The organism is Gammaproteobacteria bacterium, assembly GCA_009838035.1.
GTDB lineage: Bacteria > Pseudomonadota > Gammaproteobacteria > Steroidobacterales > Foliamicaceae > Foliamicus.
This window is the reverse complement of record VXSK01000003.1, coordinates 21,661-249,128: the sequence shown is the minus strand read 5'-3', so window position 1 is coordinate 249,128 and position 227,468 is coordinate 21,661. Positions and strand designations below refer to the sequence as shown.

Sequence of the window (227,468 nt, the reverse complement as noted above, 5' to 3'; positions counted from 1 at the left end):
GCGGCCGCCGGGGGCGTGGGGCAGATCGCCGCCCAGTGGGCGGCGCTGTTGGGAGCGCGCGTCATCGGCATCGTGGGCAGCAGCGGCAAGGTGGATGAAGCGCGCCGGGCAGGTTGCGCCGACGTCGTGCTGGCCGACGATCCGGACCTCGTTGCCAAGGTGCGGGAACTGAGCGGCGGCGGCGTGGCGGCGGTGTACGACTCCCTGGGGAAGGACACGTTCATGCAGTCGCTGGACTGCCTGCGTCCGCTCGGCACGATGGTGACCTTCGGCAATGCGACCGGCCTGGTGGAGCCGATCGCGCCCATCGACCTGGCGCGGCGCGGCTCATTGAAGCTAACCCGGCCGATCCTGTTCGATTTCGTGTCGACCGAGGAGCAACTGCACGGCGCGGCCGCAACCTTGTTCGAGCAGGTCGGATCGGGCGCACTCTCGATAAAGATCGGTCAGCGCTATCCCCTGCAGGACGTGGCCCAGGCGCACCGCGACGCCGAGAGCCGGCGCACCACCGGCTCGACGATTCTGCTGCCCTGAATCAGGCGTTGGGCAGGACGATGATCTTGCCGTCGCGGGCCGAGCCGGTGCGCGCGGCGTGGGCGAAGGCTTCGCGCCATTCATCCAGCGTGTAGCGGGCGGCAATCTTTGCGCTAAGGCGCCCGTCGGAGGCCATCAGCGCGATCTCGTTCTGTAACTCGTCGATTTCCTCTTCGGTGCGGGTCGCGAAACAGCGCGTCGTCGACATGCCGCACAGGCGGATGTCGTGCAGGAACATCTGCCAGAAATCGATCCGGCAGGGCTCGTCGGTCAGCGTGCCGTAATTCACGATCAGCCCACCGTCGGCCAACCAATCGGCCATGCGCATCACGCCGTCGCCGGCGATGGCGTCGATTCCGAGGCGAATATCGGCCCCGCCGGTCGCTTCGCGTATGCGCCTCGCCAGGTCCGGTCCGTCCAGAACCACGGCGTCGGCGCCCAGGTCCTTCAGTTCCTGAACGACTTCTTTCCGCCGCACGAGATTGACCGTTCGATAGCCCCACCTGGCCGCCAGGACGATCAGATACCGCCCGACGTTGGAATTGGCCGCGTCCTGCAGCACCCATTCGCCCTGCTCGAGGTCCACGAAGTCCTGCAGCAGGGTCCAGGCGGTTGCGCCGTTGATGTTCGAAAGCACGAGCTGTTCCGCATCGCCGGCCGGCGCGCGCCGCATGCCCATGTCGTTCCGGTGGACCCGCACGTACTCGGAAAACGTGCCGCAGCCCAGCGGAAGAAACACGCGGTCGCCGACCTCGTAGCCCGAATCGGCGCCGGTCTCGACAACTTCTCCCACGCCCTCGAAGCCCGGCGTGACGGGCAGCGGACGGCGAAGCGCGTCGATGCCCTGCACCAGCTTGATGTCGGCGATGTGCATCGCGCTGGCTTCCAGTCTGGCGACGACCTCGCCCGGTCCCGGATCGCCGAGTTCAACCTCCTCCAGCCGCACCACGTCGGCCGGTTCGCCGTTTTCGTCGAACCTAAGCCGTCGTGTCCGCATCGGTGCGATATCTGTCCAGCAGTTCCTCGCTGAGGCCGAATTCGCGGGCCAGTCCCTTGAACAGCGCGCCGGTCACGGCTTTCTCGCCCCGGTCGAGCAGGGCGCCTTCGACCTGGCCCCTGACCATCTTCTGCAGGGCCTTGGGTACCCCGTCGAGCATTTCCAGCGCCTGGGCGTCCCACTCCATCGCGTCCGCTTCCGCGGTTTCCTCCGCTTCTTCCGTCTCCACGGGCGGCACGTACACGTCCGGCGGATCGCCCAGTACGTGCATGACCACGTCGCGCGTGGAGGTATGGAAGTAGTCCTTGCGTTTCTCGTCGCCCAGCCCCACCGGCAGGTTCATGGCCGGCAGGCGTTCGGCGCGGGGCAGGGCGGCCAGGCCCTTGTCCATCACGATGGCTTCGATATTGCCGATCACGTGGGCCTGGGTTCGGTCGAGTTCGTAGAACTTGTCGACCGTGCATTCCATGATCTGCGGGCACTCGGCGATGCTCGGCGGTTTCACCTTGCGCGACGGGATCATCGTGTAGCCGGTGTAATCCAGTTCGTTGGCGCCATCGGGATAGAAACGGCCGGTCTCCATCATGTCTTCCAGCGTGTCGTACTTCGGGCAGTTGATGACGAACTCGCCGGTGTCCCTCATGTTGATGAAGGTGTGGGCGGTGTTGCGGCCGCCCAGCAGTATGCGCGGTTTCTTGTGCATCACGTCGTACTGCATGATGTGCGAAAAGGCGCCGGCGTTCACGCGGCCATGCTTGTCCAGCGTGGTGACGATGGTGATGAGCTTGGGGAAGATCCAGTAATCCGAATACCAGAACGGCCGGATCCGCACTTCCTCCTTCTCGGGCAGTGTCTTTGCTTGTGCGTCCATGTCGCGGAAGTATAGCCGCCATCCCTGATCCGGCGGGTAATTTTTCGATCTGCTAGACTCGCGCCGCGTCGCATCGGCCGGCCGGCCGACCGGCGCGACATCGAATCCGACAGGCGGGCATATTCCATGGGTTTGCTGGACCGCGTATTCGGCCCGAAGACGATCGACGAGAAGTTCGTCGATAGCCCCATGCGCGACAACTGGTACCAGGCCAGTTCGTACTGGCCTTCGTCCTTCTCGTTGATCACGACCGTCAGCGAAGATGGTTCGACCAATATCGGCCCGTATCAACTCACTCTTCCGTTCGAGGTCATCAGGGAGCGGTCCTTCCTGGTCTGCAGCCGCAAGGGATCGAACACCGAGACGAACCTGCATCGCAATCCCAGGTGCGCGGTGCACTTCATCGAGTTCAACCGCAAGCAGTTGAAGAAGATCGTCGGTTTGGGCTATCCGGGACAGACCACCGGGGAAAAGATGGCGGACAGCCCGTTTACGCTGATCGAAAGCCCCACGCCCGGACGCGGAACGGCGGACGGCTGCCCGCTGATCATCAAGGAAGCGTTCCAGGTGTACGAAGCGCACTGGGACGAGTCGTTCCGGATCAAGGACGACGGCAGGACGCCCGAATACCTGGTGCTGAAGCTTGAGAACATCCTGCTGAAGGAAACCTGGGCGAAGAACATCGAGGACGGCACCCGGCGCATGCCGAACATGCCGATCACGTTCGGGTTCCGCGACGGCGAGAAGTTCTGGTTCGCCGAAAGAAAGAAGGCCTTTTGGTTTCCGACGCCAACCGACAAGGGCGCCAAGGAGGAATCGGTGCTCTACGAAGCCAACCGCATTGACCCGGAAGTGAGGTTCACGCGCGAAGCCTGCAAGCAACTGACCGGCATACCCAAGCCCTTCATCAAGACGGCGCTGAAGGGAATCATCAAGCAGGCGAAGGAGCGCGGCGTCGCCGAGGTCGACCGCGAATTCGTCGAGATGCTGAACAAGGAGCGCGGCTGAGCGCCCTAACTGCCGGCCAGGGCAGCCCTCACGCGCATAGCGCCCGCCGTTAAACTGCCCGCTGGGATGGACGACATCAAGAAGAAAGGACTCCTTGGGTCCTGGTCGCTGGTGGCGGGGCTGACGACGGTGTCCCGCGTGCTGGGCCTGGCGCGCGAGATCGCGTTTGCGTGGTTTATCGGCGCCGGCGTGGTCATGGACGCGTTCATCGTCGCCTTCCGGATTCCGAGCCTGTTCCGGCATTTCTTCGCCGAGGGGGCGCTGTCGCAGAGCTTCGTGCCGGTGTACTCGGAGCGCATGGAGGCGGGAGACAACAGGGAAGAACTAGCGGACCTGCTGGGCCGGGTCATGGGCACCCTGGGCGCGGTCGTGGCCGTGGTGTCGCCCCTCGGGGTGATATTCGCGCCGCTCTTCGTTTGGTTGTGCGCCCCCGGGTTCGCACTGGAAGGCGGCGAGTCCTACGAACTGGCGGTCACGATGCTGCGCCGCACGTTTGCGTACCTGTTCTTCATCTCGATCACGGCCATGCTGGCCGCGGTACTGAACGCCCACCGCAAGTTTGCCGCGGCGGCCTTCACCCCCGTCCTGATGAACATCTGCCTGATTGCGGCGGCCGCCCTTTACGCAATGCAATCGGAGCCGCAGGGCGCGGTACTCGGCTGGGGCGTGTTCGTCGCGGGACTGGCGCAAATGGTGTTCCTGCTGTTTTTCGCCCGCTCCACCTGCGGCCCGTTCTGGCCGCAATGGGGCTGGCGCGACTCGAAAGTGCGGCGGATCCTTGTCTTGATGGTGCCGGTCATCGTCGGTTCGTCGGCGGCCCAGGTGGGTGTGGTTCTGGACACGATCCTGGCCAGCTTTCTCGTATCCGGGAGCATCAGCTGGCTCAACTTCTCCCAGCGACTGATGGAGTTTCCGCTGGGCGTGTTCGGCGTGGCCCTGGCCACGGTGGCGCTGCCCAGGCTGTCGCGCCTGCACGCCGCCGGAGAGCGGGACGAGTACCTGGCGTCCACGGGCTGGGCGATCCGTTCGGGCCTGGCCATTTCGCTGCCCTGCGCCGCGGGGCTGTTCATCATCGCGGAGCCGATCATGGCGACCCTGTTCCTCGGCGGAAAGTTCAGTCTCCAGGATGTCGAAATGGCGGCCGTGAGCCTCCAGGCCTACGCCCTGGGACTGCCCGGACTGATCGGGATCAAGACGCTGGTGCCTTCGTTCTTCGCCCGCCAGGACATGAAGACGCCGGTCAAAGTGGCGGTGGCGGCGCTGGCCTGCAAGTTCGCGGTGACGCTGCCGTTGCTCTGGTACTGGGTGGCGCAGGATCTGCACGCGCCCCACGCGGTGCTGGCGGGCGGCACGGCGCTTGGCGCGACGATCAATGCGGCGGTCCTGTGGCTGCTGTTCAGGCGCCAGGATCCCGAGGGCAAGCGGGGCGCGATGTTCAAGCCGCTGCTCAGGATCGCGGTCGCGGTGGGCCTGCTGTCGATGCTGCTGATCGAATTCGCGCCGGCGCCGGCGCTCTGGCCGGAGGTTTCGCGAATCGTCCGGGTGCTGTGGATACTGGCATGCGTGGGCGGCGCGGCGGCGGCCTATTTCCTCTGCCTGTTCCTGACCGGCCACCGCTGGCGCGACACCGGATAGACTCGCAAGCGATGCTTCTCCTACGCCGAATTTCCCGCTTGCCGGCCTCCATCGACCGCGGATGCGCCGTTACCATCGGCGGTTTCGACGGCATGCACGTCGGTCACCAGGAGGTCCTGAACCGGGTCCTCACGGCTGCCCGCGAACGCAATCTGGCGTCGGTCGTGTTCAGTTTCGAGCCGTCTCCGAAGGAATTCATGGCCCGGGGAGCGCCGCCGCCCCGACTGATGACGCTGCGCGAAAAATGCGCCGCGCTCAACGCCGCCGGTGTCGACGCCTTCTATTGCCCGCCGTTCAACGACGCGATCCGCACGCTTTCGCCCGAGGATTTCATGCGCAAGCTGCTGGCCGGACTGCTCAAGGCGCGGCACGTGATCCAGGGCCCGGACTTCCGTTTCGGCTACAGGCGCAGCGGCGGCATGGACGAACTCGCGGCGGGGGGAAGGAGTCTCGGCTTCAGCGTGGAGCAGGCCCCGCGCGTGAGCGTCGACGGCGAGCGCGTTTCCAGCACCGGCGTGCGGCGGGCGCTGGCGGCCTCGGACCTGGAGCTGGCCGCGAGGCTCCTGGGCCGCCGCTACGGCATGGGCGGGCGCGTCATTCACGGCTTGAAGATCGGCGCCGCAAAGCTGGGCTATCCTACGGCCAACATTGCCCTGAAAGGCCGCGTCAGTCCCATTGACGGGATCTTCGCCGTGCGCGTCCACGGGGTGGAGGCCGAGCCGCTGGCGGGCGTGGCCAGCATCGGTTACCGGCCCACGGTGGGCGGCACGGAGAAGATCCTGGAGGCGCATATCTTCGATTTCAACGGCGATCTGTACGGGCGATTCCTGGACATCGAGCCGGTTGCGAAGCTGCGCGACGAAGTGCACTTCAGTAACCTCGAGGAACTACGCGTGCAGATGGATCGCGACGCCGTCCAGGCCCGCGAACTCTTGCGCGCGGCTTAGTCCTTGGTCACACTTCCGTCCCAAGCACACTTCGCACCGACATGCCCGATTACCGCGACACCCTGAACCTGCCGCGTACGGCTTTTCCGATGCGCGCCAACCTGGCGCGCCGCGAGCCGGAAATGCTGCGCGAGTGGGAGAGCAGCGGGCGCTACGGGCGCATCCGCGAGCACATGGCCGGGCGCGAGAAGTTCACGCTGCTCGACGGACCGCCCTACGCCAACGGGTCGATCCACATCGGCCACGCCTACAACAAGGTGCTCAAGGACCTCATCGTGAAGTCGAAGATTCTCGACGGCTACGACGCGCCCTACGTTCCGGGGTGGGATTGCCACGGCCTGCCGATCGAAGTGCGCGTCGAGCGCGAGCTGGGGCACGAGGCCGCCGCGCTGGACGGCGCGGCCTTCCGCGAAGCCTGCCGGCGCTATGCGGCCAGCCAGGTCGAAGGCCAGCGCGAGGACTTCCGGCGGCTCGGCGTGCTGGGCGAGTGGGAGCGGCCGTACCTGACCATGGCGGCCCGCTACGAGGCAAACCAGATCCGGGCGTTCGCGGAGATCTTCGCCCGCGGGCACGTCTATCGCGGCCAGAAGCCGGTCCACTGGTGCCTGGACTGCGGGTCGGCCCTGGCGGAAGCGGAAGTCGAATACGAAGACAAGACCTCGATCGCCGTCGACGTGCGCTTCCCGGCCGACGATCCAGCCGATTTCCTGTCCCGCGTCCCGGGCGTGGAAGCAGACGATGCGCCGCTGGGCATCCCGATCTGGACCACCACGCCATGGACCCTGCCGGCCAACCGCGCTGTGGTGCTGAGCGACACGTTCGACTACGTGCTCATGGAAGCCGAGATCGACGGGCGCACCGAGCGCCTGGTGCTGGCGCGCGGTCTCGCCGACGATGCGCTGCAGCGTTACGGCGCGACGGGCGCGCGCGAACTGGCGTCGCTGAAAGGCGCGCAACTCGCCGGCGTAAACCTGCGTCATCCCTTTTACGATCGCCTGGCGCCCGTGCTGATCGCCGATTACGTCACGCTGGAGGCCGGCACCGGCGCCGTGCACACCGCGCCTGCGCACGGGCTGGACGACTTTGCGACCGGCCGCAAGGCGGGATTGCCGGCAGACAATCCGCTGGGTATCGACGGCCACTTCCGGAAGGACACCGGCCTGGTGGGCGGGCTGCACGTCGAGGAGGCCGACAAGCGGATTCCCGACCTGCTGGCGGAGCGCGGCATGCTGCTTTGCCGGGAGAGCTACCGGCACAGCTATCCGCACTGCTGGCGGCACCACCGGCCGCTCCTGTTTACGTCCACGCCGCAGTGGTTCGTGGGGCTGGACCGCGAGGGTCTGCGCGAGCAGGCCGCCGGCGCCATCGGCGCGGTGGACTGGTATCCCGGCTGGGCCGAACAGCGCATCGCGAGAATGGTCGAGACGCGCCCGGACTGGTGCATTTCGCGCAGCCGCGCCTGGGGCGTGCCGCTGCCGCTTTTGGTGGATCGGGAAAGCGGCGAGCCGCACCCGGAGTCGGCGCGGCTGATGGCACAGATCGCCGAACGCATGGACGAGAAGGGCATCGAGGCGTGGTTTGCGCTGGACCCGGCCGAACTGCTTGGAGACGAGGCGCAGCGCTACCGCAAGGTGACGGACGTGATGGACGTGTGGATGGACTCCGGCCTCGTGCATCGCTGCGTGGGCGCCGAGCACCCGGAGATCGACAACCCCGCCGACCTTTACGTGGAAGGCTCGGACCAGCACCGCGGCTGGTTCCAGTCGTCCCTGCTGACCTCGGTGGCCATCGACGGCCGCGCGCCGTACCGCGCGGTGTTGACGCACGGCTTCGCGGTGGACGAGCAGGGGCGCAAGCAGTCGAAGTCGCTCGGCAACGTCGTGGACCCTCGCGACGTGGTCGACAAGCTGGGCGCGGACGTGCTCAGGCTGTGGGTCATGACCACCGACTACCGGCGCGAAATGAGCATTTCTCCGGACATCCTCACGCGCGTATCCGACGCTTATCGCCGTCTGCGAAACACGGCCCGGTTCCTGCTCGGCAACCTCAGCGATTTCGACCCCGAACGGCATGCGGTGGCGCCCGAAGACGCCGTGGACCTGGATCTCTGGGCATTGCGGCGGACCCACGAACTCAACGATGCGGTCTGGAAGCACTACCGCAACTACGAGTTCCACCCGATATTCCAGCAGGTGCACAATTTCTGTGTCGTGGACATGGGCAATTTCTACCTGGACGTGATCAAGGACCGCCTCTACACGATGCCGGCGGACAGCCACGGCAGGCGCTCAGCGCAGACCACGCTGTGGCATGTCGGCGAATGCCTGGCGCGCTGGCTGGCCCCGGTGCTGAGCTTCACGATCGAGGAGTTCTGGAAGGAATTTCCCGGCGACCGTCCGGAATCGGTATTCATGTGCGCGCCGCACGAACTGCCGGACCTGCCCGAATGCCGGGCCGACTGGGACACGCTGCGCGAAGCGCGCACGCAGGTGCTGGGCGTGATGGAGGAATCGCGCAAGGCCGGAGAAGTGGGCTCGTCGCTGGAGGCTGAGCTTGTCGTGCCCGCCGATGAGGCCACGCTGAACGCGTTGAAGCAGCTGGGCGACGAGTTGCGCTTCGTGTTTATTTCCGCGGCGGTTGATCTGGAGCCTGGCGAGACGGGCCAAGCGCCCGTTTGCCGGGCGAGCGCGCACCCGAAATGCGAACGCTGCTGGCACCGTTTGCCGGTGCGCCCGGACGGCGATGAACATGCGGGTTTGTGCGACCGTTGCGTTTTGAACGTCGAAGGCGATGGCGAGGCGCGGGTCTGGGCATGAAGGCGCCGCGTTTCAGTGTGTTGCTTTCGGTGTCCGCCGGCGTGGCGGTCTTGGACCAGATCGTGAAGTGGATTGTCGCCGCGCGCCTGGACGAGTTGCAGCGCATCGTGGTGATGCCGTTCTTCGACCTCGTGCGCTGGCACAACACCGGCGCCGCCTTCGGCCTGTTGTCCGGCGCGTCGGGTTGGCAGAACTGGCTGTTCCTGGTGCTTGGACTGGTGCTGGTGGCGTTCCTGGGATCGATGATGCGCGGCGCCTCAAAGGACGGAGACGCGCTCTGGGGACTGGGGCTGGCGCTGATGACCGGCGGAGCGGTGGGCAATCTGATCGACCGCGTTGCGCGCGGCTACGTCCTGGACTTCATCTCGTTGCACTACGGCGGCTGGCGCTTCCCGGCCTTCAACGTCGCCGACTCGGCGATCACCGTGGGCGTATCCCTGGTGCTCCTATACCTCATCCGACAAACTCGCACCACCTCCAATTAGGGCCAGCAGGCGTCCGTGCTGTCTTCGCCATCGGCGCTTTGGGATGCGCGCCGGCCGGTGGAATCGACGGACATTACGCGACACTGCGTGTCCCCGGCTTGCGGGCCCTCCGGATCAGCGACTGCCTCTACGGCGAAGCCGTCGGACAAATCGCCCTCAGGCGCCCGCAAGCGAAGTTCATAGTAGCCGCGCTCGGTGCCGGCGACGCCCAGTCCCGCGGGCGGAGGCGCCGCCAGTTCGCCCGCGCGTGCATAGCGTCCGTTTTCGAAATAGAAGCGCTCCTGCAGGACCGCCACTCGCACCAGGGCATCGGTGGCGTCCAGCCGCCGCGCGCGCTCAAGCTGTTTGATCCACAGGGGCGTGGCTGCCGCCGCCAGCAAGGCGAGGATGGCCAGCGTCACCAGCAGTTCCGTCAAACTGAACCCCCGGGCGTGTCTCATTTCACGCCCTCGCGCCAATAGCGGCGGACCGGCGGTTCCGCGGCATCCTCCGGGCAGTCTTCTTCGGCACGGCAAACTTCGACATCATCTGGCAGTTCCGCGTCCGGCTCCCCGCGCGCCAGCAGCATGAAGCCCACCACGACCGGCGCCCGCGCCCGCGGCCCGGCAGTCCCCAACGCGCCGATCTCGAAGTGCAGCGCACGTTTCGGCGTCTCCGCTTCTTCAAATCCGGCCGGAGGAGCGGTCGTTTCCACATGGCGCACGGTCCACTCCACGCAGCGGGAAGCGATTCGGCAGTAACGGCCGCTCTGCGGCGCATCCAGCCGGAAACGCTCGGCGGACAGCGCCATTCCGACGCCGGTTTCCGCCAGCCGGACCGCCTCGGCGTATTCCCGTGCATTGCGGACCTGCAGCCACTGCAGCGCAACGTCGCCCTTGCCGGCCACGGCCAGCAGCGACAGCGCCGCAAGCACCATGAGCACGACGGCCAGCACGACCCCGCTCTCGGCCCCTTCAATCTCGACGCGCATTCGCCACCACTTCGCTCGCGCTTACCAGCAGGCGGCGCCTTGCATCGTCGAAACTGCGCGCCGCGCGATCCGCGTAGGTGTAGGTCCTGCCGTCCACATGCCCGGTCTCGGGGCTGTCGTGGCGCAGCAGCAGCCAGAACCGGACTGCCACGACGCGCGCACCGGACGGCGCGGACGCCGAAGGATCGACCACCCGGTCCGCCACCCCGTCGCGGTTGCTATCGAGCGCCAGGCGAACCTGAAAGTCCTCCACGCCCGCCAGGATCTCCTCGTCGCGGAGCAGCCCGCCCCTGACCTGCGTCTTGCGCCGCAGCGACGGCTCCCCCGAGTCGTGACTCGACCGGGCGGAAACATACCAGGCGTGCACGACGAGATCGCGGATCTCGGTTTCGCCCTCCAGGGAAGGCGGCGAACCGGCGGAGAACACGATTCCTTCGCCGCGCGACGAATGAACCTGCAGCCTCCTCGAATCCACGCCGGCAGTGGTCTGGCCCGCCCGGCGAATTTCCAGCACGTCGGTTTCCGGCTGGCGGCGGTTCCGGTACGGGGAGCAGGGCAGGCGCCATGCATCGGGGGCGGCCACGTATTCCTTAAACCGGAAGGCCCAGTCGCTTGCGTCCGTCCCTCCGCAGCGCACCGACGCGCCTGCCGACAGGCGCAGCGCCGCGGCGTCCGAATTGAGTCCCCAGAATCCGGCCGAACGGATGTCGGCGCGCAGCAGATCCAGCGCGAAACGCGCTTTCTCCTCAAGACTGTGCAGATTGTCCGCCGCCCGGGCGGATTGGCGCATGGACTGCGCTGAGCCGAAGACCCCCAGCAGCAACAGGCTTGAGACGGCGAGCGACACGAGCAGTTCGGCCAGGCTGCCACCCCGCTGGCCTTGCCGGCCGGGGTCTAACGGCCGACCCAAAGCACCAGCCGGCCGGCGTCGTCGGCGCCCGCGGGCCAGCGCATTTCGACCCGATATGCCGGCGGCGCGCCGCCCAGCGCCGTCACCTCGCATTGCAGGCCCGGCAGGGCGGACGCCGCCTGCCGTTGCCACGCTCCCAATTCTTCCCCGCCTGCTGCCGACGGGTTGGCGCCGATCCGGGCAACGAGGTCCTGCGCCAGCATTTCGGCGAGAAAGTAACTGTGCGCGGCGCGGCTTTCCTTCAACCGCTCGGTAATCAGCGCACCGGCCCCGAGCAGGCCCAGGCTGAAGATGGCGACCGCGATCAGGCACTCGACCAGACTGAAGCCGCTTGCCGGCTCAGCCGGGCGGGCAGGCAAGAGGGTCGCCATCGCTGGCGGTATCGGCAAGCCGCGGCCTGCCGATATTGTTGATGACGATCGCGCGCGCCGCGCTGCTTCCGCGCCGGTCGCAAACGATCAGCGTGCCGTTGGTGGAGCGCCCGCGGAACGGCCGGAACACGAACCGGGTGCGATTCGAGCGAATGGACAATCCGGCCTGGCCTCGCGATCGGTAGAGGATCGAACCCGGCGGCGGCGCGGGCGCCGTCGAACCCGTTGGGCCGTCGTGGACAATCCAGCCGGCGTCCCAATCCTCCGCGGCCCCGCATCGCCGTCCGTCCGGACTGGGACACACAGTCGTGTCCCGGCCGTTCTCGGCGGCCGTGCGGCGCGCGAAGTGCAGGCTGCGGATCAATCCGTTGATCGTTGTGCTCCGCTGCAGATTGAGCATTCCGGTAGCGATAACGGGCTGGGCCAGGAGGACAGCAATGGAGCTGACAGTCAGAGCGATCAGAAGTTCCAAAAGCGAAAAGCCACGCATCATGCGATCCCTTGCAAGCGCCGATCCCGCGGGCGCAAAAGGGAAAATACGCGCCTCACGCAGGCCGCTGAAGACGCCAATTGCGCGCGTTCGCCGACAAATCCCCAAAACGGGGTTTGCGATACAATCCGGCCTTTCTGGAGCGGCGAAAGGCGCTCGCGCACGGGGAAATGCGCGAAAGCGGCTGGCGCTGGACCACCCGGCCGGAATAGCTCAGCTGGTAGAGCAACGCATTCGTAATGCGTAGGTCGTCAGTTCGAATCTGACTTCCGGCACCACACAAGAATCGCATGCGACTCATTATTGGAATTTCGGGCGCCAGCGGCGTGATCTACGGCATCCGGCTGCTGGAAGCGCTGCGCGAAGCCCCGGAGGTGGAGACTCACCTCATTGTCAGCAATGGGGGCAAGGTCAATATTGCGCTGGAGACCGACTGGAAGGTCCGCGACGTGGAGGCGCTGGCGGACGTCGTGTATTCCGACAGCGACGTGGCGGCCACGATCGCCAGCGGTTCGTTCCGGACCGGCGGGATGATCGTGGCCCCCTGCTCGATGAAGACGCTGGGCGCCATCGTGAATTCCTACGCGGCCAACCTCCTGGTGCGCGCGGCCGACGTCACGCTGAAGGAGGGCCGGAAGCTGGTGCTGGCGCCCCGCGAGACGCCGCTTCACGCCGGCCACCTGCGGCTGATGCATGAAGCGGCGCTGATGGGCGCGGTGGTGGCGCCGCCGGTCCCGGGTTTCTACGCCAAGCCCGCCAGCGTGGAAGACATCGTCAACCACACCGTCGGCAGGCTGATGGACCTGTTCGGCCTGGAAACGGACCTCGTGCGCCGCTGGCCGGGCGGGAAGGAAGCCGCGAAGAACTAGGTGGTAGGCGGGCGCCTCGCGCAGGTGGTCCAGTGACGGATGCGCCAGTCGCCGTCCATTTTCTCGGCCACCAGCGTGCCCATGCCTTGCTTGGTGCGCCGCTGCCCGTCCCGTTCGGCGGATGCCGTGAATACGAACACGCCGTAGGAAAGGTCGCCGTTGCCGAACGCGTGCACCAGTTCCGCCTTGTATTCCATGTCCTTCAGCACTCCCAGTTCAAGGCTCAAGTGGTTCTTGTCATAGTCCGCCCAGCCGTAGTTGGGATAGCTGGATTCGACGCTCAGAAACGCCTCGTCCGTGCGCATGCAGGCCTCGACTTCGGAAAGCTCCGCGGCCTCGACGCCCTTCGCGTAACGGTCCAGCAATTCCTGCAGTTCGCGTTCCACTCCGCTCAGGGATTCCGCGGGGCCGAGCACGGGCATGTCGGACAAGGGGCGCGTCACCCATGCCGGCATTTGTCTTCCACCTGGTGCGGCCATGACGATGTCTCCTGTTGTTCGTGAACCGGTATCAACTTTACCGCAGACTCGGCGTACCGGCTAGAATTGCGCGCCATGAACGAGCGGAAGACGGCCATCGTAACGGGATCGGCCACGGGTGTCGGCGCGGCCGCGGCGGAGTTGCTGTCGGAACGCGGCTGCAACGTCGTCGTGAACTACACGCGCAGCGAGAAAGAGGCGCACGAGACCGCCGCGCGCTGCGAGGCTGCAGGCGCCGAAACGCGGGTCGTGCAGGCCGACGTTTCCGAGGACGACGACTGCCTGAAGCTGGCGGCGGCGGCCATGGATGCCTGGGGGCGGATCGACTACCTGGTCAACAACGCCGGGCGGACCAAGTTCAACCCGTTCGCCAATCTTCACGGCATCGACAAGCAGGACTTCCTCGACATCTACGCGGTCAACGTCGTGGGCACCTACCAGATGATCCGCGCCGTGGAGCCGCACATGCGGGCGCTGGGCAGCGGCGCCGTGGTCAACAACTCTTCGATCGGAGGCGTGACGGGCATTGCGTCCTCGATCCCCTACGCCGCGTCCAAGGCCGCCCTTAACCTGATGACCAAGTCGCTGGCGCACGTGCTGGGGCCCGAAATCCGCATCAACAGCGTCGCGCCCGGCATGATCCAGACGCGTTGGCTGCAGGGCGGCATGGGCGACGAGGCCTACCAGGCGATGCTCGACATGGCCAGTCAGGCGCTTCCGCTGAAGCAGGTCGCCGAGCCGCGCCACGTCGCCGAGGTCCTTGTCTGGTTCCTGGAAGGCGCCCCGCTGGTTACCGGCGAGACACTGATTGCCGACAGCGGCGTGCATATAGGCCAGTTGCCGCCCCTGGCCAGCGGCGACTCCGACTAGCAGGCAAGACAACCTCAACGCGGTGGCTGAAGGCGCGGATTCAAGCGCAAGTCTGGCGCAACTCAAGGCGCGGCTGAAGCTGCCGGCGTTCGCCGCGCCCATGTTCCTCGTGTCGGGGCCCGATCTCGTGATCGAGGCCTGCCGGGGCGGCCTGATCGGCGCATTCCCCTCGCTCAACGCCCGTCCTCTCGAGACGCTGGAGGACTGGCTGAAGCGGATTTCGACGACGCTGGATGAAGAAGAGCGGGCCAGTCCCGGCACGACCGCTCCCTGGGCCGTGAACCTGATCGTTCATCGCACCAACAAGCGGCTGGCCGCCGACCTCGACCTCACGGTCAAATACCAGGCCCCGATGGTCATCAGCTCGCTGGGCAGCCCCAGGCTGGTGCGCGAGGAAGTGCATTCTTACGGCGGCTTGCTCTACTGCGACGTCAACAGCCTGTTCTACGCGCACAAGGCGGCCGACGCGGGCGTCGACGGCCTGATCCTGGTGGCCGCCGGCGCCGGCGGACATACGGGCATGATCACGCCGTTCGCGTTCGTGGCCGAGGTGCGCAAGTTCTTCGACGGCGCCATCGTGCTGGCCGGAGGAATCTCCTCGGGCGCCGACATTGCCGCGGCAATCGCGATGGGCGCGGATTTCGCCTACGTCGGAACCCGGTTCATCGCCGCGCGCGAAAGCCTGGCTTCGGACGGCTACAAGCAGATGCTCGTGGACAGCGGCGCCGACGACCTGGTGCTGACTCCCTACTTCACCGGCGTGCCGGCCAATTTCCTCAAGGCGAGCGTCGAGAAGGCCGGAATCGACCCGGAAGATCTGGGCAAGGCCAATCCGGAAATCCAGTTCAATAACGAGGAGAAGCGCGCAAATGCCTGGCGCGACATCTGGTCGGCGGGGCAGGGCGTGGGCTCGGTCGAGAGCGTTCTCACCACCGCCGAACTCGTCGCCGAACTCGAAGACGGCTACCGCGAGGCGGTGGACAGGTTACGGGCCACTGCCGCCGGGGCTTGTTCCGCGATGTAGTGGGTACGCCTTACGCGCCGAGAATTGCGAGGATTTCGTCGCTCCTGGCAATCCGTTCCCGGTAATAGGGGCGTGCCGCCTCGTCCAACTCTCGCCCGTACGAATCCACGCCGGCTTCCAGCGCCTTCGCCGTGCGGTCGCGCCGTTCGCGCACCATGTCCGCTGCCGTTTCGCCCTTGTGGTTGGTGGCGTCCAGGTCCAGATCGCGATCGACAAACAGGGACACGACATCGGCGTATCCGTAATTCGCCGCCCAATGCAGCATGTTCCAGCCGTTTTCGTCCGATTGCCGGGGATCCAGGCCGCGATCGAGAAATTCAGCGATCAAGGCGGGATCGTCAAGCAGCACAACGCTGCGGCCCAGAGCGTAGCGTTGGCTTGTGTTCGCTCCCGGGTCCGCGCCCGCTTCAAGTACGGCGCGAACGCAGCCGCCGTTCTCAAGCCGGTACGATCGGGCGATCGCCACGTACAGCGGTGATGCGCCGTCCGGGTCCGGCCGGTCCAGCGCCTCCGGATCGCCGGCCAATGCGGCAAGGAATTCGTCGCATCTGCCCAGGCCCACCAGGTCCCGCGTCGTTGGCTGCGCGCCATTGGCCAGGGCAAATTCGATCTGCTCGTCTTGCCGGTAATTCGGGCTGTTGAGGATCATCGACAGGGGTGTCTGGCCGTTCTCGAGCGGATCGGACATCAGGCCCGGAAAGGCTTCCATCGCCGACTCGAGGTCCTCGGTGCTCCGGGTCATGACGAAATGACGGCGAAACGAGTCTTCCTCCAGGAGTTGCAGCGAAACCTCCAGCGTGGATCGCCCTTCGATCAGGGCCTCGAGATATTGCACGTAGATTTCTCTCGGCTGCGGACTGACGATCCGGTCCTGCTCCTCGCCCTTGTTGAAGAACAGGATGTGCGGCACGCCGTTTACGCCGAGCCGCTGATAGATTTCCGGATCCTCGTCGATGTCCAGCTTGAAGACTTTCGCGCGCCCCGCCATTTCCGGGTACAGGCTCATTATGATCGGGTCCACGACCTTGCAGGGCACACACCAGGTCGCGGTGAAATCGACCAGCACCGGAATGTCCGACCGAAGGACCTCCTCATCGAAGGTTTCCGTGGTGACGTAGGTAACCACGGGACCCGGATCGGCGGATTGCGGATCGGCGGATTGCGGATCGACCGCAGTATCCATTTCCCCGCCCCCGCAGGCAGCCATGAAAAGCGGCAGGGCAAAGATCAGACTGTAGATTCGGTTCATTTCCTTATTCCTGGACCGTGTCTCGGGACTCGATACTACCCCGTGGGCCAGCGGGTGTGATGCAGGTCGATCACGTAGTCGTGCGTGTGGCGCAGCGGCTCGTGGCGGTGCGGATGACTGTGCGGCTCCTCGCCTTCGCCTCCCTCGTGAGCATGCTGGTGATGACGATCGTGGAAGTGCTTGTGGGTGTGCTCCACCGCCTCATGCTCGTGCAGGATTTCCTCGTGGTCCTGGCGCGGCCACAGCCGCGCGCCCGCCAGCGCCAGCGCGATGCAGATCAGTCCCAGGATAAGGCCGGCTGTCGATAGCCCCAGCGTGGTACCCAGCCAACCCGCCAGGGGATAGCCGACCAGCCACGCGCTATGGGAAAGAGAGAAGTGCGCGGAGAAATACGCCGGCAGGTCGGCCGGGCTGGAAGACCGGTTGATGACCCTTCCCGAAGGCGTATAGACCCAGGAACCGCCGGCGCCCATGATCGTCCACATCACCAGCACCGGGACCAGGCCGGGCGAAAGAATCATGAACAGCGCCGCGAATCCGGCCAGCAGCGCGCCGCGCGACATCAGCTGGCGGCTCTTGATGCGGCGCAGGATCAGCGGGGTGGTGAGGGCCGCGGCCATCGATCCGGCGCCGTAGGCCAGCATGGTCACGGCCACCAGGTAGTCGGCGCCGCCGAGTTCGGTGCGCACGTAATCGACGTTGTTCACCAGCACCGCGCCGCTGACCATGGCGGCGCCGAAGTAGAGCACCAGCAGCGCGCGCAGCCGCGGCGTGGCCATGTACGAACGCACGCCGAAGGTCACGTCGTCCAGCACTTTACCCGTGCGCTCGACTGGGGCGATCTTCGGCAGGCGGGTCACGACGATCAGCAGCGCCGAAATCAGGAAAGCGGCTGAATTCAGTTCGAACAGCAGCTCGAACCCGCTGCCGGCGGCCATGAGCACAATGGCGAGCATCATGCTGCCGACCGTTTCCAGATCGTAGGCCAGGCGGGTCCAGGAAAGCGCCCGCGTGTAGGTGGCCTGGTCCGGCAGCACGGTCGGAATGATCGCCTGGAACACCGGCTTGAACGCCGCCGACAGCGCCTGCACCGCGAAGATCAGCACGTAGATCTGCCATTCAGTGGTCACGAACGGCAGCAGCAGCACCAGCCCCGCCCGCAGCACGTCGCTGGTTACGAGGATGCCCTTGCGCGAGGTCCGATGCGCCAGCCCGCCGCAGATCGGCGCCAGGAACACGTAGGCGACCATCTTGATCGAAAGGGCCGTGGCCAGCACCGGCGCCGCCTGGCCGCCGGTCAGCCGGTAGGCCAGCAGTTGCAGGCCCACGGTACTCAGGCCCGTTCCGACCAGCGCGATGACCTGGGCCGCGAACAGCCGCCGGAAACCCGCGTAGCGGAACGGGTTGTCCCGCATCGGGAGGGATTCCTTACTCATCCCGCCCTCCGTAGAGGCGGCGCAGTTCCGTCTTCAGAAGCTTGCCCTGCGGACTGATCGGCAGCTCGTTCACGATCTTCACCTGCCTGGGAATCTTATAGCGGGCCAGGTGGTTCCGGCATTGCTCCAGCACCTCCTCTTCGGTCACCCGCATGCCCTTGCGCGGCAGCACCAGCGCCATGCCCACTTCGCCCCATTTCGGATCGGGCACGCCGATCACGCCCACCATGCTGACCGCCGGCATCCGTACGACCACGTTCTCGATCTCCACCGGGTAGATGTTCTCGCCGCCGGATATGAACATGTCCTTGAGCCGGTCCACGATCGTGAGAATGCCTTCTTCGTCCATGCGGGCCGCGTCGCCGGTGCGGAACCAGCCGTTCACCCGCGACGCGGCCGTGAGTTCCGGGTCGCGCCAGTATCCGGGCGTAACGCCCGGGCCCCGCAATTGGATCTCGCCCACCTCGCCGCGCGGCAGCTCACGGCCTTCGCCGTCCCCGACCTGCACCTGCACGTGCATCATCGCGTGGCCCGCCGAGCCCAGCATTTCGCGGGCGCGGTGCGGCGGGGTCATCGTTACGCTGAAACACTCCGTCAGCCCGTAGGATTGCGCCAGGGCCACGCCCTTGGCTTCCCAGGTGCGCAGCAGTTGCATGGACGCGGGGGCGCTGCCAACGCCCAGGCAAGCCAGCGCCGGGAATTCCGCGCTTTCGAATTCCGGCAGCTCGCTCATCATCAGGTAATGCGTGGGCACGCCGATGCAGTGGGTAATGCCCATTTCGGCGTCCGTCAGGTAGCCGAGGCACTTGCGTGCGTCCCAGCGTGGCATGACGTTCACACAGCCGCCGTAGTGGAACAGCGACGTGCCCGCCGCGTTCAATCCGGCCGTATGGAACATCGGGGCGTACGTGAGGCTTACCGAATCCCGCGACAGGCCCGCGTGCAGTGCGCCGCACAGCACGGTGTTGCGGACCATGCGGTAGTTGTACATGACCCCCTTGGGCCTTCCGGTGGTGCCGGAGGTGTACAGCAGGCAGTTCAGGTCGTCGCCGCTGAGCTGCGGCATGACCGCTTCCGGCTCGTGACCGGCAATCAGCCGCTCGTGGTCCGAGCCGCGGCCCTCGCGGCGGATAAGCAGCGCCCCCTCATTCCAGCCCTCGGCCAGCGGCGCGTATTCCTCGTCGCAGAACACGGCCTTCGGCTCGCCGTGCGAAAGAAGCTCCGCGATCTCCACCGGGTGCAGCCGCCAGTTCAGCGGCATGAACAGCGCGCCCAGTTTCCAGCAGGCGAACATGAGTTCGTAGAAGTCGGTGCTGTTGGCGGCGATGATGGCCACCCGGTCGCCCTTTCCGACGCCGTGCCCGGCAGCCAGCCCCGTGGCCAGGCGCGTGCTTCGTTCGTTGAACTCGTCGTAGGTGAATCGACGGCCCGTGCCGAGATCCACGCAGGCGAGGGAGTCGGCGTTGTAGCGGGCGTGGTAGGCCAGCCAGTCGTAGACCCTGTCGCTGCTCAATTGGCGCTCCGCATGCGCTGGCCGGTCCCTGCCCGTGGAAAGAAACCGTAAATTGCATTAGGCTGCGCGTTTACGCAAGTGCCGGCGGGAGGTTTGTTCATGGCATACGAGGATTTTCGGGCATTTCTTGATCTGCTGGAGGAGCGCGACGACCTGCGCCGCATCAAGGAACCGCTTTCGGTGGGGCTGAACGAGTCCGATCTGCAGCCGCTTATGGCGCTTCTGCACAGCGGCCCCAATCGTGCCCTGATCCTGGAGAACCTGACCGGCTACAACACGCCGGACGTGCCCGTCGCGTTCAATCCGTACGGCTCGCGCGAGCGCACCGCGCTGTGCATCGACGAGGAGGACGTGCTCGAAGCCAAGCGCAAGCTGGCGCGCGTGCTAGCCGACCCAGCAAGCTGGCACAAGCCGGTGATGGTCGATCGGGATGACGCTCCGTGCAAGGAGGTCGTGATTCCCGAAAACGAGGTGTCCCTGGGCAAGCAGATTCCGCACGTCTGGTTCGGAAAGGAGGGGCCTGGCTACATCACCAACGGCATCGCGATCACCAAGGACCCCGAAACCGGCGCCCGCAACGTGGGCTGGTACCGCCATACCCAGCTCTGGAACGCCCAGCATCCGGCCGGCGGCGAGTATTCGCAGCACAACCAGGACCGCTGCCTGGCGGTGTTCGTCTATTGGAACCCGCCGATGAATCACGGCGGCCTACACCTGGCCAAGGCCATTGCCGCGGGCAAGACCCTGGAAATCGCGATTGCCTGCAACTGCGACCCGGCGCTGCACCTCGCGTCCGCCACCGGCCTGCCGTTCGGCCAGGACGAGTACGACTTCGCCGGCGGCCTGCGCGGCGCGCCGCTCGATCTCGTGAAATGCGACACGGTGGACATCGAAGTTCCCGCCACCGCCGAATACGTGCTGGAGGGCGAGTTCCTGCCCGGCCAGCAGGAGCAGATCGGCTGGCACTCCAACCCGCTGGGCTACTACGACGCGGTGCAGGTGTTTCCGCTGATGCAGGTCAACCACATCACCCACCGCAAGAACCCGATCTGGCACTCGACGATGGAGATGGTGCCTCCGTTCGATCACAACTACCTGGCGCTGCTGCCGGTGGAGGGCGAAGTCCTGAGCGACCTGGGGCGCAAGATTCCCGAGGTCAAGGACGTGGTCGTCACGCCCAACATGACCTATATCGTGCAGCTCGCCGTGGACGGCGCCACCAAGCCGCATCCGGAGTTCGGCAAGTACGTGCTGCACGCCGTCTGGGGCGCGGCCGGCCGCTGGGGACGCACGGCCAAGCTGGTGATTGTGGTGGGACCGGACGTCAATCCCTACGACCTGGCTTCGGTGGAGTGGGCGATCATGACGCGGGTGCAGCCCGTATCGGACATCATCATGAATCCGTCCGGCCAGGCTTTCGTGCTGGACCCCTCGGCGCCTAAGTCGGCCCAGGGCGTGCCGGTGCAGTCCGAGCAGATGGGCATCGACGCCACGGTGAAGATTCCCGAGCGCTTTACCGAGTACCCGGAAGTCAGCCAGGCCGATCCCGCGGACGTGGCGGCGCTGGCCAAGCGCCTGGGCGACGCGCTGGATTAGGGCCAGCGGGTTCCAGCATGGCGGAGCCGGTCGACCTCTCGAAACTTCCGCGGCTGACCAGCCGCGACGCAGTCGGCGGCGAACTGGTCTCGGTGGACGCCGAGGCGGGCGTCGTAACCGCGTGCTACCGGCCACCGCGGGAGTTTGCCAACCCGATCGGTTCGCTGCAGGGCGGCTATGCGCTCGCGATGCTCGACGACGTGAGCGGCTCAACGACCTGGTTCGGTGGCGGCGGGCGCCCGTTCACGACGGCGCAGATTTCCGCCAACTTCCTCAAGGCCGTGCCGATGGGTGAACCGCTGCTGGGGGAGGGCCGGGTCGTGCACAACGGTCGCCGCCAGTCCGTGGTCGAGGCGGAGCTCAGGCGCGAGAAGGATGGCGCCGTGCTGGTCCGGGCCACGGTGACGAACGTATTCCTGGAATAGGGTGAGGCTAGCGCCCTTGAGTTGATGGGGAAGCCGGAAAAACCCGCCGCGCCCGCGGAAACGGTGCGCGAGGACGTGCGCCGGGCGCTGCGCGAGGACGTGGGCGCCGGCGACGTGTCGGCCGGGTTGCTGCCCGCGGATGCTCATGCCGCGGCGGTGGTCGTCGCGCGCGAGGAGTGCGTGCTGTGCGGTCGGGGCTGGTTCGACGAGGTGTTCCGCGCCTGCGACGAGCGGATCTCGATCCGCTGGCGGGTTGCCGAGGGCGGCACGACCACGGCGGACGAGCCCGTCTGCGAGCTGGAGGGACCGGTGCGAGGACTGCTGAGCGGCGAACGCTCGGCCCTGAACTTCCTGCAACTGCTGTCGGCCGTGGCGACCCAGGCGCGCGCCATGGTGGAGGCGCTGGAGGGCTTCCGCACGGTCCTGCTGGACACCCGCAAGACGCTGCCCGGCCTGCGCCAGGCGCAGAAATACGCGGTGCGCGTGGGCGGCGCAAGCAATCACCGCATGGGCCTGTACGACGCGGTCCTGCTCAAGGAGAACCACATTGCCGCCGCGGGAGGCGTGCGCCAGGCGCTCGAGGCGGCTCACGAGCGCGGCGGCGATCTGCCGGTCACTGTAGAAGTGCAGGACCTGGATGAGTTGGGCGAGGCGCTGGACGCCGGTGCGAGTTGGATAATGCTGGACAACTTCTCCGTGGATCAAATGGCCGAGGCCGTCGGGGAACGCGATCGCCGTGGATTGGAAGTGATACTGGAAGCTTCGGGCGGAATCGGGCCGGACAACGTCGCCGAAGTCGCCGCCTCCGGCGTTGACCGTATCTCCTGCGGCGCGTTGACCAAGAACGTCCGGGCCTGCGATTTCTCCATGCGGATCACGGCCTGACCCGGGACACACTGTATCGCCCGGCTACGGACGCCGGATTCCTATAAAATCGATCGCCAGTCCTGCGTCTTCAAGGTTTCCTGTATGTCCTGGTGGTTGTGGATCGTTTTCGGAGTGGTGCTGCTGGTGGCCGAGGTCACCGTGGACGCGGCGTTCTGGCTGCTTTTCATCGGATTGAGCGCCGTCCTGGTGGGCCTCCTTGGCTTGTTCGGCCTGACCGGCGACCTCGTGACGCAATGGCTGCTGTTCGGCGGTCTCTCGCTTGTGCTGCTTTATTTCTTCCGTGGCCGTTTGCGGGCCGCCGCGATGCGCCGCAAGGGCGCGTCCGTCGACGCGGTGGTCGGGGAAGACGCCATTGCCGTATCGTCCATTGCCGCGGGCGCCCACGGCAAGGCAATGCTGCGCGGCGCCGAGTGGGATGCCCGCAACGTCGGTTCCGCGGAAATACCCCAGGGCGCGCGAGTGCGCGTGGCGCGCGTTAACCAACTGGTTCTTGAACTGACGCAGGACTAGCTTCGGTTTACTGATTTTTCGAGCACGGATTTATGGAAACAACAACGATTTTCGGCCTGATCGTGGCCGGCGCCCTGGCCATTCTGATCATCGTGGTCATCGCCAAGACCGCTGTGGTGGTGCCGCAGCAGTCCGCCTATGTGGTGGAGACGCTCGGGCGCTACAGCAACACCATGCGGGCCGGATTCCACATTCTCGTGCCGTTCATTCAACGAGTGGCCTACAAGCACACGCTAAAGGAGCAGGCGGCCGATATTCCCGAGCAGATCTGCATTACCCGCGACAATGTGCAGGTGGGCGTGGACGGCGTTCTGTACCTTCAGGTTCTTGATGCCAAGGACGCCTCCTACGGCATTACCGACTACCTGTTCGCCATTTCGCAACTGGCCCAGACCACCCTGCGAAGCGAGGTCGGAAAACTCGATCTGGACCGCACGTTCGAGGAACGGGCCTCCATCAATTCATCGGTCGTTTCGGAACTGGACAAGGCCACCAGCGCCTGGGGCATCAAGGTTCTCCGATACGAGATCAAGAACATCAATCCGCCCAGGGACGTGCTCGCCGCAATGGAGAAGCAGATGCGCGCCGAGCGTGAGAAGCGCGCCGTGGTGCTGACGTCCGAGGGCGAGCGCGATGCGCAGATCAATAACGCCGAGGGCGACAAGCAGCGCGTCATCAAGGAGTCGGAGGCGGCCAAGCAGAAGCAGATCAACGAGGCCGAGGGAGAGGCGGAAGCGATCCTGGCGGTCGCCACCGCCACCGCTGAGGGTTTGCGGCGAGTGGCTGAGGCGGTCAATGCGGAGGGCGGCGAGAGCGCCATGCGCCTGCGCGTGGCCGAGCAGTACGTGGAGCAGTTCGGACGGCTGGGTCAGGAGGGCAATACGTTCATCGTGCCCGCCGACATGGGCAACATGGCCTCGATGTTCACGCTCGCAACCGCCATCCTCAAGGGCAGCGGCAAACAGCCCGAAAATTAGCCGTTTTTTAGAACATCATTCCGTGGCCGGCGCCTACCATGCTGGCCAGCATCGGAATCGAAAGAAGCGTGTTGGTGCGCGAGAACACGAAAGCCGTCCTGCGCGCCTTGTTGATTTCCTCGGCGCTGGCTTCCACCATGCCGAGCACCTTCTTCTGGTTGGGCCAGATGACCATCCAGACGTTGAACAGCATGATCGAGCCCAGCCAGGCGCCGACGCCGAGTGTCAGCCCGTACATGGCGTCCCCTCCGCCCGGCACCAGGCCGAGAGTAAACACGTTGATCGTGTTTTGCGTGTGCAGCAGGAAGGTAAACCCGGCCAGCCAGGTGACCAGCGCGGCCCAGCGGAACCACCACAGCGCGCGGGGCGCGACATAGCGGGTAATGGCTGCGCCACTCGGACCCTCGTCGTCCGAAGCCGCGTCCGAAAGTGCCTGGACCTGTACGAAATTGAAGTAGTAGAGCAGGCCGATCCAGGTAATGCCGGCAAACACGTGCAGCCAGATCAGGAAAGCATTGACTGCGTCGACCCCGCCCATCGAACTGCCGGTGCCGGCCGCGATGGCCATGATGATGAGCGAGAGTACGAGGCCGCCTACGAGCGTGCCTGTAAGGGTATTCAATGGGTTCATAACGTCCCCTCTACGTTAAATTCCGGAGCGCCGATTGTGCCACAAACGGTTTACCGGTAAATTTCCTCGACTCGGATTCTTGTCGAAAAGGGGCAGCGCATCGTGAGCAACATTCAACGCATTCTCGGGGCGTATTCCGTGGCCATGGCCGCCGTCGTCGGCGTGTTGTTCTTCATGACTCCCGTCTATGACGACGGCAGCACCGGCTATCCCACCTGGGTGGTCGTCAACTGGTTCATGGCCCCGGCCGTGCTGATCGCCCTGGCCGCGAGTTTCTCGTGGAAGCTGGGGCTCGGCAAGGGCGGAACAGGCGAAGGCGATCTCAGGCGTTCCATCGAAGTGAACGCGCTCTTCTACAGCGCGCTGGTGCTGGCCCTGTGGTATCTCTCGAACTGGTTCGGCGACATGGTCGGCCGGGAAGTGCCGCTGCTCTGGTCCTTCATCGATCCCCTTTACGTGGCCGTGACCGGCGCCTGCGGCGTGCGCCTCTGGCGCTCCGGTGGTTTCGGGTAACAACAAGAGCCTCGTAATCTGTCATAATGCGCCCGCGAACGCGCAGATTAGCCGCGCCATGTTTTCTCGCAGCAGGTGACTGAATCGGTCCTCCCCTGCATTTCCCCGCGCTGAACACCTGTCTCATCTCATTCCTGGACCGAGGAGTCCTACCCTCATGCCTTTTCAACCCCGCTCGACCCGCAGGTCTTCCGGCCGCGGGTCGAAACGCCGGCCGTCCGGCCGCAAGCAGCGCTTCGATGTCGTGTGCACCAACTGCGATACCGCAACCGTCGTCCCGTTTCGGCCCAAGCCAGGCCGGCCGGTGTACTGCCGTCCCTGCTTTGATGACATTCGTGCCGGCAAGTCCGCGGGCAATGACTCGCCTGCTGACGACTTGCCTGCCTCGATCCATCCATCCGCCGGCCAGGCCGCCGACGTCGCGACCGCATTTCCCGGCATCGAGCTGAAGCCCGCCAGCCGGGCGGCGATTGCCGCCATGGGTATCGTCGAGCCGACACCCATTCAGGAGCGGTGCATTCCCCAACTGCTGGCGGGCCGAGACGTGATCGGCCAGGCGCGCACCGGATCCGGCAAGACGCTGGCGTTTGCCGTGCCCATGGCGGAATGTTGCGATTCCTCCGTTCGCAAGGTGCAGGCACTGGTGCTCGCGCCCACCCGCGAATTGGCGATCCAGGTGGCTTCGGTTACCGAGGCGCTGGCTTCGGAGCAAGGGCTCAAGGTAACGCTGTTGTACGGCGGCCGGTCGGCGCGCGCGCAGCAGGCCCGGTTGCGCCGCGGCCCGCAGATCGTCATTGGAACGCCGGGCCGCACGCTGGACCATCTTCGGCAAGGTGTGCTGGATCTTCGATCGGTGCGATTCCTCGTGCTCGACGAAGCCGACGAGATGCTGGACAAGGGGTTCGCACCGGATGTCGAAGCCATCCTGCGCCGAACCTCTGCCGACCGGACCACCGCGCTGTTTTCCGCAACCGTTCCGGCATGGGTAGCGAAAACGGCCAAAAAACACCAGCGCGACCCGGTCATCGTGGCGGTGGACGCCGACGTCAAATCACTGCCCTCCGTGCAGCACCTGGTCTATACGATCAAGAAGGGCGACAAGCCCCAGGCGCTTCAAACGCTGCTGAACCAGCGCGACGGCGAGCCGGTAATCGTCTTCGGCAGGACCAAGCACGGCGTCAGGAAGCTGGCGCGCCAGCTCGATGCGCTGGGCTATCCCGTGGGAGCGCTGCAAGGCAATCTCAGTCAAAACGCGCGCGAGCGTGTGATGACGGCGTTCCGTTCCGGCGCCACGCCGATCCTGGTGGCAACCAATGTCGCTGCGCGCGGCCTGGATGTGAAAGGCGTTGATCAGGTCATCAACTACGACCTGCCGGAATCGCAGCAGTATTTCACCCACCGGGTCGGGCGCACGGGCCGCATGGGCCGCGCCGGGGAGGCGGTGACATTCATCACGCCGGATGAAGAATCGAAATGGCGGGAGATCGAACGCGGCCTCGGCCGCCGGTTCACGCGCAAGCCGTGGCGCAAGGCAGCGTAAATCGGGTCTTGAGTCGTCGGGCTGCAGAGCCTGACGGGATGCACACGGAAGTCTATCGGGACGGGTAGAGACGCTGCGCTAGCGTGGCGCTCAGCTCTCGCGCTTCCTCAAGCTGGCTGGAACTCATGACGTCAATCAAGTCGTTCACACATTGCACAGCGGGCCGAACGCCCTGCGCGGCGGCCAGGCTGCACCACGCGTAGGCCCGTACATAGTCCAGCGGCACACCCTCGCCGCTTGCGTAGCTGGCGCCTAGATTGAGTTGTCCGCCGCGATTGCCTTGTTCGGCGGCTTTGCGGTACCACTTCACGGCTTCGGATCTGTCCTGGGGCACGCCGTTGCCCATGCTGTACATGTAACCAAGATTGTTCTGGGCATCCGCATTACCCTGTTCAGCGGCCTTGCGATACCAGCCCGCTGCCTCTACCAGGTTTTTTGGCACACCGGAGCCGGTGGCGTACATGAAGCCCAGGCCGTTTTGGCCCCGGCTGTCCCCCTGCTCGGCGGCCTTGCGAAACCAATGGACTGCCTGGGCGTCGTCTTCCGGAATTCCCTCGCCTATGTCGTACTTCAGGCCAAGCCGGTATTGCGCAAAGGGATCGCCTTGTTCAGCCGCCTTGCGAAACCACTCAATTGCCTTTGCATCGTTTTTGGGCAAGCCGCTGCCGTTTGCGCATATGAGGGCGAGGTTGATCTGCGAATAGACAACCCCTTGCTCGGCAGCTTTGTTAAGCCAGTTGACCGCCTCGTCGATGTCTGCCGCCACGCCCTGGCCGTTGAAGTACATAACGCCCAATTTATTCTGGGCTTCGGCATGTCCCTGTTCGGCAGCCAGCCGATACCATTTCGCGGCTTCGGCGCCGTCGGCGGCTACCCCTTCGCCGTTGGCGTATTGGACTCCCAATTGAAACTGAGCCTCGGCGTCTCCCTGCTCGGCATCGCGCCGGACTTCCGTCAGTTCTGGTGATTCCTGTGCGACGAGCGCATCAGACACAAGCAGCCAGCCGAGCGCGAAAAATAGAATGTGCTTCCTCGATTCCATTTCGGCTATCCGATGAATGCTGGAAGTGTAACAAAGGACCGCATCTTTCCGTTTTCTGCGAGACGCTGCATGACGTTGCCTGCACTGAAGCCGGAACCGCGAGACCAAGCGCGGTGCGGCGGGTGGCCTATAATTGCCGGATCATTTTGATTACGATTCCAAGGCCATGCAGGACAAGCAGTTAGAGCAGCGAATCAGCAAGCAGATCGAGGAATTTCCGCTGTTGCTGTACATGAAGGGGTCGCCGGATTTTCCCCAGTGCGGGTTTTCGGCGCAGGTCGTGGCGGCGTTGCGCCAGTGCGGCAAGCGTTTCGCCTACGTGGACATTCTGCAGGATCAGGACCTGCGCCAGGGTCTGAAGGAATACTCGAACTGGCCCACATTTCCGCAGTTGTACGTGCAGGGCGAATTGGTGGGCGGCGCCGACATCGTCACGCAGATGGCTCGCACCGGCGAGCTGCGGGAACTGGTTCAGGACCTGGACTAGGCGCGTCGCCTAGCGTAGCGCCGGGTTGGACTGCTCGTTGATCCGGTTGACGGCCTTACAGAACAATTGCGCGCAGCACTGGGCATCGTAGAGAGCGGAATGGGCGCGTTCCTCGTTCCAGTCCAGGCCGGCGGCCCGGGCAGCCAGACTCATGACGGTCTGGCCGAACATCGCTCCGCCCAGCGTGCAGGTGTCGAACACGCTGAACCGGTGAAACGGGTTGCGCTTGATGCCGCTGCGCCTGATCGCCGCGTTTAGAACGGACAGGTCGAAATGCGCGTTATGACCCACGAGTATGGCGCGTGAACAGCCCGTGGCCTTCAGTTCCCGGCGCACGACGCGGAACACGCGCCGCAGGGCTTCGCGCTCCGGCACGGCGGGCCGCAAGGGGTGGTTCGGCTTGATGCGGTTGATACGCAGCGCCTCTTCGTCGATTTCGGCGCCCTCGAAGGGCAGCACGTGCAGCCAGACGTGTTCGGACGGCGCAAGCTGGCCGTCGTCGCCCACCGTGAACAGCACCGCGGAGATTTCCAGCAACGCGTGCGCTTCAGGGTCGATGCCGCTGGTCTCGACATCCACCGCGACCGGCATGAAGCCGCGAAAACGATCTTTCAGGTTCCAGGGAGCTTGCATGGGAAACGCCGTTAAAGGCCGAATCAACTACACGAAAACATTATTCTTGTCGGCCTGATTGTATGCCAGACGACCCCGTACAGCGCGCCAATCCCTTCCACGACAGCGACCCGCTGGAGACCCGCGAGTGGCTGGAATCGATCGATTCCGTCCTGCGCGAGCATGGTCCCGAGCGCGCGGCCTTTCTCCTCAGACGAATCACCGACCGCGCCCACCGTTCGGGTGCGCACATGGCCTATGCCGCCAACACCGCCTACCTCAACACGATCGACCAGGCCGACCAGCCCGAATACCCGGGCGACGTGGCGCTGGAGCGCCGGATAGAGAACTACATCCGCTGGAACGCCATGGCGATGGTCGTGCACGCCAACCGCAAGAGCTCCGAGTTCGGCGGGCACATCGCCACCTACGCGTCGGCGGCGACGCTATACGAAGTGGGCTTCAACCATTTCTGGCGCGCGCCGACGAAGGAGAATCGCGGCGACCTCGTGTATTTCCAGGGGCACTCCTCGCCCGGCATCTATGCGCGGGCCTTTCTGGAAGGCCGGTTGACCCACAAACAGCTCGCCCGCTTCCGCCAGGAGGTGGGCGGCGGCGGCCTTTCGTCGTACCCGCATCCCTGGCTGATGTCGGACTTCTGGCAGTTCCCGACCGTGTCCATGGGCCTGGGCGCGATGATGGCGATCTTCCAGGCGCGCTTCATGCGCTACCTGGAGCACCGCGGCCTGGCCGAGATGGGCGACCGCCGCGTGTGGTGCATGCTGGGCGACGGCGAAATGGACGAACCCGAGTCGCTGGGCGCGATCACGGTGCCTGTGCGCGAGGGCCTGGACAACCTGATCTTCGTCGTGAACTGCAACCTGCAGCGGCTCGACGGGCCGGTGCGCGGCAACGGCAAGATCATCCAGGAGCTGGAAGCGGCCTTCCTTGGCGCCGGCTGGAACGTGATCAAGTCGATCTGGGGGTCGCGCTGGGACCCGCTCCTGTCCCGCGACCACAACGGCCTGCTGCGCCGGCGCATGGAAGAGTGCGTGGACGGCGAGTACCAGAACTGCAAGGCCCTGGGGGGCGAATACACGCGCGAGAAATTCTTCGGCGCGATCGATGGCCTTAAGGACCTGGTGGGACACATGTCCACCGAGGACATCGAGCTCCTGAACCGCGGCGGCCACGACCGCCTGAAGATCTTCGCCGCCTACGAGCGCGCCATCCAGCAAAAGGGGCGGCCGACGGTGATCCTGGCCAAGACCGTGAAGGGTTTCGGCATGGGCGAGGGCGGCGAAAGCCGTATGACCGCTCACCAGGCCAAGAAGCTGGACCTTGACGCGCTGCGCGAGTTCCGCGACCGCTTCAATATCCCGGTCACCGACGAGCAGCTCAAGAGCACCAGGATTCCTTTCCGGATGCCGGAAGAGGACAGCGAGGAAATACGCTACCTGAAGGAGCGCCGCCGGCGGCTGGGCGGGTTCATGCCGCAGCGGGTGACCAAGGCGGCGCGCCTGAAGGCCCCGGCGCTGAGCAAGTTCAAGTCGATCACCGGCGGTTCCGGCACGCGCTCGATCTCCACCACGATGGCGCTGGTCCGGCTCCTGCAGATGCTCACGCGCGACAAGACCATCGGCAAGCACGTCGTACCCATCGTGCCCGACGAGGCCCGCACCTTCGGCATGGAGGGCATGTTCAAGCAGCTCGGTATCTATTCGTCGGTGGGCCAGCTCTATACGCCGCAGGATTCGGAGCAACTGATGGCCTACCGCGAGGACATCAAGGGTCAGATCCTGGAGGAGGGCATCAACGAGGCCGGTTCGTTCTGCTCCTGGCTGGCGGCCGGCACCTCGTATTCGACCCATGGCCTGCCGATGATCCCGTTCTACATCTTCTACTCGATGTTCGGCTTCCAGCGGATCGGCGACTTCATCTGGGCCGGCGGCGATTCGCAGGCGCGCGGCTTTTTGATCGGCGGCACGTCGGGGCGCACGACGCTGGCCGGCGAGGGCCTGCAGCACCAGGACGGCCACAGCCACCTGGCGGCCTCCACGGTGCCGAACTGCCTCAGTTACGACCCGGCCTATGCCTACGAATTGGCCGTGATCGTCCAGGACGGGCTGCGGCGCATGTTCGAGAAGCAGGAGAACGTCTTCTACTACATCACCACGATGAACGACAACTACCGCCAGCCGCCGATGCGCCGGGACATGCGCGAAGGCATTCTCAAGGGGATCTACCGGCTGCCGGGCGACGGGGAGGGCGCCGAAGACGCCGAGCGGGTGCAGTTGTTCGGATCGGGCGCGATTCTCAACGAGACGGTCGGCGCGGCGAACCTGCTGCGCACGGAATACGGCGTCGAGGCGGACGTCTGGTCGGTCACCAGCTACAACCAGTTGCGCCGCGACGGCATGGCCTGCGAGCGCTACAACCGCATGAATCCCGGCGAGGAGCCGCGCCGCGCGTACCTGGCCGAAGCGCTGGGCGACGCCACGGGGCCCTTCATCGCGGCCAGCGACTACATGGCGGCGCTGCCGGATTCGATACGGCAATGGGTGCCGGGCACGTTCATTACGCTGGGCACCGACGGCTTCGGGCGCAGCGACGGCCGCTCGGCGCTTCGGAATCACTTCGAGGTGGATGCGCGCTACATCGCGGCGGCGGCGCTCTCGGCGCTGGCCGCGGAAGAGCGGATCGATCCGGGCAAGGTGTCCGAAGCGATGCGGAAATGGGAAATCGATCCCGCCAAGGCCGATCCCGTCACGCTCTGATTTCCCCGGAATCATGCCCGAAGTTACCCAAGTTCGCGTGCCCGGCCTGGGCGAGTTCACCGATGTGGAAGTCGTGGAAATCACCGTGGCCGCCGGCGAGGAGGTCGCCGCCAACGACCCGCTGATCACGCTGGAAACGGAAAAGGCGGCCATGGACGTGCCCGCGCCGTTCGACGGGCGCGTGGTCAGCCTGAAGGTGGGGGTGGGCGACAAGGTCAACGAGGGCGACGTGATCGCCGAGCTGGAAGGCGAGGCCCCGGCGTCGGCGGGACCGGACGAATCCGCGCCGGCGGCAGCGGATGCGCCCTCCGCTCCCGCGCAGGGCGCCGCGCCTTCCGCGCCGCAGGCCACGGTTGCGCCGTCCGCGCCCGCGGCGGCCCAGCAGCTTCCTTCCACGCCCGGGACCCTGCCGCCCATCGACGAGGAAGGCTTCTCCCGGGCGCACGCCTCGCCGGCGGTGCGCAAATTCGCGCGCGAGCTGGGCGTGAACCTGGCCGCGGTCACGGGATCGGGCGTCAAGGGCCGAATCCGCAAGGCCGATGTCAAGGCCTGGGTCAAGCTGGCGCTGGAGCGCGGCGCGCCCGGCGCCGGATTGCCGGAGGTCCCGGAAGTCGATTTTTCCGCGCACGGAGAGATCGAAGTGGTCCCGCTGGGCCGGGTCCAGAAGATTTCGGGGCCGCGGCTCTGGGCGAGCTGGGTCAACGTCCCGCACGTGACCCAGCACGACGAGGCCGACATCACCGACGTCGAGGCGAGGCGCAAGGCTCTGAAGGCCGAACTGGCCGCCGACGGCGTGCGCCTGACGCTGCTGGCCTTCGTGGCGCGCGCCACCGTGCTGTGCCTGAAGGAGTTCCCCACGGTGAACGCTTCGCTCACCGATGCCGGCGCGGCGCTGGCGCTCAAGAAGTTCGTGCACCTGGGCTTCGCCGCCGACACCGAGCGCGGCCTGCTGGTTCCGGTCATCCGCGACGCCGACAGGCTCGATATCGCCGGTCTGGCGCGGGCCTTCCAGGAGCTGTCCGGCAAGGCCCGTGACGGCAAGCTGGCGCCGGACGAGATGCAGGGCGGCTCGTTCACGATCTCGAGCCTGGGCGGCATCGGCGGCACTGCGTTCACGCCGATCATCAATGCGCCGGAAGTGGCGATCCTGGGCGTATCGCGTGCCCGCATGATGCCCGTTTTCGGCGATGTCGGGTTCCGGCCGCGGCTGATGGCGCCGTTGTCGCTGTCCTACGACCACCGCGTGATCGACGGGGCCACGGCGGTGCGCTTCACGACCCGCCTGTGCGCCCTGCTGGCCGACGCGGACCGGCTGCTCGCGCCCGTTGACGACGAAGGCGAAGCGGAGAGCGGCGAGTGAAGACGCAACTGGCGGTGCTCGGCTCCGGCCCCGGAGGTTACACGGCGGCTTTTCGGGCCGCCGATCTGGGTATGGAAGTCACGCTCGTCGAGCGCTATCCCACGCTGGGCGGCGTGTGCCTGAACGTCGGCTGCATTCCGTCGAAGGCGCTGCTGCATTTGGCGCGGGTCATGGACGAGGCCGAGCATGTCGCGGAAGCGGGCATCCGCTATGCCGCGCCGACGCTGGAGCCGGCCGAGACGCGCGCCTGGGTCGAGGGCGTGGTGGGCCGTCTGACCGGCGGGCTGTCCGGCATGGCCAAGAAGCGCAAGGTGACCGTGCTCGAAGGCACGGGGCGGTTCGCGGGCCCCAATGAGTTGGCCGTGGAAACGGCTGCCGGCGTCGAAACGCTGGAATTCGAGCAATGCATCATCGCCGCCGGATCGCAAAGCCGCCCGCTGCCCAACCTGCCCGACGATCCGCGGATCATGGATTCGACCGACGCGCTGCTGCTGGACGACATTCCGAAACGCCTGCTGGTGATCGGCGGCGGCATCATCGGCCTGGAAATGGCCACCGTTTACGCGGCGCTGGGCAGCGAGATTACGGTGGTCGAGGCGCTGGACCGGCTGATGCCGGGACCGGACGCCGACCTGCTCAAGCCGCTGGAGCGGCGCATCCGCAAGCAGTACGCGGCCATCCATACGGGCGTAATGGTGGCGTCGGCCGAGGCCACGGCCAGGGGAATCGCTGTGACGTTCGAGGGTGAAAAGGCCCCCGAGCCGGACGTTTTCAACCGGGTGCTGGTGTCCGTGGGACGCGTTCCCAACGGCGCCAGGATCGATGCGGAGAAAGCCGGCGTGACCGTGAACGAGCACGGTTTCATCCCGGCGGACAAGCAGCTTCGCACCAACCAGCCGCACATCTTCGCGATCGGCGACATCATCGGGCACCCGATGCTCGCCCACAAGGCCACCCACGAAGGCAAGGTTGCGGCCGAAGCCGCGTCCGGAATGAAAGTCGCGTTCGATGCCCGCGTGGTGCCGTCCGTCGCCTACACCGACCCGGAAGTCGCCTGGGTGGGACTGACCGAAGCCGAGGCGAAAGAGCAGGGCGTGGACTACGGCAAGGGCGTGTTCCCCTGGGCCGCCAGCGGCCGCGCCATCTCCATGCAGCGCTCGGAAGGCATGACCAAGCTGCTGTTCGACGCTTCAGACGGCCGCATCATCGGAGGCGGCATTGTCGGCGTGAACGCCGGCGACCTGATATCGGAGGTGGCCCACGCGATCGAAATGGGCGCCGAAGCCGAAGACCTGGCGCTGACCATCCACCCGCACCCCACGCTGTCCGAATCCGTCGGCATGGCCGCCGAGGCCTACCTCGGCACCATCACCGACCTCTACCTCCCTCGCCGCGCACCGAAGAAGGCTTAGCCAAGCCCTGCGGTCGTGGGCGGTGTGTGGGCTAGTCGGCCAGCCAGCGAAGCAGTGGAAAAATGGCAACCGCAAGCGCGGCGCCCGTCAGGAAGGTGATCGAGCGAACGGCGGTGTTCAGAAAATCGCCGGTCAGGGTGACGGCCTGATCCATCCGGCCGCCCAGGCCGTCCAGCAGATTCGGGGCCACGCCGCTCCATGCGGTCAGCAGTTCCCACAATGCCGGCAGGGCGAACACACAGGCAATGAGCGCGGCGCTTCCCAGCACCCACCACCGCATCCGCTCGCGGCGGTGGATCTGCTTCATGACTCCAGCCACGAATTGTTCGTCCGATTCCGGCGGTGTTTCGGCTGTGGAGAACAGCGCCGCCATTTCGCGGTCAATCTCTCTGCCGGTGTCAGGCTCGTTCATCAAGTCTCTCCCTTACTTTCCGGTTGCCGCGCTGGATCAGTGACTTTACCGTGCCCAGCGCCAGGCCGGTCAACTCGCTCACCTCGCCGTGCGAGTAACCGTAAGCATAATTCAGGACAACGACCGCACGCTCGCGCTCCGAGAGTATCGAGAGCACGCGCTCCAGTTCGATGGCGTGTTCGGGCTGTGTTCCGGGCGCCATGTTCCCGTGCACGTCCTGCTCCGTCGCCAGCCGCTCCGCCAGCCGTTGCCGTTTCTGCGCCCGGCGCCGGCTTTGCAGGAACTCGTTGTAGGCGATTCTCATGAGCCAGGAGGAGAAGCGTGCCGTGTCCTTGAGATCGCCGAGTCGCGTCCAGGCGCGCACGAACGCTTCCTGCGCCAGATCGTCCGCCTCGGCATGATCGCCGCACAGATGGCCCAGCCAGCCCCGCACCTTGCCTTGATGCCGTGCGACCAGTTCGCCGTACGCCGCGTGGTCGCCGGCCCGCGCCCGCAGCACACACTGCCGGTCGCTTTCCTGCATGACACGCTCCGCGCAGGCTTACTGGTTGTGGCGCGTCCGCAATATCCACAAGAAAGTCAACGCCGATCCGATCAGAAACGGAATGGACCCGATACCTAACAGAGGCCTCGCGGCGTCTTCTTCTCCGACAAGGAAGCCAAAGGCCGCGATGCCCAAGCCCACCGCGATCAGGACGACGCCGCGGCGCAGGTCCTGGTCCTTCTTGGGCTTGGGCTCGTTTTTTGGGCTGCTGATCGTCTCAAGGAACTCCGTAGGCAGTTCCTGGCCCTTTTCGATCGCTATCCGGATCGTTTCCTGCACTTCGCGTCGCCTGCGATACCTGAAGTAGGTAACGAACCCAACGATCCCGCCGGCCAATAGAAAGGGCATTGTGACCGAAAAAATCGGAATCATCAGGGCTAGGGTTGCCTCATTCATAAGAATCTCCCGGGTTCTTGAGCGTTCATAGAGTAGAGATGCTATTACGGTCGCGTTTGGATGCGCGGAATTCGGACGGACCGCTTCCTGCGCAGGTAACGTGAGGGCGGGACACCGCGAGGAGCATGCCCTCGCTCCCAGGAGGTTATTGTCCGCGGCGGCGCCAGGCCTGGGCGATGTAGTGGTCGAGGCTGACGTGGCGGCCGCCGCCCAGGTAGAACAGGGCCAGCAGCATCACGAAGTAGGTCACGCCCAGCACGACGCCGTTGTTCAGGATGACGATGCTGCCGAATTCCGTAAACCAGCCTCTGTCGTCGTGCAGAACCTCACCCTGCTCGCGCAGGATGCGCCGCGCCTCGCTCAGCCGTTCGCGCGCGGCATCGATGTCCTCGCCGGGGAAGGGGCTGCGCGGGTCCGCCGTGATCTGCCAGCCGTTCTGCCAGTGCACGGTGGTCACGGCGATGGTCATCACGAACATCAGCGGGATGCACGCAAGGCGCGTGGCCAGCCCCAGCAGGAGCGCGACCGCGCCGACGACTTCAGTCGCACAGGCCAGAAACGCCATCAGTTCGGGCAGGGGATAACCCAGCCGGTCGAAATACCGCGCAGTAAATTCCAACCCCCGTTCCGGGTGCCACTTATTGGTTCCGGCCACCCAGAACACGGGCACCAGGTACAAACGGATCGCCAGCGGCGCCAGCCAGTCCACGGCGTGCAGGCGCTTCATCCCGCCGCATCCGAACCGGACAATCGAGTCAAGCCAATTATTCATGGCCCGGCAGAATATCACGCGCCCGGGGGTGCGTTGCACAGAGAGTGTCAAGGGGGTGTAATCCGCGCGTGGATTATGACGTGGTAGTTGTCGGCGCCGGGTTTGCGGGGCTGGCGTGTGCGAGGGAGCTGGCCGGGCAGGGTCTGGAGGTCCTCGTGCTGGAGAAGAAGCGGCAGGCGGGGCAGCACATTCACACGACCGGCATTCTGGTCAAGGAGGCGCAGGACGAATGGGCGGCGCCCGAGCGCCTGGTCCGGGAGATCAGGCGGGTGCGGGTGTATGGGCCGAGCCTGCGCTCGGCGGCGGTCGAGCGCGACGACTATTTCTTCCTGGCGACGGATACGGCGGGACTGCTGGGATGGCTGCAGGACGAAACGGCAGATTCCGGAGTCGAAATCCGCGTCGGCGAGGCCTTCAGCGGCGCCAGGCGGGAACGGGGGCATTGGGTTCTTGACGAGTCGGGGACGACATGCCGGTTCCTGGTGGGCGCCGACGGCGCTCGCTCGCCGGTCGCGAAGCTCATGGGGCTGGACCGAAACACGCGCTACCTGAAGGGGGTGGAATACGCGTACGAACCTCTGGAGGAGGCCGAGTTGAGCCTGCACTGCTTTGTCGATCCCGAGTTCGCTCCCGGCTACATCGGGTGGGTGCTGCCGGGCGTCGGCGTGACGCAGGTCGGGCTGGCGTGCCACTCCTCGCATACGGTCGATCTGCGCGGTTTCATCCGGCGCATCGATTCCCTGTTCGGCTTGTCGAAACGCAGGGTCCTGGAGAAGCGGGGCGGGATCATTCCGATCGGGGGCCTGCTGCGCAACTTCTACGCCGAGGGCGTCATGCTGCTCGGCGACGCGGCCGGCATGGTGTCGCCGCTGACTGCCGGCGGAATTCACCGCGCCTATCGCTACGGGCGGCTGGCGGGCGCTGCCATTGCTTGCCACCTGTCCGAAGACGGCCCTGATCCGGGGGAAGCAATCCAGAGGCTCTATCCGCGCCGCCGCTGGCAGCACGCGGCACGCTGGGCGTTCGATCATTTGTCTTCGGGTGCCGTAATCGAGGCGGTGTTGCGCACACCGCGGATATTCCGGCGGATCGCGGGCAAGATCTTTTTCGACCGCATGAACTGGCCCGAATGAATGACACAGGCCGATTTTCCGCCCGTACAGCTATCGATATATTAGCGAACGAAGATAATAATATTATGTATTGATATACTTATAGATCACTATAGGTAATGAATAAATATTCTCATGAACGTTAGACAGACTGTTTCCAGGCAGTATGCCCGGATCGTGGACGAGGCGATGGAGCGGGCCGGGGGACTCAACAAGCCTCCCGAAGGCTGGCTTGCGACGGTCCGCAAGGCGCTCGGCATGTCCGCGCGCCAGGTGGGAGAGCGCGCCGGTGTCACCAAGGCGGCAGTGTACCAGGCCGAGCGCAAGGAACTCGCCGGCGGAGTCACGTTGCGGCAACTCGAGAAACTGGCCGCGGCGCTGGATGCGCGGCTGGTCTACGCCCTCGTTCCGGCGGAGGGCAGCGTCGGCGCGCAACTCGAGCGGCGCGCGCGGGAGAAGGCGGAGCGCGTCATTCGGCGGGCCAGTTCCCACATGGCGCTGGAGCGGCAGGGCTTGCCTGAAAAGCGCGTCGGCGAGCAGGTCAAGGATCTCGCGCTGGAATTTGCACGCGAAGCGAAGCCGGAACTCTGGGATGATTGATAGGGTCGTTGACCCGTACGGAGCCACGCCGCTGACGCCCGACGACATGCGGGGACTCAAGTTGCGCCATGTAACCACTCGCGGGCAACTCGACGAGGTGGAACAGGCAAATGTCGCCCAGGGATTGCGATGGCTGGCGCGAACGCGCCGCGGGGACATCCTGGACGACGCGTTCGTGCGGAAGCTTCACATGCAACTGTTCGGGGATGTGTGGACATGGGCGGGCAGCTACCGCATGCGCGAAACGAACATCGGCATTGCCCCGCCGGAAATTGCGGTTCAGTTGCGCCTGCTGCTCGAGAACGCCCGGATCTGGTGTGAAGAAAACGTTTACCCGCCCATGGAAGCGGCGGCACGGTTTCATCATCGCATGGTGCAGATCCACCCCTTTCCGAACGGCAACGGGCGGCATGCGCGCATTGCCGCGGACGAGTTTCTGAAGCGGTACTTCGACCGTCCGCCTATCGAGTGGGCGAGCGGCCATGACCTTCAGCGCGACAACGAACGGCGCGATGCGTATCTTCAGGCGCTGAGGCGGGCCGATGCCGGGGACTTCGAGGCGCTGTTCAAGTTCGTTGGAGCAGTGCCGGCGGGTAAGATTCGATTCGATCGAATGAGTTGGCCGGGATGAACGAGGAAAGCGGCGGTCGGGCAATTCGCAAGCCGGCCGGCCTGAAGGCGCAGATCGACCTGCCGACGCCGGTGGCGGTGTGGGTGTTCGCGGCGCATGCGATTGCGCTGCTTTCGCCATTGGTGTTGCTTTGGGCGGTGTATGCCAACTGGGATTACGTGGCGTTCCGGGCCAACGCGCCCGGGTTCTTTTTCGTGGCCGTGGCGTTCATGATGGCGTCGGGCGCTTTTGAGTTCGCCCAGAATACGGCGGACCGCTGGTACCTGCTTCCGGGCATGGGCAGTACCACACACCCGGCGCTTGCGGATTTCCTCTTCTACATGTGCAACGCGCTCAGCATGCTGGCACTGATCACGGCCTTCGTGGGCGGCGTCTGGTGGCTCCTGGCGCTCTGTGTGCTGATGGCCGGCGTCTTCGCATTTCTTTACCTGACCGGGCGGCCGCCTTTCACCGCTTTCGGGGTGCTCGGCTTCCTCTCCACGCTTGCGCTCTACTTCACGTTCGACAATCCCATCGTGTTCCTGCAGTTGGTCACCGGGCAACTCACTCTGTACTTCTTCGCGCTGTTGCTCAAGACGCGCGCCCAGTCGCTGCACGGCTGCGTGGCGCTGGTCAGCACCTCGGGGCTATGGGTGATTGCCTGGGCGATATACAGCGGCGCGCGGGGCAGACCGCAGAGCTGGGTGCTGCTTGTCGTGCTTGCGGTGGCCGCAGTGGTCCTGGCGCTCGCGTTGAAGCCGCGCCTGGAGAAGCTGAAGGCGACGCCCCGGCGTTATTGACTCCCGTGAGCGACTTCGAGGGCGGGACGCCGTGGGCGCAATGCCCCTACTTCCAGGCGTTCAGCGGTACGTTCCCAGCAGCACGCCTATGCGGCGGAAGCGGCGGAGGTGTTCCTTTCCCTGCTTGATCAAGGGGGCGCGGGCGTCGGCCGGCGCCTGATGCATGATGTTTTCGAGCAATTCGGCGCCAGTCTGGGTGGCGCCGTCGAGGATCATGGCCAGGAGGCCCGCGGAGAGGACGCCCAGTTCCTCGGTTCGCATCCGTCCGGCGCTGTCGCGCCTCAGGAGCAGGAAGGACGGCACGTCGGGTGGCGAATCGTCTAGCCTTTCGGATTTGCCCTTGTGCACGGGGTAACGCAGCGTCAGCAACCGCAGCAGGGGGGAGGGCGCCGGAACGCCGGAAATGACGTCGCCGTCGGGATCGATCTCCGCGGCCGGCGCCGGGTCCGCGCAGTTCCTTAACCTGCGCTTTTCCGATTCGAACAGGATCAGCTCCCGCAGCCACGCGGGGTCGTGCTCGCGGCGGTGCTGGACCTTTTGGTACCAAGCCTGCAGTTCGCCGGCCAGCCGCGGAAAATACGGTGTTTCGGCGCGGTGTTCGCGCAGGAAGTTTCGGATCAGGGCGGAAAACGCATCTTTGCCGAGCTGCTTGCGCGCGATGGGAAAGTTCGCTGCCAGCAGGCGCGACACGTTGCCGAACACCAGCCGGCGGTAGATGCCGATGCGCCGGTCTTCGGGGCCTTCCGGCGCCGGGTTGGATTGCGGGTCGCGCAGGTGGGCGGTGAGTTGCCGCTGCAGGGCCTGGAAATCGTCGGTCATGCCCAGGTGCGTTGGACGTCGCGGATACGGGTGACTTCGGCGAGCAGCTCCGGCAGCGGCGGCTGGTTGAAGTCGCGCTCGAGGACCGTGGGTCGCGGGCCCAGGCGCTTGTACGCATGCGCCAGCAGGTCCCAGACTTCTTCCTTGACGGATGCGCCGTGGGTATCGATCAGCAGGTCCGGCGCCTCGTCGTAGTGTCCCGCCGTGTGCAAATAAAGCACGCGCTCGGCCGGAATCGCGTCCAGGAAGGCGCGCGGGTCGTAGCCGTGATTGACGCTGTTGACGTAAACGTTGTTCACGTCGAGCAGCAGACCGCAGTCCGCTTCCTCGAGGACCGCGGCCAGGAACTCGGCATCACTCATTTCCGCGCCCATGGATGCGTAGTAGGACACGTTTTCCACCGCGATCCGCCGGCCCAGGATGTCCTGCACCCGCCGTATGCGCCCGGCGACGTAACGCACGGCCTCCGCCGTGCACGGGACCGGCAGGAGGTCGTAGAGCTGCCCCTCGTCGCTCGTGTAGCTCAGGTGCTCGGAGTAAAGCCGCACGCCGTATTCGTCCATCCAGGCGCCGACGTCGCGCACCAGCGCCTCGTTGAGAGGGTGGGGGCCGCCGATCGACAGCGAAAGACCGTGGGCGATGACCGGCCAGCGTTCGGTGAAGAATTCGAGCCGGCTGCCGAGCGCGCCGCCCACGCCGATCCAGTTTTCGGGCGCCAGCTCGAAGAAATCGACCTCTTCGGGCGGTTCCTCCGTGAACGGCTTGAGATACGGGCGGCGGAGGCCGAGGCCGGCGCCGGAGATACCTTTAATTTCGGGGGTCATTTCCCCCGGGATTCTACTCTTTGGGGCGCAGGCGCTTCGGGTATTCGCAGAGGTCGGCGATCACGCAATCGGGGCAGCGGGGCTTGCGCGCCTGGCACACGTAGCGGCCGTGCAGGATCAGCCAGTGATGGGCGTGCATCAGGTATTCCTTCGGCGTCAGGCGCATCAGACGATTCTCGACTTCGACCACGTTCTTGCCCGGCGCGATCCGGGTGCGGTTGGAAAGACGGAACACGTGGGTGTCCACAGCGATCACGGGCACGCCGAAGGCCGTGTTCAGGATCACGTTGGCGGTCTTGCGGCCCACTCCGGGCAGGGCTTCCAGCGCCTCGCGCTCGCGCGGCACCTCGCCCCCGTGCTCCTCCAGCAGGATCCGGCTCAAGGAAACGACGTTGGCCGCCTTGGCGTTGAACAGCCCGATCGTCCGGATGTGCCTGCGAATGCCCGCCTCGCCCAGCTTCAGCATCGAGTCCGGCGTATTGGCTTCGGCAAAGAGCGTCTTCGTGGCCTTGTTCACGCCGACGTCGGTGGCTTGGGCCGACAGCACCACGGCCACCAGCAACTCGAACGGCGAGCCGTAGGAAAGCTCCGTGGTGGGGCGCGGATTCGTCCGGCTCAGCCGCCGGAAGATCTCCGCTCGCTTTTCGGCGTTCAGCGCTCGGCCGTAACCAGGCCCGGCTGGCTCTCGTAGAACTCCGACAGCTCGTTCAACTGCTCTGCGGTGAGCATGTTCAGGAAGGCGTTCATCGAAATGTCGCTGCGTTCGCCTTCCAGGTACTGGCGGATGGTCTCGTTCAGATAGTCGGCATGCTGGCCGGCCAGGTGCGGAAACTCGGTCGTGATGCTGACACCGTTGACGCCGTGGCAGGACACGCAGAAGATCCCCGATTCCGGAGGCGTGACCTCGGTGTTCGCCTCAACGGCGGTCTCCCCCCCGAAGTACGCGCCGATGTCCCTGAGTTCCTGTTCGGTCAGGTCGGCGGCCTGCGCATGCATCCCGTCGTGTTCGCGGTCGTCGCCCGCATAGCCCTGCAGAGCCTTGACGATGTAGTTGGGGTTCTGACCTCCCAGCTTCGGCACGTGGTACGGCGGATAGGTGGTCATGTTGCCTTCGATGCCGTGACAGCCGAGGCAGGGCTCGGCGAGTATGCGCCCGCGCTCCGGGTCGCCCGCGGTCGGGTCGTCCTGGGCCGCCAGTTGCGAAGACAGGGCCGCCGTCACCAGGAAGGCCGCCAGTTGCAGTTTCTTACTCATTCGCACAAAGCCTCTGCTACAGCACGTAAACGAAGATGAACAGGCACACCCACACCACGTCAACGAAGTGCCAGTACCAGGACACGGCCTGGAAGCCGAAGTGTTCGTTGGGCGTGAAATGCCCTCGCAGGATGCGGATGTAGGTGACGATCAGCATGATCACGCCCAGCGTGACGTGCGCGCCGTGGAATCCGGTCAGCATGAAGAACGTGGAGCCGTAGATTCCGGTGCTGAGCCTGAGGCCGAGGTCCTGGTACGCGTGCACGTATTCATAGGCCTGGACGTACAGGAACACGGCGCCCAGAATGATCGTCAGCAGGGTGCCGATGTTCAGCAGCCTGCGGTTGTTGTTCTTCAGCGCGTGATGCGCGATCGTGATCGTGACGCTGGACGTGAGCAGCAGGGCCGTGTTCAGAAGCGGCAGGCCGCCCCAGCCGATGGTCTGGAAGTTGCCTTCGGCGTCGCCGCCGATTTCGCCCGGGCCGTTGGTGGGCCATTCCGACTCGAACCCGGACCACAGCAGGCTGTTGGTGGCCTCGCCGATGCCGTCGCCGCCCAGCCAGGGCACGGCCAGCACGCGGGCGTAGAACAGCGCGCCGAAGAAGCCGACGAAGAACATGACTTCGGAGAAGATGAACCACGCCATTCCCTGGCGGAACGAGCGGTCAACCCAGTCGCTGTAGAGACCGGCGATGTTCTCCCTGATCACTGTGCCGAACCAGCCGAACATCATGAACGTGAGTCCAGCCAGGCCGAGCAGCAGCACGGTCCTGCCGGCGTCCGAACCGTTCAGCCACAACGCTCCCCCGAGCGCCATGGCGAACATGGACACCGAGGCCACGATGGGCCAGGGACTGCCATGCGGTACGAAATAGTCCGATTTCGTGTCGGCCATCAACTTCCTCCTAAACCGGGTTCGGCGGTAAACAGGGTGTAGGCCAGCGTCACGGTCTCAACGTGCGCCGGCAGTTCGGAATCAATCGTGAAGCGCATCGGCAGCTCGCGCCGCTCGCCGGCCGCGAACGCCTGCTCCTCGAAACAGAAGCAGACCTGCTTGGAAACGTAACTCACCGCCTCCAGCGGCCGCACGCTGGGCCGCGTGACGGAAATGACGTCATGCGGAAGCAGGTTCTCGGCGTAAAACACGGTCTCGGCCGTGCGCCCGGGCGTGACCTCGATGCGAAGGTCGCCGGGCTGGAACTCCCAGGCCGCCGGGTTCATCGTGTTGGTCAGAAACTCGACGGTGACCGTTCGGTTTTCGTCGATTTCCGAGGCGACGGCGGCGCCGGAAGGCTGGGTCGCGCGCGTGAGCCGCTCCGAGTCCAGCCCGGTGAGTTCGCAGAAAACCTCGTACAGCGGCGTCAGCAGGAACGCGAAGGCGAACATGCCCGCCACCGCGCCGCCCAGCGTCAGCACCAGGCGCCGGTTGCCGGCCTTGCGCTTGTCCGGCTTCACGCGCCGCTCCTTATCCACTGCGCCAGGATGAAGCCGCCGTAAAACGCCATCGCCAGCAGCACCAGCAGGGCGGCATGGACGCGTCTTCGGGATTTCTGGAACATGGGCGTGCCGGGAATCGCCTGGACCTATACCTTGGGCGCCGTCTCAAACGTGTGGTACGGCGCCGGCGAAGGCACGGTCCATTCCAGGCCCTCCGGCTCGTCCCAGACCTTGGTGCTGGCCGTCTCCCCGCCCTTGACGCACTTGATCAGCATCCAGACGAACAGCAGTTGCGAGAGGCCGAAACCGAACGCGCCGACGGTCGAGATCATGTTGAACTCGGTGAACTGGATCGAGTAGTCCGGGATCCGCCGCGGCATGCTGGCCAGGCCCAGGAAGTGCTGCGGGAAGAACAGGATGTTGACGAAGATCGTCGACAGCCAGAAGTGCCACTTGCCCAGCGTTTCGTTGTACATGTGGCCGGTCCACTTGGGCAGCCAGTAATAGACGCCGGCGATCACGCCGAAGATGGCGCCCGGCACCAGCACGTAGTGGAAATGCGCCACGACGAAGTAGGTGTCGTGGTACTCGATGTCCGCGGGCACCAGCGCCAGCATCAGACCGGAGAATCCGCCGATCGTGAACAGGATCACGAACGCGATCGCGAACAGCATCGGCGTCTCGAAGCTGATCGAGCCGCGCCACATCGTCGCCAGCCAGTTGAAGATCTTCACCCCGGTAGGCACGGCAATGAACATGGTCGTGATCATGAAGAACAGCATTCCGGCTGCCGGCATTCCCACGGTGAACATGTGGTGCGCCCAGACGACGTACGACAGGAACGCGATGGCCGAAGTCGCGATCACCATCGACACGTAGCCGAACAGGGGCTTGCGCGAAAACGTCGGAATGACCTGCGAAATGATCCCGAAGGCGGGCAGGATGAGGATATAGACCTCGGGATGCCCGAAGAACCAGAAGATGTGCTGGAACATCACCGGGTCGCCGCCGCCGGCCGCCAGGAAGAAGCTGGTGTCGAAGTAGCGGTCGGTGAGCAGCATCGTGATGGCCCCGGCCAGCACAGGCATTGCGCCGATCAGCAGGTAGGCCGTGATCAGCCAGGTCCAGACGAACAGCGGCATCTTCATGAAGCCCATGCCCGGCGCGCGCATGTTGGTGATGGTCACGATGATGTTGATCGCGCCCAGGATCGAGGACGCGCCCAGCATGTGCAGCGAGAACACCACGAACGGGAAGGCGTCGCCGGTCTGCAGGATCAGCGGCGGATACAGCGTCCAGCCGCCCGCCGGGGCCCCGCCCGGCATGAACAGCGTGCCCAGCAGCAGCAGAAAGGCCGGCGGCAGGATCCAGAAACTCCAGTTATTCATGCGCGGCAGCGCCATGTCCGGCGCGCCCACCATCAGCGGGATCTGCCAGTTGGCCAGGCCCACGAAAGCCGGCATCAGCGCGCCGAAGATCATCACCAGCGCGTGCATGGTGGTCATCTGGTTGAAGAAGTGCGGGTCCACCAACTGCAGGCCCGGCTGGAACAGCTCGGTGCGGATGATCAGCGCCATGGTGCCGCCCACCAGGAACATGATCAGGCTGAACACCAGGTACAGCGTGCCGATGTCCTTGTGGTTGGTGGTGGTCAGCCACCGCCACATTCCCGAGGCGTGCGGGCCGTCGTGATGTTCTTCGTGTGTCGTGTCGCTCATATTCGATTACCCCGGATTATCGGGAGGCTGCGCCGCCGGCTGCGGCGGGCACTGTCTGGCTTACTACGGCTTCGGGCGCTTCGAGTTCTTCGGGCTCGGGCTCGGCCGGCGCCGTGAGCCCGGCCACCCATGCGTCGAACTCGTCCTGTTCCAGGACCTCGACCACGATCGGCATGAACCCGTGTCCGCGCCCGCACAGCTCGGCGCACTGGCCACGGTAGGTGCCCGTCTTCTCGGCCTTGAACCAGGTTTCGTTGATCGTGCCCGGCACCGCGTCGCGCTTGACGTAGAACTCCGGCACCCACCAGGCGTGGATGACGTCGTTGGAGGTGAGCTGCAGCTTCACCTTCTTGCCCACCGGCACGACCATCGGCTTGTCCACGTCGCGCAGGTAGTGTTCGTGCAGTTCATGGCCCGCGCCCACCATTGACGCGGCATTGCTGGCGTCGTCGATGTTGCTGAAGAAGCTGATGCCGTGGTCCAGGTACTCGTAGCGCCATTTCCACTGGTAGCCGGTGACCTTGATCCTGAGATCGGCCGCCTGCGTGTCCTCCATTTCGATCAGCACCCGGGCGGTGGGGATGGCCAGGCCGACCAGGATCAGGACCGGAACGATAGTCCAGATGATCTCGGCCTTGGTGCTGTGGCTGAACTTCGCCGCCTGCGCGCCCTGCGACTTGCGGAACTTGACCAGCGAGTAGCCGAGCACACCGAACACGACGATGCCGATGATGGTGCATATGATCAGGGCCAGGTGGTGCAGGTTACGCACCTTTTCTCCGAGTTCCGTCGCGCTGGCGGGGAAGTCCAGGGCCCAGTCCGCTGCCGCCGGCGTGGCGATGGCCAGCGCGGCCGCGGCGATTCCGATAAACAGCCAGCGGCCGTGTGCCTTGCTGCGATACATCAAACCGTTGCTCCTTACTGCTTTCTACTTGCTATTTCTGCGCGGTAACCGGCACGCGCGTCAATTCGCGTAAACGCCGGCACAACGACTGCCTTTCTTCCTCCGTGAGACAGGCGGCCAGTTCGCAAGACGCGCCGCCGGCCCCCAAAAAAAGGCGCCCAGGCAAGGCAGGACTCGCTCCCGGTTCTATCCAGGCCCGGGTCCAGGACCGGGGGAATTCTACCCGTTCCTGACGGCCCGCATAACCCCTGCGCACGCGCACGAAGCGTTGGCCGAAACGAATGGTTTCGCGATAGCGCCCGCGATGCACGGTAATGGCCAGCGCGATGCCCAGAACGGCCAGTTCCAGGCCGGCGAACGGCAGGATCAGCCAGTAGCCGCGAAGCGCCCAGGCCACCGCCACTCCAAGCACCGGAAGCGTCATCGCGACGAACAGCCAGAACGCGCCGCGGCCGGTGAAATTGCAGTTGGGGCGGATTACGATTCGGGGGGCAGGATCGCCAGTCTTCATCGAGCCCCGATTGTACCTGGGAGCGAGTATCCTTGCGGTCCCCAATCAGGATCATCCGAACATGAAACTACGTATTGCACTGCTCCTGCTGTTCATCGCCCCCGCGCTGCACGCCGGCAAGCCCAATTTCGCGCCCGAAGACGTGTTCTCGCTGGCCTACGCCAGCGATCCCCAGGTGAGTCCCGACGGCTCCTTCGTGGTCTATACCCGCAACTTCATGGACATCATGGAGGATCGGCGCCGCTCCAACCTGTGGCGCATCGACGTTGACGGGGACAACGCGCGGCCGCTCACCACCGGCGCGGTGAACGACAGGGGCGCGCGGATCGCGCCGGACAACGATCGCGTGGCCTATCTGTCCAGCGACGGCCGCGGCACGCAGATATTCGTTCGCTGGATGTCCAGCGGCGAGACGCTGCAGGTCACGCGGCTGGACCGGGCGCCACGCAATCTCGCCTGGTCGCCGGACGGCCGGTGGCTGGCGTTCGCGCTGCTGGTGCCTTCCAAGCCGCCCACCATGGGCTCGCTGCCCGCCAAGCCCCAGGGCGCGAACTGGGCCAAACCCCCGGAAGTGGTGCAGCGCGCCGTGTTCCGGGCCGACGGGGCAGGGCGCCTGCCGTACGGCTTCACGCACCTGTTCGTGGTTTCGGCCGACGGCGGCGCACCCAGGCAACTGACCTCGGGCGACTACAACCACGGCGGCTCGATCGCCTGGTCGCCCGACAGCTCAAGCCTCTATTTCAGCGGCAATCGCAACGAAGACGCCGAGCTCAATCCGTCCAACTCCGAGATCTACCGGGTGAGCCTGGACGGGGGCGATGTCGAGGCCGTGACCGACCGCGACGGCCCCGACAGGTCGGTCGCCGTTTCGCCCGACGGGAAGATGCTGGCCTGGACCGGCTACGACGACCGCGTGCGCAGCTACCAGATAACGCACCTGTACGTGATGAACAGCGACGGCAGCGAGCGCCGCCAATTGCTTACGGACCTCGACCGCGAAGTGTCGCGCCCGCGCTGGTCCGCCGACGGCAAGGGCCTGTACTTCGCCTATGAAGACCAGGGCCGGACCCGGCTGGCCTATGTCGATTTGCGGGGCAGGCTCACCGACGTGACCAGCGAGATGGGCGGCCTGGCGCTGACCCGTCCGTACACCGGCGCGCAATATTCGCTGGGCGGCAACGACACCTACGCGATCACCCGCGGGGACGTCCTCTCGCCCGCCGATATCGCGGTCGGCCGCGGCACGGACGAGCCCCGCCGACTGACCCGGCTGAACGCCAATCTGCTCGACTATCGCGAGTTGGGGCAGGTTGAGGAGTTCTGGTACCCGTCCAGCTACGATGGCCAGGACATCCACGCCTGGGTGGTCTGGCCGCCGGGCTTCGATCCTTCGAAGAAATACCCGCTGCTGCTTGAAATCCACGGCGGCCCCCATGCCGCCTACGGCCCGCATTTCTCGGTGGAAGTGCAGCTTTTCGCCGCCGCCGGCTACGTCGTGGTCTATGCCAACCCCCGGGGCAGTTCGAGTTACGGCGATGCCTTCGGCGGCTACATCCATCACAACTATCCCAGCGAGGACTACGACGACCTGATGTCGGCGGTGGACGCGATCATCGACCGCGGCGCCATCGACACCGACCGGCTCTACGTGACGGGCGGAAGCGGCGGCGGCGTGCTGACCGCCTGGATTGTCGGCAAGACCGACCGCTTTGCGGCCGCGGTGGTGGCCAAGCCCGTGATCAACTGGATCAGCTTCGCCTTGAGCGCCGACTACGCGCCGCTGTTCTCCAAGTATTGGTTCCCGGCCCTCCCGTGGGACGACCCGATGGGCTACTGGGAGCGCTCGCCGCTGTCGCTGGCCGGTGAGGTCTCGACGCCCACCATGCTCCTGACCGGCGAAGAGGACTGGCGCACGCCCATGTGGGAGTCGGAGCAGTACTACCAGGCGCTGAAGCTGCGCGGCGTGGAAACGGCGCTGGTGCGGGTTCCGGGCGCTTCGCACAGCATCGCCGCGCGGCCCAGCCAGCTATTGGCCAAGGTCAGCGCGATCCTGGAGTGGTTCAAGCGCCACAACGGCGAAAGCGAATCGGACGAGTAGGCTACCGGTCCTTCACCCATGGCAGTTTGTCCGGATCGACGTTGCCGCCCGACAGGATGATCCCGACGCGCCTGCCCTGAAATTTGCCGGGTTGCGCGAGCAGCGCGGCCACCGCGACGGCGGCCGACGGCTCGACGATCAGTTTCAGGCGCTCCCATGCCAGCCGCATCGCGTCCACGATCGACTCTTCGCTGACCGTGATGATCCCGGTCACATGGTCGCGCATGATCGGAAACGTGAGTTTCCCAAGCGTGGTCAGCAGTCCGTCCGCAATCGACTTTTTCCCGGTTGAAGGCATGATTCGGCCGGATTTCAGGGACTGCCATGCGTCGTTCACATTTCTCGGCTCCGCCCCGAACACGCGCGAGGCCGGGCGCAGGCTCCTTGCCGCCAGGGCCGTGCCGCTCAACAGTCCGCCGCCGCCCACCGGCGCGATCACCGTATCGATGTCGGCGACCTCCTCAAGCAGCTCCAGGACGGCGGTCCCCTGTCCGGCGATGACCCGGGGGTCGTCGAAAGGATGAATAATCTCCGCCTGCGTGCTTTCCGCGACCCGCGCCAGCGCGTCGTCGCGCGCCTGAGGCGTCGGCGCGCAATAGACGATCCTGGCGCCATGGCCGGCAACGGCCTTTTTCTTGATCGCAAGCGCGTTATTGGGCATGACGACCGTGACCGGGATGCCGCGCCAACCGGCGGCCATGGCCAGCGCGGCCCCATGGTTGCCCGACGACTGCGTGGCGACGCCGTGTCGTGCTTGTTTATCGGACAGTGAAAAAACCGCGTTGGTGGCGCCGCGCGCCTTGAACGCGCCGGCTTTCTGCAGGTTCTCGCACTTGAAGAAGACTTTGGCGCCCGAGACTTCGTTGACCGCGTTGCTGCTCAACACGGGCGTTCGGTGAACATACGGCCCGATGCGTTCGGCAGCGCGCCGAATATGCTCTATGGAAGGAACGCCATCACCGGATCTCATTTCGTCAAAATTGTATGTTCCGCCGGCCCAAACGCTTTGCATCGCGCGCGGCATTTGGTACAGTTCGCGCCTGTTGCCCGAAGTTCTCGAAAACTGCTGTCCGACGATGAAAAGAATCGCCCTGCTTAGCCTGTTGGTCTTCACCGTTCCGCTTGCCTCCTACGCTGCCGAGCCTGACCTGGAGCGCGGCAAAGAACTGTATTTCTTGTGCAGCACTTGTCATGGGCCTGCGGGCGAAGGCAATGCGCTACTGAATACGCCCGCTGCCGGCAAGCAGGACACCTGGTACGTGGAGCGGCAATTGATCAATTACCGCGCCAACCTGCGCGGCTACTGGGATCCACTGGAGGACATTTACGGCAATCAGATGAGAAACTTCGCGATTGCCCAGGTGCCGGACGAGCAGGCGATCATCGACATGGCGGCCTATATGCACTCCCTCGAGGCGCCGACGCTGCCCGTAACCGTGGAGGGCGACCCGGAGGAAGGCCGCAAGATTTACGAGGAGACCTGCATCGCCTGTCACGGGCCGAACGGAGAGGGCTCGACGTTGTTGGGCTCGCCGCGGATCTCCAACCAGTTCGACTGGTATCTGCTGCGGCAACTCGACGACTTTCTGAGCGGCGCGCGCGGCCAGCAGCGCGATGACATCTTCGGCACGCAGATGCGCTACATGGCGCAGGTGCTCGACACCGAGCAGAAGCGCAAGGACGTCATCTCCTACATCGCCTCGTTCAAGTACACCGAACAGCCCGACTGACCTGAGAATTCTCCGCGATGTAATGGGCGGCGGCCAGGTCCTGAGCGACGTTGCCGAGGCTCGTGTAGAGCGTTATCTCGTTTTCGCTTCGGCGCCCCTCGACGGAGCCGTCGATCACCGCACCGATTTCGCCGGCGAGGTCGCCTTCGCCGAGAAAGCCTTCTTCGATCGCCAGCAGGATGTCGCCGGCCTCCTTCATCGCGAAGTCCGTGATTTCCGTGAACACACGCGCGCGGCCCATCGTCTCGCCGTCGGCCTCCCGGGTCGTGGGCGAGTGCGATCCCACCAGGTTGACGTGACAGCCTTCCGCTAGCCGGCGGCCTTCGATAACGGGCTCCGTGGCCGCGCTCACCGCGCAGACGATGTCTGCGCCGCTTACCGCCTCGCGCGCCGTTTCGACGGGGGTCACGGCGACATCGTCGTCCGCATGGGCGGCGGCGAAGCGTTCGGCCTTCTCCAGGCTCGGCCCCCACACCCGAACTTCTCGAACCGGACGCACGCAGCGCATCGCTTCGAGGTGCGTTTCGGCCTGCACGCCGTAACCTAGAAGGGCCAGCACGGAAGCGTCCTCGCGGGCCAGCGCGCGGGTGGCGGCCCCGCTGGCTGCGGCGTTGCGGATACCGGTCACCGAGGCGCCTTCAACCAGCGCGGCGGGCGTCCCGGTTTCGAGGTCGAAAAGCAGGATGCAGCCCTGGATCATCGGCAGTCCGCGGGCGGGGTTCCCGGCATAGAGACTAATGAGCTTGGCGCCGAACGCGACGGGGGTGTCGCCGGGCATGATTCCCATACCGCCCTTGCCGCCGGCGACCGGGACGAAGGACCTGAGCGGGGGCGTGATTTCGCCCCGGTTGATCGCCGCCTGGGTGTCCGCCATCAGGTCGATGCACGCGTCCATCCGCAGGACGCGCCGCACCGTGTCGGCATCAAGGAAGGGAATGTCCGTCATTCCGCGTCTGCGTCGTGCGCCTTGCCGAGGTACAGCGAGGGTCCGTAGACCTGCCTGCCATCGACCTCCAGCCGGATCCGGTAGCGCCCCGGCTCGGGAAAGGTCACGTCTTCCAGCGGCAAGTTGAGCTGCGTCCTCGGCGGGGCGGCCGAACCGGGCGATTCCTCGACCTCGCTGAAGCCCTGGATCGTGAACACGGCCTTGTCGCCGGGGTCCAGCAGCTCGATCAGAAACGGCACGCGCCCACGCTCGCCGTCGTTCCAGCTCACCAGCCCGGCAAGCCGCATGCGCGGCTGGCGGGCGGGAAACGAAGGCGCCCGAAGCTCGTCGAATATGCCCCGGATCTCCAGTTGCCCGGAATCGTCGGAACCGGCCCGGTGGCAGAAGAAAAGTGCGCACTCCATGTGTGCAGTGTACCCACCATTCAGCGTAAAATATGCGGGTTGAAAGCGTGCGAGTCTTGTAACAGTTTACGGAATCGGATACCTTTCGCGCCGGTTTGCCAGAGAAGCAGAGGAACAGTATGAAGCGCTTTGCCTGTTTGATGATCAGCGCCGCCGCCATGGTCGCGGCGGGAACCGCCATGGCCGCCGGCGATGCCGCCCGCGGCGAGGCCGAATTCGCCGTTTGCGCCGTGTGCCACGGCGAGCAGGGCGAGGGCTTCGAGAAATACGGCGCTCCGAAGATCGGCGGCCAGGAAGACTGGTACATCATCCTCTCCCTGACGAACTTTCGCGCCGGCGCGCGGGCCAGGGACAACTGCGACGTAGCGGACGTGGCCGGAACGTTGGAACGCGCCAAGGCGGAGTCGCCCGAATACGCGGAGATCGAGGCCGAACTGGCGACCCACTTCGAGGGCGGGCTGCCCTCCGGCGGCGCCTGCAGCCAGCCGTCGGCGGACGTGCATGGCTCGTTGATGCGGGCGATCGCTCTGACATTGGAAGACGACCAGTTGGTTGAAGACCTGGCTGCCTATGCCACTTCCCTTACGCCGCCCTTGCCGCCGGTGACAGTCGAAGGCGACGTCACTGCCGGCACGACGGGCTACGCAACGTGCATTGCCTGCCACGGCGCGAACGGCGAGGGCATCCAGGCACTGAACGCTCCCGCGGTTGCCGGTCAGCATGACTGGTACACGCTAAGACAGCTGATGAATTACATGTCCGGCGTTCGGGGGACGAATCCGCAGAACATAACGGACATGCAGATGCGGCCCATGGCTCAAGTCCTGATTACGCCCGAAGCCATAAAGAACGTAACTGCCTACATCAACACGTTCACCGCGGACCAGTAGGATCACCTACGCAGGCGTGCAACTGCGAGGCCCGAACGGGCCGCTTCACGCATCCCGCTGCTGCGGATCGCATTCTTTACCTATAGTCTAGGAATAGATTCTATATACCTGTTAATAAACAGGTAATCATTCCTCATTTCCACGCGATCAGCCGTGCCGGGCACGCGGGCGTATGATCGGGAATACCTTTTTCCCTGGGAGGAAACAGTTGTGGAAATGTCTGGACCGTTCATTGATATCGTAATCGCCGTGGTCGTCGCACTCGTCATGTCGAAGGGGTTCAAGGTGGTGACCCGCGAAGGTGACATCTGGACGACGCTTGGCCGGATCGCGCTTTGCTACGTGGGGGCCGTGTGCGGCGGCGACATGGTGGCGGGTTCGTTCACCGGTATGGGCGTCGATGTCCTGGGTTCCCTGCTCGGCGCAGTGGGCCTCTACCTCATCGTGACCGAGATTCTGAGAAGCCTCAAGGAATAGTCGAACAAGCGCGTTCGCGGGATTCGTGCGCCGCGATCCCGCGAAACTTCGCTCCAGGCTACTGCCTATGGGAAGCTGTGGCCGGTTCGAGCGGCGGATTGGTTGTACGCGTTCATCCGGGGCACATCGAGTTGGTTCGATGCAGGCCCGGCTGCCTCACTGTCGTGTATGGAGCGCCTTAGTACCAGCTCGGTCGGCGCGGCATCGCCACGCTGGTAGCCCACGAACGCGCCGATCAATGCGCCGATGACTGCCCCGACCAGTACTTCGCCGGTATAGTCGACTGATTCTCCTCGGGTCGCGCGACCAAACGCTTCGTCAAAGCCTCCGTCCAGGTCGTTGGAACCCGCGACGGCGACTCCGACACCAGCGCCAGCCGCTGCGCCGACCATCGCGCTCTCCATCGTATTGCAGCCGCTTGCGACCACGGCCATGGCCACGGCCATCAGGGCGGTAATGATTCGCCTGTTCATGTAGTAAGAACCTCCCGATCTATGGCTTGTTTACTTTACCGCGAGCCCGGCTCCTTCCTTCTTGAACGGCGTGTGTTCGCCGGCGATTTCGACGTAGCGCGCCACTTGTTCGCGCTCGCTGGCGAGGTAGCCGGTCAGCGCGTCCGCGAACCCTTCGTGGCGTACCCAGTGCGTCGAGTATGACGTTACGGGCATGAACCCGCGGGCCAGCTTGTGTTCGCCCTGTACGCCCGGGTCGAAGAGTTCCAGGCCTTCGCGGATGCAGTAGTCGATGCCCTGGTAGTAGCAGGTCTCGAAGTGCAGGCTGTGGTAGTAGCCGCGGCTGCCCCAGTAGCGCCCGTACAGCGCGGTGTCGCTGCGGAAACAGATGGCCAGCGCAACCGCTTCGCCGTCGAGCCGCGCCAGGAACACGACCAGCGATTCGGGGATTTCGCGCGTGACCCGCTCGAAGAACCGGTGATTCAGGTACGGATACTGGCCGCGCTTCAGGTAGCTCGCGGCGTAGAGCGGATACAGCGTCTCCCAGAGTTCCGGCGTGAGCGCATCGCCGCTTAGCGTCTCGAAGCGGATTCCGGCTTCATTGACGCGCCGCCGCTCGCGGTTGACCTTCTTGCGCTTGGCGGAGCTGAAGGTCTTGAGATAGTCGGAGAAATTGGCGTAACCGTCGTCCTGCCAATGGAACTGGCAGTCGGTGCGCAGCATCATGCCTTTTTCCTTCATCCACCCGGCGTCCTCAGGAGTGGGAAACAGGCAGTGCAGCGAACTGGCTTCCAGGCGATGGGCCAGCTCCACCGCGCCGGCCAGCAGCAGGGCTGGGGCTTCGGCGCCGTCAGCCCCTGATTCCGTGCCCGCGCACAGGAAACGCGGCCCGGCCACCGGCGTGAACGGGACGGCGTTGAGCAGCTTCGGGTAGTAGTCGTAACCGGCGCGCTGGTAGGCCGCCGCCCAGGCCCAGTCGAACACGAACTCGCCGCGCGAGTGGCTCTTGAGGTACAGCGGCATGGCGCCGACCGTGGTGTTCTGGTCGTCTTGCAGCAGCAGATGGCAGGGCTGCCAGCCTGTTTCCGCGGAAACACACCCGGACACCTCCAGCGCGTTCAGGAATTCGTGACGCAGGAACGGATGGGAGCCCCCGGCCAGCGCGTTCCATTCGCCGGCCGCGACTTCGCTGATGTTGTCGAGCACCCGTATCCGCATGCGCTATAGGTTAACTGGAGGGAGGGCGTCTCACCCTCCACGAGGCCGGGACGGCCTCGTCCCCAGGTTAGAGGGCGGGACGCCGCGAGGGACATGCCCTCGCTCCCAGGCTACAAAGGATTGGCGTCGCAGAACTTCTCGGCGTCCAGCGCGGCCATGCAGCCGGTGCCCGCGGAAGTTATCGCCTGGCGATATACCGAATCGGCCACGTCGCCGGCCGCGAACACGCCCGGCACGCTGGTGGCCGTGAAGCCGCCCTCGTCGCCGCCGCGCGTGACCAGGTAGCCGCCCTTGTGTTGCAGCGAGTTCACGAACAACGATGTGTTCGGGTCGTGGCCGATTGCGATGAACACGCCGGCCACCTCGATCTCCTCGACCACTCCGTCTTCCTTCGTACTCTGGATCTTGACCCCCGACACCTGGTTGCCGTCGCCCAGCACGTCCACCAGGACCCGGTCCCAGCGAATATCGACCGGCCCGTCCGGCCCGGCGCGTTCGAAGAGTTGCTGCTGCATCATCTTCTCCGCACGCAGCGCGTCGCGGCGATGGATCAGCGTCACGCTCGAGCAGATGTTGGACAGGTACAGCGTTTCCTCGACGGCCGTGTTCCCGCCGCCCACCACCGCTACCGGCTGGTCGCGGAAAAAGAACCCGTCGCAGGTGGCGCAGGCCGACACGCCCTTGCCCAGGTATGTCTGCTCGCTCTCCAGGCCCAGGTAGCGGGCGGTGGCGCCGGTGGCGATGATCAGCGACTCGGTCCGGTATTCTTCCAGTGCGCCCTTCAGCGTGAACGGCCGGCGAGACAGGTCCGCCTCATCGATATGGTCGTAGACGATCTTCGTGCCCAGCCGCTTCGCGTGCAGTTCCAGTTCCTCCATCAGGTGCGGCCCCATCAGTCCCTCGCGGCCGCCCGGCCAGTTTTCCACGTCGGTCGTGGTCATCAACTGGCCGCCCGGTTCGTTGCCCGTGATCAGCACCGGCGACATGTTCGCGCGCGCCCCGTACACGGCCGCGGAATAGCCGGCGGGACCGGAACCCAGGATGAGCAGTCGGTGGATGGAATTCGGCACGGCGGAAAGTTTATCCGGGTTTCTATTGGGCGACCACCGGAATAAGATTAGCCGCCAAGTGAAGGCGAAGGAACGAACCTGGTTGGAGCGCGCGCTGCGCGAAGGCGGATTGTGGCTCTGCCTGGGGCTGGGGGTGCTGATGTTCGCGGCCCTGATCAGCCATGTTCCGGACGCCGCGGAAGCCGGCCTTGAGGGTTCCAACCTGGTCGGCATCGCCGGCGTGGCCTTCGCCGGCCTGGCATTCGCGCTGGCCGGCAGCGCTTCCTACCTGTTTCCCGCAGCCGTGATCGGTTTCAGCGCCTGGTACCTCGCGCCGTCGCGGGCCCGCGACGACTGGTCTTGGCCGGACGCGGGCGTGCGCGCCGCCGGCCTGGTGCTGGTGGTGGTCTGCGGATGCGGGTTGCTTGAGCTATCCGCGCGCGGAGGGCTCGGCGGGGGCGACATCGGCGTCTGGCTCGACGACATCCTGGCGCCGGTGCTGGGCGACATGGGCGCCTGGGTGGTCCTGCTGGCGCTGTGGATGACCGGCATCACGCTGGTGACCGGCCTTTCATGGGTGGGCCTGACGCAGGCCACCGGACACTTGACGCTGCGCGGTCTCGGTTGGCTGTGGGACGGCGTGTATTCCGGCCTCGTCGCCCTGTTCTCGCTGGTCGGCCGCCGCGAGCCGTCAAAGACCCGCGGACGGCGCAGGACGAAGATCGCCGGCCCGTCACGCAGGCGGCGCGCCGCTGCCGCTCCGAAGCGGCCGAGAAAGATCGAGCCCGACATGCCCGTCAAGCCCGCAACCGGCGGGGACCTGCCGTCGCTCAGCCTGCTGTCCGACCCGCCGCCGGAGACTTCGCTGCAGTCCGAAAGCGTGTTGCGCGACCAGGCCCGGCGCCTGGAAGAGAAGCTGCAGGAGTTCGGCGTGGGCGCAACCGTGGTCGCGGTGTCTCCCGGCCCGGTCGTGACGCTGTTCGAGGTGCAGCCGGCCGCCGGCATCCGTGCCAGCCGCATCACCAGCCTGGCCAGCGACCTGGCGCGCTCGCTGATGGCGCACAGCGTGCGCGTGGTCGAGTCCATGCCCGGCAAGTCCACCGTGGGCCTGGAGATCGCCAACAACGAACGGATGCTGGTCACGCTGGGCGAAATACTTCGCTCGCAAACCTACGCCAGGGCGAATTCGAACCTCACGCTGGGGCTGGGCAAGGACATCGCCGGCCACCCGGTCGTGGACGACCTGCAGAAGATGCCACACCTGCTGGTGGCCGGCGCCACCGGCTCGGGCAAGTCGGTGGCGATCAACGCCATGGTCCTGAGCCTGCTCTACAAGTCCTCGCCCGAAGCCGTGCGGATGATCATGATCGACCCCAAGATGCTGGAACTGTCGGTTTACGAGGGCATTCCGCACCTGCTGTGCCCAGTGGTCACCGATGTCAGCGAGGCGGCCAACGCGCTTCGATGGTGCGTGGCCGAGATGGACCGCCGCTACCGGCTGATGTCCTGGGTGAAGACGCGCAGCGTGGAGGGCTTCAACAATCGCCTGGAAGTCGCCCGGGAGTCGGGCGAGCCATTGCGCGGGCCGCCGGAGGGCGGCGAGGAAGACCCCGAGCCCGGCCCCGAACTGGAACCGCTGCCGCGCATCGTGGTCGTGATCGACGAGCTTGCCGACCTGATGATGGTGGTCGGCAAGAAACTGGAAACGCTGATCGCGCGCCTCACGCAGAAGGCCCGCGCCGCCGGATTGCACCTGATCGTCGCCACGCAGCGCCCGTCGGTGGACGTCATTACCGGCCTGATCAAGGCCAACATCCCGGCGCGCATCGGGTTCCGCGTGGCCTCCCAGGTCGATTCGCGCACCATCCTCGACCAGGTGGGCGCCGAGACGCTGCTCGGCAAGGGCGACATGCTCTACCTTCCCCCAGGCTCCGGCGACCTGCTGCGCGTGCACGGCGCGTTCGTGGAAGATGGCGAGGTGCTGAAGGTGGTCGCCGAACTCAAGCGCACCGGCGGCCCCAGCTACGACGAGCAGGTCACGCAGGGCCCGGTGGAGTCGGAAGAAGCCGACGCGGCCGGCGCCGACGGTGGCGAAGTGGACGAACTCTACCCACAGGCAAAGGAAATCGTCACCGAGACCGGCCGCGCCTCGATTTCCTACGTCCAGCGCCGGCTGCGCGTAGGCTACAACCGCGCAGCCCGCCTCGTCGAAGAACTCGAACGCGCCGGCGTAGTCTCCGCCCCCGACGGCCGCGGCGAACGCCGCGTGGTAGGCGGCCCCGAATAATGCGAATCAGGAGATGGATTGCGTTGGCAGTGGTATTGCCGGCGGTCCCCGCACTGGCGCAGGAAGCCGGCGACGACGGTGCTCTCAAACGCTTCTTCCAAACCACCCAACACCTCCAGGCCGACTTCACCCAACTCGAATACGACGGCGACGGCATCTTCCAGAAGGAGAGCACCGGCCGCCTCTACCTCTCCCGCCCCGGCCGCTTCCGCCTCGACTACCTGGAACCCGACGAACTGATGATCTGGGCCGACGGCGAGAACCTCTCGATGTTCGACAAGGAACTGGAGCAGGTCACCGTCTACAAGCAGACCGAACAGCTCCGCGAATCCGCTGCCGCGCTGCTGGCCGGCGACGCATCGGTCCTGGAAAGCTACGAAGTCAGAGAGGCCGAATTCGACGACGGCCTGCAATGGTTCGACTTGACCGGCGCGGACGCGGAAGAGGGCGACCTGCGCCTGGCTCTGCGGGGCAGCGTGCCCGCGGTGCTCGAGTTCGCCGACGACCTCGGCAGCCGCGTGCGCATGCTGCTGTTCCGCCTGGACCTCGACAGCGAACTTGACGACGACGTTTTTGCCCCGACAATTCCGCCCGGAGTGGACATCTTCGAGGCGGCCGAATCGTGATCGATCCCAAACTACTGCGCGAGCAGCCCGATACCGTGGCGCGCAACCTCGCGCGCCGCGACGCCGCCTTCGACACGGCCGCCTACGCGGAGCTGGAAGCGCGCCGCAAGAAGTGGCAGGTGCGCGTGGAGGAACTGCGCGCGCAACGCAACAAACTCTCGAAGAAGATCGGCGTGGCCGCCCGCGAAGGCGGCGACGTGGACGCACTCAAGCGCCAGGTCGAGAAAGCCACGTATGGCCTGAGCGACGCCGGCGGCGAACTCAAGTCCGTCCAGTCCAGCCTGCGCAAGATCGAACTCGACCTGCCCAACCTGCTCGACGAGGCCGTCCCTGACGGCACCGACGAAAGCGCCAACCGCGAACTCAAGCGCTGGGGCGAACCCCGCCCCGCCGGCGACGACGTGCAAGACCACGTGGCCCTCGGCGAAGCGCTGGGCCAGATGGACTTCGGCGCCGCCGCGCGCCTGGCCGGAGCGCGCTACACCGTCCTGACCGGCGAACTCGCGATCCTGCACCGCGCCCTGATCCAGTTCATGCTGGAACTGCACGTGCGCGAACACGGCTACACCGAAGCCTACGTCCCTTTCATCGTCAACCCCGAATCGCTGATCGGCACCGGCCAGCTGCCCAAGTTCGAGCAGGACCTCTTCGGCATCGAAAGCGAGCGCTCCGGCTACCTGGTCCCCACCGGCGAGGTACCGCTCACCAACCTGGTGGCCGGCCAGACAGTCAACGAAGCCGAACTGCCGCTCAGGTTCACCGCGCACACGCCCTGTTTCCGGTCCGAGGCCGGCGCCTACGGCAAGGACACCCGCGGCATGCTCCGCCAGCACCAGTTCGAGAAGGTCGAGCTGGTGCAGATCACGCACCCCGATCATTCCGACGACGCCCTGGAAGAACTGACCCACCACGCCGAAATCGTGCTCGAACGCCTGGAACTGCCCTACCGCAGGGTGGTCCTGTCGTCCGGCGACACCGGCTTCTCCTCGGCCATCACCTACGACCTCGAAGTCTGGCTCCCCGGCCAGGACCGCTACCGCGAAATCTCCTCCTGCAGCAACTGCAGGGACTTCCAGGCCCGCCGCATGAGCGCCCGCTGGAAGGGCAGGGACGCGCGCGGCTTCGTCCACACCCTAAACGGCTCCGGCGTCGCCGCCGGCCGCGCCCTCATCGCCGTGATCGAAAACTACCAGCAGCCCGACGGCGGCATCGTCATCCCCGACGCCCTGCGCCCCTGGATGGCCGGCGCGGATAGAATCTCAGCCTGATTCTCGATCATCGGAGAGGTGGCAGAGTGGTCGAATGCGGAGGTCTTGAAAACCTCTGACGGTTTACGCCGTCCGTGGGTTCGAATCCCACCCTCTCCGTTTTTGGTTCTTTTGAATATGCGTTAATGAACTTGGGGGAAAACCGCAAGGAATTCTCGTGGAAATTTCATAATCCCAAGATATTCTAGTGCTTTACGTCTGATCTCAGGAAATATCTTTCTGTCCCCAATCGCATTACATAGTGCCAACAACGTCTAGCAGTTCGCTACTTTGGCGTTAGTCCATCGTCCCTAGAATCAAGCGAGGGACCACAGTCGCATTTGAGAGTTGCAAATCTGGCAAACCCCGGAAAAGCCCGCGTTTATCCTGAAATAATCCTGTCAAGAATTTCATCTACTCCGTGCAACTTTTCCTGGACAACAGTCATAAGCTCTTCCATTGAACTCCTAGCCTCCGGTGTTCCGATTTCTTTTGAACTATATGCAACGAAACTGATTTTATTCCAGTCAGTAACGGTTGCCAGTTCTTGAGTTGATCCGCTATTCGGATAGTAGAAGAGAGCGTAATCAGAAGGGTCTTTGATTTTGGTTATGCCCCAAACATATTTGTCCATATAGCAAAAAATATATTCACTACCGTTCTTGATTACGCTGCTGATATTCTCTCGGTGCGAGATCATTGTATTTACAGCTTCTATTACTCGAGCACTCACTGCTCTTCTCCCGACGAACTATCAATACTCTCCATTTCTAATTGTCTCAGTTTTTCCCGGAGCTGTGCAACAATCGTGCGCTTCTCCGGTTCCGAGTGTGATTGCTTTTCTGATACAAAACGCTCTACGCTTTGCAGTTCCTCCTCGAACCAGGATCTTAGTCTCGGGTTGCCTCGTATCTGACCCAATACTTCGCTCATAATATTGATAATCTGCTCCTTTTGAGTTTCGTCGGCCACACGTAGATCTGCAATCCTGTCCAGCTTGCTCCTTAGTTCCGAGAGAGTAATCTGGTACCCATACTTGAGCAGTAGCCGAAAAACGGATGTAATCGCCCTGCGTTTTGTAAGGAAGATGTAAATGGCTATCCCGGAAGCCACGATTGTAAAGACGTCGGCCAAGCCGGATAAGCTGTCAAGTATTACTTCGAAAAAGTCCGCATTCTCCCCACTAAGGTCCCCGTTCTCACCATTCATGAGTCGCCGCTCCGCTTCAGAAGGCTCGAATGCGCTCTTAGGTGTTTTGGATAACACATTAGTGATGGCCTTTGGTCATTGCGAACACCATACGTAAGTCGAGTGTATGTAATCGATAGTAGACAAGAACACTGTTGGGACGCAGTTTCTGCGCTTTTGCGTTATTCAAACAAGTGAATTCTAACTTGACGCGGCGAGTGGAACTCCTCAATCCGCGCCCCGGAGAACGGATACTGGACCTGGGATGCGGTGATGGCGAGTTGACGCGGGTCCTGAGGGAGCGGGGCTGTGAGCCCGTCGGTATCGATTCCAGCCGCGAACTCATTGCCGCCGCACGGACGCTTGGTCTGGACGTGCGCGAGCAGGACGCCTGCGAAATGGAATTCGAGGATGAATTCGATGCGGTGTTCAGCAATGCCGCACTTCACTGGATAAGCGAGACCGACATCGTCATCGGGAACGTGTACCGCGCGCTGCGAGGCGGCGGGCGCTTCGTCGGGGAGTTCGGCGGTTACGGCAACTGCGCGGCGATCGTGTCGGCCCTCGTCGATGAACTGGAACTGCGCGGCCTTGACGGTTCGAACGCCAGCCCCTGGCATTTCTCGACGGCCGATGAGTTCAGCAACAGACTGGCCGCAGCGGGATTCAGCGTGCCGTATATCGAACTGATCCCGCGTCCGACGCCGCTGCCCGAAGGAATGCAGGGTTTTCTTGCGACGTTTGCAGACAGTTTTGCTGCGCATGTTGCGCGTGATCAGCGCAATGGATACCTGTCCGCTGTTTGCGACCGGCTCAAACCGCTGCTCCGGAGGAATGGCGAGTGGATCGCGGACTATGTGCGGTTGAGGTTTGAAGCGATTAAGGAGTGACCTGGGAAATCCCGAACTGGCGGCACGCGACCGCCATCTTCTCGCCTTCCAAAAGACGGGCTATGAATCGAAGTCGTTCAATCATTGGCTTACGCTCTCTTGGGGGCATCCGGGACTCCCAAATACACAATGTGTCAACCATGTCTCCAGAATAATCTGTAAGCTTTCTCTCGATAAGCACATGTCCCACTTAGACGACCTTCCCCAGCGCGACCAGAATCGGAATATCCAAGAGCAATCGGAAGCCGCGTTCCAGACGGCAGTTTCCGATTGCGGGGCCTTCGTCGTTCAACGCAGAGACAGGTTCGATTACGGCACAGATTTCCAGATCGAAGCCAGCGACGCCGGCTCAATGACGAATGTTCGGGTGCATGCCCAACTGAAAGGAACCGCGCGCGATCCCAATGCGGACGGATCCGTGTCCGTGTCCATTAGCAGAACGAACCTGAATTACCTGGCCATGACGCCGGGCGCAATCCTTGTTTGCTACCACGTCCCCTCAGGACGGCTGCTGGTAAAGCGTGTTGACGATGTATTCCGCGACTACGGGCACAGGGGCGAAGCTTTGGGGCAGCAATCAACCGTAACAATCAGGTTCGTGGACGACTTTGACGGGGATTTTCAGGTTGCGCTGAAGAATTATGTCGTTGCGTCTGCAAGGGCGGCACGAGACACTCGAATCGATTTTGCGACCCGCCCGCCCGAGAGCCTGTCGTCCCTCGGCACCGAAACAGCTCTCGACTTACCCGTTCCCGCTGATCCAGGTCACGCGGCAGTAATGCTTGGCGAACTCTATGAACGGGGCCATGACCGAACAATAAGCCGATCTTTCGACAGGTTCCTGGCCGTACTCGGTCCGTCGCACAGGTCACTCATGCATGCGTACATGGCCGAGATCAATTTGGGGATCAATGGTGAAACATGCAGTGAGTCCCGGATCGCTGACGGCATCGACGTCATAAGCAGTCGTCTGGATGACCGGCATTTTTCCAAGGGCTCCTTGCTGTACTGCATTGGCAATGGCTGGCTTGCCCTCGGTGAGCACGAAAGAGCCGTGGATGCCTATTCGTCGGCTCTCGAGCTGTTGGTAGAGCCCGAGGATTCGAAACCTGCTGCCCAGTGCTGCAAGAATCTTGGGGCAGCCCTTGAGAAACTTGACAGGGGTGACGAGGCTCACACCTACTACCTGCAAGCACTGGAATTGGATCCCAATCTTGCCGAGGCGCATTTGGCACTTGCCCGCTGGTACATGCGCCGAAATGTGGAACTCGATCGGGCTCTGCAGCACTTCGACGCAATCGTCTGGCCCGTCAGGGCTGACGAACGATCACGGATGGTTATGGGTTGGCGCGCTGACCTATTGTTCAGGCTGGGAAGACCCACGGAAGCCTTTCGAGATATACGTGCCCTGCTGGGCAATGCGGAAGAGAACGCCTGGATATGGCCCTGGTGCGCGCGACTGGTGGCAACTTACGGTAAAACGTCGGTGGACTCAGCGCGTGACTCGGCAGAATTTTGGGATCGATTCCTGGACAGGTTTGCCGATCAGCCGTTTGCTCTGAGCGAGAAACTGCTATGCATCTGGTTTATCCAGGCAAATGGCGGAAAGACCGCATGGGATTATGAAGAATTCCGAGACGCCATTCCGGAAGCTGAAGATCAAGGCGCACAGGACCCTGCGTACTTATGGGATCGAGCCGGGCATTGGGCGCAAGACGAGGAAAACTGGCCGGAGGCAGAGTATTGCTACCGTAAAGCCTACGAACTGTCTCCTGCCAAGTATGGCTATTGCCTCGGCACCGCATTGAACTTTCTGGACAGGCATGAGGAGGCCCTGCCGATACTGCTGGATCAGGCGACGACTCACCTACCGGATGCGATGAGTTGGTTTCAAGTTGCCTTGGCGTACGAGAAGACCGGCAAAACGAAAGAGTGCATCCGTGCCTACAAGCGCGCGCTGGAACTGGACGAGAACTACGACCTGGCGTGGTTCAATCTGGGAGGGGTCTACTGGAACTCACAACGCACGGCAGAGGCCCTCGCGACCTGGCGCGAAGCGATCCGCCGGTTTCCGGAGCATCCGCTAACGTGGAAACTCCTAGAGAGGTTGTCAGATCAATTAGGTTCTCGAAGCTGAATTGACCATTCGCGTCAATTCCTCAGAAGGAGTTGCGGTCGCCTCGTGAGAGTTCCTTGGCATCCTCCGCGATTTGCCGACAGAAATCCCTCTCCAAGTCGAACTGCCACAGTGCGCGGTCCAAGGTGCGCATATCCACTTTGAATCGTTTCCTGAGGCAACGGCATTCTTTGAGAAAAGCAGGCCAGTCTGAGTCTCCATAATTCCCTGTCTCTTTTCCCAGCGAACGTACCGCTCGAAAGTCGATGATTGGGTAGTGGTCACGGGGAAACGCGAAATGCAGGAAGGCGCTCGCTACCGCCAGCCCGACGCCTTCCAATTCTCGTATGTGCGCCATGCGTTCTTCGTCTGTATTCGCCGAAAAGGAAGATGCAGACCATCGCTCGACACGTCCGTTTCGATTGCTCTTGATCTTGTCCTTGTTCTGGTGGCTCATCTTCCAGCGCCCAAGGCATGCGAGATCGAATCGAGTCAAATGTCGTGGAGTTCTATTGCGCGCTTCGCTGATCACACTTTCGATCCATGAGTCTTTTTCGAGATCAAACGCCGAATAACGTTTCGCATACCGCTTAATCGCTTCTGGACTCTCCAAGTCCTCATGGAGCGATGGAACCCACCTACTTGTACTTGTCATGTGTACTCCTTCCGCTATGTTGAATTCAGCCTCTTCCTTACTCTCGTGAAATCATGCCGAAGTTCTGGGAGTGGGTCCTCCCTTGCCTCCTTTTGCCAGCGGCGTATGGCTTTGTGGTCATCAAATCCTCTCTTGCTCATTGCCAGCGCCAGTTGAGAGCAGAACCAGCGCAGACGCGGCACGTTGTAATCCTCATCTTGCTGTGAGTCATACTGGAGCTGTCCGGCTAACTTGCCTAGTCCCTCTGCGGTAAGGTCTCCGATGGCTTCTCGCTGTTCGTCACTACCTTCAGAAAATATCCACTCGGCAATTCTCAGCGCATGTCCGAGAGAAGCCTTCCTGCGAATCGCGATTATCACGCCTAGTTCACGCACTAACTCAGCGGGCGGGGGAACCAACCCGAAAGCCACATCTGAGGCTGATCGCAGCCAAGTGCCTAATCCGCGCACTGCGTCGGCGGCCACCTTTTCCGAGTCCGAGGCGAGCGCCAATCGAAGGTCGTCAACTATTTCGTCTGTTAATTCCGGCAACAACCGGATCAGGCCCGAGTACAAGGCGCGGGCCGGAACTTCGGAATCGTTAAGGCGCTTCACTTTTTCATATAAGGATTGGGCAACTTCGGCAGAAATACCGATTTCCAATAGAACGAATTCGAGACCGGCAATTGCATCTCGGGCCTTCGTGTCCTGATCTTCTGTAAATATTGGAGCCGATTCTCCTTGGGAGAGCGGCAGCGGCACCGGGATTGGCAATTCTGCCCATTGCTCGGTTGCTCGCGCGAGGATCAGCCGCTCATGATCGGAAAGCGCGAGCGGTTTACCCCGGGTACGCAGATTTCCAAGTGCACGTCCAACATGGTGGAGAATCTCTCCGGATTCGCGCTGCGAGTTTTCCTTCTGCTGACCCGAGCCAAACCATTTGGCCCGAAATCGTTCCGCGGCTAGGCCTCGCTTTGGTTCGGGCATCACGAGAAACGCCCAGTCGAACATGTCAGTACCGGAAGGAAGCCCCTCTTTGCTGTCAAAATCGTCGCCCCAAAGTGCGTAAGCAATCTGCGAGCGTTCCTCGGCAGTTGGATTTACGACCTCCATTAGCGCACTTATCCTGTTGGCGGCTCGACGGCGCGCCTCCGTACTGCCTCTCATGCCGCGAGTGAGCAATCTAAAGACATCTTTCAGTCGGGGGCGGTTAGGAGCCGTTCGCCGTATTCTCGGACGCCTGCCGCGCCGCAACGCGTCGCATGGGTCCGGATAGTCTTTTACGAACGACCTTGTGCCATCAGCATGTAGGAAACCCGCCTCAATTCCATCCAGACCGACAATTGGCCTCTCGAAGAGATCCAGAATGCGTCTTCTTCGGCGCGTCTTTGGCAAAGCCTCCCACGACCGCGCAAGTAGGTTGTACATTGGACCTGCGATCTGCATCGTCGCAGCAACGTCCTGGTTCGCATACCAATTCAGTGCTTTGGTGAGGACTGCATCGATCTTGTCTGCTTCCAGCCGCAGCACGAAGCGTGATAAAGCTTCCATGCACACCAGTAGCCGCTGCCGCCAATGATCTTGCCGAAGGCTCCTCTCGGCGGCGATGCGCGGCAGGATGAAATCGATTGCCTGCATGCAGTCCTCGGCCAGTCTCCCCACAGCATCGTCGGGGATCGTCGCCACGCGAGCGCGCGAAAGCAGATAATTCAGTGTTCCCCGGGTTTCATAGTTGGCTGCCCGCAAGACAAGTCTCGCCGCGAGTTCCTGTTCGTACTGCCACAGTTCCCGGGCAGCGAGTTCCAGGCCGTTCGCTGAAACCAACCGAATCCCCACACGGGGCGGCAAGGCGTGTATTTCGAAAAAACGAACTGCCCGGTGCGACGCCACCCAGCGATCGAAATCTGCTCGAGAAATCGACCAACCCTCCTTCCATTCCCTATCCAAGTCGAAGTGAGGGCCCTTTTGGAGCTTGCCCTCGCTCTTGATGGCTTGGGTTATATGCTGCAATTCGTACGGCGCATTGCAATGCACGCTCGTCAATTCAGCCCATCTCTTCTGCGCTTCCTTCTGCGCTGCCCAGTATTCTTCCCAATCCAAAGAATCCCCGGCGCATACGAGAGCCCAAGCTTCCCGAGATTTAGGGCCTACATCGGTATCACTATCGGGAACGCTCCTCGCTTCGTGCAGAGCCCGGGTATTCAATTCTTTCGCTTCGTTGTCGAGACTGATCTCGTATTGCAGGGCAGCCTTGCGCATCATCCACGCGGGGTCGCAATCTTCCGTTCGCCACTTCGCGAGCAATTTCTCCAATGACTCAAAGTCCAGCGCAAAGACCGACCATAGACATCTCTCATGCTGAATGTGGTGTTCAATGTCCGGATTGCCGTCCTTAAACCACGACGCAGCCGATAGGCGCTCGTTGAACTCGTCCTCGTCGAATCGAAATCGCGCTGCCGTAGCCAGCGTCATGTTCACGGCAATCCAGGATTCCGCAATTGCCGTCCAATCGGCTTCGGGTACCGCCATGCCGTCAATTTCTTGGCGATGGCAATCAAATTGCTCAAGAACTTCGCGAGCGGCCGACACAAGCTTCGAGGCTTTTTCTTCCAGCTCGGAGATGGGTGCAAGCACTATTTCCAAGCGCCAAATTAACTCGCGCAAGGCTCGTAAACGCCCTTCCGCATCCATTTGAGGCAAGACTCCAACGACGGAATCGATGTGATCTCGCGCGCCTTTCCCCGCACTTCTGATTGTTCCTCGGACACGCGACGGGGCGCTCAGCCATCCCGGGTATGTTTGCGTTCTGTTGTAGTTCCAAGCGTCAATCAGTGCTCGAACTGCATCAAGCTTGCCTTCGGGCGATTCTCTGTCGTCAGGATCCTGCGTGGGTTCCACTTTCGGAATACTGATGGCCTTTGTCGGCATCGGTTCGAGGTGCTCTGGAATCTCCTCGCCTGCCCACTTTGGTGTGGTGGGCCAGTTGTATATGTCATACGGTTGCCCGTACTTCAGCGAATGCAGAATCCATTCGGTAGCGTAAGCGTGCCGCAGGTGCCGCGGATGTTTGCGCCATTCGCCTGCCTGCGGATGTCCGGCGAGATCGATCGGCACGATGTTGCGGCTTTCGAGCATGCGGCGGCGGTGAGGCAGCAACTCCAGCCATCCGGCCAGATATATCTTGGGCGCCGAATCCCCGAGGTTGTCCCGAACCCACCCGGACCAATGCAGAAAATTAGGATCGTCGCCGGAGAACCCGATCAGCACTAACAGGTTCTCCATCATGGCCTGCTGCACGGTGTTAACAAAGGGCGCGAACAACGCCGGGTAAGTGCGGTAATCCTCTTCAGTGCAGATGAGTGGAAATCGTGCATCCACCGATCCGTGTAGCTTTACGATGCGTGGCCGGGTCGCGAGCGGAATCTCTTGTGTGCTCCGCACAGGGCTGAAATGGTGTTCAACAATGGAAGGAGCAGCCCGCTCCAAAAGAGTGTCCCAATTGGTTGTGAACACATCCCGCCATGGCAGCCTGAGAAGCTGCACGTGCGCATCTCCCGGCACGAAGTCCCCGTCGCGAATCTTCGCGCGCAAGTGCCTGTGCAGGGCGGGTCTGCCAAAGGCCGCCTCAAATTCCTGCGCCAGTCTGACAACGTCTCTTGTGGAAGCTTCATTGGCAGCTGGGCTGTCATTCCGCCCATTGCTTGGGGGATACAACTGCGGGAGCATGCCCGCAGCGAGTTCTTTCCATGTAGGCGGCGCTATTGCGGACGATCGAATGCTTACCGCGTTTGCACTGAACCCCGACCCGATCATTACGACAGCGCCTTGGGCGCGATCATGAAGCGCGTCGCGGACACGTTCAATGTGGCTTTGGTCAGAGAATTCCATCGTTCAGCGGGACAAATCGGGCTCGTATTGAAGGATTTCTATTTTGCCGCGCCGATCCGGCAAATGATGCTTTAGGTGGGTGAAGCCGTATAAATCGCAGCCAATCTGTCTAAGGGATGTTTTGATGACTAGTAGCTCTAGCGTTCGCTCGCGTCAATCAACCGCATTACCAAGTTGAAGGTCGAATTGAAATCGTCGATCGTATAAGAGGACGTATCGAACGACCTTGAAAACAAAGAAGAGAAAATGTCACTCCACACTGTGTAGTACTTAAGGCAGTGTTTTTCGGTTCCGAAAATCTGCCCATACTGCCCGCAAATGAGCGCATGAGTAATTCGCTTGCGCTTGCCATTGGCTTCTTTGGCCCTGGCAATCTGCTGCGGGTCCAACTTCACAAGAACGAGTGGCTGCCTCTTGTTCATGGTGATTCTCATTCCTTAGTTAGCAAAACGCGTTTGGACCTACGTTTGACAGATGGGTCAGCCGCAATCGAAATTGTAGGCACAAGATGAGGCGCGAATCAGAGACCAAGCATCGCGATTCAAACCAAACATCAGCTGGCAAAGGCGCAAGATTTACAGGGATTGTTTACCTTCTGCGGAATAGTGGTCAAGCACTGCCACGATCCGTTCCAGGAGCGGATCGAATCCGGAAAAATCGATTTTATGTGAGTTGGGCCTTACAACGTACTTTGCGAACATTTTTTTTCCGTACTCGGTCTGCGTGTCGATACTTCCACTGGGGTTGAATTTCTTTTCGTTAAGGCGCTTGTTTTTCCATTCGGCTGGGAACAAATCCTCAATGCAGCTTTGTTCTTTGGTCTCGGGCGTTTTGATGAGGTAGAGATTCTTGGTTATGTGATAAAAGTCATCCGTAGAATCCACTGTGATCGAAATGCCAAAATTCTTTCTCACCGTGCTGCCGATGGACTCAAGACCGTTATCGTTATCGAGAACAAGGATTACCGGATAGGCCATGGGCACGTGTTGGAATGGCTTTCTTTTTCTCGCATCGAAATTACGCAGATAGTCCAGCGGAATTGACTTCAAGTCCCCCGTGCCTCCCCCAAGGTCAATGATTTCGTGGGCCTGCCCGGTATAGTTGAAGAACCGTATCGCAAACTTAAATCCGCTCTCTCCCGGCTCTCCCAGTTGAGGATGAAAGATTTCGCGGAACCTTATCGCTTCACGAAGATAGATTGGATCGGTCTTCCCTTCGGTGATTATGAGTGGCGCATCCAGAGCTATGCAGTACTTGTAGAAAAGAAAGCGCCTGTACAGTGTCCGGATTGCTCTTGGCTTAAGACGCTGATCCTTAATCCCCCTGCGGTCCTCGCTCTGCGTGACTGCATAAATGTGGCTGAGAATGCCTTCGAGCGGATTCAGGTTTACCGTCAGGTCGGGCTGCGGATCCACTCCGGGGCTGACAGGTGGGGTAAAGGACCGAAAATAGGTTCCCGACTGAAAGAGGGAGTCGCACATGGCCCTCGCCTTGCGATAGTACTCGCTCCTTATGTTGACTTTCTCATTGACGACCAGGCCGGTGACCATCTGGCGGCTGCCCCTGCAATGCATACGGGTCTTGGATGGATTGATCTTGAAACCCGCACGCCTGATTTCGTGAACCAGTTCGGCACCCGGCGCCCAACCGAACAGACTCTCTGAATCTTGAACCGCTAAGGCCTCAGGGAAGTCTCTCTGACTTGTAGAAAACGTAATGTCGTCCGCATATCGCGAATACCGCACGCCATGCTTTTTTGCGATTCTTAGCAATCGCAGATCCAAAATCTGCCCAATCAACTCCGAAATGACTGGGGAGCAGGGGCTACCTTGAGGCAACGCCTCTCCGTCACATGCAATTTGCGCAATCGTGGTTGCAACCTGTTCCTTAAGCGCGAAAGCCTTGTCTTTTAGAAAGAACCCGCGCACACGGCCGAAATTAAATGACGGGAAGAAATCCTCGATATCGATATTCAGCACATAACGTCGGCGTTTGTGATTCTTGGCGTTGGAAGCTATCGTGCGTGTCTTCCTGAAACCGTAGGAGACGGGCCGAGCCTGGCGCTCTTCCTCAATTTCGGCGAGGCAACCATAGAGATAATGGGCAAGATGCGATTGAAGCTTCTTGAGTTGCGGGTTTGGAGCCTTGATAGTTCGGATACCACCGCTCTTCTTCGCAATTTCAAAAGTAGTGTATTTACGCTCGGGTGGCGTGACGTAAATGATGGATGTTAAGGCGCTCGGCTTGTATCCTAGTAGTCTTGCGAGGTCCTTCCTGTCCTTGGCGGCTTTTAGCTTGTCACGATAGTTCACACTTCCATTTGGCAAGGTGGACTTGCAGGCACTCCTACGCAATCACGCAGTTCGACAAAACTCTTGACGAGTAAAGTCGGAATAGGAATCAGGGCAGCAAAAGCGCTTTCCTGACATTGAATCATATGTCTCGAACCCGGACAACAAATCTACCTGCAAGTCCGCGCAAGAGGGTAGCATGTCTGTGGCTAACAGGATAGCCAAATGTCGTTATAGGAGAGGAAGCTACCTCTCTTGTTAATACAAAATACATTCCGTACCAATACAGAAAACTGGGGTTGTCGCCTGGGTTTCGGCGCAAACAAGAAGCGCGTCATGCACACGCTCAATATGGCTTTTGGTCAGAGAATTCCATGGTTCAGCGGGAAAAACCGGACTTGCATTGAGAGGCTACTAAGGTATCGCCAGAATGACGATTCTTGATGATCTTGCCAAAAAATGGTCCTATGAAGGTTTCTATCACTGCCGAAGTAATACTCCAATTTCAGGGGTTCACTCCCAAATCAGTGGTGACTTTCGCGTGAATTACGCATGATGAGACGCCCATGAACGGCAATACACCCGAACCCATCTACAACATCGCACTGGCGCACCTCTTACGTGCGGAGGGGCTGGCGGCGGAAGGCGAGCAGCGGCACCGTTTCGGATCACGCCGCGGCCAGGTCGATGTACTGCTTGATTTCGATGAATACGCTGTTGCTATAGAAGCCGAGTATGGCAACCCTGCAAAGAAAGATGCAAATAAGCGCTTGCCGAAAAGAGCACCGGCGATTGTCAATGGGCTGCCGTTGCGACTCGTGGTTGCGATCGGCTATCCGAATCGGCTCGCTCGCCTCGCCGAGAGCAGAGCGCAGGAGCATCTTGCCGCCTGCGACGACATTCGCATTGCCTACCGCTATTACGGCGAAGAATGGAGCGACGAAACTTCCGGCTCGGTGACGGACCTTGCAGAGACTTTGCGCGACTACTGGGTGCAAAGCGATGACGGCACAGGCATTGAGCGCATCGTGCAACAAGCTGCCCATGCCATTGAGGCGACGAGCAACATTCTCGCCCGCGGCAATCCCAATGACAGTGATGAGCACGACGAACCCGCGACGAAAGCGCTGATATGGCTCAACGCGCTGCTGTTCCAAGAGTTGCTTGCGCGACACCTTGACCCTGCACAGCTACCGGAACCCTTCAGGACGGCAGGAAGGATCCCGCGCCCAAGCCCCGATCACGGGCCGTCTGTCCTTGTGGAGCAATGGGACGAGATTCTCAACATCAACTGGTGGCCCATCTTCTTTATCGCCAGGGAAACCCTATCCCAGACGCCGGCGCCAACCAATAGAGAAGCCCTGCAGATACTGAAGGCCGCCGCTTCACAGATCGCCGAGAGTGGCGCGATACGCCGCCATGATGTGGCCGGCCGGATATTCCACCGGCTTCTCGATTCGCGTAAATTTCTGGCGACAAATTACACGACGATACCGGCCTCCATTCTGCTGGCGGGACTGGCATTTGACCTGCGCAATGAATGCTGGCGAGACGTGGACTTCTCCGATCCGGACAAAGTTACCGAACTCCGAGTTGTAGACCCTGCTTGCGGCAGCGGCACCTTGCTCATGGCGGCGGCACAGGAAATCCTGAAACGCGCGCGGCGCAGCGGGGCGCTCGACAGCAAAAGTCGAGAGGTCGTACGGGCCGTGCTCGAAGATGCGGTATATGGTTACGATGTGGTGCCCGCGGCTATCCATCTGGCGGCGTCCACTCTGTGCATGGCCGAAGCGAGCCAGGTCATCAAGGATATGAACCTGTGGAGGGTGCAACACGAAGTCGTCGATAAGACGGCGCGCCTCGGCAGTCTGGACTTCCTAGCCTCATCGCCCAGTGGCGGTAATGCCGGCAGGCTGGATCTGTTTGACGAGGAACATTTCACGCGCATGACCGGCCAAGGAGAAGTGGCCGAGAACGTGGCTATGCCGCCGAATTGCGATCTCATGATCGCCAATCCGCCATATACCCGTGCGGGAGGGCCTGGCAAAGAGGCGAACACCATCTGGAATCCGATGTTCGGGTCGTTGTTGGATCCTGATGATGCGCGAACCATGCAATACGCCCTAAAGGACACGCTGGCGAAAACGCCGGGAAGCCTATACGCCGGGCTGGGCTCAGGCTTCATGGTGCTTGCGGACGAAAATCTCAGGGAGAAGGGGCGGTTGGCGTTTGTCTTGCCGGCCACTCTGCTGACCGGCAGCCGCTGGGGCGGAATTCGGAAAATGCTCTTGGAAAAGTACTGCATTGACTGGATTGTCGTTAGCCACGATAAGAGAAATCGCAGTGCAAAAGCGGGATTACCGGGACGCCGGCTTGTTTCATTCTCAGAGTCAACGCGGATTGCCGAAGTCTTGATAGTGGCCACGAAAATGCAGCCGCACGGAAGACGTAATCATGTCCGGTTTGTCAATCTGTTGCACAACCCGGATGAGCCGGTGCAAGCGATGGCGTTAACCCGCAAGTTGTTGGCTATGGACGAGAACGGCCTGCCGCTCGAATCACGCGCCATCGACATTGGCGGCAAGCATTGGGGAAACTTGATTCATGTGCCCCAGCAGAGGCTCACGGGCGGCGCGTGGTTCTGGGCGGCTCTTGTGCAGCCCGATCTGGTTGTGCAAGCGGAGCGCCTGCGCCAAGGAGACTATGGTGCCTCCTGGCAAATTCCAGTTACGACAATCGGCCAGATTGCCGAATTGGGACCCTATCACATTCAAATAAAAAACCCGAAACAAGGGCTGTTCACAATTGCGGAAACCAATGATCCCCTTCGAGCTGGTGAGCCAGCTTTGTGGCATCACTCAGCAGAAAGAGAAACGCGCCTTGAAATGGCGGCAAATGCGCGACTTGAACGGCGGTCAGACAGGGACAAGGAGAAACAGGACGCCATGCTAACGAAGAAGGCACGCCTTCACTTGGCGAGCGATCTTGGAATGGCCCCGCAGCGGCTCGCGGCCGTGCTGACCGACAAACCCATGCTCGGAGTCCGGTCCTGGGTTACGTTGGCGCTTCAAAGCGAAGCACCGGGAAAAGAAGAGGCGCTATGCCTGTGGCTGAACTCGACGCCTGGCCTGCTATTGCGGATATTGCACGGCAACCGCCCCTATCTGGGGCGTTCCAGCGTCCCGCACGAACTTATCCGAACATTGCCGGCACTGGATGTCAATCAGCTATCGGACGAGCAGCTTGCAGCCGCCTTCCGTATTTTTGAGGACCTCAAATACAGGACACTACAAGGATTTTCCCAACTTCTAGATGACCCGGTCCGACGAGAATTGAACACCCGTCTGTGCGAAGAAGTCCTTGCTGTCGCTACAGACAGCATTGAAGCGCTGGACAAAGGAATACAAGAACGAGGAGTTCACCCCGAAAACTTGGGAGAACTTGTACAGGAACTTACTCAAAAGCTGGCGCTGGAACCCACCCTACATGCGCGACACTGAACAAGTGGTTGGACAGCGATAACGAGACTCGAGTATTAGATATACGGTTCGATATTTGTTCCATTCATGGACAATATGTGAACCGCGATGTGAACTCGTATTGAGAATTGAGTGCAATTCGCGCACCTACCGTACAGGACCCTATCCTTGAGCCAAGGACGTAGGGCACTCAAGTAGGAACCAAGAAGTCGCCCAGGCAACGTCAATTGGGCGGACGCATTTGTCAGGGTGCTTGCCCATTGAAGTAACCGACACACATGTTGCCATCGATTCTGCCCCCTAGGAAAATGGACAGGTAACGCATCAGTGCGGAGGGAATTCGTGAATACGAATTGGAGGTCAGATTTGGATCATAGGAAAAAGTGGAAGATTCGCTGGCACGGAAAGAAGGCGATGGCGCTGTACGCCGTTATCGGCCTTGTGATAGCCATGCTCAGCCTTGTGATGGTTTGGCAATGGCGGAATGGGAATGAGAAGCCGAACGAATCCATGCAGGGCTCGGCAGGTCAACTTGCGCCCGAAGTGTCAGATCCAGAATCCGCGCATATGACCTTTCCGTTCGGAGAGCCAGTGCTTGTCGCGGAGACTGTGACCGACTTGAGATCATTGAACAATGTTCGCGCGCTGAGGTATGAAGAGCAGACGATGGCAGTGACCAGACTCAGTGGAGTCTGGGGTGTGGGGCTGGCGCGCGTGTTAGAAGGCAACTCACGTAGCGGGGATTCACTAATGGACGGAGTTACGCTACAGAATGACCCGGAAGGTTGGCGTGGCGTCGTGGAAATACATAAGACAGTCGAAGGAATAGTGAGTATTGTGGGATTCGTAGAACAGGGAAGTGCCGCCAAGCTGCTAGACGAATCAAGACCGGTCGGCAACATTTACTTCTACCACGAAGCTGTGCGACAAGGATTGGTGCCTGTCGCAATTCCAGTTTCAAGGGTCGTGACTTGGGATTATCGTGAACCGCATGAGTTCTCAGAGATCGTAATAGACGGGGACGGCGGATGAGGACCTAAGGTGTTATTGGTAGTGGTGAATCTTGAGTGATCGGAAAGAGGTCGCACGGGAGGCGGCACTAAGCCTTTTTCCCGAATCAATTCGCTTGCCAAGTGGGGCCGGCGCGAAGCTGGTCTATTTGGATATGAAGGACTGGATCAACCTGAGCAAGGCCGCTGTCGGGCACGCAGACGGTAAGAGGCATCGAGATGTTCTGGATGCGTGTTTGGCGGCAGCGGACGCGGGGAGTGCCATTTTCCCGCTCTCGCAGCACATCTACAACGAAACACGGAAGATTCCACCTCGACGGCAGCGGCAGTCACGAGATTTAGCCAATATTATGAAAGGGCTTTCTTCCCATCGAATGATCATGGCCCGGAGCGAAGTGGCAAGGCATGAAATAGAAGCCCTGCTGGATAATATCCTCTGGCCTGGCGAGTCGCCCATCACTCCGACAGAGTATGCGAACGACCGTGGCCTTTTTGCTGCTGGGGGCTTCGTGAGTCGGGCGCTGGAACAAGTCAGGATTACTCTTAGGAAGGGAGAAAAGAAGAGCGAGATCACGGAACCATTCCGGGCGTGGTTGGCCAGAATGGATGAGGATCAACAGCAGACTCTTCACCACAAAATCCTTACCGACCCTACTTCAGCCGAAGTGCCGTCGCATCGCCGGTACGGTTGGAAGCCAGAGGCCTCACTCAAGCGGTATCAGCAGATTGCCGACGCCCACAAACGGTTGTCTGGTGGACTCGCCGATTACCCGGCGGCCAGGGAGCCGCAGGAACTTCGCACGATCATCTCTGCAATTGAGTTTGATAGGTTGAGTGACGTATTTTGCCCGTTGCTGGGTACCCGGCTCGATGCTCAGGGATTGAATACTTCTATACCGGACACCCGAACCAAGTTACACATTCAGCCGGTTATTGCTCAGCTTGATCGGATGCCGAGCTTCGACGTGGCGGTGAGCTTGCAGGCTTCACTACACCAAAATCCGAACCACAACTGGAGCAGCAATCATGTCTTTGACTATGAGACCCTTGCCATTACCGTGCCCTATTGCGATATTGTTGTGACGGACAAGGAAATGCGTTATCACATTCAGAAAAACAAACTCGATCAGCGTATGGAGACGTGTGTCATATCAAAATTGAGTGATTTGCCTGCCGCACTGAAGCAATGAAAAATGGCCTGCCCAACTCGTCTTCAGGCGCTTCTAGGAGCATTCATTCAGTGCAAAATGAACCCTGTATTTGAAGGTTAACGACCAGTCTGGCGGGTCATTTCTGACCGTCGTGACCGTTCCTCCTCAATCCGAGCCGTGTCGCATGGGGAGACTTTGAGAACTGAGAGGCGCCATTTCTTGGGCAGTCGCCGAGTTGTCCTGAGCTTATCGAGATACCGAGCTAGGCGAGCGCCGGAGATCAATGTGTCGACGATCTGACTGACTCACTGGCGGGAGAGGTAGTCGACTAGGTTGAGGTCACGCTCTTGAAAATGTGCGCCTAGTTTGCCTCTAAAGAACGCGCGACCCGCATCGCGAATAATCCGGCACGTATTCCCGCTGGCTAGGCTGGCGGGCGGGAATATTCTCTCAACCTAGGAATTCCCTTGAAAAGGTGCTCAGCCATGTTGTGCACAGACATCTGAACTTCGGTAGTGTAACTACAATTTGTAGGGCATAATAGAAGGTGAATATTGAGTGGGACGAGGCAGAAAATCAAACCAACATTTACAAGCATTGGGTGAGTTTCGAAACCGCCAGGCGGATATTCGAAGGCCCTGTTCTTAGTTGGCTTGATGTCCGTTATGACAATGGCGAGGACCACTACATCGGCGTGGGTTCCGTTGGGGCGGGAGCACTGCTGGTAGTCGCCTATACCGAACGAAACAGCAGCATCCGCTTGATCTCCGCGCGTCCCGCATCCCGCAAAGAAAGGCAGGCGTACCATGAAAAAACACGATAAACCCCTGACCACCAGGCAGATCGCGGCCGCCAAGGATCAGGATATCGACTTCAGCGACATTCCCGAGTTGGATGATGATTTTTGGCGGAATGCCGAACTGGTTGAGCCGGACCGGACGGAGCAGATTACTCTTCGTGTCAAGCGTTCCGTGCTGGCCTACTTCAGGGCATCCGGAAAAGGTTATCAATCCCGTATGAACCGCGTGCTTGAGAGCTACGTGCGCGCACAGGTCAAATAGCATGACCCGCCGCACGGTCTATGCAACCGCCTGTCTGGCAGACCTGTTCACAACCGCCGCCCCGGCCCAGGAACGCCCCAACGTCCTTCTCATCATGACCGACAACCAGAGCCCCAATCTGCTTGGGGCGTACGGCAATCGGGACATCAGGACCCCCAATATCGATCAACTGGCGCGCGATGGTTTGCTGTTCGCTCACGCCTACGCGACCTCCGGCGTGTGCTCGCCGTCGCGTGCCGTGCTGATGACCGGGCTGATTCCGTCGGCCAATGGCGTTCACAACGGACTTCCGGCCCGTTACGCCGTGGAGGACTACGCGGCGATTGAAGAATTCCGCAACCTGCCGCAGACGTTGGCCGACGCCGGCTATTACACCGGCCTGGTCGGGAAGTATCACCTGGGCCGGCATGAGAGGCCCCAGCTCGGGTTTCAGTGGTGGACCATGTTTCGCGGTGGCCATACGTCCAGTTTCGTCGATGCGCAGATCTTCGATAACGGCGAGACCTATAACGTGCTCGACCGGGACGAACATCTCACCGACTTCTGGTCCCGCCGGGCGGTGGACTTCCTTGCCCACCACAAGGATGAGGAATCGGCAGGGGGAACGCGGCGTCCGTTCTTCCTCTGGCTGTCCTACAACGGGCCGTACATCCTGCCGCCGACGGTGAATCAGCCGCCGGTCTCGCGCCACGCGGACTACTACGAGGACAACGTGCCCGCCATGCCGCAGAACCGGGTGCACCCGTACATGCGGGAATGGGCCAGGAACAATACGGCGCCTGCGCCCGAGCCGACCGAGGGCGGGTCCTATCCCTGGGCGGCCATCGATGCGCTCAACAACAGGACGGCCATGATCAACATCGCCGCGGAAATGACGCATGTGGACGAGGGCATCGGCACGGTATTGGCGGCTTTGGATGAACTTGGCCTGCGCGACGACACACTGGTGGTGTTTCTCGCCGACCAGGGATCAAGCTGGGGACAGCTTGGCCTGTGGGGCAATTCGTCCTGGGGCGAACCTGAGCCGGCATACAACGCCAACATGCAGGTGCCGCTGATCTTTCGCCATCCCGGCCGCATCGAAGCGGGTGCGACGGCCGCTGCGATGGTCAATCAGTTCGATCTATTGCCGACTTTGCTCGAATACGTGGGGCTTGGGCATCTGGAGGTCGCCAATTCTCCCGGAGAGAGCTTTGCGCCGATGCTGCGCGGCGGGGACATGGCCTGGGAAGACGAGGTTTTCTTCGAATACATCTCCACCCGGGTGATCCAGACCCGCCAGTGGAAATACACCAAGCGCTTCCTGGCGTCGCCGAACGAGCTCTACGACATGAGCGACGATCCGGGCGAGACGATTAACCTCGTCGACGATCCGGCTTACGCGGACGTTGTCGCGGACCTGGACGCACGCCTGACGGCGTTCTTTTCCGAGTATGCCGATACCGTTTTCGACCTGTGGAACGGCGGCACCGGCAAGGCGCTGGTTTACTACGGCGCGCGCAACCAGAAATTCCGCGACGCCTTCCCCGACTGGCGCGAGCCCTTTGTGGAAAAGCAGACCGCGTTCCGCGACCGCTAAACCGGGTGACGAACGCGATTCCAGCGACAATGACCGCCGTGCTGCTGACCCGGCACGGCGGCGTCGATGCGCTGGAATACCACGACGACGTTCCCACGCCGACGCCGGGAGCCGGCGAGGTGCTGATCCAGGTCGCCGCGGCCGGAATCAACAACACGGACATCAACACCCGCGTCGGCTGGTATTCCATGAACGCCGCCGCAGCCGGTGGGACGCGCGGCGCAACGGAGGTCGGCGAGGTCCGGGCCGAAGACGCTTCCTGGTCCGGTGCGCCGATGACGTTTCCGCGCATCCAGGGCGCCGACTGCTGCGGGCGGATCGTGGCCGTCGGCAGCGGGGTCGCGCGCTCCCGGATCGGCGAGCGCGTCATTGTTCGGCCACTGCTGCGATCGTACGTCGAGTACCGCCCCTTCGAATGCTGGACGTTGGGTTCGGAGTGCGACGGGGCGTTCGCGCAGTTCGTTAAGGCGCCTGCGCGCGAGAGCTACGCCGTGGACTGCGATTGGAGCGACGCAGAGCTGGCGAGCGTTCCCTGCGCTTATTCGACCGCCGAAAACATGCTGCACCGAGCCTCCGTGGGGGCCGAGCGCGTGCTGGTGACGGGCGCATCGGGCGGGGTGGGCTCGGCGGCCGTTCAACTCGCCAAGCGGCGCGGCGCGTTCGTCGTGGCGGTCGCCGGCCGTTCGAAGGCGGACGCGGTGCGGGCCCTCGGGGCCGACGAGGTCGTGCCCGCGGATGCCGACCTGGCCGACGCTGTGGGCGAGAAGACCCTCGACGTGGTGGTCGACGTTGTGGCGGGACCCTCGTGGCCGGCTCTGCTGAAAGGTCTCAAGGTCGGCGGGCGCTACGCGGCGGCCGGCGCGATCGGGGGACCCTCGGTACAACTGGATATTCGCTTGCTCTACCTCAAGGACCTCACCTTCTTCGGCTGCACCTTCCAGGAGGACGCCGTGTTCGAGAACCTGATCTCCTATGTCGAGCGCGGCGAGATCCGGGCGGTCGCGGCGAGGACCTTCCCTTTGCGTGAGATCGCGCGAGCCCAGGCGGAGTTCCTCGCCAAGGACTTCGTCGGCAAGCTGGTGCTGGTCCCGCCGACCTGAGCAAGGCATTCAGGCGTCAACGTGTGCGGGCGATTCAACATCATCACCGATCCCAGGGCGTGGATGGACGCGCTCGATGTCCTTTACTCGATCCTTGATGACAGCGATTTCGAACCGCGCTACAACATCAGCCCTTCCGAACCGCCGCTTCCGGCCGGGTCCCAGCGCGCCTCGCCCCGGCGCATTACTCGCGTTCCCATCGTCCTGCAGCGGGGCGACGAGCTCGTCGGCGAAGATGCCATCTGGCCGCTGATTCCGGTGTGGGCGCGAGGAGAAGTGCCGAAGTACAGCACCGCCAATGCGCGCTCCGAGGAGATGGCGGACAAGAACGCCTATCGCAACGCATGGAAGCGCGAACAGCGCTGCCTGATCTACGCCACCGGGTTCTACGAATGGCAGGCCCGCCCCGGTTTCAGGACCAAGCAACCCTGGCATATACGGCTGAAAGGGCAGGACGGGTTCGCGTTCGGCGGACTCTGGGAGAGTTCACGCGCGAATGACGGCACGGAGGTCCTGTCCTGCACGATCGTGACGCTGCCCGCCAACGAACTGATGCGCGGGATTCACAACGCCGGCCGCAACCGGCACCGCATGCCGTTGATACTTCCGTGGGACGCGCAGAAGGCCTGGCTCCAGGCGCCTGCAAAATCGGCCTTGGACAAGGTCGCCGCCGTACCCTCCGAAGCATTGGAGGCCTGGCCCGTCTCCACCGCCGTCAACAATCCCAACTTCAACGACGCCCGCATCCTGGAACCGATCCAAGCATGACGGTGCTGATAGTCGGTGGTGGAATCGGTGGTCTGGCGGCGGCCGTAGCGTTGCGCCGCGCAGGCATCAACGCCCGGGTTTTTGAACGTGCTGGTGAGATTCGCGAGGTGGGGGCCGGGGTAACGATATGGTCGAACGCCGTCACGGCACTCCAGAGCCTGGGGCTGGGCAAGCAGGTTCGATCACTGGGTTCGGAAATGCTCCGGATCAACGTCCTGTCCGCCAAAGGGATGCTGATCTCTTCAGTCGACGTGGGGGCGATTTCCCGTGAATGCGGCGCGCCGTCACTCGCATTGCATCGGGCCGATTTGCAGCGAATGCTGCTTGATGCGCTGGATACGGATCAGGTGCATACCGCGAAGGAGTGTGTTGGCGTCAAACAGGACCGGAATGGCGTAACGCTTCATTTTGCCGATGGCACGGAGGCTGCGGGAGAGATTGCGATCGGCGCGGATGGCGTCCGTTCGGCAGTCCGATCGTCATTGTTCGGAAGCCAAAAACTTCGGTCTGCGCGGTACTACTGCTATCGGGGCATGGCCGAAACGCCCAGGGTCACGAAGCACGAGGTTCTCTCGGTGCTGCTTCCCGGAATTCAGCTCGGTGTGTTTCCCGAGGTCAGGCCGGACGAGGCCTATTGGTTCCTGTGTCGGAACAAGCCGTTCGATGCCGCCTGGGCGGATGCCGAGTACGATCACATGGCGTTCCTTCGATCAGTCTCCAGGGAATTGCCCGCAGAACTCGGTGCAATGATCCTGGGAACCCACCCGGAGCGGATTCTCGTCGACGATGTTCTTGATCGTCCCCCGGACAAGCACTGGGGGCAGGGCCGGGTCAGCTTGGTCGGCGATGCTGCCCATCCGATGGCCCCGACCTTTGGCCAGGGCGCCTGCATGGCCATCGAGGACGCGGTCGTCCTCGCGGACAGCCTTCGGCGTGCGAATGACCCAGGATCCGGATTGAGGGAATACGAGAACAGACGTCACCCGCGAACGGCGACGACCACAAGGCTTTCATGGCACTACGGAAACATTTTCCAATGGGAGCAACGTGTACCGGTGATGTTCAGAACATTGTTTGCCGCGTCACCCTTCGGTCCCTGGAACCTGCGCAGAATTCTGCACAAAGCATTGCGTTTCCATCTACCCGACTTGGCCTGACAAGAAAAGAAGTAAAGAGAAACAAAATTGAAGGAATTCAGAGTTGATGCATTTACACGGCTGCGCGAATTGACTGGTGAGGATGCCGGCGCCCTTTATGCGCTGGTCGATGGCAATCGGAACTACCTGAGGCAGTGGCTGCCCTGGGTGGATAGGCAGCAAGGGTCACAGGATTCCGCGCAGTTCATCGAAGGCGCAAGAAGGGACAATCGGGCGGGAGTTGCCTTGACTCTGGGTATTGAGTACCAGGGAGAGATCGCAGGAGTAATCGCATTCCATGAATTCGACAGGGATAACTGTCAGACTTCAATGGGATTCTGGATTTCTTCCTCCCATCAGGGAAAAGGAATCGTCTCAAGCAGCTACAAGAGGTTGATCGAACACGCATTCACGGATCTCGGGCTAAACCGAGTGGTCATGAAAATCGCCGAAGGCAATCTTCGAAGCAGACGAGTGGCGGAACGCCTTGGTCTTGCTTGCGAGGAAACCAGCAGGCAGTCGGAATGGCTATACGACCACTATGTGAATCAAGTCATCTACGCAATCACGGCGGATCAATGGTCATCTGGCCGAACTGATTGAGCCGGACCAGATCATGTTCGGCAAGAGGGAATCGAGGAACGCGCACTCTTGATCTAACCTACATTGTAGTTACAATGCGGGTATGAGTGATCCGAGGTTCGAATGGGACAAGCGCAAGGCGTCGGAAAACAATCGGAAACACGGCATAACTTTCGAAGAGGCCATGTCTGCGTTTCTCGATGAAAATGCGCGAGTCATCCCCGACCCCGAACACTCAGACGACGAGGACCGGTTTGTGCTGCTCGGACTCAGCGTTCGGCTTAGATTGCTGGTGGTAGTACATTGCTATCGCGGGGGAGACGATCTGATCCGGATCATTTCTGCGCGCAAAGCGCATCCATCGGAAAGAAAACAATACTCGGACTTTTTGCAATGAAAAAATCATACGACTTTTCAAAATCGGTCAAGAACCCGTACCTTCGGAAACCGAAGAAACAACTGACGATTCGATTGGATGAAGACACGATCGATTACTTTCGCTCACTTGCCGGGCAAAGCGGCATTCCGTATCAGAGCCTGATCAACCTGTACCTGCGCGACTGTGTTGCGGAGAAGAAGACGCTGCGACTTGAATGGGCGAGTTAGAGAAATTGACTGCGGAGCGACGGTAACGTTGGCCCTGATCTCCTCCCCATAATTCGAGCCATGCTGAGATTTCCGTTGACACATTCGCTACGTGTTGCTGCGGCGCTGGTTGTGCTCACATCGACTGCGGCGACGGCGCAGCAGCGGGTGTTGATCATCGGCGGGGCGGGGCATGCGGGGTCGGCGGTTGCGAGGATGCTGATCGAGCGGGGTGATCATGTCACGGCGTTTGTGCGGGCCACCACCGACCGATCCAAGCTGGAAGGCTTGCCCGTCGATTACGTGGTCGGCGACGCCATGAAGGCGGATGAAGTGGCTGCCGCCCTCGAAGGCAAGCAGTTCGACGTGATGTTCGAGACCGTGCAGGTCTGGCCCGGTACCGAGGCTAGCTATACCCAGATGTACGAAAACTTCGTCCCCTGGGCCAAGCGCATGGGCATAAAACAATTCATCAGCATCGGCGGCGGTTGCGGCGAAAACCCAAGGGAGGACTGCCCGCTCAGCCCACCGCTGTATGAGCTTTCCCAGGATATGAACCAGTCCGAGCACATTCTTCGGGATTCCGGCGTGCCCTACACGATCATCCGCGTCGGCGTACTGATTCCATCCAACCCATTTCATCCCGACGCCGACAAGCGAAGCGGCACGTCGTACATGACGACGGACCTGACCCGGTTCGGCGGCGTGCTGCGCGTCGATCTGAACGAGCAGATCGTGGCCTGCATCGGCGCCGAGCGCTGCCTTAACAAGACCTTTATCATCGATGACCCCACGATAAAACCGCAGATCGACCACTGGATCTGCAAGCGGGCAAATGAAGGCCCCGTCGTGTCCGGAAACGTTCCGGCCTGCGGCCCGATGCCGCGCGTCACCGAAGCCCAGTTGAGAGGAAGCCCATGACCCTATTGACCCGCCGAACCGCGCTCGCAACCGCCGGCGCTGCCGCCACTTCGTTTTTCGTTCCCGACCGCGCAGGCGCTGCGTCACCGCCTCCGCAGCTGGAGTTTCCGACGACCGAGTCCCATGTCCGTGCGTTCATCAAGATCCTGGCCAGCCTTGAGGACGACACCATCTTCCACATATACAAAGGCACGCTGGAAGCGGTGGTTCCCGAGCGTGCTCCGGTTCGGCTTGTCGACAGCACCACCATCATTCGCCGTGAGGTCGAGGTTGTGCCGGAAGGGCGTCTCATCAGCATATGGGAAGCCACCGTCTATCACGGGCAGGGAGAAACCGAACCGCTCGAGTCGTTCGTCAATCCGCTCAACGGCCGCACGGTGCGTCCTTTTCATCAACGGGAAGGGCGCGGTCAGACGATCTGGACGGATCAGGGGCCGAGTTTCCTGCTCGACGACGGTTCCCTGCTTTCCCGATACGGCCCGGACAACCCGTTCGCAATGGAGTGGTCGCAGGCCGGCGAACGGGTCTGGACCTCGCGGTATTCCGCCGGCGTGTATCTCAAGCATCCGCTCGATCCGGAAAACTGGCCGCTCGAATACTCCGGTCCGGACCTCCTGTACTCGGAAAAGACGACCAGCAACGGACTGGTGCGCGAACTCGCCGATCCGTCCGTAGCCAACGCGTCGGCCACCTATTCGCTGAATATGTCCCTGATCTGGTGGCCCTGGCTGCTCATGGGGCAGCAACCCGGCTTTCTCATCTGGAACACCAACGGCATCAAGCTCCCGAACCGGGATGCGATTTCGATCTCGGACCGGAAACTGGTCGAGGCGGCTCATCCCACCATCTTCGGTTCCGGGGCGCCGTGGGAAGGGCGCTTGAACCTGTGGACGGAATATCCGCAGAAGCGAACGCCGGAGAAAGTCTAGGCGTCCCGCCTGGACTGGATTGCTCCAGATGTCCGAGGAATACGACGTTGTTATTGTCGGATTCGGCATCGCTGCCTGTTCCGCCGCGATCGAGGCGCTGGACGCCCGGCCTGACGCCAGGATTCTGATACTGGAGAAGGCGCCGGAGGAGCACGCCGGGGGAAACTCCCGGGCTTCAGGCCAGGGTCTGGTCATTCCGAAAGACAAGGAAGCCATGAAGCAGTATCAGCGCAATCTGAGCTATTCGAACCCGGTTCCGGAGGACTTGCTGGAGTTCTGGGCCAGCGAACTGATGGAGCTCCACCCCTGGATCGAAGAGCGCGCCAGGGAAGCCAATCAGAAATATCTTGTCTCCGAGCCCATCTATGAATTCGCCGATCTGGGCGCCAGGGAGGCGGTCAGGGACCAAGCGACCATCCTGCCCCGGCCGGGAGGGCTATGGGAGGCGTTCAGGAAGAATATCGACAGGCGCCCGGTCACGATCTGGTACGAGAGCCCCGCGGTGGACCTGGTGCAGGACCGGGCCGGCGTCGAGGTCTTCGGCGTGGTCGTCGAGCGCGGCGGCCGGCAACTCGCCGTAAAGGCCCGCGGCGGCGTCGTCATGGCCTGCGGAGGGTATGAACACGACGAGGACATGAAGCGGAATTACGCGGGGTGGACGGACGTTCCTACCTTCGGTAGCCCGTACAACACCGGCGACGGCATCCACATGCTGCAGCGCGCGGGCGCTGATCTCTGGCATTTGCGCAATCGCATGAATTCCGGCGGTTTTCATCTTGCTTTCAAGGTGCCCGAATACGAAACCGCGTTCATGCGCGCTTTCGACTACGTCAGCTACAGCTGGATCGAAGTGGCTGCCGACGACCGGCGCTTCGGCGACGAAACCTATCCGTTCAACCGCACGCACTACAAGTGGAAGCAGCACGGCCACTACGTCGACACCCTGCATGCCTGGGTCATGCCCGTGCACATGATCTTCGACGAGAGCGTCCGCAGGAACAATTGCCTGGGCATGAAGTGGATGACCTGGAACATGGCGGTAGAGAAGTACGACTGGAGCGAAGACAACAGCAGGGAAGTGGAGAAAGGCTGGATCACCCGGGCCGACTCGATCGCGGAACTTGCGGTCAAGCTGGATCGGGACCCTGATCGGCTGGTGAAGACGGTTGCCGAATACAACGCCACCTGCGCCGACAAGACCGATCCCCTCTTCAACAGGGACCCTTCAACGCTTGAGCCTCTCGTAGCGCCTCCGTATTACGCGATCGAACTCAAGCCGGGCCTTGTATGCACGTCCGCCGGGGCAAAGCGCACGCCCAGGGGCGAAGTGCTGAACCGCGCCGGCGAACCCATACCGGGACTGTATGAGGCCGGGCAGCTGGGCTCCATGATTTCCGACCTGTACCAGAACGGCACATATCTGACGGAAGCAATGATTTCCGGCCGTTCCGCGGGCCGTAACGCCGTGTCGAGATCCTGATCCGAGGCGTCCTGTTCCCAAGACGGAGGAAAACATGCAGATTGGAATCATCGGCACAGGAGCGATTGGCGGCTACGTGCGGGACGAGCTGCAACGCAGGGGATTCGCAATCCGTGCGCTTCTTGTTCTTCCGGAAAATGTAGAGGAGACCGCCGGCGAGTTCCCCGACTGTGTGTGCGTCTCGTCCGCAGCGGACCTGCCCGACGACATCGACCACATGATCGACTGCGGGGGCCACAATGCGCTGAAGATCCACGGCCCCGAAATACTGCGCCGCAGTTTCGACCTTACGACGGTATCGGTAGGTGCGCTGGCGGATGCAGGGCTCTACAGCGACCTGGACCGGGCCGCCGCGGAAGGCAATGCGAGGCTTTACCTCGTCAGCGGCGCGATCGCTGCGCTCGATTGCCTGCGGGCAGCGCGCGTCGGCAACCTGCGGTCCGTCACCTACACCGGCCGCAAGCCACCGAAGGCCTGGAAGGGCTCGCCCGCCGACGAGAAACTCGATCTGGACAGTCTCGCCGGCGACGCGCAGGTCCATTTCGAAGGCACTGCGCGTGCCGCGGCTACGCAATACCCTGAGAACGCCAACGTGGCTGCCGCCGTGGCGCTCGCCGGCGCCGGATTCGACAAGACGAAGGTAAAGCTGATCGCCGACCCGAACGTGGACCAGAACATCCACGAGATCGTGGCTGAAGGCGATTTCGGCCAATTCTCGTTCGAGATCCGGGGCAACGCACTGCCCGACAATCCGAAGAGTTCGGCAATTGCGGCAATGAGCGTCGTCAGCAGGCTCGAGCAGGAAACGCAACGCATCCGTTTCTAGGCAGAGCGTCGCCTTGACCGGGTAGGGGGCCTCAGGCGGTCAGGAAGGCGACGCCGGTCCAGCAGATGGCGGCGAGGCCGGCGGCGATGGATGCCTGCGGGATCTGCGTCTTCACGTGGTCCATCAGGTCGCATCCCGTACAGACGGAACTGAGCACCGTGGTGTCCGATATGGGCGAGCACTGGTCGCCGTACACGCTGCCGTCCATGACCGCGGCGAAACACAGCGTCATGAACAGTTCCGGGTGCGCGAGCCCCTGGCCGGTCGCCACCGCCCAGGCCAGCGGCATGGCCAGCGGAAACGCCACCGCATAGGTTCCCCAGCTCGTGCCGGTGGAGAACGCGATCACGATGGTCAGCAACTGCAGCAGCACGGGCAGCAGGAAATACGGAATGGCGGAACCGAGTTGCTCGACCAGAAAGTGGCCGCCGCCGGTTTCCCGGCTGATTCCGCCGATGGTGATCGCCAGCAGCAGGATAACCGACCCGATCAGCACGCCCTTGATTCCGTCCTGAAATCCGGTCATCAGGTCCTTGAGCGACATGCCCTTGGCCAGCGCCATCCCCGCCGCCAGCAGGAGCGCCGCGCCGAATGCCCAGTGCACGTTGGGCGATCCGAAAGCGATGAACGTCCCCACCGCCAGCGCGATCAGCGTCCCCAGCGGCAGGAAGAATTCCAGGATGTGCGGTTTGTAGCCTTCCGGCACGTTGCTGCCCTGCAACTCCTTTGCGGCCAGCGGCGCGGCATCCGGCGCATCAAGCGCGCCGGTCTCGCGAGACCGCACCATGGCTTCCTTGAGCTGCCGGCCCAGGAACAGCGGCTTTTCCACGCTGAGCAGGAAAGTGCCCAGGACCGCGAATATCGCGTAGAAACAGAAAGGCACGCTCTGGAAGAAGAAGGCGATGCGGTCCGACTCGGTGGCCAGGAAGCTCACGCCGGAAACGAAGATGAAGGCTTGCACGTAACCCGGCCAGGCGTTGAAGGCGAGTTGCGAGGCGATGGGCGAAGCCGTGGAATCGACGATATAGGCCAGCTCCTCGTGGCTGACGCGTTCCTGGTCCGCGATGGGCTTCACCGTCGTTCCCACCAGCACCGTGCTCACGGTGCCTCCCTGGAAGAAGACCACGCCCAGCAACCAGGCCACGAGCTTGGCGGAGCGCGGCCCGCGCACGAACCGCGCCGTGACGAATTCGGCGAAGGCCTGGGCCGCGCCGGTGCGAGACCATACGCCCATCAGCCCGCCGAGCAGCCACAGATAGAGCACCAGAATGCTGGCTGAATTGGTCGTGGCGAACGACGGGATCAGCACCTCGCCGGTCAGATCGTACCGGCCCAGGATCAGCGCACCGGAGACCACGCCGCCCAGCAGCGCGGTGATGGGCTCCCGGGTCACCCAGCACAGCAGGACCGCCACCAGCGCCGGGAGCAGCGATATCCAGCCGAAGTGGAAAACGGCGGAGAGCCGGTAATAGACGGTTCGGACCTCGCCGTCATCCGATTCCACCGCGGACACGTATTCCTCCCGTACCGGCGGCTCCACCCTGGAGCCCGTAACCCGCTCGGGATTGAGTTGCGCCTGCGCCATCGGAACGGGATTGAACGGAACGGAGTCGCCCTGCACCTGGTAGAAGAGCTGACCCGATTCGTCCGCCCGGGCATCGAGAGCGACCCGCTCCACCATCCAGGTCGGCGGCACGGTCAGGCCCGCAATCCACGACCCGATCAGGGCCAGTGCGAACAGCAGGAATTTACGGTATCCGACAGGCATGTTCTCCCCCTTGGCGCCGGCCGGCGCGCGGCAGATCGAATACTAGCCGGAATTACCCGTTAACAGGGGACACCAATAGGTGCAGAAAACCGTTTATCCCCAACATTGGGGATATTCCTGATCGCGGAGCCGAATTACTATCGCATATCGGGGTTGATACGGATTGCTCGCACTGTGCACTTCAGGTTTGGGCGTCGGCACGTGAAAGCGCGCCCATGAGCGAAAGGGACGCATTCGGGCGGATACTCGCCGCGTTGCACGAGGCGGCGCTCGAACCGGCGCAATGGTCCCGCGCTGCAGCGCTTATTGAAGCGTCCCTGGGCGTGCACGGCAGCACCCTGGCGTGCGGCGAGGGGGATTCGCAGGAGGACTTTCAGTTCTACTTCATGCGGACCTGCCTTCACGGAAAGCGGCGCCCGGACCTGGAGCGCCTGTGGCTGGAGACCGGTTTTCCCGCGGACCAATCGGTATCCCGCTATCGGCATCTCCCGTTCGACCGGGCGATTCACATCACCGAGATTTATTCCGAGGAGGAGATGAAATCCTCCCTGGGGTACCATTTGCTGCGGACCCGCGCCCATGCCGGGAACGCGATCAGCGTTCGCCTCAAGGGGCCGGGCGCTTCGCGCGTCCTTTGGCAAATCAATGACCCGATGGACCGGGAGGGTTGGTCGTCCGGGCGGCTCGAATGGGTCGGGTGGCTCCGTCCGCATATCCGCCAGACCGTGAACGTTGGGCAAACACTGGCCAGCGCCGGCGCCCTGGGCGCCAAATTGATCCAGCTCCTCGACGTTACCGGCGTGGGCGTCATCCAACTCGACGTGCGCGGGCGGATCGTCGCGGCCAACGACCGGGCTCGGACCCTGCTGAACGCGGCCGACCGCTTGTACGACACCAACGGGTTTTTGTTCGCGCGCGCCCAGGCGGAAGATGACGCGCTCCAGGCGGTGCTGGCGCGCGCCCTGCCGCCGTTCGGAGATGCGGGACAGGGCGGCTCGCTGACGATCAGGCGCTCGGTGCTGAAGCCTCCGCTTTTACTGCATGTGAATCCATTGCCTGAGCGGGAGGCGTGGTTTCGGGGATGGCCGGTGGCGGCGCTCGTGCTGCTCGCCGAACCGACGCGGGGAGTCGGGATCGACCCGGACCTGGCTGCGGCCGTTCTGGGACTTACCCCGACGGAGAGCCGCGTGGCGGTGATGCTGGCCGAGGGATTTCGAGTGAGCGAGATCGCTGCCGCGATGGATCGCAAGGAAAGCACGGTCCGCTACCACATCAAACACATCTACGCCAAGCACGGACTCGGGCGCCAGTCGGAGCTCGTGCGGCTGGTTCTCTCACTGGCCGGGGGCGTCCGTAAACCGAATCCGGGCAATTGAAGGAAAAAATGAGAATGGGAAATTGCATGACTCATGGTTGCCGGGTCATCGGCCTGATCGGGGCTGTCCTGATGGCCTCCCAGGCAGCAGCCCAGGAGAACAGCAGCCGGTGGTACGGTTCCATAGTTGGAATTCGCGATATGCCCGACGCGTCTTCGGCTAGTACTCCGACCGGAAACTTCGGCACGCTCGCGGGCGACATCGTGCTGTCGGATGAGGCGGGATTCGGTATTGCCGTTGGGCGCACCGTGGCCTGGGACTTGCAGGTTGAAGTAGAGGCAACCTGGCGCGATTTCGATATCACCGCGCTGCGTGGAGTACGAGTCAACGGCCAGTCCGTGCCGCCAGGATTCAGCGGAACGGGCAATTGGGATACGGAGACGCTGATGGTGAATCTCCGCAAGCCCTTTTCCTCAGGTCCGGTACGACCCTTTATCGGGGGCGGCGTCGGTCTCGTACGACATGAGGGCACGCTGATCCATCGCTTTGCTCCACTCGGTATTGAAGGCGACGATACCGGCGATGACTCGGTGCTGGCCTACCAGTTTCTGGTCGGTGCACAGATAAGAGCCGGCAGGAATATGCAGGCCTTCGTCGGCTACCGCTACCTGCGAAGCGACGACATTGAGATCAAGAATCTGACCGGGGGATTTCAGACGCATGGCATTGAGGCCGGCGTCCGGTTTCTCTTCAACTAGGTGACTGCAGGAGCAGATCGGCGCCTAGCGTAGCCGGGCCTTCAGCGTGAATCCGAACGCACGCGGCGCGTTCACCCAGGTGTGCCAGCTTCCGGGCTGGAATACGGAGTCGAACACCAGCGCGTTCGTGCGCTTGTCGGCAAGGTTTCTGCCCCAGAGGAGCAGCTCGTAGCGGCCATCCGCTGTCCCGATTCCTACGTTGGCGTTGTAAAGGTTGAATGCGCCGCGCACCTTCTCCGGATCGAGATCGGAGCCGGTATTGACTTGGCCGACGTGCGACCAGTTCAGATTGGACCACCAGCGCCAGTCGGTCCCGGGAATCTCCCGGTCAACGAAGATCGACGCGCTGCCCTGCCACAGCGGCGATTGCGTCAGCCGCTTGCCTTCAAGGTGGGCATTGGCGGGGACCAGGTCGTCACCGTAACGCGCGTCCGCATACGTGGCGCCCGCGGTAAGCAACAGCCCGCCGCCGAGCACGAGGGAGGACTCCAGTTCCACGCCTTTGGTGATGACGTCCTTCACGTTGCCGACGGTAAAGCCGAGTCCCGTGTAGGTGTTGAGCTGGAAGCCCTCGAAGGTGGTGTGGAACACGGCGCCGTTGACGGTCAGCCTGCCGTCGAGCAACCGTGCTTTCATGCCCAGTTCCCAGGAATCCGACGTTTCCGGCCCGAAACGGCTCTGGTCGACGAAGTTGCCGCTGGCATCGCGGAATCCCACGGCCTCCTGGTTGAGATTGAAGCCCCCGGCCTTGTAGCCCCGGCTGAAACCGGCATAGCTGTTGACGTCGTCGCCGAGCCGCCAGGACGCCTTCAGCGTGCCGGTGACCTTGCTCTCGTCCGCCCGGTTGTTGTAGCTCAGGTTGTCGCAAAGCGAAAAGAACGTCGGAACGCTCCCGAACGCCGCGCAGAAGGGGTCGTTGACGAACTCCCCGAAAGGGGCGCCGTTGATGATCGCGCCGGCGTCCTTTTCTTCCGTCGAGTAACGCAGGCCCAGGGTCAGGTCCAGCGCCGCGCTCGCGTGCCAGGTATTGTGCGTGAACAGGGACCACCCCTCCGCCTGGGAGAAATACAGCGCGTCGAAGCCCTGTCCGGGAACGCCCCGGCCCGCCGGATCGCCCATGAACAGCGGCGCGATGGCCGGGTTGCCGAACAGCGCGCCCACATAGGCGCCGCCGTGGTGTGACAGGACGATCTGCTCGGTGGACTCCATGTCCTCCGTGTAGATATAGGCGCCGGCCAGCCACGAAAAGGCGTCCGTTTCACCGTACAGCTGAAACTCCTGGGACCAGTTTTCGAACTCCTCTTCGGTATCCTGCGGGTGCAGGATGTCGGCGTTGGTGAAGTCGGTGTCCTGGCCGCGCGAGATCTCAAAATCCAGGTAGGCCGTGATCGACCGGAAGGTCATGCCGGCTGAGGGCTGCCAGGACACGTCCAGAGACAGCCCGCGGTTCGTTACATCTTCGAAGGGCGGGTAGTTCACGCCCACGCGGGCGTCCTGGTCGTGTGCGAATGGAGTGATATCGCCTCCGAGCCCGGCAATGATCGCGCTGGTGGGGCCCGCGATCCAGAACGACGCCGGACAGCAGGACTCGTCCTTGCGGGTGTAGTCGCCGATGACGCGTATCTCGAGGGCGTCGTTCGGGGTCCAGAGGAGCTGGCTTCTCACGTAGCGGCGGTTGCGGTGGTCGTAGGTATCGCCGGAATCGATGTCCTCATAGCCGCCGTCGCGCTTGCGATAGGCAATGCTCAGGCGTCCGGCCAGGACCTCGTCCGCCAGCACGGCGTTGCCGACGAAGGCTGCCTCGCGGGAATTCAGGTTCCCGAGCCCCAGCGTGACGTCGGCGCTGTCCTCGAATGCCGGTTTGCGCGTGATGATGTTCACCGCGCCGGCGATCGTGTTCTTCCCGAACAGCGTGCCCTGCGGCCCGCGCAGGACCTCCACCCGGTCGATATCCACAAGGTCGTCGAAGGCGAGCCCGGCGCGCGAGCGATAGATGCCGTCGATGAACGTGCCGACCGCCGCTTCCAGGCCCGGGTTGTTCCCCGTCGTGCCCACGCCGCGTATGCGCAGCGTGCCCCCGTTGGAGGTGCTGTTCGAGTTGTAGACCGCGACGGAAGGCGACACCTCCTGCAGCCCGTACAGGTCCGTAACGCCCCGGCCGGCGAGCTCTTCTCCGGAGTACGCCGATACGGCAATAGGAACGTCCTGAATCGACGCCTCGCGCTTGGTCGCCGTAACGAGAATCTCTTCGATGACGGGTTGATTCGCTCCCTGTCCCATCACAGCTTGCGGCAACGCCAGCACAATGAGACCGGCTGCGACGAAGAACCGGTTTGTCGTCAACTTACCCCCCACAGCCTGGTGTCGGGAGGCCCTCCCGGCACCGTTCAAGCACGATGCCGAGTATACGACGAGCGCTAGAAGAGCATGCGCAGTCCCGCTTCGACCGTGCGTCCCGGCTGGGGCGCAAGGTCCTTGACGACGGACGTGTGCAGTCGCTGTTCGTCGTCGGTGAGGTTGCGCCCGGCAAGGTACAGGTCCACCGTCGTGTCGGCAGGGCGGAAACGCCAGGACACGCGCGCGCGCAGGTCGTTGTAGCCGTCCGTCGGCAACTCGAACTCGGAGATATCGTCCTGATCCGACGCCCGCACGTAGTCCACGTTGGCCCGCAGGCGGTCGCTCGTGAACTCCAGGGATACGCCGACCCGGTCGGGCGGTATGAGCGGCAGGTTGTCGTTGCCGGAGATGTCGAGTTCCGGTGTGACCATGTCGTAGAAAACGCCCAGGTCGAGACGCCCGGCGCCCCAATCGGCCACGGTCAGCCGGCCTTCCACCTCGAAGCCGGCGAAGGTCGCGTCGGCCTGGGAGTACCTGCGCACGTCGAACCCTTCCCGCTCCTCATTCGTAGCGGCCTGGTAGATGAAGTCCACGAAGTCGGTGTAGTAGAAGGTCCCGCGCACGGACCAGCGGTCGCCACGGCCGGTTAGGGTGGCCGCCAGGTTGCGGGCCTGCTCATGGTCGAGCCCGGGATCCCCGATCTCGAAAACGCCCGTGCCCGGGTGCGGGCTGTCGGAAAATAATTCCTCGCCCACCGGAGCCCGGGAAGAGTAGTCGGCCAGCAACGTGCCCTCCCAACCGTTGCCGAGCGGCACGATGAGGCCCAGCGAAGCGCTGCCGCCGCTGAAATCGCGGCTGCTGCCGTGCGCGGGGTCGTGCTCGACCCGGTCGTAGCGCAGGCCGGCCTCGATTCCGAGTCTGCCGAGCGGGCGCTCGCCGACCCAGAACAGGCCGAGGGACGATGTGTCCACGGGGGGCGTGAAGGCTTCTTCGCCGACCACGGAGAACTCACGGTTGCCGAGCTGGACACCGAGTGCGCCGCGCCAGCCGCCGACCGGGTCGTGCGTCAGCTCCCCGCGCGCTTCCCAGGCCTGGTTCGAGAAGACCGTGCCCACCTCGCCGGCTTCGTTCTCCGCGTGTTCGTAGTCATTGATGCCGAGCCGGAAGTTGAGGCTCTCGAAGCCGCCGAACGGGTCGGCCAGGCCAGCCTTGAGGTCAATGCGCGTCTGCTTGAGGTCGACGATAGGAGTGGCCTCGCCCTCATCTTCATGGTGTTCCTCTTCCTCGTGGTGGTCTTCGTCCTCGTGGTGGCCCATCTCTTCGTGGTCGTGTTCGTCGTGCCCGTGGTCATGGTGGGCATGGCTATGGCCGGGGATGCCGTACTCGGAATCGAGATTGCTGACGGCAAGGCCGACGAAGCCGCGGTCGCCGACGAAGGACAAGCCGACGGAACCGCCCTGGACGTCAAGACCGCTGCCCGGCAGAAGCCCGTAGGCTTCTTCCTCTTCATGGTGCTCGTCTTCGTCGTGGTCTTCGTCCTCGTGTTCGTGTTCGTGTTCATGTTCCTCGTCGTGGTGCCCTTCCTCTTCGTGCTCGTGCTCCTCTTCCTCCTGTGCGCGCAGGGCCGCGGACTCGGCGAATCCGGGGATGTCGTAGTCGTCCGACTCACGGGCGAAGGCGTCGAGGTGCCAGGCGATGTTGCCGGCGCCGCCGTCAAGCCGGAAGGAACCGTTCCTGCCGCTGCCGTTGTCGGAGCCGCGCAGGTCGATGGCGCCGCTGATGCGCTCCGGCACCGCCTGCGGAATGCGGCCCGTCTGGACATCGACCACGCCGCCGATGGCGCCGGATCCGTAGAGCAGGGTGGACGAGCCCTTCAGGACTTCAACGCGCTCCGCGACGAAGGGGTCCACCGTGACCGCGTGGTCGCCGCTGCTCACGGAAACGTCGAGCGTGTCGATGCGATCCTCCATGACGCGCACGCGCGCGCCGCCCATGCCGTGGATGACGGGTCGCCCGGCGCCCACGCCGTAGGAACTGTTGTGGATGCCCGGCTCGTTGCCGACGGTCGCGCCGATGTTGTCCACCGCCTTGCGATCGAGCTCGTCGGCTTCCATTACGTCGGCTGCCTGCGCGAGTCCTTCGCGCGAGAGCGGGTGGGCCAGGACGACGATCTCCTCGATGGCCCCCGAATCATCCGTTGCGGGAGCTTCTTGCGCGAGCGCGGCTGTCGCCAGCAATGGTGCTGCCGCCAGCAAAGACAGTAGTTTCCGGTTCATTGTCCTTCTCCCAATAAACGAACAGGCAAGCGACATGCGAGGCTCGGCGCCAAGGTCCATCGCGATCAAAGAATGTTACAATATAACATATCTCTTTTTCGGAAGGAAAATGTTTCATGGCGGAAGAAATGAAACCCGTTGTGCAATCAGTCGTCGACGCAAAAGGGGTCCGGCGGGGTCAGTCAGCGCGCCTGGATCTCTGCGCGGTTGGGCTCTCCACGCTGTGCCTTCTCCACTGTGTCGCATTGCCCGTACTCGCGGCGCTGATGCCGGTGGCCGCCCAGGCTGCGGAGAACGAGCTTGTGCATCGGTTACTGGTTGTCGCCGCGATTCCCGTGAGCCTCCGGGTGATCTGGAAGACACCGCCGGTGGCCGGCAACAGGCTGTTCGTTGGTGCGGCGCTGACTGGCCTCGGGTTGTTGCTGCTGGCCGCGTTCATCGAGGCGCTGGAGCCGTACGAGCAACCGATCACCGTCACTGGCGCCGTGCTACTGGGTTTGGCGCATCTTTGGCACTATGTGCGACAATGGAGAAGTGGGTAAACAACCGGCGAGAGCGGCGCCGCTTGCGGCGAAATGGCGAAAGCTCGCCGAAGGGCGCTGCGCGGAGAAGGGCGAGCGGCTGACCCCGGCCCGATTGGCCGTCTATGCGGAAATGCTGGCCCGGCGACGGGCGGTTTCAGCCTACGAACTCATCGGGCTGCTGGAGAAGCGGCAGGAACGCAAGATCGCACCTCTGACCGTCTACCGGCACCTGGACTTCCTGATCCGGACCGGCCTGGTCCACCGGCTGCAATCCGCCCAGACCTACTTGCCGTGCGACCATCCCGACCATGCCCACGAGAGCCAGTTTCTGCTTTGCTCCTCCTGTGGCCACGTGGACGAGGTGGAGTCGAGTGGGCTGGAGGCGTTGCTGTCCCGGATCGCGGACGAGCACGGATTCCGGCCGGACAACGCGGTTGTTGAGGTCAAGGGCTTGTGCGGTACCTGCGCCGTCGGCGAGCAGGACTGAGCGGGCTTCTCAGAATCTGCTTTATGCGGTTTGTCTTTGCCAGCGGAACAGAAGCCAGATAGCGACCACCACCAGCGCATTTACGGCGCTCATCAGGACAAAGGGGCTGCCGGCCCCGTAGGCATCGAACAACAGGCCGCCGACAAAGGTGAGGGTTACGATGCCGGCGGAACCGGCAACGCCATAGGTGCCGAAAACCGTGCCCTTGTTGCCCTCGGGCGCTACCTGACCGATCAGAACCCCGGCGCTTACGATGGCGCTGGCCTGGCCAATCCCAACCAGGAAAGCCGCGGCCCACATCATCGGTCCCAGCGGATCGTCGACCAGCGCCACACTGACGTAGCCCACGCTTGCGATTGCAAACGAGATTCCGATCCCGACCAGGCGCGGAACCCGATCGAGCATCGTTCCCACGATGACCGGCCAGAACAGGCCGCAGCCTGCAACGAAAGCAAAAATCATGCCCGCCCGCGCGACGGCTTCGGCCGGCGACATGCCGGCGGCGATGCCTGCCTGCGTAACCCAGAGGGACAAGAACGTCGTGACAATCACCAGGTCGCCCTTCGAAGCGAAGGCTGTCAGATAACTCAGGCCCAGCAGGGGCTCTCGTTTCACCAGGGTCACGCCCATCACCGTCTGACGGAACAGGTTCGGCGTCGAACCCGTCGCTCCCCGATTGGGGGCCTGCAGGCCGAAATGAAGGACGATTCCCAGCAGGAGAGCCGCGATCGAGCAGACCCAGAAACTGGCGCGCAGCGCATTGACATCGCTCAGCCCCGCCTGCCCGAAGAACGCCGGAAGCTTCGAGAAGACCGCAATCATTACGACCACGCCCAGAGCGTTGATGATCGCCACGACTCCTATCCAGCGGCCGCGGCACTTGTCGGTGATGTATTCGCCCTGGCAAGTGGACATCATCACAGTGCAGGCCGTGGCCCCGATCGCATAGACGATGCGAAGTCCGATCAACTGCGCTTCGCTTGAAGCCAACGGGTAAGCCGCAAACCCCACTGCAAGCAAGACCATCGCACCAACATAGATCGGACGACGGCCGGCGCGGTCGGACCAGGCGCCGATGAGGCCGCAGATTGCGATCTGCGTGATTTCCTGCAGCGACACGAGCAGGCCGGCCAGCGAGCCTTGCTCTTCTTCCGGAATTCCCAGCAGGGCAAAGACGTACGGATTCATGAAGTTCAGAAACGTCACAAAGCCGATCGTCCAGAAGCCGGCAAACAGGATGGTCAGCGCGTTTCGCCTGCTGACGTCCCTCTCCAGGACCAGAGGGCCAAGGCGCGCGTAACCGGCTTCTCTGGTCGTCACCTAGAGTGCTCCGCGGATGTCACCAGGCCTGAAGTTCGCGATCCCGATAAAAACCGCCGCTCGGCCCGTCTTCGCCCAGCGTCGCGGCCCAGACGACTCCCTCGGCTCCTTCGGGAACGGGACGGCCTCCGCGGGCCGCCAGGCGCGGAGAAGTCGCGGTAAACCCAGGACAGACCGCGTTGACCTTGATGCTTGTCTCTCGAAGTTCCGTGGCGAGTTTTGCCGTCAGTGCGTTCAGCGCCGCCTTGGCAATGCCGTACGACGGGTCCACGGGTATCTTGCTGTTCAGCCCCCACACCGGATCGCCGTGCAATCCCGCACTGCTGGACACGTTGACGATGCGGCCTGCATTACTCTTGCGAAGCAGGGGAAGGGTCGCCTGGATCAGCCGCCAGGTTCCGAAGAGCGTGACATCAACGACACGCTGCGCGGACTCCAGATCGACGGCCGAAGCGGGAGGTGCATCCGGCGTGGAGCCGGTCGCATTGTTGACAAGAATGTCCAGCCGGCCATGGCGCTCCTCGATAAGACGGGCAATGGCCCGGACGCCTTCATCGCTCGATATGTCGAGCCGATGATCGTGGACGTCCAGGCCCCGGCCCCGAAGCTCTTCGGCCAATGCCCGTGCCCTGGACGGATCCCGCGCCGTCAGGAAGACTGTTATGCCTTGCTCGGCAAGTTGCCTGCAGACTTCCAGGCCCAACCCCCGAGAACGGCTGCAGCCGGTTACGAGCGCCACGCGGGGTGCATTGCTCATGCTGACTTCCTCGCATCGCCGCGGCACGGGATCCGGCAATTACGGCAGTCGGACTCGCAAATGCTCTCGATCAGCCGTCGAAACGCCGGCCGGACCTTGTCTTCCCTGTCGGCGAAGACGCTCTTGTACGTCGCCGGGTGGGTGCAGGCTTCGATATATGTGTTCATCTTCCAGCCGTCGGCCGTGCGGTTGAGAACGGCGACTCCCGGATCCGTTCCGCTGGCCGCCGGACCGATCCGCGCCTTGATGTCCCATTCGGCATCGAAGAAGACGACCGCCACGTTGTCCCCGGCCATCTTGGGGCGTATGTTTCTGAAGCCGTACCAGAGGGCAACGATCAACTCCCGCTTTCGCTTGGGTGACCAGTATCCGTTCAGTTCTTCCCATGTCGTGAAAACGTCCGGCTTTTCCATAGCCCGGTAATAGGGAGGCTGATCCGTATCCCACATTTCAATGAGCGATGAAAAGTCATCCTGATCGTTCCACCGCCCTTCATATTCCGCGAAGAACGCTTCCATTTCCTGCTGCAGGTCGCCGACAGGCATGTTCTCCTCCTGTGGCCAGCCGGCACCAAGTGTAGCTGGCCTTGCAGCGTCTCCCGGGCCCCAAGTCACAGCAGGCGGCAACGCACACAAGATTAGGCCGGCTTCGATGCAATGCCGCTTTGTCATCGAGTTACACCCCACAGCCTCGTGTGATATTTTTGCCTCAGTTCAGGCGAAACTTGAGGAAGAGCTGGCGGACCTTCAATGGCAATATCAGGTCTGTTCGGTTTCAAGTGCAGCCTTATGCAGGTTTTTCCTTGGATTCGGGTCGACCGGTTCTGGATGAAGATCAGGCCCGGAGCATGAAAAAAATACCTGTATGTTTGCTTTTTTTATTTGCTGCGGGGTGCATGTCATGGCCTGATGTGCAATTTCTCAATCAGTCAGGACACGATTTGGAAATAAGTTCAGGGGATTTGTCTTTTCGTCTGAATTCAAAGGAAACCAGCAATGATTTCAAATTGTATGAATTTCTGAAATACCCTCTCCAGATCAAGAGTGCAAAATGTGAAGTCAACTACAGCGCAGATGTTCCTACTCCGCAAACGGACTTTGAAAACGCTAGTGAAGCTGGGAAAGATTGGCTATTGAACTACAAGAGATACGCTGCAAGAGTGATTATTTCACCAACCTTAGAGTTAAGGCTTGAAATAACGCATAAGAAGAATTCTTCTGTTCATGATGTTGAAGCTTTCGGTTTTCCCGCCAGGCCCGAAAAACTGGACTGCACGAGTGATAGTTGAATGTGGTGTTTGAGATGACCGTGCCGGAACGGCAATTTGGACGCTAGATGTCCACCGTCATGGCGTTGTAGTCGAACTCGGCTTCCATGCCGGTGGTGGGCGGCTTGGCCCGGTCCGTCGGGTCCGAGCTCATGTAGATGCTGCCGCGCTTGAGCGATTGCACGTGGAATCGGGTGGTGCGGGCGAGGCGGGCCCGCTCGTAGCGCTCGAAGGCCGCCCGCCAGTCTCCCGCCTCCGCTTCGAAGCAGCGGGCGAGGATCGCGCCGTCCTCGAAGGCCATGCCCGCGCCCATGCCGTAGAAGGGCGTCATGGGATGGGCGGCGTCGCCCAGCAGGGTGACGCGTCCGGCGATCCAGCCGTCGAGCGGCTGGCGGCTTGAGAGCGCCCAGCGCAGGCACTTCCCGCCTGGGGACGCCTTGATGATGCGTACTACGTCTTCATGCCAGTCCCTGAATACCTCGAGGACTTCGTCGATGCCGGTCTGCGCGTACCAGTTCTCCTCGCCGATGTCGTCGGGCCGGTAGGCGTTGGCCACCCAGTTGATCTGAGTGCCCCGGCGCAGGGGATAACGCGAGAACATGCTGCCTTCGGCCGGATAGGAGGCAAAGTGGGGCACGTGGGTGACTCCCGGCACATCGGAAGCATCGACGACGCCGCGCCATGCCATATAGCCGGTGTATCGGGGTGGTTCGGTGGGAAACAGCTTGTCGCGCACGACGGACTTGAGACCGTCGCAGGCAATGACGATGTCGCGCCGGTCCGTCGCGCCGTTGGCGAAGTGCAGGGTCACGCCGCTGTCGTCCTGCCCGATGTCGGTGAGCGAGTGTCCGAGGCGAAGGGCGTCGCCCTCCTTGTCGAACGCGTCTTCCAGGACCTTGTGCAGGTCCGCCCGGTGCATGTGCCGGGTCAGTGCGCCCCGGGTCCTGATTGCCTCCTCGATACTCCGCTCCGAAAACCATATCGGCTCGCCGGTCTTGTAGTGAAGCGCGCCGAATGTCGTGGAACCGTCGGCGAAGGATGCCGCTGCGTCTTCCAGGCCGAGGCCGGCGAGCACCACGCTGATGTTGGGGCCCACTGTGATGCCGGCACCGATTTCGCCCAGTTCCGGCGCCTGTTCATAGACGGTGACCTTGAAACCGCGCTGCTGCAGCGCAACGGCGGCGGTCATGCCGCCCAGGCCGGCGCCGACGATTCCAATGTCCGGTCCTTTCATGACGGGCCTTGTCCGTAGCCGAGATCGCGCAGGATGATATTGGGAATCACCCCGTCGTCCCAGTCCGGCGCGGCCATGCCGGTTCGCACGATCACGAGATCGGCGGACGGAATGACATAGACCCGCTGCCCGCCGCCGCCGTCGAAGAACACGACGTCATCCGCCGGAAACGGTTCCGCCTGCTTCACGCCGAACGGTGTGTTCCGGTTGTAGAACCGTTCGGTCACGTGCGGCGAGCCGATCCATGCCTGCAGGCCGTACTTGGGATTGTTGAGCGACGGCGCGAACATTGCGTCGAGCCATTCCGCGGGAATGACCTGCCGTCCGTCGACAACTCCGTCATTCTTGATGGCCAGGCCGAGACGCAGCCAATCCCGAGGGCGGGCCTGGAAGAACGCGTAGGCCTTGGGCATGCCGCCGTCGCGGTCCATCCATAGCGTGGCTGGTTTGGCGCCCAGCGGCCGCCAGAGTTTTTCCGAAAGGTAGTCGGCATACGCGCGGCCCGTCGCGCGCTCAAGAATCAGCATGAGCAACTGGGTGTTGGCGCTGTTGTAGTTGAATTCCGATCCCGGCGCCGCCGTGAGTTCGAAACGGAGAATGGCGCTTTCCATGCTGCGGCCGATGAACAGCCGAAGTGATTTGTTAAAAGGATTTTGTAAAATACTGTAATCAAACGGGAAGTGTTCCAGTCCGCTCGCCATCTGCAGCACATGGCGAATGGTCAGGCGTTCCTTATCCGTTCCTTTCCACTCGGAAATGTATTCAGTCACCGGATCGTTTATTGACCCGATGGATCCGTCGTCCACCGCGAAGCCGAACGTCAGACCCAGCACCGATTTCGCCATGGACAGGGTTTCGGTTACGTCGTCGGGGCCGAATCCCCGCCAGTAGGTTTCGAACTGGATCGCTTCGCCGTGGTGGACGATGAGCGAAAACGAGTCCACCTGCTCCGCATAGTCCACGAGTTCGACAATCGCGCCCGCAGACAGGACCCGGTCGGCCGGGTCGATGCTGGCGATTTCTTCGCGGAAGTCCCCCTCAACCTTGGCCGTCGGGCTGATCCAGCCCGGAATACTGACGGACGTTTGATCGCGGATGGTCGCGAAGCGGTACCAGAAGGTCCAGTCGACAGCGACGGCGACCGCGATCAGGACGGCAACGCCGGTGATGATCCGCCGGGTCATGGGGCTGTCCCGCCCGCGGCGCGCCTGATCCCGCGGAGGATCGTGTTGGGCAGAAAAGCGTTGTCCCATTCCGGCTGGTCGGGCAGCGGCCGGAAGCCCGTGCGCACAATGACCAGCTGCTCGGACGGCACGATCGTGACCGACCGGCCTTCGGAACCGTCGAACATGAACAGATCATCGGCGAGGAAGGGCTCCGAGTGATAGACGCCCGGCTTGGGCACGTCGTTGAGCCACGAGTCCGGGCGGTGATAGAGCCGGCGTTCCACGTAAGGGCTGCCGAGCCAGATCATCAGGCCGAAGTGCTCGTTATTGCGCGAGGGCGTCAGCATTTCCGTCTTCCAGTATTCGGGGAGCAGTTGCTGGCCGTCCCGGGAGCCGCCGTTCATGGCGAACAAGCCGAAACGCAGCCACGTTTCCGGCGGCAGCATCAGGCAGCAGCCCCCGTGCGGCATGCCGCCTTCGCGGTTGACCCAGATGAATCCGCCAGGCGCACCCAGGGGTTTGAGCAGTGCTTCGGAGAAATACTCCGCATAGCGCTTGCCGGTGGCCCCCTCGATGATGTGGGGCATGATGTCGGCGGTCATGTCGCTGTAGTCATATTCCGTTCCCGGCGTGAACGACATCGGGACCTCTTCGAGCAGGACCTCTTCCCAGTACGGGCTGAGATAGCGCCGCGAGCTGAGTCCGGTAACGGGCTCGTCGCGGATGGCGAACCAGCGCAGCCCGCTCGACATCTGCAACACGTTGCGGATAGTCATGGGTTCCTTGTCCGTACCGCGCCAGCGCGGAATGTACTCGGCGACGGAGTCGTCCAGTGAGTGGATGTGGCCGTCGGCAATGGCGCGGGCGATGAGCAGGCCGCCGGCCATCTTGTGCATGCTGCGCGAATTGACCACGTCGGACGGTTTAAGGCCCATCCAGTAATCGGCCGATTGCAGCGCGCCGCGATGCCAGACGAGCAGACTCTCGGACCGGTTGCGCCGGGCGTAGTCGCGGGCGTCGGCCAGCGAGTCTTCCGGGATCGTGCGCTCCTCCGGCGCGGCGACCTCTAAGAAACCGTCGTGCGCCCCGGCAATCGCTTCCGTCGGCTCATACCACTTGTAGCCGCCAGGCCCGCTCGTTTGCCCCTGCGTATTGAACCGCCGAACAAGAATCTCCTCCGTGGTTTCAGCGGCCGTTACGGCGGATTGAGCGCTCACCAGGGCGGGTTGAGCGCCCGTCAATGCGCCGCAGGCCGCAACAACGGCGACTTTTCCGATTGTCATGAACACGGATGTTCGCATGTGGCGAATTTATATCAGCGATTGATACCATTGGTGAGACGCACTTCCGAAAGAGGAGGCAGGGGCCCGTGTTCACAAATGTCTGGTACGTCGCTGCGCGAAGCGAAGATCTTCAGGACAAACCCCTGAAGGTACGCATGCTCGGCTGCGACTTTGTTCTTTACCGCGAGCCGGGCGGCAAGGCGGTCTGTCTCAGCAATGTCTGCCCTCATCGGGGCGGTAGCCTGGCGCACGGCAAATGCAAGGACGACGGATCCATCGCCTGTCCGTATCACGCCTGGTCCTTCAACGGCGAGGGCAAGTGCACGCAGATCGCCTCGCGCCGGGATGAGGATCCGCAGGACGTGGCGCCGGGCGTCAAGATCGACGCTTATCCCACGGAAGAAAAGTATGGCTTTATCTGGACGTTTCTCGGCGACGAACCCGAAAACGCGGCGCCGATCATCGACATGCCCGAAATTGATGACGACGGTTTCCGGTCCACTACCACGCACAGCGAGATTTGGGAAACCAACTATCACTGGGCGAAATTTTCGAATCTCGATCTCGTCCATTTGCCCATCGTTCATGGCATCAAGTTCCAGAACCAGGACAATCCCGATTCGCCGCCGCCGTTTGAACTGACGGAGCATGACGACGGTTTCGACCTGGTGTATTACCCGTCGACGTCAGGTCCGCGCAAAGGCGGGGAGTGGGAAAAACTGCGCGACGGCGACGAAGCGAAGAAAGTCGAGTCGCGCATGAAATTCCGCGTCGCGGGGATCAGCCTTTACGGCAAGGTTGAAATCGGCGGCGTCGGCAGCGGCATGCACAACGTGTTTTACGAGTTTTCGACGCCGATCGACGAGCAAACGACGGCCATGCACTACATTTTCTTCCGCAACTTCATGCTGCAGCCCGAGCTCGACGAGGAGCACCTGAAGCGTAATCTGATGCAGGCGCGCCAGGACAAGGCGATCGCCGAGGCGCAGCAACCTCGCATTGCGCCCGTGGGCCCCGACCCCAACGGCCTGTACACCTATGACGAGGACTCCGAAATTCGGCTCTACTGGAACCTGATGGCCCGGATGCGCGAACGCGGCTGGCAAATCGATCGCAAGGCCTGGGCCGAGGCCCTGGCTGCCGGCCACTATCGGGCGATCCCCTCGCCCGTGCGCAAAAAGGATCCCAAGGGCTGGGTCCACGATGAAGTGCCGCGCTACGCCAGGGGCACGACCTTCGCCGCCGCCGCGTAGCCACCCTACTCGCTGGGGCGAGTCGCAACTAGCCGGCGAGCCGCGCTTACGGCGTTAGGGGGTTGTGCCGGCGCCGTATTCGTTGGTGGGGTCGCGATAGATCGTATGGAAGTGCGGCCCGTCCACGGCGATGCCGTCTTCGACCGAGAACTCGATGATCAGCGTGGGGCCCTGGATGCGGTAATAGACGTGCCCGCCGTCGCCGGCTTCGTGGGGGCCGTTCCATGCGAAGTGCAGGTCGTCGAGCCCCGCCTCCAGCGCCGCCATGCGCGCATCCGCGTTTTCGCGCGGCTGCAGCAGCACCCAGTGGCCGATGGTCTCCAGCAGCAGCGCGCGGGCCTTTTCGGGCCAACCCGCGACGGCGCTGCCCAGCACCTCGGGAATGAAACCATCCTGTCCCGCCCCGGCCTCCACGCTGCGCGGCCGCGGGGTGATTGACGCCTCCCTCCGAAGCGGTTCGGGCAGGGCTTGCATGACGGCGTGACCGGCCGCGAGTTCGTCTGCAAAGAGTGTCGCCAGCGCGCCGGCGTACTGGAATTCGGCAGGTTCGACGCCCACGAAGGTGGGCGACAGCCCGGTCGCGCGTCCGTCCGCGAAGCTGCCGTTGATCCCCAGGTGATGCCCGCCGAACTGCCAGCCCCAGTGACCGGTGCCTGTCGGCTGGCCGAAGAACGCAAGCCAGTAGTTGTCGTCCGACCATCCGGCGCGCGCTGCCCTGGGGAAGGCCTTCAGAACGGCGTCGGCGCCGACTATCCGGGTGGCCGTTTCGTAACCGTGCGGGCCCAGCGCCGAGGCGAGAAAGTCGAACGCCCGTTCGAGCTGGACGGGCGTCAGGTCGCCGAGCCGCAGCCCGTTCCGCTCAAAGCGCGTGACTCCGGAGGGCAGGTTCGACCAGTTGCCGCGCAAAGGACTGTCGACGGGCAACACGATCGCGTCCGCCTGCTCGGTACTCAGCTCCGCCAGCAACGCCTTCGCCGCCTCCAGAGCGGCGCGGCCGCCGGGCTTTCCGTACGTCTCGGCGAACGGCGGTGCGGGCGTTATGCGTGTCTCGGAGGCCTGCGCTTCGGCGTTCTGCAGCAGCGCCGCGTGCGCGACCAAACCGCCTGCGCCCGGCCAGACGATCGCGAAGACCGCCAGCAGCAACACAATCCTGCCGGTATTCATGGATCAACTATACGCGGGTTCAGGCATGGTCAACTACGGCCGCTATATGGGGAAGATGGCGGTATTGCTCGCCCAGGCCGAGGCCGTAACCCACGAGGAACTCTTGCGGCGCGTCGAAGCCGACCCAGCGCACGTCGCACTGGAGATCTTCGGCCTTGCGCTTGTGAAGCAGGACGCAAACCTGAATCTCGCCAACTCCCTGATCCTGGAGAAACGGAACGACGTAATTCATCGTGCTGCCGGTATCGATAATGTCATCGACCAGCAGTACGGATCGTCCGCTTATCCGGATTCCGGGGTTGTAGGTCATCTCGATTCGCTCGCCGGGTTGCATCGAGTCCCCGTAGCTCTCGATGCCCAGGAAGGCAATCTCGTGCGGTGTCCGGATTTGACGGACCAGGTCGGCCAGGAAAATGAAGGAACCCTTCAGGAGCCCGATAACGAGGAGATCCGGCGTCGCATCGTAGTAATCGCTGATGGAGGTTCCCAGTTCCTGAACGCGCCCATTGATTTCGTCGGGAGTCAATATTCGCTTGAGTTGACGCACGCGGTTCATAGTGCCATGTTTGAGTTAGCGACACGTGCATTTGAAGAGAGGAAAGAGGTCATGAGCCCTGCTGAGCCCGCCGTGCTCAACCGGCCCGACATGGACTTCGAAGAGGAGCGGATCGCGCTGGCCTGCGTGTTACGCTGGGCGGCCCGCCTGGACATGCACGAGGCGGTTGCCAACCACTTCAGTCTCGCCGTCAACAGGGCGGGCACCCGGTTCCTGATGAACCCCAGGGGGCGCCATTTCTCCCGTATCAGGGCAAGCGAACTGCTGCTGCTCGATGCCGAAGATGATTCCGTAATGACGGGGCCGGATGCCCCGGATCCCACGGCCTGGGCGTTGCATGGCAACATCCACCGGCACGTGCCGCATGCGCGTTGCGTGCTTCACGTTCACTCGAAATACGCGTCGGTGCTGGGCAGTCTCGCGGATCCCACTCTGCCGCCCATCGACATCAACTCGATGCGTTTCCGGGGAAGCGTGTGCATCGACGACGGCTTCGACGGCATGAGCCTCGATGGCGAGGCCGAACGCGTCGCCCGGCTGTTGGGCGACAAGCCGATTCTTCTGATGCGCAACCATGGGTTAATGGTGATCGGCGAGACGGTCGCCCGGGCGTTCGACGACCTCTACTACTTCGAGCGCGCCTGTTCGACCTACATCACGGCCCTGCAGACCGGACGTGAGTTGCGCATCGTTTCCGACGAAGTGGCGGCGAAGACAGCACGGCAATGGCGCGACTATCCGGATTTGGGCGAGGATCACTTTCGCGAGCTGCAGGCCATCCTGGATCGGGAAGAACCTTCCTACCGCCGCTGATCACGCCGCCTTTCGCCAGGCGACCGAAAGACAACCAATGAATAGCAATAACATTCACTCCGGAGGTAATGAAAATGAGATCCATCTTTCTAGCCGGGCTTCTTCTCGTCGGCATGGCTCATGCCGACGACACTCAGGAACAGCCGACGGACAGCGAGGCCCTTGCGCCGGAACCGTTGGTGAATGAAGACGAATCAACGACAGTCCGGGACATACTGAACTTCCATGAGATGACGGATAACATCGCGATTGGCGGGCAGCCGACCGTCAGCCAGTTGGCTCAGGTCGCGGATGCGGGCTACTCCGTTGTCGTGAACCTGGCAATGCATGACTCGGACAACGCGATACCGGAAGAGGGCAGCGTCACCGCTTCCCTGGGCATGTCCTACATTCATATCCCCGTTCCCTCGGATGCGCCCACGTCAACGCACGTCCGGAAATTCTTCAACGTGATGGACGCCTTTGAAGGCGAAAAAGTCTTTGTTCATTGCGTTGTGAGCGGACGAGTGTCCGCCTTCATCAATCGATACATGATGCTCACGCAGGGGGCAACAGCCGAGCAGGCCACTTCGCCATTGCTGCAAAGATGGCTGCCCGCCATGGAGGAACCCTGGACGTCGATCATGAAGCTGGAGCTGGACGATATCGAACAATGAAGAATCGGAATCCAGCCTCGGGCGGTACTGACGGATGAGCGAGGGAAAGGTTCTCCTCTACGAAACGAGCATCAAGCCGGAGTGGATCGACCACAACGGCCACATGAACGTCGCCTTCTTCGTGCTCGCCTTCGACGAAGCGACGGACGCCGCGTATGAGCACTGGGGCATCGGCATGGACTACCCGGACGTCAGCGGATGCTCGGTGTTCACGCTGGGCATCAACGTCGACTACCTGGGCGAGCTGTTCGAAGGCGATGCGATCCGCGTCGAGACGACGCTCGTGGACTACGACGCCAAGCGCATCCATTACTTTCATCGAATGATCGATACGGGCAAGGACAAGCTCGTTGCGACCAACGAGTGCCTGTGCATGAACGTTGACCTGACGGCCAGGAAGTCCGCGCCGTTCCCGGATGACGTTATCGAGAAGCTGGCGCCGTTTGCCGGTGACGCTGAACCGCCCAAGGGCTTCGGCCGCACGCTGCGCATCCGGCGTTCGTGACGGGGCAGGCGCCGCAAGGACAACAACCCAACGGCTTCCTCTCACGGACATGCGGCATCTCTTGAGGCGCCCTTTTTACCTGATACGCGTGAAACGGCGCGGACGCACCCAGAGCCAGCTTCCGACGACGGCGGCTCCGAAGAGCGTATAGCAGACCGCAAACACCCATGCCGGCGCCCGGTAGTAAAGCAGCGTTTCCAGCCAGTGCGCCACGAACGATCCCGGATAGGTCGAATCGCCGGCGCGGGAGCGGAGCGTCATTTCAATGGTCGTGAGAGGGCAGATCGCCCCGAACCATGACTGAACCACCACCACCCCTATGGCGAGGAGGTGCGCCAGTCGAAACCACGGATTTCGGACCCACGACCAGCGACGCGCCTTGCCGGCGAGGATGAGCGCGAGACCACCGATAACGAACGCGACGAACAGCACATGCAGCAATAGAACCGCATCGGCGGCCAACTGATAAATCGAGGATGATTCCGCCTGCTCCACCGCCCCTCCTGCGACCTGGCTCACGACTAACCCTAACTGATCCATAGGCCCCCGGGCGGTGAAGTCGAACTATCGCGGTATTTCCATTTGTTATAATTTGCACAATTAAGAAAAATTGTACTAATAAAGGAAATCCCATGTCTGAACAGTTTCCCATCACCGAGATTCGCGAGAAGTTCGCGGAAATCACGGGACGCGTGCAATTTGCCGGCGAACGCATAGCGATACAGAAGCATGGCAAGACAGTTGCCGCTTTGGTGCCTCCTTCCGATCTTGAAGCGTTGAGGGCGCTTGAGGAGCAGCTCGACTTGCTCGACGCCCTTGAAGCCCTTGCGGATTATCGCGACGAAGGTGGAGTCAGCCTTGAGGACCTGAAGGCGAGCCTCGGCCTTTGACTTACCGCATCGTCTTCTCACGGGCGGCGGAGAAAGACCTTGCCCGCGTCTCTAACCGTGCAACGCTTCGACGACTGGTTCGTGCGATAGAGGCCTTGGCGGATGAACCGCGCCCGGCCGGCGCCAGGAAACTGCGGAGCGCAACCTCGATCTGGAGAATCCGCGTAGGCGACTGGCGTGTCTGCTACACGATCGAGGACGATGAACTGCTTGTCCTCGTGCTCACGGCCGCACGAAGGGGAAACGTGTATGAACGCCTCCGTAAGCGCTTGAGTAAGTAGGGGGTAGCAATGGCGAATTCAGGCGACGCAGTCCGGTTGACGCCGGACGAAATGGCCCGACGCATTCCCGATGCGGCAGGAAACAGATTTCATGTCGGGTTGGAAAGGGGCCAGCTCCAGGTTGAGTTCTACGTTCCCGAGGGCACGGATCCGCAGCAACCCCACAGCCGGGACGAATGCTACGTGGTGATCCGTGGATCGGGACGGTTCCAGATGGGAGAAGAGGTGGTCCCGTTTAACGCGGGCGACTTCCTCTTCGTGCCCGCCGGGGTGGAGCATCGGTTTCTTGATTTCGGTGACGACCTGGCAACCTGGGTCATTTTCTACGGCCCCGAGGGCGGCGAGTGATCGCCTGGCTATCCGTCTGTTAAAGCCATGAAACGAGAACACACTTACACAACGACTGTTACCTGGCAGGGAAACAAAGGTGCGGGAACCGTCGCGTACGACGCCTACGCACGGGACTACGAAATAGCCTGCGATGGTAAGGAAACAATACGCGGTTCGGCCGATCCGCTGAACTTAGGGGACGCAAAGCGTCACAATCCGGAAGAAATGCTCGTCGCCGCGCTGTCAGCCTGTCACATGCTTTGGTACTTGCATCTTTGCGCAGCCAGCGGCCTCGTTGTTGAGGCGTATGAGGACTCGGCCGATGGGCTAATGCTGACGTGTCGTGATGGCTCCGGTGAGTTCAATAAAGTGACGCTAAGGCCACGCGTCACCATTTCAGCCAATAGCGACGCGGACGAAGCGATGCGTTTGCACACGAAGGCCAACGAGATGTGTTACATCGCTCGCTCCGTAAATTTCCCGGTACACCACGAACCGGATATAGTCGCGGGCGCACCTGCTGGTGGTGACTTTCAGATACCGGATTCCTGAATTCGTTTGATTGTGTGATGAACAAGAAGCCTTCAACTCGGCCCGATGCCGAGCGCGATCACGTTGCGCTGGCGGAGTACCGCGCCAGTATCGACAACATTGATGCTTCGCTGATTTACTTGATGGCCGAGAGGTTCAAGATTACGGAGAAGGTAGGAGAGTACAAGAAAGAAAAGGGGCTCCCGGCTGCTTCGGTCGATCGAGAACAGGTGCAATTTCGGCGCATGGAGCAACTGGCTAAAGACGCCGGCGTAGATCAGGAATTCATGGGCAAATTTCTGAGGTTCATCATGGACGAAGTCATCAAGCGACACGAGAGAATCAAGGAACGATAGATTTCTGCTGTGCCTGCGTTCACGCGGCGTGGGCTTGGCCCCTCACGTCACTTCGAAGTCGGACATCTTCTCGGTATTGCTGGAAAGGGTTGGATGTCAGCAGGTGGTTGGCGTCCACGAGCGCTTGCGTCTGGCTACCTGTCGGGAGAGGTCTTCGCCTTCAAAACTTACCGGCTGCGCATGCTGCACATTGAGTTCCGTCAGTCGCAGATTGACCACCGACCAGGCGCCGTCCTCGTCTGAGAGTACCGCGCCCAGGCAGGTTCCGCACACGCGGCAAATATAGAAATCTGTCGCCTGCAGCCCGAAGCGATACTTCTGCAGATAACGCTCGTCCGCGATACGAATGGTGGTCGAGCCTTCGGGATCGGCCCAGTACGTCGCGCCGTGTTTCTGGCAGAAACTGCACTCGCAGGAACGCGCAACAATGTCATCGAGCGCCGTTCGCGTCGTGAGTTCAAACGACAGGTTCCCACAGTGGCACGCTCCCGCGATGCTGTGTGGTGTCCTGTTCACCCCGCTTCGTGTTGCGCAATTTCGCCCGAAAGCCGGCGAGCCGCTTCCTCGATACCGTGCGGAGTCCCTCCGCCGGAGTAGATGATGGAGCGCGACGCGCTGATGATCAGACTGTTAGGACTGACGGACGACCTGCCGTTCCTGATGCTCGAAGCCAGGGAGCCATTCTGAGACCCGATGCCCGGCACGAGGAAAGGTACGGAGGGCGCCGCCTTGCGGGTAAGAGACATTTCCTTCGGGAAAGTGGCGCCGACCACGAGCATCACGTTCTGTTTGTCCTGCCACAACTCTTCTGCTTCAGCGGCCACTTTTTCGAACAACATGCTTCCATCGATATGCATGTCCTGCAAGAAACCCGAACCGGGATTTGACGTCTTGCACAAGATAATGGCTCCTCGATCGTCGCGTTCAATGAAGGGCTCTATGCAATCCAGCCCAAGAAACGGACTCACGGTTACCGCATCCGCGCCATAGCGGTCAAAGGCCTCCAGCGCGTACATCTTCGACGTGTGTCCGACATCTCCTCGTTTCGCATCCAGGATCACAAGCGCATCCGGCACTTCTTCCCTGATGTACCGGATCGTGTCGGCCAACTCGTCTTCCGCGCCAACCGCGTGATAAAAGGCAGCCTGGGGCTTGAAAATATTGCAATGGTTCTTTGCCGAATCGACGATACGTTTGTTGAATTCGAAAATGGGCCGTTTCGCGCTGCGGAGATCGTTCGGAATCTTGTGCAGATCAGGGTCCAGCCCTACGCACAATTGAGCATGGCTCCCGCGAAAGGACCTGGCGAGTTTTTCGGGAAAAGTCAGCATTATTTTGCGTGCACGGATTTTCCTGGCCGGATTACGCGTATTTTACGACTCCGCCACTATTTGAGCCATCAGGCCGTGCCGCCAGTCACCTGGCCCTATCGTGATTGAACCGGTCAATTCGCCCTGGCCGCTTGCAGTGCCTGAATGAACACTGCCGGTTCCTCAAGGCTGACTAGCAACGTCGTGCCGTCGTTGAGCGGCAGGCTGGCCACCGATGAGCGATCAGTCAACGCGACCAGCGCCTTGCCGCCGCCGACCAGTCTGAACCACCCGAGCGAATAACCCAGCGAACCGAGCCCGTTGGTTCGCACACCAAGCCGCACTTCGCGGTCCGTTCTCATGTTCACGACGTGGGCGCCCGAGGGTTCGATCGTGTCCAGCGGAATCGAACGGCCGTAGACCGGAACGCTGAATTCGAGCGCGTCCCCGGTAATCGTCACGCTGGACCGGTAACCGCCGTAAAGAAAATAGACTAGGAGCAATGTAATCAACACAGGCAGGCCAACCGAGAGAGTCAAGCTGATCCAGGATTGCGACGCGAAGTAGCGCGCAGGACCTCCTCCGCTTACTACTACGAATACGCTGATCGCCAGTGGCAGGGCCGCCAGCAGCGCCAGGACGGTTGAAGCCGTCGCATCAATCGGAATGATCGGAAATCTCATCGCGCCACCACCGACGCCCGCAACTGTCGGTAACGAATCGCGCTGCACTGATCCCCGCCTTCCTGTCCGGGTTCGATGAACATTCTCCTGGTAATTCCTCAGCAGGCCTATGCTGCGGCGCTGGACTCTTCAGCTACGACGAGCGGAACCAGAGCGGACGAGTCCAAATATCTCATAGTCGTTCGATCCGATCTTCGGTGAGCGTGTCCGACAAACTGGTGGGCAATTGAATAGGAGGCTCGTCCAGTATGGCGGCCGATTTTCCTTTGCCCGGCCGCAACAGCCCGGATCGGATGAGCGTCCGACGCAACCCGTCGGCGGTAGCCGCCGGCGGCATCAATCGGGCAACTGGCTTGCCTCTGTAAAGAACCTGAACTTCGCCACCGCGGCTGACTTCGCGGATATAACGCGACAGGTTCGCCTTCAGGTCTGAGATCGACGCCGTCTTCATGATGACTAGTATGACGTTCACATTATGACCATCAAGTCTAGACTTGCTTGATCGATGCGCGAGACGGGGCGGCTGATATGATCCGTTTCCCACTGGAGGAACACGTTATGACAGCCACGCGCAGAGACACATTGAAGTACACCGGAGCCGCGATTGCGGTGATGTCCGCGGCTCGCGCCGGCGCCGCCGAAACGCGGGCGGAAGGCAACCCCTGGGCGGTGAGGTCCGGTCCCATGGACGTGCCCTATGTGCCCAGGCGCGGCTACGCGGACGGACCGTTCGGGCAGGTCCACTTCCGAGACACGGGCGAAGGAAGGCCCCTGATTCTGTGTCCGCAGGCGCCTCAGACTTCGCGCCAGTTCGAGAACGTCTACGAACCCCTGGCGCGCCGCGGGATCCGGGCCATCGGCGTCGATTCTCCCGGGTTCGGGGAATCGGACCCCACGCCCTTCGTGCCCACGGTCAGTGACTGGGCCGAGGCGGTGCCCGCCGTGCTCGACCTGCTGGGCATAGAAAAGGCCGACGTGCTCGGCCACCACACCGGGGGCATGGTGGCGACGGAAACGGCCGTCCTGTTCCCGGAGAGAGTGAACAAACTCATCATCAACGGGCCTTTGCCTATGGGCGAGGAAGAACGAAGCAACTTCCTCAAGTTCGTCGAGGCAGGCGAGATCAACTTTGTCCACCAGGCCGACGGCAGCCATATGCAGGACGCCTTCGCCGGGCGCTACCGCATGTACGTGGACGGCGGAGGAACGCCCGACCCGAAGCTCATCACGCGCTATACGGTGGAGCGCTTCCAGGGTTACGCGCCGTTCTGGACGGGCCACCACGCGGCGTTCATCTACGACCACAATGCGGGGCTCATGAACGTCATGGTCCCCACGATGATCCTGACCAACACGGGCGACCAGATTTACGAAAATGCGAAGCTGGCCGCTGAGATGCGTCCCGACTTCGAATATGTGGAGCTTGAAGGCGGCGGCATCGACATCGTCGATCAGATGCCGGAGGAATGGGCCGACGCGGTGGCGGGCTTTCTGACAAAGGCCTGAGCGCCGTGTATTATGCGTTGAGCTTGTCAGGCGGGGTTGGCCTGGCTTGTTTCTCTTGATCTCTGGGAGGGGACACCTATGAAGTCACGAAATCTGCTTGCGTTCTCAATTATGGGCCTGATGGCGTTGCCGGTTGCGCAGAGTGCTTTGTCGCAGGATCTCTCGCTGGAGGAAATTGTCGTCACCGCCCGGAAGCGCGAAGAGAACATCTACGAAATTCCGATCTCGGTGTCGGCATTTTCGCAGGACCAACTGGACTCGGCCGGCATCGGCGATTTCCATGAGCTGTCGAAGCTTGTTCCGGGTCTGGACTATCACGGTGTCACGGCGACAGCCGGGCGCGTGAACCCACAGATCCGCTTCCGCGGAATGAACCAGCAGATTATTACGCCCTCGACCCAGGTGGGCGCCCTGTTCTGGGACGGGTCGTACATCGCGGCCGGCGGCGGCTTCCTGCCCATCACGGACGTGGAGCGCGTCGAAGTCATCAAGGGACCGCAAACCGCGTACTTCGGGCGCAACACGTTTTCGGGCGCGGTCAACTATATTCCCCGGCTTCCCGGGGACGAGTGGGAAACGGACCTGACGCTGCAGTACTCGCCGTCTCAGAACGAAGAGTACATCGTTGGCGTCGGCATAGGCGGTCCGATCTCGGATACGGTGGGTCTGCGCCTGTACGCCGGTTACGAGCAGAATGCCGGCGATTTCAATTTTCAGGACGGCTCGCCTTTCGGCGTTCAGCAGGATCTCACCTTCAACGGCACGCTGACCATTGACGTCACCGAAGACTTCCGCCTGAAACTCACCGGATACTACGTGGACGCCGAGGATGGCGGCGTTAACGGTGGCGTCGATTCAAGGTTTCACGGGACTGCGGCCAGCGAATGCGGAATCGTCTACACGGGCGAGTATCTGAATCCTGCCACGGGCGCACGGACTCCCTTTACCCGAACTATCGCCACCGACTTCGGCGGGTCCCACTTATGGTGCGGCAAGTACCCCGACGGCGAGCACCTTGTGTTCGGGATAACACGGACACCTGAGGGCAACTTCCCTTTCGGCCAGAGATTTGGCGGTCGTGTTCTTGACGCAATTCACCCTCTGCTCAGGGATTTCGACATCCTGAAGGATCCGCCGGACGAGTTGGGTGGATTTAACAGGACCTACCGCGTTCAATTGAGCGGCGAATATGACGTTTCCGATCACACACTGTCGTTCCAGGCTTCGCTCGCGGACACGGGAACCATTAACAACGTGGACTTCTGGTATGGCATTCCATCAATCCCCGGCACGTCCTTTGCTCTTGGGACTCAGATTGCCACGAAGGAAAACTATTACGAGGCCCGGATCGCCTCGCCGCAGGACCAAAGGCTCCGGTATCTTGTTGGCGTCAGCGATTATGACCAGCGCTATCGGGCCGGTTGGCTCGCGACGCAGTCGCAGCTGGATCCGAACTCGCCTGTCGGTGCAAGGGTGGACTTCCAGGACAATGGGACCACGGCGCTGTTCGCATCGGTGGACTACGACATCACCGAGGATCTCACAGTGTCGGTGGAAGCCCGTTACACCGATGAAGAAGCGATAGCGGTCCTGCTGGGCAATAACTCCAATGCCCCCTGTTCATTTACGACCGTGTGCAATGAACGGAACGAATACACCGATTTCATTCCCAGGGTGATTTTCAGCTACCAGGCGTTTGAAGGGGCCACCGCCTACTTCAGCTATTCCTACAGTTCCCTGCTTGGCGTTGCCACGCAGGCCGGATTGGTCAACAGCGTTGCGCCGGAAATCATTCCTGACGATCAGTTGGAAGTGCTGGGTCTGTACACGCCGCCCCAGGAAAACACGCAATATGAGTTCGGCTGGAAACAGCAGACGGACAATTGGGGCTTTACAGCCGCCTTCTTTTACATCGACTGGAAACACCAGCCCTTCGCGTCGGTGATTCTGCTTCCCACGGGCGGGACGACATCCTTCCGGGGTCCGGGCAATTCCACGTACACGGGCATCGACCTGGAAGCGCAGGGCAATCTGACGGACTGGTTCAGCATTCGCGGCACGCTCACTTACGTGGACGCGATCATGGAGTCGTTCTCTTCGCGCGGGTCGAACGAGTTTGTAGTGCTCGGATCGGGCGCCTTGTCCGTCGTCAACGATGGCAACGAGGCGCGCAACACGCCGAAATGGACGGCATCACTGAGCCCGACCGTTCTTGCCGAATTCATCGGACGTGAATTCTTCTTCCGTACCGATTTCTTCTACGAAAGCGCGAAGTGGGCGGACTACTCGGAATTCAACCGGACGAAGTCAATGTTCAAGATCAATGCCCGCGTGGGATTCGATCTGACCGACAACAGCACCCTCGAGGTTTTCGGCACCAATCTCACCGACAACAAGGTCCTGCCCAACACCAACGGAACGACCAGCGGTCCCGGCGGCAGCCGCAAGGCATTCACGGCGGGCTACCAGAGGCGGGAATTCGGCGTGCGCGTGAGGGCGTCCTTCTAGGCCTTTTTCAGGCTTTCCTGAACCGCCAGCCGTACAGCATGCGCCCGTAGAAGTTGAACCACTTCTTCGCTTCGGGGTCTTCGAACGGGTAGTCGGCGCCGAGTTGCCTGGCCGCGATGAGGCCGGTCACGAAGCAGGTTTCCTGGCTGTTGATCAGCGTGTGGGCGCCGCAGTGCCAGCTTCGCCGCTTGCCCTGGATGAAGCGGAACAACTGAATCAGGATGGCGATGTGGCGCACGTCGTGGACGACGTGCTGGAACCACCACTTCTTGATGATTTTGCTTTCGTCGATCGGGCTGATCGCGTTGTAGGTCACCAGGCAGGGCTTGTCCGACCTTTTCGCCCACGGTTGCTGGTTGTGCATGATGTAGGTGATCTCATAGTTGTCAGGGCGCGTGCCGTACTGCTCGATGTGGTTGCTCCTCGTATCGAGCGCCTCCACGTCGCTGTCCGGAAGAACCGAGGCGTCCGAGTGCACGATGGTGTGGTTGTGCAGTTCGCTCTCGTAGCGTATCGAGGAGAGGATCGAGCTCTCCAGGTAGGTCGGGTCATGCAGCATCATCAGCGTCTGGTTCGCGTTGCAGGCGAAGACCACGTCGTCGAACTTCTCTGCGTTGCCGTTTTCATCCTCGACCAGGACATGGGACGGGCGCCGGTACACCTTCCGGACCGGCCGCTCGAGGTAGATCCTGTCCCGGAAATCGCCAGACAGCGCTTCGTAGATGCGCCGCGTGCCCTGGTCCCAGGTCTTCATCGGCGTCGCGGCTTCGATGTCGAAGAACTGCAGGTAGCGGGAGAACAATGACGCGGGCATATCGAACACGTTCGTCGCCATCAGGAAATTGACGAACATGGGCTTGAGGATCTTGTAGCGGAAGTCGCCCGAATACCGGCCCCAGTTGAGCACCGTTCCCATGCTGACGTAGTTGAACGGGTTCAGGAGATTGAGCAGCCTGGACCGGGTGTTGTTGACCCGGCCGAACCAGTGCAGACGCTTCAGGAGGTTCTGGAATTTCCGGATTTCCGGCTGCAGTTCCCGGCGGATGTCGGAGTCGAAGTCGTGCGCATAGACGCCGCCGCGATACTTCACGCTGTAGCTGAACCGGGTGTCGATCAACTCGATGTCGTGTTGCTGCATGACCAGCAGGATGTGCTGGTAAACAGAGGGGATCAGCGCGGTCACCGAGATGTCGAATGGAATCGAGCCGCCGCCGTCCTGCGGCATGTCGGCGGTAATGGCGTTGCCGCCCAGCCGGTCCTGCGCTTCGTAGAGCCGGAAATCGAACCGGTCGGGATGCCGGCTGAGCGCCCACGCGGCTCCCAGTCCCGAGACTCCCCCGCCAATAATGGCAACCCGTCTAGCCATCCCCCCGCGGTCCAAAGGCCTGAGATGCTCCGTTTCTTTCCTGCCGGTCTTTGTCAATCACGTCCCAAAGCCACTCAGGGTCGGGCATGGTCGCAACAGCAAAATACTCGAGATATTCGAGCTTGGCTGGTCGATAACCGACAAGAATCGAGAGTTTTTTCGGTCGGTCATAAGTAAATCTGAATTCGGCGTTAATTCCGACAAGATCGCCATTGCGATCCACAAGCGGACCTCCGCTGTCGCCAATCACAAACGGAACATCGTGCTTCAGGACCAGGAATTCAGGTAAGGTCCCGCGAGCTTCCTGCCATTGGATAGACAGAATCCTGCCTGCTGACAAGCGTGCGCCATTCCTGAAACTTTTCAAGTGCACGATCGGCCAGCCGGCGCCGATGACCGGATCTTCCTCTTGAGGAACAGTGCCGGCCAGATCGAAAGGCGCGAAAGAAGGCAGTGACTCCATGTCGGCATGAACAATGGCGAAATCCAATTCGGGCATCGGTTCACTGGACTCCGGTTCTTCGTTCGCCGCCGAACCGGCGATTGACGTCCAGACCATGCGAGCCGGGACCCCCGCAGCTCGGGTACGACCGTTATCCTCGGAGAGTCCGACAATCAGGTGCAGACTTTCCTCACCGTCAATGTTGTGGGCCGCAGTCAGAAAGTAGCCATCATCCGTAATTGGCACAGCCGATCCAATACCTCCCGTTCCCTTGCCTTCTCCGTGAATGGAAAGTTCCGATTCCTCGATCTCAACGGAAACGGAATCGAAGTTGCTCATCAGCATGGCGACTCGCGGTCCCAGGGATTCCGTCAACGGTATTCCGTCCACTATCTCGGCTTCCCATGCCGTCAGGCTTTGTTCTTTTTTGTCAGCGAGCCAGTTCGTTACTTGCCAGAGGAAATGGTTTGTGCATCCCGAAAGAAAAAGGAAAACACCGCCGGTCAGCGCCAGGGTTTTGAGCGAAAGTGGAAACTTCTTCATTTTTATTCGTTTGATACCGGCACGACCGTCCCTTGAGCAATGGCACAGAGCGTTTCGGCGCCGTCGCCCGAGACCGCGAAGACCTTGCCTTGGCACACGGCCTGGCGCTTGCTCAGGGCCGTGGTGCGCGCGCGTGCGATGAGCCGGTCGCCGATGGCGGGCCGTACGAAGTTGATCTTGAATTCCGCCATCAGGACATCGCCGCCGAGGGCAAGGCCGCCCGCGAAGGCCATGGCGTTGTCGGCCAGGTAGCTGAGGACTCCACCGTGGGCAAACCCGTGCTGCTGGGTCAGCTCATCGGTGACCGCCAGGGCGATTTCGGCGCTGTCGGGCCCGACCGATTCCAGCGAGGCCCCCAGGTGCCTGGTGAAGGGCTGCGAGTCGAAAATCTGCCGGGCGAGCTTCTCCAGAGTGCTCATGCCGCGCCATCTTATCCGCTACTGGCGTGGCCGGGGACGCGCTTCCCGCCAGTGGTGGCAGGCGACGCGATGCGAGGCCGAGACACTCTCGCCGGGCGGCCGCGTGCGCGCGCATTCGGGTGTGGCTATCGGGCAGCGGGTGCGGAAAACGCAACCCGACGGCGGTTCCAGCGCCGACGGGATTTCACCCGGCAGGGCGTCGGCCGCATCAAGCGGACCGAGGTCGGGATCGGCCACGGGAATCGCTTCGATCAGCGCCCGGCTGTAGGGGTGTCGGGGGTTTTCGAACAACTCGTCGCGCGGCGCGATTTCCATCAGCCGGCCGAGATACAGCACCATCACGCGGTGCGACATGTAGCGCAGCACCGACAGGTCGTGGCTGATGAACAGGATCGCAATGCCGGTTTCCCGCTGCAGCCGCCGAAGCAGGTTGCAGATCTGCGCCTGTATGGACACGTCGAGCGCGCTGACCGGTTCGTCGCAAATCAGTAGCTTGGGCCTGGTGATCATGGCGCGCGCGATGCTGATGCGCTGGCATTGGCCGGAGCTGAACTCGTTGGGATAGCGGCCGGTCATTTCGGGCCGAAGGCCCACCCGCACAAAAATGTCCGCTACTGCAGCCTGGCGTTCCCGGGCGGACATGTCCGCCGCATGCACGCGCAGCGGCTCGGCGACGATCTCTCCGACCGGCATGCGCGGGTTCAGGGCCGACAGCGGGTCCTGAAACACGATCTGCAGTTCGCTGCGCAGTTTTGTGAGCGTCTTCGGATCGGCGTGCGCCAAGTCCACGCCGCGCCAGAGGACGCGTCCCGCCGCCGGCGGGACCAGTTGCAGAATCGCCTTCCCGAGCGAAGTCTTGCCGCAGCCCGTCTCCCCCACGATTCCCAGCGTTTCGCCTTCGCAAAGCTCGAAGCTGATGTCATTGACCGCGCGCAGCGTGCTGGCGCGCGATCCGAACACGCTGGGGCGGCGTTGCTCGTAGTCAACGCAAAGCGACCGGACGCTGAGCAGCGGTTCGGTCATGGCGAAATGAGGTGGCAGGCGGCCGTATGCTGCTCTTGCGCGTCGCCCAGCAGCGGACGCTCGTTCAAGCAGCGATCCATCACGTGTTCGCAGCGCTCGGCGAACGCGCAGCCGCGCATTGCCGACAGCGCGTCCGGCGGCTGCCCCGGAATCGCCGGCAGATCGGTCGCGGCGTCCGTGGCGAGGCTGGGCAGCGAGGCGAGCAGACCCGCCGTGTACGGGTGCTTCGGGGCAGCGAACACTTCGCGCGTGGTCCCGGATTCCACCGCGCGGCCGTTGTACATGATCAGGATGCGATCACAAAGTCCCGCGGCGACGGCCAGGTCGTGCGTGATCAACACGACCGAGGTATTGGCGTCACGCCGCAGTTCGGCCAGCAGCCCGAGAATCTGCGCCTGGATCGTCACGTCGAGCGCGGTGGTCGGTTCGTCGGCGATCAGAAGATCGGGCCGGCAAATCATTCCCAGAGCGATCATCACGCGCTGGCGCATGCCGCCGGACAATTCGAACGGATACAGGTCGAGGCAGCGCTTCGGATCGGGCAAACGCACGGTATCCAGCATTTCCAGGGCCTTTTGGCGCGCCTGGCGGGCGTTCATGCCGAGATGCCGGCGCGCCGATTCTTCAAGCTGGCGGCCGATGCGCAGCGTGGACGTGAGTCCCGACAGCGGGTCCTGGAACACCATGGCGAGGCGCCTGCCGCGCAGCGTGTCGAGTTCGCGCCGCGGCGCATTGAGGATTTCGCGGCCCCGGTAGCGCACCGAACCCTCGGCGCGCGCGTTCCCGGCCAGAAGCCCCAGCGCGGCGAGAAAGGTCTGGCTCTTGCCGGCGCCCGATTCGCCGACCACTCCCAGGCATTCGCCTTCGGCCACGTCAAGGGAAAGCCCGCGCACGGCGGTCAACTCGGCGTCTCCGACGTCGAAGCGCACGCTCAAGTCGCGAATTTCCAGCAGCAGTGTCACGACCGGGCGCTAGCGGTGCGAGGGGTCGAGGGCGTCGCGCAGCCCGTCGCCGATGAAGTTGAAGCAGAACATCGTGATCGCCAGCAGCGTCGCCGGAAACAGGATCAGCCAGGGCGCCGTGTCGAGCTGGCCGACCGCCTGCGAGATCAGCAGGCCCCAGCTCGTCAGCGGCTCCTGCACGCCCAGCCCGATGAAGCTCAGGTAGCTCTCGATCAGGATGTTGGTGGGAATCAGCAACGTCACGTACACGACGACCGGACCGACCACGTTCGGAATGATGTAGCGGCGCAGGATCGCAGGGTTCGACAGCCCGATCGCGACCGCCGACTCGACGTATTCCTTGGCCTTTACGCTCAAGGTCTGGCCGCGCACGATGCGGGAGAGGGTCAGCCATTCGACCGCGCCGATGGCGACGAAGATCAGGAAAATGTTGCGGCCGAACACGGTCACCAGAATGATGATGAAGAACAACAGCGGCAGCGAATACAGGATGTCGACGAAGCGCATCATGAAGCCGTCGGTGCGCCCGCCCGTGAACCCGGCGATGGCGCCGTAGCCGACGCCGATGCCGAGCGCGACCAGCGTCGTCATCAGGCCGATCGTCAGCGATATGCGCCCGCCGTAGAACACCCGCACGAACTGGTCGCGGCCATTCGCGTCGGTGCCGAACCAGTGCCAGTTTTCGAAGCTCGGCGGCAGGAGGATGTTCTCCCAGGACGCGTCCTCGACCGCGTGCGGCCAGAACGCCGGCACCACGACCGACGTAAGCGCGATGAGCAGCAGCACGCCGATGCTTACCATCGCCGCGCGGTTGCGCCGGAAACGCCGCCCGGCCTGCCGCCAGAGCGAGCCGGACAGCTCGCCGCTCGCCGCCCGGCGCAGGGTCCGCGACCGCAACAGCCCGCCGGCTCTCACCGGTAGGTCCTCCGCACCCGCGGGTCCAGCGCCGCGTAGGCGAGGTCCGACATCAGGTTCAGCAGGATGATCAGCGTGCCGTAGACGATCACGATCCCCATGACCAGCGGGTAGTCGCGGTTCAGCGCGCCCTGGATGAAGTAGCGGCCGACGCCCGGCAGGTCGAAGATCAGCTCGATGACCAGCGAACCGGTCATGATGCCGGCCAGCGCCGGGCCGAGGTAGCCGACCAGCGGGATCGCGGCCGACTGCAGCACGTGGTTGATCACCACCTGGCGTTCCGGCAGTCCCTTGGCGCGGGCCGTGCGCACGAAGTTCGCGCGCAGAACCTCGAGCATTCCGCCGCGCATCAGCCGCGCGATGATTGCGAGCTGCGGCAGAGCCAGCGCGATGACCGGCAGCACCATGTTGGCGGCCGCGCCGCCGTTCCAGCCGGCCACCGGCAGCAGTTTCAGATAGAGCCCGAAGAACAGCGCGAGTATCGGCGCCGTGACGAAAGAGGGAATGGCGATGCCGGTCATCGCCATCGTCATCGTGGCGTGATCGAAGAGCCGGTTGTGCCGCAGCGCGGCAACGATCCCGCAGGTTCCGCCCAGCAGCAGCGCGACGAGCATCGCGATGAAGCCAAGCTTCGCGCTGACCGGCAGCCCGATCGCGATGAGCTCGGTCACGTTGAAGTCCTCATAGACCAGCGAGGGGCCGAAATCGCCCTGGAGCACGTTGGCGAGGTAGATCCGGTATTGCTCGAGCAGCGGCTGGTCGAGCCCGTAGGCGCGGTAGAGGTTTTCGAGCACTTCGGGATCGAGGTCCGCTTCCGTGTCGAAGGGGCCGCCGGGCGCCGCGCGCATCAGGAAGAAGGACGCGGTCGCTATCGCGAGCAGCGTCGGGATTGCGACGGCCAGCCGCCTCAGCGTGAATGCGAGCATCGCGCGAGCATAGCAGCCAGCTTCGCGGGCTCGCCGTTCTTCGCTACTGTTTTACGCGGTAGAGGAAGCGGGTGGCGGCCATGCCGCGCGAGTTGGGCGTGTAGCCGCGGATGTCGGGCGCCACCAGGTTGCGGTGCACCATGAAGTACAGCGGCATCACGGGAAAGTCCGCCAGCGCGGTCGCTTCGGCCTCGCGATACGCCGCCAGGCGGGCGGCGGGGTCGAGTTGCGCCTCGGCCACGGCGATCAGCCGGTCATATTCGGGATTCGAGTAACCGGAATAGTTGGTCGTGGCGCCGGACTCGAGAATGAAGAGAAACGTTTCGGGGCTGTCGGTGGGGGAGAACCAGGTGAACCGCGCGGCGGTGTAGTCGCCCGTTCCCACCGAGCGATAAAGGGTGCCGAAGTCGGTGAACAACAGTTCCGCGTTGACGCCGATTTCGCGCCAGATCGCCTGCAGCGCGATCGCAAGGCGGCGGTTTTCCTCCGGCGGTTCGTAGCGCAGTTCGAACGTCAGCGGCCGGTCCGGGCCGTAGCCCGCGGCTTCGAGCAGGGCACGCGCTTCGGCCAGTCGTTCGGGCATCGGCCGGTGGGCGTAATCCGGCACCGGGTTGTCGTAGTTGCTGACCACCGAAGGCGTCATCGTGTGGGCGGGCGGAACGCCGACCACCATGATCCGTTCGGCGATCTGCTCCCGGTCGACGCTGATCGTCAGCGCCCGGCGCACGCGCACGTCGTCGAACGGCGGCTTGCGATTGTTGAAGGTGATGTAGCTGATGCCGAGCGCGGGCCAGATCTTGAGCTGGCCGGGCAGGTTTTCCTCGATCCATTCCATCCGGTCGGCAGGAAACGTAAGCAGAAACTCAAGATCGCCCGCCAGGAACCGGCGCATGGCTGTCTCCGCGTTGGTGGTCGGGAAATACTGCACGGTCTCGATCTCGATTTCGTCGGCACCGTAGAAGTGCGGGTTCTTCTCCAGCCTTAGGTACGACTGCGGCACCCATTCGGCCAGGCGGTACGGTCCGGTGGTGACCAGCCGGCCGGGGCGCGACCAGCGGCGGCCGTGCTCTTCGATGACGGCCTGCGGCATCGCCGCCGCTGCATAGTTGCTGAGCTTCTCCAGCAGGGTCGGGTCGGGCCGTTGCAACTCGATGACAAACGTGCGCCCGTCCTCGGCGCGAACGCCGAGTTCGGTCGGATCGAGTTCGCCGCTCATGATGCGCCTGGCGTTACGGATCGAATAGAAAAAGGACCCGAACCGCGTGCGGTTCCCGGGCGTCAGAAGCCGGCGCAGCGTATAAACGAAGTCCTTTGCGGCGATCGGCGAACCGTCGGACCACTTGAGATTCTCGCGCAGTTTGAAACGGTAGGTCAGGCCGTCTTCGCTGATCTCCCAGGATTCGGCGGCGCCGGGGATCAGCCGGCCGGCCGAATCGTACGAGGTGAGCCCGGTGAAGAGATCGCGCATGATCGTCGACGAGGCGCCCGATACGATTTGCGGATCGAGACTGTTCGGTTCGGCCACGGCTCCGCGGCGCAGCGTATCCGCTGCCCCGACGCTGACCAGCAGCAGCGCCGCGGATGCGGCCAGCGCGCGACGGAAGGCGGGCATCGGTCGGTTCATGCGGCGGCAGCCTGTCCGCCGTTCGCCAGCATTTTCGCGACGTCGTCTTCCACGGCCGTGCCGGCGAAGAACTCCGGGTCCATGCTCGCGAACAGGCGCGCCGGGTTGTGGAACACGAAATCGGCGAAGTCCTCGCTGCTGAGCAGGTCGTCGTCCACCAGTTCATGCGCTTCGACCAGCACACCGGCCATCTCGGTTACGTCCCAGTGGCCGAAGTCGGACGAAAACATTGCGTTGAGTTTGCGTCCACCCGGCAGGACCCGCGTGTCGAACGCGGTCGCGTTCATGCGGTCGTCCGCCTCGCAGCCATAGTAGAAGTTCGGGACCAGCCGATCCAGCAGTTCGTCGATGCTGTTGACGTTGGCTGCCGCGAAATCGTCGACGCCGTCGCGTTCGACCACGTTCCGCAGGATCGCGCCCTTCGGCAGGCGCCCGGACAGGACTTCGCCGCCGTACTGCTCGAACAGCGTTTCCATGAGCGCCCGGTCGATCTTGGCCGGGTTGAACTGTTCGATGGCCTCGGCGCTACGTTTTTCCCAGCGCTCCTTCAGGTCGCAGACAAGGCTCGCGCCCCAGGCCACGCCGCATTCCAGGAACGCGAAATTGAGATCCGGGAAGCGGTTGGTCACGCCGCCGAAGAACAGCGCCTTGGCGAAGGCGTGGCCGGCATCGGCGAAATGCCCGGTCTGGTTGTACATGTAGTTGCTGATGGAGCGGCGCAAGTGCATGCCCTGGCCCACCGCGTGGGCGGTCACCGGCACCTTGAGGTCCATGCAGCGCTGCCACAGCGGGTCGTAGTCGTAGATACTGTCGATGGCCAGCGTATCCACCCAGAACGCGTAGGGCCTGAGCTCCGGGTCGACGTCCTGCACGGCGCCGATCGGGCGCTTCACGAGGTTGATGAACATCGGGACCTTGAAATCCAGTTCGCCGATCGCGTAGTCCAGTTCCTCGATGGCCTCTTCAGGCGTGTGGCAGGGGATAACGGCCGCGGGCGTGATGCGGTCCCCGAGGCCCCGGTAGATGTCGGCCATCATCAGGTTGTGGGCCCGGCAGGCGGCACGGCGCACGTCGTTGTCCGGAATCTCGGGCAGAAGGAAGCCGATCGTGGGGTAGACGACTGCGTAATCGATGCCCATTTCCGGCAACCGTTCGTGCATGAGCTTCGGCAGCATCGCGGTCGCCAGATCGACCGAATTCTCGGTGGGCGCGGCCCAGAAGGCGGGACGGATGAGGTTGTGGTGCCGGCGCTGGGCGTAGTCCATTTCGTACCAGCTGCGATTGTTCTGGCGGCGCAGGCTGGTGAACATCTTCTCGGACATTTCCGGTCCGCCCACCTGCTTGATGTAATCGAAAATCACAGGGAACAGTTCCACCATGTGCCCATCCGTGTCGATAACGGGATGGTCCAGGCGCGCGCGAAGTTTGCTGGATCGTGAAGATTGCGCCTGGCTCATGGTTTTTCGCTCCATCGCCTGCGATATCGCAAGGAGCAACATTAGACCATAAGGGCAGGGGAACCTGCCCACGGCCAGGTTCAAGGCAGGGCTCGGACGGCGAAGTGCTAGACTGACATGAATGACCAGGGTTTATGTATTGTGCGCCGTCCTGGCTATGGCAATGAGTGGTGCGGATGCTGCAGCAGCTCAGGAGCCGGAAGCGGCATTCTCGGATGCAATGAGGGACGGTGATCGGGGTCCCGAAATGGTGGTCATTCCCGCGGGCAGTTTCGAGATGGGCTGCGTATCGGGAGAGGAGTGCTACGACGATGAGCTGCCGGTGCACACGGTGACGATTTCGCGGCCGTTCGCCGTATCCAGATACGAGATCACATTTGAGGACTACGACCGCTTCGGCGGCGCGAACCAGGTGGACGACGAGGGCTGGGGGCGCGGGCGGCAGCCAGTCGTGAACGTGTCATGGCATGACGCGAAGGAATATGTCGCCTGGTTGTCTTCGCAGACCGGTCAGACCTACCGGCTGTTGACGGAGGCCGAATGGGAGTATGTGGCTCGGGCCGGGTCGACCACGCAATTCACATGGGGAAGCCAAATCGGCCAGGAAAACGCCAGCTGCGGCGGCTGTGCGACCGAGTGGGACTTCTATCAGCCCGCCCCCGTGGGATCGTTCGCGCCCAATGCGTTTGGCTTGCATGACGTGCACGGCAATGTCTGGGAGTGGGTCGAGGACTGCTGGAACCAGAACTATGAAGACGCCCCTTCGGACGGCAGTGCCTGGCTGAGCGGCGACTGCTCCCAGCGCATCCTGCGCGGCGGCTCGTACGACGACTTTCACTATGACCTGAGATCCGCAGTGCGCTTCGCGAACGCACCCGACGATCACACCAGAAGTCTTGGGTTTCGGGTTGCCCGAATGCTTGATTCCTTTGCTTCGGGGCCCGACGCGATGCCCACTACGTGGGAGGAATTTCTCTCAGGCAACGAGTGGATGGAGAACGCACAACCGGTCTCGTGGGAAGACTGGGAGCCGGTGATGCAGCAGATGCCGCCGTTGGAGCCAGATTGCACGGGCGTCGTTCTTGTTGGCAGTTTCCGGGAAGGCGGAGAGGATGTGTATCTTCCGCGGGAGTATTTTGAACAGCCGCCCGGCAAACGCGTTCGCGACCCGAACTGGACAATGCACCAGGCTTCAGGGAACTCCGGTTGAATTTCGCCTTTCGTTCGCCAACATCCTGGCGACGTCTTTCTCCACGGCCGTACCGACGAAAAACTCCGGGTTCATGCCCGTGAACAGCCGCGCGGCATGGCGGAACACGAAGTCGGCGAAATCGTCGTCGCTCATCAGGCCGTCTTCGACGAGTTCGTGCGCTTCGCTCAGTATCCCGGCCATGTCGGTGACGTCCCAGTGGCCGAAGTCCGACGAGAACATCGCGTTGAGTTTGCTTCCGCCCGGAATGAGCCGGGTGTCGAACGCGATTGCGTTCATCCGGTCGTCCGCCTCGCAGCCGTAGTAGAAGTTCGGCACCAGCCGTTGGAGCAGGTCTTCGACGCTGTTGACGTGGGCGGCCGCGAAATCGTCTTCGCCGTCGTGCTCCGATACCTTTCTCAGGAAAGCGCCCTGCTGCGCGCGCCCGGACAGGACCTCGCCGCCGTACTGCTCGAACAGCGATCCGAGGAGTTCGCGGTCGATCTTCTCCGGGTTCAATTGCTGGATTCCCGTGGCGCCGCGTTTTTCCCAGCGCTCCTTGAGATCGCAGATGAGGCTGGCGCCCCAAGCCACGCCGCATTCCAGGAACGCGAAATTGAGATCCGGGAAGCGGTGCGTCACGCCGCCGAAGAACAGCGACTTGGCGAAGGCGTGACCGGCGTCGGCAAAGTGCCCGATCTGGTTGTACATGTAATTGCTGATGGAGCGGCGCATGTGCATCCCCTGTCCGACCGCATGCGCGGTCACCGGGACTTTGAGCTCCATGCAGCGCTGCCATAGCGGGTCGTAATCGTAGATGCTGTCGTAGGCCAGCGTGTCGATCCAGAAGGCGTAGCGGGACATTTCCGGGGCCTGCTCTTCGACCGCGTCGATCGGGCGGCGCACGAGGTTGATGAACATCGGCACCTTGAAATTCAGTTCGCCGATGGCGTAGTCGAGCTCCTCGATGGCCTCCCCGGGCGTCTGGCAGGGGATGACCGCCGCCGGCGTCAGGCGGTCCTCGAAACCCCGGTACATGTCCGCCATCATCAGGTTGTGGGCCCGGCAGGCCGCCCGGCGGGCGTCGGCGTCCTTGATGTCGGGCAGCGCGAAGCCGATGGTTGGATAGACGACCGCATAGTCAATACCCATCTCGGGAAGCCGCTCGTGCATCAGCTTCGGCAGCATGGCGGTCGCCAGGTCGAGCGTGTTCTCGGCCGGCGCCGCCCAGTGGGCCGGCCGTATGAGGTTGTGGCGCCGGTGGTCCGTGCGGTCCATTTCGTACCACTTCAGCCCGTCACGCAGGCGCAGGTCCGTGAAGGCCTCCTCGGTCATCTCCGGCCCGCCCACCTGCTTGAAGTAGTCGAAGATCACGGGCGACAGCTCCAGCATGTGCCCGTCCGTGTCGATGACGGGGTGGTCCAGGCGCTTGCGCAGCTCGCGGGATGGCGAAATTTTTCGTTCGATCACGTTCTTTCTCCCATTTCTTGCTCGTATGGCGCTATTCGTTGCCGACTTTTTCCCTTCCCACAGCCCGCGGTTCTAGGCCGACTCGGCAGTCTAGCACCTCGGTTTGCGCGGATTGTGAACGCGTGATCGGGGCCGGCGCCTGCGCAGGAAATATTCGACTGGCTCTGATAGGCTTCGCCCATGAGCTACCTGGTCCTGGCGCGCAAGTGGCGGCCGCGCAAGTTTTCGGAGGTCAAGGGCCAGCCCCATGCGGTGCGCGCGCTGACCAACGCCATCAGCGCCGAGCGGGTGCATCACGCCTGGCTGTTTGCCGGAACCCGGGGCGTGGGCAAGACGACACTGGCGCGGATTCTCGCCGCGGCCCTGAACTGCCGGAAGGGTGCGGCGCCGGAACCCTGCGGCGAGTGCGAGAGTTGCACGAGCATCGAGGACGGCAGTTTCGTCGACCTGATGGAAGTGGACGCGGCCTCGCGCACCAAGGTCGAGCAGACCCGCGAGTTGCTGGAAAATGTCCAGTACGCCCCGGCTTCCGGCAGCTACAAGATCTACCTGATCGACGAGGCGCACATGCTGAGCGCTTCATCGTTCAATGCGCTCTTGAAGACGCTGGAGGAGCCGCCGCCGCACGTCAAGTTCCTGCTCGCGACCACAGAGCCGCGGCGGCTGCCGGTGACGGTGCTGTCGCGCTGCCTGCAGATCAACCTGCGCTCCATTGACAGCGAGACGATCGGCGATCAGCTCACCGCCATATGCAAGGGCGAGGAAGTGGAAGCCGAGCCGGGGGCGCTTGCCCGGCTGGCCCGGGCCGCCAACGGCAGCATGCGCGACGCATTGAGCCTTCTGGACCAGGCGATCGCCTACGGTGCCGACGCGGTGCGCGAGACCGACGTGGCCGACATGCTGGGCGGCGCCGACCAGCCCAGCATCCTGCACCTGCTCAACGCGCTTGCCGGCGGCGACGGAGAGGCCCTGCTGAACGGAGCCAGGGAGTTGCGCGAGCGCCTGGCCGATCCTGCCAATATCCTGGCGGAAATGGCGGCGGCTTTGCAGCGGCTGGCGCTGTTGCAGACCGTTGGAGAAGGCGTGCTGGACGAGGATGACGACGCCGGGATGCTTGCGCCGCTGGCGGACGCGCTCCCCGCCGACCAGGTTCAGTTGTTCTACGAGATTGCGATACAGGGGCGAAGCAAGCTGGCGCTCGCGCCGGATGCGGGCCTTGGGCTGGAGATGACGCTGCTGCGGATGCTGGCGTTTCGGCCGGTATCGCCGGCGAGAGCGACGCGGGCGAGCGCGCCCGCCAGGCCCGCACCCGCGCCCGAACCGCCTGCCGCGCCTGTTTCGCCCGCTACGCCTGTCGCGCCCGCTACGCCTGTCGCGCCCGCGCCCGAACCGCTTGGCGAAACGGCCCCGGCAGCGGCTCCCGCACCCGCGCCCGAACCGCCTGCGCGGCCAGCGCCGGAAGCACCCGAAGAGGACGGGATGCGCGAAGAGGCCAGCGCACCAGCCAGTGATCAGCCCTTGAGTCCGGGCAGATGGCCGGAGACGGTGGCCGGGCTGGGTCTGGAGGGACTTTCCGGAGACATTGCGGCGCACAGCGAGCTGGTGGACGCCGGCGACGGATGCCTGCGGCTTCGCCTGGACGGCGCGCACGAGAACCTGCTGACGGACGATGTCCGGCTGGAACTGGAATCTGCGCTGCTTGCCGCGCTGCCGGCATTTCAGAAGGTGGAAATTGAAATTGCCGGCGCCGGTAAAGGGGATACTCTGGCCGCCCGAAACCGGGCGGCAGAGCGCCGGCGCCAGCAGCGAGCCGAGGAAGAGTTCAATGCCGATCCCTTCGTTCAGGCGTCGCTCGAGATATTCGATGCGACGATAGAGGTTGGATCCATTCGCCCGGTGGATCAGGCCGATGGGCCTGATCCAGGTGCGGGACACCCTCGCTCCCAGGTCGAGCCGTGACGGCCAATGTCTTTCCGCCGCGCCTGGCGGAATTGCTGGAAGCATTGAAGTTCCTGCCCGGGGTAGGGCCGCGGTCGGCGGAGCGCATGGTCCTGCACATGTTCGCCCGCCAGCCCGAGGGAGCCCGGAGGCTGGCGCGCAGTCTGGCGGAAGCGCTGACCTCGGTCCGTCCCTGTTCGCGCTGCGGCATGCTCGCGGACGGCGACCTGTGCCTGATCTGCCAGTCAACGGGCCGCGACCCCAGCCAGTTGTGCGTGGTGGAATCGCCTTCGGACCTGGCTGCGGTCGAGTCTTCGGGCGCCTATCGAGGCCTGTTTTTCGTGCTGTCGGGCCGGCTCTCGCCGCTGGACGGCATCGGGCCGGAAGAACTGGGCCTCGAAAAGCTGGAGAAACGGCTGGACGAAGGCGTCATCAGGGAATTGATCCTCGCCACCAGCGCCACGGTGGAGGGCGAGGCCACCGCAGCCTATCTGGGCCGCATGGCGCACCGCAGGGAAATCAAGGCCACCCGCATCGCGCAGGGAGTGCCTCTGGGGGGCGAATTGAGCTACGTGGATTCGGGCACGCTGTCGTCGGCGCTGGCGCAGCGGCGTCAGGTGGACTAGGGACTCGTTCTCAGGGGGTGTGGTATGAGTGAGGAACACGTATCGACGATGCAGCCGTTTGCGGCCGGGGACATATTTCTCGGCTGCACGCTGCTGAACGATCCTCACGACGATCACGCGGGGATCGGGCGGATTCTTCAGTATGACGCCGACTGCAAGCCCAAGGGCGTCCTCTATACGGAAGGCACGCGCCACCTGGTCGGCGGACTGGCGGTCGACCGCGACGGGGTGCTGTGGGCCTTCGACGATCATCTCGTCATTCACGTGGACTCGGCCACCGGACGGCAACTGCCGAAGAAGGACTTTCTGCCGCGCGTGTACCGCAGCGCCAGTTTCGCCTCCAACGGCAGCGTCTACCTGGGCGAACACCTGTGCGCGGAGGCCCCCCCGCCCGGCATCGAGAACCTGACGACAGTCGAGTTTCCGAGAATTCCGGACAGCGGCGTGCTGGGCTACGGAAACATCTACCGCTATGACGCCGACTGGGAGCTGGATTGCGTGTTCGAAGTCGAGAACGCGCCGGAGCCGACCCGCTTCAAGGGCGTGACCCATTCCACGCTGCATCCGGACGAGCAGTTCATCACCTACACCACGGAACTGGGCAAGCGCGTCATGCGATACGACGTGGTGGAAGGCCGGCAGATGGACGACCTCGTGACCTATCCGGGCGAGGACATCAGCGACGGCCTGTTCGCCATCGCCGTGCGCTACCTGCCCGACGGACGGCTGCTGCTGACCCGCGGCCGCACGATGGAGATGCTGGACAATGAGGGCAGGGTAATGCGCGAGTACGAGTTGCCGGAATACGGCTGGTCCGACGTTTCGTCCTGCGGCGACCCCCGTTACGCGCTGCTGAGCAACATCTTCACCGGGATCATGCTCAAGATCGATCTGGAGACCGGGCAGTTCGTCGGCCGAATCGACACAGGTCAGGCCAAGCCCTTGCGGGCGCTCGCCGGCGTCGCCGAGTTTCCCGGATAGTCGGGGGGTTCGGGTATGGCGCCGGTAATTGGACCGCTGAGCTAAACGGAAGCGGCGAGTTCCTCGAACTCGCGCAGCAGCGCGAGATAACCCGCGTGCCGTCCGGCCGGCAGCCGTCCGGCGGCAACCGCTTCCAGCACCGAACAGCCCGGCTCGTTACGGTGCCGGCAGTTGGCGAAGCGGCATTCCTGGGCCGGGGCGGAAAACTCCGGGAAGCCGGCCTGCAGCTCGCCGTAATCGGTCAGGACAGGCATCAGGGAGCGTACGCCCGGAAGATCCATCACGCGCCCGCCGCCGGGCAGGGAGTACATGGCGGCTGACGCCGTCGTGTGGCGTCCGCGCCGCGCCCTTTCCGAAAGCTCGCCGGCTGCGGCGGCTTCGCGGCCCAGCAGGGCGTTCACCAGCGTCGATTTGCCTCCGCCGGACTGTCCCGCCAGCACGCTCGTGTGCGCCTTGAGGCGGCGCCTGAGCCGCCTGATCCGCGCGCCCGTCAGCGCGCTCACCGCAACGATGTCGAAACCCGCGGCTTCATATTCGCGCAGCCGCACAGGCTTCCCGCGTCCCAGGTCGGTCTTGTTCCAGACGATCAAGCCTTCGGCGCCCGATCCGGCCGCCGCGCACAGCAGCCGGTCGACGAGTTCGTAGTCGGGCGCGGGCTCCGGCGCCGCAATGATCGCCAGCAGCGAAAAGTTGGCGGCCACGACCTCGGTGCGTTCCCTGGCCCCGGTTCGCGAAAGCTCGTTGCGGCGCGGGAGGATGTCTCGCAGCAGGGCCGGAGAGTCGTCGGCGCGGAGTTCGAACCGAACCTCGTCACCGCAAACCGGATTGTGGCGGCGGCTTGCCGCAAGATAGGGTAACTCTTCCCCGGTTTCGGCCTCCATGCGGCCGCGGCGGCCGTAACAGGCGGTAATCAGCGCCCGGTTCCCGGATTTTTGCAAAACGGCTGCCGGTTTCGGCATATTGCGGCTAGAATCCGCGCCCGAACGACTCGGGAGGTTTACTTGGGCAAGAAAGATTCACGACTCGCATGGATCGACCTGGAAATGACCGGGCTGGACCCGTTGCGGGACCAGATCATCGAGATCGCGACCGTCGTAACCGACGGGGACCTTGAGACCGTGGCCGAGGGGCCGAACATCGTCATCCATCAGCCGCGTTCGGTGATGTACGAGATGGACGACTGGAACACCCGCACCCACACGGCTTCGGGTTTGTTCGCCGAGGTCCTGGCCAGCCGCATCAGCACCGAGGAAGCGGAACGCACGACGCTGGAATTCCTCAACGAGCATTGCCTGCCGAAGAGTTCACCGATGTGCGGCGCCAGCATCTGCCAGGACCGGCGGTTCCTGTCCCGCGCGATGCCCGATCTCGCGGCGTTCTTTCACTATCGCAACCTGGACGTGAGCAGTGTCAAGATTCTCGCGGGACACTGGAGTCCCGAGGTGCTCGACGGGGTCGAGAAGGACGACCGGCACCGCGCGAAGAGCGACATCCTCGCTTCGATCGCCGAACTCAGGCATTACCGGAAAACGATGTTCCGTTCAGGCTGAGGCGGCGGCCACAAACAGCCCGACTACCGCGACCATTCCCCAGAACCAGGCCACCGAGCGCAGGGTGGACCGGTCAACAATATAGAACACGCCGTGCAGTGTGCGGCAAACGATGAACAGCGCCGCGAGCCAGTTCACAGTAGTCTGATCCGCGCCGGTGAAGTGCGCGATCAGCACCGCCGCCGCAAAAGGAGCGAAGGCTTCCCAGGCGTTCTTTTGCGCCCACACCGCCCTCTGCCTCCAGCCCTCCTGGGAGGCCAGCCAGTCCCGCGGACGGGAATTGTTGTAGTTCGGGAATCCCCATTTCGCCGTGATCGACCACAGCAGCGGCAGCCACAGGCCGACGAACACGCACCAGAGCGCAAAGGTCATGGGCGGGAACTCATGCCGCTACCGCGGTTTGCGATCCCGACGCGGCCCTGTGCCGGGCCACGAACCACGCCAGTCCGCCGAGGAACGCCAGCAGGATGATCACGTTTGTGAAGGGGAACCGGAACGGGTAGATCCAGGGCTCCGTGTACAACTGCCACGCGGATCCGGCTTCCACGCAGAACCACAGGACGTTGGCGCAGGGCACCGCATAGCGCAGCGCAGCGGCCGGCCGCGTGAAGGGCAGCATGCGAAAGAGCAGCAGCCACAGCCCCCAGGCGAAAACGATCCCCACCACGGCATAAGTGACGGGATGAAACGGCCCGAGCACCCGCGGATCGAACAGCCACAGGATCAGCACGTAGAAAAACCAGTTGATCATGATCACTTCCAGCGCCACGATGCGCGAGAACTGGCGCTTGTAGCCCGGTGTGCGGCGCGCGGGCGTGAGCTTGAGGTTGCGGTGGAACCACATGAACATGCGGCAGTGCGTATCCTTGTTCGACCCCAGCCAGATCAGCAGGGCGACCAGGATCACGCCGGTGGCCTGCAGCAGTAGCAGGTTGGCCGTAAACAGTTCGACGCCCATGAACATCAGCTTGGGCGGATTCAGCCAGTGCCCCATGAACTCGAACGAGCCTTCCATCCAGCCCAGCCAGATCAGGCCGCCTCCCATGAAGCCCAGAATCGTGGCCGGAAGGTCGTCGGCCTTGAACCCTTTCCAGACCATGATCCAGCCGGCCAGGCCGACGAGGAAGCTTACGAGATAGGCGGGCACGATCCCCATCTGGCCGTACTGCAGCACCATCAGCGTGTGCGCGAGCGGCGTCCACAGCAATACCGTGGTCCAGGCCATCAGCCCCAGCAGCGGGGCACGCATGAGCGCTCCGTTGGCCGTTCTGATTGCGGCGTTCATCCAGCCCTCCTCCTTTCCTGAAATGCGGTCTTGGAGATTACCGCCGCCGGCCTGCGCGTGCAAGCAGTTTCGATTCTGCTATATTCCGGGTTCTCATGCTTGCGCTCACCAGAGTCTCCCGGCAACTGGCCCCGGCCATGCTTCTCGGCAACCGGCCGCTGGGACTGGGCGCTCTGATCGATATGTACGAGCGCAACTACGCCGGACTCTGGCGCTTGTTCGGGCATGCCCTGCGAGAGCCGGGCTGGCACGTCTCGCACAGCCCGGTCAACGGCGAGCTGCATATCGAAGTGGAGCGCAGGTCGGCGTTCACCACGGTATTGCGCATGACCTACCTTTTTCCGGATGAAGGCGACAGCGAAGCGGAGCCCGACCTGATCGTCAACCTCTACGACGACGCACGGGTCGCCGAGGTCGTGCACTGGTCGCAGCGCTACGGGGCTTGCTGCGAAGCGCCGGGTGGCTTTGCCGATTGCTGGCGGCGCAACTGCGTGCTCGGCAAATGGCTGCAGTTCCTGGCCGATTCGCATCACGGCCCGGTGCAGGCCAGCACGGCGGCGCGGCCGCCGCTTTAGGTCCTGGGCCGACAGGCCCTAATGCAGAGAACTGCTGGCGGTTGCCCGGGAAGAGGCTGCCTGAAGCCGCAGGAGGTCGATGACGACCTCGGAAGCCTGCTCCAGGGCCACGTCCGGCAGGTCCATCCCTCTCAATTCCTCCAGGCTTTCGATCGGCGGCAATTCGTTTTCCGTCAGCCATTCGTTGGTCATGGCCAGTCTTTGCACCCGGCGGACCTCCTGATCGGCCCGTCGCCGTTCCAGATGGATGGGCTCCGATTTCCGGTCCGTCAGTTCCTGCATGGCCTGTATGCGGCCTTTCAGCAGCCTCAGGTCCGGGTCCTCCGATTCCCGCCTCTGGTGATTTGCGACCAGCGTGCTCAGGGTCGCCCCGTCGACGCTCCCTCCCCGGTGCTCGGTTTCCGGGATCGTGTCCCAGGGCAGGGCGTTTTCACTGGCGCTTTCACCGATGTCCTCGCCGATGACCTGATTGGGGAACACCAGGGGTAATTCCGCCGCCGCCGCCGAAAGAGTGATATCGGGTGCGACGCCTCGGTGCTGCGTGCTCTCGCCGGTTACACGGTAGTACTTGCCCATCGTCAGCGTCAGGCGCCCGGGCATTTCGTCGCCGCGCCGATGAATCTGGTAGATGTTCTGCACCGTGCCCTTGCCGAAGGTGCGCTGTCCAACCACCACGCCGCGGCCGTAGTCCTGGATGGCGGCAGCCAGAATTTCCGATGCGGAGGCGCTGAGCCGGTCCACCAGCACCACCAGCGGGCCGTCCCAGATCGATTGCTGGCGCCGGTTCCGCAGCACCTGCGTGCGCAACTCCGAGTCGCGCACCTGGACTACCGGCCCCCGGCCGACAAACAGACCGGCCAGCGAGATCGCCTCGTTGAGGTGGCCGCCTCCGTTGCGCCGCAGATCCAGGATCAGGCCGGCCGCGCCCTCGGATCTCAGCTCGGCGATCAGCCGCTTCACGTCGCGGGTCGAACTGGGGTAATCTTCCAGCCCCGCCTGGCGGCCCTCCACGTCGAAGTAGAAGTTGGGGATTCGCACCACTCCCACGTTGAATTCGGCCCCCTCGCGCTCGACGTTGAGCAACTCCTTTTCCGCTCCCATCAGGCGAACGCGTCCGCGGGTCAGGTCCAGCATGAACGAATCGTTGCCGGCGGCATCGCCCCCCGGCAGGATCCGCAGAATGACCGGCGTGTCGGAAGGCCCGCGGATCAGCTCCACGACGTCCTCGAGCCGCCATCCCACGACGTCGGTCACCTCGCCCGAGCCGGTGCTGTCCACCCCGGTTATGCGATCGCCTGCCCGCAGCCGCCCGTCCTTGTCGGCAGGCCCCCCGGGCAGCACTTCGCGCACCTGGACGTAGTCGTCCTCCGCCCCGAGAGAAGCGCCTATGCCGTGGTAGGCGCGGCTCATCTGGATGCGGTACTCCTCGTAGTTGTGCGGTGAAAAATAGGTGGAATGCGGGTCCAGAGTGTGCGTGAAGGCGTTCACGAAGAGGGCGAACACGTCGTCGGCGTCCTGCGCATTGAGGCTCTTGCGCTGCCGTTCATAGCGCTTGCGCAACGCCTCGGCAGCCTCTTCGTAACTGCGCTCATCCAGAATGAGATTGATGAGTTCGTGGCGGACCCGGTCGCGCCAGACTTCTTCCATCTGGTACTGGCTGGCCGGTCGCGGCCTGTCCTCGCCGCGGCGGATCCACATGCGGTCCGTGTTGAGCTCCGGTTCAGTCTCGAGGTATTCCAGCGCAAAGTCGAAATAGCTGGTCATGCGCGTCCGGAACAACCGGTAGATTTCGAGAACAGGGTCCAGTTCGCCGCGCTGCATCAGGTCGTCCAGGCTGGTCCCGTACCGGTCGAGGAAATAGTCCTCCTGGTGCTTCAGGAAATAGAGCTTTTGTCCGTCCAGCAGGTCGATGTAGTTGCGCAGCGTCTCCCTCGACAGGGTGTCGTCCACCGCGATGTTCTGGTAGTGGGCCCGTTCGGCATAGGTCACGACGCGCTGGACCGTTTCCCGGTGGCCGTCGGTGATCCGCAGGGTCTCGGGGCGTTCGCCGGTCGCGGCGTATGCGTGCGCCTGGACGACGAGCGCCAGCAGCATTGCAAGGGCCGCTGGAGTCGCCTTTCCTGCCTGGCCCGATGTGCGCGCAGTTATGATTCGCATGCAGAGCATTCGTTTTTGTTCCCGGCGGATCATACCAGCAGCATGCGCCCCTTCGGTATTCTTCTTGGCGTGTTTCTCGGCAGTTGCCTGGCCATATTCGCGGGGCTGGCCATCGTCTGTTTCACGTTCTGGGTGATCATGGACGACTATCCGCGCCTGGAAGCCGAATTGCCCCTTCTGATAGTGGCGACGGCCATGTTCGGAGGCTGTTCGGCATTGGGCGGAATGGCCATGTGGGGGCACCTGAGCCGCGCGGCCTGGCGGTGGGCGCCGCTCTGTCTGTTCTGGGCGTCGCTGGCAGGCGTAGGCGCCTATTTCTGGCCCTAGCGGACGAACTTGCGCCAGGCGCGGAAGGCGGCCCAGCCGACCTGGAACATGAGCAGGGGGCCGAGCAGAAAGATCAGACCCGCGCCCCCGAACCCGAACGCATCGCCGTAAATACTGGTCCAGAAAACCAGCAGGCCGCCGGGGCCGGCGTATTCGCCCGCGATCTCTCCGCCCAGCCAGTAGGCCACGATCGGACCGGCCAGCAGCCCCAGCAGCAGCGCGCCGGCCGAGCCCGCCATCCACGGCAGAGTCAGTCGTTTGAGTATTCCCACGGCCTCCGATTGTGCGCACTCGTGAGCCGTCTCGCAAGCCCGTTGCCTTTAGAATGCAACTTCGTTTCGAATTGCATGGGAGGAGGAACCATGACGAAGGGAACAGGCATCGACCGCAGAAGTCTGCTGCGGGGCGCAGCGCTGACGGGTCTGACGGCAGCCGCCGGCGGCCTCGCGGCGCGCAGGGCGACGGGCGCGGAGCACGGCGGTGAGGAAGACGTATCCGTTCACGCCGACGGCACCTACGCCACCGTGCCGCTGGCCAGGGACAACGTGCGCCTGAGCGTCGTGCAGTCGGTGGTTCGGCCGGTCGACGAGAAAAACCCGGGGCCCGGCAAGCGCCGCAACCTGAACCATATGCTGGATCTGATTGACATGGCACAGGCTTCAGGTTTACCGAAGAACATCCTGTTTTTTCACGAGTTTCCGATTACCGGTTTCCGATTCCACTGGAATCGCGACGATGTGCAGCGCATCGCCATCGAAGTGCCGGGCGAGGAGACCGAAGAGATTTCGAAGAAGGCCAGGCAGTACGGCTGCTTCATCGTTTTCGGCAGCTACGTGAGGGACAGCGACTGGCCCGGGCACAACCTTTCCATCACCACGATCATCGGCGATGACGGCGAGGTGCTGGCGCGGCACTGGAAGGCGCGCAACATCAAGGGCGTGTTCCAGGCCGGCGCGCGCACCATTGAACTGATGACCACGACGATCTACAACGTCCTCGACGAATACGTGGAGATGTACGGCGAGGACGAGGTGATCCCGGTCACGCGCACCAAGTTCGGCAATATCTGCACCACCGCGGTGCAGCGCGAGCCGGAGCTGATCCGCGCATTCGCGCTGAAAGGCTGCGAACTGATGCTGCGCACCGCCACGGGAGGCTTCAATCACCTCGACGTTCGGTCCGGTGCGATGCACAACGGCATCTATACGGCCCTGGTGAACAACGCCCATTCGCCCGGCACGCGCGGCGTGTTCGGCGATACGGGCGGCGGCGGGTCCGGTATCTGGGGGCCGGGGGGCGAAACGCTGGCGGAAGCCAGGAGCGGTTTCGAGCAGCCGATCAGCGCGACGATTCCGCTGGCCGCCTACCGGGCGCGCAACAGGATTCCGGACGTGCACTGGGACCTCTACCGTCCCGTATACGAACGCTATGTGCCCAAGTTCGGGCCGAACCTGTTCTCGGAGTACCTGCCGACCGACCTGGACGACGCAGGCGTCTACCTGTCCGACAAGTCCCGCTGGAAGTAGCCCGGGGTTTAGTCGAGCTCGAGGTAGTCGCGTAGCTGGCTCGCGAGGCTGTCGCAGGCCTTCTCGCGGGTGCGCGCAATGATCGGAACGGGGATGACCAGTGCGGGAATGACGGAGGTGCCGCGCACGTTCGCCTGCATCGCGCCCATGTCGCTGAGTTCGTTCATGTCCCATACCGACGCGGTGTACTCGGAGTTGTTCTGCCACCAGGCCACTCCGAAGCAGCCCGCGCCGCCGGGACCCGCCGCGCAGGACAAGCTGCCGCCGCTGCCCTCGCGAAGAGTCTGGCCGCTCAGCCACACCATATAGCGCACGCCTTTCCGGCGGATCGCCTCGCCGACGCCGGGCCGCTCCATGAATTCGCCCAGGTCGGCGCTTTCGCGCGGCATGGTGCGTGGTTCCAGCCAGGGATAGAGCTCATCGACGAATTGGCGCTCGGGATGGACATCCGGACGTTTCGCGCCGGAGCGGAGTTTCTTGGAGACGCACCTGACGAACGCTTCTTCGGTACGGTTTCCCGCCAGGTAACTGGTCCGGAGCAGGACCAGCGACCCGGCTTCCTCGTCGGCCGGCGCTACGGTTGGCGCCACCCCCGCCGCCAGGCCGAGCAGCATCGCCGGAGCGATCAATCGCATCCAACGCAGGGCATTTTTCCGGTGAATCATGATTGGCTCCCGATTAGCGCAAGGATAGCAGTGTCCTGGCCCAGTTCCTGCGTCAGCGTTGCGCCAGCGTCGCGCAGCGCGTATTCGGCCGCTTCGCTGAGGTTTCTGCCCAGCCCTCCGCCCCCGTGCGAGCCCTCGCCGTAGCCGGGAATCCTGAGGCGGGTCAGGGGAGCGCCGTCGGAGCCGGTGATGCGGATGTCGAATTCCACCCAGGCGGCAGGAATGTCCACCTTGGAACGCCCCGGCACGCCCAGTTCGAAGCGGATGATCTCCGGTTCGATGATCAGGTCGGGGGACGGTCCGGCGGCGCTCACCGGCACCAGCGTCAGGCAGGAGCCGAGAACGCTGTCGAGCATGCGCATGCTGGGGCGGCCAAGCGCGATGGTCCAGCGGGTGGTGTCGAGCGCTTCTTCCACGTGCGAGAACTCGCGCAGGCTTTCCGGGTATTGCACCTGCGCGGTGAGCGGCAGTCGCTGGGTCATGGGCGCCGGAAAGTTGGCGCTCAGGTTCACGGTTCCGCCGCATCCGGCAAGGGCTACGGCCACTGCGCCCAATGCCGTTACGGACCGCATTCGGAACCTCGGGAAGCCTTTTTCCGCCACATGCTTGAGTATACTCCCCGAACTCTCCAGCAAGCGTTGTCGGCAGCAATATGAACGTCGAAGATTTTCTCGAGAAAGCCAGTGGGGCGGGCGTGCCGCCGATGAGCGGCGGGCGCCTGGTGGCGCGGCGGCTGGGCTCGACGCATGAGATGTGCGATTTGCTGCTTTCACTGGTGCTTTCGGAGCAGAAGACCTGCACCTATTCGCTGGTTGAGCTTCTCGAGGAAGAGGGCGGACTGCTCGAGCCCGGCGACCGGATCGTGTTCCTGGACGCCGACATGCATCCGCGCTGCGTCGTCGAACTGGATGATTGCGAGCAATTGGCTTTCGACGAGGTAAACGAGCGGCACACGGCTGGCGAGGGTCCTGCGGCTCGTGACGTGAAGGTGTGGCGCAAGATTCATGCCGCCTACTGGGGCAAGTGGCTCAAGTCCCGGGGACAGGAGTTCCACGAGCAGGTGCCCGTCATGTGGCAGTCGTTCCGCCTGCTGTACCCGCGACCGGATTCGTCGAAAGAGGCATGAGCCCGGACGAAATCCGGGCTGCCGCGGAGGGCTGGCTCGCCCAATACCCGGCTGCGGCTGCGGCCCTGGCCGTTTTGGCCCTGGCGCTGGCGGCGCTGATCGCGGACTGGCTGGCGCGCCGCGTCATTGCCGCGGCGGTTCGCCGGCGGCTCAAGTCCTCCGCCTCCGGCCCGTTCGCCACGGCGCTGCTGGAATCGCGGGTGCTGCTGCGTTTCGCGCACCTGGCGCCGGCGCTGGTCCTGTTCTTCGGCGTTCGCCTCCTCGATCCGTACCAGGAGGTCGGCTGGACCCGCGCGCTCGGCGTATTGGCCTTTGCCTGGGTGGTGGTGGCGGCGATCGCGGGCGGCGTTTCGGTGCTCAAGGCCGCCGGCCTGTACCTGCATAGCACGCCCGGCAGCCACGCGCGCCTGCCGCTCAAGGGCTACGCCCAGGCCGTCTCGCTGGTGCTCTACATCGTCGCCGGCCTGGTGATCGTGGCCTACGCGACCGGCGTGTCCGTCTGGCTCCTGCTGAGCAGCCTGGGAGCGCTGACGGCGGTGTTGCTTCTGGTATTCCGCGACACCCTGCTGTCGGTGCTGGCCAGCATCCAGATCTCGGTCAACGACGTGGTGCGGATCGGGGACTGGGTGGAAATGCCGTCGCACAACGTCGATGGCGACGTGGTCGACATCGCGCTGCACACCGTAACCGTGCGCAACTGGGACAAGACCCTGAGCACCATTCCCACCCAGGACTTCATCACCGGCTCGTTCAGGAACTGGCGCGGGATGAGCGAGGACGGCGCGCGCCGGATCAAGCGGGCACTTTATATCGACATGGCTACGGTGCGCTTTCTGGAAGAGGAGGAGATCAAGCGCTTCTCCAAATTCAAGCTGCTGGCCGAGTACATTCCCGGGAAGCACCGTGAAATGAGCGATTACAACCGCAGGATCGGAGCGGAAGAATTGGCGGTGAACCTGCGGCGGCTGACGAATGTCGGCACCTTCCGAGCCTACTTGTTCAATTACATCAAGAACCATCCCAAGGTGCATGCCGAGCGCACCACGTTGGTCCGGCAGCTCCAGCCGGGGCCGGACGGGCTTCCGATCGAGATCTATTGCTTTGCTGCAACCACGGACTGGCAGGCTTACGAGGACCTGCAATCCGACTTGTTCGATCATTTCCTGGCTGTGGCCCCGGAATTCGGTCTCAATGTTTTCCAGCGCGCTTCGGGACGCGATTTGCGCGAGAGCGCCCGGCCGGTGGTCACGTAATATCAGGAATCCAACTATTGGGGGTGGACCATGTTCATGAATTCGATACTCAAGAGCGTTGTCAGCCGGCGCGCATTGATGGGCGGGGCGCTGGGTGGAATGGCCGCGGCGGGCCTCACCGCCTGTGGCGCGCCGAGTGGCAGCGAGGAAGAACCCGCGGGTGCCGCCGCGCCCGACACGGGGGGTGGCCTGGACCTCACAAAACCCGAGGACAATCTCTACGCCTTCGGCAAGATCTGGGGCACATATGCCGACAAGCCGGTCTACAGCGGCTACCAGGGCGTTCAGTTCGCACGCATCGGCGTGAACAAGCTGACGCCGCTGTTCGGGTACGTCGGCTGCGGAAACATGCAATGCAAGATGGATGAGAACGGACACCTCTGGATCCGGGGTACCGAGGCGGGCTATTTCACCGACCTCGCAAGCGGCGAAATCATCGACTATTGGGACAACCCGTACAGCGGCGAGCGCGTCGATGCATTTCCCTTCTTCAACTATGGCTTGCGCGGCAGCCTGACCCAGGAGATGCCACGCATGTCAATGGGCGGCGCCCCCGACGACAACACGCTGATGAACGCGGCCGACGCCCGTATGAACGAAGAGGGCGTTATCCCTTTCATCCTGCCGTTTCAAAAAGTTCACGATCAGTACCTGCTCGCCTGGGAATACGCGCACGAGTACACCAACCCGGTCACGCCCGAAGGTTGGCCCAAGGCTTCCACCGGACCCAAGATCAATCCCTCGGAGCACTTCGTCTTCTATATTCCCGCAGCGGAGCTCGAGGACCGGAGCAATCCCTCGGCCCGCTTCCACGCCGGTTTCATGCGCACGTCGCCGTGGTGGCCGTGGATGCGCATGGGTCAGACGGAGGTGAGCGACGGCGCCCTGTTCGGCCGCATGCACAGCTTCAAGATCTCGGGCGAGCTCGACAATATTCCGCGTGTGGTACTGGAGCGGCTGGAACGGGACAAGCCTGAGTTGCTTGAGCCGCAAACCGGCTGGGAAGCCGGCATCGAACCGCGCGGCACCTGGGAGCTGTTTTCCGAGGAGGTTCCCCGGGAGGTCTAGCGCGCCGGATCAGGCCTTCCCGAATTCGCGGGGGCCGGCGTTGTAGCCCTCCGGATCGGGGTGCAGCAGCAGTTCGCACCCGGGAAACTCTGCGCGGATTCGAGTCTCCACGTCGTCGAGGATTTCGTGCGCCTCGGCCAGGTTCAGACCGGCGTCCAGCAATACGTGGAACTGCACGATGTAGTTCGAGCCGCCGTGGCGCGTCTTCAGATCGTGAATATCCAGCACCCGGGGATGGCTTTCGGCCAGGCGGATAATGGTCTCTCGGTCCTGGTCCGGAATTTCGCGGTCCATGAGGATGTCCAGCGCGTGTTTTGCGATCTTCCAGACGCCGAACAATAGGTATGCAATGACCGCTGCGGCCACCAGCGGGTCCGCCAGCCAGCCACCGGGCCAGGCCGCTGTCGCGATAGCCGCCGCAACGCCCAGGTTGATCGCCAGGTCGGTCCTGTAATGCATGGCGTCCGCCTCGATTGCGGCGGAACCCGTTTGGCGGCGAACGTAGCGTTGAATTCCGAGCAGCAATAGCGTCATCGCTACGGAAATCCCCATGACCGTTATGCCGATCGGGGCGTTCTGTACGACGGCGGGCGCCATGATCCGCTCCACCGACTCCTTCAGCACGAACACCGCCGATGCGGCGATGATCAGGGACTGCGCAAGCGCCGCCAACCCTTCCGCCTTGCCGTGGCCGAAACGGTGTTCCTTGTCGGCAGGCTTGAGCGATACGGTCACGGCGAAAAACGTGATCAGCGATCCGAGCACGTCCAGCGTCGAATCCACCAGTGAGCTGAGCAGGGACACGGAGTCCGTCGCCTGCCACGCCCAAGCCTTGATGACCACCAGGATCGCGGCGGTGGTCACCGAAGAGTACGTGGCCAGGCGCAACAACCGGCGGCGCAAGCGCCCTGCAACCATGGGCCCTCCCGCTCCCGCGGTCATGTGGAGCAGGCGTTTCAGACGAGTGCGAAGAGAGCGGGGCACGGTGGCGTTCGAACAGGTTGCAAAGCAGTACAATAGCCGATCTACGGGGGCGACACGGCTTCGACGTGGGCTGTGAGACCCTTGGTGTGCATGCCGAGGCGCAGGGTTCCTCGTTAATCCGCCTGCAAACCCAATAGTTGCCAACGACGACAACTACGCTCTAGCGGCTTGACCGCTAGCGTTCCTGCCAGGATTTCCTGTGGCCAGGCCGGAGCGTCGCTTGCACAGGATCGCTCGTAGAACCGATCGGCGATTACGAGTTAAGAGCTAGCTGATCACAGCGGCAATTCATTCCTGCCCGTCGGAGAATTACCGTCTATCAAGACGCGGCTAAGCATGTAGAGCGCCTCGGGCAGTAGCGCTTGCGGACGCGGGTTCGATTCCCGCCGCCTCCACCACATCTTTCGCGGTGAATTCTTCCCGGAGCGCGTAACACATGAAAGCATGCTTCTTGCTGCTGCTCGCCGCGCTGGCCCTTGTGGCGTCCGTTTCCGTGGCGCAGGCGCAGGACGGGTTTTATTTCGGACTGGAAATCGGCGCGGCGTCCGCGCCCAGCGTGGATACGTCTATGACCGACAACGACGTGTCAACCCGCTGCGACGGCTTCATCAACAGCGAGGCCTACCTGGAGGATCCGGCAGGTCCCGGATGCGCCGATCCCGCGCCCGGACTCTGGTTTTTCGAGCATGACGGCGGCAACGGCATTCTCGCCGGGGCGTCGGTGGGATACCGCCGGGGAAACTTCCGGCTTGAAGGCGAGTACTTCTACAGTGGCGTCGGACACGATTCCACGGACGAATCCGTAACGATCGCCGACGAGGACGCGATACAGCGTCTGAAGCGCGAGCAGGAACTGGCGGTCGTGGAGGCCGTGCTGGGCGATGCCGTGTCGCACAGCCTGTTCGCCAATCTGCACTACGATTTCCGTTCGGATTCCCGGCTGACACCCTACGTTGGCGTGGGCGCCGGGTTTTCCCGGGTTTCGCTCGATTACTTCAACCACTGGGCGCGGCGCATCGATCCGGCGAGCATCACCACTTTCGGCAGCGAACCGCAGGGTCTCAGGCTGAACGAAAAACTTGCCGGGACCACCACGATTGGCAACGCCAGGCATTCCGACACGGTATTCGGCTATCAGCTTGTCGCCGGCGTGGATTACCGGCTCCGCGAGGCCTTGAGCATCGGGCTCAAGCTCCGCTGGGCGGACTTCGGAGAACTCGAGCACCAGCGCGAGTGGGACCAGTTGCGCAGTCATGAGTCCGCCCGCAGCCCGGGCGGCACCCGGGTGCGGTACAAGCTGATGACCGACGACCTTAGGTTCCTGAGCCTCGGCCTCAATCTGAAGTACCACTTCTAGCCCACCGACGATGTATATGCATAATTCCGATAAGCCTGCTTCCAGGCAGGAACGGGACCGGAAGAGTCAGGGGACGCAAAATGAATACGCGCGCGGATCATTCTGAAGACGGTAGCCAACAGCGTCGCAGGCCCGTATCCAAGGAGTTCTGGCGCGAAGGCGATGATGGACTGTTCAGTCAAAGCTGGTATCCCATCTGTCTTTCATCGGAAGCCAAACAAGGCGAAATAGTCGGACGGTCGTTCCTGGACGGCGAAGTGATCGTATTCCGGGGCCCCGATGGCCAGGCTCACGTTTTCAGCGCCTTTTGCGTGCACATGGGGGCCAATCTCAAAGAGGGCGCCGTGGTGGATAACCGTATCCGCTGCCCCTATCACCATTGGCAATACGATGGCACCGGCACCTGCGTCAAGACCGGCGCGGGAGATCCGCCACCCCCGTCGGCTCGCCTTTTCGAGTATCCCAGCCAGGAACGTTGGGGCCTCATTTTTGCCTTCAACGGTGAAGAGCCATTGTGGGACCTGCCCGACTTTCGCAACGTCGATGAAACCAGGCGTTACGAGGACAGCGAGTTATGCACGGCGGCCATCAAGCTGGACTACTTCCCCGACGATCCGGACCGCTCCGCACTTCCCCTCGATCCCTGGATGGTAATCACCAATCCCCTGGACTTTCAGCACTTCGTGTCCGTGCACGAGATGACTTTCAGAGACGCCAACCCGGAAAACGGCATTGTGTGGTCCGATCACTTCGCCGAGTTTCGCATCCTGTCCACCAACCGCTACGGAACGCCCTACAACAATCACCAGGGCATTTACGGGAACAACTGCCTCTATCTGAGTGGCGATCTTGACGGCAAGTGGTTTGGCTTTTTTGCCGCCCAGACCATTCCGAAGCCGGGTTACTCGGAAATCTACTTTGTCGCGGCAGCCGACAAGGGCAACGGTTCGTCCGAGGCGGTTAATGAGGCGGCCAAATGGGCCGATTTCGTAATCAACATGGAGGTCGACTTCTTTATGCAGGATATCCCCATCCTTCGCTCCCTCCATTTCAAACCGGGTCTCCTGACCCGAATTGACAAGGCCCTGTCTCGCCATATCGACTATTTGCAAAGCCAGCCGCGGGCACATCCGGGAGCGGAGTTCATACGGTAATCCGGTGGACGAATTTTCGGAAAGAGTTGCTGTCGTCACGGGCGCGGCAAGGGGATTGGGAGCCGCCTACGCACGCGCTCTGGCCGAACGGGGCGCCGCCGTCTCGGTGCTGGATGTGTTGGCCGATCAGGCGGAAGGCGTGGCGGAAGAAATCGTATCCGGGGGCGGGCGCGCACGGGCCGTGGAAACGGACGTTACGGACCGTAACGCCTTTGGCGCGGCCGTGGACGCGACCGTCAGGGAGTTTGGACACGTCGACATCCTTATCAACAACGCCGGTTTCGGCACCACCGATCAAACCCATGGGGTGCCGTGGTACGAGTGGCCACAAGAGGCATGGGACAAGGTCGTGGCCGTCAACATGCGCGGGTGCTTCTTCGGCGCCCAAGCGGTCGCGCCTCACATGATGGAGCGCGGCTGGGGCCGGATCATCAACGTGTCGTCGGCTACCTTCTGGAGCCCCGTGGCCGAAGCCGCACACTACGTGGCCGCGAAGGGAGGCGTCATCGGTCTCACCCGGGCGTTGTCCAAAGGACTGGGCAATCACGGGGTGACGGTCAACACCCTGGTACCGGGGCTGACCCGTACCGAGCAGATGGACGGCATGTATCCGCCGGAAGTCTTCGAACAGTACGCCAGGATGCGTGCCATTCAACGCGATGCGCATCCCAAGGATATTGTGGGAACGCTCCTGTACCTGTGTTCGACCGCCAGCGACTTTGTCACCGGCCAGGCCTTCATCGTGGACGGCGGACATATCTTTGACTGAACACGAAAAAAGGGCGCCCAATGCATCCAGCGTATTGTCCGCCGGCGACATCGACGGAAAGGTCGCCGTGATCACCGGGGGCGGGGGAGATATCGCCCGTCACTACGCCAGGGCCCTTGCCGAAGCAGGCGCGGCCATCGGCCTCATTGACATCAAGCCGGACAAGGTAGCCGATGCCGCCGACGTGTTGACGAAGGCGGGACACAAGGCTTTGGGCCTGACTGCCGACGTTGGCGATAAAAGACAGCTTCAGGAGGCCGTGGACCAGATCGTCGACGGCTTTGGCGGCATCGATATTCTGGTCAACAACGCCGGCTATGCCACCACGTTCGACTTCGTGGACATTCCGGAGGAAGAGTTCGACAAGGTTCTCGATGCAAACCTCAAGGGCGCATTTCTGCTGAGCCAGTTGGCGGTACCGTCCATGAAACAGCGCGGCGGGGGCAAGATCGTCAATCTCACTTCCACCGTGTCCAGGTCAGGGCCGGGGGACCTCGTTCATTACGTGGCCACCAAGAGCGGGATTATCGGCATGACCCGGGCCATGGCCCGTGCCCTGGGGCCCTTCAACATCACCGTAAACGCCCTTGCCCCCGGCATGGTCGCAACCGAGCCCATCATCGCGTTGTATCCCGGGGAAGTCCTCGACCGGTCCGCCGCGGGCAGAGCCATCCAGCGTTGGGAATACGCGGAGGACCTGGTGGGCACACTGACGTTTCTCTGTTCCCCGGCCAGCGACTTCATGACCGGCCAGACCATCTTCGTGGATGGCGGCCACGTGTTCGATTGACCGGCCATGCCCCACGTCACAAACGATGCACTGAAGCTGCACTACGAGACCGAAGGCGCCGGACCGCCGGTCCTGTTCATGCATGGCTACACGTCCACCATCGCCCTTTGGCGGGACCAGATTCCCGTTCTGAGCCCCCACTACCGGCTGATTTGCATGGACCTGAGAGGTCATGGCGAAAGTGAGGGGACCGACATCGACGGCTATAACCTCGCCGCCCTGGCCGGGGATGCCCTGGCCGTCCTTGATCAGGAGGGCGTTGAACGGGCCGTGATCGTCGGTCACTCGATGGGCGGCATGGTTGCGCAGGAACTCCTCGCCCGGCACGGAGACCGTGTCGGCGCTGCCGTTTTCAGCAGCACCACCTGCAAGGCGCCTCCGCGGGAATATTTTTTGCCGGTTGTGGAGTGGGCGGTAAAGCTTGGCGATATCCCCGCCGGGGAACGCGCCGCCGATCCCCTGACGCGCAGTTGCAAGCCCGTTTCCGAGGCCACCGCCCGGGGCTGCGGGGAAATGCACATGAACATGGAGAACTTCGCCGGCTCGTTGAAAGGCAGCACCACGCCATGTCTCGTCATCCGGGGCAGCGAAGAATCGGGCACCATCCTCAGCGGCTCGTCAACGCTGCTCGATGTGCTGCACAATGCGCAGGAGGCGGTCATTGAAGGGGCCGGCCACGTGCCCCAAATCACCCATCCCGCCGCATACAAAGACGTACTGGCCCGTTTTTTGCGCCAGGTGCACTAGTTGCAGCCTTCGGGATTTTCACGGGTTCCGTTGATTGTCCGGACAAATGACTTGACCCGTAAACCATGACGTTTGCCCGTACGGTAGCCCGGCTGCCCGTCTTTTACGGATGGGTCATCGTCGGATGCATGTTCCTGCTGTTGTGGACGGCCCATGGCCTGACGCTGGCCGGAATTCCGGTATTTGACGAACTGATACTTGAAGAACTGGGCATATCGCGCGGAACGCTCAAGTTTCGTGACTTCATTACGGTCATGTGCGCCGGGCTTTCAGGACCGTTGGTGGGCTACTTTGCCGACCGCTACGGCGCTCGCCCTGTTATTTTTGCCGGGCTTTTGTTCCTCAGCGCCGCACTGTTTTTTTATTCGACCATTTCCAGCCCGACGCACATCTACTTGATCCACGTCCTCATGGGCCTGTGCGTCTCGGCCACCAACATAGTCGTCGTCGTCGTCCTGTTGTCGAACTGGTTTGTAACCAAGCGCGGCATTGCTCTGGGACTGGCTTTGGCCGGAACCAGTCTCGGCAGCGCTTTTCTCCCCCAGCTCAGCGCATGGCTTATCGGTCAGATGCACTGGCGCGATGCCGTTCAGGTTTTGGGCTGCCTGCCCATCGTGCTCATACCGGTTCTCTACCTTCTGGTCCGTGAAAGACCTTCCGACCTGAGTGTGCAGCCGCTCGGTGGCGAGGCGGCGCCTGGAACCGATCCTGCGGGATCGCACGATATCGACATGAGCGAAGTGTGGGCCCAGGTCAGGACCTTCAATTTTGTTCTGCTGGGCGTGATTGCGGCTCTCATCTTCTATGCCGCCAATGCGTTTATCCAGCACACCTTCCTTTATCTGCGTGATCAGGGTTTCGAGCCGGGCGCCGCGGCAACGGGTTTTACCGTCATCTTTATCTCTGGTCTTGTCGGCAAAATCGCCTCCGGGTTCCTGGTGGAGAAATGGGGCGTCAAGCCCATCTGGATCGGGTTTCAGGCCTTCATCCTGGTTGGTGCTCTGGTCATGATTTTCCAGGGCGCGGAAGGCGCCTGGATCGGACTGTCCTGTATCGGTTTTGGCTGGGGCGGCGCCTATGCACTGACCCAACTGACCATTTCCAACACCTTTCCGCCCCGCGCCCTGGGCCGACTGATGGGGCTGTTTGTAATTATCGAGGCTGTCGGCGCCGGCTCGGGAAGCTGGCTCACCGGCGTGCTGTTCGATAGCCAGGGTTCCTATGACCTGGCGTTTCTCTTGACCGTGGGCTTTATGGTGGTCACTATCATCGGCACACGTTTTCTCAGGGCGCGTTCGCCTTGATCGGGGTGACAACCATGAAATACTTTCCTCTTTTCGTTGCAATGATGGGCATGTCTTTTACGGCTCTTGCGCAAGGTCCTTCGCCTATCAGCCTGGAGGATCTTCGCAAGAAGTATGCCGGTGACGGTTCCCGGTTCGTGACCATCGACGGCGCCGAGATTCACTACCGCGATGAAGGGCAGGGGCCGGTCGTGGTTCTGCTTCACGCGTCGTACTTCAACCTGCTGGCCTGGGATCAGCTGACGGAAGAACTTGTAAACGACTACCGGGTCATTCGCTTCGATTTTCCGAATGTGGGACTGAGCGGGCCTGAGACGAAAGAACCGCCGGGCGGCAAGTTCAACCTGATCGAGCGCAACGTGGAGGTCTTGAGCGGCCTTGTCGAGGAACTCGGTCTCGAACAGTTCGCCCTGGTCGCGACGTCCAGCGGGGGCAGCGTCGGATTCCGTTACGCGTCACGGTTCCCGGAAAACGTCACCCGGCTTGTGCTCATCAATTCCGCCGGCATGCCCCGGACGGCGCGCACGGACCCGAACCGGGCGCGTCCGGAACTCGCTCAATGGGACGACATGCCGGTCAAGCCCCGCGAGTATTGGGAGTTTACGGTCAACGGGAATTTTCCGTCGGACGCGGATGCGCCTTCCTGGTTTATCGATCTTGCCTACGACGTCAACCGCCGTTCGGAAACCACACCGGTGTCGAAATATTTTTTCGAGACGGGCGACACCCAGGCCATCCTCACCGGAATAAAGGCGCCGACTCTGATCCTGTGGGGAAAGGCGAACCCGGTGGTCATGCACCTGGAGGGGGATGTATTTCAACACTGGATGACGTCCGCTCCGACTTTCCTCAAGAAATACGAGGGACTGGGGCACTATCCCTATGTCGAAGCCCCCGAGCGGGTCATTCCGGACATTGCGGCGTTTCTCGGCGGCTCATGGGACGACAGGCTGAGGCAAACGCAACGGGTCAAGGTAACACCTTAGGGGGTTGACCTGCCCAATCCGGTGGTGCAGATGGACCGCTCCGCCTGGCCTTACGGGCTGATCGGTGCGCTGATACTCGTTTGCGCGCCGCACGCGGCCGGCGCGGGGGAACCGATCGAGCTGGTGGTCAACCAGGTCGCGCCACCGAATCACTTCTACCACACCGACGTGCTCGTGCCCTGGGCCGGGGATGTCGCGCGGGTCACGCAAGGGCGGGTCAGGCTGAGGTTCAGCGTTGCGCCGCTGGGCAGCTATCGGCGCAACTTCGACATGGCCTGGGCCGGGCTGGTCGATATCGCCGGCGGCAACCAGAGCTCGACGCCGGGCCGCTTCGTCGTGACGCAGGTCAATGAAACGCCGTTTCTGGCCAGCAGCGACGTGGAGGCCCTCTCGGTCGCCTTGTGGCGCACACACGAGCGCTTTCTCCACCGCGCCGAGGAATTCGCCGGCACGCGCTTGCTGGCGCTGCACGCCAGCGGCACTCAGCACTGGTTCACGGTGGAGAAGCCGATCCGGCGGCTTGACGACATACGCGGGCTCAAGATGGCGGCGCCCAGCGACGTGGGCGCGCGCTTGCTGTCCGCCGTCGGCGCGATTCCCGTGTTCCTGACCGCGCCGGAAATACACGATGCGCTGTCGCGCGGAATCCTCGATGGCGTGAGCATGCCCTACAGCGGCGTTACCCGGTTGGGCCTGCAGCCGTATCTTCGCTATCAGACGCGCCTGGCCGGAGGCGTTGGGCTGAGCTTCGGGGGGTTTTTCCTGACAGCCAACGCCGGCAGCTGGTCGCGCATATCGGCCGAGGACCAGGCGGCGATACTCGGGATTTCGGGCGAGGCGTACGCCCGCCGGGCGGCGAAAGTCTTCAACAGGGAAGGGGCGGCGTCGGCCGAGGAAATGAGGGCGGCCGGCATCGTCGATGTGAAGACGGCCGCCGGGTTTGACGACGAACTTCGTGAGGCCACGGCGTTCCTGGACATCGAATGGATGGCGAAGGCCGAGGCCGCGGGGGTGGACGCCGAGGCCGCGCTTCAGTACTTCCGCGAGGAGGTGCGGCGCGAGAGCGAGCGGCTCGGCGGGCCGCGCATGGCAGGCGAAGTCCCGGGGGACGAAGGGGAGACCGCGCGGTGAAGGCTGTTCTTTCGCTCTCCAGGCGGGTCCTCCGGTGGCTCACGGGGAGCCTGCTGATCGTGCTGATGCTGCTGACTTTCGTCGACGTGATTGGCCGCTACTTCCTGGGCCAGCCCGTGCCCGGTGGTCACGTGCTCGTTCAGTGCCTGGTCTGCCTGCTCGTGTTTACCGGACTGCCGCTTGTGGTCCTCGACGACGAGCACCTGCGCGTGCGCCTGCTTGACCGGCGAATGACGCAAGGGCAGAGGAAGTGGCGGGACTTCGCCGTCAAACTCGTCATTGTCGGCGCCCTGGCGGTCCTGGCCGGCCAGATGTTCTGGCAAACGGCGTATTTTTCCGGTAACGGCGAGTATTTCGAGTCGATCCGCATCCCGGTCAGCTGGATGGCGGGCTATTCTGCGGTCACGACCGGCATCGCCGTCCTTTTCGCGGTCGGCAATCTTTTCACCGGGCCGGGGCCCGGGGAGGAGCAGGCGTGACCCTGTTCGTCGCGGCCGTCGTCCTGCTGCTGTTGCTGCTGCTGGCCGGCCTGCCGATCGCATTCAGCCTGGCCCTGGTCGGCGTGGCCGGGTTCGCGCTAGTGCGCGGTCCCGAGGCCGCCTTCATCATGATCGGCCAGGTCGGCCTGGACGCGGCCACGAACTACAACTTCTCGGTGCTGCCGCTGTTCATACTGATGGGCAATATCATCGGGCGCACCGGGCTTGCGCGGGACCTGTACGCGTGCGCCTACGCCTTTCTCGGCCATCGCCGCGGCGGCCTGGCGATGGCCACGATCGGCGCCAGCGGGGGCTTCGCCGCGATATCGGGCTCCAGCTACGCCTGCGCCGCGACGATGACGGGGATCTCCGTGCCGGAAATGCGCGATTACCGCTACGAGCCCGGTTTCGCCGCCGCGTCCGTCGCCGTGGGCGGGACGCTGGGCGTTCTCATTCCACCCAGCGTCGGCATGGTCTTCTACTCGCTGATAACCGGCGTGTCGCTGGCCAAGATGATGATTGCCGGCATTCTTCCCGGCCTGCTGACGATCGCGCTGTACATGCTCACGATCGCCGCCGTTACCCGCTGGCGGCCCGCCTATGGTCCTGCCGGTGAAAGGAGCGGCTGGCGCGTGCGCCTGCGTTCGCTGACCGGCGTGTGGCCGATCCTGGCGCTGTTCACGCTCATCATCGGCGGCATATACATCGGCATATTCACCGCGATGGAGGCCGCCGGCGTCGGCGCGGCCGGGGCCCTCGTGATTTCACTGATCCGGCGGCAACTCACCGTCGCCGCCTTGATGAAGGCACTGGTCAGCACCGTCAAGACATCGGTCAGCCTCTTTCTCGTGTTCCTGGGCGCGCTCCTGTTCGCCAACCTCGTGACCATTACCGGCGTGCCGGTCATCCTGCTGGAACTGATCTCGGATTCCGGTTTTTCGGCGATGACGATACTGGGAATCACGGTCCTCGTGTTTCTCGCGCTCGGCTGCATTCTCGAGAGCAGTTCGTTGCTGCTGCTCACCCTGCCGATCTTCTTCCCGGTGCTCGTCGGGGTGGGTTTCGATCCGGTCTGGTTTGGCATATTCGTGATCATCGTTGCGGAAATCGGACTCATCACGCCACCGGTGGGGATGAACGTTTTCGTGGTCGGCTCGATGTTGCCGGACGTACCCGTGCAGAAGATATTCCGCGGACTGGGGCCGTTCCTGCTGGCGGATTTCCTGCGGCTCGCGCTGTTGATCCTGCTGCCGGCCATCGCGCTGCTGCTGCCGAACCTGATGTCCTGAGCGCCCCCGGCGCACACGATTGACGGGCGAAAAGGTTTAGCTGTAAAGTGTTTCGTCCGTGATTCACAGAGCCGGCGGTGCCCCGGGGGGCGGCCAGGCGCAACCCAAAAGGGGGAAGAAATGACCAGAAGGACCGTTTTTTCACTTTTGCCCTTGCTCGCAATGAGCCTGCCGGCGTCGCTGCCCGCGCAGGAAGACGGCGCGCAGGCGCTCGAAGAGATCATCGTGACCGCACAGCGCCGCGAGCAGACCCTGCAGGACGTGCCCATCAGCATCACCGCGTTTTCCGCGGAGCAGATCGAACGCAGTAATTTCAAGGGCGCCAGGGACTTCCTGGAGATGACGCCCAACGTTGCGTTCACGGCCAACGATCAGCAGGGCAACAAGAACGGCGACATTTCGATTCGCGGACTGGGCGACCTGACCAACGGCGGCAACGAACGCCTGATCCAGTCCCGGCCCACCATCGGCTATTTCGTCGACGATTTCAGCACCGCCTTCGTGGCCAGCGGCAGCGCCAATCCGCCCCTGGACGACATCGAGCGCATCGAGGTGCTTCGCGGACCCCAGGGCACCTACTTCGGGCGCAACGCGACCGGCGGCGCCATCAATGTCATCTCGAAGAAACCCGACGAGAACGGCATGGCCAAGGTCCGGCTGGCTGTGGGCAACCACGGCGGTTACGAATACGGAGTTATCGGCAACGTGCCCGTCAACGACGAGCTGTTCGCGCGCGGCGGCGCGGCGTTCACGTCCAGCGACGGCTACGTGGAGAACCTGCATCCTACCGGCAACGACACGGGCTATGACAACCTCAACATGCGCGCCGCCGTCCGCTGGAAACCGGGCGACTGGACGATCGATCTGGCGGGGCAGTACATCGAGGAAGAAGACCACCAGCAGGCGCGCATACCGAGCATGTCCGGGCCGGCCGGGTTCCTTTTCAACGCTTCCGGCGGACCCGTGGCGAATGCGCCAACCTGCGGCCTGGGCGATTCGATATTCGCCGAGAACGGCAACAGCGACAAGATGTGCGAAGACCAGCCCGGATACACCGACGTCGAGAACCTGGTCCTCACGGCGAAACTCGAGTACCTGGGCTCGCGATTCGGCATTACAGCGATTACCGGCATGATCGACAGCGACATGTACCAGTACGAGGACATCGACAACAGCGGTATGAATTTCTTCAATCGGATTTCCGACTACGAGAGCGAGTCCTTCAGCCAGGAGGTCCGACTGTTCTCGACCGAACCCCTGATGATGGGCGCCACGCCCGTGCAATGGATGGTGGGCGCCATCGCCTACGACGATGAAGCCCAGGTGAACAACACGATCATCTCCGGGGCCGACGTGATCGAGGCCGGCAGGTTCCCGGGTGGAGGGCCGCTGGGCGCCACGACCCCGGGCGACCATCCCAATGAGAACGAAATCACGGTGCAGCGGGACGGCTTCGCGGCCTTCTTCGACCTCGGGTTCGAGGTCACGGACGCGGTGACGGTATCGGTCAGCGGCCGGTATTCGTCCGACGACGACCGTCAGTTCTGGCAGAACACCTACGCGTCCTTCGCTTGCGGCCGCCGCGCGGTGGTCGACGGCGTGCCGGCCCCGTTCCTTGACAATTGCGCGCTGCAACCGGAACAGGACGTGCTGATCTACACCGGCCCCAACGGCGCTCAGTTCACGAGCGGCGGTCGGTTCGACCAGACGGCGGGCAATCCCTATCTGGATACCAGTAACGACGGCAGCAACTTCTCACCCCGCGTGGCGCTCAACTGGAACTACAGCGACGATGCGTCCGCCTACGCGACGATCTCCACCGGCTATCGAGCGCCAGGGACGCGGACCGCGCCCGATGGCGTGTCACGCACCGGCGGTCCAAGCTACGACCCGCGTTCACAGTTCGACGAGGAAACCGTCACCAATTACGAGATCGGCTGGAAGGCCTTCCTGAACAATCGCCGCACCCAGGTGGAGGCCGCCGTCTTCCGCATGGACTGGGAGGACATGCAGGTCCGACTGGCGCAGACGCGCTGTCTGCCCGGGCAGGAAATCAGGCCCTCACCGGCGGACTGCCCGCCAAACGGGACCGGCTTCGCCCCGCTTAACGTCGTGGCGAACGCCGATTCGGCGAGCAGCCAGGGCCTCGAGGTCAGCGCCCAGACCCTGGTCGGCGATTCGATCACGCTGATGGCCGCGATCGGATTCATGGACGCCAAGTTCGACAGTTTCGCCAACGCGCCCCAGGGCGACGTGAGCGGCGAAGAGCTGCCCAGCGCGCCGGAAACGACAGCGTCCGTCTCCGGGCAGTATGACTGGGAAGCGAACGGCTTCAGCGGTTATGTGCGGCTGACGGCAAACTACCGCTCGGAAATGGTGGCCCGTTTCTCGGACATTCCGGCCTCGGTGTTTCCCCGGGTTTCGCCGTCGGCGACGATCGTGAACCTTCAGGCGGGACTGGACTGGAGCAATCACAGCCTGACGCTCAACGTGTCGAACCTGCTGGACGAGGACTATTACTCGGGCGTGGACAGCTTCTCGCATTCGGGCGCGGTCACGACGCCCGGCGGCCAGTTCGTCAATCTCGCCTGGACGATGACCGCGGACTTCTAAGCTACTTGCTTGAAACGGGCGGCGCGAAATTCTCCCCACGCCGCCCGTTTATCCTTGCCGGCCTCCATGAAGATCGTTTCGGCATGCAATTGGCGCGCCCGCCTGCCCAAAATAGCGGCGTCTGTGCTGTTCGCCGCGGGCTGCGCGGACCCGGGTGCGCTGACGGAAAACGCTCGTGAAGCGGACGCGCCGCCCGCCGGCGGGCCTATCGCTCATGCCGCTGCACCGCCGAATATCGTCGTAATCCTCGCCGACGATCTCGGCTACGGCGACATTGGCGCGTATGGCGCCAACAGGATCAGGACGCCGAACATCGACCGCCTGGCGGCGTCCGGACTGCGGTTTACGCAGGGATATGCGAGCGCGAACGTCTGCTCTCCTTCGCGGGCCGGGCTGATGACGGGCCGCTATGCGATCCGCTCGGGCCTGGCCTTCAAGGTGGTCGATGCCGAATCGACCCACGGCCTCCCGGAAGCGGAGGAAACGCTCGGCGAACTGGTGAAACGGCGGGGCTACAGGACGCTCTACGTGGGCAAGTGGCATCTGGGCAATTTCCCCGAACATCTCCCGCTCAAACATGGATTCGACGGGTTCTTCGGCGTTCCGGCAAGCAACGACATGCCGAATTTCACGCTCTACGACGGCGGCGTCCTGGTTGAGCAACCGGTCGAACAGAGCACTCTCACCCGGCGGTATACGGACCGGGCCGTGCGTTTCATTGCGGAGAATTCGGCCGCGCCATTCATGCTGTTCCTCGCGCACACCTTTCCCCACATCCCCCTCTACGCCTCCGGGGAGTTTCGCGGGAAATCGGCGGCCGGCCTGTACGGCGATACGGTTGAAGAGCTGGACTGGAGCACAGGGCAGATACTGGCGGCGCTCGAAGAGCAGGGCATTGCGGACAATACGCTGGTCGTCTTCACCAGCGACAACGGCCCGTTCTTCGAAGGCGGGACCGGCGGTTTGAGGGGCGGCAAGGGCACTTCCTGGGACGGCGGCTACCGCGTGCCCCTGATTGCGAGTTGGCCCGGGGCTATTGCTCCGGGCCGCGTGACCGGCACCATGGCAATGAACATCGACTTGCTGCCGACGATTGCCGACATACTCGGCCTTGAGACGGCGGCGGCCATGGTGGACGGGCGCAGCCTGCTGCCCGTGTTCCGGGGCGCGGACGAGTCCGCGCACGATTTCCTTTATTACTTCAACAACGAGCGGGTCGTGGGCGTGCGTTCGCAGGACTGGAAATACGTGACCCATGCCTACTATCTCGGCAGCCTCGGCGCGTTCGAGAAGTTCGACCAGCTTCCGGGTTTCGCCGCACCGTACGAGATGCTGCTGGACGCCGACGGCATCGATGGCGAAGCCTACAGCTACGCCGACCGCTTTCCGGGCATACTGAACGAACACAAGGAAGCGCTGAAGAGTGCCCGGCGTCAATTCGACGCGTTGCGAACGCGTGACCTTGAAGAAACGTATCCACGGTAACGGGGCCCTGGGGGGAACGATGGACTGGAAACGGCTTGTTGGAAGAGCGCTCGCCGGAGTGGTGCTGGTTTGCCCGGGACCGGCGTTCGCGGCTGAAACGGAATCTGACTGGCAGGAGCCGGGCGCGCTGGTCATTCATGCCGGAACGGTGATCGCCGTGCCGGGCAGCAACGTGCTCACGGACCAGACCATCGTCGTAAGCGAGGGAAGGATTGCCACGGTTCGGGACGGCTTCCTCGATCCGTCGGCCGCGGCGGGCGGCGCCGGCGCAAGCGTCGAGTATCTGGATCTGAGGGACGCCGTAGTGCTGCCCGGCCTGATGGACATGCATGTGCACCTGTCCATGGAGTTCGGCGTCGAGGGCCAGCGCAGTTACGGCGTATCGGACCCGTATGCGGTCCAGCATCGCACTGCGAAGGACGACGCCTATTTCATGGTGAACGCGATTGACAATGCCAGGAAGACGCTTGAGGCCGGGTTTACGACCGTCCGGAACGTCGGCGCCGACGGCTGGCATATCTTCGCGCTGCGCGACGGGATTCGCGACGGCCTCCTGACCGGCCCGCGCATCATCACCGCGGGACACACAATCCGGCTGGGCGCCGACGAGGGGCCGGGCGCCTGCTGGAGCGTGGAGTCCTGCCGGCGCGCAACGCGCGTTCAGATCGACATGGGCGCCGACCTGATCAAGGTCGCGGCCACCTGCAGCGGCTCGAAGCCCTGCGGCAATCAGTTCGCTCCCGCCGTCATTCTCGAGGACGAGTTTCGTTCGATTGTGGAGGTGGCCGGATCCCGCAAACTGAAGGTGGCCGTGCATGCACACGGGACCGATGGCATCAATCTGGCCGCGCGTCTCGGGGCGTGGTCCATAGAACACGGTTCGTTCAACAATGCGGAATCACACCGGATCATGCGCGAAAACGGCGTCTACCTGGTGCCTACGCTGGCCGTGCAGGACAACATCCGCGCGGACATCGTCGGAGCGGATGCCGACATGGTCGACCTGATGCGGAGCTTTCTCGACAATCACGGGCCCCGCATATTCGCCGCGCACAAGGCCGGCGTTACGATCGCCGCCGGCACCGACGCCGGGGTAACGAAGCACGGCAATAACGCCCGGGAACTCGAGTTGTACGTCGAGCACGGCCTGACCCCGGAGGAGGCGATTGTTACGGCCACCGTGAACGCCGCGGCGGTCATTGGCATGCAGGACGATCTGGGAACGGTGGAGCCGGGCAGGATTGCCGACCTGATCGCCGTTGCCGGCGACCCGCTCACCGATATCTCGGTGCTCATGAACGTCCCGGTCGTGATTCAGGACGGCCGGGTCGTCAAGGACGCGCGCTGAGGGGAACATGGACAAGCCGACCGTATTCGACCTGGTCCTGGAGTCGCTGCCGGATAAAGCCCACCATCGCCGCGCCTGGCTGGGGCTGCTCCGCTGCTTTTCGAGCATCGACCGGGTTCTGATGCGGCGCTTCTCGGAGAAATTCAATTCCAGCCTGCCGCGCTATGACGTCCTTACCGCCCTGGCGCTGTCGCCGAACGGCATGACGATGGGAGAACTCGCATCCAGCCTGATGGTCACCAAGGGCAACATCACGGGCGTCGTCAAGCGGCTGAAGCAGGACGGCCTGGTCAGAAAAATCACGTCAAGATCGGACCGGCGGATCCAGTCCGTGACCCTTTCGGCGGAGGGCAGGGCGCTTTGGGACGCCATGCATGCCGACTACGACGAAACGGTATCGGAGATTCTTTCCGGCCAACCCACAGAGGATCTGGACGCGCTGTCGGAAATGCTGGAAAACACGCGCGTCGCCGTCCAGAAGAAGACGCCGGCAGGACGGTAAATGCAATCGGCGGCCCGCCTGCGACGCACAGTGCCTGCGGGACTGGCGATCTCCGCTGCGCTGGTTTGCGGCTGCGGTGGAGCAGCTGCTCCCGACGCGCCGGAAATGCTGCTGGTTCCGGGCGGAGAATTCACGATGGGCGCCAACGATGGCCTGCCTTTCGAGGGTCCGGCGCACACAGTTGCGCTCGATGGGTTCCTGCTGGACCGGTACGAGGTCACGAACGCCCGGTTCGCCGAATTCGCCGATGCGACCGGTCATGTCACGGAGTCCGAAAGGCTCGGATGGTCCGGCGTCTTCGACACGCGGCGCGGCGGGTGGACCAGGGGCGACGGCGCCGACTGGCGCCATCCTTCGGGACCCGGCTCCTCGCATCGGGACATGGGCGATTACCCGGTCGTGCACGTTTCCTGGTTCGATGCCGCCGCCTACTGCGAATGGCGCGGTGCCCGGCTGCCCACGGAAGCGGAATTCGAATACGCCGCGCGTGGTGGTTTGGCCGACGTCCGCTACGCCTGGGGAAACCAGCTCACACCCGACAGGAGCCACAGGGCGAATCTGTGGCAGGGCGAGTTCCCGATCGAGGACCGGGGACAGGATGGTTTTTCGGGCCTGGCGCCGGTGGGGACCTTTCCTCCCAACGGGTTCGGGTTCCACGATCTGACGGGCAACGTCTGGGAGTGGGTCCAGGACTGGTACGCAGCGGATTATTTCGCGCGTTCTCCGAGGAAGAATCCCCGGGGTCCCGCCGGCGGGACCCAGAAGGTGCACCGGGGCGGGAGCTGGTTGTGCAGCGAGAACTACTGTCGAGGATACCGTCTGGAAGCCCGGATGATGACTCCCCCCGACTCGGGCCTGAACAACCTCGGATTCCGTTGCGCGGCAGATCCGCGAAATTGAGCCGGTGAAACGGGATCGCTCCGAGCCCGCCCTTCATTGTCCTCTTTCCTCCGGTGGACGCATGAACCCATCCATGGGGCTCGGCGGCGGCTCCTGCCGCCGACGCCCCCGGAGGAAAGAGGGCAATGAAGGGCTCGCGTATGCGTGTTCCTACCAGGGTTTCGCGGTTCCCAGGTAGGCGGCGATCAGCACCATCGCCAGGATACTGTGACTGCCCCATTGGGCCCGGCGTAGCGTGGCAATCAGTTGCCGCGGGTCGGGACCCGTTCCGGCGGCGGCATCGACGGAGGCGAACCGCACGGCCCGGGTTTGCCAGCGGATCCAGCCGCTGACGACCAGGATCAATCCGAACAGCAGGACCTTGGCGGCCAGCCAGTTCGTCTGGATCATGCCGTCGCCGGTAAATCCGACCACGGCGTCATAGACGTTGCCGAGGCCGATGACGATGCGCAGCACGCACTCGGACTTGTAGATTCGTTGCGCCCATGTCGAGGCTCCGGTCAGCTCGGACATCAGCGCGATGGCCAACCAGACCAGGCCCACCACCCAGGTGGCGATCAGCCAGCTTGAGGACATCAGCGTGTAGACGCCGAGGTCGGTGGCGATCTGCACGCCCAGGGGCAGGAGCAGGACCAGCATGATGGCGGAGACCGCGTCCGCGTAGCGCTTTACGCGCACCGCCATGGAGCGGGTGGCCTGATTGCCGGACGGCCCGCCGGCCATGCGCAACGCGTACAGCGCCGGGAGTTCGATGCCGACGATGACCGCAAACACCAGTACGTGCAGAAAGTTGAAGATGCCGTATGCAATCATGTTTCATTCCTGTTCCGGGTCCCGAGGTGGGACATAATGCCTGAAGGAGTCCCGGCGCCGATGGGGGGAGGGCCGGACATGAAAATTCTCAAGCGTGTATTGATCTGGATGGCCTGTTTGGTGGCCGTCGTGGTGCTGGCCGTCGCCGGGCTCGTCACCTGGTTCACCGTTCGCGGGGAAAGGCAGATCGCCGAACTGGAAATCGTCGACCGGCATGCCGATGCGCCGGGCCGATTTTTCACGATTGACGGTTACGAGTATCACGTCGTTATTCGCGGCGACGTGAACGCCGATCCCACCGGCGCTCCCATTCTCGTCATTCACGGTTTCGGGCCCACGGGCAGCAACGTCATCATGCCGCTGGCGTATGACCTGGCCGCCACCCGTTCCGTCATCGTGCCGGACATGCTGGGTTTCGGCTACTCCGAGAAGGTTGCCGAACCGGGCGAACACTTCACTGTCGAGGGCCGCGTGAAGGCGCTTCTGGGCTTGCTCGAAGATCTTGGTGTAGGGGAATTCGACGTGGTGGGTCATTCCTACGGCGGTTCGGTAACGGGACGTCTGGCGCTGACCGTGCCGGAACGGGTTCGCCGGGCGGTGTTTGTGGGTCCCCAGATCTACCCGCAGACCACGCCGGGCGATTTCGTCGCGTATCTGCCCCGGCCCGCGGCCCGCGTCGCCGTCTGGGGATCCCTGGGCGGGGGGCCCGGCAGCCTGGTCGGCCGGGCTTGCGCGGCCGACCCCGGGGTCTGCGATGCGCTCCGCATTGCGCGGGTAAAGGGCACGGTGGATGCGTTGCTGGCGATCAACAACACGCCAAGGGAATATGCGCTGCCCGGCGAACTGCCGAACGTGCAGCCCCCGGCGCTGTTCATCTGGGGCGACGACGACGCCATCGTGCCGCCGGAATCCATCGCCCGGGCCGCGGCCGCCATGGGTGCGGACACCTGGATAGTTCCCGGCGGCGGCCATTGGCCATTTGCGGTCGATCCGCCCGGCGTAACGGAGCGCATCCGGAGCTTCTTCACACTGGACCGCGGCTCTCGAACGGGCAGTACGCGTTCCAGTTCGGAATAATCCCGAGGCGTGGGAGGGCCTTCGGCGTCCGCTTCTACTATTCGTATTGACGGCGCGCTACAGAAGCTCCAGCACGCGTTCGGGGGGCCGGCCGACAACGGCTTTCCCGCGCGTGATGAATATGGGTCGTTCGATCAGAATGGGGTTCTCGACCATCGCCCGGATCCGCTCGTCGTCGGACACAGTGGCCGCCTTCAGTCCGAGCTCGCGGTACCGGGCCTCGCCGCGGCGCATGAGTTCGAGCGGTGTGATGCCCAGTTGATCCAGCAGCTCGCGCAGCGCAGCTTCGTCGGGCGGATTTTCCAGGTAGCGCACGACTTCCAGTTCAACATCGCGTTCCTGGAGAAGCGCGAGGGCGGCGCGTGACTTGGAGCAGCGTGGGTTGTGGTAAAGAACGGCCATGGCGAATCCGGTCGGTTGATTTCAGTGCGGGGCAATAGTACGCGATGCAACGCGTTGTAGACTTCCCCATTCAGCGGAGGGGCTTGTTGTCATGCAGCACTTGATGCGGCGGCTTGACGCCGGCCGGCGGCGGGCAGTCGCGGGCCGGATCGCCATGGTTCTGGCTCTTGCCGCCAGCGCCGGCTGCATGCCGCTCTTGTATACGGAAAGCGTGCCGGCCGCATACAAGACGGAATCGGGGCCGTACGGGGTTCAGGTGATCGACAATCACGTCCTGCCGGCGGAAAACGGCCAGCGCAGCCTGCGGGCGCGCATCGCGTTTCCTCAAGGCGAGGGTCCGTTTCCGCTGGTCGTGTTCTCGCATGGCTTCGCCTGCTACCGCGAGAGCTACTCGGGGTTGACGGACCACTGGGCCTCGCATGGCTATGTGGTCGTGCAGCCGGAGCATCCCGACTGCCCGACGTCGCCGGTCAGGCTCAGACCGCAGGACGCCACCCGCGTGCACTACATCCGGATTTCCGACGTCGAGCGCGTGCTCGACTCGCTGTTCGCGCCCGGCGAGGAAATACCGGGACTGACCGGCAACATCGACTACGGCCGAAAGGTCATGGCGGGTCATTCCTTCGGCGGCATGATCGCGCAGATCGTCTGGGGGCAGCCCCTGAGGGACCCGGAAACTTCCGAGGCCGTGAGCCATGCGCGGGACTTCGATGCGGCCATCATCATGAGCGGTCCGGGGACCATGCCGCAGATGGCCGACGGCGCCTTCACCGGATTGTCCGGGCCGATGCTGGTCAGCGGCGGCACCCGGGATACGCGCAACGCTGGCGATGGCGTCATCTATCCCTGGGAGTGGCGCCTGCAGGCGTACGACCGCAGCCCCCCGGGGAACAAGTACTCGGTGGTGCTGGAGGAAGGCGACCATTATCTGGGCGGGCTCATCTGCCGCGACGACCGGGGCGGGCCGCAAAACCGGGGCGGCGCGCCCGATGTCGAAGGCCAGACTATCCTGGCCGGCGTATCGACGGCATTCCTGGACGCCTGGCTGAATGAGGACGCGGCCGCAAGGCGGTTCCTGGAAGAACTCGACCGGCATGCCGGAATCGCCGGGGGACGCGCCCGCTTTGCCCGGAAATAAACACAACCGAGGAGGAAGCGTAATGAAGTTCAGGCATTGCATCATTGCGACTGTCGCGTTTTGTGCCGCTGGTTGGGCCAGCGGGCAGGAGAATATGGGAATTGCCGTCAACGGCGAAAGGCTTGCCGTGATCGACATGCACCTGCATACCGGGACCTGGGCCGGGACGCCACCCCGCTTCAGGAAACGCCTCACGGACCGCGTGCCGACGGGGTTCAAATGGACCATGGGCGTCTTCATGAACAGTCGCCTTGACGGCGACAGCATACTCAGCACGCTGGACGACGCGGGGATCAGTGCCGGAGCGGTGTTCGCGCTGTGGAGTCCGGCCACCACCGGCATCGCCACCAACGACCATGTCGCCAAGCAGGTCGCGGTGAATCCCGACCGTCTGTTCGGATTTGCGAGCCTGCGGGTCGACCACTGGAACCAGGACGGACCCGAGCAATTGCGGCAGATGGAAGAGGCGATCGAGAGGCACGGCATGGTCGGCATCAAGCTCGCGCACGGACACCAGCAGGTCCGTCTGGACGATAAGCGCTTGTACGGGGTGTACGAGATTGCCGCGCGGCAGGGCACGCCCATTTACCTGCACACCGGCACCAGCCCGAATCCGGGTACGCGCACCGAGCCGGCGTATTGCGATCCCGCCTACCTGGAGGACGCCATCCGGCGTTATCCCGGCGCGATATTCATACTCGGCCATTCCGGCTACGACAGTTTCAACCGGGCGCTGACGCATACCGACTCGGCGATCGATCTCGCCCAGCGATATCCGAACGTGTACCTGGAACCCGGCGCTTTGGGCGCCGAGCGGGCGGAACACGTGCTGCACGACTACCTGGAACGGATTCGGGCCGGCGGCGTCATCGAGAAGCTGATCTACGGATCCGACGGCCCGCAGCTTCCCGGCTACGTGCAGTCGCATCTCGACGCGTTCGTCGCGGGGATGCAGGAGGTCGGTTACACGACCGGCGAGATGCGCCTGATCCTGGCCGACAATTTCACGCGAGTCTTCGGCATGCCGAAGATCGTCCTGGAGGATCAGTAATCATGATCGGACAGCGAAACGACTGGAACGGGTGCATGACCCTGTTCCGCTCCCTGTCGGCTAGGCGCGTGCGCGAATCGGCGCCGCTTGTTCTCGCGGCGCTGTGTTTCGGCTGCGGTGGAGAGGATCCACCGCCGCCGCCGATTCCCGTGGAGCTCAGCGTCACGATTGACGCTCCGGCAGAAGTAGACCCTGCGGCGACGGTGCATCTGTCCCTGTATCACGCATGGACCGGCGACGGGGACCTGCGTTATCCGCTCGAAATCATCAAGAGCTACGAAATACCTTTCGGCTGGTTCAATCTTAAGTTCGATTACCCGGTCGAAGCCGGTGAGGGCCTGATCGTTTACGCGTGGGTCGATTCCGACGGCGACGGAGCCAACTGCACGCCGACGGTACGCGGCGACCTGGCCGACCTGGTCGAGGTCCAGGACTTTCCCGCTGAACAGGTATCGGTTTCTCTGTTGCTTGACGCGCCCTGCGCGGGACCGGACTGGTTCTTCCCGGGACCCGAGCCCCAACAGGCGCCGGTTATTGACTGAAGACCTGTCCGGCCTTCATCACGAAGTGCACCCGCCCGAACTCCTCGGGGTCTTCGCGGGGGTCGCCGGGCACCGCGACGATGTCCGCGAACTTGCCCGGTGAAATGGAGCCCAGATCGTCCCATTCATTCAAGAGCACGGCGGCGTTCCGGGTCGCGCTTACGATCGCCTCCACGGCCGGCATGCCCGCTTCCACCATATAGATGAATTCCTTCCAGTTGTCTCCGTGGGGAGACACGCCGCTGTCGGTGCCGAACGCGATCGGGACGCCGGCGCGGTACGCCCTGGCGAAGGTGGCCGCAATGACGGGGCCGATCGCCGCGGCCTTGGGACGCACGACGTCGGAGAAATAACCCTCGACCGCGGACTTCTCGGCCACGAACCTGCCGGCCATGATGGTGGGCACATACCAGGCGCCTTTCTCCTTCATCAATTCCATGACTTCGTCGGACATGTAGGTGCCATGCTCGATCGAATGCACACCGGCCGCCACCGCCCGCCGCATGCCTTCGTTGCCGTGGGCGTGCGCTGCGACCCGATACCCGTAGTCCGCGGCGGCCGTGACGATCGCGGCGATTTCTTCCTCCGTGAATTGCGGGTTCAAGCCGCTCCTGGCCTGGCTGAGCACGCCGCCGGTGGCCGTGATCTTGATCAGGTCCGCTCCCTCCTTGTAGCGCGCCCGCACGGCCTTGTAGGCATCATCCACGCCGTTGACGACGCCTTCCTCCGGACCCGGGTCGCCGCGCAATTCGCGGTTGACGCCGTTGCTGGGATCGGCGTGTCCGCCGGTGGAGGCGAGACTCTTGCCGGACGTAAAGATCCGGGGGCCGACGATACGGCCTTCGGCGATCGCCCGGCGGATCGACTGGGCAAGGCCGTGCCGCGTGCCGAGGTCACGAACGGTCGTGAATCCCGCCATCAGTGTTCGCTCCGCATAGGGAACCGCCCGCAATGCCGAGTCCGCCGGTTCCAGAGTAAAGGTTTCGACGAACCGGCTGGGGCTCTGCTGGCTTGCGATGTGCACGTGCATGTCGATCCAGCCGGGCATGACGAAGGAGCCGGTCAGGTCGATATCGGGTTCGCCCGCGTAGCCAGGCTGCACGGACAGGATCCGTTCGCCGTCCACGACGATGGTTGCGCCGTCGATGACTTTGCCGGCGGTGGAGTCAAACAGCTTGCCGGCGTGAATGACCGTCTCCGCCCAGACGCTGCCGGTCAGGAACAGCGCCAATATCGATATCGAGACTCTCATGATCGGCGGGCCTTGGTGGCCGGCCCCGAGGTTCGCGGCCTGGAGAAATCGGCCTCTGCTTCCAGCTCTCCGCCCGGGTTGGCATGGCCCGTGGTGAAGGCCTCGGCCCAATCGCCCAGGCGGCTGTGAAAGTCCGGCCAGTCGCGAAGATCTTCACGGTCGCGGTACATGGCGAACGGCCGTATCGTGCTCTCGTAGAAGTCCACCATCGCGTGCGGGCGGTACTGGGTGGATTCATAGCGGTTCCAGTGCCGGACCTGGTCCAGCGGCCGGCGGTAGCGGCGGTCCTGGCTCTTGACCGGGTAGCCGACAGGTATGGTGCCGTAGGCCTTCATCCATGGCGGATAGCCGAGCTGGGCGGACAGATCGCGGTTGATGGTGTCCTCGCCTCCGCCGGACAGCCACGCGGACGTGAGCCCCTCCGCGGTCACGCCGAGCTGGATGTTCTGGATCGCCGCTCCCAGCGAGCAAAGGAAGATCGCCTCGTTGTTGTCCTTGTATTCCTGCTCCCATTCCGTGCTGGTCGGTTGCGGAAAGCAGACCTTCCAGCGCGGGTCTCCGAGCACCAGGATGATCGCTACGGTGTTCTTGAGGTATTCTTTGCCGACCGCCGGGAAACCCCTGGCATGTTTGACAAGCTGTCCGGCCTGCTTGAGAAATACCTGCCGCACGGCCTCGCGCATGTCTGGATCGTCCACCACGATGAAGTCCCAGCACTGGCTGTTGGCGCCGGACGGCGCCCAGCGCCCGCAATCGACGATCCGGTCGAGCGCCTCGCGCGGGACCGCCCGCCCGGGTTCGAACTTGCGAGTGCTGCGGCGTCGCTCAACGACGCTCCTGAAGTCTTGTTGTGCTGTCCCTGGGTTATTTTCTGAAGTCATGGCCTCTGTTAGAGTTGCGGTTTCGAGCGGGGGAGCTATGACAAGAGTCTACATTTTCTGTCTGGCGCTTGCGTGCGCGCCAATGACAAACATGGCGACGGCCCAGGAAGAGAGCGACGCCGTCATCGAGGACATCGTCGTTACCGCGCAGAAGCGGGAACAGTCGTTGCAGGAAGTGCCGATCGCCATTACCGGCATCGATGGCGACGAACTGATCGGCAACGGTGCGGACAATCTGGCCGATCTGAGCGGAATAGCGCCGAACGTTTCGATCGCGGACCTGTTCGTTCCGAATGTGGCGCAATTCTCGATACGCGGAATCGCTTTCGGCGATCCGGACGCCAACGCCGAGTCGAAGACGGGCGTCATGGTGGACGGAGTACCTCGCACCCGAACGATGGGCCTGCTCACCAACGCGTTCGACGTCGAGCGGATCGAGGTTCTCCGCGGCCCGCAGGGCACGCTGTTCGGACGCAACAACCTGGCGGGTACGGTCCGGATCGTTTCCCGGCGCCCGGGAGAGGAATTCGGCGGTGATTTCAGGTTTGCGCTGGGCAATTACGACTTGCGAAAAGCCCATCTGGCGATCGATACGGGTGCATTTGCCGGCGGGATGTTCAGAGCGCGCCTGGCGGGCGCAAGCGTGGACCGGGGCGGTTTCTACACCAACTCGTTCAACGGCAACGAACTCGGCAAGAGGGACTCGAGAGGCGTCAGGGCAACCCTGGATGCGGAATTCGGGGCCCTGGACGCCACGCTGATTCTGGATTCCGAGCAACAGGACAGCTTCGGCGTTCCCCTTAACAACTACGTGCTGGAGCCGGACGGCGAGCGTCTCGACGGCGATCCCTACACCGTGCGCCATGATTATGACGGTTACGGCGAATCCGACAGCAGCGGCGTTACTTTCCTGTCCAACTACGAAACGGATTACGGACTCTTCTCGCTGATCGCTTCGGCCCGTGAACTGGATTTCGCGACCTACGCCGATTACGACGGCCGTGCGGGCTTTAGGCCGCCGCCGCCGCTGCCGCTGCACGTGGGTTTCGTCACTGCGCACGAACAGCGAAGCGCCGAGGTGTATTTCAGCGATTTGCATAGCGAGCGCTTCGATTACGTGCTGGGGCTTTATTTCGTCGAGGAGGAACACGTCACCGACATACTGCAGGCCCTCCTGATCCCGCCCTTCGACCGCATGGTGCCGGCCACGATCAACAGGCAGGACGCGCGCTCGCTTGCGTTTTATGCGCAGACGGACATCTGGCTCACCGACAGGCTCGCGGCCGTTCTCGGAGGCAGGCATACCCGCGACGAAAAGGACTTTGATTCCACCATATTTTTCCCGAGAAGGACGCAGGAGTTCGCCCGGCAGGCGGATTGGAGCGATTCGACCTGGAGGGCCGGCTTCAACTACTTCGCCGGGGAAGACCTCATGCTGTACGCGAATGTGTCAACCGGCTACAAGGGCGGGGGATTCAATTCCCGGGCTACCCTGCCGCAAAACCTGGGACCCTATGACCCGGAATACGTAACCAACTACGAGGCGGGCATCAAGGGCGCCTTGCTGGAGGGCCGCCTGCGCATCAATGCGGCCGCGTTCATGATTGAATACGAGGATGTCGCCGCGGTGGTCCGGCGGCCGGGTCTGACCCGCAGCGGCACGGACTCCATCCTGGAAAACCTGGGCGAGGCCGAGCTGTCCGGCCTCGAACTGGAAGCGCAGTTGGCGATCAATCGCAGTCTGGCCGTCAGCCTCAACGCGGCCTGGCTGAATTCCGAATGGACCGAGTTCATGGCCGACCTGAACAACGACGGGGTCGTGACGGACAATTCGTTTTTCGATCTCCCCGCCGCGCCCGAATGGAGCTTCTTCGCTGCGGTGGACTACCGTGCGCCGATGAACGCGGGCATGCTCCACTGGCACCTGGAAGCGCGCTACAAGTCACGCCAGGCGATGCTGGCGCAGACCAATGCCGCATTTGCGCGCCGCCCCGCGCACTCCCTGATCAACGGATACGTGGCCTGGGCGCCGCAAAGCCGCCGTTACCGCGTGTCGGTCTATGGCAGAAACCTGACGGACGAACTCTTTCGCGGCTCCGCCTATCTCGGCCTGTTTCCGCTGAATACCTTCAGTGCGCCACGCACTTTCGGCGTGGAGGTGCAATTCAACCTCTTCTGACAGCCGGCTGATACCGCCTGTGCGGGCGGGCGCTTGTCAGGCTGTCAGGCCTGGTCCGACCTCGCCTCCGGAAGATGCGCTCTGGCCGGGTCCCAGGATCGCCTCGCGGGTTCCGTCCACGATCAGAACCAGGGCCGGCACGAAGAAGAGCAGGGCGGCGCCGGCTGCGATCAGCCCTCCCGCCATGCTGACCACCATGGGCAGCAGCCCTTGCGTCACTTCGCTCTTTCCGTAAATCACGGGCATCAAGCCGACTATGGTCGTGATCGTGGTCAGGAAAATCGCGCGGAAGCGTTGCCGGGCGGCGGCGCTCACCGCGGCGATGGCCGGCGTGGCTGCGGATTCCGCCCGAATCCTGTTATACCGGTCCATGAGTACCAACGTGTCGTTCACGACCACGCCGCCCACCGCAACCATGCCGAACACGGACGTTATCGACAGATCGTAGCCGAGCACCACGTGAGCTAGCAGGCCGCCGGCAATGGCGAACGGCAGACCGGCCAGCACCAGCGCGGGCTGCCAGTAGCTGCGCAGCTGCACCGCCATAAGAAAGTACATGAACAGCAGCGCCAGCGGGACCGTGAAGCGCAGAATCCTGTTGACCTCCGATTGCCCTTCACCCCGCCCCTGACGGACGACCCTCAGGCCCTCATACCTGCCTGACAAACGGGGAGCCACGTCGTCCTCGATTTCCGACATGACGGCGTTGGGCGAGGACAATCGGCGATCGACGCGGCCGCTTACCGTCGCCGCGCGCACGCCGTCGATCCTCGTGAGGGTCGAAAAATCGCGGGTCTCAATGATCCGGGCGACGGCGGACAGGGGAATCTGCGCGCCGCCGGGCCGCAATATGCGTTCGTCCAGCAATTCACGGACGCTGCGGCGGCGCTCCTGCGGATAGCGCGCCATGACCCTGATTTCTTCGCGGCCGCGCTGAATGCGCTGCACCTCGGCGCCGTAGAAACGGTTCCTGAGCTGCATGGCCAGTCCGGCGGGCGACAGGCCGGCGGCGATGCCGGCCTCGGTCAATTCCAGGTCGAACTGCCGCTTGCTCTCGCCCAGCGAATCCTCGACCTGGAAGAGTGCGGGTATATTGCCGAACGCGCCCCTCAGATCGTTCGTCGCCGCTACAACGGTGTCTTCATCCGGATGCACGAGCGCATACTGGATCTCGGCGTCGTTGGGGATCAGCGCCGTGTTGTAGCGGATGCTCTCCACCCCCCGGACCTGTCCGGCATTGAGGCGCCACATCGTCTCGAGATCGGCCGGCCTCAGCGACCGCTGCGATTCGTCCCTGATGTGCATGGTCACGGAAGCCAGGTGGGTCCCGTAGGTCGATTTCTTCGAACCCTGGATCCGGTAGGCGCCGAAGTGATGTCCGACTACCGCTGCAACCGTGGTGACCGGATCGTCGCCGGCCTGCCTGTTGGTCGCATGGGCGGCCTCGATCAATTGCTCCGCGGCGGCCCACGTGGTCTCGTATGGCGTTCCGGTGGGAAACACAATGTCCGCCTGAATGCGATTCGCGTCCGCCGTGCGCAGGAACATCCACTGCGTTCCCGCCATGGCCACAAGCGCCACTCCAATGACCAGCACGACGCTGGTGACTATGGTGAGGTAGGGGCGGCGCACGGCCGAAGCGATCGCGCCCACGACCCATCGGTCGCGCAGGTTGTTCAGGCGTTTTCGCACGCTGACCTGTATGCCGGTCAGTGGCGGCCTGCTCCATGGAGCGCTGTGCGACAGGTGCGCAGGCAGAATCAGGAACGCCTCGATCAGTGAAACGGAGAGCACGAGCACGATGATCAACGGCATCGTGTTGAGCATTTGCCCGGTCGGGCCAAACGTGAATGCGAGCGGAACGAAGGCGATCATTGTCGTGAGCACGCCCACCGTGACCGGCGCCACGACCGCGTTCGCCCCCGCAATCGCCGCCCGGGTCCCCCGGAGGCCGTTTTCCCGCTGCGTCGCGATGCTCTCGCCCACAACCACCGCATCGTCCACGACGATGCCGACCGCGAGCAGCAGCGTGAATAGCGTGACCACGTTCAGCGTCAGCCCGAAGGCCGGGAAGAACAGCAGCGCGCCCAGCATCGAAGTGGGGACGCCGATGGCTACCCAGACGGCGATCCGAAAGTCGAAGACCAGTGAAAGGAACAGGAATACCAGTGCAAAGCCGAGAAGGCCGGCGCCGATCACCGTACGGAACTGCGCCCCGGTAAGCGCCGTGTTGTCATCCCAGACGAATACGCTGGCGCCTGCGGGCGGCTCGTAGTTCTCGATCAGATTCCTCGCTTCGGATGCGAGTTGCGTCATGTCGTGAATGTCCGCGGCGCGGATGTTCAGGAACATCGCCGGAACGCCGTCCACTTCCCCGTCCACGTCCACGTCGGCGAAGCCGTCGATGACTGTCGCCACGTCCCGCAGCCTCACGATCGTGCCGTCGATGTTTGCAATCAGCACGACGTCCAGGAAGTCCTCGCCCACCATGCGTTTCTGGTCGGTGCGCAGGATCAGTCCGCCCGCATCCGTACGCAGCTCTCCCGAGGACACGTTGAGCGAGGACTCGCGAATCGCCCGCGCCAGCTCGGAAATGGTCAGGTTGTTGCGCCGCAGCTGCTCCTCGCTGACGACGATCGAGATTTCCCGGTCCGCCGCCCCGAACAGGGAAACCATGGACAGCGACGGCAGCGCCAGCAGGTCTTCCTGCACCCGCTCGGCGGCGGCCCGCAGTTCCGTCCTGCTGAGAGCCGTCGAGGTTACGGCAACGGTCATGATGATCCGGTGCGCCTTGGTCAACACGATTTCCGGTTGCTCGGCGTTGAGTGGCGGGAATCCTTCGATGCGATCGACCGCCGACATGACGTCGTCGAGGACGGTAACCGGGTCCGCAAACGGTTCCAGTTGGACGGTGACGGTTCCCAGCCCCTCGGTGGCCGTGGACGTAACCCGCCTCACCCCTTCGACGGCGATCAGGTTTTCCTCCAGCCGGCGGTTGACGCTTTCCTCGACTTCGGCGGGCGAACTGCCAGGGAACGGGACCGTTATGGAGATCTGACGCGAATCCAGGTCCGGATAGTCCTCGATTTCGAGATTCGAAGCGGCGAAAAGCCCACCGCCCAGAAGCAGCAGCATCAGCAGGTTGCCCGCTACGGTATTTCGCGCGAAAAAGGCGATGATGTCGTGGAAGGGGTTATTGCCCTCGGCGCCGGGAGTGCCCGGCGTGTGCGCCGCCTGATTCACGCCTTATTCCCCCCGGAAGTTTCGTGATGCATCCACTACCGTCACGGAAACCCCGGGTTCCGCGGCAGGGACGGCCCCCAGCACCACGCCATCCCCGGTATCGAAGTCCGAAACAATCCAGCCGGCCTCGGTGCGGCCCAGCGATCGGGGCGTTACGGCTTCAAGCGCGCCGCCGCGAACCACCCACACCGTCCCGTTGGCCTGCTCCGCCGCTTTCGGAAGCAACAGCGAGTTCTCGAATGCCGGGCCCTCGATCGACAGGTTGACGAAGGTTCCCGGCGCCGGAATGTTTGCCAGCGGGACCGAATCGGCGAACTTTACGTAGAGGCGTACCAGGCGGCTGCGCCGGTTGACGATCGGCGCCACGCGATCCACAAGGGCGGGAAAGAGCTCTCCATTCGCAACAACCCGCACTGCTCTTCCCTCGGCCGGGTCCAGGTAATCCAGATCATCCAGGGAAATGGGCGCCTCCACTTCCAGGGACTCTCTCGAAAACGCCAGGCCGAAAGGCTCCAGCGGACCGACGAGCTGTCCCCGCATCGCGGTCGTTTCCACGATCCGACCGTCAAAGGGCAGCGAGTAGCGGGTTCGCGCCAGGTCCAGTTCGGATTTCTCCACCGCCGCCCTGGCGGCGTCCACCCGGGCCTGATAGCGTGCGATTTCGGTTTCGTTGTTGACCAGCGGCGGAACCGGCCGGCCAGGGTTCCGGCTCTGAAACTCTTCGCGCTTCTCCTCGGCCCGCAATTCCCGCCAGCGCAAGCGCGCCTCCTGCTGCTGCAGGAGTGCTTTCTTGACCTTGAGGTCGATCTCCAAGTCGGTCGGGTCGATCGTCAGCAGGGTCTGTCCGGCGCGAAATGTCCCTCCGCCACGCAATGCCGGGGAGACGGAAAGCACACGTCCGGCAACCTGGGAACGCAGGCCGACCTTGCCCTGGGCCCGCACTTCGCCGGTCAGGGAAACGCTGAGGGAATGTTGGCCCCTGACCGGATGCGCAACGGCGACCTCCGGATCCTGCATCTGGGCTCGCACTACGGATGTCTGCTGACCGCCCATTTCCGGAGCACGGGCAAAATAAATGGCTACGGCGAATACCGCCAGCACCAGTGCGATCTGCGCAATGCCGGCGAAGCGCCGACGCTCGCCCGTATCTTTGCCGTTGCCGTTCATTGCCTAATCCCCCCGAGCTCAGGTGCCGGTTGATTCTATATGGGCGACCAGCCGCTTTCAATTGCCGGCATCGACCGCGACGGCGGATCGCCACGCCTTACCCGGCGAATATCCGATCCAGGATACGCGCGGTTCCGAGGGCGGTTTCCGCTATCAGATCGCCCAGTTCATCAAAACGGCCGACGCCGCACATGTCCGCAATCACGGCTTTCTGATCCTCGGAGGCAGATTCGGGATCGAATGCTTCGCCGCTGGTCATCTGGAAAAAACCTTCCAGGTTCTGCCATAGCGTCGCGGACTCGACCAGCCCGGAGGCCTCTCGCGCATCGATAAGGCCAAGCGTGCCTGCGGCTTGGAAGGTGGGAACGAGGCCATGCAACGCCACCTTGGGGGTATGGCGGGCATGCACGAGTTGCAGGAATTCGGCTGCCAGTTCCAGTTCGGCAAGGCCGCCCGTACGGCGTCGTATCTCCCAGGTATCGCCGGCCTCATGCCGTTGCGCCAGGCTCTCGCGGACCGCGGCGATGTCGGCGGCGATGGCGCCGGCGTCGTGCAAGCGTGTCAGCACCGAATGCCGGAAAGACTCGAAGCGGTCGCGGAGGTCGCCTTCAGCCTCAATGACGCGGGCGTGGACCAGCATGCGCAGATCGGCGGAATCCGCGATTTCGTCGAAGTGCTGACGGGCTGCCGCGAGAGTAGGGGCAAATGTTTCGCGGCCCCCGCTTTCCAGGGCACAGGGGGGCACAGGCTTGAGCAGGATGCCTTCGGCGGAGAATTCACGAATCAGCCGCGCGAAGAATTGCACGAACTGTGCGTGCCAGGCAGTCGGATTGAGTGTTGCCGTGCTCGATGCCCGGTCTTCACGGTCGCAGATGAACAGCAGCTCCAGGGGGCCGCCGGTCACGAACTCGCGCCGGCCCGCGGGGCCCAGCGCCACCAGCGCTATGCGGCTGCCGGGAATTTCGCCGTGCTGCGAAGAGAATTCGGCCCTGGCCGCCGGCAAAAGCGACGCAAGGCAGGTTTCCAGGATGTCGGTCAGGGGTCCGGCGGCTTCCACGGGCGCCATCGTCCCGCCGGCGATGTGGGCGCCGAGCTGGAAGGTGCGCTCTTCCGCCCAGGTTCGGGCCTCGTTGACGGCATCGCTGACGTTCGGCGCCCTGGCGGCGACGTCGCCGAGCTGCGCGCGCATTTCCCCGATGTCGAACTCGCGCTGGTAGTAGACGCGCACCAGGCCCTGGCGTGCGATCTTCTCCATCTCCGGGTCCAGGTCGAGGTCTTCCGGCAACTGGAGGTCGGTAAATTCCTGCTTTCTCAGACTTTCCTGCACGTAGGGATAGCGCGCCATCCATTGGGAAAGCCGCGGCGACGCGCCGATCACGCCGGCCACAACCCGGTCCGTAACGCGCCGGGTGCCGCCGGAAATGTCCAGCAGGACCAGCCACAGGGCCGGGACGAACAACAGCGCGGCGACCGAGGAAAACACCACGCCGAAGGCCAGCGAGGCAGCCATCGGCACGAGCGGCTGAGCCGGAACGCTGTTGCTCAGCATCAGGGGCGCGACGCCGGCAAAAGTGGTAACCGTGGTGATCAGAATCGGACGGAACCGGGAAACGGCGGCATTCAGCAGGGCGTCCTCCATGCCGTCGCCCGCGGCCCGGAAGCGGTTGACGCCGTGAATCAGGACCAGCGTGGAATTCACGACCACGCCGGAGGCGGCCACGATCCCGAAAACCGAGGCCATCGAAAGACCGACGACGGGCCCGAACAGTTTCAGAATCACGTGTCCCCATACCGCCCCCACGAAGGCGAAGGGCAGCACCGCCATGATGATCAGCGGCTGCGAATAGGAACGCAGGGGCAGGGCCAGCAGCGCGAATATCGCGAACAGGGCCATGAGAAACAGCGGTCCGACCGTGGCGACCGTTTCCTGCTGCTCGCGGGCGCTTTCGACGGTGAAGGAAATGCCGTCGTAGCGGCGCAGCACCTGGCTCAGGAACCCGGCGTTCAGTTCGGCCATGACGGCTTCCGCGGAAGCGATCCGGGGATCCACTTCAGCCGAAACGTCGACGCTGCGCGACCCGTTGGTACGCTGGATCTCCGCCAGGCCTCGCCCGCCGCTCACTTCGGCCACTGTTGCGAACGGCACTTCCCCGCCCGCCGGCGTCCGGATCCTGAGCGAGTAAAGCGAATCGAGCGAGCGCCTTTGCTCATCGGGGTAACGCACCATCAGGCGGACGTCGTCCCGGCCACGCTGTATTCGCTGGGCCTCTTCGCCGTAGAAAGCCTGCCGCACCTGGCGGCCCAGGTCGGCCAGGGTTATCCCCAGGGCTTCTCCGGCCGCAGTGATGGAGAGCTCCAGTTCCGCCTTGCCGTCGCGCAGGGAATCGGCGATGCCGTACACGCCCGGGTACTGAAGAAGTTCGCCGCGAAACTCGTCGGCGATGCGTCTCAGGTCGCCGATGTTCTCGCCCGCGAACCGGATCCATATTTCCGGATCCCGTTCGATCCTCTCCGTAATGAAGTTGAGTTGGTCCGAGGCGGCAAAGGAACCCGCGGCTTCGCGCCACATCCTGCCCACTTCCTCGGTCCGGATGTCGCGCTCCTCGCTCGGGTTCAGTTGTATCGTGACTTCACCGAGATGCGCTCCGGACGGGGCCGGAATGGCGCTGCCGGGCTGCGCCGTGGACGGGTGTCCTCCCATGGCTTCGACCACGTGCAGCACGACCGGCTTTCCCTGCTCTTCGGCCAGTTGCTCCCTCAAGTCCCGGGCGGAATCCGCAAGTCGCTTGATGATCCCCTGCGTGGTGGCCTCGCTGGTCCCCAGGGGCATCCGCAAGCGGGCGGTGACCGTGTCTCCCTGTATCGGCGTGAAAAACGTGAACGGCAGGTGCCCACTGAGAACAATGCTGATCGAGACGATCAGGGCCGCCAGCGAAATGGCCAGCGTCAGGACACGGTTCCGGTATGCGGCGCGGGCCAGGTCGCGGAAACGACCCTGGACAAGCGCCTCGAGCGCCGATTCGAACATGACCTGCACGCGCGCGAAACGGGCCCCCAGCCGGCCGAGCCCGCCGGTTATGTGAGCCGCATAGACCAGCGAGACGCCGCCGATGGCGACGCCGATGGCGGTACGCAGATCGGGCGTGATCGCAAACGCGCCGATCACGACGGCCGCCAGAACGGTCATCCCGAACTCGCCCAGCGGCATCCGTGTCCGGCGGTGCCCGAGATGCGCCGGCAGGACCATCTGGCATTCGATCAGGGAAAAGGCAAGGCAGCAGATGACGGTGCCGGAGATGACGCTGAATATCTGCCCGATCCGCCCGACGGAAAACAACAGCGGCGTGAAGGCCGCTACGGTGGTCAGAACGCCGAACGTGACCGGAACCATGACCTGCTGCGTTCCCTGAATCGCTCCGGCAAGCTGACCGGCTCCCCGCCGGTGCGCGACATAGGTGCTCTCTCCCACCACAACGGCATCGTCCACCAGCATGCCGAGAGCGAGGATGAAGCCGATCACCGAGATGGAGTCGATCGAAAAGCCGAGCGAATACATGAGGAAAAGGGCGCCGAGGAAGGCGATGGGAATGCCTGCCGCCACCCAAAGCGCGAGGTGGGGGCGCAAGAACAGGGCCAGCAGGAGCAATACCAGCAGAAGGCCCTGGACGCCGCTGTCCACCAGGGCCCCCAGGCGGCCGGTCACGAGTTTGGATTCGTCCTTCCATACCTGCACCTGCACCCCTTCGGGATACCGGGTAGGGGACCGGGCGACAAAGTCCTTGACGGTCTCGGTGATCAGGCGAATGTCCTGCTCACCCATTCTGCTGACCTGCACCAGTGCGGCCGGCCTGTCGTTGAACGTGAGGCTCTGGCTGGTGTCTGCGAAGCCGTCCACGACCCGGGCGACGTCCTTCACGAGGACCCGGGTACCGTCGTTACGGGTGGTCACCAGCAGGTTCTCTATTTCACGGCCCCAATAGGCCTGGCCGCTGGTACGCAGCAGCACTTCGCCTTCGCGAGTCTTCACGGTGCCGCCCGGCAGGTCCAGCGAACGCTGGCGCAGCGCGTTGGCCACGTCGTCGAAGGTCAGGTTGTTGCGCGACAGCGACAACTCGGAGACTTCGACGGAAATTTCGTACGGCCGCGCATTGGTGACTTCGGCATGCGTGACGCCGTCAAGTCTCAGGATGTCGTCGCGCACGCGGCGCGCCATTTCCTTGAGCGCGCGTTCGTCGGCGGGGCCGGTAACGGCAATCTCCATGACCACGCTCGAAGGCGTGACGAGTTGAATGATCGGCTTTTCCGCTTCCTGCGGAAACGTGTCGATGGCGTTGATCTGCGCATCGACATCGTCCAGCACCAGGAACCGGTCGGCGTCGTGGAAGAGTTCCACCACGACATTGCATCGGCCCTCCGTCGCGGTCGAACGCACTTCCTTGATGCCGTTGATGCCCTCGATCCGCTCCTCGATCCGGGTGCAGATCCCGGACTCCACCTCCTCGGGTGCGGCGCCCAGGTACGGAACGGTGACGGTAATGACCGGCAGGTCGAAGTCGGGATAGAGTTTGACCGGAATCTGACCGAGCGACGCAAGGCCGGCCAGAACGGCAAATCCCATCAGGAGGTTGGCCGCCACCCGGTTGGTGGCGAACCAGGCGATCATCGCCTTCATCCGGGCGCGGCGGGAGCGGGCGGGGCGGGCGCCGGGCGAACGCTCTGGCCTTCGACGGCGTCATCCAGGCCGGTTACGCAAATCTGTTCCCCGTCCGCTACATCGACCCGAAGGTAGGCGGTCTCGGCGGTCAGGCGCACGACTTCCGCATCGCGGAACGAAAGCCGATTGCCGGTGTCAACGACGTAGATTCGGTTGCCGGTCTGCAGCGCCGAAGTTGGCACCACTACGACGTCTTCGATCGTGTTGCCGATGATGTCCGCCTCGACGAACAGCCCGACCGTCAGCGGCGGCGACCCGTCTGCGGGTTCATACGGTTCCGCCACCTGCGCGATCACGTTGACGACGCGGCTCAAGGGGTCCAGTTCGCCTTCGGTCCGGACCACGTCGGCCTCCCAGGCATGCGTGCCACCGGCAAATTCCGCGCGCAGTATCGCCTTGGTCTTTACCGCGGAAGGCGAGTCGGTACGCGCGAGGGAGAAGGGCAGAAAGGCAAGGTCCTGGTCCTTGATCGGCAGGCGCACCTCGGCGTAATCGATGGAGTAGAGGGTAGCGATGGACTCGCCGCGCGATACGAACTGCCCGGTGTCCACACGCTCGGACCGCACCCGTCCGTCATACGGCGCGGTCACGCGGGTCCGTTCCAGGTCGCGTTCAGCCTGCGCCAGTGCGGCCGAAGCCTGGCGCTGGCCCGCGCGGGACACGTTGAGCTGGTTCAGCGCCTGGTCGAGATCGGCCTGGCTGACCGCCCGGGTGGCTGCCAGTTCTTCCGCCCGGCCGAACGTGAGTTCGGCGTTGGCGAGTTCGCTCTCGGCGGACGCAAGGGCGGCCCGTGCCTGCTCCAGGGCGGCTTCGTAGTCGATCCGCTCGATTTCCAGCAGCATGTCGCCCCTAGAGAAAAAGCCGCCGGAAACCATGGAGGGAGAAACGGCGACAATCCGACCTGCCACTTCGGCGACCAGGTTACTCTCGGTCTTGGGTACGACGGTTCCGTGCGCTTTGACGCTCAACTGCGCGGGTCTTTTCAGCGCCGGGATGGTCAGAACCGAGGGAGCGTCCGGTGGCCGCGCCTGGCGGTCCGGCCTGGGACCCGTGGCAACGATGACGATTGCCAGCAGGAAGCCTCCCGCCACGATCAGTACGGGACCGAAATAGCGCTTCAATAGGGCCAGGAAGTTCATCCGGCTGCTCCCGCTGCAATTCTTGGCGCATCCACGCGCACGGTAACGATGTCCGTGTCGTGGTATTGCTGGTGATGGACGGACGAGGCCAGGCCGCGCAGCAAGCGCAGCGAGACTTCATGCTCCGGCGCCTGGCTGGAGCTCTGTTCCACCAGCAGGGCCATCCGGTCCTCCACATTGCCTTCGCCGGGCGCCGCGATGAGTTCCAGTACCGCGCCGTCGCCTTCCTTGTGCGCTACCAGCAACAGACGCCGTTTTGACCGGCTATCGTCATCCTGGTGGTCGAGCAGGGTCAGGAGAGTTTCCTCGCTGGCGGCCTGAAGCCGGCCGGCCATCGCGTCCGACCAGCCGCTGCGCTTTGCGAACGACTCCAGGAATTCCTGGATCCGGGGCAGGGCGGACACCGCGAACTCCGCCTCAAGCCGTCGGCGGCGCGGCGCCGTGAGTTCGAGGAACAGGGTCATGAGCACCGCCGTGAGTCCGCCGGCCGTCATGCCGTTTTCCATCATCCCGCCGGCAAACTCCGAGAAGAACTCCGGGAATATGACGCCGGCCTGGAAGCCGGTGCCGATCCAGAAGGACACGCCGCAGATCATGCCATTGCGGGCGTTCATGCCGTCCTGGATCACGAGCTTGATCCCGACCATGAAGAGCATCGCCATGAGCACGATGACGTAGGCCGCCACCACCGGTCCGGGTATGGCCAGGATCATGGCAAGCGCCTTGGGCAGGAATGCGACCGCCAGGAAAATCGCTCCCACGGCGATTCCCACCCTGCGCGCCCCTACGCCGGTCAGTTCGGTCACCGAAACGCTGGTCGAGTAGGTGGTGTTGGGGACCGTGCCGGCGAGTCCCGACAGCAGGTTGCCGACGCCGTCCGCCGCCACGGCGCCCTGGACCGCCCGGAAATCCGGCGCGCGCGGTTTGCGCCACGACACGCGCTGAATCGCGAGCCCGTCGCCGATGGTCTCGATGGCGCCCACCAGAGTGGCGAAGATGAAGGCCGGCAGCAGGCTCCAGAAGACCGGGCCGAATTCGAGATCGAGTCCCGGCCAGTTCCCTGATGGAAGCCCGATCCAGCCGGCTTCCGCAACCAGTTGCGTGTTGTAGAGGCCGTAGAAGCCCGCGAGGACCGATCCCGCCACGACGCCGATCAACGGCGCCCACAAGCGCAGCACGGCGTTTCCCCTGAGGGCTATGGCCACGATGATCACGAGGGTCACGACAACGGTGAGCGGGGTGGAGAAGGACGGCGCGCCCTCGGGGATTTCCTTCATCATGTCGAAGGCGACCGGCATCACGGTCACCGCGATCAGCATGATCACGGTGCCCGATACGGTCGGGGTCAGCACCCGGCGGAGCAACGAAAGCCGCCCGGAAAGCAGGAATTGGAACAGGGAGGCGATGATGACCAGCGTGCCCAGCATGGCCGGTCCGCCCTTGGATATGGCGGCGATGCAGACCGCGATGAAGGTCGCCGAAGTGCCCATGACCAGCACGTAGCCCGATCCGAAGCGCCCGACCCGGACGGCCTGCAGGATGGTCGTGACGCCGCTGATGGCAACCGCGGCGAAGACCGCCCAGGAGAGGTAGGACTCGGCGCCGCCGGCGGCCCGGATGACGATCGCCGGGGTCAGGACGATGCCGGCAATACAGAGTACCGCGAACTGCAGGCCCAGCCCGAAGGCGAGCGGCTTCGGCAGCTTGTCGTTCGGCTCGTAGCGGACGTTGGCGACGGAATCGGGCGTATCGGCCATCATGCGGCTCCGGTTGAGTGCGGGGCGCAGCGGGTCCGTCCAGTGTCCATTTGGCGTTGCTCGTGAGGCCCTGCGGTCAGTCGCCGATCAGGCGCTTGACCGTCAGCATGAGCGTCCAACTGCGCGTTCCGCTGAAGGTATTGGTGTTGGTCAGGTCGGGATCCAGTTGGTGCATGGGGTGGTATTCGTAGTCGCCCATGTCCTCGAAGTCGCCGGTGGCCGACCAGGTCAGTTTCAGGCCCACGCGCACCTTGCCTCCCGGGTTGTAATCGGCCCCGGCGTGCAGGCGCCAGACCACGACCGAGTCGTTCAGATCGTTGTTCTGGGCGCTGTTATAGAACGAAAGCGGCGGGTCGTACGTCTCGCCGCCGGCCGAGGTGTCCTGGTAGTCGCTGGCGTAAAACACATTGGCGAACTCCACCGACGCCAGCCCCAGCCCCGCTCCCGCGTAAGGTGTGATCGCGCCCCATGCGCCGGTGAAGTCGTAATACGCATCCAGCGTAACGGAACGCACGCTCAGGTGGTCGATCGTCGCGCGTCCGTTGGCCTCCACCGTTCCGCCGGGCCGCGGCCGGATGGCGGCCCCGTCGTAGTAGGTGATGTCCCTGAACATCTGGTTGGTGTCGTTCCTCTGTTGTGCGAGCGCCAGCTCCAGGCGGGTCCGGCCGAAAAAGCGTCCGGCGGACAGCTCAAAGGCGCCGCCGCCGTCCAGGCCGACGTCGTAGCGCCAGCGGTATCCGGGAGCCAGGGGAACGGGATCCTGATCGAAGCAGGCGGCGTCGGGATAACAGAAGCTCTCCCGGTTCCAGCCCTCCTGGTCCAGCGTAGAGCCCCGGTTGGCTCCCAGGCCGACCCCGATATACCAACCGGCGTCCGCGCCGTCCCGGCCGGAGTCCTGCGCAGCCGCCGGGCAGGCAAGCGCGACCAGCGCCGCGATGCCCGCGACCGGAGCAAGGAACAACCTGCGACGCCCTGAAATCACTTCTCCAACCCCCGCCTGAACCCGACCGCGAAGTATGCTATCAAACTTGTGTGCCGCGCATACCCGGCTCAGGAGCGGCCCTGGGCCCTGTGCCGGGCAAGGCGCTGTTTCTCGCGCTGCCAGTCGCGTTCCTGGTCCAGCCGGCGCTTGTCGTACTGCTTGCGCCCCCTTCCCAGGCCGATGCGCAGCTTTACCTTCGATCCGCTCCAGTACAAGGCCAGCGGAATCAGGGTGAGCCCGCGCTGCTGGACCTTTCCGGCCAGCCGGTCGATCTGGTTGCGGTGCAGGAGCAGCTTGCGGCTGCGGTCGGGCACCGGGGGCGGGTGGGCGCTGGCGTTCGGCAGCGGCGCGAAGTTGGCGCCGGTCAGCCAGGCTTCGCGATCGCGAATGGCCACGAATGCTTCCGCAAGGCTGGCGCGGTGGGCGCGCAGGGCCTTTACCTCCCAGCCCAGCAGCGCAAGCCCGGCGTCGAGTTCCTCGAGGATCTCGAAATTTCGGTAGGCGCGGCGATTTGCCGCGATTCGTCCCGGTTGTGGTTTGCGCGCCATGTCAAGCTCATATTGTCGCATCAGCGCGCAGGCGGCATCATAAAACGAATGCGCGAAATCTCGAGAGAGGCCCTGACGCCGGGTTCGCCCGAGGCTGTTTTCGATCTCGTGGCCGCGGTCGAGGACTACCCGCGTTTTCTTCGTGGCTGCGCCGGCGCCGAGATTCACCGTCAGGACGAGCACGAGGCACTGGCCAGTCTGGACCTCAAGGGCGGTGTGTTCAAGCAGCGACTGACCACACTGAACCGGATGGAACGGCCCCGCCGGCTGGTCATGAACCTGAGCGAGGGGCCTTTTCGTCATTTGCGCGGGGAGTGGAGCTTCGAACCGGCCGGCTCGGGCTGCAGGGTTTCGCTGCGTATCGAGTTCGAGTTCTCCAGCAGGGCCCAGGACCTGTTGCTGCGGCCGAGTTTCGAGGCCTTGTGCGATCGCCTGGTCCAGGACTTTCTCAGGCGGGCCAGGGAGATCGCCTCCCGTCATGGCTGACGAAATCGCCATTGAAGTGAGTTACGCCCTGCCGGGCGCACAGCGTGTCATGCCGCTGCGCGTACCCGCCGGCTCAACGGCGCGGCGCGCGGTCCTGCTGTCCTGCATCGATGCGCTTTTCCCGGAGATCGACGCCGCGAGCTGTCCGCTCGGCGTGTTCGGCACGGCAATCGGCGACGATTACCGGCTCAAGGACGGCGACCGGCTGGAAATCTACCGGCCGCTGGAAAACGATCCGATGGAAGCGCGGCGCCAGGGTACTAGCCGGCGGGTACGGGCGTGATTTCTATCGAGCTTACGCCTTCGTCCGAGAATTCGATCCTGACAATGCGTCGCTCGCCTTCGAGGGTTCCGGGCGTAAACACGTAGTCCCAGCGATCGGCGTGAAACGGGTCGCGCACCGTCGGGGTGCCCAGCAGATAGGCGACCTGCTCGCGGGTCATTCCCACTTCCACCTTGTCGACATCGCCGGGATCGGTGATCCATCCCTGGTAGATGTTGACCTTGTAGACGCAGCCCGCCAGCAGCGCGCCGGCTGCGGCGATCACCACCAGACGGCGCCAGTTACTGCGGGGACTGCAAGGACTCATGGCGGAGCCGGAGTATATCAGCGGGGCTCCGCGGTAGCCCGTTCTTGCCCCCTGCCTTCGGGGGCTTGTGAGCCAGGGATGGCGGAACCGAGCTCCATGGATGGATTCATGCGTCCCCCGGAGGCAGGGGGCAAGAACGGGCGGGATCGAAGCGCTGCGGCTGTTCGGGTCAGGGCCGTTTTCGCACGTACAGGACCAGGCTGTGGTCGATCAGTTCATATCCCGCCGACCGCACGACTTCCTCCTGCAACCGCTCGATGTCCTCGTTGACGAATTCCATGACCTCGCCGGTATCGACGCAGATCATGTGGTCGTGGTGATCGCCCGAGTCGAGCTCGAACACCGAATGGCCGCTTTCGAAGTTGTGACGCGTGACCAGGCCCGCCTGTTCGAACTGCGTCAATACCCGGTAGATCGTCGCCAGCGGAATCTCGTTGTCGTCCGCCGCCAGCTTGAGATGGATGTCGTCGGCGCTCATGTGGCGCTCGCTGCTTTGCGCCAGCATACGAAAGATGCTGAGCCTGGGCTGGGTGACCTTCAGGCCTACTGCCTGAAGGTTTTTGCGCGGAACGCTCCTGCTCACTTGCCCGCCGCTCCCGCATGCGAACCGGCGCCCGGCGCTTGCCGGACGCGCCCGCGCGCCAGCATCTCCTCGGCATGGGCCAGGGTCCGGGGGGTAATCTCCACACCCCCAAGCATACGCGCAACTTCCCGTATCCGCTCGCTTTCGGCCAGTTGCGCGGACACCGTTCGCGTGCCGCCGTCGCGCACGATCTTGCTCACCCGGATTTGCCGGCCGGCCTGGCTGGCGACCTGCGGGAGATGGGTCACGCAGAGCACCTGGCCTCGCTCGCCGAGTTCCGCCAGGCCGGCGCCGACCACTTCGGCCACCCGGCCGCCGATTCCGGAGTCCACTTCATCGAAAACCATGGTCGGCGGCTGCCGGGCGCCGACCGCCGCCAGCTGGATGGCGAGTCCGATTCGGGCCAGTTCGCCGCCCGAGGCGCAACGCGCCAGCGGACGCGCGGCCTGGCCGGGATTGAGCGCCACCAGAAATTCCACCCGGTCGCGTCCTCTGCGCCCCGGAGCGTCGGTCTCGCCAAAGCGCACGGAAAGCGATCCGCCTTCCATTGCCAGGCCTTGCATGCGGTCGGATACCGCGCGGGCAAACTCCCTTGCCGCCCGCCTGCGGGATTCGGACAGGACGGCGGCGCCGTCCTCCGTTTTCCGTCGCAATGTGTCGCGACGCTCGCGCGCCCGCGAAAGCTGCTCGTCCAGCGATTCCAGGCCTTCTTTCTCGGCTTTAAGTTCCGCGGCCAACCCGGGAAGTTCCTCCTGGCTGCGGCCGTGCTTGCGCGCTACGGCCAGGAGCGCCTGCCGCCGTTGCTGGACTTCGTCAAGATTCCCGTCCTCTTCTTCCAGGTCCATGCCGACATCCTGAATCGAGGCCACCGCTTCGTCGACCAGTACTTCCGATTCGCCGATCAGGCGGGCCGCCTCCCTGAGGCCGGGCTCGAATTCGCCGGCGCTCTCGAGCGCCTGGCGAGCGGAAGCCAGCGCGCCGCCGGCGGAGTGCTCGCTCTCGCGAAGCGCATCGAGGGCGCTGCCCGCCGTTTCGAGCAGGCGCGCCCGGTTGGCGAGGCGCAGGCGAATGCGGTCCAGTTCTTCCAATTCGCCCGCCTGGGGGTTCAGGGCCTTGAGCTCGCCGATCCAGCTGTTCAGCAGGTCCTGGCGCGCCGCGCGCTCGCCGGCGCGCTGATTCAGGGAGTCGCATTCACGTTCCGCCTCGCGCAGTTCCTCGTAGCGCGCCGAAAAGTCTTCCACGGATTTCGACAGCCCGCCGAACTCGTCGAGGATGCGCAGTTGCGCGCCGGTATGAAGCAATGCCTGGTGCGCCTTCTGCCCGGAGATGTCCACGATGCAGGCGCCCAGCTCGCGCAAGCGGCGGGCGGGAACCGGCACGCCATTCAGCGAGCCGCGCGAGCGCCCGTCGGCGCGGATGATCCGCCGCATGATGCACTCGTCAGCCAGGTCGTAGTCGCCGGCCCATGGAGGCAGCGGCGTTGACTCCGGTATTTCGAAACAGGCGGTAACGTCCGCCTGCGTTTCGGCGGTACGCACCTGGTTCGAGTCGGCGCGCTCGCCGGTGGCCAGCGACAGCGCCTCCACCAGGATGGACTTGCCCGCGCCGGTCTCCCCGGTCAGCGCGGTGAATCCCGGCTCCATGTCCAGTTCGGCGGAATCGACCACAGCCAGGTTGCGGATGGCCAGGTGGGTCAGCACGGATCTAGCCGGCGTCTTGCGTCGCGGGCCCCTTGGCCCAGTTGAGCTTCTCGCGAAGCACAGAGAAATAGTTGTAATCGGACGGATGGATCAGCTTGAGCCGGCGCGAGGAACGGGACACGTGCAGTGTCTGGCCGTACTCCAGGACGCCCAGATCGACGCCGTCGCAACTCACGGCCGCGGTGATGTCGGTGTCCGCCGGTATCGCCAGCGCGAGCTTTGCGGCGCCCGGAATCACCAGCGGCCGGTCGTCCAGTTTGTGCGGACAGATCGGCACCAGGACTGCCGCGTCGAGGCGCGGGTCCACGATGGGCCCCCCGCAACTCATCGCGTAGGCGGTCGAGCCGGTGGGCGTGGCGGCGATGAATCCGTCGCCGCGGTGCGTGGCGATATGCCGCCCGTCCACCGTGGTCGAAAGCTCCAGGATGCGCGCGCCGCCGCTGCGGTGCGCCACCACGTCGTTCACCGCCGTGGCGCGCAGGATCTTGCCCTTCCTGCGGGTCAGCCGGGCGCTCAGCAGCATGCGCCGTTCCGAAAAATACTGCCCGGCCAGCAGCGCCGACAGTTCCGATTCGAATCGTTCCTGGCCCAGGTCGGCCAGAAACCCGAGCCGGCCCAGGTTGACGCCCAAAAGGGGCGTGTTCCGCTGCACGGCGACCTGCGCCGCGCGCAGCATGGCGCCGTCCCCTCCCATCGCGATGATCAGTTGGGCTTCCTGCGCCGCCGCCGGGTTCTCCTGCCCGTGCGAGAGCGTAGCCGAGCATCCGAGTTCGGTCAGATGGGCCGCCAGTTCGCCGGCCGCCCGCGCGATCGCGCCGTGCCCGTCGCGGGCAAGAATCGCCACCCTTTGGAACTGGATATTCGGCATTTGCGGGACCTTTCTTCGGCGGCAGTCCAACAGGCGGCTGCGGCTTGAAAAAGAGGAATAATGCACCATAGTACTCCGGCATGGAATACATGGGAGCAGGCCCGCCCCGCTCCCGGCAGCAAAGGGGAAACCGTTGATGAGTGAGCGGAAGCAATCCGAAGAGCCGCAAGCGGCAGAAGCGCCGGATGCGGCGGACAGCGCCGAATCCGCCGAACCGGAGGACCCCGCGAAGCAGATCGAGGGCCTCAAGGCCGCGCTCAATGAACAGCATGAGGCGCACTTGCGGGCGGTGGCCGAGGCCGAGAATGTTCGCCGGCGCGCGCAAAGGGAAATCAGCAGTGCATACGGGCGCGGACAACGGCAGATCGCGCGCGAACTCCTGGCGTCCATCGACAGCCTGGAGCTGGGCCTGAGTTCCGCCGACGGCGCCACGGCCGACCGTCTCCTGGAAGGTCAGCAGGCCACGCTCCGCCAGCTCCTCAAGGCGCTGGAGCAGTTCGGCGTCGAGGCGGTGGACCCGGAGGGCGAGCCCTTCGACCCCGAACGCCACGAGGCGGTGAGCATGCAGCCGTCCGATTCGGTGGCTGCCGACAGCGTGATCGCCGTTATGCAGAAGGGCTATCTCATGCAGGGCCTCCTGCTGCGCGCCGCCCGAGTCGTAGTCTGTTCCGGCCCCCCCGAGGCTGCGCAGGATCCTGAGGACGGCTGAAGCGAGGTGATGCACCCTTCCTTCTGGAGCCACTTCGCGACGCTCCTGCCAGGAAGGGTGCATCGCCTCGCTCCAGCCGCCTGCGCCCGCCGCCGTTGAATTGCGGGTCGTGAATCCTCATATCGGGTAGAGGTAACAAATATGTTGAAGTTCATGGAGAAACACGCATGAGCAAAATCATCGGAATCGATCTGGGGACCACCAATTCCTGCGTGGCCGTCATGGACGGAAAGCAGGGCAAGGTCATCGAGAATTCCGAAGGCGACCGCACCACGCCTTCGATCGTCGCCTTCGCCAAGGACGACCAGGTCCTTGTGGGCCAGTCCGCCAAGCGCCAGGCCATCACCAATCCCACCAACACGCTCTACGCGATCAAGCGTCTGATCGGGCGCAGGTTCAAGGACAGCGTCGTGCAGCGCGATGCCGAGATGGTGCCGTACAAGCTGGTGGAATCGGATAACGGAGACGCCTGGGTGGAGGTCAAGGGGCGCAAGATCGCGCCGCCGGAGATTTCCGCGCGCGTGCTGCAGAAGATGAAAAAGACCGCCGAGGACTACCTGGGCGAGGACGTGACCGAAGCCGTGATTACGGTTCCGGCCTACTTCAACGACTCCCAGCGACAGGCGACGAAGGACGCCGGCAAGATCGCCGGGCTCGAGGTCAAGCGCATCATCAACGAGCCCACCGCGGCCGCTTTGGCGTACGGCATGGGCCAGCAGCGCGGCGACCGCAAGATCGCCGTCTACGACCTGGGCGGCGGCACCTTCGATATCTCAATCATCGAGATTGCCGAGATCGACGGCGAGACGCAGTTCGAAGTGCTGGCCACCAACGGCGACACCTTCCTGGGCGGAGAGGATTTCGACAACCGGCTGATCGACTACCTCGCCGGCGAGTTCGAGAAGGAGCAGGGCGTGGACATCCGCAAGGACCCGCTGGCCATGCAGCGCCTCAAGGAGGCCGCGGAGAAGGCCAAGATCGAGCTGTCCACGCAGCAGCAGACGGAGATCAACCTGCCGTTCATCACCGCCGACGCGGACGGTCCCAAGCACATGAACATCCGGGTCACCCGCGCCAAGCTCGAGGCCCTGGTGGAGGACCTCATCAACCGCACGATCGGGCCCTGCCGCACGGCGCTGTCCGATGCCGGCCTTTCCGTGGGCGACATCAACGACGTGATCCTGGTGGGCGGCCAGATTCGCATGCCCAAGGTTCAGGAAGCCGTGCGCGACTTCTTCGGCCGGGATCCGCGCAAGGACGTGAATCCCGACGAGGCCGTGGCGCTGGGCGCCGCCATCCAGGCCGGTGTCCTTTCCGGGAGCGTCAAGGACGTTTTGCTGCTCGACGTGACCCCGCTGTCGCTGGGCATCGAGACCCTGGGGCAGGTCATGACCCGGCTGATCGACAAGAACACGACGATTCCGACCCGCGCCAACCAGGTGTTCTCGACCGCCGACGACGGGCAGTCCGCGGTGACGATCCACGTACTGCAGGGCGAGCGGCAGCGGGCCGCGGACAACAAGTCGCTGGGACGCTTCGACCTCACCGACATTCCGCCGGCGCCGCGCGGCGTGCCGCAGATCGAGGTGACCTTCGATATCGACGCCAACGGCATCCTGAACGTGTCGGCCAGGGACAAGGCCACCGGTCGCGAGCAGAAGATCGTGATCAAGGCCTCCAGCGGGCTGTCCGACAAGGAGATCGACCAGATGGTCCAGGAAGCCGAGATGCATGCCGAGGAGGACCGCAAGTTCCGCGAACTGGTGGACGTGCGCAATCAGGCCGACGGGCTGGTTCACTCCAGCGAGAAGGCGCTGTCCGACCTGGGTGAAAAGGTGCAGCCGGACGAGCGGGCGGCCATCGAATCGGCCGTGGCCGACCTGAAGACGGCGCTGCAGGGCGACGACAAGTCGGTCATCGAAGCCAAGAGCCGGGCGCTGTCCGAGGCGGCCGCCGGCCTTGCCCAGCGCGTCTACCAGGAGCAGGCGCAGGCCGAGCAGGGCGCCGCAGGCGCGGAACCGGAAATGGACTCCGGCGGCGATGACGCCGACGTCACCGACGCGGAGTTCGAGGACGTTACGCCGGACGACCAGAAGAAGTCGGCCTGATCGTTACACCCCCCGTAGCCGTCTCTTTGCCTCCTCCGTCCGGGAGTATTGGAGGCAGGGATGCCGGAGCAAGCTACAGGGATGTATTCATGCGTCTCCCGGACGGAGGAGGCAAAGAGACGGCGGACTCGAAGGGAGTAACCTGAATGGCTGAGCGGGACTACTACGAGGTTCTCGGCGTGGACCGCAACGCGTCGGAAGCGGATGTCAAGAAGGCATTCCGGCGCCTGGCCATGCGCTATCACCCGGACCGCAATCCCGACCAGGGCGAGGAAGCCGCCAATCGCTTCAAGGAGGCCAAGCGCGCCTACGAGGTCCTGAGCGACGAGCAGAAGCGCGCCGCATACGATCAGTTCGGCCATGCCGGCGTCGAAGCGGGCGCCGGCTCCGGCGCGGGAGCAGACCCTTTCAACACGATCTTCGGCGACATCTTCGGCGAAGTGTTCGGCGGCCGGCGCGGCGGCGGGCGCCAGTCCCGCCGTGGAGCCAACCTGCGCTACCGGCTTGACCTGGAATTTACCCAGGCCATATTCGGCGCCGATATGCGGATCACCATTCCGCGCACGGTGGCCTGTTCCACCTGTTCCGGCTCCGGAGCCCGGCCCGGGACGGGATTGAGCACCTGCGGGCGCTGCGGAGGCACGGGGCAAACCCAGGTGCGGCAGGGAATCTTCTCCATCCGGCAGACCTGCGGGGCATGCGGCGGCGAGGGGCGCGTCGTGTCCGATCCCTGCGGGGACTGCTCCGGCAACGGCGCGGTCCGCAAGAGCGAGGAGATTTCGCTCAAGATTCCGCCGGGCGTGGACACGGGCGACCGTTCCCGCGTGCGCGGCAAGGGCAATGCCGGGAAACGCGGAGGCCCGGCTGGCGACTTGCTGGTGGAAATGAATGTCCGGCCGCATGCCTTCTTTGAGCGCGACGGGGCCAATCTGCACTGCCGCTTTCCAGTAAGCTTTACCACCGCTGCCCTGGGTGGAGAGGTGGAAGTGCCGACGCTCACCGGAAACGTGAAACTGAAGATCCCCGCAGGCACCCAGTCCGGGCGCACTTTCCGCCTGCGCAATCGCGGCGTCAAGCCGGCCCGCGGTGGGCGCAAGGGCGATCTCTTCTGCCATATCGAAGTGGAAACGCCCGTGGAACTGAACGGCGCGCAGAAGCGGCTGCTCAAGCAGTTTGCCCAGGAGCTCGAGCGCCAGGGCGACCGCCAGCAGCCCCGCCGGGCGCGCTGGCTCGAGTGGGCGCGGGGCAAGGGAAACGAGCGGCGCGCATCATGAAGATCAGCCTGCTGGGAGCCAGCGGCCGCATGGGCCGCGAACTGATGACGCGGGTCGCCGCTGCCGGCGACCTGGAGCTTGCCGGCGCCCTGGCGGCGCCCGACGATGCCTGGATCGGTCAGGACGCCGGGCTGGCCGCAAACCTGCCCGCCGCCGGCGTCAAGGTCACGGCTTCGCCAGCCGAAAGCGTTGCCGGCACCGATGTGGCCGTCGATTTTTCCACCGCCTCCGTGACCGCGGAGATCGCGTCAGCCTGCGCCGATGCCGGCTGCGCGCTGGTGGAGGGCGTGACCGGAATCGGCGAGGCGGGCCAGGCGGCCCTCGAACAGGCGGCCGGGCGCATCGCCGTCCTGCAGGCCAGCAACATGAGCCTGGGCGTGTGCGTGCTGAATGAGCTGCTAAAGGTGGCGGCCGGGCAGCTCGGTGAGGACTACGACCTCGAAATCGTCGAGACCCACCATCGCGGCAAGGCCGACGCTCCGTCGGGGACTGCGCTGCAACTCGGCAGGACGGCCGCCGCGGCGCGCGGACGGGAGTTCTCCGACGTTGCCGTATTCCAGCGCCACGGGCAGACCGGTGAGCGGGAGAAGGGCTCCATAGGTTTCAGCGCGGTGCGCGGAGGGGGTTATTCCGGCAATCATTCCGTATTGCTGGCCGGCAACGAGGAAGTGCTGGAATTGCGGCACCAGAGCCTGACCCGCGGCGTGTTCGCCGCCGGGGCGCTGCGCGCCGCGCGCTGGCTTGCCGGGCGCCCGCCGGGTCTGTACGATTTGTCTTCCGTAATGGCGGCTTCCGCGACCCAGTGAATCCTGCGGTGCTAGCCCTCGCGGGCGGGGCCGTGTTCCGTGGCTGGTCGATCGGCGCCGATGGAAAGACCATCGGCGAGGTGGTGTTCAACACCGCCATGACAGGCTACCAGGAAATCCTTACCGACCCGTCCTATTGCCGGCAGATCGTTACCCTGACCGTGCCCCATGTGGGAAACACCGGCGCAAACCGGGAAGACTACGAATCCGACCGGGTTTATGCGGCGGGCCTGATCATCCGCGACCTGCCGGTAGTCGAAAGCAACTGGCGCAAGGACACGCCGTTTACTGATTTCCTGCGCGACGAGGATACGGTTGCGATCGCCGGGATCGATACCCGGCGGCTGACGCGCATCCTGAGGGAAGAGGGTGCGCAGCAGGGCTGCATCCTGACCGGCACGGACCGTTCCGACGAGGCGCTGGCCAGGGCCCGCGCCGCGCCGGGCATGGTCGGCATGGACCTGGCTCGTGTCGTGAGCGTCGACTCGTCCTATGAATGGCCGGTGGACGCCGGAGATCCGGAAATCGCCTGGACCGGCGGCGGGCAAGGTCGGAAGTTCGACCGGATCGTGGCCTACGACTACGGCGTCAAGCGGAACATTCTCCGCTCCCTGGCCCGCGTCGCCCGGCGCGTGACTGTGCTGCCCGCCGAGGCGCCGGCAAGCGAGGCGCTTTCGCTCAAGCCGGACGGCATTTTCCTGTCAAACGGTCCCGGCGACCCCGAGCCCTGCACCTATGCGATCGAGGCGGTAAAGGAGATTCTGGACACGGGCACGCCCGTCCTGGGCATCTGCCTGGGGCACCAGATCCTGGGTCTCGCCTGCGGCGCGCGCACAATGAAGATGAAATTTGGACATCACGGGGCCAATCATCCTATTGTTGACCTTGAAAGCGGGGAGGTGGCCATCAGCAGCCAGAACCACGGCTTTGCGGTGGATGAGGAGAGCTTGCCCGATTGCCTGCAGGCCACCCATCGCTCGCTGTTCGACGGAACCCTGCAAGGCCTCGCGCACCGCTCCCGGCCCGCCATCGGCTTCCAGGGCCACCCGGAGGCCAGCCCGGGCCCGCACGACCTGGGCTACGCTTTCGAACGCTTCGCCGGACTGATCGGAGCCACTTGAACCGATGCCTCGTAGGGACGATCTCGAAAGCGTGCTGATCATCGGCGCGGGCCCGATCGTGATCGGTCAGGCCTGCGAATTCGACTATTCCGGCGTTCAGGCCTGCAAGGCGCTGCGCGAGGAGGGTTATCGCGTGGTGTTGGCCAACTCGAATCCGGCCACCATCATGACCGACCCGGAAACCGCCGACGCAGTCTATATCGAGCCGGTAAACGCACGCTCCCTGGCCGCGGTGATCGAGCGCGAGCGTCCGGATGCCCTGCTTCCCACGATGGGCGGGCAGACCGGCCTGAATACGTCGCTGGAACTGGACCGGGAGGGTGTTCTCGAACAGTTCGGCGTGGAACTGATCGGCGCCCGCGGCGACGTCATCGACAAGGCCGAGGACCGCGAGCGCTTTCGCGACGCCATGCTGTCCATAGGGCTGGAAACGCCCCGCTCCTGGATGGTCCGCAGCGTTCCCGAGGCGCTGGAGGTGATCGGCGAGATCGGTTATCCGGCCATCATCCGTCCCTCCTTTACGCTGGGCGGTGTGGGCGGCGGCATTGCCCGGGACGCGGCCGAGTTCGAAGCGGCGATGGCGCGGGCGCTGGACGCGTCCCCCAGCCACTCGGCGCTGGTCGAGGAGTCGGTGCTGGGCTGGAAGGAGTTCGAGATGGAGGTGGTTCGCGACGGTCGTGACAACTGCATCATCGTCTGCTCGATCGAGAACGTCGATCCGATGGGTATTCACACGGGCGACTCGATTACCGTGGCGCCGGCGCTGACCCTGACCGACAAGGAATACCAGCGCATGCGCGACGCTTCGATCGCGGTGCTGAGGGAGATCGGCGTGGACACGGGCGGCTCCAACGTGCAGTTCGCGATTCATCCCGATGACGGCCGCATGGTGGTGATCGAGATGAATCCCCGGGTCTCTCGCTCGTCGGCGCTGGCTTCCAAGGCCACCGGGTTCCCGATCGCCAAGGTGGCGGCCAAACTGGCCATCGGCTATACGCTGGACGAGCTCAGGAACGAGATTACCGCCGGGCTGACGCCGGCCTCCTTCGAGCCGGCGATCGACTACATCGTGACCAAGGCGCCGCGCTTCGCGTTCGAGAAGTTTCCGCGCGCCGATGCCCGGCTGACCACCCAGATGAAATCGGTCGGCGAGGCGATGTCGCTGGGCAGGACGTTTCAGGAGTCGCTGCAGAAGGCCTTGCGCAGCCTGGAGATCGGCATCGACGGGCTGTGTGAGCGGGTGGACTCTTCGGATCCCGATGCGCAGGCGCTGGTCGGCGAGGAACTGCGCACCGCCGGCGCGGAACGCCTGCTGTACGTGGCCGACGCCCTGCGCCTGGGGATGTCCGAGCGGGAAGTCTTCGAACTGTGCCGTATCGATCCGTGGTTCATCGGCCAGATCGCCGACCTGGTTCGCGAGGAAGAGGCGGTGAAGACCGCCGGACTGGAGGTCCTGAGCGAAGACCGGCTCCTGCAACTGAAGCGCAAGGGCTTTGCCGACAGCCGTCTGGCGCATCTGCTTGGCGTGAGCGAGCAGCAGCTGACGGAGCGGCGGCGGGCGGCGGGGATAGGGCCGGTATTCAAGCGCGTCGATAGCTGCGCGGCGGAGTTTCCCACCTCCACGGCCTACATGTATTCCAGCTACGAGGAGGAATGCGAGGCGGAACCTTCCGACCGCGCCAAGATCATGATCCTGGGCGGCGGGCCCAACCGGATCGGGCAGGGCATCGAGTTCGACTACTGTTGCGTGCACGCGGCGCTGGCGCTGCGCGAAGCCGGTTACGAAACGATCATGGTGAACTGCAACCCCGAGACCGTTTCCACCGACTACGACACCTCCGACAAGCTGTATTTCGAGCCCCTGACGGTCGAGGACGTCATGGAGATCGTTCGGCGAGAGGAGCCCCGGGGCGTCATCGTCCAGTACGGCGGCCAGACGCCGCTTCGGATCACGCGGGATCTGGACCGCGCCGGCGCCCCGATTATCGGAACGCCCCCGGACGCCATCGACCGGGCCGAGGACCGCGAGCGTTTCAAGGACCTGCTCCGGGAACTGGGCCTGAGGCAGCCGGAGAACCGCACCGCCCGCTCGGTCGATGAGGCAGTGAGACTGGCGCGGGAACTCAAGTACCCCTTGATGCTCAGGCCTTCCTACGTTCTGGGCGGGCGCGCGATGGACGTGATGCACGGCGAGGAGGAATTGCGGCGTTACATGGCCGAGGCCGTGTCCGTGTCGAACGAGAGCCCGGTGCTTCTGGACGAGTTTCTGCCGCGGGCGGTGGAATTCGACGTTGACGCGATCTACGACGGCGAACGGGTCCTGATCGGCGGAATCATGGAGCACATCGAACAGGCCGGGGTCCACTCCGGGGACTCCGCCTGCTGCCTGCCGCCCGCAACCGCCGGAGAGGAAGTACAGGAGGAACTGGCGCGCCAGACCGGGCTGCTGGCCGAGGCCCTGGGCGTGCGCGGGCTGATGAACGTGCAGTTCGCGATCCAGGACGGCGACATCTACGTGCTGGAGGTGAATCCCCGGGCCTCGCGCAGCGTTCCCTACGTCTCCAAGGCCGTAGGCATCCAGCTTGCCAAGGTCGCGGCGCTGGTCATGGTGGGACGCACCCTCGACCAACAGGGAGTCGACGATCCGCAACGGCCAGCCTATTTCTCGGTCAAGCAATCGGTATTTCCCTTCTCCCGTTTCCCGGGCGCGGATCCGATACTGGGTCCGGAAATGAAGTCAACGGGCGAGGTCATGGGCGTGGGAACCAGCTTTGCGGAGGCGTACGCCCGCGCCCAGGAAGGCGCCGGCGTGGACCTCAAACGGGGCGGCGCGGCCCTGTTGTCGTTGCGCGATCCGGACAAGGAGGAGTCGGTGGACCTGGCGCGGATGCTGCAGTTGAAGGGATTCGACCTGGTGGCCACGCACGGGACAGCCAGCTTCCTGGCCCGCCACGGGGTTTCGTGCAGGCGCATCAACAAGGTGCGCGAGGGCCGTCCGCATATCGTGGACCTGATCTGCAACGGCGAGGTGGACCTGATCGTCAATACGACCGAGGGCCGTGCTTCGATCCTGGAATCCCATGAAATACGGGAGCAGGCGGTCCGCAACAACGTCACCTATTTCACGACCCTGGCGGCTGCCGACGCGGCCTGCCGGGCCATCGACTACTACGGCGCAGGCGCGGTGTCGCGACTGCAGGATCTGCACGAGGCAATGGCGACATGACCCAGGTACCGATGACCCGCGTCGGCGAACAGGCGCTGCGCGAGGAATTGAAGCGACTGAGGAACGAGGATCGTCCGCGCCTGGCGCGCGCCATAGGGGAGGCCCGCGAGCACGGCGACCTGCGCGAGAACGCCGAGTACCACGCGGCCAAGGAGCAGCAGGGACTGGTCGAGGCCCGCATCCGCGATATAGAAGGCCGCCTGGCCCACGCCCGGGTCATCGACCTCGATCGCATTCCGCATGACGGGCGTATCGTGTTCGGGGTAACCGTGGAACTTCTCAGTCTCGACGGCGGAAAGCAGGTCCGCTACCAGATCGTGGGCGAGGACGAAGCGCGGGTGCGGGACGACGCCATATCCTTCGTATCTCCCATGGCCCGTTCATTGATCGGCCGCTACGAGGGCGACGAGATCACGCTCAATACGCCGGGCGGGGTGCGCCGATACGAGATCCTGTCCGTCAGTTACGGATAGCATCGTGTGAATGGCGAACCGGTGCGCTGAATGTCATGAAGTCGAACGGCTGGACGGATCATTGGGCAAGACGCGCAAAGTCGGAGGGCTGGCGCTCGCGCGCCGTTTACAAGCTTGAGGAACTGGACCGGAGAAGCCGTCTGTTCCGCCCGGGGGACCGGGTCGTGGACCTGGGGGCGGCGCCGGGAAGCTGGAGCCAGTATGCCGAGCGCAGAATCGGCTCGAAGGGACAGGTCGTGGCCGTTGATATCGAACCGATGGAATCGCTGGGGAATATCGTGGTGCTGCAGGGCGACATTACCGCGGATCAAACGCTGAGTCGGCTGGACGAGGTCCTGCAAGGCCCCGCGGATGCGGTCATCTCGGACCTGGCGCCCAAGCTCAGCGGGAACCGCGACCGGGACCAGGCCCAGTCCCTGGAGTTGGCGGAAATCGCTCTGGCGACGGCCCTGGCTTTGCTGCGTCCCGGCGGAGTGTTCGTAACCAAGCTCTTCCAGGGCTCCGGCTTTGAGGAATTCCTGGCCGAAGCGCGCGCCGGCCTGAAAAACGTGCAGCTGCGGACTCCGGCCGCGTCGAGGAAGGCCAGCCGCGAAACCTACCTGGTGGGCCGGGCATGACACCGCAGGTCGAAGGATTCTGGGACCCGGCAACCCACTCCGTTACCTATGTGGTCAGCGATCGCTCCACTGGCCGCGCCGCGCTCATCGACCCCGTGCTTGGCTACCGTCCGGCTTCGGGCAGGACCGATTGCGGGCCCGCCGATCGGGCCATGGCGGCCGTGCAGGGGAGCGGGCTTACGCTCGACTGGATCATTGAAACGCATGTGCATGCGGACCATCTGAGCGCGGCGCAGTACGTAAAGGACCGGCTGGGAGGGCGCCTGGCGATTTCCAGCGGCGTCGTTCAGGTGCAGCGGCACTTTGCCGGCGTCTTCAATCCTGGCGATGGTTTCGCTGCCGACGGGTCCGACTTCGACCACCTTTTCTCCGACGGAGAGCGTTTCGCGCTTGGTGGGATCGAAGCTTCGGTCCTGCATACGCCGGGACACACGTCGGCTTGCGCCTGTTACGTTATCGGCGACGCCGTCTTCGTGGGCGACACGCTGCTGATGCCGGATGCGGGCTGCGGGCGGTGCGATTTCCCGGGCGGCTCGGCGGCCGTGCTGTTCGACTCCCTCAAGCGCGTTCTAGCGCTCGATCCCGCCACGAGGGTGTTCGTGGGTCACGACAGCGGCGCATCGGGCAAGCGCGCGGTCGCCTGGGAGACGACGGTGGCCGAGCAGCGCAGCGGCAATATCTATTGCGGCGACGGCGTCTCGCGCAGCGAGTTCATTGCCCGGCGCGAAGCGCGCGACGCGGAGCTGTCGACCCCCCGACTGATGCTTCCGGCCATGCAGGTCAATATTCGAGCCGGACGCCTGCCGGCGCCGGAATCCAACGGCAGCCGCTACTTGAAGATTCCGTTGAATGTCCTCAAATCATAGGGTGTCGGCGTTCTGCGCCGGCGAAGACAAGTGCCCGCTTTGGTACAATTTCAGAACTGATCCGCATCGGAACGCGGCGGTCCGAACGAATTATGGAGAGGCCCCATGAGCTTGAGGATTAACGACGTAGCGCCCGACTTCACGGTCGAGACCACGGAAGGAGAGATCCGGTTCCACGACTGGATCGGCGACGGCTGGGCGATTCTGTTTTCTCATCCGAAGGATTTCACGCCGGTCTGCACAACGGAGTTGGGCTACATGGCGGGGCTGATGCCCGAGTTCGAAAAGCGCAATGCCCAGGTGATCGGGCTCAGTGTCGACCCGGTGAGCGATCACCGTGAATGGGTCAAGGACATCGAAGAGACCCAGGGGCACGCGGTTACCTACCCGCTGATCGGCGACTCCAACCTCACGGTCGCCAAGCTGTACGACATGCTGCCGGCTTCCGCCGGCGACCAGGCCGCGGGCCGGACCGCGGTCGACAATCTCACCGTTCGTTCCGTATTCATCATCGGACCGGACAAGCGGATCAAGGCCATGCTGACCTATCCCATGAGCACCGGGCGCAACTTCGACGAAGTGCTCCGGCTGCTCGATTCCTGCCAGCTCACCGCTTCGCACCAGGTGGCGACACCCGTGAACTGGAAGTGGGGCGAGGACGTCATCATCGTGCCCGCGGTTTCGAACGAGCAGGCCAGGGAGAAGTTCCCGGACGGGTGGGAAGCGCCCAAGCCCTATCTGAGGATCGTGCCGCAGCCCGAATGACACTTGATGCGTATTCCTGCGATAACCGGACGGTGGCCCGCCCCGGTGCGTTTCCCGCGCCGTGGTCCTTCATGTATGGTTGTACGGCCTGACGGCGCCGGATAATGAACAGGTTCACCAAGAATATCTTCCTGTGGCTGGTCATAGCGCTGGCCCTGATGATGTTGCTGCAGCCCCTGAACAACCGGGGCACTCAGGCCGAGGAGATCAATTTCTCGCAGTTCCTCGAACTGGTGGGCAACGGCGGGATCAAGGAAGTCGAGATTCTGGAAGACCGCACGATTCGCGGCGAACAGGTCAGCGGACAGGAATTCGTGACCTACAGCCCGCCCTCCACGGACAATTCCGAACTGGTGCGCGAACTCACCGCAAGCGGCGCGGAGGTGCATTCGCCCAAACCGAAGTCGGAGAGCGCCTGGGTGTCCTTCCTGCTCAACCTGCTGCCGTTCCTGCTGCTGATCGGCATCTGGCTGTATTTCATGCGCCAGATGCAGGGCGGCGTGGGTGGCCGTGGCGGTGCCATGTCCTTCGGCCGCAGCCGCGCCCGACTGCTCAACCCGGACCAGACCCCCGTGACTTTCGAGGACGTCGCGGGCATCGAGGAGGCCAAGGAGGAGGTTGCCGAGGTGGTCGAGTTCCTGAAGGACCCCTCGAAGTTCCAGCGGCTCGGCGGCAAGATTCCCAAGGGCGTGCTCATGGTGGGCCCGCCCGGTACCGGCAAGACCCTGCTGGCGCGCGCGATCGCCGGCGAGGCCGAAGCTCCCTTCTTTACCATTTCCGGCTCGGATTTCGTCGAGATGTTCGTGGGCGTGGGCGCATCGAGAGTGCGCGACATGTTCGAGCAGGCCAAGAAGCAGGCGCCGTGCATCATCTTCATCGACGAGATCGACGCGGTGGGGCGCCATAGGGGCGCCGGCCTGGGCGGCGGGCACGACGAGCGCGAGCAGACGCTGAACCAGCTCCTGGTGGAGATGGACGGGTTCGCCGGCAGCGAGGGCATCATCGTCATTGCCGCCACCAACCGGCCCGACGTGCTGGATCCGGCGCTGCTGCGACCCGGCCGCTTCGACCGCCAGGTGGTGGTGCCCCTGCCGGACATTCGCGGCCGCGAGCTGATTCTCAAGGTCCACATGCGCAAGGTCCCGATCCACGACAGCGTTTCCGCCAGCACGCTGGCGCGGGGAACGCCCGGTTTCTCCGGCGCCGACCTCGCCAACCTGGTCAACGAGGCGGCCCTGCTGGCCGGACGGGTGGGGAACAAGTCCGTGACCATGGAGGAGTTCGAGAAGGCCAAGGACAAGATCCTGATGGGCACCGAACGCAAGTCCATGGTGATGAGCCCCGAGGAGCGCAAGCTCACCGCGTATCACGAATCCGGGCATGCCATCGTGGGCCTGAACGTGCCCGAGCACGATCCGGTGCACAAGGTCACAATCATTCCGCGCGGCCGCGCGCTGGGCGTGACGATGTTTCTGCCCGAAGTCGACCGCCACAGCCATTCGAAGCAGCGCCTGACCAGCCAGATCACCAGTCTGTTCGGCGGACGCGTGGCCGAGGAGCTGATCTTCGGCAAGGACGCGGTGACCACCGGGGCTTCCAACGATATCGAACGCGCCACGGCAATCGCGCGCAACATGGTCACCAAGTGGGGCCTGTCCAGCCGGTTGGGCCCGCTGACCTACAGCGAGGAGGACGGCGAGGTGTTCCTTGGCCGCACGGTCACCCAGCACAAGCAGGTGTCCGATGCCACGGTGCACGCGATCGACAAGGAAGTGCGCGAGATCATCGACACCGCCTACGAGCGTGCGAGGACCATTCTTGTCGACAACATCGAGTTTCTGCACGCCATGGCCGACGCGCTGCTCAAATACGAGACGATCGAGCAGCTCCAGATCGGCGAGATCATGGACGGGGAGGAACCTACCCCGCCGCCGGGTTGGGGCAAGACGGGCAAGAAGAAGAAAAAGGCCGCCAGCAGAAAACGCAAGCGCCCGGCTGCCGATATCGGCAAACCCGCCGAACAGCACTAGCCATCTTTTTAAGATAGCTAGAATCTTTTCAGATAATTAACTATCTTATCAGATAGTTAATACGATTTCCTGAATTGTTTTCCAGGCCGAGCGCACATGCTCGGCTTCGGTGCGGGTCTGGCCGACGGAAAAGCGGATGACCATGCGGCCGTTCACCGAACCGCGCGTCAGGTACAGGCGGCCGTCCTCGTTGATCGCCTGCAGCAAGCGCTCGTTGAGTTCGTCCAGCGCCGCGCCGCTTACGCCGCCGGGGGCATAGCGCCAGGTGATGAGGGCGAGGTTGGGGCCAGTAACCAGTTCGAAGTTTTCGGCGGCCTCGATCTCCCTGGCGAGTTCGCCGGTCCACTCGATGTGCGAGCGGATCTTTTCGCGCAGGCCCTCGGCGCCGAAGGAGCGAATCACGAACCACAGCTTCAATGCGCGGAACCTGCGGCCCAGCGAGATGCCGAAATCGCGGTACTCGGTGATCTGCTCGTCGCTGGTGTTCTGCAGGTAGACGGGGTTGATCGACAGCGAACGCTGCAGTGATTCAGGGTCCCTTAGAAAGTGCGCCGAGCAGTCGAAGTTGGTGAACATCCACTTGTGCGGATTGAACACGAAGGAATCGGCATGCTCGATGCCGTTCAGCAGGCGCCGGTATTCCGGCAGTATCAGGGCGCTGCCGGCCCAGGCGGCGTCCACGTGCAGATAGACGTTCTCGCGCCGGCATATCTCGCCGATCTCCGCCATCGGGTCCATCGCGCCGGTGCCGGTCGTGCCCAGGGTGATTACGACGCAGGCCGGAGTCAGCCCCGACGCCCGGTCGGCCTCGATCGCCTGCGCGAGCGCATCCGGCTTCATTGCCTGATGCTCGTCCGTGTCGATGCTGCGGATGAAGTCCAGCGGAAATCCGGCGATGCGGGCGCCCTTGTGGACCGAGGAATTGGCTTCGTCGGAGGTATAGAACGCGAGCCCGTCGACCACCGTGTTCTCTCTCGAGCGCTCGCGCGCCGCGAGCATTGCGCACAGCGTGGCTCCCGAGGCGGAATCCTGGATCACCCCCCGCCAGCCGCGCGGCAGGCCGAGCAACTCCTGCAGCCATTCCATCATGCGGGCTTCCAGTTCGTTGGCGGCGGGTGAGGTTTCCCACAGCATGCACTGGGCCGCCATGCCCGCGGTCAGCATCTCCGCCAGCACCGATGGAGGGCTGGAATTGGCGGGGAAAAACGCGAAGAAGGACGGATGCTGCCAGTGCGTCATGCCCGGCGGTATCAACTGCCGGAAGTCCGTCAGGATGCGTTCCATCGGCTCGGGCCGTTCGGGCGCGCTGGACGGCAGGGCGGCAAGCAGGTCGCCGGGTTGCGCCTGCGAGCGCACCGGGAATCCTTCCACCTCCTCGAAATAGTCGGCAATCCAGTCCACCACCTCGTGGGCGTGCCGGCGGAACGCGCCGGTGTCGAGGCTTTCAGTCATCGTCGAACCAGTCGTCGAGCTCCGAGCCTTTCAGCTCCATGATCGCGTGTTCATTGAACGCGCGATACGCGACCCAATGGCTGATCCTGTCCTGAATCGCGAGGTCCTGTTCGTCATCCGCCCCTGTCAGGGCCGCGCGGTAGTTCCGAAGCTTGTTGTCGGAATAGTCGTTGCAGCGCTTCAGAAAATCCTCAACGATGCGCTTTTTCTCTGCGGCTGTGGCCATTCGATCCTCCTTTTTGGGCTGGCCGATATACTACGCCGTGCCCGCAAGATTGCCAGCCCATGACTGCCTATCCCGACCTCGACTCCTACCGCCGCAGCCTGTTCGACCACGAGGACGAACTGCTTGCCGGGATCATGCCAGCGGCGGTCGCGCGCGGCATGCCCGACATCTCGGTAAACGCCGAAACGGGGCAGGCGCTGAATCTCCTCGCGCGGCTGATCGGCGCGCGCAGGATCCTGGAGTTCGGCACCCTGGCCGGCTATTCGGGTATCTGGCTGGCGCGCGCGCTGCCCCCGGGCGGCCTGCTGGTGACCAACGAGTTCGAACCGCTGCACGCCGAAGTCGCCGGGGAGAACTTTCGCCGCGCCGGAGTGGAGGACCGGGTCCGCATCGTACTGGGCAGCGCGCTGGACGTGCAGCCCGAACTGGCCGAGCACGGGCCCTACGACCTGGTGTTCATCGACACGGGCAAGGAGATTTACTCCGACGCGCTCGATTTCGCCCTTGAGCACACCCGGCCCGGCGGCCTGATCCTGGGGGACAACACCAATTGTTTCGGCGAGGGCCACAAGGAACTGGCGCCCGACCATCCGGCCTACGGGATCCAGGTCTTCAATCGGCGCATCGCAACCGAAAAAAGGCTGCAATCGATGATCATTCCGGTCGGTTCCTGGCTTTCCGTATCGCGCGTGCTCGAAAACCCCGAATGATCGACGTCCGTTGGCGGGCGCGCGCTGCCGCCGTCCTTGCAGCGCTGGCGTTTCTTCCCGCTCCGCGCACCTGGGCCGGGGAGGTTATCGAGGTCGCCGATGGCGTCTACCTGGCAACCGGCTTCGGCCCGTCGAACTCCACCCTGATCGCCGGCGAGGACGCGGCCATCCTGGTCGACGCGCACCACTCCGGAGCCGCGGCCGAAAGGGCCGCCTCCGCCTACCGGCAACGCGTGGAACTGCCTTTCGCCGCCGTGATCTATACCCACGGCGACCGGTCTCACGTGGCCGGCGCGGCGGCGTTCACCGGAAGTTACTTCGCACCCAATGTGTACGCGCGCTCCAACTTCAGGCTCAGGCGCAGCGTGACCGGCGTGGAGGCGCGAAAGCGGCGCCAGCGGCAGAAGGGCCTTCTTCTCGGACAGGAGCAGCGCGCCGTTGCGGTGATCGACCCGCTGCCGGCGGAAGAGGATACGGGGGATCGCTACCTGCCTCCCGACAGCCTGTTTTACGGCGACCGCTACCGGCTGCGGATTTCCGGTGTGATGGTGGAGCTGGTCGCGGCTCCCGGCGAGACCCAGGATCAGCTCTACGTCTGGCTGCCCGAACGCAAGGTGCTGATTGCCGGAGGCAACTTCTACCAGGCCTTTCCCGGCGACCTGGACGGGATCGGCGACCGGGCGGCGGATTTCGAGCAGTGGGCGCGCAGCCTGGACCGGATGCGGGCGGAGAAGGCCGAAGTGCTGATTGCCGGCCACCTTCAGCCCCTGTTCGGCGCGGCCGCGATCGACCGGGCGCTGGCCGACTATGCCGCGGCGCTTCGTTTCGTCCTGGACGAGACCCTGAGGGGAATCGATGCGGGCCTGGACCCCGGGGAACTGGCCGCTGCAATCCGTCTGCCCCCGAATCTGGCCTCCAGTCCGGTCCTGGCGCAGTCGCACGGCACCCTGGCCTGGGCCGTACGCTCCGTCTACGCGCGCCATATGGGCTGGTTCGACGGCAAACCCGGGAGCCTGGCGCCGCTCGCCCCGCGCACGCTGGCCTGGCGATTGCACGAGCTGGCTACCGGCGGTGTCTCGCTGGACGAGGCGCTGGACAACGCGCTGCTGCTTAGGGACTACCGCTGGGCGGCCTACCTCGCGGACCAGTTGATGCTGATCGAGCCTCTGGAGATGCGCCACGCCGAGCGCAAGGCCGGGGCGCTTGAGGGCATGGCCCGGGGGCTGGAGAACCCGCAGGCGCGCAACTACCTGCTGTCCGCCGCCAGGGAACTCCGCCTCAACGGCCCTTAGCAGCTAAAGCCTTTTCCCTCCCCGTCCTATCGGGGAGCGTTGAAGCAGGGACAGCGAGAATCGAGCCAGGATGGCGTCTCCCCGATAGGACGGGGAGGGAAAAGGCGAGGGCAGCACATAACGGCTACGGTGGCAGAGCTTCCCGGGGCGCTAAACTTGGCGGCCCGGTTGAACGAATACGAAGATGGTAGAGCAGAGCCTGCGCGATAAGAAGAGGGGATGGCCGCTGGCGGCGCTGGAACGGCCCGGCGTTCACGAGTTTTTGGGAGAGCGGGGCGCGAACCGGGCGGCGGCGCTGTCGCTGCTCCTGTGCGGCGCCGCGTCCCTGCCGGGCGCCGCCGAAGGGCGCCTGGTATGGGTGCAGACGAGCGCCGCCACGCGCCGCTGGGGCATGCCTTGCGGCGAGGGCCTGAACGCCATCGGGCTGAATCCCCGCAACGTGCTTTTCGTCGAGCCGGAGAACGAGCGCGAATTGCTCTGGGCGCTGGAGCAGGCGCTGGATTGCCCAGGCCTGCTGGCGGTAGTGGGCTGCCTGCCCGGAGCGGAGCGGCATTACGGATTTACCGCGTCGCGGCGCCTGTCGCTACGGGCGCTGCGCAACGGATCGAGGATCTTTCTGGCGCGCGGCGCCCGGATTCGCGAAGCTACCTCGGCGCAGACCCGCTGGCGGGTGGAACCGGCGCCCAGCGCGCCTTCCGGCCTCGCCTGGCGCGGATTTGAACTGCCCGGCGCGCGAAACTGGCGCGTGGGCCTGGAGCGGGCCCCCGGCTGGACGCCCGGCGCCTGGAACATTGAATGGAGCGAGCATGAGAATCGCCTGCGTCTGGCTGCATCGCCTGCACGAGCGAACCCCGTCCGGGCCGCCGGCTGAGTCCGCGCAGCGATTGCTCGCGGAACGCCTGGCGCGCCTGGCGCATGCCTGCTGGCGTTTCACCCCAAGGATCGCGCTGGCGCCCGGCGACAGCCTGTTCCTGGACGTTTCCGGCTCCATCGGCCTGTTCGGCGGAGAACGCCGGCTGCTTCGCAAGGTTCTGGCCGAGCTTGAGGACCGGGGTGAAACGGGACGTATCTGCCTGGCGGACACGCCCGGCGCCGCCTGGGCCGGAACCCGGGCCGCTTCGAAGCCCGTGACCATTCTTGCGCCGGGCAGCGGTCTTGAGCCCATGACCGCATGGCCGGTCGAAGCGCTGCGGCTGGACCCCGAGGATTGCGGCTTGTTGCGGGAACTGGGACTGGACACGATCGGCGCTCTCGGCGGCATTCCTTCCGAGTCCCTTCAGGCCAGGTTCGGCGCCGGAACGGCCTTGCGCCTGAAGCAGGCTGCGGGCCAGGCCCCCGAGCCCCTGGACTACCTGCCGCCGCCGAGGACATTCAAGGCGCGGATGGAATTTGAAAGTCCCGTGGTGCTGCGGCAGGCGATTGCCGCGGCGGTTGCCGAACTGGCCGTTCGGCTTTGCGATCAGCTGGCCGCGGCGGGCATGGGTTCGCGGCGTTTCGAACTGCGCCTGCACCGCTCGGACGGCAAATGCGCGGCGTACGGCCTGCGCACGGCCCGGCTCATTCAGCCGGCGCCGCAGCTGGCCGAACTTCTGGACGAAAAACTGCAGGCGGGCGCGCCGGGCAGGGAGCGCGGAGTGGGCTACGACGCGGTCAGCCTGGTTGCCCGCGACACCGAAGACGTGATGGCCGAACAGGCGGACTGGCTTTCCGGAGCCTCCGCGGGCAACCTCAAGGGCGATTTCGCGCGCCTGGTGGACCGGCTTTGCAGCCGCCTGGGCGCCGATGCCGTGCGCATCCCGACGCCGGAAGACAGTTATCTTCCCGAGCGGCGCTGGCGTTTTGTCTCCGCGCTGGACAGCCCGCCGCCGGAGCATCGATTCGAGGCGCCGCACGAAGCCCTGCGCGCCCCGCTGCTGTTGCTGGAGCAGGCCGAGCCCGTGGAGGCTGCCGCTGCGGCGGCCGGCGGCCCGCCGGCCTGGATACGCTGGCGCCGCAAGCGGCTGTCGCTGCGGCGTGCGCAAGGTCCCGGGCGCGTGCTGGCGGAGTGGTGGCGCAGCGAGGAACGCGGCGGCCGCGAATACTGGCTGGTGGAGGATGAGCAGGGGCGCTCCCTGTGCCTGTTCCTCAGACAGCCGCCCGCCGATGAGGCCTCCCGATGGTACGTCCAGGCGCTGGCCGCCTGACCCGCTGACCCATGAAGCCGTCCTACGTCGAACTGGCGGCGGCAAGCAACTACTCTTTTCTTCGCGGCGCCTCACACCCGGCGGAAATGGTCGCCCGGGCCGCCGAACTGGGCCTTGCGGCGATCGGGCTGGCGGATTGCAACAGCGTCGCGGGCGTGGTTCGGGCCCACGTTGCGGCCCGCGAAGCGGGTATCCGCTTCCTGCCCGGGGCGCGTCTTCAGCCCCGCGACGGCCCGGACGTTCTCTGCTATCCCGGCGACCGCGCGGCCTGGGGACGGCTGTGCCGGCTGCTTACCCTCGGCAAGCGCCGCGCGGCGAAGGGCGAATGCGATTTCAGCCTCACGGAACTGTGCGCGCATGCCGCCGGCCAGCTCTTGCTGGTGGTTCCGCCGCGCGATCCGAATGACATTCCCGGCCTGTCCCGCCTGACCAACGCGGGCGCCGGGCGGGTGGGCCTGGCCGCGCCGCTTTGCTTCGACGGCCGGGACGCAGGCCGGCTCAAGCGGCTTGAGGCCATCGCCGGGCAATGGTCGATTCCGCTGGTCGCCGTGGCGGACGCCTGGATGCACGTGCCGGACCGCAAACCGCTGGCCGACGTGCTGGCTTGCGTGCGCGAGGGCGTGACCATCGATACCGCGGGGTTCCGGCTCGAAGCCAATGCCGAACGCCATTTGCGAAGCGCGGAGGAAATGCTGAACCTCTACGAAGGCTGCGAACACGCCGTGGAACGCAGCCTGGAAATCGCGGAAGGCTTGCGCTTCAGCCTGGACGAACTGCGCTACGAGTACCCCGAAGAGCAGGTCCTCGAAGGTTATTCGCGCCAGGAATGGCTGGAGCGCCTGACCTGGGAGTCGGCGGCCGAGCGCTACCCGGAAGGGATTCCTCCGCGGGTCCGGGAGATGGTTTCGCGCGAACTGAAGCTGATCGCCGAACTGGATTACGCCCCGTATTTCCTGACCATCTACGACCTGGTCCGGCATGCCCGAAAAGAGGGCATTCTCTGCCAGGGCCGCGGCAGCGCGGCCAATTCCGCCGTGTGCTTCTGCCTGGGCATTACCGCGGTGGATCCCGAGAAGATCGATCTTCTGTTTGAGCGTTTCATTTCCAGCGACCGTGGCGAGCCGCCGGACATCGATGTGGACTTCGAGCACGAGCGGCGCGAAGAGGTCATTCAATACGTGTATCGGCGCTACGGCCGGGAGCGCGCGGGGATGACCGCCACGGTCATTCACTATCGGCCGCGCAGCGCGCTGCGCGAGACCGGCAAGGCGCTGGGATTGCCGCATGCGACGCTGGATGCCCTGGCCGGCCGGATCTGGGGCGCCGGCGGCTGGCCCGACGAGGCGCGCCTCAGGGCCCTGGGCCTGGATCCGGAACACCCGCGGCTGAAGGCGGCCCTGGCCTTGGCCGCGGAGCTGGTCGGGTTCCCGCGTCATCTGTCCCAGCACCCCGGCGGAATGATCATGACCAGCGGGCGGCTGGACGAGGCAGTCCCCATAGGCAACGCCGCGATGGCCGATCGAACCATGATCGAGTGGGACAAGAACGATCTCGACGACCTGGGCATGCTCAAGGTGGACGTGCTGGCCCTGGGCATGCTCACCTGTCTCAGGAAGTGCATCGACCTGCTCGCGCGGCACCATGACCGGCCTTTGACGCTGGCGTCCATACCGGCCGAAGATCCCGAGGTGTACGACATGCTCTGCCGCGCCGACGCCGTGGGCGTGTTTCAGGTGGAGAGCCGGGCGCAGATGAACTTTCTTCCGCGCATGCGGCCGCACTGCTTCTACGACCTGGTCATCGAGGTGGCCATCGTTCGCCCCGGCCCGATACAGGGCGACATGGTTCACCCGTATCTGCGCCGCAGGCACGGCAAGGAGCCGGTGGAATATCCGTCGGAGGAACTTCGCAGGGTCCTGGCCAACACGCTGGGCGTGCCGCTGTTCCAGGAACAGGCGATGCGGATCGCGGTGGTCGCCGCCGGTTTCAGTCCGGCGCAGGCGGACGCCCTGCGCCGCTCCATGGCCACGTTCCGCAACACCGGAACGGTAAAGGCGTTTCGCGAGAGATTAGTTGCCGGAATGACGGGCCGCGGCTATTCCCTGGAATTTGCCGAACGCTGCTTCAGCCAGATCGAGGGCTTCGGCGAGTACGGGTTTCCCGAAAGCCACGCGGCCTCGTTTGCGATCCTCGTGTACGCCTCGGCGTGGTTCAAGCGCCACTATCCGGAGGTGTTCGCCTGCGCATTGCTCAACAGCCAGCCGATGGGCTTTTACGCACCCGCCCAGATCGTGCGCGATGCTCGCGAACATGGCGTGAACGTCCTGCCGGTGGACGTCAATTCGAGCGACGTGGAGTGCACGCTGACAACGGACGGCGGCGGGCGGCCTGCCCTGAGGCTGGGTCTGCGGCAGGTGCGGGGCCTGGGCGCCGCGGCGGCGGAGCGCCTGGTGGCGGAGAGGGGAAGCGGCTACTCGGACATTCCTTCACTCAGGCGGCGGGCGGTCCTGGACAAGGGCGCGCTGCGCTGCCTGGCGCGCGCCGATGCCTTCTCTTCCATGGAATTGACTGGACGGCGCGCCTTGTGGGAGGTGGAAAGGCTGCCGGTCGGCAGGCCATTGCCGCTGTTTTCCGCCGCCGGCCTTGACGAGTTGCCGGACGAGGAGTCCGCGCGACTTCCGATCGAGCCGCCCGGCGAGCGGGTGCTGCGCGACTACGGTGCGCTGGGCCTGAGTCTCAAGGGCCACCCGCTGGCCTTTGCCCGGGGGCAACTGGGAGAACTGGGGTACGGGACCGCGGCGATGGTGGCCGAAGCGGGCCACGGCGACCTGTGCGCGGCGGCCGGCCTGGTCCTGGTCCGGCAGGCGCCCCAAAGCGCCGAAGGCGTCGTGTTTCTCACCCTGGAAGACGAAACCGGCGTCGTGAACGTGGTGGTCTGGCGCGATGTTTTCGAATGCAATCGTGATACGCTGATGTCGTCCATCCTGCTGGGCGTGCGCGGCGAAGTGCAGCGGGAAAACGACGTCATCCACCTGGTGTCACGGCGCATGGAGGACCTTTCCGACCTGCTGGGCGCCCTGGCTTCCTCGCAGGTCGCGGCGCCGCATACGGCCCGCCTCAGTCCGCGCCTGGGCCGTGCCTAAACCGGGATCAGGCTAAATTGGAGAAAAACCTTTGTTGAAGTCCACCACACTTTACGTCGCCAGCGCGTGTTGGCTCTTGTGCGGCTGTGGTGGCGGTGGCGGCAATGGAAGCGGCCCACCCACACCATCCCTCAGCATATCTCCAAGCAGCCTGTCTCTTACGGCGACCTTGGGAGGGGACGCGGTGCACGAGGCGTTTAGCGTTCGCGCCACGGGCGGCACGCTCAGCTACCGGGTGAGTTCCGACACCGACCTGCTCTCTGTTTCGCCGACCAGCGGCACGGCCGCCGCTGCTGGCTCGGAAATCACCGTAGAGCTTAACTGCTCAGCGCCGGAAACACGCACGGCCACGATCACGGTAACCGCTGGCAGCAACACTCAGACGGTGAGCGTTGACATCGAGTGTGAGCGCCCGCCTGTAACCGTGGACATCGAGCGCGCCCCGGCCTTGGCGAAGGGCAATCCGAGGGAAGCCGCCGATTCCGACTTTCGCTGGCGGGCTACTTCGAGCTGGGACGGACAGGGTGCAGTGCCTTACTCCATCCGCAGTGATCGGAGCGAACTGACAGCGACGCCAAACTCTGGGGACGTGGAGATGGACCAGCCGACCGAGACGGAGTTAGAGGTTTCGTGTCGTGACCAAGAACGCTTCGAGGCGGAATTGGTCTTGGAGGTCGATGGCGTCTCGACCGAAGTGGGCTGGGATGTGCGATGTCAGGCAGGGGACGCCCGCATGACTCGCATCCAATTGTTTCAGGGGGTGATGACCTGGGAGTGGAATGAGCGCACCGGAAGCGTGCAGCATGTCCGTGGAGTCGCTGGCCGACAAACGGCGGTAGCCGTCGCCATCACGCACGAAACATCCACCGTTCCTGATCTTCGAGCGCAGGCGGAGGACGTGGAAGAAGAAGTACTGCAGGAATCGCTAGAAAGCATCCGTGAAGAGACCACCGTGACCGGCAGCGGGGAATGGACGACGGAGCGTGTTTACGATGTCGGCGACTATTACCTGCCGTCTCACCGCATCCAGTTCTTCGTGGACGAGGACAACCGCCTTGACGAAACGCGGGAAGACAACAATGCGCAATGGGTGCGCTTCGGCGGCGGCAGGCAATTGCCTACGTTAAAGATCGTGTTCTTCCCGATTCGCACGGACGCCGGAGCACCGCCTGCCATAGAAACAGACGATTACATGGAGAGCGTGATCGACTTGCTGCCCGTCGGAAGGCATGAGGCTCGTGTTGGCAATACCTTGCGCTTTACCAACCGCACGGCAAATACGAAAACGGTGTTGGACTTCCTGCACCGCGAATGGAACCGAAATGCGCAAGCCGCCGAGTATTACTACGGCGTCTTTCTCGAATCCGAGGAGGACGGATTTTGTGGCCGCGCGTTGATCCCCGGCAACGTAGCGGTGCAACATCCGTTCGAGGATTGCAGCAACACAACACCCGCGCACGAGATCGGACACAATCTGTCACTGCTGCACGCCCCTTGGGATTGCTTGGGTGAATACAACATCAAGAACACCGATCCCGACTACCCCTACGACGAAGGTGGGCTAGGCCCACGGCGAGGCTGGCTGGCGGGTGCCGAAAAGTTTGTCAGCGACGAATCGGAAGAAAAACACTTCGATTTGATGGCCTATTGTTCACCCCGGTTTATTTCCGACTACCACTACCAAAACGCATTGGAATATCGCATCGAGGAGGCATTCGCACATCGCGCCGAGACAGCGGTTGGCAGCGTGTTGCCGGGCCGTGCGCAAGAGGAGGAGCCGTCGGGGCCGAGTCTGGCGTTCGGGGGCAGCGTGGACGAGTGGGGAATGTGGACGCTGGATTACGTGGATCGCAGCACCATGCCGGCGCGCAAGCCGCCCGTTGACGGGGATTACTTCTTCACGCTGCAAAGCGCGTCAGGCCGCGAGATATACCGCGAACGCCTGCGCCTGGCGGCCATCACGCACAGCCAGAAGGGAGCCTGGGCGACTCGCGTGCCTGTTCCTTCCGAGCAAGTTGCCAAGGTCATCATTCTCGACGCGCAAGAAACGCCGGTGTTGGTCGAAAGGCTACGTTAGGCGATGGCGCTCTGGGGAAGGCGTTGTGCCGCCATCTTTGGTACAATTCGCGGGTTTAGCGAGCGGCGCGGCCGCGGGATCACTTTTCAATGGTAGGCATACGGCTATCCCGGCATGGGGCCAAGAAGCGGCCCTTCTATCACATCGTCGTTACCGACCGGCGCAACAAGCGCAACGGCCGGTTCATCGAGCGGCTGGGTTTCTACAACCCCATCGCGACCGGCGGCGAGCAGCCCCTGAAGCTGGCCCTGGATCGCGTCGATTACTGGCTGGGGCAGGGCGCGCAGCCCTCCGAGCGGGTGCGGCAACTGATTCGCCGGCGCCGCATGGAAGGCGACCTGGCGGCGAAGGCGGCCGAGGAAGCAGCCGCTGCGAAGGAAGCCCCGGAGGAAGAGGCTACGGCGGAAGAAACTGCGGCCGAAGAGGCGCCTGCGGAAGAGTCCGCCGTGGAAGAGGATGCCGAGGCGGACGCCGAACCCGCAGTTGAGGCCGGCGAAGCCGAAGAGACTGCCGCCGAGGCGGAAGCGGCGGGCGAAGTAACCGCCGAAGAGTCCGCTGCTCCTGAAGAAGCTGAAGAAGCTGCCGCGGACGAGGCGGAAGGCGAGGGCGAAGCCGAATCCGAATCTGAACAGGCTGCTGCGGACGACGAGGCAGAACCTGACGAGGCTGCGCCGGAAGACGCCGGCGTTGAGGAAGATGGCGAAGACGCCACCGAGACCGGGAAGGACTCCGGCTGAGCCGGACCAGCCGGAGAACCGATCGCCGGAAGCGAAACTGATTCCCATGGGCCGGCTGGGCGCCGCCCGGGGACTGAAAGGCTGGCTCAGGGTGAAGTCCTTTGCCGATCCGCCGGAACAACTAGAGAATTACCGTACCTGGAATCTGCTCGTGAACGATCAATGCAGGGAAATGACCTTGCGGCGCTTTCGGACCACACCCCGGGGTCTGGAGTGCCTGCTGGACGGAGTAGAAACGCGCGATGCGGCGGAGGCGCTGCGCGGCGCGGAAATCCGCGTGAATCGCGCGGATTTGCCCCCGGCCGGCGAGAATGAGTGGTATTGGGCCGACCTGGAAGGCCTGGATGTGCTGAACCTGGAAGGCCGGCTTCTGGGGCGGGTGCACGGACTGATGGCCACCGGCGCCAATGACGTACTGATCGTGCAGGGTGAACGCAGGCGGTTGATCCCCTTCGTGCAGGGCAGCCGGGTCCGCGAGATTGACCTTCAGGCGCGCCAGCTGATCGTGGACTGGGACCCGGCGGATTAGGGTCTGCGGACAGTCCCTTGGAGCGCGGCAGGTCCCCGATGCAAATTACTACCGTATGCCTGCACCCGGAGATGGTGCTGAACGCCTTCAAGGGGGGCGTTTGCGGCCGCGCTCTGGAAGCCGGCGTGGCCAGTTTGCGGTGCGTGAACCCGAGGGACTTCGCCGCCGGGCCTCACCGCAGCGTGGACGACCGTCCCTACGGCGGAGGTCCCGGCATGGTCCTGAGCCCCGAGCCCCTGCTGGCGGCCGTAAGGGCCGCCCGCGCCGAGGCGCCCGGCGGCGCGCCGGTCATTTTCCTCACTCCGCAGGGCGGCTGCTTTACCCAGCAGCGCGCACGGGAACTGGCGTCCGGCCCCGGCCTGGTCCTGGTCGCCGGGCGCTACGAGGGGATCGACGAACGGGTGGTGGAACTGGAAGCCGACGAGGAGCTGTCGCTGGGCGATTTCGTCCTGAGCGGCGGCGAACTGGCCGCTTGCGCGGTCATCGATGCGGTGGTGCGGCTGTTGCCAGGGGCGCTGGGGGATGATCGTTCGGCCGAGGAAGACTCCTTTTCCGTTGGCCTTCTGGATTTTCCGCAGTACACTCGGCCCGCCGTGGTGGAAGGCCGCGAGGCGCCGGAGGTGCTGCTGAGCGGTGATCACGAGCAGGTGCGGACGTGGCGCCTGAAGCAGTCGCTGGGCCGCACCTGGGCGCGCCGGCCGGAATTGCTCTCCGGGCGGAACCTGGATGAACGGGAAAGCCGGCTGCTGGCGGAGTTCCAGGCGGAATACGACATTAAAATACGAGACGCGAAAGATGACCAACCTCATTGAACAACTTGAAGCGGAGCAACTCCGCACCGACCTGCCCGATTTTTCTCCGGGCGACACGGTGGTGGTGCAGGTGCGCGTGCGCGAGGGGCAGCGGCAGCGATTGCAGGCATTCGAAGGCGTCGTGATCGCGAAGCGCAACCGGGGACTCAACTCCTCCTTTACCGTGCGCAAGATTTCGCACGGCGAAGGGGTCGAGCGGGTGTTTCAGACCCACAGCCCGATGATCGCCGGGGTCAAGGTCAAGCGCCGCGGCGACGTGAGGCGCGCCAAGCTCTACTACCTTCGACAGCGGCGCGGGCGGAGCGCGAGAATTCGCGAGAAGCTATGAGGCTTAAGGGCCTGGCCCTTGCTGTTGTTGCGATAGGCCTTTCCGGCTGCGGATCGCTGATTCAATCCGCCACCAGCGGCCTGACCGAACAACTCGGTGACGCCGTTCTCGGTCACGACGACCCCGAACTCGTTCGCGAGGCTACTCCCACGCTGCTCATCCTGATCGACAGTCTGGCCGGCGACGATGCCGGCCCCGCGGTCCTGGGGTCCGCCGCGCAGTTGTACGCCGCCTACGGCGTGGTATTCGTCAACGATCCCGAACGTGCCCACAAGCTGACCGAGCGAGCCTACGGTTACGGTCGCAGGGCCCTGTGCGCGGCCCACAGGGCGGGTTGCGGCGTGCAGGAACTGGGTTTCGAGGAATACGAGGCGCGGATCGGCGCGTATCCCGCCGCGAAGGCGCAGGCCCTCTATGACTACCTGATCGGGTACCTCTCGTGGGTCCAGGCCCGCGGCGACTACGAGGCGCTGGCCCGGCTTCCGCGGCTGCAGGTGGCGCTGAACCGGCTGCTGGATGTTGCGCCGGCCGACATTCGCGGGCGCGCGCACATGTACATGGGCGTCCTGCAATGCCTGCGGCCGGCTTCGCTGGGCGGCGAACCGGAAGCGGGCATACGGAATTTCGACGAGGCGCTGCGCTTGACGGAACGCAAGGACCTGAGCGTGCTGGTGGAATATGCGAGAAACTGCGCCCGCTTGCTCTATGATCGCGAACTGCATGACAGGCTGCTTGAAGAGGTGCTCGAGGCTCCCGCCGAACAGCCGGGTCTTACGCTTTTCAACAATCTTGCCAAAGCCGACGCCCGGGAATTGCTGAGTACTGCCGATGATTACTTCTGAGTCCGGTCCGTTTAAGCCCGCGGCGCTGGTGCTGGCGGCACTGCTGGCGGCCGCTCCGCTTTCGGCGCAGACGCTGAAGATCGCGACGGTTACGCCCGAGGGGTCGGCCTGGATGCGGGACATGCGCGCCGCTGCCGCGGAAATCCGCGAGCGCACCGGCGGACAGGTTCAGGTGAAGTTCTACGGCGGCGGCACGCAGGGCGACGACCTCAGGGTGCTGCGCAAGATCCGCGTCGGCCAGTTGCAGGGGGCGGTGCTGACTTCCAGCGCATTGGCCGGCAGATATCCGGACGTGCTGCAGTACGGGCTTCCGCTGTTGTTCCGTTCGCGCGACGAGATGCTGTTCGTGCGCGAGCGGTTTGACCCCGTGCTGGCGGATGGTCTGCTCGACAGCGGATACGAGACTTTCGGCTTCGGCAGCCTGGGCTTCGCCCGCATCATGTCGGGCAAGAATCCGGTAGTCCGGCTGGAGGATGCGCGCGGGCTGAAGATCTGGGTGCCCGAGGGCGACGACATCGGCCTGCGCTCGATGCGTTCGGTGGGCCTGGCTCCCGTCCAGCTTCCGATCTCCGACGTGCTGGTCGGGCTGCAAACGGGGTTGGTGGAGGTCATCGTGACGCCGCCTTCGGGCGCCATTCTGCTGCAGTGGCACACACGATTGCGCTACGTCACGGACTTCCCCGTGGTATTCGCCTTCGGACTGCTGGCGATGGACAAGAGGGCTTTCGGCCGGCTATCGGAGCCCAACCAGGCGATAGTGCGCCAGGTATTCGGCGCGCTGTCGGCCCAGCTTGACCGTCGCGACGCCCAGGACAACCTGGAAGCCGGGCAGGCGCTGAAGAATTCCGGGCTCGAATACCTGGCTCCGACGTCCGACGAAGTTCTCCGCTGGCGCCAGGCATTCGGTCAGATTTACCCCGAACTGGTGCGTGAAGCGGGGATGTCACGCGACATGCACGAAGAAATCATGCAGACGCTGCACGATTTCCGCGGCGAATCGGGATCCGGCTGATCCACGTGCCGCACTGGCGCTGACGCGAGTATCCAGTGCCGGGCAGGGCGGGAAAGATGGCCGGGCGGCTGCTGACCGGCCTGCTGGCCACTTTCCTGGGCGCCATGCTCGTTCTGGCGGCGGCGCAGATCCTTTGGCGCAACGTCTTTCGCATGTCGATTCCGTACAGCGAGCAATTGCTGGAATGGCTTGTGCTCTGGATTGCGTTGCTGGGCGCGATGGCCGCCAGCTTCGGCAGCCGTCACATCACGATAGACGCACTCTCGCAGGTACTCTCGGAATCGGCCCGCAGGTGGGTGGGCGTGGCGGCGCAGTTTTTCGCACTGGTCGCCTGCATGGCGCTGTTCCTGATCTGTGGGGCCTATTGGCTGGACACCATGAGTTATGGCGAAACCACGCTGGGGGATCTGCCGCGATGGGCATTTGAGGCCATTCTGCCGGTCGCCTTTGCCGTGATGGCGGGCGCCCACCTGGCTCACATGGTTTCGCTGCTGCGGCACGGGCGCCTCGCCGGGGGCGCGGGAACGGCCGGCCCTCCCAAGGCGGATTGAGCTCATGCACTGGCTTGTTCTGGGGCTGCTGGCCATACTGGGAGTGCCGCTTTTCGCGGTCATCGCAGGCGGAGCGATGCTCGGCTACCTGAGCGCGGACATCCCCCTGGCCTCCATAGCCATCGAAATACTGGGCGTGGCGACGCTGCCCGCGCTGGTCGCCATTCCCCTGTTCTGCTTCGCCGGCTATGTGCTGGCGGAGAGCCCGGCACCGAAACTGCTGGTGCGCCTGAGCGAGGCCCTGGTGGGGTGGATGCCCGGGGGCCTGGCGGTCTTCGCATTGGCCGTATGCGCGCTGTTCACGGCATTCACGGGCGCATCCGGCATCACCATCATTGCGATGGGCGCCTTGCTCTATCCGGCGCTGAAACAGGCGCGCTACCCGGAGGGTTTTTCCCTTGGGCTGGTCACCACCGGCGGCAGCCTGGGGCTGCTGTTCGCGCCTTCCCTGCCGCTGATTCTCTACGGCGTCGTCTCCGAAACCCGCATCGACTCGCTGTTCAGGGCCGGCGTGCTGCCCGGTCTGGCCATGATCGTTCTCCTTGCCGCGTACTGCCTGTGGGTCAACCGCAGCGAGCGCCGGCCGCTTTCCAGCTTCGACTGGCGCGAGGTCGCCGGCGCGGTCAGGGCCGCGGGTTGGGAGCTGCCGTTGCCGGTCATTGTGCTGGGCGGCATCTATTCCGGCTACTTTGCGATTTCCGAGGCGGCGGCGGTCACGGCGCTCTACGTCGTGATCGTTGAAGTGTTCATCCGCCGCGCCATCCCGCTTTCGCGCCTGCCGCTGATCATGCGCGATTCGATGACGCTGGTGGGCGGGATACTGCTGATCCTGGCCGTGTCGCTGGCGTCCACCAACCTGATGATCGACGCCGAGGTTCCCCAGCGGCTGCTGGCCGTGGTCGGTGAGGTCGTGAGCGGGCCCGTGACCTTCATGCTGGCCCTTCTGGTATTCCTGCTGATCCTGGGCGCTTTCCTGGACATTTTCTCCGCCATCGTCCTGGTGGTGCCGCTGCTCCTCCCGGTTGCCGCCCAGTTCGGCGTGCACCCGGTCCACCTGGGCATCATTTTCCTGGCGACCATGCAGTTGGGTTACCTTACGCCCCCCGTGGGCCTCAACCTGTTCATTGCGAGCTACCGGTTCGAGCAGCCGATCGTTCGCGTTTACCTGGCCAGCCTGCCGTTTCTGCTGGTGCTTATGGCGGCAGTGCTGCTGATCGCCTTCTGGCCCTCGCTTTCTCTCTGGATGATCGGAACATGATTCGGAAAACAACCCTTGCATTGTGCGCCCCTGCGGTGCTCGCGTTCGCCGCCGGCGGGGCGCACGCGGACTTTGACTTAAGCGAAATCCGCTTGCCGCCGGGCTTCGAGATCGAGGAGTACGTGAGCGGTCTCAGGAACGCCCGCGGGCTCGCGATCGGCGAGAACGGCACGCTGTTCGTGGGCACCCGCAACGTCGGAAAGGTTTATGCGGTGCGTAATCCGGGCGGCCCCGGCCAGGAGACCATCGAACTTGCCTCGCGCCTGATCCTGCCCAACGGCGTGGCGGTGCGCGGTTCCTCGCTGTTCGTGGCGGAGGTTCACCGCATTCTGGAATACGAGAACATCGAACAGCGGCTCGGGGAGGGCATCACCCCCAGGGTGTTCCATGACGGCCTTCCCACCGCCCGGCATCACGGCTGGCGGGCCATGGGCTTTGCGCCCGACGGCTGGCTGTACGTGGCGGTGGGCGCGCCCTGCAACGTTTGCGACAGCTATGCGACGATCGAGCGTATTCCGGCGCAAGGCGGCGAACGCGAGGTCTATGCACGGGGTGTGCGCAACAGCGTGGGCTTGGCCTGGCACCCGGAAACCGGCGAACTCTGGTTCACGGAAAACGGACGGGACCTGATGGGCGACGACATTCCGCCGTGCGAGCTGAACCATGCTCCGCGACCGGGCATGCACTTCGGTTTCCCTTTCTGTCACGGCACGGACATCGCCGAACCCGACGCGAAATGGGCGGCCCTGGGCGAATGCGCTTCGGCTACGCCGCCGGCGCAGGAGCTGGGGCCCCACACCGCGCCGGTGGGACTCACGTTCTACACCGGCGACGCCTTTCCCGCCGAATACAAGCGGCGGCTGTTCATCGCCGAGCACGGCAGCTGGAACCGCAGCAGGAAGATCGGCTACCGGGTGATGATGCTCGAGCTCGAAGGCAATGAGGTCGTGAGCTACGAGCCTTTCGCGGAGGGCTGGCTGCGCGGCGAGGAGACGCTCGGACGGCCGGCCTACGTCATCGAGGATAGCGACGGCAATCTGCTGATCAGCGACGACCACCGCGGCGTCGTCTACCGCGTCCGCTATACCGGCGCCTGACGGGGCGTATCCGGTACACTAGGCGCCGCAATTCTGAGGAGTAAAAACTCATGATCGGGAAGATATTTCGTGCTATCTGGACGGGTGTTGACGGTTTTCGCAAGGTCATCCACCTGGTCCTGATGATCTTCGTGTTCGTTTTGATGCTGGCGGCGCTGGGATCGGGCCAGACGCCCGTGAATATCAAGGACGGCACCGTCCTGCTCCTGAATCCATCGGGAGTGCTGGTGCATGAACTCAGCGCCGGAGAGCTTGATCTGGAATTGCTGCGCATGAACGACGATCCGCCGCCCGAGACGCTGGTAAGGGACGTGGTGCGGGCGCTCCGGCACGCCGCCGGGGACGACCGGATCGCGGGCGTGCTGGTGGACATCGACGGCCTGGCCGGCGGCGGTTTCACCAAGTTGCAGGACATCGCCGCGGCGATGCGCGAGTTTCGCGAGTCAGGCAAACCCATGGTCAGCTACTCGAGCTGGTACGGACAGAGCGGCTACCTGCTGGCGTCCCAGGCGGACGAGGTGTTCGTGCATGACTACGGTGGAGTGGACATCCGGGGCATGGGCCGCTGGCGGATGTACTACGCCGAAATGTTCAAGAAACTCGGCATCGATCCGCACGTATTCCGGATAGGTGAGTACAAGTCCTTCGTCGAGCCCTATTTCCGCAACAACATGTCCGACGAGGACCGGCAGAGCGCGGAACAGTGGCTGGGCGCGCTTTGGGGCGAGTATCAGAGTGAGGTTACCGAGGCGCGGGAGCTGGCCGCGGACGCGCTGGACCAGTATGCGGCGAACCTGACCGAGGCCCTGGAGGCCGCGGGGGGCGACCTGGCGCGGGTTAACCTCGAAGCCGGCCTGATCGATGCGATACACAACGATGAGACCTTCGCGGACTACATGAAGGAGCGCTTCGGCGATTCCGGGGACGGCGAATACAACAAGGTCGGGTTCGCCGACTACCTGACGGTGGCCGACCGCGAGAACCCGCCGTACTCCGACGACGAAAACAAGGTGGGCGTGGTTGTGGTGGCCGGTTCCATCATTGACGGCAGCGCCGGTCCCGGCGCCGCCGCCGGCGACAGCATCGCCAAGCTGGTCCGCCATGCCGCCGAGGAGGATTCGATCAAAGCCCTGGTGCTGCAGGTGGACAGCCCGGGGGGCAGCGCGTTCGCCTCCGAAGTGATTTCAGGCGCGGTCGCGACCGTCTCCGAAGCGGGCAAGCCGGTCGTGGTTTCCATGAGCAGCGTGGCGGCATCCGGCGGTTACTACGTGGCCGCGGAGGCCGACGAAATCTGGGCGTATTCGGGAACCATTACCGGGTCGATCGGCGTGGGCGCGGTGTTCTTTACCGCACCCAAACTGCTGGAGCGCATCGGATTTACCGAGGACGGCCTGGGAACGACGCCGCTGTCGGAACAGGGGCGTATCGGCGCGGACCTGGACGAAAGCCTCCGCCGGCAGGTGGATGCGCAGATCGGCAGGGTCTACGAGCGGTTCGTGGGCCACATCTCCCAGGGAAGGGGATTGACGTTCGAAGAAGTGGACGGGATCGGCCGCGGCCGGGTCTGGATCGGCTCCGATGCCGCGTCCATCAACCTCGTTGACCATATCGGCACGCTGGAAGACGCGGCCGAAAGCGCCGCGGGGCTGGCCGGCCTGGAAGAGGGCAAGTACAGCGTGGAACGGATCAAGCGCAAGCGGCCCTTCTTTACCGGCCTGAACGAGTTCTTCCAGCTGCGCTGGGGGAGGCTCAGGCACCGCCTTGGCATTCGTTCGGAACCGGACCGGTTCATGGACGCGGTCCAGCAGGCGCGAGAGATATTGAACGCCGAACTGGACCAGCTCGCGCAGCTCAATGATCCGCGCGGCTTCTACTACTATTGCGGAGCCTGCGCCGCCTATTGAGTTGCGACCGATATGCTGCTAGCCGACAACGTTACTTACAGCTACTGGGGGCAGGCCCGGCCGGCCGTTGCCCAGGCGAAGTTGCAGGTTGCGCCCGGCTCGATCGTCGCGCTGGTAGGCCCAAACGGCGCCGGCAAGACAACGCTCATCCATTGCCTTGCCGGCTTGTTCGAACCGCAGGCGGGTTCCGTACGCAGTGAAGATGGCGATATACGCGCGGATTTGCGCCGGCACCGGGCGCGGACCGGGTTTCTGTCCGAGCACTATGGCCTGTACTCCGGGCTGACGGCGCGCCAGAGCATGGAATACGCCGCTCAGTCACGGGCGCCGGCATTCCCCGAACTGCTGTCGCCGACCGCGCGTAGCGAAGCGATCGAACAGGTGGCGGAAGAGTGCATGGTCGCGGACCTCCTGGATATGGAACTGGACTCACTTTCGCGCGGGCAGCGGCAGCTCCTGGCGATCGCCGAGGTTGAGGTTTCCCGTCCTCCGCTGCTGTTGCTTGACGAGCCGGCGTCCGGTCTGGACCCGGATCACCGCGAGCGCCTGGCCGCCAGACTGGGACAGTTGGGGGAGAGCGGCCGGGCCGTGCTCGTTTCCTCTCACATCCTGGCGGAACTGGAGGAGTACGCGACCGACCTGGTCGTGATGCAGGAAGGGGCGACGCTGCCCCAACAGAGCGGGTTGTCTCCGGGCAGTCTGCGGGACGTGTATCACCAGGTTCGCGAACAGGCGCGGACAGCCAGTCATGACTGAATTGCTTGCACGCGTAAACCCGGAACTGCTGCGCGGCTGGCGCGCCGAGGCCACCCGTTTGCGCCTGGCGATCACGCTGCTTCTTTCGGTGGGAGTGGCCTGGTGCATCCAACTGGCCTGGGACTGGGGCGCCCTGGGACGTGCGGGAGCTCTTGCATTCGGTGTCCTGAGCCTTGTCGTTACCCCAATCCGCATCGTCGGCGCCATAGCGGAAGAACACAATCGCCATACCTGGCAGCGCCAGCGCATGAGTGCGCTCAGCCCGGCCCAGTTGATGCTGGGAAAGGCGTTCGGTTCCACCGCCCTCACGGACCTGGCGGCGCTCTGCGCGCTCGTCTGCTGGGGTCTCGGTGTGTACATGCCGGCGGACAGCGTTCCATTGCTTGGCGGGCCGCCCGAGGAGATGGTCCGGGAAATTCAGCAGGTGATTCGCGAGGGCTTCCCCCTGGACGCATGGCTGATGGTTTGCGCCAACCTGTTCGCGCGTTTTCTCGCCCTGGCGCTGGCAATCCGCAATTGTGACCGCTCGAAGGCCGCTCGCGGCCGGTCGTTCGTCGTTGCCATTCTGCTGTCGCTGCTTCTGACCAGCCCGTTGACGGCCCTGAAGGAGGGATTGACCGGAGGGCTGGCACGGGACATGCCCGGCTCGCCAATGTGGTTTGGCTTGCTCCCGATGGACAACGACGCCTTTTGGGCGCTCGGCGGGCTTGTATTCGTCGCGCTTGCCACCTGCTGGTGCTGGTGTGCGGCCCGCGAAACCCTGAGCGGCGGCCGCTTCGCAGTCGAAGCCGTGGTGGTCGGCCTCGGCCTGGGGCTGTGGTGGGCCGGAACGGCTTATGCGGCCGGAAACGCCGCGGATTTCGTGTTGATCGAGGCGGGTTACGGGCCCGGCCGGATCGCGACCGCGGCCTTGCTGTTGGTCCTGGTTGCAAGCGCATATCTTTGGGGTGTGGCGGAACGTGTGGACCGCCGGCGGGCGCGGGAGTTTCTCGCCGCGCCGAGCCTTGTCTCCGCACCGGCCTGGCTGCTGATACTTCTGATGGCGACCGTCACCGTAGCGGTGCACCTGGTTACAGGGGCATTCTCGGAATACGACGAACTTGGCTACGTGCAGCTCAATTTCTGGACGGTGGGTCTGCTGGGTTTCCTGGTGCGGGACATGGGCATCCTGTTCCTGGTGCTGGCCGGGCGGGTAAAGCGCTGGCCGGAGCTGGCCGCGCTGGCCTCCTGGCTGGTTCTCGGGCTGTTCCTGCCCGGCGCCCTGGCCGGCGCGGACGCCGTGGTCGGAGACTTTGAGCTGTACCTGCTGTTCTCGCCTATTTCGATCGAACAATCTACCGGAAGTGTCGTTATAGCGACGCTTTCGGCTTGGACGCAGGCTGCCCTGATGACCGGATGGCTGGTCTGGCGCAGCCGCTCATAGGGGAGCAGCGAATATGCCAACGGCTACACGAAGAGCATTTGTTGGGGCGGCAATAGCGGCGGCCGGCCTGAAGGGCGCGGGCGCGCATGAGCGTCCTGAGGACAGTGTCCTGTTCGTCCTGGTCCACGGCACCGGCCACGGTGGCTGGTGCTGGAAGTTCGTGCGCGACATTCTCCACGAGCAGGGGCATCGCGTGTACACGCCCACGCTTACCGGCTGCGGCGAACGGTCCCATTTGCTGCACCCCGATATCGGGCTTGACATGCACATCACGGACATCGTGAACGTGCTGGAATGGGAAGAGCTGGAAAACGTGGTGCTGGTGGGTCATTCCTACGGCGGCCTGGTCATATCGGGCGTGGCGGACCGAGCCAAGGACCGGCTGCGGCACCTGGTGTACCTGGACGCCATCATTCCGCGCGACGGCGACAGCCTGCTGACGGCGCGCCGGGACATCAGCGTGGAGGACATGCGCGCCAACGAGGAGCAACTGCGCAGAATCGCGCCGGACGGCAACTACATCAGGGGTTTTTCCGCGGCGATGTTCGGAATTCCGCCGGAGCCCGCCGACATTGTGGAATGGGTGGAGCGGCGCATTACTCCACATCCGATCAAGAGCTGGCTGGACCCGGTGAAGTTCGAGAACGGCGGCGAGGAAGGCGTGCCCTGCACCTTCATCGAATGCACCGAACCGGCCATGCCGGGCAGCGGGCTGAAGAACCACGCCAAACATGCGCAGGAACATCCCGACTGGCGCTACGTGGAACTCAAGACCGGTCACGACGCCATGGTGACCGAACCGCAGGCCTGTGCCGACCTGTTCCTGGCCGCCGCCCGTTCTTCCTGAGCCTGGATACGATAACGTTCGTTCTCGTTCACGGCACCGGCCACGGCGGCTGGTGCTGGAAGTTCGTGCGCGGAATCCTGGAAGGGCAGGGACATCGCGTGT

218 protein-coding genes, 2 tRNA genes and 1 other RNA gene (1 of these 221 running past the window's edge) are annotated in these 227,468 nt (G+C 63.7%); 132 read left to right on the top strand and 89 right to left on the bottom strand.

Annotation, left to right across the window (positions count from 1 at the left end):
- A protein-coding gene (locus tag F4Y72_03785; GenBank protein ID MXZ27409.1) for a quinone oxidoreductase crosses the window boundary here: on the top strand, nt 1-534 show its 3' portion. 438 nt of this gene lie to the left of the window's left edge; the window shows 534 of its 972 coding nt (coding positions 439-972); the start codon falls outside the window, past its left edge; the stop codon is at nt 532-534.
- 1 nt (nt 535) lies between these two features.
- Here F4Y72_03785 and F4Y72_03780 read toward each other — a convergent pair whose 3' ends face one another.
- Both F4Y72_03780 and F4Y72_03775 read right to left on the bottom strand, forming a co-directional pair.
- A complete protein-coding gene (locus F4Y72_03780) occupies nt 536-1,531 on the bottom strand; it encodes a zinc-dependent alcohol dehydrogenase family protein (GenBank protein MXZ27408.1) in 996 nt (331 codons plus the stop codon).
- Nucleotides 1,512-2,402 carry a hypothetical protein gene (locus F4Y72_03775; protein ID MXZ27407.1) on the bottom strand — a complete coding sequence of 297 codons (891 nt, stop codon included), beginning with the start codon at nt 2,400-2,402 and terminating at the stop codon, nt 1,512-1,514. Before F4Y72_03775 ends, F4Y72_03780 begins: the two co-directional genes overlap by 20 nt.
- Nucleotides 2,403-2,528: 126 nt before the next feature.
- On the opposite strand from F4Y72_03775, the gene F4Y72_03770 reads away from it, so the two are divergent.
- From F4Y72_03770 to lspA, 5 genes are all read left to right on the top strand, one after another.
- Entirely contained in the window at nt 2,529-3,410 is an 882-nt protein-coding gene (locus F4Y72_03770) for a hypothetical protein (GenBank protein ID MXZ27406.1), read from the top strand.
- 66 nt (nt 3,411-3,476) lie between these two features.
- Nucleotides 3,477-5,045, top strand: coding sequence for a murein biosynthesis integral membrane protein MurJ (gene murJ, locus F4Y72_03765; protein ID MXZ27405.1), 1,569 nt, complete (start codon nt 3,477-3,479; stop codon nt 5,043-5,045).
- Nucleotides 5,046-5,056: 11 nt separating this feature from the next.
- Complete coding sequence (locus F4Y72_03760; protein ID MXZ27404.1) at nt 5,057-5,992, top strand: bifunctional riboflavin kinase/FAD synthetase; 936 nt, start codon at nt 5,057-5,059, stop codon at nt 5,990-5,992.
- A gap of 41 nt (nt 5,993-6,033) precedes the next feature.
- Nucleotides 6,034-8,808, top strand: coding sequence for an isoleucine--tRNA ligase (gene ileS, locus F4Y72_03755; GenBank protein MXZ27403.1), 2,775 nt, complete (start codon nt 6,034-6,036; stop codon nt 8,806-8,808).
- Complete coding sequence (gene lspA, locus F4Y72_03750; protein ID MXZ27402.1) at nt 8,805-9,293, top strand: signal peptidase II; 489 nt, start codon at nt 8,805-8,807, stop codon at nt 9,291-9,293. The genes ileS and lspA overlap by 4 nt, the downstream gene beginning before the upstream one ends.
- Here the strand turns inward: lspA and F4Y72_03745 are convergent.
- Genes F4Y72_03745 through F4Y72_03725 form a run of 5 tightly spaced genes read right to left on the bottom strand, consistent with a single transcriptional unit; the run spans nt 9,290 to nt 12,037 of the window.
- Nucleotides 9,290-9,733, bottom strand: coding sequence for a prepilin-type N-terminal cleavage/methylation domain-containing protein (locus tag F4Y72_03745; protein ID MXZ27401.1), 444 nt, complete (start codon nt 9,731-9,733; stop codon nt 9,290-9,292). The two genes, lspA and F4Y72_03745, sit on opposite strands and share 4 nt — an antisense overlap.
- Entirely contained in the window at nt 9,730-10,263 is a 534-nt protein-coding gene (locus F4Y72_03740; protein MXZ27400.1) for a hypothetical protein, read from the bottom strand. Before F4Y72_03740 ends, F4Y72_03745 begins: the two co-directional genes overlap by 4 nt.
- Nucleotides 10,247-11,266: a hypothetical protein gene (locus F4Y72_03735; GenBank protein MXZ27399.1), complete on the bottom strand. Its 1,020-nt coding sequence runs from the start codon at nt 11,264-11,266 to the stop codon at nt 10,247-10,249. Before F4Y72_03735 ends, F4Y72_03740 begins: the two co-directional genes overlap by 17 nt.
- Nucleotides 11,158-11,544 carry a prepilin-type N-terminal cleavage/methylation domain-containing protein gene (locus F4Y72_03730; GenBank protein MXZ27398.1) on the bottom strand — a complete coding sequence of 129 codons (387 nt, stop codon included), beginning with the start codon at nt 11,542-11,544 and terminating at the stop codon, nt 11,158-11,160. Before F4Y72_03730 ends, F4Y72_03735 begins: the two co-directional genes overlap by 109 nt.
- Nucleotides 11,513-12,037 (bottom strand): prepilin-type N-terminal cleavage/methylation domain-containing protein, encoded by a 525-nt coding sequence (locus F4Y72_03725; GenBank protein MXZ27397.1) that lies wholly within the window; start codon nt 12,035-12,037, stop codon nt 11,513-11,515. The genes F4Y72_03730 and F4Y72_03725 overlap by 32 nt, the downstream gene beginning before the upstream one ends.
- A gap of 199 nt (nt 12,038-12,236) precedes the next feature.
- Between F4Y72_03725 and F4Y72_03720 the strand changes: the two genes are divergently transcribed.
- Together F4Y72_03720 and F4Y72_03715 are read left to right on the top strand one after the other, a co-directional pair.
- Nucleotides 12,237-12,312: transfer RNA gene (locus tag F4Y72_03720), tRNA-Thr, on the top strand.
- 12 nt (nt 12,313-12,324) lie between these two features.
- Complete coding sequence (locus F4Y72_03715; protein MXZ27396.1) at nt 12,325-12,903, top strand: UbiX family flavin prenyltransferase; 579 nt, start codon at nt 12,325-12,327, stop codon at nt 12,901-12,903.
- On the opposite strand, the gene F4Y72_03710 is transcribed toward F4Y72_03715, so the two are convergent.
- Complete coding sequence (locus tag F4Y72_03710) at nt 12,900-13,382, bottom strand: nuclear transport factor 2 family protein (protein MXZ27395.1); 483 nt, start codon at nt 13,380-13,382, stop codon at nt 12,900-12,902. The two genes, F4Y72_03715 and F4Y72_03710, sit on opposite strands and share 4 nt — an antisense overlap.
- A gap of 75 nt (nt 13,383-13,457) precedes the next feature.
- On the opposite strand from F4Y72_03710, the gene F4Y72_03705 reads away from it, so the two are divergent.
- Nucleotides 13,458-14,252 (top strand): SDR family oxidoreductase, encoded by a 795-nt coding sequence (locus tag F4Y72_03705; GenBank protein ID MXZ27394.1) that lies wholly within the window; start codon nt 13,458-13,460, stop codon nt 14,250-14,252.
- A 100-nt stretch (nt 14,253-14,352) separates the two neighbouring features.
- Complete coding sequence (locus F4Y72_03700; GenBank protein ID MXZ27393.1) at nt 14,353-15,276, top strand: nitronate monooxygenase; 924 nt, start codon at nt 14,353-14,355, stop codon at nt 15,274-15,276.
- A gap of 10 nt (nt 15,277-15,286) precedes the next feature.
- Here F4Y72_03700 and F4Y72_03695 read toward each other — a convergent pair whose 3' ends face one another.
- From F4Y72_03695 to F4Y72_03685, 3 genes are read right to left on the bottom strand one after another with little or no spacing between them, the layout of a single operon-like run.
- The gene (locus F4Y72_03695; protein MXZ27392.1) at nt 15,287-16,525 is read right to left on the bottom strand and encodes a hypothetical protein; all 1,239 of its coding nucleotides are present in this window, start codon (nt 16,523-16,525) and stop codon (nt 15,287-15,289) included.
- Between the two features lie 35 nt (nt 16,526-16,560).
- The gene (locus F4Y72_03690) at nt 16,561-17,940 is read right to left on the bottom strand and encodes an MFS transporter (protein MXZ27391.1); all 1,380 of its coding nucleotides are present in this window, start codon (nt 17,938-17,940) and stop codon (nt 16,561-16,563) included.
- Nucleotides 17,941-17,953: 13 nt separating this feature from the next.
- The gene (locus tag F4Y72_03685; GenBank protein MXZ27390.1) at nt 17,954-19,474 is read right to left on the bottom strand and encodes a long-chain fatty acid--CoA ligase; all 1,521 of its coding nucleotides are present in this window, start codon (nt 19,472-19,474) and stop codon (nt 17,954-17,956) included.
- A 99-nt stretch (nt 19,475-19,573) separates the two neighbouring features.
- Between F4Y72_03685 and F4Y72_03680 the strand changes: the two genes are divergently transcribed.
- The 5 genes from F4Y72_03680 (at nt 19,574) to F4Y72_03660 (ending at nt 23,870) form a co-directional block, all read left to right on the top strand.
- The gene (locus F4Y72_03680) at nt 19,574-21,070 is read left to right on the top strand and encodes a UbiD family decarboxylase (GenBank protein MXZ27389.1); all 1,497 of its coding nucleotides are present in this window, start codon (nt 19,574-19,576) and stop codon (nt 21,068-21,070) included.
- Nucleotides 21,071-21,087: 17 nt separating this feature from the next.
- Nucleotides 21,088-21,495 (top strand): PaaI family thioesterase, encoded by a 408-nt coding sequence (locus F4Y72_03675; GenBank protein ID MXZ27388.1) that lies wholly within the window; start codon nt 21,088-21,090, stop codon nt 21,493-21,495.
- A 24-nt stretch (nt 21,496-21,519) separates the two neighbouring features.
- Nucleotides 21,520-22,380 carry a carboxylating nicotinate-nucleotide diphosphorylase gene (gene nadC / locus F4Y72_03670; protein ID MXZ27387.1) on the top strand — a complete coding sequence of 287 codons (861 nt, stop codon included), beginning with the start codon at nt 21,520-21,522 and terminating at the stop codon, nt 22,378-22,380.
- 84 nt (nt 22,381-22,464) lie between these two features.
- On the top strand, nt 22,465-22,893 hold the full coding sequence (locus F4Y72_03665) for an NfeD family protein (protein ID MXZ27386.1): 429 nt from the start codon (nt 22,465-22,467) through the stop codon (nt 22,891-22,893).
- A gap of 32 nt (nt 22,894-22,925) precedes the next feature.
- The gene (locus F4Y72_03660) at nt 22,926-23,870 is read left to right on the top strand and encodes a paraslipin (protein ID MXZ27385.1); all 945 of its coding nucleotides are present in this window, start codon (nt 22,926-22,928) and stop codon (nt 23,868-23,870) included.
- 7 nt (nt 23,871-23,877) lie between these two features.
- Here the strand turns inward: F4Y72_03660 and F4Y72_03655 are convergent, their stop codons facing one another.
- Entirely contained in the window at nt 23,878-24,501 is a 624-nt protein-coding gene (locus F4Y72_03655; protein MXZ27384.1) for a hypothetical protein, read from the bottom strand.
- 102 nt (nt 24,502-24,603) lie between these two features.
- Between F4Y72_03655 and F4Y72_03650 the strand changes: the two genes are divergently transcribed.
- Together F4Y72_03650 and F4Y72_03645 are read left to right on the top strand one after the other, a co-directional pair.
- On the top strand, nt 24,604-25,014 hold the full coding sequence (locus tag F4Y72_03650; GenBank protein MXZ27383.1) for a hypothetical protein: 411 nt from the start codon (nt 24,604-24,606) through the stop codon (nt 25,012-25,014).
- Between the two features lie 157 nt (nt 25,015-25,171).
- Complete coding sequence (locus F4Y72_03645; GenBank protein MXZ27382.1) at nt 25,172-26,554, top strand: DEAD/DEAH box helicase; 1,383 nt, start codon at nt 25,172-25,174, stop codon at nt 26,552-26,554.
- Between the two features lie 52 nt (nt 26,555-26,606).
- Here F4Y72_03645 and F4Y72_03640 read toward each other — a convergent pair whose 3' ends face one another.
- Nucleotides 26,607-27,596 carry a sel1 repeat family protein gene (locus F4Y72_03640; GenBank protein MXZ27381.1) on the bottom strand — a complete coding sequence of 330 codons (990 nt, stop codon included), beginning with the start codon at nt 27,594-27,596 and terminating at the stop codon, nt 26,607-26,609.
- A 166-nt stretch (nt 27,597-27,762) separates the two neighbouring features.
- Between F4Y72_03640 and grxD the strand changes: the two genes are divergently transcribed.
- Entirely contained in the window at nt 27,763-28,083 is a 321-nt protein-coding gene (gene grxD / locus F4Y72_03635) for a Grx4 family monothiol glutaredoxin (protein ID MXZ27380.1), read from the top strand.
- 9 nt (nt 28,084-28,092) lie between these two features.
- Here grxD and F4Y72_03630 read toward each other — a convergent pair whose 3' ends face one another.
- Nucleotides 28,093-28,716 (bottom strand): ribonuclease T, encoded by a 624-nt coding sequence (locus F4Y72_03630; GenBank protein MXZ27379.1) that lies wholly within the window; start codon nt 28,714-28,716, stop codon nt 28,093-28,095.
- Between the two features lie 62 nt (nt 28,717-28,778).
- On the opposite strand from F4Y72_03630, the gene aceE reads away from it, so the two are divergent.
- Genes aceE through lpdA form a run of 3 tightly spaced genes read left to right on the top strand, consistent with a single transcriptional unit; the run spans nt 28,779 to nt 34,244 of the window.
- Nucleotides 28,779-31,472 (top strand): pyruvate dehydrogenase (acetyl-transferring), homodimeric type, encoded by a 2,694-nt coding sequence (aceE, locus tag F4Y72_03625; GenBank protein ID MXZ27378.1) that lies wholly within the window; start codon nt 28,779-28,781, stop codon nt 31,470-31,472.
- A 13-nt stretch (nt 31,473-31,485) separates the two neighbouring features.
- Nucleotides 31,486-32,832 (top strand): biotin/lipoyl-binding protein, encoded by a 1,347-nt coding sequence (locus F4Y72_03620; protein MXZ27377.1) that lies wholly within the window; start codon nt 31,486-31,488, stop codon nt 32,830-32,832.
- Entirely contained in the window at nt 32,829-34,244 is a 1,416-nt protein-coding gene (gene lpdA, locus F4Y72_03615) for a dihydrolipoyl dehydrogenase (GenBank protein MXZ27376.1), read from the top strand. Before F4Y72_03620 ends, lpdA begins: the two co-directional genes overlap by 4 nt.
- Before the next feature lie 31 nt (nt 34,245-34,275).
- On the opposite strand, the gene F4Y72_03610 is transcribed toward lpdA, so the two are convergent.
- From F4Y72_03610 to F4Y72_03595, 4 genes are all read right to left on the bottom strand, one after another.
- Nucleotides 34,276-34,656: a hypothetical protein gene (locus tag F4Y72_03610; GenBank protein MXZ27375.1), complete on the bottom strand. Its 381-nt coding sequence runs from the start codon at nt 34,654-34,656 to the stop codon at nt 34,276-34,278.
- Nucleotides 34,643-35,179, bottom strand: coding sequence for an RNA polymerase sigma factor (locus F4Y72_03605; protein MXZ27374.1), 537 nt, complete (start codon nt 35,177-35,179; stop codon nt 34,643-34,645). Before F4Y72_03605 ends, F4Y72_03610 begins: the two co-directional genes overlap by 14 nt.
- Nucleotides 35,180-35,197: 18 nt before the next feature.
- Entirely contained in the window at nt 35,198-35,596 is a 399-nt protein-coding gene (locus tag F4Y72_03600; GenBank protein MXZ27373.1) for a hypothetical protein, read from the bottom strand.
- Between the two features lie 145 nt (nt 35,597-35,741).
- Nucleotides 35,742-36,323 carry a DoxX family protein gene (locus F4Y72_03595; protein ID MXZ27372.1) on the bottom strand — a complete coding sequence of 194 codons (582 nt, stop codon included), beginning with the start codon at nt 36,321-36,323 and terminating at the stop codon, nt 35,742-35,744.
- Between the two features lie 113 nt (nt 36,324-36,436).
- Here F4Y72_03595 and F4Y72_03590 point away from each other — a divergent pair, with 113 nt between their 5' ends.
- From F4Y72_03590 to F4Y72_03575, 4 genes are all read left to right on the top strand, one after another.
- The gene (locus tag F4Y72_03590) at nt 36,437-37,501 is read left to right on the top strand and encodes an NAD(P)/FAD-dependent oxidoreductase (GenBank protein ID MXZ27371.1); all 1,065 of its coding nucleotides are present in this window, start codon (nt 36,437-36,439) and stop codon (nt 37,499-37,501) included.
- Between the two features lie 114 nt (nt 37,502-37,615).
- Nucleotides 37,616-38,080 carry a mobile mystery protein A gene (locus tag F4Y72_03585; GenBank protein MXZ27370.1) on the top strand — a complete coding sequence of 155 codons (465 nt, stop codon included), beginning with the start codon at nt 37,616-37,618 and terminating at the stop codon, nt 38,078-38,080.
- Complete coding sequence (locus tag F4Y72_03580; GenBank protein ID MXZ27369.1) at nt 38,073-38,711, top strand: mobile mystery protein B; 639 nt, start codon at nt 38,073-38,075, stop codon at nt 38,709-38,711. The genes F4Y72_03585 and F4Y72_03580 overlap by 8 nt, the downstream gene beginning before the upstream one ends.
- Nucleotides 38,708-39,490 carry a hypothetical protein gene (locus F4Y72_03575; GenBank protein ID MXZ27368.1) on the top strand — a complete coding sequence of 261 codons (783 nt, stop codon included), beginning with the start codon at nt 38,708-38,710 and terminating at the stop codon, nt 39,488-39,490. Before F4Y72_03580 ends, F4Y72_03575 begins: the two co-directional genes overlap by 4 nt.
- Nucleotides 39,491-39,550: 60 nt before the next feature.
- Here F4Y72_03575 and F4Y72_03570 read toward each other — a convergent pair whose 3' ends face one another.
- Genes F4Y72_03570 through F4Y72_03530 form a run of 9 tightly spaced genes read right to left on the bottom strand, consistent with a single transcriptional unit; the run spans nt 39,551 to nt 46,957 of the window.
- Nucleotides 39,551-40,309, bottom strand: coding sequence for a DUF2063 domain-containing protein (locus tag F4Y72_03570; protein ID MXZ27367.1), 759 nt, complete (start codon nt 40,307-40,309; stop codon nt 39,551-39,553).
- Complete coding sequence (locus F4Y72_03565; GenBank protein MXZ27366.1) at nt 40,306-41,133, bottom strand: DUF692 domain-containing protein; 828 nt, start codon at nt 41,131-41,133, stop codon at nt 40,306-40,308. Before F4Y72_03565 ends, F4Y72_03570 begins: the two co-directional genes overlap by 4 nt.
- 13 nt (nt 41,134-41,146) lie before the next feature.
- Nucleotides 41,147-41,788: an endonuclease III gene (nth, locus tag F4Y72_03560; protein ID MXZ27365.1), complete on the bottom strand. Its 642-nt coding sequence runs from the start codon at nt 41,786-41,788 to the stop codon at nt 41,147-41,149.
- Nucleotides 41,785-42,387 (bottom strand): c-type cytochrome, encoded by a 603-nt coding sequence (locus F4Y72_03555; protein MXZ27364.1) that lies wholly within the window; start codon nt 42,385-42,387, stop codon nt 41,785-41,787. Before F4Y72_03555 ends, nth begins: the two co-directional genes overlap by 4 nt.
- A 16-nt stretch (nt 42,388-42,403) precedes the next feature.
- Nucleotides 42,404-43,282 (bottom strand): cytochrome c oxidase subunit 3, encoded by an 879-nt coding sequence (locus F4Y72_03550; GenBank protein ID MXZ27363.1) that lies wholly within the window; start codon nt 43,280-43,282, stop codon nt 42,404-42,406.
- Entirely contained in the window at nt 43,282-43,974 is a 693-nt protein-coding gene (locus F4Y72_03545; GenBank protein MXZ27362.1) for a cytochrome c oxidase assembly protein, read from the bottom strand. The genes F4Y72_03550 and F4Y72_03545 overlap by 1 nt, the downstream gene beginning before the upstream one ends.
- Nucleotides 43,971-45,542: a cytochrome c oxidase subunit I gene (gene ctaD, locus F4Y72_03540; GenBank protein ID MXZ27361.1), complete on the bottom strand. Its 1,572-nt coding sequence runs from the start codon at nt 45,540-45,542 to the stop codon at nt 43,971-43,973. Before ctaD ends, F4Y72_03545 begins: the two co-directional genes overlap by 4 nt.
- 16 nt (nt 45,543-45,558) lie before the next feature.
- Nucleotides 45,559-46,446, bottom strand: a complete 888-nt coding sequence (coxB, locus tag F4Y72_03535) for a cytochrome c oxidase subunit II (protein ID MXZ27360.1) — start codon at nt 46,444-46,446, stop codon at nt 45,559-45,561.
- A gap of 31 nt (nt 46,447-46,477) precedes the next feature.
- The gene (locus F4Y72_03530) at nt 46,478-46,957 is read right to left on the bottom strand and encodes a DUF2244 domain-containing protein (GenBank protein ID MXZ27359.1); all 480 of its coding nucleotides are present in this window, start codon (nt 46,955-46,957) and stop codon (nt 46,478-46,480) included.
- 61 nt (nt 46,958-47,018) lie between these two features.
- On the opposite strand from F4Y72_03530, the gene F4Y72_03525 reads away from it, so the two are divergent.
- On the top strand, nt 47,019-49,055 hold the full coding sequence (locus F4Y72_03525) for a S9 family peptidase (protein ID MXZ27358.1): 2,037 nt from the start codon (nt 47,019-47,021) through the stop codon (nt 49,053-49,055).
- A gap of 1 nt (nt 49,056) precedes the next feature.
- On the opposite strand, the gene F4Y72_03520 is transcribed toward F4Y72_03525, so the two are convergent.
- Nucleotides 49,057-50,025: a pyridoxal-phosphate dependent enzyme gene (locus tag F4Y72_03520; GenBank protein ID MXZ27357.1), complete on the bottom strand. Its 969-nt coding sequence runs from the start codon at nt 50,023-50,025 to the stop codon at nt 49,057-49,059.
- Here F4Y72_03520 and F4Y72_03515 point away from each other — a divergent pair.
- On the top strand, nt 49,967-50,785 hold the full coding sequence (locus F4Y72_03515; GenBank protein MXZ27356.1) for a cytochrome c: 819 nt from the start codon (nt 49,967-49,969) through the stop codon (nt 50,783-50,785). The two genes, F4Y72_03520 and F4Y72_03515, sit on opposite strands and share 59 nt — an antisense overlap.
- Here F4Y72_03515 and F4Y72_03510 read toward each other — a convergent pair.
- Nucleotides 50,760-52,445, bottom strand: a complete 1,686-nt coding sequence (locus F4Y72_03510; GenBank protein MXZ27355.1) for an ornithine cyclodeaminase family protein — start codon at nt 52,443-52,445, stop codon at nt 50,760-50,762. The two genes, F4Y72_03515 and F4Y72_03510, sit on opposite strands and share 26 nt — an antisense overlap.
- On the opposite strand from F4Y72_03510, the gene F4Y72_03505 reads away from it, so the two are divergent.
- Nucleotides 52,255-53,025, top strand: a complete 771-nt coding sequence (locus F4Y72_03505) for a cytochrome c (GenBank protein ID MXZ27354.1) — start codon at nt 52,255-52,257, stop codon at nt 53,023-53,025. The two genes, F4Y72_03510 and F4Y72_03505, sit on opposite strands and share 191 nt — an antisense overlap.
- Before the next feature lie 216 nt (nt 53,026-53,241).
- Nucleotides 53,242-53,502, top strand: a complete 261-nt coding sequence (locus F4Y72_03500) for a hypothetical protein (GenBank protein ID MXZ27353.1) — start codon at nt 53,242-53,244, stop codon at nt 53,500-53,502.
- Nucleotides 53,503-53,567: 65 nt separating this feature from the next.
- Here F4Y72_03500 and F4Y72_03495 read toward each other — a convergent pair whose 3' ends face one another.
- The 3 genes from F4Y72_03495 to trxB form a co-directional block, all read right to left on the bottom strand.
- Entirely contained in the window at nt 53,568-53,975 is a 408-nt protein-coding gene (locus F4Y72_03495) for a hypothetical protein (protein ID MXZ27352.1), read from the bottom strand.
- 30 nt (nt 53,976-54,005) lie between these two features.
- A complete protein-coding gene (locus F4Y72_03490) occupies nt 54,006-55,172 on the bottom strand; it encodes an N-acetyltransferase (protein MXZ27351.1) in 1,167 nt (388 codons plus the stop codon).
- A gap of 110 nt (nt 55,173-55,282) precedes the next feature.
- Nucleotides 55,283-56,242: a thioredoxin-disulfide reductase gene (trxB, locus tag F4Y72_03485; GenBank protein MXZ27350.1), complete on the bottom strand. Its 960-nt coding sequence runs from the start codon at nt 56,240-56,242 to the stop codon at nt 55,283-55,285.
- Here trxB and F4Y72_03480 point away from each other — a divergent pair.
- The 4 genes from F4Y72_03480 to F4Y72_03465 all read left to right on the top strand — a co-directional run bounded on the left by F4Y72_03480 (nt 56,214) and on the right by F4Y72_03465 (nt 60,501).
- On the top strand, nt 56,214-58,508 hold the full coding sequence (locus F4Y72_03480; protein ID MXZ27349.1) for a cell division protein FtsK: 2,295 nt from the start codon (nt 56,214-56,216) through the stop codon (nt 58,506-58,508). The genes trxB and F4Y72_03480 overlap by 29 nt on opposite strands.
- Nucleotides 58,508-59,134, top strand: coding sequence for a hypothetical protein (locus F4Y72_03475; protein ID MXZ27348.1), 627 nt, complete (start codon nt 58,508-58,510; stop codon nt 59,132-59,134). Before F4Y72_03480 ends, F4Y72_03475 begins: the two co-directional genes overlap by 1 nt.
- Complete coding sequence (gene serS, locus F4Y72_03470; protein ID MXZ27347.1) at nt 59,131-60,402, top strand: serine--tRNA ligase; 1,272 nt, start codon at nt 59,131-59,133, stop codon at nt 60,400-60,402. The genes F4Y72_03475 and serS overlap by 4 nt, the downstream gene beginning before the upstream one ends.
- A 12-nt stretch (nt 60,403-60,414) precedes the next feature.
- Nucleotides 60,415-60,501, top strand: a tRNA-Ser gene (locus tag F4Y72_03465).
- Between the two features lie 262 nt (nt 60,502-60,763).
- Here F4Y72_03465 and F4Y72_03460 read toward each other — a convergent pair.
- Together F4Y72_03460 and F4Y72_03455 are read right to left on the bottom strand one after the other, a co-directional pair.
- On the bottom strand, nt 60,764-61,114 hold the full coding sequence (locus tag F4Y72_03460) for a hypothetical protein (protein MXZ27346.1): 351 nt from the start codon (nt 61,112-61,114) through the stop codon (nt 60,764-60,766).
- The gene (locus tag F4Y72_03455; GenBank protein ID MXZ27345.1) at nt 61,111-61,590 is read right to left on the bottom strand and encodes a hypothetical protein; all 480 of its coding nucleotides are present in this window, start codon (nt 61,588-61,590) and stop codon (nt 61,111-61,113) included. The genes F4Y72_03460 and F4Y72_03455 overlap by 4 nt, the downstream gene beginning before the upstream one ends.
- Nucleotides 61,591-61,763: 173 nt before the next feature.
- Here F4Y72_03455 and F4Y72_03450 point away from each other — a divergent pair, with 173 nt between their 5' ends.
- On the top strand, nt 61,764-62,459 hold the full coding sequence (locus F4Y72_03450) for a class I SAM-dependent methyltransferase (protein MXZ27344.1): 696 nt from the start codon (nt 61,764-61,766) through the stop codon (nt 62,457-62,459).
- 181 nt (nt 62,460-62,640) lie between these two features.
- Entirely contained in the window at nt 62,641-64,596 is a 1,956-nt protein-coding gene (locus F4Y72_03445; protein ID MXZ27343.1) for a tetratricopeptide repeat protein, read from the top strand.
- A 22-nt stretch (nt 64,597-64,618) separates the two neighbouring features.
- Here the strand turns inward: F4Y72_03445 and F4Y72_03440 are convergent, their stop codons facing one another.
- The 4 genes from F4Y72_03440 to F4Y72_03425 all read right to left on the bottom strand — a co-directional run bounded on the left by F4Y72_03440 (nt 64,619) and on the right by F4Y72_03425 (nt 71,408).
- Nucleotides 64,619-65,230, bottom strand: a complete 612-nt coding sequence (locus F4Y72_03440; GenBank protein ID MXZ27342.1) for a hypothetical protein — start codon at nt 65,228-65,230, stop codon at nt 64,619-64,621.
- A gap of 14 nt (nt 65,231-65,244) precedes the next feature.
- On the bottom strand, nt 65,245-69,096 hold the full coding sequence (locus tag F4Y72_03435) for an SIR2 family protein (protein MXZ27341.1): 3,852 nt from the start codon (nt 69,094-69,096) through the stop codon (nt 65,245-65,247).
- Between the two features lie 137 nt (nt 69,097-69,233).
- Nucleotides 69,234-69,518 carry a hypothetical protein gene (locus F4Y72_03430; protein ID MXZ27340.1) on the bottom strand — a complete coding sequence of 95 codons (285 nt, stop codon included), beginning with the start codon at nt 69,516-69,518 and terminating at the stop codon, nt 69,234-69,236.
- Nucleotides 69,519-69,671: 153 nt separating this feature from the next.
- Nucleotides 69,672-71,408, bottom strand: coding sequence for an RNA-directed DNA polymerase (locus F4Y72_03425; protein ID MXZ27339.1), 1,737 nt, complete (start codon nt 71,406-71,408; stop codon nt 69,672-69,674).
- A 545-nt stretch (nt 71,409-71,953) separates the two neighbouring features.
- Between F4Y72_03425 and F4Y72_03420 the strand changes: the two genes are divergently transcribed.
- The 16 genes from F4Y72_03420 (at nt 71,954) to F4Y72_03345 (ending at nt 87,994) form a co-directional block, all read left to right on the top strand.
- On the top strand, nt 71,954-74,887 hold the full coding sequence (locus F4Y72_03420; GenBank protein MXZ27338.1) for an SAM-dependent DNA methyltransferase: 2,934 nt from the start codon (nt 71,954-71,956) through the stop codon (nt 74,885-74,887).
- 321 nt (nt 74,888-75,208) lie between these two features.
- Nucleotides 75,209-75,898 (top strand): hypothetical protein, encoded by a 690-nt coding sequence (locus F4Y72_03415; GenBank protein MXZ27337.1) that lies wholly within the window; start codon nt 75,209-75,211, stop codon nt 75,896-75,898.
- A gap of 31 nt (nt 75,899-75,929) precedes the next feature.
- Nucleotides 75,930-77,066 carry a hypothetical protein gene (locus tag F4Y72_03410; GenBank protein ID MXZ27336.1) on the top strand — a complete coding sequence of 379 codons (1,137 nt, stop codon included), beginning with the start codon at nt 75,930-75,932 and terminating at the stop codon, nt 77,064-77,066.
- A gap of 508 nt (nt 77,067-77,574) precedes the next feature.
- A complete protein-coding gene (locus F4Y72_03405; GenBank protein ID MXZ27335.1) occupies nt 77,575-77,850 on the top strand; it encodes a BrnT family toxin in 276 nt (91 codons plus the stop codon).
- Nucleotides 77,834-78,088, top strand: coding sequence for a BrnA antitoxin family protein (locus F4Y72_03400; GenBank protein ID MXZ27334.1), 255 nt, complete (start codon nt 77,834-77,836; stop codon nt 78,086-78,088). The genes F4Y72_03405 and F4Y72_03400 overlap by 17 nt, the downstream gene beginning before the upstream one ends.
- 1 nt (nt 78,089) lies before the next feature.
- Nucleotides 78,090-79,667, top strand: a complete 1,578-nt coding sequence (locus tag F4Y72_03395; protein MXZ27333.1) for a sulfatase-like hydrolase/transferase — start codon at nt 78,090-78,092, stop codon at nt 79,665-79,667.
- 29 nt (nt 79,668-79,696) lie between these two features.
- Complete coding sequence (locus tag F4Y72_03390) at nt 79,697-80,767, top strand: zinc-binding dehydrogenase (GenBank protein MXZ27332.1); 1,071 nt, start codon at nt 79,697-79,699, stop codon at nt 80,765-80,767.
- A gap of 21 nt (nt 80,768-80,788) precedes the next feature.
- Nucleotides 80,789-81,535 carry an SOS response-associated peptidase gene (locus F4Y72_03385; GenBank protein MXZ27331.1) on the top strand — a complete coding sequence of 249 codons (747 nt, stop codon included), beginning with the start codon at nt 80,789-80,791 and terminating at the stop codon, nt 81,533-81,535.
- Nucleotides 81,532-82,692, top strand: coding sequence for an NAD(P)-binding protein (locus F4Y72_03380; GenBank protein MXZ27330.1), 1,161 nt, complete (start codon nt 81,532-81,534; stop codon nt 82,690-82,692). Before F4Y72_03385 ends, F4Y72_03380 begins: the two co-directional genes overlap by 4 nt.
- 27 nt (nt 82,693-82,719) lie before the next feature.
- A complete protein-coding gene (locus F4Y72_03375) occupies nt 82,720-83,274 on the top strand; it encodes a GNAT family N-acetyltransferase (GenBank protein ID MXZ27329.1) in 555 nt (184 codons plus the stop codon).
- An 82-nt stretch (nt 83,275-83,356) separates the two neighbouring features.
- A complete protein-coding gene (locus tag F4Y72_03370) occupies nt 83,357-83,650 on the top strand; it encodes a BrnT family toxin (GenBank protein ID MXZ27328.1) in 294 nt (97 codons plus the stop codon).
- Nucleotides 83,647-83,859 (top strand): BrnA antitoxin family protein, encoded by a 213-nt coding sequence (locus tag F4Y72_03365; protein MXZ27327.1) that lies wholly within the window; start codon nt 83,647-83,649, stop codon nt 83,857-83,859. Before F4Y72_03370 ends, F4Y72_03365 begins: the two co-directional genes overlap by 4 nt.
- Before the next feature lie 60 nt (nt 83,860-83,919).
- Complete coding sequence (locus F4Y72_03360) at nt 83,920-84,759, top strand: NAD(P)H-binding protein (GenBank protein ID MXZ27326.1); 840 nt, start codon at nt 83,920-83,922, stop codon at nt 84,757-84,759.
- Entirely contained in the window at nt 84,756-85,688 is a 933-nt protein-coding gene (locus F4Y72_03355) for a DUF1838 domain-containing protein (protein ID MXZ27325.1), read from the top strand. Before F4Y72_03360 ends, F4Y72_03355 begins: the two co-directional genes overlap by 4 nt.
- A gap of 28 nt (nt 85,689-85,716) precedes the next feature.
- Nucleotides 85,717-87,168 (top strand): FAD-binding protein, encoded by a 1,452-nt coding sequence (locus F4Y72_03350; protein ID MXZ27324.1) that lies wholly within the window; start codon nt 85,717-85,719, stop codon nt 87,166-87,168.
- Between the two features lie 34 nt (nt 87,169-87,202).
- On the top strand, nt 87,203-87,994 hold the full coding sequence (locus F4Y72_03345) for an aspartate dehydrogenase (protein MXZ27323.1): 792 nt from the start codon (nt 87,203-87,205) through the stop codon (nt 87,992-87,994).
- Nucleotides 87,995-88,025: 31 nt separating this feature from the next.
- Here F4Y72_03345 and F4Y72_03340 read toward each other — a convergent pair whose 3' ends face one another.
- Nucleotides 88,026-89,762 (bottom strand): sodium:proton antiporter, encoded by a 1,737-nt coding sequence (locus F4Y72_03340; GenBank protein ID MXZ27322.1) that lies wholly within the window; start codon nt 89,760-89,762, stop codon nt 88,026-88,028.
- 215 nt (nt 89,763-89,977) lie between these two features.
- Here F4Y72_03340 and F4Y72_03335 point away from each other — a divergent pair, with 215 nt between their 5' ends.
- Nucleotides 89,978-91,138 carry a helix-turn-helix transcriptional regulator gene (locus F4Y72_03335; GenBank protein ID MXZ27321.1) on the top strand — a complete coding sequence of 387 codons (1,161 nt, stop codon included), beginning with the start codon at nt 89,978-89,980 and terminating at the stop codon, nt 91,136-91,138.
- A gap of 8 nt (nt 91,139-91,146) precedes the next feature.
- Nucleotides 91,147-91,836 (top strand): porin family protein, encoded by a 690-nt coding sequence (locus tag F4Y72_03330; GenBank protein MXZ27320.1) that lies wholly within the window; start codon nt 91,147-91,149, stop codon nt 91,834-91,836.
- A gap of 24 nt (nt 91,837-91,860) precedes the next feature.
- On the opposite strand, the gene F4Y72_03325 is transcribed toward F4Y72_03330, so the two are convergent.
- Complete coding sequence (locus F4Y72_03325) at nt 91,861-94,179, bottom strand: TonB-dependent receptor (protein ID MXZ27319.1); 2,319 nt, start codon at nt 94,177-94,179, stop codon at nt 91,861-91,863.
- 74 nt (nt 94,180-94,253) lie between these two features.
- Nucleotides 94,254-96,449, bottom strand: coding sequence for a TonB-dependent receptor (locus tag F4Y72_03320; protein ID MXZ27318.1), 2,196 nt, complete (start codon nt 96,447-96,449; stop codon nt 94,254-94,256).
- A gap of 116 nt (nt 96,450-96,565) precedes the next feature.
- Here F4Y72_03320 and F4Y72_03315 point away from each other — a divergent pair, with 116 nt between their 5' ends.
- Both F4Y72_03315 and F4Y72_03310 read left to right on the top strand, forming a co-directional pair.
- The gene (locus F4Y72_03315; protein ID MXZ27317.1) at nt 96,566-96,991 is read left to right on the top strand and encodes a MerC domain-containing protein; all 426 of its coding nucleotides are present in this window, start codon (nt 96,566-96,568) and stop codon (nt 96,989-96,991) included.
- The gene (locus F4Y72_03310) at nt 96,966-97,460 is read left to right on the top strand and encodes a hypothetical protein (protein ID MXZ27316.1); all 495 of its coding nucleotides are present in this window, start codon (nt 96,966-96,968) and stop codon (nt 97,458-97,460) included. Before F4Y72_03315 ends, F4Y72_03310 begins: the two co-directional genes overlap by 26 nt.
- Nucleotides 97,461-97,481: 21 nt before the next feature.
- Here the strand turns inward: F4Y72_03310 and F4Y72_03305 are convergent, their stop codons facing one another.
- The 3 genes from F4Y72_03305 to F4Y72_03295 are packed head-to-tail and all read right to left on the bottom strand — an operon-like array spanning nt 97,482 to nt 100,082.
- A complete protein-coding gene (locus F4Y72_03305; protein MXZ27315.1) occupies nt 97,482-98,780 on the bottom strand; it encodes an MFS transporter in 1,299 nt (432 codons plus the stop codon).
- Nucleotides 98,781-98,799: 19 nt separating this feature from the next.
- On the bottom strand, nt 98,800-99,537 hold the full coding sequence (locus F4Y72_03300; protein MXZ27314.1) for an SDR family NAD(P)-dependent oxidoreductase: 738 nt from the start codon (nt 99,535-99,537) through the stop codon (nt 98,800-98,802).
- On the bottom strand, nt 99,534-100,082 hold the full coding sequence (locus tag F4Y72_03295) for a hypothetical protein (GenBank protein MXZ27313.1): 549 nt from the start codon (nt 100,080-100,082) through the stop codon (nt 99,534-99,536). The genes F4Y72_03300 and F4Y72_03295 overlap by 4 nt, the downstream gene beginning before the upstream one ends.
- A 302-nt stretch (nt 100,083-100,384) precedes the next feature.
- Between F4Y72_03295 and F4Y72_03290 the strand changes: the two genes are divergently transcribed.
- Nucleotides 100,385-100,825 carry a hypothetical protein gene (locus tag F4Y72_03290; protein ID MXZ27312.1) on the top strand — a complete coding sequence of 147 codons (441 nt, stop codon included), beginning with the start codon at nt 100,385-100,387 and terminating at the stop codon, nt 100,823-100,825.
- A gap of 43 nt (nt 100,826-100,868) precedes the next feature.
- Here the strand turns inward: F4Y72_03290 and F4Y72_03285 are convergent, their stop codons facing one another.
- From F4Y72_03285 to F4Y72_03275, 3 genes are read right to left on the bottom strand one after another with little or no spacing between them, the layout of a single operon-like run.
- Entirely contained in the window at nt 100,869-102,038 is a 1,170-nt protein-coding gene (locus F4Y72_03285) for an NAD(P)-binding protein (protein MXZ27311.1), read from the bottom strand.
- Complete coding sequence (locus F4Y72_03280; protein ID MXZ27310.1) at nt 102,035-103,291, bottom strand: serine hydrolase; 1,257 nt, start codon at nt 103,289-103,291, stop codon at nt 102,035-102,037. Before F4Y72_03280 ends, F4Y72_03285 begins: the two co-directional genes overlap by 4 nt.
- Nucleotides 103,219-104,505: a serine hydrolase gene (locus tag F4Y72_03275; GenBank protein MXZ27309.1), complete on the bottom strand. Its 1,287-nt coding sequence runs from the start codon at nt 104,503-104,505 to the stop codon at nt 103,219-103,221. Before F4Y72_03275 ends, F4Y72_03280 begins: the two co-directional genes overlap by 73 nt.
- On the opposite strand from F4Y72_03275, the gene F4Y72_03270 reads away from it, so the two are divergent.
- Nucleotides 104,496-105,740 (top strand): aromatic ring-hydroxylating dioxygenase subunit alpha, encoded by a 1,245-nt coding sequence (locus F4Y72_03270; GenBank protein MXZ27308.1) that lies wholly within the window; start codon nt 104,496-104,498, stop codon nt 105,738-105,740. The two genes, F4Y72_03275 and F4Y72_03270, sit on opposite strands and share 10 nt — an antisense overlap.
- Before the next feature lie 54 nt (nt 105,741-105,794).
- On the opposite strand, the gene F4Y72_03265 is transcribed toward F4Y72_03270, so the two are convergent.
- Both F4Y72_03265 and hpt read right to left on the bottom strand, forming a co-directional pair.
- Nucleotides 105,795-106,904, bottom strand: coding sequence for a DUF3500 domain-containing protein (locus tag F4Y72_03265; GenBank protein ID MXZ27307.1), 1,110 nt, complete (start codon nt 106,902-106,904; stop codon nt 105,795-105,797).
- 19 nt (nt 106,905-106,923) lie between these two features.
- On the bottom strand, nt 106,924-107,460 hold the full coding sequence (gene hpt / locus F4Y72_03260) for a hypoxanthine phosphoribosyltransferase (GenBank protein MXZ27306.1): 537 nt from the start codon (nt 107,458-107,460) through the stop codon (nt 106,924-106,926).
- Nucleotides 107,461-107,550: 90 nt separating this feature from the next.
- Here hpt and F4Y72_03255 point away from each other — a divergent pair, with 90 nt between their 5' ends.
- From F4Y72_03255 to F4Y72_03245, 3 genes are all read left to right on the top strand, one after another.
- A complete protein-coding gene (locus tag F4Y72_03255; GenBank protein ID MXZ27305.1) occupies nt 107,551-108,273 on the top strand; it encodes a hypothetical protein in 723 nt (240 codons plus the stop codon).
- A 68-nt stretch (nt 108,274-108,341) separates the two neighbouring features.
- Entirely contained in the window at nt 108,342-108,929 is a 588-nt protein-coding gene (locus F4Y72_03250) for a phosphatase (GenBank protein ID MXZ27304.1), read from the top strand.
- A 34-nt stretch (nt 108,930-108,963) separates the two neighbouring features.
- Nucleotides 108,964-109,434: a thioesterase gene (locus tag F4Y72_03245; protein MXZ27303.1), complete on the top strand. Its 471-nt coding sequence runs from the start codon at nt 108,964-108,966 to the stop codon at nt 109,432-109,434.
- 75 nt (nt 109,435-109,509) lie between these two features.
- Here the strand turns inward: F4Y72_03245 and F4Y72_03240 are convergent, their stop codons facing one another.
- Entirely contained in the window at nt 109,510-109,974 is a 465-nt protein-coding gene (locus F4Y72_03240) for a DUF2784 domain-containing protein (GenBank protein MXZ27302.1), read from the bottom strand.
- 92 nt (nt 109,975-110,066) lie between these two features.
- On the opposite strand from F4Y72_03240, the gene F4Y72_03235 reads away from it, so the two are divergent.
- The 5 genes from F4Y72_03235 to F4Y72_03215 are packed head-to-tail and all read left to right on the top strand — an operon-like array spanning nt 110,067 to nt 111,822.
- A complete protein-coding gene (locus F4Y72_03235) occupies nt 110,067-110,324 on the top strand; it encodes a type II toxin-antitoxin system Phd/YefM family antitoxin (GenBank protein ID MXZ27301.1) in 258 nt (85 codons plus the stop codon).
- Nucleotides 110,321-110,605 carry a type II toxin-antitoxin system RelE/ParE family toxin gene (locus F4Y72_03230; GenBank protein MXZ27300.1) on the top strand — a complete coding sequence of 95 codons (285 nt, stop codon included), beginning with the start codon at nt 110,321-110,323 and terminating at the stop codon, nt 110,603-110,605. The genes F4Y72_03235 and F4Y72_03230 overlap by 4 nt, the downstream gene beginning before the upstream one ends.
- 51 nt (nt 110,606-110,656) lie before the next feature.
- Entirely contained in the window at nt 110,657-110,953 is a 297-nt protein-coding gene (locus F4Y72_03225) for a cupin domain-containing protein (protein ID MXZ27299.1), read from the top strand.
- 27 nt (nt 110,954-110,980) lie between these two features.
- Nucleotides 110,981-111,487, top strand: a complete 507-nt coding sequence (locus tag F4Y72_03220; protein MXZ27298.1) for an OsmC family peroxiredoxin — start codon at nt 110,981-110,983, stop codon at nt 111,485-111,487.
- A 17-nt stretch (nt 111,488-111,504) separates the two neighbouring features.
- Nucleotides 111,505-111,822, top strand: coding sequence for a chorismate mutase (locus tag F4Y72_03215; protein MXZ27297.1), 318 nt, complete (start codon nt 111,505-111,507; stop codon nt 111,820-111,822).
- Nucleotides 111,823-111,918: 96 nt separating this feature from the next.
- On the opposite strand, the gene F4Y72_03210 is transcribed toward F4Y72_03215, so the two are convergent.
- The 4 genes from F4Y72_03210 to F4Y72_03195 all read right to left on the bottom strand — a co-directional run bounded on the left by F4Y72_03210 (nt 111,919) and on the right by F4Y72_03195 (nt 114,266).
- Complete coding sequence (locus tag F4Y72_03210) at nt 111,919-112,338, bottom strand: hypothetical protein (GenBank protein MXZ27296.1); 420 nt, start codon at nt 112,336-112,338, stop codon at nt 111,919-111,921.
- Nucleotides 112,335-113,153 carry an orotidine-5'-phosphate decarboxylase gene (gene pyrF / locus F4Y72_03205; GenBank protein MXZ27295.1) on the bottom strand — a complete coding sequence of 273 codons (819 nt, stop codon included), beginning with the start codon at nt 113,151-113,153 and terminating at the stop codon, nt 112,335-112,337. Before pyrF ends, F4Y72_03210 begins: the two co-directional genes overlap by 4 nt.
- Before the next feature lie 113 nt (nt 113,154-113,266).
- The gene (locus F4Y72_03200; GenBank protein MXZ27294.1) at nt 113,267-113,815 is read right to left on the bottom strand and encodes a hypothetical protein; all 549 of its coding nucleotides are present in this window, start codon (nt 113,813-113,815) and stop codon (nt 113,267-113,269) included.
- 172 nt (nt 113,816-113,987) lie between these two features.
- Complete coding sequence (locus F4Y72_03195) at nt 113,988-114,266, bottom strand: type II toxin-antitoxin system Phd/YefM family antitoxin (GenBank protein ID MXZ27293.1); 279 nt, start codon at nt 114,264-114,266, stop codon at nt 113,988-113,990.
- A 233-nt stretch (nt 114,267-114,499) separates the two neighbouring features.
- Here F4Y72_03195 and F4Y72_03190 point away from each other — a divergent pair, with 233 nt between their 5' ends.
- Nucleotides 114,500-115,321: an alpha/beta hydrolase gene (locus F4Y72_03190; protein MXZ27292.1), complete on the top strand. Its 822-nt coding sequence runs from the start codon at nt 114,500-114,502 to the stop codon at nt 115,319-115,321.
- 78 nt (nt 115,322-115,399) lie between these two features.
- Nucleotides 115,400-117,829: a TonB-dependent receptor plug domain-containing protein gene (locus tag F4Y72_03185; GenBank protein MXZ27291.1), complete on the top strand. Its 2,430-nt coding sequence runs from the start codon at nt 115,400-115,402 to the stop codon at nt 117,827-117,829.
- Between the two features lie 7 nt (nt 117,830-117,836).
- On the opposite strand, the gene F4Y72_03180 is transcribed toward F4Y72_03185, so the two are convergent.
- From F4Y72_03180 to F4Y72_03140, 9 genes are read right to left on the bottom strand one after another with little or no spacing between them, the layout of a single operon-like run.
- A complete protein-coding gene (locus tag F4Y72_03180; GenBank protein ID MXZ27290.1) occupies nt 117,837-119,195 on the bottom strand; it encodes an NAD(P)-binding protein in 1,359 nt (452 codons plus the stop codon).
- Entirely contained in the window at nt 119,188-120,180 is a 993-nt protein-coding gene (locus F4Y72_03175) for a trypsin-like peptidase domain-containing protein (protein ID MXZ27289.1), read from the bottom strand. Before F4Y72_03175 ends, F4Y72_03180 begins: the two co-directional genes overlap by 8 nt.
- 2 nt (nt 120,181-120,182) lie before the next feature.
- Nucleotides 120,183-120,599, bottom strand: a complete 417-nt coding sequence (locus tag F4Y72_03170) for a PaaI family thioesterase (protein ID MXZ27288.1) — start codon at nt 120,597-120,599, stop codon at nt 120,183-120,185.
- A gap of 18 nt (nt 120,600-120,617) precedes the next feature.
- A complete protein-coding gene (locus F4Y72_03165; GenBank protein ID MXZ27287.1) occupies nt 120,618-121,622 on the bottom strand; it encodes an ATP-binding cassette domain-containing protein in 1,005 nt (334 codons plus the stop codon).
- Entirely contained in the window at nt 121,619-122,584 is a 966-nt protein-coding gene (locus tag F4Y72_03160; protein ID MXZ27286.1) for an ABC transporter ATP-binding protein, read from the bottom strand. The genes F4Y72_03165 and F4Y72_03160 overlap by 4 nt, the downstream gene beginning before the upstream one ends.
- Before the next feature lie 9 nt (nt 122,585-122,593).
- A complete protein-coding gene (locus F4Y72_03155; protein MXZ27285.1) occupies nt 122,594-123,442 on the bottom strand; it encodes an ABC transporter permease subunit in 849 nt (282 codons plus the stop codon).
- Between the two features lie 53 nt (nt 123,443-123,495).
- A complete protein-coding gene (locus F4Y72_03150; GenBank protein MXZ27284.1) occupies nt 123,496-124,425 on the bottom strand; it encodes an ABC transporter permease subunit in 930 nt (309 codons plus the stop codon).
- Between the two features lie 43 nt (nt 124,426-124,468).
- Nucleotides 124,469-126,049: a peptide ABC transporter substrate-binding protein gene (locus tag F4Y72_03145; GenBank protein ID MXZ27283.1), complete on the bottom strand. Its 1,581-nt coding sequence runs from the start codon at nt 126,047-126,049 to the stop codon at nt 124,469-124,471.
- A complete protein-coding gene (locus F4Y72_03140; protein ID MXZ27282.1) occupies nt 126,046-127,548 on the bottom strand; it encodes an amidohydrolase family protein in 1,503 nt (500 codons plus the stop codon). Before F4Y72_03140 ends, F4Y72_03145 begins: the two co-directional genes overlap by 4 nt.
- A 79-nt stretch (nt 127,549-127,627) precedes the next feature.
- On the opposite strand from F4Y72_03140, the gene F4Y72_03135 reads away from it, so the two are divergent.
- Nucleotides 127,628-128,716: a formylglycine-generating enzyme family protein gene (locus F4Y72_03135; GenBank protein ID MXZ27281.1), complete on the top strand. Its 1,089-nt coding sequence runs from the start codon at nt 127,628-127,630 to the stop codon at nt 128,714-128,716.
- On the opposite strand, the gene F4Y72_03130 is transcribed toward F4Y72_03135, so the two are convergent.
- Nucleotides 128,699-130,165 carry an amidohydrolase family protein gene (locus F4Y72_03130; GenBank protein ID MXZ27280.1) on the bottom strand — a complete coding sequence of 489 codons (1,467 nt, stop codon included), beginning with the start codon at nt 130,163-130,165 and terminating at the stop codon, nt 128,699-128,701. The genes F4Y72_03135 and F4Y72_03130 overlap by 18 nt on opposite strands.
- Before the next feature lie 180 nt (nt 130,166-130,345).
- Here F4Y72_03130 and dnaX point away from each other — a divergent pair, with 180 nt between their 5' ends.
- Genes dnaX through F4Y72_03115 form a run of 3 tightly spaced genes read left to right on the top strand, consistent with a single transcriptional unit; the run spans nt 130,346 to nt 133,710 of the window.
- On the top strand, nt 130,346-132,124 hold the full coding sequence (dnaX, locus tag F4Y72_03125; protein ID MXZ27279.1) for a DNA polymerase III subunit gamma/tau: 1,779 nt from the start codon (nt 130,346-130,348) through the stop codon (nt 132,122-132,124).
- A complete protein-coding gene (gene recR / locus F4Y72_03120; protein MXZ27278.1) occupies nt 132,121-132,729 on the top strand; it encodes a recombination protein RecR in 609 nt (202 codons plus the stop codon). Before dnaX ends, recR begins: the two co-directional genes overlap by 4 nt.
- A gap of 24 nt (nt 132,730-132,753) precedes the next feature.
- Nucleotides 132,754-133,710, top strand: coding sequence for a hypothetical protein (locus tag F4Y72_03115; GenBank protein MXZ27277.1), 957 nt, complete (start codon nt 132,754-132,756; stop codon nt 133,708-133,710).
- A gap of 41 nt (nt 133,711-133,751) precedes the next feature.
- Here F4Y72_03115 and rsgA read toward each other — a convergent pair whose 3' ends face one another.
- Nucleotides 133,752-134,669 (bottom strand): ribosome small subunit-dependent GTPase A, encoded by a 918-nt coding sequence (rsgA, locus tag F4Y72_03110; GenBank protein ID MXZ27276.1) that lies wholly within the window; start codon nt 134,667-134,669, stop codon nt 133,752-133,754.
- A 42-nt stretch (nt 134,670-134,711) separates the two neighbouring features.
- On the opposite strand from rsgA, the gene F4Y72_03105 reads away from it, so the two are divergent.
- Entirely contained in the window at nt 134,712-135,260 is a 549-nt protein-coding gene (locus F4Y72_03105; protein MXZ27275.1) for an oligoribonuclease, read from the top strand.
- Here F4Y72_03105 and F4Y72_03100 read toward each other — a convergent pair.
- Complete coding sequence (locus F4Y72_03100) at nt 135,252-135,632, bottom strand: hypothetical protein (protein ID MXZ27274.1); 381 nt, start codon at nt 135,630-135,632, stop codon at nt 135,252-135,254. The two genes, F4Y72_03105 and F4Y72_03100, sit on opposite strands and share 9 nt — an antisense overlap.
- Before the next feature lie 10 nt (nt 135,633-135,642).
- Nucleotides 135,643-136,545: a hypothetical protein gene (locus tag F4Y72_03095; protein ID MXZ27273.1), complete on the bottom strand. Its 903-nt coding sequence runs from the start codon at nt 136,543-136,545 to the stop codon at nt 135,643-135,645.
- A 95-nt stretch (nt 136,546-136,640) separates the two neighbouring features.
- On the opposite strand from F4Y72_03095, the gene F4Y72_03090 reads away from it, so the two are divergent.
- Entirely contained in the window at nt 136,641-137,120 is a 480-nt protein-coding gene (locus F4Y72_03090) for a DUF1249 domain-containing protein (protein MXZ27272.1), read from the top strand.
- A gap of 18 nt (nt 137,121-137,138) precedes the next feature.
- Here the strand turns inward: F4Y72_03090 and F4Y72_03085 are convergent, their stop codons facing one another.
- The gene (locus tag F4Y72_03085) at nt 137,139-139,310 is read right to left on the bottom strand and encodes a tail-specific protease (protein MXZ27271.1); all 2,172 of its coding nucleotides are present in this window, start codon (nt 139,308-139,310) and stop codon (nt 137,139-137,141) included.
- Nucleotides 139,311-139,319: 9 nt separating this feature from the next.
- Between F4Y72_03085 and F4Y72_03080 the strand changes: the two genes are divergently transcribed.
- Nucleotides 139,320-139,604, top strand: coding sequence for a hypothetical protein (locus tag F4Y72_03080; GenBank protein ID MXZ27270.1), 285 nt, complete (start codon nt 139,320-139,322; stop codon nt 139,602-139,604).
- Here the strand turns inward: F4Y72_03080 and F4Y72_03075 are convergent.
- Complete coding sequence (locus F4Y72_03075) at nt 139,601-139,876, bottom strand: hypothetical protein (protein MXZ27269.1); 276 nt, start codon at nt 139,874-139,876, stop codon at nt 139,601-139,603. The genes F4Y72_03080 and F4Y72_03075 overlap by 4 nt on opposite strands.
- A 75-nt stretch (nt 139,877-139,951) precedes the next feature.
- Here F4Y72_03075 and F4Y72_03070 point away from each other — a divergent pair, with 75 nt between their 5' ends.
- Nucleotides 139,952-141,130 carry a hypothetical protein gene (locus F4Y72_03070; GenBank protein ID MXZ27268.1) on the top strand — a complete coding sequence of 393 codons (1,179 nt, stop codon included), beginning with the start codon at nt 139,952-139,954 and terminating at the stop codon, nt 141,128-141,130.
- A gap of 8 nt (nt 141,131-141,138) precedes the next feature.
- Here the strand turns inward: F4Y72_03070 and F4Y72_03065 are convergent, their stop codons facing one another.
- Nucleotides 141,139-141,795, bottom strand: coding sequence for a hypothetical protein (locus F4Y72_03065; protein MXZ27267.1), 657 nt, complete (start codon nt 141,793-141,795; stop codon nt 141,139-141,141).
- Nucleotides 141,792-142,367 carry a hypothetical protein gene (locus F4Y72_03060; GenBank protein MXZ27266.1) on the bottom strand — a complete coding sequence of 192 codons (576 nt, stop codon included), beginning with the start codon at nt 142,365-142,367 and terminating at the stop codon, nt 141,792-141,794. The genes F4Y72_03065 and F4Y72_03060 overlap by 4 nt, the downstream gene beginning before the upstream one ends.
- Before the next feature lie 80 nt (nt 142,368-142,447).
- Between F4Y72_03060 and F4Y72_03055 the strand changes: the two genes are divergently transcribed.
- Genes F4Y72_03055 through F4Y72_03045 form a run of 3 tightly spaced genes read left to right on the top strand, consistent with a single transcriptional unit; the run spans nt 142,448 to nt 145,242 of the window.
- Nucleotides 142,448-142,921 carry an ASCH domain-containing protein gene (locus tag F4Y72_03055; protein MXZ27265.1) on the top strand — a complete coding sequence of 158 codons (474 nt, stop codon included), beginning with the start codon at nt 142,448-142,450 and terminating at the stop codon, nt 142,919-142,921.
- A complete protein-coding gene (locus F4Y72_03050) occupies nt 142,918-144,174 on the top strand; it encodes a mechanosensitive ion channel (protein MXZ27264.1) in 1,257 nt (418 codons plus the stop codon). Before F4Y72_03055 ends, F4Y72_03050 begins: the two co-directional genes overlap by 4 nt.
- Before the next feature lie 30 nt (nt 144,175-144,204).
- A complete protein-coding gene (locus tag F4Y72_03045; GenBank protein MXZ27263.1) occupies nt 144,205-145,242 on the top strand; it encodes a DUF1838 domain-containing protein in 1,038 nt (345 codons plus the stop codon).
- 9 nt (nt 145,243-145,251) lie between these two features.
- On the opposite strand, the gene F4Y72_03040 is transcribed toward F4Y72_03045, so the two are convergent.
- A complete protein-coding gene (locus tag F4Y72_03040; protein MXZ27262.1) occupies nt 145,252-146,184 on the bottom strand; it encodes a cation diffusion facilitator family transporter in 933 nt (310 codons plus the stop codon).
- A gap of 87 nt (nt 146,185-146,271) precedes the next feature.
- Between F4Y72_03040 and ssrA the strand changes: the two genes are divergently transcribed.
- From ssrA to F4Y72_02960, 16 genes are all read left to right on the top strand, one after another.
- Nucleotides 146,272-146,624, top strand: a transfer-messenger RNA (tmRNA) gene (ssrA, locus tag F4Y72_03035).
- 38 nt (nt 146,625-146,662) lie between these two features.
- Nucleotides 146,663-147,583 carry a porin family protein gene (locus F4Y72_03030; protein ID MXZ27261.1) on the top strand — a complete coding sequence of 307 codons (921 nt, stop codon included), beginning with the start codon at nt 146,663-146,665 and terminating at the stop codon, nt 147,581-147,583.
- Between the two features lie 80 nt (nt 147,584-147,663).
- Entirely contained in the window at nt 147,664-148,737 is a 1,074-nt protein-coding gene (locus tag F4Y72_03025) for a Rieske (2Fe-2S) protein (GenBank protein ID MXZ27260.1), read from the top strand.
- Nucleotides 148,658-149,506 carry an SDR family oxidoreductase gene (locus F4Y72_03020; protein ID MXZ27259.1) on the top strand — a complete coding sequence of 283 codons (849 nt, stop codon included), beginning with the start codon at nt 148,658-148,660 and terminating at the stop codon, nt 149,504-149,506. The genes F4Y72_03025 and F4Y72_03020 overlap by 80 nt, the downstream gene beginning before the upstream one ends.
- Nucleotides 149,397-150,296: an SDR family oxidoreductase gene (locus F4Y72_03015; GenBank protein MXZ27258.1), complete on the top strand. Its 900-nt coding sequence runs from the start codon at nt 149,397-149,399 to the stop codon at nt 150,294-150,296. Before F4Y72_03020 ends, F4Y72_03015 begins: the two co-directional genes overlap by 110 nt.
- Before the next feature lie 6 nt (nt 150,297-150,302).
- The gene (locus F4Y72_03010) at nt 150,303-151,043 is read left to right on the top strand and encodes an alpha/beta fold hydrolase (protein MXZ27257.1); all 741 of its coding nucleotides are present in this window, start codon (nt 150,303-150,305) and stop codon (nt 151,041-151,043) included.
- A gap of 65 nt (nt 151,044-151,108) precedes the next feature.
- A complete protein-coding gene (locus F4Y72_03005) occupies nt 151,109-152,347 on the top strand; it encodes an MFS transporter (GenBank protein MXZ27256.1) in 1,239 nt (412 codons plus the stop codon).
- Between the two features lie 14 nt (nt 152,348-152,361).
- The gene (locus tag F4Y72_03000) at nt 152,362-153,333 is read left to right on the top strand and encodes an alpha/beta hydrolase (protein ID MXZ27255.1); all 972 of its coding nucleotides are present in this window, start codon (nt 152,362-152,364) and stop codon (nt 153,331-153,333) included.
- A 30-nt stretch (nt 153,334-153,363) separates the two neighbouring features.
- Entirely contained in the window at nt 153,364-154,464 is a 1,101-nt protein-coding gene (locus F4Y72_02995) for a hypothetical protein (GenBank protein MXZ27254.1), read from the top strand.
- Nucleotides 154,317-154,943 (top strand): TRAP transporter small permease, encoded by a 627-nt coding sequence (locus F4Y72_02990; GenBank protein ID MXZ27253.1) that lies wholly within the window; start codon nt 154,317-154,319, stop codon nt 154,941-154,943. The genes F4Y72_02995 and F4Y72_02990 overlap by 148 nt, the downstream gene beginning before the upstream one ends.
- Complete coding sequence (locus tag F4Y72_02985) at nt 154,940-156,232, top strand: TRAP transporter large permease (GenBank protein MXZ27252.1); 1,293 nt, start codon at nt 154,940-154,942, stop codon at nt 156,230-156,232. Before F4Y72_02990 ends, F4Y72_02985 begins: the two co-directional genes overlap by 4 nt.
- 120 nt (nt 156,233-156,352) lie before the next feature.
- Nucleotides 156,353-158,845: a TonB-dependent receptor gene (locus F4Y72_02980; GenBank protein MXZ27251.1), complete on the top strand. Its 2,493-nt coding sequence runs from the start codon at nt 156,353-156,355 to the stop codon at nt 158,843-158,845.
- 66 nt (nt 158,846-158,911) lie between these two features.
- Complete coding sequence (locus tag F4Y72_02975; GenBank protein MXZ27250.1) at nt 158,912-160,330, top strand: sulfatase; 1,419 nt, start codon at nt 158,912-158,914, stop codon at nt 160,328-160,330.
- Nucleotides 160,308-161,678: an amidohydrolase family protein gene (locus F4Y72_02970; GenBank protein ID MXZ27249.1), complete on the top strand. Its 1,371-nt coding sequence runs from the start codon at nt 160,308-160,310 to the stop codon at nt 161,676-161,678. Before F4Y72_02975 ends, F4Y72_02970 begins: the two co-directional genes overlap by 23 nt.
- Nucleotides 161,679-161,685: 7 nt before the next feature.
- On the top strand, nt 161,686-162,180 hold the full coding sequence (locus F4Y72_02965; GenBank protein MXZ27248.1) for a MarR family transcriptional regulator: 495 nt from the start codon (nt 161,686-161,688) through the stop codon (nt 162,178-162,180).
- A gap of 105 nt (nt 162,181-162,285) precedes the next feature.
- Nucleotides 162,286-163,080 (top strand): formylglycine-generating enzyme family protein, encoded by a 795-nt coding sequence (locus tag F4Y72_02960; GenBank protein ID MXZ27247.1) that lies wholly within the window; start codon nt 162,286-162,288, stop codon nt 163,078-163,080.
- Between the two features lie 150 nt (nt 163,081-163,230).
- Here the strand turns inward: F4Y72_02960 and F4Y72_02955 are convergent, their stop codons facing one another.
- Nucleotides 163,231-163,893, bottom strand: a complete 663-nt coding sequence (locus F4Y72_02955) for a hypothetical protein (protein MXZ27246.1) — start codon at nt 163,891-163,893, stop codon at nt 163,231-163,233.
- A 36-nt stretch (nt 163,894-163,929) separates the two neighbouring features.
- On the opposite strand from F4Y72_02955, the gene F4Y72_02950 reads away from it, so the two are divergent.
- The gene (locus F4Y72_02950; protein ID MXZ27245.1) at nt 163,930-164,970 is read left to right on the top strand and encodes an alpha/beta hydrolase; all 1,041 of its coding nucleotides are present in this window, start codon (nt 163,930-163,932) and stop codon (nt 164,968-164,970) included.
- 57 nt (nt 164,971-165,027) lie between these two features.
- On the opposite strand, the gene arsC is transcribed toward F4Y72_02950, so the two are convergent.
- Complete coding sequence (arsC, locus tag F4Y72_02945) at nt 165,028-165,372, bottom strand: arsenate reductase (glutaredoxin) (protein MXZ27244.1); 345 nt, start codon at nt 165,370-165,372, stop codon at nt 165,028-165,030.
- 91 nt (nt 165,373-165,463) lie between these two features.
- Between arsC and F4Y72_02940 the strand changes: the two genes are divergently transcribed.
- From F4Y72_02940 to F4Y72_02930, 3 genes are read left to right on the top strand one after another with little or no spacing between them, the layout of a single operon-like run.
- Nucleotides 165,464-166,510: an alpha/beta hydrolase gene (locus F4Y72_02940; GenBank protein ID MXZ27243.1), complete on the top strand. Its 1,047-nt coding sequence runs from the start codon at nt 165,464-165,466 to the stop codon at nt 166,508-166,510.
- Nucleotides 166,422-167,561: an amidohydrolase gene (locus tag F4Y72_02935; protein ID MXZ27242.1), complete on the top strand. Its 1,140-nt coding sequence runs from the start codon at nt 166,422-166,424 to the stop codon at nt 167,559-167,561. The genes F4Y72_02940 and F4Y72_02935 overlap by 89 nt, the downstream gene beginning before the upstream one ends.
- A 2-nt stretch (nt 167,562-167,563) precedes the next feature.
- Nucleotides 167,564-168,103, top strand: a complete 540-nt coding sequence (locus tag F4Y72_02930; protein MXZ27241.1) for a hypothetical protein — start codon at nt 167,564-167,566, stop codon at nt 168,101-168,103.
- Here the strand turns inward: F4Y72_02930 and F4Y72_02925 are convergent.
- Entirely contained in the window at nt 168,093-169,355 is a 1,263-nt protein-coding gene (locus F4Y72_02925) for an amidohydrolase family protein (GenBank protein MXZ27240.1), read from the bottom strand. The two genes, F4Y72_02930 and F4Y72_02925, sit on opposite strands and share 11 nt — an antisense overlap.
- Nucleotides 169,352-170,236, bottom strand: a complete 885-nt coding sequence (locus tag F4Y72_02920; GenBank protein ID MXZ27239.1) for a hypothetical protein — start codon at nt 170,234-170,236, stop codon at nt 169,352-169,354. The genes F4Y72_02925 and F4Y72_02920 overlap by 4 nt, the downstream gene beginning before the upstream one ends.
- Between F4Y72_02920 and F4Y72_02915 the strand changes: the two genes are divergently transcribed.
- On the top strand, nt 170,235-172,415 hold the full coding sequence (locus F4Y72_02915) for a TonB-dependent receptor (GenBank protein MXZ27238.1): 2,181 nt from the start codon (nt 170,235-170,237) through the stop codon (nt 172,413-172,415). The genes F4Y72_02920 and F4Y72_02915 overlap by 2 nt on opposite strands.
- A gap of 36 nt (nt 172,416-172,451) precedes the next feature.
- On the opposite strand, the gene F4Y72_02910 is transcribed toward F4Y72_02915, so the two are convergent.
- From F4Y72_02910 to smpB, 7 genes are all read right to left on the bottom strand, one after another.
- Entirely contained in the window at nt 172,452-175,658 is a 3,207-nt protein-coding gene (locus F4Y72_02910; protein ID MXZ27237.1) for an efflux RND transporter permease subunit, read from the bottom strand.
- A gap of 3 nt (nt 175,659-175,661) precedes the next feature.
- Entirely contained in the window at nt 175,662-176,825 is a 1,164-nt protein-coding gene (locus F4Y72_02905; GenBank protein MXZ27236.1) for an efflux RND transporter periplasmic adaptor subunit, read from the bottom strand.
- A gap of 97 nt (nt 176,826-176,922) precedes the next feature.
- Nucleotides 176,923-181,497 (bottom strand): hypothetical protein, encoded by a 4,575-nt coding sequence (locus F4Y72_02900; protein ID MXZ27235.1) that lies wholly within the window; start codon nt 181,495-181,497, stop codon nt 176,923-176,925.
- On the bottom strand, nt 181,494-182,678 hold the full coding sequence (locus F4Y72_02895) for an efflux RND transporter periplasmic adaptor subunit (GenBank protein ID MXZ27234.1): 1,185 nt from the start codon (nt 182,676-182,678) through the stop codon (nt 181,494-181,496). Before F4Y72_02895 ends, F4Y72_02900 begins: the two co-directional genes overlap by 4 nt.
- Complete coding sequence (locus tag F4Y72_02890; GenBank protein ID MXZ27233.1) at nt 182,675-184,438, bottom strand: hypothetical protein; 1,764 nt, start codon at nt 184,436-184,438, stop codon at nt 182,675-182,677. Before F4Y72_02890 ends, F4Y72_02895 begins: the two co-directional genes overlap by 4 nt.
- A 73-nt stretch (nt 184,439-184,511) precedes the next feature.
- Nucleotides 184,512-185,417, bottom strand: coding sequence for a hypothetical protein (locus tag F4Y72_02885; GenBank protein ID MXZ27232.1), 906 nt, complete (start codon nt 185,415-185,417; stop codon nt 184,512-184,514).
- A gap of 68 nt (nt 185,418-185,485) precedes the next feature.
- Complete coding sequence (smpB, locus tag F4Y72_02880) at nt 185,486-185,965, bottom strand: SsrA-binding protein SmpB (protein MXZ27231.1); 480 nt, start codon at nt 185,963-185,965, stop codon at nt 185,486-185,488.
- 48 nt (nt 185,966-186,013) lie between these two features.
- On the opposite strand from smpB, the gene F4Y72_02875 reads away from it, so the two are divergent.
- On the top strand, nt 186,014-186,451 hold the full coding sequence (locus F4Y72_02875) for a type II toxin-antitoxin system RatA family toxin (protein ID MXZ27230.1): 438 nt from the start codon (nt 186,014-186,016) through the stop codon (nt 186,449-186,451).
- Nucleotides 186,444-186,734 (top strand): RnfH family protein, encoded by a 291-nt coding sequence (locus F4Y72_02870; GenBank protein ID MXZ27229.1) that lies wholly within the window; start codon nt 186,444-186,446, stop codon nt 186,732-186,734. The genes F4Y72_02875 and F4Y72_02870 overlap by 8 nt, the downstream gene beginning before the upstream one ends.
- On the opposite strand, the gene F4Y72_02865 is transcribed toward F4Y72_02870, so the two are convergent.
- From F4Y72_02865 to F4Y72_02850, 4 genes are all read right to left on the bottom strand, one after another.
- Nucleotides 186,712-187,041, bottom strand: a complete 330-nt coding sequence (locus tag F4Y72_02865; GenBank protein MXZ27228.1) for an outer membrane protein assembly factor BamE — start codon at nt 187,039-187,041, stop codon at nt 186,712-186,714. The two genes, F4Y72_02870 and F4Y72_02865, sit on opposite strands and share 23 nt — an antisense overlap.
- Nucleotides 187,042-187,210: 169 nt before the next feature.
- The gene (gene fur, locus F4Y72_02860; protein ID MXZ27227.1) at nt 187,211-187,624 is read right to left on the bottom strand and encodes a ferric iron uptake transcriptional regulator; all 414 of its coding nucleotides are present in this window, start codon (nt 187,622-187,624) and stop codon (nt 187,211-187,213) included.
- Nucleotides 187,621-189,411: a DNA repair protein RecN gene (gene recN, locus F4Y72_02855; GenBank protein MXZ27226.1), complete on the bottom strand. Its 1,791-nt coding sequence runs from the start codon at nt 189,409-189,411 to the stop codon at nt 187,621-187,623. Before recN ends, fur begins: the two co-directional genes overlap by 4 nt.
- The gene (locus F4Y72_02850; GenBank protein MXZ27225.1) at nt 189,329-190,261 is read right to left on the bottom strand and encodes a hypothetical protein; all 933 of its coding nucleotides are present in this window, start codon (nt 190,259-190,261) and stop codon (nt 189,329-189,331) included. Before F4Y72_02850 ends, recN begins: the two co-directional genes overlap by 83 nt.
- 67 nt (nt 190,262-190,328) lie before the next feature.
- On the opposite strand from F4Y72_02850, the gene F4Y72_02845 reads away from it, so the two are divergent.
- The 11 genes from F4Y72_02845 to F4Y72_02795 all read left to right on the top strand — a co-directional run bounded on the left by F4Y72_02845 (nt 190,329) and on the right by F4Y72_02795 (nt 204,187).
- Complete coding sequence (locus F4Y72_02845) at nt 190,329-190,901, top strand: nucleotide exchange factor GrpE (protein ID MXZ27224.1); 573 nt, start codon at nt 190,329-190,331, stop codon at nt 190,899-190,901.
- 167 nt (nt 190,902-191,068) lie between these two features.
- On the top strand, nt 191,069-193,009 hold the full coding sequence (dnaK, locus tag F4Y72_02840; protein MXZ27223.1) for a molecular chaperone DnaK: 1,941 nt from the start codon (nt 191,069-191,071) through the stop codon (nt 193,007-193,009).
- Between the two features lie 146 nt (nt 193,010-193,155).
- Nucleotides 193,156-194,283 (top strand): molecular chaperone DnaJ, encoded by a 1,128-nt coding sequence (gene dnaJ, locus F4Y72_02835; protein ID MXZ27222.1) that lies wholly within the window; start codon nt 193,156-193,158, stop codon nt 194,281-194,283.
- On the top strand, nt 194,280-195,089 hold the full coding sequence (locus F4Y72_02830) for a 4-hydroxy-tetrahydrodipicolinate reductase (GenBank protein MXZ27221.1): 810 nt from the start codon (nt 194,280-194,282) through the stop codon (nt 195,087-195,089). Before dnaJ ends, F4Y72_02830 begins: the two co-directional genes overlap by 4 nt.
- Nucleotides 195,086-196,210 (top strand): glutamine-hydrolyzing carbamoyl-phosphate synthase small subunit, encoded by a 1,125-nt coding sequence (gene carA, locus F4Y72_02825; protein MXZ27220.1) that lies wholly within the window; start codon nt 195,086-195,088, stop codon nt 196,208-196,210. Before F4Y72_02830 ends, carA begins: the two co-directional genes overlap by 4 nt.
- Nucleotides 196,211-196,214: 4 nt before the next feature.
- A complete protein-coding gene (gene carB / locus F4Y72_02820) occupies nt 196,215-199,436 on the top strand; it encodes a carbamoyl-phosphate synthase large subunit (GenBank protein MXZ27219.1) in 3,222 nt (1,073 codons plus the stop codon).
- Nucleotides 199,433-199,909, top strand: coding sequence for a transcription elongation factor GreA (greA, locus tag F4Y72_02815; protein ID MXZ27218.1), 477 nt, complete (start codon nt 199,433-199,435; stop codon nt 199,907-199,909). The genes carB and greA overlap by 4 nt, the downstream gene beginning before the upstream one ends.
- Nucleotides 199,910-199,944: 35 nt before the next feature.
- The gene (locus F4Y72_02810; protein ID MXZ27217.1) at nt 199,945-200,526 is read left to right on the top strand and encodes an RlmE family RNA methyltransferase; all 582 of its coding nucleotides are present in this window, start codon (nt 199,945-199,947) and stop codon (nt 200,524-200,526) included.
- The gene (locus tag F4Y72_02805; GenBank protein ID MXZ27216.1) at nt 200,523-201,392 is read left to right on the top strand and encodes an MBL fold metallo-hydrolase; all 870 of its coding nucleotides are present in this window, start codon (nt 200,523-200,525) and stop codon (nt 201,390-201,392) included. Before F4Y72_02810 ends, F4Y72_02805 begins: the two co-directional genes overlap by 4 nt.
- A gap of 105 nt (nt 201,393-201,497) precedes the next feature.
- Nucleotides 201,498-202,157 carry a peroxiredoxin gene (locus F4Y72_02800; GenBank protein MXZ27215.1) on the top strand — a complete coding sequence of 220 codons (660 nt, stop codon included), beginning with the start codon at nt 201,498-201,500 and terminating at the stop codon, nt 202,155-202,157.
- Nucleotides 202,158-202,261: 104 nt separating this feature from the next.
- Nucleotides 202,262-204,187, top strand: a complete 1,926-nt coding sequence (locus F4Y72_02795; protein ID MXZ27214.1) for an ATP-dependent metallopeptidase FtsH/Yme1/Tma family protein — start codon at nt 202,262-202,264, stop codon at nt 204,185-204,187.
- 48 nt (nt 204,188-204,235) lie between these two features.
- On the opposite strand, the gene F4Y72_02790 is transcribed toward F4Y72_02795, so the two are convergent.
- Both F4Y72_02790 and F4Y72_02785 read right to left on the bottom strand, forming a co-directional pair.
- Nucleotides 204,236-205,639 carry an aminotransferase class V-fold PLP-dependent enzyme gene (locus F4Y72_02790; protein MXZ27213.1) on the bottom strand — a complete coding sequence of 468 codons (1,404 nt, stop codon included), beginning with the start codon at nt 205,637-205,639 and terminating at the stop codon, nt 204,236-204,238.
- On the bottom strand, nt 205,632-205,865 hold the full coding sequence (locus F4Y72_02785; GenBank protein MXZ27212.1) for a hypothetical protein: 234 nt from the start codon (nt 205,863-205,865) through the stop codon (nt 205,632-205,634). Before F4Y72_02785 ends, F4Y72_02790 begins: the two co-directional genes overlap by 8 nt.
- 59 nt (nt 205,866-205,924) lie before the next feature.
- Here F4Y72_02785 and F4Y72_02780 point away from each other — a divergent pair, with 59 nt between their 5' ends.
- The 20 genes from F4Y72_02780 to F4Y72_02685 form a co-directional block, all read left to right on the top strand.
- The gene (locus tag F4Y72_02780; protein MXZ27211.1) at nt 205,925-206,575 is read left to right on the top strand and encodes an O-methyltransferase; all 651 of its coding nucleotides are present in this window, start codon (nt 205,925-205,927) and stop codon (nt 206,573-206,575) included.
- Entirely contained in the window at nt 206,572-207,867 is a 1,296-nt protein-coding gene (locus F4Y72_02775) for an MBL fold metallo-hydrolase (protein MXZ27210.1), read from the top strand. Before F4Y72_02780 ends, F4Y72_02775 begins: the two co-directional genes overlap by 4 nt.
- Nucleotides 207,868-208,051: 184 nt before the next feature.
- Nucleotides 208,052-208,738: a hypothetical protein gene (locus F4Y72_02770; GenBank protein ID MXZ27209.1), complete on the top strand. Its 687-nt coding sequence runs from the start codon at nt 208,052-208,054 to the stop codon at nt 208,736-208,738.
- Nucleotides 208,674-210,050, top strand: a complete 1,377-nt coding sequence (locus tag F4Y72_02765) for a DNA polymerase Y family protein (protein ID MXZ27208.1) — start codon at nt 208,674-208,676, stop codon at nt 210,048-210,050. Before F4Y72_02770 ends, F4Y72_02765 begins: the two co-directional genes overlap by 65 nt.
- A gap of 11 nt (nt 210,051-210,061) precedes the next feature.
- Complete coding sequence (gene dnaE, locus F4Y72_02760; protein ID MXZ27207.1) at nt 210,062-213,193, top strand: DNA polymerase III subunit alpha; 3,132 nt, start codon at nt 210,062-210,064, stop codon at nt 213,191-213,193.
- 184 nt (nt 213,194-213,377) lie between these two features.
- Nucleotides 213,378-215,270 (top strand): hypothetical protein, encoded by a 1,893-nt coding sequence (locus F4Y72_02755; GenBank protein ID MXZ27206.1) that lies wholly within the window; start codon nt 213,378-213,380, stop codon nt 215,268-215,270.
- Between the two features lie 89 nt (nt 215,271-215,359).
- Nucleotides 215,360-216,007 (top strand): 30S ribosomal protein S16, encoded by a 648-nt coding sequence (rpsP, locus tag F4Y72_02750; protein ID MXZ27205.1) that lies wholly within the window; start codon nt 215,360-215,362, stop codon nt 216,005-216,007.
- A gap of 46 nt (nt 216,008-216,053) precedes the next feature.
- Entirely contained in the window at nt 216,054-216,536 is a 483-nt protein-coding gene (gene rimM / locus F4Y72_02745) for a 16S rRNA processing protein RimM (protein MXZ27204.1), read from the top strand.
- 38 nt (nt 216,537-216,574) lie between these two features.
- Nucleotides 216,575-217,348, top strand: a complete 774-nt coding sequence (gene trmD, locus F4Y72_02740; protein ID MXZ27203.1) for a tRNA (guanosine(37)-N1)-methyltransferase TrmD — start codon at nt 216,575-216,577, stop codon at nt 217,346-217,348.
- Nucleotides 217,332-217,676, top strand: coding sequence for a 50S ribosomal protein L19 (locus F4Y72_02735; protein ID MXZ27202.1), 345 nt, complete (start codon nt 217,332-217,334; stop codon nt 217,674-217,676). Before trmD ends, F4Y72_02735 begins: the two co-directional genes overlap by 17 nt.
- Nucleotides 217,673-218,518 carry a hypothetical protein gene (locus F4Y72_02730; protein ID MXZ27201.1) on the top strand — a complete coding sequence of 282 codons (846 nt, stop codon included), beginning with the start codon at nt 217,673-217,675 and terminating at the stop codon, nt 218,516-218,518. Before F4Y72_02735 ends, F4Y72_02730 begins: the two co-directional genes overlap by 4 nt.
- Nucleotides 218,505-219,530 (top strand): C4-dicarboxylate ABC transporter, encoded by a 1,026-nt coding sequence (locus tag F4Y72_02725; GenBank protein ID MXZ27200.1) that lies wholly within the window; start codon nt 218,505-218,507, stop codon nt 219,528-219,530. The genes F4Y72_02730 and F4Y72_02725 overlap by 14 nt, the downstream gene beginning before the upstream one ends.
- A gap of 35 nt (nt 219,531-219,565) precedes the next feature.
- A complete protein-coding gene (locus F4Y72_02720; protein ID MXZ27199.1) occupies nt 219,566-220,081 on the top strand; it encodes a TRAP transporter small permease subunit in 516 nt (171 codons plus the stop codon).
- Nucleotides 220,082-220,085: 4 nt separating this feature from the next.
- Nucleotides 220,086-221,339, top strand: a complete 1,254-nt coding sequence (locus F4Y72_02715; protein ID MXZ27198.1) for a TRAP transporter large permease subunit — start codon at nt 220,086-220,088, stop codon at nt 221,337-221,339.
- Nucleotides 221,336-222,436, top strand: a complete 1,101-nt coding sequence (locus F4Y72_02710; GenBank protein ID MXZ27197.1) for a sorbosone dehydrogenase family protein — start codon at nt 221,336-221,338, stop codon at nt 222,434-222,436. The genes F4Y72_02715 and F4Y72_02710 overlap by 4 nt, the downstream gene beginning before the upstream one ends.
- A 50-nt stretch (nt 222,437-222,486) precedes the next feature.
- Nucleotides 222,487-224,340: a signal peptide peptidase SppA gene (sppA, locus tag F4Y72_02705; GenBank protein MXZ27196.1), complete on the top strand. Its 1,854-nt coding sequence runs from the start codon at nt 222,487-222,489 to the stop codon at nt 224,338-224,340.
- 12 nt (nt 224,341-224,352) lie between these two features.
- The gene (locus F4Y72_02700) at nt 224,353-225,096 is read left to right on the top strand and encodes an ABC transporter ATP-binding protein (protein MXZ27195.1); all 744 of its coding nucleotides are present in this window, start codon (nt 224,353-224,355) and stop codon (nt 225,094-225,096) included.
- Nucleotides 225,089-226,519 (top strand): ABC transporter permease, encoded by a 1,431-nt coding sequence (locus F4Y72_02695; GenBank protein MXZ27194.1) that lies wholly within the window; start codon nt 225,089-225,091, stop codon nt 226,517-226,519. The genes F4Y72_02700 and F4Y72_02695 overlap by 8 nt, the downstream gene beginning before the upstream one ends.
- 13 nt (nt 226,520-226,532) lie before the next feature.
- Nucleotides 226,533-227,366 (top strand): alpha/beta hydrolase, encoded by an 834-nt coding sequence (locus F4Y72_02690; GenBank protein ID MXZ27193.1) that lies wholly within the window; start codon nt 226,533-226,535, stop codon nt 227,364-227,366.
- Nucleotides 227,363-227,468 (top strand): alpha/beta hydrolase (locus tag F4Y72_02685; protein ID MXZ27192.1); only part of this gene is annotated, 106 nt, incomplete at its 3' end. The genes F4Y72_02690 and F4Y72_02685, both read left to right, overlap by 4 nt.

Excerpts from the sequence above, each read along its gene's own strand:
- F4Y72_03780 (MXZ27408.1), bottom strand. The coding sequence starts at position 1,531 with ATGCGGACACGACGGCTTAGGTTCGACGAAAACGGCGAACCGGCCGAC.
- F4Y72_03775 (MXZ27407.1), bottom strand. The coding sequence starts at position 2,402 with ATGGACGCACAAGCAAAGACACTGCCCGAGAAGGAGGAAGTGCGGATC.
- F4Y72_03770 (MXZ27406.1), top strand. The coding sequence starts at position 2,529 with ATGGGTTTGCTGGACCGCGTATTCGGCCCGAAGACGATCGACGAGAAG.
- murJ (MXZ27405.1), top strand. The coding sequence starts at position 3,477 with ATGGACGACATCAAGAAGAAAGGACTCCTTGGGTCCTGGTCGCTGGTG.
- F4Y72_03760 (MXZ27404.1), top strand. The coding sequence starts at position 5,057 with ATGCTTCTCCTACGCCGAATTTCCCGCTTGCCGGCCTCCATCGACCGC.
- ileS (MXZ27403.1), top strand. The coding sequence starts at position 6,034 with ATGCCCGATTACCGCGACACCCTGAACCTGCCGCGTACGGCTTTTCCG.
- lspA (MXZ27402.1), top strand. The coding sequence starts at position 8,805 with ATGAAGGCGCCGCGTTTCAGTGTGTTGCTTTCGGTGTCCGCCGGCGTG.
- F4Y72_03745 (MXZ27401.1), bottom strand. The coding sequence starts at position 9,733 with ATGAGACACGCCCGGGGGTTCAGTTTGACGGAACTGCTGGTGACGCTG.
- F4Y72_03740 (MXZ27400.1), bottom strand. The coding sequence starts at position 10,263 with ATGCGCGTCGAGATTGAAGGGGCCGAGAGCGGGGTCGTGCTGGCCGTC.
- F4Y72_03735 (MXZ27399.1), bottom strand. The coding sequence starts at position 11,266 with ATGCGAGGTGACGGCGCTGGGCGGCGCGCCGCCGGCATATCGGGTCGA.
- F4Y72_03730 (MXZ27398.1), bottom strand. The coding sequence starts at position 11,544 with ATGGCGACCCTCTTGCCTGCCCGCCCGGCTGAGCCGGCAAGCGGCTTC.
- F4Y72_03725 (MXZ27397.1), bottom strand. The coding sequence starts at position 12,037 with ATGATGCGTGGCTTTTCGCTTTTGGAACTTCTGATCGCTCTGACTGTC.
- F4Y72_03715 (MXZ27396.1), top strand. The coding sequence starts at position 12,325 with ATGCGACTCATTATTGGAATTTCGGGCGCCAGCGGCGTGATCTACGGC.
- F4Y72_03710 (MXZ27395.1), bottom strand. The coding sequence starts at position 13,382 with ATGGCCGCACCAGGTGGAAGACAAATGCCGGCATGGGTGACGCGCCCC.
- F4Y72_03705 (MXZ27394.1), top strand. The coding sequence starts at position 13,458 with ATGAACGAGCGGAAGACGGCCATCGTAACGGGATCGGCCACGGGTGTC.
- F4Y72_03700 (MXZ27393.1), top strand. The coding sequence starts at position 14,353 with ATGTTCCTCGTGTCGGGGCCCGATCTCGTGATCGAGGCCTGCCGGGGC.
- F4Y72_03695 (MXZ27392.1), bottom strand. The coding sequence starts at position 16,525 with ATGAACCGAATCTACAGTCTGATCTTTGCCCTGCCGCTTTTCATGGCT.
- F4Y72_03690 (MXZ27391.1), bottom strand. The coding sequence starts at position 17,940 with ATGCGGGACAACCCGTTCCGCTACGCGGGTTTCCGGCGGCTGTTCGCG.
- F4Y72_03680 (MXZ27389.1), top strand. The coding sequence starts at position 19,574 with ATGGCATACGAGGATTTTCGGGCATTTCTTGATCTGCTGGAGGAGCGC.
- F4Y72_03675 (MXZ27388.1), top strand. The coding sequence starts at position 21,088 with ATGGCGGAGCCGGTCGACCTCTCGAAACTTCCGCGGCTGACCAGCCGC.
- nadC (MXZ27387.1), top strand. The coding sequence starts at position 21,520 with ATGGGGAAGCCGGAAAAACCCGCCGCGCCCGCGGAAACGGTGCGCGAG.
- F4Y72_03665 (MXZ27386.1), top strand. The coding sequence starts at position 22,465 with ATGTCCTGGTGGTTGTGGATCGTTTTCGGAGTGGTGCTGCTGGTGGCC.
- F4Y72_03660 (MXZ27385.1), top strand. The coding sequence starts at position 22,926 with ATGGAAACAACAACGATTTTCGGCCTGATCGTGGCCGGCGCCCTGGCC.
- F4Y72_03655 (MXZ27384.1), bottom strand. The coding sequence starts at position 24,501 with ATGAACCCATTGAATACCCTTACAGGCACGCTCGTAGGCGGCCTCGTA.
- F4Y72_03645 (MXZ27382.1), top strand. The coding sequence starts at position 25,172 with ATGCCTTTTCAACCCCGCTCGACCCGCAGGTCTTCCGGCCGCGGGTCG.
- F4Y72_03640 (MXZ27381.1), bottom strand. The coding sequence starts at position 27,596 with ATGGAATCGAGGAAGCACATTCTATTTTTCGCGCTCGGCTGGCTGCTT.
- grxD (MXZ27380.1), top strand. The coding sequence starts at position 27,763 with ATGCAGGACAAGCAGTTAGAGCAGCGAATCAGCAAGCAGATCGAGGAA.
- F4Y72_03630 (MXZ27379.1), bottom strand. The coding sequence starts at position 28,716 with ATGCAAGCTCCCTGGAACCTGAAAGATCGTTTTCGCGGCTTCATGCCG.
- aceE (MXZ27378.1), top strand. The coding sequence starts at position 28,779 with ATGCCAGACGACCCCGTACAGCGCGCCAATCCCTTCCACGACAGCGAC.
- F4Y72_03620 (MXZ27377.1), top strand. The coding sequence starts at position 31,486 with ATGCCCGAAGTTACCCAAGTTCGCGTGCCCGGCCTGGGCGAGTTCACC.
- F4Y72_03610 (MXZ27375.1), bottom strand. The coding sequence starts at position 34,656 with ATGAACGAGCCTGACACCGGCAGAGAGATTGACCGCGAAATGGCGGCG.
- F4Y72_03605 (MXZ27374.1), bottom strand. The coding sequence starts at position 35,179 with ATGCAGGAAAGCGACCGGCAGTGTGTGCTGCGGGCGCGGGCCGGCGAC.
- F4Y72_03600 (MXZ27373.1), bottom strand. The coding sequence starts at position 35,596 with ATGAATGAGGCAACCCTAGCCCTGATGATTCCGATTTTTTCGGTCACA.
- F4Y72_03595 (MXZ27372.1), bottom strand. The coding sequence starts at position 36,323 with ATGAAGCGCCTGCACGCCGTGGACTGGCTGGCGCCGCTGGCGATCCGT.
- F4Y72_03585 (MXZ27370.1), top strand. The coding sequence starts at position 37,616 with ATGAACGTTAGACAGACTGTTTCCAGGCAGTATGCCCGGATCGTGGAC.
- F4Y72_03580 (MXZ27369.1), top strand. The coding sequence starts at position 38,073 with ATGATTGATAGGGTCGTTGACCCGTACGGAGCCACGCCGCTGACGCCC.
- F4Y72_03575 (MXZ27368.1), top strand. The coding sequence starts at position 38,708 with ATGAACGAGGAAAGCGGCGGTCGGGCAATTCGCAAGCCGGCCGGCCTG.
- F4Y72_03570 (MXZ27367.1), bottom strand. The coding sequence starts at position 40,309 with ATGACCGACGATTTCCAGGCCCTGCAGCGGCAACTCACCGCCCACCTG.
- F4Y72_03565 (MXZ27366.1), bottom strand. The coding sequence starts at position 41,133 with ATGACCCCCGAAATTAAAGGTATCTCCGGCGCCGGCCTCGGCCTCCGC.
- F4Y72_03555 (MXZ27364.1), bottom strand. The coding sequence starts at position 42,387 with ATGAGTAAGAAACTGCAACTGGCGGCCTTCCTGGTGACGGCGGCCCTG.
- F4Y72_03550 (MXZ27363.1), bottom strand. The coding sequence starts at position 43,282 with ATGGCCGACACGAAATCGGACTATTTCGTACCGCATGGCAGTCCCTGG.
- ctaD (MXZ27361.1), bottom strand. The coding sequence starts at position 45,542 with ATGAGCGACACGACACACGAAGAACATCACGACGGCCCGCACGCCTCG.
- coxB (MXZ27360.1), bottom strand. The coding sequence starts at position 46,446 with ATGTATCGCAGCAAGGCACACGGCCGCTGGCTGTTTATCGGAATCGCC.
- F4Y72_03530 (MXZ27359.1), bottom strand. The coding sequence starts at position 46,957 with ATGAAGACTGGCGATCCTGCCCCCCGAATCGTAATCCGCCCCAACTGC.
- F4Y72_03525 (MXZ27358.1), top strand. The coding sequence starts at position 47,019 with ATGAAACTACGTATTGCACTGCTCCTGCTGTTCATCGCCCCCGCGCTG.
- F4Y72_03515 (MXZ27356.1), top strand. The coding sequence starts at position 49,967 with ATGCGTTCGGCAGCGCGCCGAATATGCTCTATGGAAGGAACGCCATCA.
- F4Y72_03520 (MXZ27357.1), bottom strand. The coding sequence starts at position 50,025 with ATGAGATCCGGTGATGGCGTTCCTTCCATAGAGCATATTCGGCGCGCT.
- F4Y72_03505 (MXZ27354.1), top strand. The coding sequence starts at position 52,255 with ATGAAGCGCTTTGCCTGTTTGATGATCAGCGCCGCCGCCATGGTCGCG.
- F4Y72_03510 (MXZ27355.1), bottom strand. The coding sequence starts at position 52,445 with ATGATGTACCAGTCTTCCTGGCCGCCGATCTTCGGAGCGCCGTATTTC.
- F4Y72_03500 (MXZ27353.1), top strand. The coding sequence starts at position 53,242 with ATGTCTGGACCGTTCATTGATATCGTAATCGCCGTGGTCGTCGCACTC.
- F4Y72_03495 (MXZ27352.1), bottom strand. The coding sequence starts at position 53,975 with ATGAACAGGCGAATCATTACCGCCCTGATGGCCGTGGCCATGGCCGTG.
- F4Y72_03490 (MXZ27351.1), bottom strand. The coding sequence starts at position 55,172 with ATGCGGATACGGGTGCTCGACAACATCAGCGAAGTCGCGGCCGGCGAA.
- F4Y72_03480 (MXZ27349.1), top strand. The coding sequence starts at position 56,214 with ATGAGCAGTCGGTGGATGGAATTCGGCACGGCGGAAAGTTTATCCGGG.
- F4Y72_03475 (MXZ27348.1), top strand. The coding sequence starts at position 58,508 with ATGCGAATCAGGAGATGGATTGCGTTGGCAGTGGTATTGCCGGCGGTC.
- F4Y72_03455 (MXZ27345.1), bottom strand. The coding sequence starts at position 61,590 with ATGAATGGTGAGAACGGGGACCTTAGTGGGGAGAATGCGGACTTTTTC.
- F4Y72_03445 (MXZ27343.1), top strand. The coding sequence starts at position 62,641 with ATGTCCCACTTAGACGACCTTCCCCAGCGCGACCAGAATCGGAATATC.
- F4Y72_03440 (MXZ27342.1), bottom strand. The coding sequence starts at position 65,230 with ATGACAAGTACAAGTAGGTGGGTTCCATCGCTCCATGAGGACTTGGAG.
- F4Y72_03435 (MXZ27341.1), bottom strand. The coding sequence starts at position 69,096 with ATGGAATTCTCTGACCAAAGCCACATTGAACGTGTCCGCGACGCGCTT.
- F4Y72_03430 (MXZ27340.1), bottom strand. The coding sequence starts at position 69,518 with ATGAACAAGAGGCAGCCACTCGTTCTTGTGAAGTTGGACCCGCAGCAG.
- F4Y72_03420 (MXZ27338.1), top strand. The coding sequence starts at position 71,954 with ATGAACGGCAATACACCCGAACCCATCTACAACATCGCACTGGCGCAC.
- F4Y72_03400 (MXZ27334.1), top strand. The coding sequence starts at position 77,834 with ATGAAAAAACACGATAAACCCCTGACCACCAGGCAGATCGCGGCCGCC.
- F4Y72_03395 (MXZ27333.1), top strand. The coding sequence starts at position 78,090 with ATGACCCGCCGCACGGTCTATGCAACCGCCTGTCTGGCAGACCTGTTC.
- F4Y72_03390 (MXZ27332.1), top strand. The coding sequence starts at position 79,697 with ATGACCGCCGTGCTGCTGACCCGGCACGGCGGCGTCGATGCGCTGGAA.
- F4Y72_03380 (MXZ27330.1), top strand. The coding sequence starts at position 81,532 with ATGACGGTGCTGATAGTCGGTGGTGGAATCGGTGGTCTGGCGGCGGCC.
- F4Y72_03370 (MXZ27328.1), top strand. The coding sequence starts at position 83,357 with ATGAGTGATCCGAGGTTCGAATGGGACAAGCGCAAGGCGTCGGAAAAC.
- F4Y72_03365 (MXZ27327.1), top strand. The coding sequence starts at position 83,647 with ATGAAAAAATCATACGACTTTTCAAAATCGGTCAAGAACCCGTACCTT.
- F4Y72_03360 (MXZ27326.1), top strand. The coding sequence starts at position 83,920 with ATGCTGAGATTTCCGTTGACACATTCGCTACGTGTTGCTGCGGCGCTG.
- F4Y72_03355 (MXZ27325.1), top strand. The coding sequence starts at position 84,756 with ATGACCCTATTGACCCGCCGAACCGCGCTCGCAACCGCCGGCGCTGCC.
- F4Y72_03350 (MXZ27324.1), top strand. The coding sequence starts at position 85,717 with ATGTCCGAGGAATACGACGTTGTTATTGTCGGATTCGGCATCGCTGCC.
- F4Y72_03345 (MXZ27323.1), top strand. The coding sequence starts at position 87,203 with ATGCAGATTGGAATCATCGGCACAGGAGCGATTGGCGGCTACGTGCGG.
- F4Y72_03340 (MXZ27322.1), bottom strand. The coding sequence starts at position 89,762 with ATGCCTGTCGGATACCGTAAATTCCTGCTGTTCGCACTGGCCCTGATC.
- F4Y72_03335 (MXZ27321.1), top strand. The coding sequence starts at position 89,978 with ATGAGCGAAAGGGACGCATTCGGGCGGATACTCGCCGCGTTGCACGAG.
- F4Y72_03330 (MXZ27320.1), top strand. The coding sequence starts at position 91,147 with ATGAGAATGGGAAATTGCATGACTCATGGTTGCCGGGTCATCGGCCTG.
- F4Y72_03320 (MXZ27318.1), bottom strand. The coding sequence starts at position 96,449 with ATGAACCGGAAACTACTGTCTTTGCTGGCGGCAGCACCATTGCTGGCG.
- F4Y72_03315 (MXZ27317.1), top strand. The coding sequence starts at position 96,566 with ATGGCGGAAGAAATGAAACCCGTTGTGCAATCAGTCGTCGACGCAAAA.
- F4Y72_03310 (MXZ27316.1), top strand. The coding sequence starts at position 96,966 with ATGTGCGACAATGGAGAAGTGGGTAAACAACCGGCGAGAGCGGCGCCG.
- F4Y72_03300 (MXZ27314.1), bottom strand. The coding sequence starts at position 99,537 with ATGAGCAATGCACCCCGCGTGGCGCTCGTAACCGGCTGCAGCCGTTCT.
- F4Y72_03295 (MXZ27313.1), bottom strand. The coding sequence starts at position 100,082 with ATGCCTGTCGGCGACCTGCAGCAGGAAATGGAAGCGTTCTTCGCGGAA.
- F4Y72_03290 (MXZ27312.1), top strand. The coding sequence starts at position 100,385 with ATGAAAAAAATACCTGTATGTTTGCTTTTTTTATTTGCTGCGGGGTGC.
- F4Y72_03285 (MXZ27311.1), bottom strand. The coding sequence starts at position 102,038 with ATGAAAGGACCGGACATTGGAATCGTCGGCGCCGGCCTGGGCGGCATG.
- F4Y72_03280 (MXZ27310.1), bottom strand. The coding sequence starts at position 103,291 with ATGGGACAACGCTTTTCTGCCCAACACGATCCTCCGCGGGATCAGGCG.
- F4Y72_03270 (MXZ27308.1), top strand. The coding sequence starts at position 104,496 with ATGTTCGCATGTGGCGAATTTATATCAGCGATTGATACCATTGGTGAG.
- F4Y72_03275 (MXZ27309.1), bottom strand. The coding sequence starts at position 104,505 with ATGCGAACATCCGTGTTCATGACAATCGGAAAAGTCGCCGTTGTTGCG.
- F4Y72_03265 (MXZ27307.1), bottom strand. The coding sequence starts at position 106,904 with ATGAATACCGGCAGGATTGTGTTGCTGCTGGCGGTCTTCGCGATCGTC.
- hpt (MXZ27306.1), bottom strand. The coding sequence starts at position 107,460 with ATGAACCGCGTGCGTCAACTCAAGCGAATATTGACTCCCGACGAAATC.
- F4Y72_03255 (MXZ27305.1), top strand. The coding sequence starts at position 107,551 with ATGGACTTCGAAGAGGAGCGGATCGCGCTGGCCTGCGTGTTACGCTGG.
- F4Y72_03250 (MXZ27304.1), top strand. The coding sequence starts at position 108,342 with ATGAAAATGAGATCCATCTTTCTAGCCGGGCTTCTTCTCGTCGGCATG.
- F4Y72_03245 (MXZ27303.1), top strand. The coding sequence starts at position 108,964 with ATGAGCGAGGGAAAGGTTCTCCTCTACGAAACGAGCATCAAGCCGGAG.
- F4Y72_03240 (MXZ27302.1), bottom strand. The coding sequence starts at position 109,974 with ATGGATCAGTTAGGGTTAGTCGTGAGCCAGGTCGCAGGAGGGGCGGTG.
- F4Y72_03235 (MXZ27301.1), top strand. The coding sequence starts at position 110,067 with ATGTCTGAACAGTTTCCCATCACCGAGATTCGCGAGAAGTTCGCGGAA.
- F4Y72_03225 (MXZ27299.1), top strand. The coding sequence starts at position 110,657 with ATGGCCCGACGCATTCCCGATGCGGCAGGAAACAGATTTCATGTCGGG.
- F4Y72_03220 (MXZ27298.1), top strand. The coding sequence starts at position 110,981 with ATGAAACGAGAACACACTTACACAACGACTGTTACCTGGCAGGGAAAC.
- F4Y72_03215 (MXZ27297.1), top strand. The coding sequence starts at position 111,505 with ATGAACAAGAAGCCTTCAACTCGGCCCGATGCCGAGCGCGATCACGTT.
- pyrF (MXZ27295.1), bottom strand. The coding sequence starts at position 113,153 with ATGCTGACTTTTCCCGAAAAACTCGCCAGGTCCTTTCGCGGGAGCCAT.
- F4Y72_03200 (MXZ27294.1), bottom strand. The coding sequence starts at position 113,815 with ATGAGATTTCCGATCATTCCGATTGATGCGACGGCTTCAACCGTCCTG.
- F4Y72_03195 (MXZ27293.1), bottom strand. The coding sequence starts at position 114,266 with ATGAAGACGGCGTCGATCTCAGACCTGAAGGCGAACCTGTCGCGTTAT.
- F4Y72_03190 (MXZ27292.1), top strand. The coding sequence starts at position 114,500 with ATGGACGTGCCCTATGTGCCCAGGCGCGGCTACGCGGACGGACCGTTC.
- F4Y72_03185 (MXZ27291.1), top strand. The coding sequence starts at position 115,400 with ATGAAGTCACGAAATCTGCTTGCGTTCTCAATTATGGGCCTGATGGCG.
- F4Y72_03180 (MXZ27290.1), bottom strand. The coding sequence starts at position 119,195 with ATGGCTAGACGGGTTGCCATTATTGGCGGGGGAGTCTCGGGACTGGGA.
- F4Y72_03175 (MXZ27289.1), bottom strand. The coding sequence starts at position 120,180 with ATGAAGAAGTTTCCACTTTCGCTCAAAACCCTGGCGCTGACCGGCGGT.
- F4Y72_03170 (MXZ27288.1), bottom strand. The coding sequence starts at position 120,599 with ATGAGCACTCTGGAGAAGCTCGCCCGGCAGATTTTCGACTCGCAGCCC.
- F4Y72_03165 (MXZ27287.1), bottom strand. The coding sequence starts at position 121,622 with ATGACCGAACCGCTGCTCAGCGTCCGGTCGCTTTGCGTTGACTACGAG.
- F4Y72_03150 (MXZ27284.1), bottom strand. The coding sequence starts at position 124,425 with ATGCTCGCATTCACGCTGAGGCGGCTGGCCGTCGCAATCCCGACGCTG.
- F4Y72_03145 (MXZ27283.1), bottom strand. The coding sequence starts at position 126,049 with ATGAACCGACCGATGCCCGCCTTCCGTCGCGCGCTGGCCGCATCCGCG.
- F4Y72_03140 (MXZ27282.1), bottom strand. The coding sequence starts at position 127,548 with ATGTTGCTCCTTGCGATATCGCAGGCGATGGAGCGAAAAACCATGAGC.
- F4Y72_03135 (MXZ27281.1), top strand. The coding sequence starts at position 127,628 with ATGACCAGGGTTTATGTATTGTGCGCCGTCCTGGCTATGGCAATGAGT.
- dnaX (MXZ27279.1), top strand. The coding sequence starts at position 130,346 with ATGAGCTACCTGGTCCTGGCGCGCAAGTGGCGGCCGCGCAAGTTTTCG.
- F4Y72_03115 (MXZ27277.1), top strand. The coding sequence starts at position 132,754 with ATGAGTGAGGAACACGTATCGACGATGCAGCCGTTTGCGGCCGGGGAC.
- rsgA (MXZ27276.1), bottom strand. The coding sequence starts at position 134,669 with ATGCCGAAACCGGCAGCCGTTTTGCAAAAATCCGGGAACCGGGCGCTG.
- F4Y72_03100 (MXZ27274.1), bottom strand. The coding sequence starts at position 135,632 with ATGACCTTTGCGCTCTGGTGCGTGTTCGTCGGCCTGTGGCTGCCGCTG.
- F4Y72_03095 (MXZ27273.1), bottom strand. The coding sequence starts at position 136,545 with ATGAACGCCGCAATCAGAACGGCCAACGGAGCGCTCATGCGTGCCCCG.
- F4Y72_03090 (MXZ27272.1), top strand. The coding sequence starts at position 136,641 with ATGCTTGCGCTCACCAGAGTCTCCCGGCAACTGGCCCCGGCCATGCTT.
- F4Y72_03085 (MXZ27271.1), bottom strand. The coding sequence starts at position 139,310 with ATGATCCGCCGGGAACAAAAACGAATGCTCTGCATGCGAATCATAACT.
- F4Y72_03080 (MXZ27270.1), top strand. The coding sequence starts at position 139,320 with ATGCGCCCCTTCGGTATTCTTCTTGGCGTGTTTCTCGGCAGTTGCCTG.
- F4Y72_03070 (MXZ27268.1), top strand. The coding sequence starts at position 139,952 with ATGGGAGGAGGAACCATGACGAAGGGAACAGGCATCGACCGCAGAAGT.
- F4Y72_03065 (MXZ27267.1), bottom strand. The coding sequence starts at position 141,795 with ATGATTCACCGGAAAAATGCCCTGCGTTGGATGCGATTGATCGCTCCG.
- F4Y72_03060 (MXZ27266.1), bottom strand. The coding sequence starts at position 142,367 with ATGCGGTCCGTAACGGCATTGGGCGCAGTGGCCGTAGCCCTTGCCGGA.
- F4Y72_03055 (MXZ27265.1), top strand. The coding sequence starts at position 142,448 with ATGAACGTCGAAGATTTTCTCGAGAAAGCCAGTGGGGCGGGCGTGCCG.
- F4Y72_03050 (MXZ27264.1), top strand. The coding sequence starts at position 142,918 with ATGAGCCCGGACGAAATCCGGGCTGCCGCGGAGGGCTGGCTCGCCCAA.
- F4Y72_03045 (MXZ27263.1), top strand. The coding sequence starts at position 144,205 with ATGTTCATGAATTCGATACTCAAGAGCGTTGTCAGCCGGCGCGCATTG.
- F4Y72_03040 (MXZ27262.1), bottom strand. The coding sequence starts at position 146,184 with ATGACCGCGGGAGCGGGAGGGCCCATGGTTGCAGGGCGCTTGCGCCGC.
- F4Y72_03030 (MXZ27261.1), top strand. The coding sequence starts at position 146,663 with ATGAAAGCATGCTTCTTGCTGCTGCTCGCCGCGCTGGCCCTTGTGGCG.
- F4Y72_03025 (MXZ27260.1), top strand. The coding sequence starts at position 147,664 with ATGAATACGCGCGCGGATCATTCTGAAGACGGTAGCCAACAGCGTCGC.
- F4Y72_03015 (MXZ27258.1), top strand. The coding sequence starts at position 149,397 with ATGCGCATCCCAAGGATATTGTGGGAACGCTCCTGTACCTGTGTTCGA.
- F4Y72_03010 (MXZ27257.1), top strand. The coding sequence starts at position 150,303 with ATGCCCCACGTCACAAACGATGCACTGAAGCTGCACTACGAGACCGAA.
- F4Y72_03005 (MXZ27256.1), top strand. The coding sequence starts at position 151,109 with ATGACGTTTGCCCGTACGGTAGCCCGGCTGCCCGTCTTTTACGGATGG.
- F4Y72_03000 (MXZ27255.1), top strand. The coding sequence starts at position 152,362 with ATGAAATACTTTCCTCTTTTCGTTGCAATGATGGGCATGTCTTTTACG.
- F4Y72_02995 (MXZ27254.1), top strand. The coding sequence starts at position 153,364 with ATGGACCGCTCCGCCTGGCCTTACGGGCTGATCGGTGCGCTGATACTC.
- F4Y72_02990 (MXZ27253.1), top strand. The coding sequence starts at position 154,317 with ATGGATGGCGAAGGCCGAGGCCGCGGGGGTGGACGCCGAGGCCGCGCT.
- F4Y72_02980 (MXZ27251.1), top strand. The coding sequence starts at position 156,353 with ATGACCAGAAGGACCGTTTTTTCACTTTTGCCCTTGCTCGCAATGAGC.
- F4Y72_02975 (MXZ27250.1), top strand. The coding sequence starts at position 158,912 with ATGAAGATCGTTTCGGCATGCAATTGGCGCGCCCGCCTGCCCAAAATA.
- F4Y72_02965 (MXZ27248.1), top strand. The coding sequence starts at position 161,686 with ATGGACAAGCCGACCGTATTCGACCTGGTCCTGGAGTCGCTGCCGGAT.
- F4Y72_02960 (MXZ27247.1), top strand. The coding sequence starts at position 162,286 with ATGCTGCTGGTTCCGGGCGGAGAATTCACGATGGGCGCCAACGATGGC.
- F4Y72_02955 (MXZ27246.1), bottom strand. The coding sequence starts at position 163,893 with ATGATTGCATACGGCATCTTCAACTTTCTGCACGTACTGGTGTTTGCG.
- F4Y72_02950 (MXZ27245.1), top strand. The coding sequence starts at position 163,930 with ATGCCTGAAGGAGTCCCGGCGCCGATGGGGGGAGGGCCGGACATGAAA.
- arsC (MXZ27244.1), bottom strand. The coding sequence starts at position 165,372 with ATGGCCGTTCTTTACCACAACCCACGCTGCTCCAAGTCACGCGCCGCC.
- F4Y72_02940 (MXZ27243.1), top strand. The coding sequence starts at position 165,464 with ATGCAGCACTTGATGCGGCGGCTTGACGCCGGCCGGCGGCGGGCAGTC.
- F4Y72_02935 (MXZ27242.1), top strand. The coding sequence starts at position 166,422 with ATGAGGACGCGGCCGCAAGGCGGTTCCTGGAAGAACTCGACCGGCATG.
- F4Y72_02930 (MXZ27241.1), top strand. The coding sequence starts at position 167,564 with ATGATCGGACAGCGAAACGACTGGAACGGGTGCATGACCCTGTTCCGC.
- F4Y72_02925 (MXZ27240.1), bottom strand. The coding sequence starts at position 169,355 with ATGAGAGTCTCGATATCGATATTGGCGCTGTTCCTGACCGGCAGCGTC.
- F4Y72_02915 (MXZ27238.1), top strand. The coding sequence starts at position 170,235 with ATGGCCTCTGTTAGAGTTGCGGTTTCGAGCGGGGGAGCTATGACAAGA.
- F4Y72_02920 (MXZ27239.1), bottom strand. The coding sequence starts at position 170,236 with ATGACTTCAGAAAATAACCCAGGGACAGCACAACAAGACTTCAGGAGC.
- F4Y72_02905 (MXZ27236.1), bottom strand. The coding sequence starts at position 176,825 with ATGAACGGCAACGGCAAAGATACGGGCGAGCGTCGGCGCTTCGCCGGC.
- F4Y72_02900 (MXZ27235.1), bottom strand. The coding sequence starts at position 181,497 with ATGAAGGCGATGATCGCCTGGTTCGCCACCAACCGGGTGGCGGCCAAC.
- F4Y72_02895 (MXZ27234.1), bottom strand. The coding sequence starts at position 182,678 with ATGAACTTCCTGGCCCTATTGAAGCGCTATTTCGGTCCCGTACTGATC.
- F4Y72_02890 (MXZ27233.1), bottom strand. The coding sequence starts at position 184,438 with ATGATGGCCGATACGCCCGATTCCGTCGCCAACGTCCGCTACGAGCCG.
- smpB (MXZ27231.1), bottom strand. The coding sequence starts at position 185,965 with ATGGCGCGCAAACCACAACCGGGACGAATCGCGGCAAATCGCCGCGCC.
- F4Y72_02875 (MXZ27230.1), top strand. The coding sequence starts at position 186,014 with ATGCGCGAAATCTCGAGAGAGGCCCTGACGCCGGGTTCGCCCGAGGCT.
- F4Y72_02870 (MXZ27229.1), top strand. The coding sequence starts at position 186,444 with ATGGCTGACGAAATCGCCATTGAAGTGAGTTACGCCCTGCCGGGCGCA.
- F4Y72_02865 (MXZ27228.1), bottom strand. The coding sequence starts at position 187,041 with ATGAGTCCTTGCAGTCCCCGCAGTAACTGGCGCCGTCTGGTGGTGATC.
- F4Y72_02850 (MXZ27225.1), bottom strand. The coding sequence starts at position 190,261 with ATGGTGCATTATTCCTCTTTTTCAAGCCGCAGCCGCCTGTTGGACTGC.
- F4Y72_02845 (MXZ27224.1), top strand. The coding sequence starts at position 190,329 with ATGAGTGAGCGGAAGCAATCCGAAGAGCCGCAAGCGGCAGAAGCGCCG.
- dnaK (MXZ27223.1), top strand. The coding sequence starts at position 191,069 with ATGAGCAAAATCATCGGAATCGATCTGGGGACCACCAATTCCTGCGTG.
- dnaJ (MXZ27222.1), top strand. The coding sequence starts at position 193,156 with ATGGCTGAGCGGGACTACTACGAGGTTCTCGGCGTGGACCGCAACGCG.
- F4Y72_02830 (MXZ27221.1), top strand. The coding sequence starts at position 194,280 with ATGAAGATCAGCCTGCTGGGAGCCAGCGGCCGCATGGGCCGCGAACTG.
- carB (MXZ27219.1), top strand. The coding sequence starts at position 196,215 with ATGCCTCGTAGGGACGATCTCGAAAGCGTGCTGATCATCGGCGCGGGC.
- greA (MXZ27218.1), top strand. The coding sequence starts at position 199,433 with ATGACCCAGGTACCGATGACCCGCGTCGGCGAACAGGCGCTGCGCGAG.
- F4Y72_02810 (MXZ27217.1), top strand. The coding sequence starts at position 199,945 with ATGAAGTCGAACGGCTGGACGGATCATTGGGCAAGACGCGCAAAGTCG.
- F4Y72_02805 (MXZ27216.1), top strand. The coding sequence starts at position 200,523 with ATGACACCGCAGGTCGAAGGATTCTGGGACCCGGCAACCCACTCCGTT.
- F4Y72_02800 (MXZ27215.1), top strand. The coding sequence starts at position 201,498 with ATGAGCTTGAGGATTAACGACGTAGCGCCCGACTTCACGGTCGAGACC.
- F4Y72_02795 (MXZ27214.1), top strand. The coding sequence starts at position 202,262 with ATGAACAGGTTCACCAAGAATATCTTCCTGTGGCTGGTCATAGCGCTG.
- F4Y72_02790 (MXZ27213.1), bottom strand. The coding sequence starts at position 205,639 with ATGACTGAAAGCCTCGACACCGGCGCGTTCCGCCGGCACGCCCACGAG.
- F4Y72_02785 (MXZ27212.1), bottom strand. The coding sequence starts at position 205,865 with ATGGCCACAGCCGCAGAGAAAAAGCGCATCGTTGAGGATTTTCTGAAG.
- F4Y72_02780 (MXZ27211.1), top strand. The coding sequence starts at position 205,925 with ATGACTGCCTATCCCGACCTCGACTCCTACCGCCGCAGCCTGTTCGAC.
- F4Y72_02775 (MXZ27210.1), top strand. The coding sequence starts at position 206,572 with ATGATCGACGTCCGTTGGCGGGCGCGCGCTGCCGCCGTCCTTGCAGCG.
- F4Y72_02770 (MXZ27209.1), top strand. The coding sequence starts at position 208,052 with ATGGTAGAGCAGAGCCTGCGCGATAAGAAGAGGGGATGGCCGCTGGCG.
- F4Y72_02765 (MXZ27208.1), top strand. The coding sequence starts at position 208,674 with ATGAGAATCGCCTGCGTCTGGCTGCATCGCCTGCACGAGCGAACCCCG.
- dnaE (MXZ27207.1), top strand. The coding sequence starts at position 210,062 with ATGAAGCCGTCCTACGTCGAACTGGCGGCGGCAAGCAACTACTCTTTT.
- rpsP (MXZ27205.1), top strand. The coding sequence starts at position 215,360 with ATGGTAGGCATACGGCTATCCCGGCATGGGGCCAAGAAGCGGCCCTTC.
- rimM (MXZ27204.1), top strand. The coding sequence starts at position 216,054 with ATGGGCCGGCTGGGCGCCGCCCGGGGACTGAAAGGCTGGCTCAGGGTG.
- trmD (MXZ27203.1), top strand. The coding sequence starts at position 216,575 with ATGCAAATTACTACCGTATGCCTGCACCCGGAGATGGTGCTGAACGCC.
- F4Y72_02735 (MXZ27202.1), top strand. The coding sequence starts at position 217,332 with ATGACCAACCTCATTGAACAACTTGAAGCGGAGCAACTCCGCACCGAC.
- F4Y72_02730 (MXZ27201.1), top strand. The coding sequence starts at position 217,673 with ATGAGGCTTAAGGGCCTGGCCCTTGCTGTTGTTGCGATAGGCCTTTCC.
- F4Y72_02725 (MXZ27200.1), top strand. The coding sequence starts at position 218,505 with ATGATTACTTCTGAGTCCGGTCCGTTTAAGCCCGCGGCGCTGGTGCTG.
- F4Y72_02715 (MXZ27198.1), top strand. The coding sequence starts at position 220,086 with ATGCACTGGCTTGTTCTGGGGCTGCTGGCCATACTGGGAGTGCCGCTT.
- F4Y72_02710 (MXZ27197.1), top strand. The coding sequence starts at position 221,336 with ATGATTCGGAAAACAACCCTTGCATTGTGCGCCCCTGCGGTGCTCGCG.
- sppA (MXZ27196.1), top strand. The coding sequence starts at position 222,487 with ATGATCGGGAAGATATTTCGTGCTATCTGGACGGGTGTTGACGGTTTT.
- F4Y72_02700 (MXZ27195.1), top strand. The coding sequence starts at position 224,353 with ATGCTGCTAGCCGACAACGTTACTTACAGCTACTGGGGGCAGGCCCGG.
- F4Y72_02695 (MXZ27194.1), top strand. The coding sequence starts at position 225,089 with ATGACTGAATTGCTTGCACGCGTAAACCCGGAACTGCTGCGCGGCTGG.
- F4Y72_02690 (MXZ27193.1), top strand. The coding sequence starts at position 226,533 with ATGCCAACGGCTACACGAAGAGCATTTGTTGGGGCGGCAATAGCGGCG.